At 33.1% G+C, this 230,686-nt stretch carries 214 protein-coding genes, 1 tRNA gene, 6 pseudogenes and 4 riboswitches (1 of these 225 running past the window's edge); of the genes and pseudogenes, 162 read left to right on the top strand and 59 right to left on the bottom strand.

Annotation, left to right across the window (positions count from 1 at the left end; translation table 11 throughout):
• Positions 1-11: the start of a phospho-N-acetylmuramoyl-pentapeptide-transferase gene (gene mraY / locus BN2665_RS20365; RefSeq protein WP_055668949.1), read on the bottom strand. The gene continues 952 nt to the left of window position 1, outside the view; only the first 11 of its 963 coding nucleotides appear in the window; the start codon lies at positions 9-11; the stop codon falls past the left edge of the window.
• Positions 12-268: 257 nt separating this feature from the next.
• On the opposite strand from mraY, the gene BN2665_RS20370 reads away from it, so the two are divergent.
• Positions 269-1,279: a hypothetical protein gene (locus BN2665_RS20370; RefSeq protein ID WP_055668950.1), complete on the top strand. Its 1,011-nt coding sequence runs from the start codon at positions 269-271 to the stop codon at positions 1,277-1,279.
• Positions 1,280-1,310: 31 nt separating this feature from the next.
• On the opposite strand, the gene alr is transcribed toward BN2665_RS20370, so the two are convergent.
• Both alr and BN2665_RS20380 read right to left on the bottom strand, forming a co-directional pair.
• Positions 1,311-2,468 carry an alanine racemase gene (gene alr / locus BN2665_RS20375; protein WP_055668951.1) on the bottom strand — a complete coding sequence of 386 codons (1,158 nt, stop codon included), beginning with the start codon at positions 2,466-2,468 and terminating at the stop codon, positions 1,311-1,313.
• Between the two features lie 22 nt (positions 2,469-2,490).
• A complete protein-coding gene (locus tag BN2665_RS20380) occupies positions 2,491-3,942 on the bottom strand; it encodes a UDP-N-acetylmuramoyl-L-alanyl-D-glutamate--2,6-diaminopimelate ligase (RefSeq protein ID WP_055668952.1) in 1,452 nt (483 codons plus the stop codon).
• A gap of 186 nt (positions 3,943-4,128) precedes the next feature.
• Here BN2665_RS20380 and BN2665_RS20385 point away from each other — a divergent pair, with 186 nt between their 5' ends.
• Both BN2665_RS20385 and BN2665_RS20390 read left to right on the top strand, forming a co-directional pair.
• Positions 4,129-5,025 carry an AraC family transcriptional regulator gene (locus tag BN2665_RS20385; protein WP_055668953.1) on the top strand — a complete coding sequence of 299 codons (897 nt, stop codon included), beginning with the start codon at positions 4,129-4,131 and terminating at the stop codon, positions 5,023-5,025.
• Between the two features lie 18 nt (positions 5,026-5,043).
• Positions 5,044-6,351: a Na+/H+ antiporter NhaC family protein gene (locus BN2665_RS20390; protein WP_055668954.1), complete on the top strand. Its 1,308-nt coding sequence runs from the start codon at positions 5,044-5,046 to the stop codon at positions 6,349-6,351.
• A gap of 47 nt (positions 6,352-6,398) precedes the next feature.
• Here the strand turns inward: BN2665_RS20390 and BN2665_RS20395 are convergent, their stop codons facing one another.
• A complete protein-coding gene (locus tag BN2665_RS20395; protein WP_055668955.1) occupies positions 6,399-7,322 on the bottom strand; it encodes a helix-turn-helix domain-containing protein in 924 nt (307 codons plus the stop codon).
• 206 nt (positions 7,323-7,528) lie between these two features.
• Here BN2665_RS20395 and BN2665_RS20400 point away from each other — a divergent pair, with 206 nt between their 5' ends.
• The 5 genes from BN2665_RS20400 to BN2665_RS20420 all read left to right on the top strand — a co-directional run bounded on the left by BN2665_RS20400 (position 7,529) and on the right by BN2665_RS20420 (position 12,752).
• On the top strand, positions 7,529-8,545 hold the full coding sequence (locus BN2665_RS20400; RefSeq protein WP_055668956.1) for a Gfo/Idh/MocA family protein: 1,017 nt from the start codon (positions 7,529-7,531) through the stop codon (positions 8,543-8,545).
• A 187-nt stretch (positions 8,546-8,732) separates the two neighbouring features.
• A complete protein-coding gene (locus BN2665_RS20405; protein WP_207643703.1) occupies positions 8,733-9,593 on the top strand; it encodes a sugar phosphate isomerase/epimerase family protein in 861 nt (286 codons plus the stop codon).
• A 43-nt stretch (positions 9,594-9,636) separates the two neighbouring features.
• On the top strand, positions 9,637-10,908 hold the full coding sequence (locus BN2665_RS20410; RefSeq protein ID WP_055668957.1) for an ABC transporter substrate-binding protein: 1,272 nt from the start codon (positions 9,637-9,639) through the stop codon (positions 10,906-10,908).
• 98 nt (positions 10,909-11,006) lie between these two features.
• A complete protein-coding gene (locus BN2665_RS20415; protein ID WP_242865997.1) occupies positions 11,007-11,906 on the top strand; it encodes a carbohydrate ABC transporter permease in 900 nt (299 codons plus the stop codon).
• Positions 11,907-11,918: 12 nt separating this feature from the next.
• On the top strand, positions 11,919-12,752 hold the full coding sequence (locus BN2665_RS20420; protein WP_055668959.1) for a carbohydrate ABC transporter permease: 834 nt from the start codon (positions 11,919-11,921) through the stop codon (positions 12,750-12,752).
• A 127-nt stretch (positions 12,753-12,879) separates the two neighbouring features.
• Here the strand turns inward: BN2665_RS20420 and BN2665_RS20425 are convergent, their stop codons facing one another.
• The gene (locus BN2665_RS20425) at positions 12,880-13,758 is read right to left on the bottom strand and encodes an alpha/beta hydrolase (RefSeq protein ID WP_207643704.1); all 879 of its coding nucleotides are present in this window, start codon (positions 13,756-13,758) and stop codon (positions 12,880-12,882) included.
• 286 nt (positions 13,759-14,044) lie between these two features.
• On the opposite strand from BN2665_RS20425, the gene BN2665_RS20430 reads away from it, so the two are divergent.
• From BN2665_RS20430 to BN2665_RS20445, 4 genes are all read left to right on the top strand, one after another.
• Positions 14,045-15,760: a methyl-accepting chemotaxis protein gene (locus tag BN2665_RS20430; RefSeq protein WP_055668960.1), complete on the top strand. Its 1,716-nt coding sequence runs from the start codon at positions 14,045-14,047 to the stop codon at positions 15,758-15,760.
• 245 nt (positions 15,761-16,005) lie between these two features.
• Positions 16,006-18,012: a histidine kinase N-terminal 7TM domain-containing diguanylate cyclase gene (locus BN2665_RS20435; protein ID WP_055668961.1), complete on the top strand. Its 2,007-nt coding sequence runs from the start codon at positions 16,006-16,008 to the stop codon at positions 18,010-18,012.
• 21 nt (positions 18,013-18,033) lie between these two features.
• Positions 18,034-19,176 carry an MFS transporter gene (locus BN2665_RS20440; RefSeq protein WP_055668962.1) on the top strand — a complete coding sequence of 381 codons (1,143 nt, stop codon included), beginning with the start codon at positions 18,034-18,036 and terminating at the stop codon, positions 19,174-19,176.
• Positions 19,177-19,199: 23 nt separating this feature from the next.
• The gene (locus BN2665_RS20445) at positions 19,200-20,030 is read left to right on the top strand and encodes a MerR family transcriptional regulator (RefSeq protein WP_055668963.1); all 831 of its coding nucleotides are present in this window, start codon (positions 19,200-19,202) and stop codon (positions 20,028-20,030) included.
• A gap of 105 nt (positions 20,031-20,135) precedes the next feature.
• On the opposite strand, the gene BN2665_RS20450 is transcribed toward BN2665_RS20445, so the two are convergent.
• Positions 20,136-20,681: a glutathione peroxidase gene (locus BN2665_RS20450; RefSeq protein WP_055668964.1), complete on the bottom strand. Its 546-nt coding sequence runs from the start codon at positions 20,679-20,681 to the stop codon at positions 20,136-20,138.
• Positions 20,682-20,929: 248 nt separating this feature from the next.
• Between BN2665_RS20450 and BN2665_RS20455 the strand changes: the two genes are divergently transcribed.
• Positions 20,930-21,142, top strand: a complete 213-nt coding sequence (locus BN2665_RS20455; RefSeq protein ID WP_055668965.1) for a sulfurtransferase TusA family protein — start codon at positions 20,930-20,932, stop codon at positions 21,140-21,142.
• A 48-nt stretch (positions 21,143-21,190) separates the two neighbouring features.
• On the opposite strand, the gene BN2665_RS20460 is transcribed toward BN2665_RS20455, so the two are convergent.
• Positions 21,191-22,087 carry a LysR family transcriptional regulator gene (locus tag BN2665_RS20460; protein ID WP_055668966.1) on the bottom strand — a complete coding sequence of 299 codons (897 nt, stop codon included), beginning with the start codon at positions 22,085-22,087 and terminating at the stop codon, positions 21,191-21,193.
• A 207-nt stretch (positions 22,088-22,294) separates the two neighbouring features.
• Here BN2665_RS20460 and BN2665_RS20465 point away from each other — a divergent pair, with 207 nt between their 5' ends.
• From BN2665_RS20465 to BN2665_RS20495, 7 genes are all read left to right on the top strand, one after another.
• Positions 22,295-22,957: a YeeE/YedE thiosulfate transporter family protein gene (locus BN2665_RS20465; protein WP_055668967.1), complete on the top strand. Its 663-nt coding sequence runs from the start codon at positions 22,295-22,297 to the stop codon at positions 22,955-22,957.
• 13 nt (positions 22,958-22,970) lie between these two features.
• Entirely contained in the window at positions 22,971-23,198 is a 228-nt protein-coding gene (locus BN2665_RS20470; RefSeq protein ID WP_055668968.1) for a sulfurtransferase TusA family protein, read from the top strand.
• Positions 23,199-23,228: 30 nt separating this feature from the next.
• Positions 23,229-23,762: a YeeE/YedE thiosulfate transporter family protein gene (locus BN2665_RS20475; RefSeq protein WP_055668969.1), complete on the top strand. Its 534-nt coding sequence runs from the start codon at positions 23,229-23,231 to the stop codon at positions 23,760-23,762.
• 67 nt (positions 23,763-23,829) lie between these two features.
• Complete coding sequence (locus tag BN2665_RS20480) at positions 23,830-25,056, top strand: FAD-dependent oxidoreductase (RefSeq protein WP_055668970.1); 1,227 nt, start codon at positions 23,830-23,832, stop codon at positions 25,054-25,056.
• A 226-nt stretch (positions 25,057-25,282) separates the two neighbouring features.
• The gene (locus tag BN2665_RS20485; RefSeq protein ID WP_055668971.1) at positions 25,283-26,092 is read left to right on the top strand and encodes a phosphatase PAP2 family protein; all 810 of its coding nucleotides are present in this window, start codon (positions 25,283-25,285) and stop codon (positions 26,090-26,092) included.
• A gap of 153 nt (positions 26,093-26,245) precedes the next feature.
• Positions 26,246-26,437, top strand: coding sequence for a ferredoxin (locus tag BN2665_RS20490; protein ID WP_055668972.1), 192 nt, complete (start codon positions 26,246-26,248; stop codon positions 26,435-26,437).
• A gap of 129 nt (positions 26,438-26,566) precedes the next feature.
• Positions 26,567-27,922, top strand: a complete 1,356-nt coding sequence (locus tag BN2665_RS20495) for an MATE family efflux transporter (RefSeq protein WP_055668973.1) — start codon at positions 26,567-26,569, stop codon at positions 27,920-27,922.
• Positions 27,923-27,960: 38 nt separating this feature from the next.
• On the opposite strand, the gene BN2665_RS20500 is transcribed toward BN2665_RS20495, so the two are convergent.
• On the bottom strand, positions 27,961-28,677 hold the full coding sequence (locus BN2665_RS20500; RefSeq protein ID WP_055668974.1) for a Crp/Fnr family transcriptional regulator: 717 nt from the start codon (positions 28,675-28,677) through the stop codon (positions 27,961-27,963).
• A gap of 126 nt (positions 28,678-28,803) precedes the next feature.
• Between BN2665_RS20500 and ric the strand changes: the two genes are divergently transcribed.
• On the top strand, positions 28,804-29,499 hold the full coding sequence (gene ric, locus BN2665_RS20505) for an iron-sulfur cluster repair di-iron protein (RefSeq protein WP_055668975.1): 696 nt from the start codon (positions 28,804-28,806) through the stop codon (positions 29,497-29,499).
• Positions 29,500-29,517: 18 nt separating this feature from the next.
• Positions 29,518-30,705: an anaerobic nitric oxide reductase flavorubredoxin gene (locus tag BN2665_RS20510; protein WP_055668976.1), complete on the top strand. Its 1,188-nt coding sequence runs from the start codon at positions 29,518-29,520 to the stop codon at positions 30,703-30,705.
• Positions 30,706-30,840: 135 nt separating this feature from the next.
• On the opposite strand, the gene BN2665_RS20515 is transcribed toward BN2665_RS20510, so the two are convergent.
• On the bottom strand, positions 30,841-31,329 hold the full coding sequence (locus BN2665_RS20515; protein WP_055668977.1) for a C-GCAxxG-C-C family protein: 489 nt from the start codon (positions 31,327-31,329) through the stop codon (positions 30,841-30,843).
• 205 nt (positions 31,330-31,534) lie between these two features.
• Here BN2665_RS20515 and BN2665_RS20520 point away from each other — a divergent pair, with 205 nt between their 5' ends.
• Together BN2665_RS20520 and BN2665_RS26460 are read left to right on the top strand one after the other, a co-directional pair.
• A complete protein-coding gene (locus tag BN2665_RS20520) occupies positions 31,535-32,485 on the top strand; it encodes a TDT family transporter (RefSeq protein ID WP_055668978.1) in 951 nt (316 codons plus the stop codon).
• On the top strand, positions 32,485-32,658 hold the full coding sequence (locus BN2665_RS26460; RefSeq protein WP_074042375.1) for a DUF362 domain-containing protein: 174 nt from the start codon (positions 32,485-32,487) through the stop codon (positions 32,656-32,658). Before BN2665_RS20520 ends, BN2665_RS26460 begins: the two co-directional genes overlap by 1 nt.
• 77 nt (positions 32,659-32,735) lie before the next feature.
• On the opposite strand, the gene BN2665_RS20525 is transcribed toward BN2665_RS26460, so the two are convergent.
• The 3 genes from BN2665_RS20525 to BN2665_RS20535 are packed head-to-tail and all read right to left on the bottom strand — an operon-like array spanning position 32,736 to position 35,407.
• A complete protein-coding gene (locus tag BN2665_RS20525) occupies positions 32,736-33,488 on the bottom strand; it encodes an energy-coupling factor ABC transporter ATP-binding protein (protein ID WP_055668979.1) in 753 nt (250 codons plus the stop codon).
• Positions 33,485-34,297: a cobalt ECF transporter T component CbiQ gene (gene cbiQ / locus BN2665_RS20530; RefSeq protein WP_055668980.1), complete on the bottom strand. Its 813-nt coding sequence runs from the start codon at positions 34,295-34,297 to the stop codon at positions 33,485-33,487. The genes BN2665_RS20525 and cbiQ overlap by 4 nt, the downstream gene beginning before the upstream one ends.
• A gap of 51 nt (positions 34,298-34,348) precedes the next feature.
• A complete protein-coding gene (locus BN2665_RS20535) occupies positions 34,349-35,407 on the bottom strand; it encodes an energy-coupling factor ABC transporter permease (RefSeq protein ID WP_055668981.1) in 1,059 nt (352 codons plus the stop codon).
• 272 nt (positions 35,408-35,679) lie between these two features.
• On the opposite strand from BN2665_RS20535, the gene BN2665_RS20540 reads away from it, so the two are divergent.
• Positions 35,680-35,892: an iron dependent repressor, metal binding and dimerization domain protein gene (locus BN2665_RS20540; protein WP_055668982.1), complete on the top strand. Its 213-nt coding sequence runs from the start codon at positions 35,680-35,682 to the stop codon at positions 35,890-35,892.
• Between the two features lie 72 nt (positions 35,893-35,964).
• On the opposite strand, the gene BN2665_RS20545 is transcribed toward BN2665_RS20540, so the two are convergent.
• Positions 35,965-36,375, bottom strand: coding sequence for a DUF3842 family protein (locus BN2665_RS20545; RefSeq protein WP_055668983.1), 411 nt, complete (start codon positions 36,373-36,375; stop codon positions 35,965-35,967).
• Positions 36,376-36,390: 15 nt separating this feature from the next.
• Entirely contained in the window at positions 36,391-36,720 is a 330-nt protein-coding gene (locus tag BN2665_RS20550; RefSeq protein WP_055668984.1) for a hypothetical protein, read from the bottom strand.
• Between the two features lie 267 nt (positions 36,721-36,987).
• Between BN2665_RS20550 and BN2665_RS20555 the strand changes: the two genes are divergently transcribed.
• The 4 genes from BN2665_RS20555 to BN2665_RS20570 all read left to right on the top strand — a co-directional run bounded on the left by BN2665_RS20555 (position 36,988) and on the right by BN2665_RS20570 (position 41,621).
• On the top strand, positions 36,988-37,812 hold the full coding sequence (locus BN2665_RS20555; protein WP_055668985.1) for an aldo/keto reductase: 825 nt from the start codon (positions 36,988-36,990) through the stop codon (positions 37,810-37,812).
• A 226-nt stretch (positions 37,813-38,038) separates the two neighbouring features.
• On the top strand, positions 38,039-38,548 hold the full coding sequence (locus tag BN2665_RS20560) for a GNAT family N-acetyltransferase (RefSeq protein WP_055668986.1): 510 nt from the start codon (positions 38,039-38,041) through the stop codon (positions 38,546-38,548).
• 17 nt (positions 38,549-38,565) lie between these two features.
• Positions 38,566-39,324, top strand: coding sequence for a DUF2087 domain-containing protein (locus BN2665_RS20565; protein ID WP_055668987.1), 759 nt, complete (start codon positions 38,566-38,568; stop codon positions 39,322-39,324).
• 227 nt (positions 39,325-39,551) lie between these two features.
• On the top strand, positions 39,552-41,621 hold the full coding sequence (locus tag BN2665_RS20570; protein ID WP_055668988.1) for a putative bifunctional diguanylate cyclase/phosphodiesterase: 2,070 nt from the start codon (positions 39,552-39,554) through the stop codon (positions 41,619-41,621).
• A 74-nt stretch (positions 41,622-41,695) separates the two neighbouring features.
• Here the strand turns inward: BN2665_RS20570 and BN2665_RS20575 are convergent, their stop codons facing one another.
• Positions 41,696-42,475 (bottom strand): cell wall hydrolase, encoded by a 780-nt coding sequence (locus BN2665_RS20575; RefSeq protein ID WP_055668989.1) that lies wholly within the window; start codon positions 42,473-42,475, stop codon positions 41,696-41,698.
• Positions 42,473-42,599: riboswitch (cyclic di-AMP (ydaO/yuaA leader) on the bottom strand. It overlaps the preceding gene by 3 nt.
• A gap of 182 nt (positions 42,600-42,781) precedes the next feature.
• On the opposite strand from BN2665_RS20575, the gene BN2665_RS20580 reads away from it, so the two are divergent.
• Positions 42,782-43,570, top strand: coding sequence for a VIT1/CCC1 transporter family protein (locus tag BN2665_RS20580; protein WP_055668990.1), 789 nt, complete (start codon positions 42,782-42,784; stop codon positions 43,568-43,570).
• 75 nt (positions 43,571-43,645) lie between these two features.
• Here BN2665_RS20580 and BN2665_RS20585 read toward each other — a convergent pair whose 3' ends face one another.
• Positions 43,646-43,915: an ATP cone domain-containing protein gene (locus tag BN2665_RS20585; RefSeq protein WP_055668991.1), complete on the bottom strand. Its 270-nt coding sequence runs from the start codon at positions 43,913-43,915 to the stop codon at positions 43,646-43,648.
• A gap of 76 nt (positions 43,916-43,991) precedes the next feature.
• Positions 43,992-44,849 (bottom strand): YitT family protein, encoded by an 858-nt coding sequence (locus tag BN2665_RS20590; RefSeq protein WP_055668992.1) that lies wholly within the window; start codon positions 44,847-44,849, stop codon positions 43,992-43,994.
• Between the two features lie 216 nt (positions 44,850-45,065).
• Between BN2665_RS20590 and BN2665_RS20595 the strand changes: the two genes are divergently transcribed.
• Positions 45,066-45,791 carry a class I SAM-dependent methyltransferase gene (locus BN2665_RS20595; RefSeq protein ID WP_055668993.1) on the top strand — a complete coding sequence of 242 codons (726 nt, stop codon included), beginning with the start codon at positions 45,066-45,068 and terminating at the stop codon, positions 45,789-45,791.
• A 130-nt stretch (positions 45,792-45,921) separates the two neighbouring features.
• On the opposite strand, the gene BN2665_RS20600 is transcribed toward BN2665_RS20595, so the two are convergent.
• Both BN2665_RS20600 and BN2665_RS20605 read right to left on the bottom strand, forming a co-directional pair.
• Positions 45,922-46,275, bottom strand: a complete 354-nt coding sequence (locus BN2665_RS20600; RefSeq protein ID WP_055668994.1) for a DUF3795 domain-containing protein — start codon at positions 46,273-46,275, stop codon at positions 45,922-45,924.
• Between the two features lie 67 nt (positions 46,276-46,342).
• Positions 46,343-47,269: a helix-turn-helix transcriptional regulator gene (locus BN2665_RS20605; protein WP_055668995.1), complete on the bottom strand. Its 927-nt coding sequence runs from the start codon at positions 47,267-47,269 to the stop codon at positions 46,343-46,345.
• 256 nt (positions 47,270-47,525) lie between these two features.
• Between BN2665_RS20605 and BN2665_RS20610 the strand changes: the two genes are divergently transcribed.
• The 13 genes from BN2665_RS20610 (at position 47,526) to BN2665_RS20670 (ending at position 62,363) form a co-directional block, all read left to right on the top strand.
• Positions 47,526-49,238, top strand: a complete 1,713-nt coding sequence (locus tag BN2665_RS20610) for a methyl-accepting chemotaxis protein (protein WP_055668996.1) — start codon at positions 47,526-47,528, stop codon at positions 49,236-49,238.
• Positions 49,239-49,441: 203 nt separating this feature from the next.
• Positions 49,442-50,014: a TetR/AcrR family transcriptional regulator gene (locus BN2665_RS20615; RefSeq protein ID WP_055668997.1), complete on the top strand. Its 573-nt coding sequence runs from the start codon at positions 49,442-49,444 to the stop codon at positions 50,012-50,014.
• A 114-nt stretch (positions 50,015-50,128) separates the two neighbouring features.
• The gene (locus tag BN2665_RS20620; RefSeq protein WP_055668998.1) at positions 50,129-50,497 is read left to right on the top strand and encodes an HsmA family protein; all 369 of its coding nucleotides are present in this window, start codon (positions 50,129-50,131) and stop codon (positions 50,495-50,497) included.
• Positions 50,498-50,606: 109 nt separating this feature from the next.
• A complete protein-coding gene (locus tag BN2665_RS20625; protein ID WP_154674999.1) occupies positions 50,607-51,278 on the top strand; it encodes a SanA/YdcF family protein in 672 nt (223 codons plus the stop codon).
• 85 nt (positions 51,279-51,363) lie between these two features.
• Positions 51,364-51,466, top strand: a riboswitch (glycine riboswitch).
• A 295-nt stretch (positions 51,467-51,761) separates the two neighbouring features.
• Positions 51,762-52,862 (top strand): glycine cleavage system aminomethyltransferase GcvT, encoded by a 1,101-nt coding sequence (gcvT, locus tag BN2665_RS20630; RefSeq protein ID WP_055668999.1) that lies wholly within the window; start codon positions 51,762-51,764, stop codon positions 52,860-52,862.
• 28 nt (positions 52,863-52,890) lie between these two features.
• Positions 52,891-53,274, top strand: a complete 384-nt coding sequence (gene gcvH, locus BN2665_RS20635; RefSeq protein WP_055669000.1) for a glycine cleavage system protein GcvH — start codon at positions 52,891-52,893, stop codon at positions 53,272-53,274.
• 2 nt (positions 53,275-53,276) lie between these two features.
• Positions 53,277-54,617, top strand: coding sequence for an aminomethyl-transferring glycine dehydrogenase subunit GcvPA (gene gcvPA, locus BN2665_RS20640; RefSeq protein WP_055669001.1), 1,341 nt, complete (start codon positions 53,277-53,279; stop codon positions 54,615-54,617).
• Positions 54,614-56,068 carry an aminomethyl-transferring glycine dehydrogenase subunit GcvPB gene (gene gcvPB, locus BN2665_RS20645; RefSeq protein ID WP_278335934.1) on the top strand — a complete coding sequence of 485 codons (1,455 nt, stop codon included), beginning with the start codon at positions 54,614-54,616 and terminating at the stop codon, positions 56,066-56,068. Before gcvPA ends, gcvPB begins: the two co-directional genes overlap by 4 nt.
• 11 nt (positions 56,069-56,079) lie before the next feature.
• Positions 56,080-57,477, top strand: coding sequence for a dihydrolipoyl dehydrogenase (lpdA, locus tag BN2665_RS20650; RefSeq protein ID WP_055669003.1), 1,398 nt, complete (start codon positions 56,080-56,082; stop codon positions 57,475-57,477).
• Between the two features lies 1 nt (position 57,478).
• On the top strand, positions 57,479-58,453 hold the full coding sequence (gene lplA, locus BN2665_RS20655; RefSeq protein WP_055669004.1) for a lipoate--protein ligase: 975 nt from the start codon (positions 57,479-57,481) through the stop codon (positions 58,451-58,453).
• A 274-nt stretch (positions 58,454-58,727) separates the two neighbouring features.
• Positions 58,728-61,073, top strand: a complete 2,346-nt coding sequence (locus BN2665_RS20660; RefSeq protein WP_055669005.1) for a xanthine dehydrogenase family protein molybdopterin-binding subunit — start codon at positions 58,728-58,730, stop codon at positions 61,071-61,073.
• Positions 61,060-61,896, top strand: coding sequence for an FAD binding domain-containing protein (locus tag BN2665_RS20665; protein WP_055669006.1), 837 nt, complete (start codon positions 61,060-61,062; stop codon positions 61,894-61,896). Before BN2665_RS20660 ends, BN2665_RS20665 begins: the two co-directional genes overlap by 14 nt.
• A complete protein-coding gene (locus BN2665_RS20670; RefSeq protein ID WP_055669007.1) occupies positions 61,896-62,363 on the top strand; it encodes a (2Fe-2S)-binding protein in 468 nt (155 codons plus the stop codon). The genes BN2665_RS20665 and BN2665_RS20670 overlap by 1 nt, the downstream gene beginning before the upstream one ends.
• Before the next feature lie 60 nt (positions 62,364-62,423).
• Here the strand turns inward: BN2665_RS20670 and BN2665_RS20675 are convergent, their stop codons facing one another.
• Positions 62,424-62,711 (bottom strand): hypothetical protein, encoded by a 288-nt coding sequence (locus tag BN2665_RS20675; protein ID WP_055669008.1) that lies wholly within the window; start codon positions 62,709-62,711, stop codon positions 62,424-62,426.
• A gap of 85 nt (positions 62,712-62,796) precedes the next feature.
• On the opposite strand from BN2665_RS20675, the gene BN2665_RS20680 reads away from it, so the two are divergent.
• Positions 62,797-63,366, top strand: a complete 570-nt coding sequence (locus BN2665_RS20680) for a nucleotidyltransferase family protein (RefSeq protein ID WP_055669009.1) — start codon at positions 62,797-62,799, stop codon at positions 63,364-63,366.
• Here the strand turns inward: BN2665_RS20680 and BN2665_RS20685 are convergent.
• Positions 63,353-63,559, bottom strand: coding sequence for a capping complex subunit for YIEGIA (locus tag BN2665_RS20685; protein WP_055669010.1), 207 nt, complete (start codon positions 63,557-63,559; stop codon positions 63,353-63,355). The two genes, BN2665_RS20680 and BN2665_RS20685, sit on opposite strands and share 14 nt — an antisense overlap.
• 14 nt (positions 63,560-63,573) lie before the next feature.
• Positions 63,574-64,479, bottom strand: coding sequence for a YIEGIA family protein (locus tag BN2665_RS20690; RefSeq protein WP_055669011.1), 906 nt, complete (start codon positions 64,477-64,479; stop codon positions 63,574-63,576).
• Positions 64,480-64,850: 371 nt separating this feature from the next.
• On the opposite strand from BN2665_RS20690, the gene BN2665_RS20695 reads away from it, so the two are divergent.
• The 24 genes and pseudogenes from BN2665_RS20695 to BN2665_RS20800 all read left to right on the top strand — a co-directional run bounded on the left by BN2665_RS20695 (position 64,851) and on the right by BN2665_RS20800 (position 82,636).
• Positions 64,851-65,339 (top strand): helix-turn-helix domain-containing protein, encoded by a 489-nt coding sequence (locus BN2665_RS20695; protein WP_055669012.1) that lies wholly within the window; start codon positions 64,851-64,853, stop codon positions 65,337-65,339.
• A gap of 30 nt (positions 65,340-65,369) precedes the next feature.
• Complete coding sequence (locus BN2665_RS20700; RefSeq protein WP_055669013.1) at positions 65,370-65,735, top strand: DUF4180 domain-containing protein; 366 nt, start codon at positions 65,370-65,372, stop codon at positions 65,733-65,735.
• A gap of 71 nt (positions 65,736-65,806) precedes the next feature.
• On the top strand, positions 65,807-66,013 hold the full coding sequence (locus BN2665_RS20705; RefSeq protein ID WP_055669014.1) for an alpha/beta fold hydrolase: 207 nt from the start codon (positions 65,807-65,809) through the stop codon (positions 66,011-66,013).
• A gap of 266 nt (positions 66,014-66,279) precedes the next feature.
• A complete protein-coding gene (locus BN2665_RS20710; protein ID WP_055669015.1) occupies positions 66,280-66,990 on the top strand; it encodes a DUF421 domain-containing protein in 711 nt (236 codons plus the stop codon).
• Positions 66,991-67,011: 21 nt separating this feature from the next.
• The gene (locus BN2665_RS20715) at positions 67,012-67,377 is read left to right on the top strand and encodes a DUF4363 family protein (protein ID WP_055669016.1); all 366 of its coding nucleotides are present in this window, start codon (positions 67,012-67,014) and stop codon (positions 67,375-67,377) included.
• A gap of 390 nt (positions 67,378-67,767) precedes the next feature.
• On the top strand, positions 67,768-68,169 hold the full coding sequence (locus BN2665_RS20720; protein ID WP_082435981.1) for a DUF6892 domain-containing protein: 402 nt from the start codon (positions 67,768-67,770) through the stop codon (positions 68,167-68,169).
• Positions 68,170-68,180: 11 nt separating this feature from the next.
• Complete coding sequence (locus BN2665_RS20725) at positions 68,181-68,693, top strand: hypothetical protein (protein ID WP_242865999.1); 513 nt, start codon at positions 68,181-68,183, stop codon at positions 68,691-68,693.
• A gap of 165 nt (positions 68,694-68,858) precedes the next feature.
• A pseudogene (locus BN2665_RS27825) lies at positions 68,859-68,984 on the top strand (RNA 2'-phosphotransferase); the annotation flags it as partial.
• The gene (locus tag BN2665_RS20730) at positions 68,981-69,391 is read left to right on the top strand and encodes a hypothetical protein (protein WP_055669019.1); all 411 of its coding nucleotides are present in this window, start codon (positions 68,981-68,983) and stop codon (positions 69,389-69,391) included. The pseudogene BN2665_RS27825 and the gene BN2665_RS20730, both read left to right, overlap by 4 nt.
• Positions 69,384-69,611, top strand: coding sequence for a hypothetical protein (locus tag BN2665_RS20735; RefSeq protein ID WP_055669020.1), 228 nt, complete (start codon positions 69,384-69,386; stop codon positions 69,609-69,611). The genes BN2665_RS20730 and BN2665_RS20735 overlap by 8 nt, the downstream gene beginning before the upstream one ends.
• A gap of 19 nt (positions 69,612-69,630) precedes the next feature.
• Entirely contained in the window at positions 69,631-70,053 is a 423-nt protein-coding gene (locus tag BN2665_RS20740) for a hypothetical protein (RefSeq protein WP_055669021.1), read from the top strand.
• Positions 70,054-70,152: 99 nt separating this feature from the next.
• Positions 70,153-70,611 carry a tetratricopeptide repeat protein gene (locus BN2665_RS20745; RefSeq protein ID WP_055669022.1) on the top strand — a complete coding sequence of 153 codons (459 nt, stop codon included), beginning with the start codon at positions 70,153-70,155 and terminating at the stop codon, positions 70,609-70,611.
• A 111-nt stretch (positions 70,612-70,722) separates the two neighbouring features.
• Complete coding sequence (locus BN2665_RS20750) at positions 70,723-71,277, top strand: SMI1/KNR4 family protein (protein ID WP_055669023.1); 555 nt, start codon at positions 70,723-70,725, stop codon at positions 71,275-71,277.
• 252 nt (positions 71,278-71,529) lie between these two features.
• A complete protein-coding gene (locus BN2665_RS20755; protein WP_055669024.1) occupies positions 71,530-72,450 on the top strand; it encodes a phosphotransferase in 921 nt (306 codons plus the stop codon).
• 78 nt (positions 72,451-72,528) lie between these two features.
• Positions 72,529-73,599, top strand: a complete 1,071-nt coding sequence (locus BN2665_RS20760; protein WP_055669025.1) for a suppressor of fused domain protein — start codon at positions 72,529-72,531, stop codon at positions 73,597-73,599.
• 244 nt (positions 73,600-73,843) lie between these two features.
• Entirely contained in the window at positions 73,844-76,291 is a 2,448-nt protein-coding gene (locus BN2665_RS20765) for a heavy metal translocating P-type ATPase (RefSeq protein ID WP_055669026.1), read from the top strand.
• Positions 76,292-76,334: 43 nt separating this feature from the next.
• The gene (locus BN2665_RS20770) at positions 76,335-76,550 is read left to right on the top strand and encodes a heavy-metal-associated domain-containing protein (RefSeq protein WP_055669027.1); all 216 of its coding nucleotides are present in this window, start codon (positions 76,335-76,337) and stop codon (positions 76,548-76,550) included.
• Between the two features lie 178 nt (positions 76,551-76,728).
• Positions 76,729-77,646 (top strand): aldo/keto reductase, encoded by a 918-nt coding sequence (locus tag BN2665_RS20775; protein ID WP_055669028.1) that lies wholly within the window; start codon positions 76,729-76,731, stop codon positions 77,644-77,646.
• A 20-nt stretch (positions 77,647-77,666) separates the two neighbouring features.
• Complete coding sequence (locus BN2665_RS27830; RefSeq protein WP_341452804.1) at positions 77,667-77,789, top strand: hypothetical protein; 123 nt, start codon at positions 77,667-77,669, stop codon at positions 77,787-77,789.
• Between the two features lie 258 nt (positions 77,790-78,047).
• A complete protein-coding gene (locus BN2665_RS20780) occupies positions 78,048-79,538 on the top strand; it encodes a PTS transporter subunit EIIC (protein ID WP_055669029.1) in 1,491 nt (496 codons plus the stop codon).
• A 154-nt stretch (positions 79,539-79,692) separates the two neighbouring features.
• Complete coding sequence (locus BN2665_RS20785; RefSeq protein ID WP_055669030.1) at positions 79,693-80,337, top strand: N-acetylmannosamine-6-phosphate 2-epimerase; 645 nt, start codon at positions 79,693-79,695, stop codon at positions 80,335-80,337.
• Positions 80,338-80,446: 109 nt separating this feature from the next.
• A complete protein-coding gene (locus tag BN2665_RS20790; RefSeq protein WP_055669031.1) occupies positions 80,447-81,265 on the top strand; it encodes a MurR/RpiR family transcriptional regulator in 819 nt (272 codons plus the stop codon).
• Between the two features lie 165 nt (positions 81,266-81,430).
• Positions 81,431-82,063: a hypothetical protein gene (locus BN2665_RS20795; RefSeq protein ID WP_055669032.1), complete on the top strand. Its 633-nt coding sequence runs from the start codon at positions 81,431-81,433 to the stop codon at positions 82,061-82,063.
• A gap of 21 nt (positions 82,064-82,084) precedes the next feature.
• Positions 82,085-82,636 (top strand): hemerythrin domain-containing protein, encoded by a 552-nt coding sequence (locus BN2665_RS20800; protein WP_055669033.1) that lies wholly within the window; start codon positions 82,085-82,087, stop codon positions 82,634-82,636.
• A 147-nt stretch (positions 82,637-82,783) separates the two neighbouring features.
• Here the strand turns inward: BN2665_RS20800 and BN2665_RS20805 are convergent, their stop codons facing one another.
• Positions 82,784-83,068, bottom strand: coding sequence for a hypothetical protein (locus BN2665_RS20805; protein WP_055669034.1), 285 nt, complete (start codon positions 83,066-83,068; stop codon positions 82,784-82,786).
• Between the two features lie 291 nt (positions 83,069-83,359).
• Here BN2665_RS20805 and BN2665_RS20810 point away from each other — a divergent pair, with 291 nt between their 5' ends.
• From BN2665_RS20810 to BN2665_RS20855, 10 genes are all read left to right on the top strand, one after another.
• Complete coding sequence (locus tag BN2665_RS20810; protein WP_055669035.1) at positions 83,360-84,103, top strand: sugar isomerase domain-containing protein; 744 nt, start codon at positions 83,360-83,362, stop codon at positions 84,101-84,103.
• Positions 84,104-84,289: 186 nt separating this feature from the next.
• Complete coding sequence (locus tag BN2665_RS20815) at positions 84,290-85,009, top strand: MBL fold metallo-hydrolase (RefSeq protein WP_055669036.1); 720 nt, start codon at positions 84,290-84,292, stop codon at positions 85,007-85,009.
• Positions 85,010-85,481: 472 nt separating this feature from the next.
• Positions 85,482-87,290, top strand: coding sequence for an ABC transporter ATP-binding protein (locus BN2665_RS20820; protein WP_055669037.1), 1,809 nt, complete (start codon positions 85,482-85,484; stop codon positions 87,288-87,290).
• A gap of 16 nt (positions 87,291-87,306) precedes the next feature.
• Positions 87,307-89,139, top strand: a complete 1,833-nt coding sequence (locus tag BN2665_RS20825; RefSeq protein WP_055669038.1) for an ABC transporter ATP-binding protein — start codon at positions 87,307-87,309, stop codon at positions 89,137-89,139.
• A gap of 167 nt (positions 89,140-89,306) precedes the next feature.
• Positions 89,307-91,406, top strand: coding sequence for a BglG family transcription antiterminator (locus BN2665_RS20830; protein ID WP_055669039.1), 2,100 nt, complete (start codon positions 89,307-89,309; stop codon positions 91,404-91,406).
• 27 nt (positions 91,407-91,433) lie between these two features.
• Positions 91,434-91,718 (top strand): PTS sugar transporter subunit IIB, encoded by a 285-nt coding sequence (locus BN2665_RS20835; protein WP_055669040.1) that lies wholly within the window; start codon positions 91,434-91,436, stop codon positions 91,716-91,718.
• 34 nt (positions 91,719-91,752) lie between these two features.
• Positions 91,753-93,033, top strand: a complete 1,281-nt coding sequence (locus tag BN2665_RS20840; RefSeq protein ID WP_055669041.1) for a PTS ascorbate transporter subunit IIC — start codon at positions 91,753-91,755, stop codon at positions 93,031-93,033.
• Entirely contained in the window at positions 93,026-93,757 is a 732-nt protein-coding gene (gene trpA / locus BN2665_RS20845) for a tryptophan synthase subunit alpha (protein ID WP_055669042.1), read from the top strand. Before BN2665_RS20840 ends, trpA begins: the two co-directional genes overlap by 8 nt.
• A 257-nt stretch (positions 93,758-94,014) precedes the next feature.
• Positions 94,015-96,504, top strand: a complete 2,490-nt coding sequence (locus tag BN2665_RS20850) for an ATP-binding cassette domain-containing protein (protein ID WP_055669043.1) — start codon at positions 94,015-94,017, stop codon at positions 96,502-96,504.
• A 20-nt stretch (positions 96,505-96,524) separates the two neighbouring features.
• Positions 96,525-96,947, top strand: a complete 423-nt coding sequence (locus BN2665_RS20855; RefSeq protein WP_195892734.1) for a MarR family winged helix-turn-helix transcriptional regulator — start codon at positions 96,525-96,527, stop codon at positions 96,945-96,947.
• A gap of 125 nt (positions 96,948-97,072) precedes the next feature.
• Here the strand turns inward: BN2665_RS20855 and BN2665_RS20860 are convergent, their stop codons facing one another.
• Together BN2665_RS20860 and BN2665_RS20865 are read right to left on the bottom strand one after the other, a co-directional pair.
• On the bottom strand, positions 97,073-97,657 hold the full coding sequence (locus BN2665_RS20860; protein ID WP_055669044.1) for an LOG family protein: 585 nt from the start codon (positions 97,655-97,657) through the stop codon (positions 97,073-97,075).
• A gap of 83 nt (positions 97,658-97,740) precedes the next feature.
• Positions 97,741-98,196 carry a DMT family transporter gene (locus BN2665_RS20865; RefSeq protein ID WP_055669045.1) on the bottom strand — a complete coding sequence of 152 codons (456 nt, stop codon included), beginning with the start codon at positions 98,194-98,196 and terminating at the stop codon, positions 97,741-97,743.
• A gap of 113 nt (positions 98,197-98,309) precedes the next feature.
• Here BN2665_RS20865 and BN2665_RS20870 point away from each other — a divergent pair, with 113 nt between their 5' ends.
• The 4 genes and pseudogenes from BN2665_RS20870 to BN2665_RS20885 all read left to right on the top strand — a co-directional run bounded on the left by BN2665_RS20870 (position 98,310) and on the right by BN2665_RS20885 (position 102,530).
• The gene (locus BN2665_RS20870) at positions 98,310-99,215 is read left to right on the top strand and encodes a LysR family transcriptional regulator (RefSeq protein ID WP_055669046.1); all 906 of its coding nucleotides are present in this window, start codon (positions 98,310-98,312) and stop codon (positions 99,213-99,215) included.
• 325 nt (positions 99,216-99,540) lie between these two features.
• Positions 99,541-100,203: pseudogene (locus BN2665_RS20875) on the top strand (ABC transporter ATP-binding protein); the annotation flags it as partial.
• A gap of 102 nt (positions 100,204-100,305) precedes the next feature.
• Positions 100,306-101,427, top strand: a complete 1,122-nt coding sequence (locus BN2665_RS20880; RefSeq protein WP_055669048.1) for an ABC transporter permease — start codon at positions 100,306-100,308, stop codon at positions 101,425-101,427.
• Positions 101,427-102,530, top strand: a complete 1,104-nt coding sequence (locus tag BN2665_RS20885; RefSeq protein ID WP_055669049.1) for an ABC transporter permease — start codon at positions 101,427-101,429, stop codon at positions 102,528-102,530. Before BN2665_RS20880 ends, BN2665_RS20885 begins: the two co-directional genes overlap by 1 nt.
• A 46-nt stretch (positions 102,531-102,576) precedes the next feature.
• Here the strand turns inward: BN2665_RS20885 and BN2665_RS20890 are convergent, their stop codons facing one another.
• On the bottom strand, positions 102,577-103,113 hold the full coding sequence (locus tag BN2665_RS20890; protein WP_055669050.1) for a CGNR zinc finger domain-containing protein: 537 nt from the start codon (positions 103,111-103,113) through the stop codon (positions 102,577-102,579).
• Between the two features lie 117 nt (positions 103,114-103,230).
• Between BN2665_RS20890 and BN2665_RS20895 the strand changes: the two genes are divergently transcribed.
• From BN2665_RS20895 to truA, 3 genes are all read left to right on the top strand, one after another.
• Positions 103,231-104,094, top strand: a complete 864-nt coding sequence (locus tag BN2665_RS20895; protein WP_055669051.1) for an arginase family protein — start codon at positions 103,231-103,233, stop codon at positions 104,092-104,094.
• Between the two features lie 134 nt (positions 104,095-104,228).
• Complete coding sequence (locus BN2665_RS20900) at positions 104,229-105,893, top strand: ribonuclease J (RefSeq protein ID WP_055669052.1); 1,665 nt, start codon at positions 104,229-104,231, stop codon at positions 105,891-105,893.
• Between the two features lie 202 nt (positions 105,894-106,095).
• Positions 106,096-106,842 carry a tRNA pseudouridine(38-40) synthase TruA gene (gene truA, locus BN2665_RS20905; protein ID WP_074042376.1) on the top strand — a complete coding sequence of 249 codons (747 nt, stop codon included), beginning with the start codon at positions 106,096-106,098 and terminating at the stop codon, positions 106,840-106,842.
• 80 nt (positions 106,843-106,922) lie between these two features.
• Here the strand turns inward: truA and BN2665_RS20910 are convergent, their stop codons facing one another.
• Positions 106,923-108,638, bottom strand: a complete 1,716-nt coding sequence (locus BN2665_RS20910; protein WP_055669053.1) for an ABC transporter ATP-binding protein — start codon at positions 108,636-108,638, stop codon at positions 106,923-106,925.
• A 172-nt stretch (positions 108,639-108,810) separates the two neighbouring features.
• Between BN2665_RS20910 and BN2665_RS20915 the strand changes: the two genes are divergently transcribed.
• From BN2665_RS20915 to BN2665_RS20935, 5 genes are all read left to right on the top strand, one after another.
• Positions 108,811-110,538, top strand: coding sequence for a sigma-54 interaction domain-containing protein (locus BN2665_RS20915; RefSeq protein WP_055669054.1), 1,728 nt, complete (start codon positions 108,811-108,813; stop codon positions 110,536-110,538).
• A gap of 322 nt (positions 110,539-110,860) precedes the next feature.
• Entirely contained in the window at positions 110,861-112,417 is a 1,557-nt protein-coding gene (locus BN2665_RS20920; RefSeq protein ID WP_055669055.1) for an acyl CoA:acetate/3-ketoacid CoA transferase, read from the top strand.
• 28 nt (positions 112,418-112,445) lie between these two features.
• On the top strand, positions 112,446-113,819 hold the full coding sequence (locus BN2665_RS20925) for a GntP family permease (RefSeq protein ID WP_055669056.1): 1,374 nt from the start codon (positions 112,446-112,448) through the stop codon (positions 113,817-113,819).
• Positions 113,820-113,828: 9 nt separating this feature from the next.
• Complete coding sequence (locus BN2665_RS20930) at positions 113,829-114,245, top strand: MaoC family dehydratase (protein WP_055669057.1); 417 nt, start codon at positions 113,829-113,831, stop codon at positions 114,243-114,245.
• 218 nt (positions 114,246-114,463) lie between these two features.
• Positions 114,464-115,249: a PhzF family phenazine biosynthesis protein gene (locus BN2665_RS20935; RefSeq protein ID WP_055669058.1), complete on the top strand. Its 786-nt coding sequence runs from the start codon at positions 114,464-114,466 to the stop codon at positions 115,247-115,249.
• A gap of 201 nt (positions 115,250-115,450) precedes the next feature.
• Here the strand turns inward: BN2665_RS20935 and BN2665_RS20940 are convergent, their stop codons facing one another.
• Complete coding sequence (locus BN2665_RS20940) at positions 115,451-116,686, bottom strand: aminopeptidase (protein WP_055669059.1); 1,236 nt, start codon at positions 116,684-116,686, stop codon at positions 115,451-115,453.
• 265 nt (positions 116,687-116,951) lie between these two features.
• Here BN2665_RS20940 and BN2665_RS20945 point away from each other — a divergent pair, with 265 nt between their 5' ends.
• Positions 116,952-117,629, top strand: a complete 678-nt coding sequence (locus BN2665_RS20945; RefSeq protein ID WP_055669060.1) for a hypothetical protein — start codon at positions 116,952-116,954, stop codon at positions 117,627-117,629.
• A gap of 53 nt (positions 117,630-117,682) precedes the next feature.
• Here the strand turns inward: BN2665_RS20945 and BN2665_RS26750 are convergent.
• Positions 117,683-119,129 (bottom strand): IS1182 family transposase gene (locus tag BN2665_RS26750; RefSeq protein WP_423229879.1). Its coding sequence is split into 2 segments (ribosomal slippage): positions 117,683-118,547 and positions 118,546-119,129, totalling 1,449 coding nucleotides; the frame shifts between segments, so codons are not numbered across the junction.
• A 173-nt stretch (positions 119,130-119,302) separates the two neighbouring features.
• Positions 119,303-120,286, bottom strand: coding sequence for a DUF4349 domain-containing protein (locus BN2665_RS20955; RefSeq protein WP_055669061.1), 984 nt, complete (start codon positions 120,284-120,286; stop codon positions 119,303-119,305).
• A gap of 304 nt (positions 120,287-120,590) precedes the next feature.
• Between BN2665_RS20955 and BN2665_RS20960 the strand changes: the two genes are divergently transcribed.
• The 6 genes from BN2665_RS20960 to BN2665_RS20985 all read left to right on the top strand — a co-directional run bounded on the left by BN2665_RS20960 (position 120,591) and on the right by BN2665_RS20985 (position 129,511).
• Positions 120,591-121,808, top strand: a complete 1,218-nt coding sequence (locus tag BN2665_RS20960; protein WP_055669062.1) for a tyrosine-type recombinase/integrase — start codon at positions 120,591-120,593, stop codon at positions 121,806-121,808.
• Between the two features lie 4 nt (positions 121,809-121,812).
• Positions 121,813-123,699 (top strand): tyrosine-type recombinase/integrase, encoded by a 1,887-nt coding sequence (locus BN2665_RS20965; RefSeq protein ID WP_055669063.1) that lies wholly within the window; start codon positions 121,813-121,815, stop codon positions 123,697-123,699.
• A gap of 12 nt (positions 123,700-123,711) precedes the next feature.
• Positions 123,712-124,095 (top strand): DUF6262 family protein, encoded by a 384-nt coding sequence (locus tag BN2665_RS20970; protein ID WP_055669064.1) that lies wholly within the window; start codon positions 123,712-123,714, stop codon positions 124,093-124,095.
• Positions 124,096-124,425: 330 nt separating this feature from the next.
• The gene (locus BN2665_RS20975) at positions 124,426-126,075 is read left to right on the top strand and encodes a hypothetical protein (protein ID WP_055669065.1); all 1,650 of its coding nucleotides are present in this window, start codon (positions 124,426-124,428) and stop codon (positions 126,073-126,075) included.
• A 459-nt stretch (positions 126,076-126,534) separates the two neighbouring features.
• Positions 126,535-127,818: a DUF4365 domain-containing protein gene (locus tag BN2665_RS20980; RefSeq protein ID WP_055669066.1), complete on the top strand. Its 1,284-nt coding sequence runs from the start codon at positions 126,535-126,537 to the stop codon at positions 127,816-127,818.
• A 145-nt stretch (positions 127,819-127,963) separates the two neighbouring features.
• Complete coding sequence (locus tag BN2665_RS20985; protein WP_055669067.1) at positions 127,964-129,511, top strand: hypothetical protein; 1,548 nt, start codon at positions 127,964-127,966, stop codon at positions 129,509-129,511.
• A 95-nt stretch (positions 129,512-129,606) separates the two neighbouring features.
• On the opposite strand, the gene BN2665_RS20990 is transcribed toward BN2665_RS20985, so the two are convergent.
• Positions 129,607-129,682 (bottom strand) — tRNA-Ala (locus BN2665_RS20990).
• Positions 129,683-130,027: 345 nt separating this feature from the next.
• On the opposite strand from BN2665_RS20990, the gene BN2665_RS20995 reads away from it, so the two are divergent.
• A complete protein-coding gene (locus BN2665_RS20995) occupies positions 130,028-130,948 on the top strand; it encodes a 4Fe-4S binding protein (RefSeq protein ID WP_055669068.1) in 921 nt (306 codons plus the stop codon).
• 106 nt (positions 130,949-131,054) lie between these two features.
• Here BN2665_RS20995 and BN2665_RS21000 read toward each other — a convergent pair whose 3' ends face one another.
• Positions 131,055-132,263, bottom strand: coding sequence for a DEAD/DEAH box helicase (locus tag BN2665_RS21000; RefSeq protein WP_055669069.1), 1,209 nt, complete (start codon positions 132,261-132,263; stop codon positions 131,055-131,057).
• Positions 132,264-132,487: 224 nt separating this feature from the next.
• The gene (locus BN2665_RS21005; RefSeq protein WP_055669070.1) at positions 132,488-134,134 is read right to left on the bottom strand and encodes a family 14 glycosylhydrolase; all 1,647 of its coding nucleotides are present in this window, start codon (positions 134,132-134,134) and stop codon (positions 132,488-132,490) included.
• 207 nt (positions 134,135-134,341) lie between these two features.
• Here BN2665_RS21005 and BN2665_RS21010 point away from each other — a divergent pair, with 207 nt between their 5' ends.
• The 11 genes from BN2665_RS21010 (at position 134,342) to BN2665_RS21060 (ending at position 147,697) form a co-directional block, all read left to right on the top strand.
• Positions 134,342-134,989, top strand: a complete 648-nt coding sequence (locus BN2665_RS21010; protein ID WP_055669071.1) for a carbohydrate-binding protein — start codon at positions 134,342-134,344, stop codon at positions 134,987-134,989.
• Positions 134,990-135,158: 169 nt separating this feature from the next.
• A complete protein-coding gene (locus BN2665_RS21015) occupies positions 135,159-136,604 on the top strand; it encodes a DEAD/DEAH box helicase (protein ID WP_055669072.1) in 1,446 nt (481 codons plus the stop codon).
• A 288-nt stretch (positions 136,605-136,892) separates the two neighbouring features.
• Positions 136,893-137,528 carry a flavodoxin family protein gene (locus BN2665_RS21020; protein ID WP_055669073.1) on the top strand — a complete coding sequence of 212 codons (636 nt, stop codon included), beginning with the start codon at positions 136,893-136,895 and terminating at the stop codon, positions 137,526-137,528.
• 118 nt (positions 137,529-137,646) lie between these two features.
• Positions 137,647-138,477: an ATP-dependent sacrificial sulfur transferase LarE gene (gene larE / locus BN2665_RS21025; protein WP_055669074.1), complete on the top strand. Its 831-nt coding sequence runs from the start codon at positions 137,647-137,649 to the stop codon at positions 138,475-138,477.
• A gap of 83 nt (positions 138,478-138,560) precedes the next feature.
• A riboswitch (purine riboswitch) is annotated at positions 138,561-138,660 on the top strand.
• Positions 138,661-138,733: 73 nt separating this feature from the next.
• Positions 138,734-139,726, top strand: coding sequence for an adenosine deaminase (gene add / locus BN2665_RS21030; RefSeq protein WP_055669075.1), 993 nt, complete (start codon positions 138,734-138,736; stop codon positions 139,724-139,726).
• Between the two features lie 292 nt (positions 139,727-140,018).
• Positions 140,019-140,984 (top strand): DUF1097 domain-containing protein, encoded by a 966-nt coding sequence (locus BN2665_RS21035; RefSeq protein WP_055669076.1) that lies wholly within the window; start codon positions 140,019-140,021, stop codon positions 140,982-140,984.
• Between the two features lie 345 nt (positions 140,985-141,329).
• Positions 141,330-142,922 carry a PTS transporter subunit EIIC gene (locus BN2665_RS21040; RefSeq protein WP_207643706.1) on the top strand — a complete coding sequence of 531 codons (1,593 nt, stop codon included), beginning with the start codon at positions 141,330-141,332 and terminating at the stop codon, positions 142,920-142,922.
• Between the two features lie 163 nt (positions 142,923-143,085).
• The gene (locus tag BN2665_RS21045; RefSeq protein WP_055669077.1) at positions 143,086-143,919 is read left to right on the top strand and encodes a MurR/RpiR family transcriptional regulator; all 834 of its coding nucleotides are present in this window, start codon (positions 143,086-143,088) and stop codon (positions 143,917-143,919) included.
• A gap of 20 nt (positions 143,920-143,939) precedes the next feature.
• Complete coding sequence (locus BN2665_RS21050; protein ID WP_055669078.1) at positions 143,940-145,481, top strand: DUF3604 domain-containing protein; 1,542 nt, start codon at positions 143,940-143,942, stop codon at positions 145,479-145,481.
• Positions 145,482-145,497: 16 nt separating this feature from the next.
• A complete protein-coding gene (locus BN2665_RS21055; protein WP_055669079.1) occupies positions 145,498-146,856 on the top strand; it encodes a sulfatase family protein in 1,359 nt (452 codons plus the stop codon).
• Between the two features lie 55 nt (positions 146,857-146,911).
• Entirely contained in the window at positions 146,912-147,697 is a 786-nt protein-coding gene (locus tag BN2665_RS21060; RefSeq protein WP_055669080.1) for a sulfite exporter TauE/SafE family protein, read from the top strand.
• Positions 147,698-147,787: 90 nt separating this feature from the next.
• Here the strand turns inward: BN2665_RS21060 and BN2665_RS21065 are convergent, their stop codons facing one another.
• Positions 147,788-148,039: an SHOCT domain-containing protein gene (locus BN2665_RS21065; protein ID WP_055669081.1), complete on the bottom strand. Its 252-nt coding sequence runs from the start codon at positions 148,037-148,039 to the stop codon at positions 147,788-147,790.
• Between the two features lie 132 nt (positions 148,040-148,171).
• Positions 148,172-149,239, bottom strand: a complete 1,068-nt coding sequence (locus BN2665_RS21070; RefSeq protein WP_055669082.1) for a cell wall-binding repeat-containing protein — start codon at positions 149,237-149,239, stop codon at positions 148,172-148,174.
• 186 nt (positions 149,240-149,425) lie between these two features.
• Here BN2665_RS21070 and BN2665_RS21075 point away from each other — a divergent pair, with 186 nt between their 5' ends.
• From BN2665_RS21075 to BN2665_RS21140, 15 genes are all read left to right on the top strand, one after another.
• The gene (locus tag BN2665_RS21075; RefSeq protein WP_055669083.1) at positions 149,426-151,081 is read left to right on the top strand and encodes a sensor histidine kinase; all 1,656 of its coding nucleotides are present in this window, start codon (positions 149,426-149,428) and stop codon (positions 151,079-151,081) included.
• The gene (locus BN2665_RS21080; protein ID WP_055669084.1) at positions 151,074-152,171 is read left to right on the top strand and encodes a response regulator transcription factor; all 1,098 of its coding nucleotides are present in this window, start codon (positions 151,074-151,076) and stop codon (positions 152,169-152,171) included. Before BN2665_RS21075 ends, BN2665_RS21080 begins: the two co-directional genes overlap by 8 nt.
• Before the next feature lie 150 nt (positions 152,172-152,321).
• A complete protein-coding gene (locus BN2665_RS21085; protein WP_055669085.1) occupies positions 152,322-153,287 on the top strand; it encodes a hypothetical protein in 966 nt (321 codons plus the stop codon).
• 200 nt (positions 153,288-153,487) lie between these two features.
• Positions 153,488-153,748: a hypothetical protein gene (locus BN2665_RS21090; protein WP_055669086.1), complete on the top strand. Its 261-nt coding sequence runs from the start codon at positions 153,488-153,490 to the stop codon at positions 153,746-153,748.
• A 262-nt stretch (positions 153,749-154,010) separates the two neighbouring features.
• Positions 154,011-154,712, top strand: a complete 702-nt coding sequence (locus tag BN2665_RS21095) for a glycosyltransferase family 2 protein (RefSeq protein WP_055670031.1) — start codon at positions 154,011-154,013, stop codon at positions 154,710-154,712.
• Positions 154,709-155,038 carry a DUF2304 domain-containing protein gene (locus BN2665_RS21100; RefSeq protein ID WP_055669087.1) on the top strand — a complete coding sequence of 110 codons (330 nt, stop codon included), beginning with the start codon at positions 154,709-154,711 and terminating at the stop codon, positions 155,036-155,038. The genes BN2665_RS21095 and BN2665_RS21100 overlap by 4 nt, the downstream gene beginning before the upstream one ends.
• Before the next feature lie 4 nt (positions 155,039-155,042).
• The gene (locus tag BN2665_RS21105; protein ID WP_055669088.1) at positions 155,043-155,390 is read left to right on the top strand and encodes an EamA family transporter; all 348 of its coding nucleotides are present in this window, start codon (positions 155,043-155,045) and stop codon (positions 155,388-155,390) included.
• A gap of 43 nt (positions 155,391-155,433) precedes the next feature.
• Positions 155,434-156,672 (top strand): ArnT family glycosyltransferase, encoded by a 1,239-nt coding sequence (locus BN2665_RS21110; protein WP_242866001.1) that lies wholly within the window; start codon positions 155,434-155,436, stop codon positions 156,670-156,672.
• A 36-nt stretch (positions 156,673-156,708) separates the two neighbouring features.
• Complete coding sequence (locus BN2665_RS21115) at positions 156,709-157,404, top strand: response regulator transcription factor (protein ID WP_055669089.1); 696 nt, start codon at positions 156,709-156,711, stop codon at positions 157,402-157,404.
• Entirely contained in the window at positions 157,394-158,599 is a 1,206-nt protein-coding gene (locus tag BN2665_RS21120; protein WP_055669090.1) for a sensor histidine kinase, read from the top strand. The genes BN2665_RS21115 and BN2665_RS21120 overlap by 11 nt, the downstream gene beginning before the upstream one ends.
• A gap of 137 nt (positions 158,600-158,736) precedes the next feature.
• Positions 158,737-158,907, top strand: a complete 171-nt coding sequence (locus BN2665_RS27155) for a hypothetical protein (RefSeq protein WP_154675001.1) — start codon at positions 158,737-158,739, stop codon at positions 158,905-158,907.
• Between the two features lie 357 nt (positions 158,908-159,264).
• Positions 159,265-161,112 carry a serine hydrolase domain-containing protein gene (locus BN2665_RS21125; protein ID WP_055669091.1) on the top strand — a complete coding sequence of 616 codons (1,848 nt, stop codon included), beginning with the start codon at positions 159,265-159,267 and terminating at the stop codon, positions 161,110-161,112.
• 229 nt (positions 161,113-161,341) lie between these two features.
• Positions 161,342-161,971 (top strand): TetR/AcrR family transcriptional regulator, encoded by a 630-nt coding sequence (locus tag BN2665_RS21130; protein ID WP_055669092.1) that lies wholly within the window; start codon positions 161,342-161,344, stop codon positions 161,969-161,971.
• Positions 161,972-162,057: 86 nt separating this feature from the next.
• On the top strand, positions 162,058-162,537 hold the full coding sequence (locus BN2665_RS21135) for a flavodoxin domain-containing protein (protein ID WP_055669093.1): 480 nt from the start codon (positions 162,058-162,060) through the stop codon (positions 162,535-162,537).
• Positions 162,538-162,557: 20 nt separating this feature from the next.
• Complete coding sequence (locus tag BN2665_RS21140) at positions 162,558-163,460, top strand: hypothetical protein (protein ID WP_055669094.1); 903 nt, start codon at positions 162,558-162,560, stop codon at positions 163,458-163,460.
• Positions 163,461-163,536: 76 nt separating this feature from the next.
• Here the strand turns inward: BN2665_RS21140 and BN2665_RS21145 are convergent, their stop codons facing one another.
• Positions 163,537-164,433 (bottom strand): AraC family transcriptional regulator, encoded by an 897-nt coding sequence (locus tag BN2665_RS21145; RefSeq protein ID WP_055669095.1) that lies wholly within the window; start codon positions 164,431-164,433, stop codon positions 163,537-163,539.
• Positions 164,434-164,966: 533 nt separating this feature from the next.
• Between BN2665_RS21145 and BN2665_RS21150 the strand changes: the two genes are divergently transcribed.
• From BN2665_RS21150 to tnpA (BN2665_RS26475), 4 genes and pseudogenes are all read left to right on the top strand, one after another.
• Positions 164,967-165,233 carry a hypothetical protein gene (locus BN2665_RS21150; RefSeq protein WP_055669096.1) on the top strand — a complete coding sequence of 89 codons (267 nt, stop codon included), beginning with the start codon at positions 164,967-164,969 and terminating at the stop codon, positions 165,231-165,233.
• Positions 165,234-165,500: 267 nt separating this feature from the next.
• Entirely contained in the window at positions 165,501-166,991 is a 1,491-nt protein-coding gene (locus BN2665_RS21155; RefSeq protein ID WP_055669097.1) for a helix-turn-helix domain-containing protein, read from the top strand.
• A gap of 41 nt (positions 166,992-167,032) precedes the next feature.
• Complete coding sequence (locus BN2665_RS21160; protein WP_055669098.1) at positions 167,033-167,494, top strand: GNAT family N-acetyltransferase; 462 nt, start codon at positions 167,033-167,035, stop codon at positions 167,492-167,494.
• Between the two features lie 34 nt (positions 167,495-167,528).
• Positions 167,529-167,831 (top strand): annotated as a pseudogene (gene tnpA / locus BN2665_RS26475) (IS200/IS605 family transposase); the annotation flags it as partial.
• Positions 167,832-168,094: 263 nt separating this feature from the next.
• Here tnpA (BN2665_RS26475) and BN2665_RS21165 read toward each other — a convergent pair.
• The gene (locus BN2665_RS21165; RefSeq protein ID WP_055669099.1) at positions 168,095-169,108 is read right to left on the bottom strand and encodes a LacI family DNA-binding transcriptional regulator; all 1,014 of its coding nucleotides are present in this window, start codon (positions 169,106-169,108) and stop codon (positions 168,095-168,097) included.
• 236 nt (positions 169,109-169,344) lie between these two features.
• Here BN2665_RS21165 and BN2665_RS21170 point away from each other — a divergent pair, with 236 nt between their 5' ends.
• The 5 genes from BN2665_RS21170 to BN2665_RS21190 all read left to right on the top strand — a co-directional run bounded on the left by BN2665_RS21170 (position 169,345) and on the right by BN2665_RS21190 (position 176,678).
• Entirely contained in the window at positions 169,345-170,952 is a 1,608-nt protein-coding gene (locus BN2665_RS21170; protein ID WP_055669100.1) for a class I adenylate-forming enzyme family protein, read from the top strand.
• A gap of 1 nt (position 170,953) precedes the next feature.
• A complete protein-coding gene (locus tag BN2665_RS21175; RefSeq protein WP_055669101.1) occupies positions 170,954-172,534 on the top strand; it encodes an acyl CoA:acetate/3-ketoacid CoA transferase in 1,581 nt (526 codons plus the stop codon).
• Between the two features lie 15 nt (positions 172,535-172,549).
• Positions 172,550-173,395, top strand: a complete 846-nt coding sequence (locus BN2665_RS21180; RefSeq protein ID WP_055669102.1) for a 3-hydroxyacyl-CoA dehydrogenase family protein — start codon at positions 172,550-172,552, stop codon at positions 173,393-173,395.
• A gap of 23 nt (positions 173,396-173,418) precedes the next feature.
• Entirely contained in the window at positions 173,419-174,606 is a 1,188-nt protein-coding gene (locus tag BN2665_RS21185) for a thiolase family protein (RefSeq protein WP_055669103.1), read from the top strand.
• Between the two features lie 116 nt (positions 174,607-174,722).
• Entirely contained in the window at positions 174,723-176,678 is a 1,956-nt protein-coding gene (locus tag BN2665_RS21190; protein ID WP_055669104.1) for a BglG family transcription antiterminator, read from the top strand.
• A gap of 59 nt (positions 176,679-176,737) precedes the next feature.
• Here the strand turns inward: BN2665_RS21190 and BN2665_RS21195 are convergent, their stop codons facing one another.
• A complete protein-coding gene (locus BN2665_RS21195) occupies positions 176,738-177,916 on the bottom strand; it encodes an iron-containing alcohol dehydrogenase (RefSeq protein WP_055669105.1) in 1,179 nt (392 codons plus the stop codon).
• A 331-nt stretch (positions 177,917-178,247) separates the two neighbouring features.
• Between BN2665_RS21195 and BN2665_RS21200 the strand changes: the two genes are divergently transcribed.
• The 13 genes and pseudogenes from BN2665_RS21200 (at position 178,248) to BN2665_RS21255 (ending at position 190,694) form a co-directional block, all read left to right on the top strand.
• Positions 178,248-178,706 (top strand): PTS sugar transporter subunit IIA, encoded by a 459-nt coding sequence (locus BN2665_RS21200; protein WP_055669106.1) that lies wholly within the window; start codon positions 178,248-178,250, stop codon positions 178,704-178,706.
• Positions 178,707-178,709: 3 nt separating this feature from the next.
• Complete coding sequence (locus tag BN2665_RS21205) at positions 178,710-179,018, top strand: PTS fructose transporter subunit IIB (protein WP_055669107.1); 309 nt, start codon at positions 178,710-178,712, stop codon at positions 179,016-179,018.
• Positions 179,018-180,109 carry a PTS fructose transporter subunit IIC gene (locus tag BN2665_RS21210; RefSeq protein ID WP_055669108.1) on the top strand — a complete coding sequence of 364 codons (1,092 nt, stop codon included), beginning with the start codon at positions 179,018-179,020 and terminating at the stop codon, positions 180,107-180,109. Before BN2665_RS21205 ends, BN2665_RS21210 begins: the two co-directional genes overlap by 1 nt.
• 15 nt (positions 180,110-180,124) lie before the next feature.
• Positions 180,125-181,009 (top strand): class II fructose-bisphosphate aldolase, encoded by an 885-nt coding sequence (locus BN2665_RS21215; RefSeq protein ID WP_055669109.1) that lies wholly within the window; start codon positions 180,125-180,127, stop codon positions 181,007-181,009.
• 91 nt (positions 181,010-181,100) lie between these two features.
• Positions 181,101-181,772: an NERD domain-containing protein gene (locus BN2665_RS21220; RefSeq protein ID WP_055669110.1), complete on the top strand. Its 672-nt coding sequence runs from the start codon at positions 181,101-181,103 to the stop codon at positions 181,770-181,772.
• Between the two features lie 133 nt (positions 181,773-181,905).
• On the top strand, positions 181,906-183,036 hold the full coding sequence (locus BN2665_RS21225; protein ID WP_055669111.1) for a glycerate kinase family protein: 1,131 nt from the start codon (positions 181,906-181,908) through the stop codon (positions 183,034-183,036).
• 204 nt (positions 183,037-183,240) lie between these two features.
• Positions 183,241-183,714, top strand: coding sequence for a recombinase family protein (locus tag BN2665_RS21230; RefSeq protein ID WP_055669112.1), 474 nt, complete (start codon positions 183,241-183,243; stop codon positions 183,712-183,714).
• A gap of 93 nt (positions 183,715-183,807) precedes the next feature.
• Positions 183,808-184,365, top strand: coding sequence for a recombinase zinc ribbon domain-containing protein (locus BN2665_RS21235; RefSeq protein WP_055669113.1), 558 nt, complete (start codon positions 183,808-183,810; stop codon positions 184,363-184,365).
• A gap of 85 nt (positions 184,366-184,450) precedes the next feature.
• Positions 184,451-184,579: pseudogene (locus tag BN2665_RS27970) on the top strand (DUF255 domain-containing protein); the annotation flags it as partial.
• 461 nt (positions 184,580-185,040) lie between these two features.
• Complete coding sequence (locus BN2665_RS21240; RefSeq protein ID WP_055669114.1) at positions 185,041-185,679, top strand: TetR/AcrR family transcriptional regulator; 639 nt, start codon at positions 185,041-185,043, stop codon at positions 185,677-185,679.
• 355 nt (positions 185,680-186,034) lie between these two features.
• Entirely contained in the window at positions 186,035-187,834 is a 1,800-nt protein-coding gene (locus tag BN2665_RS21245; protein ID WP_055669115.1) for an FAD-dependent oxidoreductase, read from the top strand.
• Positions 187,835-188,173: 339 nt separating this feature from the next.
• Positions 188,174-189,964, top strand: coding sequence for a thioredoxin domain-containing protein (locus BN2665_RS21250; RefSeq protein ID WP_055669116.1), 1,791 nt, complete (start codon positions 188,174-188,176; stop codon positions 189,962-189,964).
• Between the two features lie 88 nt (positions 189,965-190,052).
• The gene (locus BN2665_RS21255; protein WP_055669117.1) at positions 190,053-190,694 is read left to right on the top strand and encodes an undecaprenyl diphosphate synthase family protein; all 642 of its coding nucleotides are present in this window, start codon (positions 190,053-190,055) and stop codon (positions 190,692-190,694) included.
• A 44-nt stretch (positions 190,695-190,738) separates the two neighbouring features.
• Here the strand turns inward: BN2665_RS21255 and BN2665_RS21260 are convergent, their stop codons facing one another.
• The 3 genes from BN2665_RS21260 to BN2665_RS21270 are packed head-to-tail and all read right to left on the bottom strand — an operon-like array spanning position 190,739 to position 197,327.
• Positions 190,739-193,876, bottom strand: coding sequence for an AAA family ATPase (locus BN2665_RS21260; RefSeq protein ID WP_055669118.1), 3,138 nt, complete (start codon positions 193,874-193,876; stop codon positions 190,739-190,741).
• Positions 193,877-195,079: an exonuclease SbcCD subunit D gene (locus BN2665_RS21265; protein ID WP_055669119.1), complete on the bottom strand. Its 1,203-nt coding sequence runs from the start codon at positions 195,077-195,079 to the stop codon at positions 193,877-193,879.
• Between the two features lie 10 nt (positions 195,080-195,089).
• Positions 195,090-197,327 carry a diguanylate cyclase domain-containing protein gene (locus BN2665_RS21270; protein WP_055669120.1) on the bottom strand — a complete coding sequence of 746 codons (2,238 nt, stop codon included), beginning with the start codon at positions 197,325-197,327 and terminating at the stop codon, positions 195,090-195,092.
• 174 nt (positions 197,328-197,501) lie between these two features.
• On the opposite strand from BN2665_RS21270, the gene BN2665_RS21275 reads away from it, so the two are divergent.
• The 8 genes and pseudogenes from BN2665_RS21275 to BN2665_RS21305 all read left to right on the top strand — a co-directional run bounded on the left by BN2665_RS21275 (position 197,502) and on the right by BN2665_RS21305 (position 206,981).
• Positions 197,502-197,840, top strand: a complete 339-nt coding sequence (locus BN2665_RS21275; RefSeq protein WP_055669121.1) for an arsenate reductase family protein — start codon at positions 197,502-197,504, stop codon at positions 197,838-197,840.
• Between the two features lie 11 nt (positions 197,841-197,851).
• Positions 197,852-199,033 carry a S41 family peptidase gene (locus tag BN2665_RS21280; RefSeq protein ID WP_055669122.1) on the top strand — a complete coding sequence of 394 codons (1,182 nt, stop codon included), beginning with the start codon at positions 197,852-197,854 and terminating at the stop codon, positions 199,031-199,033.
• Positions 199,034-199,211: 178 nt separating this feature from the next.
• Positions 199,212-199,898, top strand: coding sequence for a response regulator transcription factor (locus BN2665_RS21285; protein WP_055669123.1), 687 nt, complete (start codon positions 199,212-199,214; stop codon positions 199,896-199,898).
• Positions 199,876-201,378: a sensor histidine kinase gene (locus BN2665_RS21290; protein ID WP_242866002.1), complete on the top strand. Its 1,503-nt coding sequence runs from the start codon at positions 199,876-199,878 to the stop codon at positions 201,376-201,378. The genes BN2665_RS21285 and BN2665_RS21290 overlap by 23 nt, the downstream gene beginning before the upstream one ends.
• A 223-nt stretch (positions 201,379-201,601) precedes the next feature.
• Positions 201,602-203,416: pseudogene (locus BN2665_RS21295) on the top strand (LTA synthase family protein); the annotation flags it as partial.
• A gap of 30 nt (positions 203,417-203,446) precedes the next feature.
• Positions 203,447-204,259, top strand: coding sequence for a serine hydrolase (locus BN2665_RS27650; protein ID WP_278335936.1), 813 nt, complete (start codon positions 203,447-203,449; stop codon positions 204,257-204,259).
• A 172-nt stretch (positions 204,260-204,431) separates the two neighbouring features.
• Positions 204,432-206,072, top strand: a complete 1,641-nt coding sequence (locus tag BN2665_RS21300; RefSeq protein WP_055669125.1) for a M20/M25/M40 family metallo-hydrolase — start codon at positions 204,432-204,434, stop codon at positions 206,070-206,072.
• 69 nt (positions 206,073-206,141) lie between these two features.
• Complete coding sequence (locus tag BN2665_RS21305; RefSeq protein WP_055669126.1) at positions 206,142-206,981, top strand: CvfB family protein; 840 nt, start codon at positions 206,142-206,144, stop codon at positions 206,979-206,981.
• Between the two features lie 71 nt (positions 206,982-207,052).
• On the opposite strand, the gene BN2665_RS21310 is transcribed toward BN2665_RS21305, so the two are convergent.
• Positions 207,053-208,618 carry a multicopper oxidase family protein gene (locus BN2665_RS21310; protein WP_055669127.1) on the bottom strand — a complete coding sequence of 522 codons (1,566 nt, stop codon included), beginning with the start codon at positions 208,616-208,618 and terminating at the stop codon, positions 207,053-207,055.
• Between the two features lie 169 nt (positions 208,619-208,787).
• Positions 208,788-208,891, top strand: a riboswitch (SAM riboswitch).
• A gap of 173 nt (positions 208,892-209,064) precedes the next feature.
• Between BN2665_RS21310 and tnpA (BN2665_RS21315) the strand changes: the two genes are divergently transcribed.
• Positions 209,065-209,445, top strand: coding sequence for an IS200/IS605 family transposase (tnpA, locus tag BN2665_RS21315; protein WP_207643707.1), 381 nt, complete (start codon positions 209,065-209,067; stop codon positions 209,443-209,445).
• Between the two features lie 5 nt (positions 209,446-209,450).
• Here the strand turns inward: tnpA (BN2665_RS21315) and BN2665_RS21320 are convergent, their stop codons facing one another.
• From BN2665_RS21320 to BN2665_RS21355, 8 genes are all read right to left on the bottom strand, one after another.
• Positions 209,451-211,130, bottom strand: a complete 1,680-nt coding sequence (locus tag BN2665_RS21320; protein WP_055669128.1) for a recombinase family protein — start codon at positions 211,128-211,130, stop codon at positions 209,451-209,453.
• A 140-nt stretch (positions 211,131-211,270) separates the two neighbouring features.
• The gene (locus tag BN2665_RS21325) at positions 211,271-211,534 is read right to left on the bottom strand and encodes a DUF6870 family protein (protein ID WP_009064822.1); all 264 of its coding nucleotides are present in this window, start codon (positions 211,532-211,534) and stop codon (positions 211,271-211,273) included.
• Between the two features lie 141 nt (positions 211,535-211,675).
• Positions 211,676-211,876: a hypothetical protein gene (locus BN2665_RS21330; RefSeq protein WP_011988842.1), complete on the bottom strand. Its 201-nt coding sequence runs from the start codon at positions 211,874-211,876 to the stop codon at positions 211,676-211,678.
• Between the two features lie 455 nt (positions 211,877-212,331).
• Entirely contained in the window at positions 212,332-212,751 is a 420-nt protein-coding gene (locus tag BN2665_RS21335; RefSeq protein ID WP_009064814.1) for an RNA polymerase sigma factor, read from the bottom strand.
• Positions 212,752-213,238: 487 nt separating this feature from the next.
• The gene (locus BN2665_RS21340) at positions 213,239-213,427 is read right to left on the bottom strand and encodes a cysteine-rich KTR domain-containing protein (RefSeq protein ID WP_011988843.1); all 189 of its coding nucleotides are present in this window, start codon (positions 213,425-213,427) and stop codon (positions 213,239-213,241) included.
• Between the two features lie 240 nt (positions 213,428-213,667).
• Complete coding sequence (locus tag BN2665_RS21345; protein ID WP_055669129.1) at positions 213,668-214,531, bottom strand: aminoglycoside 6-adenylyltransferase; 864 nt, start codon at positions 214,529-214,531, stop codon at positions 213,668-213,670.
• A 53-nt stretch (positions 214,532-214,584) separates the two neighbouring features.
• A complete protein-coding gene (locus BN2665_RS21350) occupies positions 214,585-215,418 on the bottom strand; it encodes a histidinol-phosphatase HisJ family protein (protein ID WP_009064810.1) in 834 nt (277 codons plus the stop codon).
• Between the two features lie 13 nt (positions 215,419-215,431).
• The gene (locus BN2665_RS21355; RefSeq protein ID WP_009064824.1) at positions 215,432-216,592 is read right to left on the bottom strand and encodes an MFS transporter; all 1,161 of its coding nucleotides are present in this window, start codon (positions 216,590-216,592) and stop codon (positions 215,432-215,434) included.
• 111 nt (positions 216,593-216,703) lie between these two features.
• Here BN2665_RS21355 and BN2665_RS21360 point away from each other — a divergent pair, with 111 nt between their 5' ends.
• The gene (locus BN2665_RS21360) at positions 216,704-217,600 is read left to right on the top strand and encodes an AraC family transcriptional regulator (RefSeq protein ID WP_009064827.1); all 897 of its coding nucleotides are present in this window, start codon (positions 216,704-216,706) and stop codon (positions 217,598-217,600) included.
• 82 nt (positions 217,601-217,682) lie between these two features.
• Here BN2665_RS21360 and BN2665_RS21365 read toward each other — a convergent pair whose 3' ends face one another.
• From BN2665_RS21365 to BN2665_RS21375, 3 genes are all read right to left on the bottom strand, one after another.
• Positions 217,683-218,105 (bottom strand): 2-thiouracil desulfurase family protein, encoded by a 423-nt coding sequence (locus BN2665_RS21365; RefSeq protein WP_011988846.1) that lies wholly within the window; start codon positions 218,103-218,105, stop codon positions 217,683-217,685.
• A 30-nt stretch (positions 218,106-218,135) separates the two neighbouring features.
• Positions 218,136-218,660 carry a nitroreductase family protein gene (locus BN2665_RS21370; RefSeq protein WP_009064821.1) on the bottom strand — a complete coding sequence of 175 codons (525 nt, stop codon included), beginning with the start codon at positions 218,658-218,660 and terminating at the stop codon, positions 218,136-218,138.
• Positions 218,661-218,918: 258 nt separating this feature from the next.
• On the bottom strand, positions 218,919-220,094 hold the full coding sequence (locus BN2665_RS21375; RefSeq protein ID WP_055669130.1) for an IS110 family RNA-guided transposase: 1,176 nt from the start codon (positions 220,092-220,094) through the stop codon (positions 218,919-218,921).
• A 289-nt stretch (positions 220,095-220,383) separates the two neighbouring features.
• Here BN2665_RS21375 and BN2665_RS21380 point away from each other — a divergent pair, with 289 nt between their 5' ends.
• Positions 220,384-220,980, top strand: a complete 597-nt coding sequence (locus tag BN2665_RS21380) for a TetR/AcrR family transcriptional regulator (RefSeq protein ID WP_055669131.1) — start codon at positions 220,384-220,386, stop codon at positions 220,978-220,980.
• Between the two features lie 1,329 nt (positions 220,981-222,309).
• A pseudogene (gene tnpA / locus BN2665_RS21390) lies at positions 222,310-222,636 on the top strand (IS200/IS605 family transposase); the annotation flags it as partial.
• Positions 222,637-222,844: 208 nt separating this feature from the next.
• On the opposite strand, the gene BN2665_RS21395 reads toward tnpA (BN2665_RS21390), so the two are convergent.
• A complete protein-coding gene (locus BN2665_RS21395) occupies positions 222,845-224,245 on the bottom strand; it encodes a relaxase/mobilization nuclease domain-containing protein (protein WP_055669133.1) in 1,401 nt (466 codons plus the stop codon).
• 79 nt (positions 224,246-224,324) lie between these two features.
• The gene (locus BN2665_RS21400; protein ID WP_055669134.1) at positions 224,325-224,624 is read right to left on the bottom strand and encodes a CD1845 family protein; all 300 of its coding nucleotides are present in this window, start codon (positions 224,622-224,624) and stop codon (positions 224,325-224,327) included.
• A 262-nt stretch (positions 224,625-224,886) separates the two neighbouring features.
• On the opposite strand from BN2665_RS21400, the gene BN2665_RS21405 reads away from it, so the two are divergent.
• Both BN2665_RS21405 and BN2665_RS21410 read left to right on the top strand, forming a co-directional pair.
• Positions 224,887-226,227 (top strand): SIR2 family protein, encoded by a 1,341-nt coding sequence (locus tag BN2665_RS21405; protein ID WP_055669135.1) that lies wholly within the window; start codon positions 224,887-224,889, stop codon positions 226,225-226,227.
• A complete protein-coding gene (locus BN2665_RS21410; RefSeq protein ID WP_055669136.1) occupies positions 226,217-228,241 on the top strand; it encodes an ATP-binding protein in 2,025 nt (674 codons plus the stop codon). The genes BN2665_RS21405 and BN2665_RS21410 overlap by 11 nt, the downstream gene beginning before the upstream one ends.
• Before the next feature lie 58 nt (positions 228,242-228,299).
• Here the strand turns inward: BN2665_RS21410 and BN2665_RS21415 are convergent, their stop codons facing one another.
• Together BN2665_RS21415 and BN2665_RS21420 are read right to left on the bottom strand one after the other, a co-directional pair.
• Positions 228,300-228,647, bottom strand: coding sequence for a plasmid mobilization protein (locus tag BN2665_RS21415; protein WP_055669137.1), 348 nt, complete (start codon positions 228,645-228,647; stop codon positions 228,300-228,302).
• Positions 228,644-228,829, bottom strand: coding sequence for a DUF4316 domain-containing protein (locus tag BN2665_RS21420; protein WP_055669138.1), 186 nt, complete (start codon positions 228,827-228,829; stop codon positions 228,644-228,646). The genes BN2665_RS21415 and BN2665_RS21420 overlap by 4 nt, the downstream gene beginning before the upstream one ends.
• 110 nt (positions 228,830-228,939) lie before the next feature.
• Between BN2665_RS21420 and BN2665_RS21425 the strand changes: the two genes are divergently transcribed.
• Entirely contained in the window at positions 228,940-229,374 is a 435-nt protein-coding gene (locus BN2665_RS21425) for a GNAT family N-acetyltransferase (RefSeq protein ID WP_055669139.1), read from the top strand.
• Between the two features lie 49 nt (positions 229,375-229,423).
• On the opposite strand, the gene BN2665_RS21430 is transcribed toward BN2665_RS21425, so the two are convergent.
• Both BN2665_RS21430 and BN2665_RS26490 read right to left on the bottom strand, forming a co-directional pair.
• Positions 229,424-229,978, bottom strand: a complete 555-nt coding sequence (locus tag BN2665_RS21430) for a defense against restriction DarA-related protein (RefSeq protein WP_055669140.1) — start codon at positions 229,976-229,978, stop codon at positions 229,424-229,426.
• 140 nt (positions 229,979-230,118) lie between these two features.
• Positions 230,119-230,496, bottom strand: coding sequence for a cysteine-rich VLP domain-containing protein (locus BN2665_RS26490; RefSeq protein WP_074042380.1), 378 nt, complete (start codon positions 230,494-230,496; stop codon positions 230,119-230,121).
• Positions 230,497-230,686: the final 190 nt, after the last annotated feature.

Raw genomic sequence — 230,686 nt, forward strand, 5'->3', positions numbered from 1 at the left:
ATTACTTCCATTTTCTAATCTCCTTTTAAAATATGGTCTACTTGCTTGCTAAAGTGCATATAAATGTAAGTTCGTTGACATTTTTACATTTTCTTTGCTACACTTTATATAGAGTCATTCGTTAAAGTATTGATAAGCTTATCTCAAATTAATTATAGGGTAAGAATCATATTATTTAAGGTTTTTTCAATTTGTTGAAAAAGTCTAAAAAGTTGTTTTTCTATAATGATTTTAAAAGGTTTATATTCGTGAGGAGGAGTAGCTTAATATGGCTGAAATAGGCTGGGAAGACACATTGATTCATAATATTAAAAGAAATATTAATTGGATATTAGAACAAAATTATGAAAATAACCAAACCTTAATGGCTAAGGATTTGGATATTAAGATAAATACTCTACATACTTATATAAATTCTATAACCAAACCACCAATAACTTTTTTATACAAGCTTTGTGAAAAAAGTGGTATAACCTTAGACTCGCTAACCAAAGAAGATTTTTATATACAAAATGAGAAGATGAGAAAAAAAGAAGTAGTTAGGCAGCTTTATAATAGATATAAAGGTCAATATTATGCCTATTTTTTTGTGGTAGATTCCAATTCTCTAAAGGAAGGTCTTATTCAAGAGGCTTCGATGAAAGTAAATGAAGCTGGTAGTGTATCCTTTCACATATTAAATTCAGAAAAACAATTTTTAGGTAATTTGATAATGGGAGAGGAGCTTGTGTACTTCGATTTGAAAAGCTCTAAGGAGAAAATTAACATAGTCATTAAAAATCCAGGCAGGAATATAAAGGAAAGCTATACAGGGGGAATGGGTATAGTTAATATATCTTCACCTGAGGATAATAGGATACCCACTGCCCAAAAGATTATAATAAGCTCAGTAAGAATTCCTATAGAAAGATATTTTAGCACCTTAAAGGATTTTCTAAAGATTAGCAATTATATAAAGATAAGAAAAAAGTTCTTGTTAGAAATACTTAATAGCAAGATTATTATCAAGGAAGAAAGATATGAAAAAATAAAGCATATAGTAGAAAATCATAAAATTTCAGATGAAGATAGAATAGCTTTAAGTGAAAAAGAAATGAATTTATTATACAGGGCCTTAGATAAAGAGGAATTTTTAGCTTTTAAAGCTTATCTAGACCGCATGGAACATGAAGGAGGGGCAGTAGCTTTAGGAGCTGTGAAGGTAAACTTAGATGAAGATAATATGGTTTATAGGTTTATAAAAAATGAATTTAGGCATTTAGATTATAAGCGAACCTAGCTCCTGAGTTAATAGGGGCTAGGTAAGTAACTTAAATATAATGCTGAATCTTAACAATCTCATTATTTCTTAAATAGACTCTAGGAACTCTTCTTCCAATGTTACAAAGTGGCTCATAGTTTATAGTATTTAAAATATGAGCAAAGTCCTCAGCGTCAAATTTTATATCATTTTCATAGCCTAAAAGAGTAACTTCATCATAAAGGCTTACCTCTCCTATATCAGTTAAATCTATCATGCATTGGTCCATGCAGATATTACCTATGATAGGAGCAAATTTACCTTTAACTATTACTTTGGCTTTATTGGATAAAGGTCTTGAATAACCATCTTCATACCCCACAGGAATGGTTCCTATAATGCTTCTTCTTTCTGTTTTGAAGGTTCTGCCGTAGCCTACAGATTCATTGGCTTCTAGGGTCTTTATATGCATTATTCTAGTTTTCCAGGTTAACACAGGTTTTAGGGGAAGCGCTTCTTTATTTACCTCTTGTGAAGGGTAATAGCCATACTGAATTATCCCAGCTCTAACATAATCGTAATGGCAGTAGGGCATATCTATTATGGCCGCACTGTTTGATACATTTTTACCGCCTAAATCAATATTATATTTTGAAAGCTCTTGCTGAAACCAAAAGTATCTTTCTAATTGCAGCTCCGAATAACTCTTATCTTTGTAGTCAGCAGTGGAGAAATGGGTAAATAGGGACATTACCTTTATACTATTCATAGCATAGATAGCAGCTATGTCATTAATACTTTCTTCACTTTGATTAAAGCCTATTCTTCCCATACCAGTATCTAAGGCTATGTGAATCTTTGAAATCTTGCCTAATTTTTTAGCTGCGTTAGATAATTTATTGGCAAAAGCTAGGGTTGAAACAGTGACTTCTATATCATATTCAAGAATTTTCTCTATAGCCCCCTCATAGCTGAGACCTAATATGATAATGGGAGCATTTATGCCATTTTCTCTGAGTTCTATAGCTTCCATTATATTAGCCACTCCAATCTTTTGTATTCCGTTTTTGATAAGAGCTTTAGAAACTTCTATAGCACCATGCCCATAGGCATTAGCCTTTACTACTCCGATTATATTGCTATGACCTGACTTTTTCTTAATACTATTTATATTAAAATCTAGATTATCTAGATTGATTTCTGCCCATACAGGATGTAATAAATTCATATAAAACAACTCCTACAATTATTTATTTAAAAAAATCTTCAACTACTTCTACATCACTAAAATGAATGGTTCTATCTCTAAGAATCTGATAGGTTTCATGGCCTTTTCCAGCAATTATTATTGCATCGCCTTCCTCTGCTAGAGTTAAAGCCTTATGAATGGCTTCCTTCCTGTTTTCTATCTTAAAATAACTACAATGAGTGTTTTTTATTCCATCTTCAATATCATTTATAATATCCATAGGATTTTCACTGCGAGGGTTATCAGAGGTGAGTATGCAAATATGGGCTAAACTGCCAGCTATTTCACCCATAATAGGTCTTTTAGACTTATCTCTATCTCCACCACAGCCAAAGACCACAATGACTTTATTTTTAGTTAAAGCTTTGGTAGATTTAATTATTTTTTCTAGGCTATCAGGACTATGAGCATAATCCACTACTACTAAATAATCATGAGGAACGCTTACAATTTCAAACCTTCCTGATGCGCTTTTAACCTTGAGAACCGCCTGTGTGATTTCTTCTAAAGTGAAGCCCAGACTATGACATACTGCTATGGATGCAAGAATATTGTATACATTAAATCTCCCTAATAGCTTAGTTTTAACTTTATAAAGTTTATTTTGGAAATATAGATCAAATTCTGTACATTTAAAAGAGTATTCTATATTATCAGCTTTAAAGTCACTATCTGTTTCAATTCCATAGGTTATTATAGAAGCTCTGGATTTCTCCATTATTTCTTTTGACATAGCATCGTCTGAATTTATTACTGCACTTTTGCACATGCTAAATAGCTTCATTTTAGCATTTTTATAATTTTCCATATTACCGTGTTCCTCGAGATGGTCTTGAGTTAAATTAGAGAATACCCCTATGCCAAAATCACAGCCTGTCACTCTATGTTTGGACAGAGCAGAGGAGGTAACCTCCATGACCACATATTCAGCTCCTTCCTTTGATATTTCATCAAAAGAAGCTTGAAGCTCAATGGAGTCAGGGGTAGTAGGATTAAGCTTTTCTGTTTTTAATTTCTTGTCATTTACTAGATTTTCAATAGTACCTATCAATCCTGTACTTTTATTTAAACTCTTAAGTATTTCATATATAAATAAGGATATAGAGGTTTTGCCATTGGTACCTGTAATCCCTATAAGCTTAAATTTGCTGGAAGGATTTTTGTAGTATATATTAGCTATGTGAGCCATAGCTAGCCTTGTATCATTAACTTTTATAACTGGAATATGCTTTGGAATATCCTTTACTTCATGTTCTATTATTAATGCTGAGGCGCCAGCTTTTATAGCCTCTAATGCGTATTGATGTCTATCTACATTTCTGCCTTTTACACATATAAATAAGGAACCTTTAGTTACTTTTCTTGAATCCCAGCTTATTGAGGATGCCTCGAAATTTTCATCACCCTGTATGATCTCATAAGGAATATCATTTAGTAAATCTTTTAGTTTCATAAATATAGCCTCCACAAATTTTATTTTTGTGATACAATAATATTATATTTTTAATTTTTACTAGTTTTAATGCTTATGTTGCTTATAATATTGCAAAAAATGCTTAAGATGTCTCAGAAAAGTAAGTAGCAAATATATTTGTGTATTTAGCTATTTATTTTTGAGAGCTAAAGGGAGGTTAAGAAAATTAAGGAAAATGAAGCTTTAAATATTATTAAAAGAGGATATTTAAAAAATGACTTTGAATATTTTCATATAAAGGACAAGAAAAGTTTAGAATTTGATTTTCACTATCATGACTTTAATAAAATAATAATTTTTATATCCGGTAATGTAACCTATTTAATAGAAGGAAAAGCTTATAAGCTAAAACCTTGGGATATTCTTTTGGTAGGCAGCAATGAGATACATAAACCTTTAATTGAAGAAGGGGGAACCTATGAGAGGATTATTTTATGGGTTAACTCCTCTTTTTTAAAACAGCATAATAGTGAAGACTGCAATTTGTTAACCTGCTTTGAGATAGCTGCTATGCAAAAGTTTAATCTCATGAGAGTAAACCCAGATGCTTTAAGTGAAATAAAATATACATTGTTTCAACTAGAAAAGGCATGCTACCATGAGAGTTTTGGGAAAGGAATACTAAAAAATGCTTTATTTTTACAGTTCATAGTTAGTATAAACCGAATCTTCCTAGCCAGAGATTTAGAGAAAGAGATAAAAGATGTAGAATATGATGAAAATATAGTTTCTCTTTTAAATTATATAAATGACAATTTGTCAGAGGAGCTTACTATAGAGGAGCTCTCCTTAAAGTTTTATATGAATAAGTACTACCTCATGCATAAATTTAAAAAGCAAACAGGATATACTCTGCATAACTATATACTTCAGAAAAGACTTGTATTAGCTAGCTCTTTAATAAAAAAGGGCATGCCTATTACAGAGGTATATATAGAAAGCGGTTTTAGTGATTATTCTAATTTTATAAGAGCTTTTAAAAATATGTTTGGATTACCACCTAAAAAATATTATAAGGCTGTTAAAGATATAGAAAGCTTATACAATAGAAAAGGATATTAGTTTGGAGTGTGGATTAATATGATATTTAGTTTTTTAGTTATATTTTTACTTATAATTGCCGCAGTTATATTGAATATTCCTTTAGTCTATCCTTTACTTATAGGTCTTATAATATTAAGTTTTACTACTTATAGAATAGGATATAGCATAAAAGAGATTGTTTTCATGATATTTAAGGGAGGGAAAAAGTCTCTCTCCATTATAAGGATTTTTGTTCTGATAGGTGCAGTTACAGCAGTTTGGATGGCTTGTGGTACTGTAGAAGTCATTGTTTTTTATGGAATAAAGCTAATAAATCCTAATTTATTTGTTTTATATGCTTTTTTAATAACCTCTATAACCTCTTTTTTACTAGGCACTTCTTTTGGAACTGTAGGTACTATAGGAATTGCTTTGATGGTATTAGCAAAGGGGGGAGGGGTTAATGTAAATGTAGCTGGGGGAGCTATTATAGCAGGAGCTTATTTTGGAGATAGATGCTCTCCTATGTCCTCCATGGCTAATTTAGTATCAGAAATTACAGATACAAATATATATGAGAATTTTAAAAATATGTTTAAGAACACAATAATACCATACATAATATCTCTAATAATTTACTTTTTTATATCCTCAGCCTATAAAATGAATATTAGTGGGAATATCCTAGAACAAGAGCTTATTAATAATTTTAACTTAGGATTTATAACTATATTACCAGCTCTGCTCATCTTCGCTTTTGTATTTTTAAAGATTGATGTTAAGAAAGCTATGTTAGGAAGTATTGTTGTAGGGATGATAATTGCCATCCTTGCGCAGAAAACTTCTTTTATTTCTTTATTAAAATATATAATTTTTGGATTTAGTATGGATTCTTCTTCAGAGCTTAGTAAGGTAATGAAGGGAGGAGGAATTTTGTCCATGCTAAAAATTGCAGGTATAGTGCTTTTATCCTTTTCTTATTCAGTGATATTTGAAGAGACCAATATGCTAAAGAAAATAGAAGGATTGGTAGATAGGTTGTCTTTAAAGTTAGGAGTTTTTACTACTACCTTAATAATAGCTATAATAACTGCCACTGCTTCCTTTACACAAGCTCTCTGCGTAATATTGACTAATCAATTAGTTAAAAAATTATATAATAAAGATGATAAATATCAATTATCATTAGCTTTATCTAATACCTCAGTGATGGTTTCAGGTCTTATACCTTGGAATATAGCTTCTCTTGTTCCTGCTTCTATGCTATCCCTTGGAGCAGGCTTCATACCCTTTGCAGTTTATATGTACTTGGTACCTATTATAAATTTATTAATGAATAAAAAAATAAGAAAAAGATATGCATGAAAATATAAATTCCTATGACAGCAGTTTGCTTTCATAGGAATTTTACATTAGCTTGTTGTTGCTTTATGCACTCTAGACTTGATAGAGGTAGCATATTCTGAGGGAGTCATATTAGTGAGCTTTTTAAAGCATCTTGAAAAATAGTGAATTGATTCAAAGCCTAGTAGCTCTGCAATCTGAGAAAAATTATATTTTTTTTCTCTGATAAGCTTTTTAGCTTCTTCTATCTTTAGCTTTTGAAAGTAAGCCATTACACTTTCATTGGTTTTCTTTTTAAAGAGAGTTTTTAAATGGGTTTTCCCAATATAAAACCTTTCACAGATGAAATCAAAGGTGAAGTTGTTATAAACATTTTCAGTCATATAATTAATGATTTGCTCTACTACATCATTTTCCATTTTTTCCTTTACTACATTATCGATTCTGCTGCAGTTCTCATTTTTTATACCACTTCGTATTATATCAATGAGCAGGAGCTCAATATAAAGCTTTATTAATTGCTCGGAAGCAAACTCATCAGTTATGTCCTTTTTTAATAATTCCTTATATCCGCTGTGAAGGTTAGTAGAGAAGGTTCTTTCACCTTCGCATAAAATTTTACCTAGAATTTCTATCTGAAAGGTCGATAGATTTAATATCTTATTTTCAATAAAAAAATTCATATGGGCATTAGAGCAATCAAAACTTACCACCATAATATTAGGAGCGGTGACTCCATTAGCTTTAACACTGTGGAACTCTTCAGGAGGATGAAAAACTATATCACCCTTTTGTAGTTTATAACCCTTTTCTCCAGCTAATATTTCTACTTCTCCTTTATCCACATAAAGAAATTCCCAAAATTCATGGGATTCTCCAGAGAAGCAATAGTTTTTCTCGAATTCAAAGTAATGAATTGTTACTAATTTATCAACTCTGATTAGTTCATTTAAAGGAAGCATTTTATATAAGGCGTCTTCGGTATTATTCATATCAAAATATCCCACACTTTCTAAAAGCTTATGTTGACAAATTATCCAAAAAAATTGACCGTTTTTGTAAAGCAAATATATAGATATTATTATAAAATTTAAAATAGATATAAAACTTTTTTAATATTGACGTTTTTATTATACAATTATTTATTTTTCTTTTCAATAATACTAGAAAAGGGATGTATAAACATGGAGGTTCTAAAATGAATAAAAAGTATGGGGTATTGCTTATAGGTTGCGGCCATATGGGTAAAGAGCATATAAAAAATATTTACTATAAAAACAATGTTGACATTGTGGCAGTAATAGATATAGATGAGAATAGAGCTAAGGATTTTGCAAGAAGGTATAATGCCAAAACTCATGATACAAATTACAGAGCTTTTTTAAAGGATGAAGCAGTGGATATAGTTATAATAGCTACCTATCCTTCTACTCATCTAACTATTTTAAAGGAGTGTATTGAAGTCAAGAAGCATGTAATATGTGAAAAACCTATAGCTAGTAATTTCTATGAAGGTAAGGAATTCATAGAGCTAGTGAAAAAAAGTAATAGCAAGATACTTGTAGGACATATTCTAAGACATAATGAATCCTATAATAAGATAAAAGAAATGATAGATAATGATGCCATAGGAAAACCAATAATCATGAGGATGATACAAAATCATCATACGAAAAATTGGGAAAAATACAAAAGGCTAATAGAAGAAACTTCACCAATTATTGATTGCGGAGTTCATTATATAGATATCATGAGATGGATCACTGGTGAAGAGGTGAGAAGCATCAGTGGAATTTCTCAAAGAACAGAATTTGATTTACCCGAGAATAAATATAATTATGGGATGATAAATCTAACCTTTTCAGAAGGCTCCATAGGCTTTTATGAAGCGGGCTGGGGCAACACAATTAAGGCTCAAAATCTAAAAGAATTCATTGGTCCTAAGGGGAGAATTGTTCTTACCTATGGAAGAGATAGGTTGGAAAATAAAGAAGAAGGAGACTTAATTGAATATTATAAGTATCCTGAAAATAAGTATGAAATCATAAATATTGATTGTGAAAGAAAGCCTACAGATCTTCAATTTGATAAGCTTATAAGCATGATTGAAACAGGAGAAGAAGCTAATCCATCCATAGAGGATGTAGCAAAAGCTTTTGAATTAAGTTTTCTTGCAGACGAAGCTATAAAAGATAAAAAATTAATAAAGCTATAAAATGTTGAAAGATGCTTGCTCTTAAGGAGGAAAGCATCTTTATTTTTATATTAATTAACATTTAATCAAAAAAATGCCGTTTTTAAATACAATTTTTTAAATTTGAGTCTAATAGAAAGACAAATTGTACAAAAAAACTGACAATTTGTATAAAGTAAATGTTTTCAAAAGGGGTTATTATAAAAGTATGAAAAGCAAAGGGGCTGATAACATGAAAAAAGGAATCAATGTATGGTCTTTTAGTAAAAAATATAAGGCTAAAGAATATATAGATTTGTCTAAAGCCTATGGCTTCCAAGGACTAGAGCTAGCTCTTGATGAAGAGGGTGAGATAAGCTTAAACAGTAAAGAAGAAGAACTTTTGCACATAAAAAAATATGCTGAAGAGATGAATATAGAGCTGCCTAGTGTGGCTAGCGGATTATACTGGAAGTATTCCTTAACCAGTGAGGATAAGAGTACAAGGGAAAAAGCCAAAGACATTGTAAAAAAGCAATTAGAAGTAGCAGCTATTCTTGGAGCAAACACTATTTTGGTAGTTCCAGGTGCTGTGGGAGTGGATTTCATTCCAAACTTTAAACCAGTAAATTATGAGGTAGCTTACAATACCTCCCTAGAAAGCTTTAAGGAATTAAAGCAATACGCAGAACAATACAAGGTAAATATAGGTTTAGAGAATGTATGGAACAAGTTTTTGCTATCTCCACTTGAGATGAAAAATTTTATTGATGAAATAGACAGTCCTTATATAGGAGCTTATGTGGATGTAGGAAATCTAGTTTATACTGGCTACCCAGAACACTGGATTTCAATTTTAAATAAAAGAATAAAAAAGATTCATGTTAAGGATTTTAAGAGAGCTGTGGGTAATATAAATGGCTTTGTGGATTTGTTTGGCGGAGATGTCAATTATCCAGAAGTGATACAGGCTTTAAGAGAGATAGGTTATGATGACTATCTCACCGCAGAAATGTCGCCTTATAAATATAATGAAAATGGCATACTACTTAGTACAAGTTATGCTTTAGATAAGATGATGAGTTTTTAAAACAATTTAAAGTTTATATATAAATTATAAGGGGTGTTATTAAATGAAGGGTAAAAAATTATTTTCTATTATTACAAGTTTAGTTATTGCTACTTCCTTATTTGCTGGTTGCAGCAGCAGTAAACAAACCTCTTCAGGTAAAAATGAAAAGGTTAGCTTAGTCTATGGAGTATGGGATAAAAACCAAGAACCTATAATGCAAGAGCTAGCAAAAAAGTTTACTGAAAAGAATCCGAATATAGAAGTTAAAGTTCAATTAACTCCTTACAAACAATATTGGACTAAATTAGAAACAGAAGCTCAAGGGGGGAATCTCCCAGATGTATTCTGGATGAACGGACCAAATATAATCAAGTATGCAGATGCAGGTATGCTAATGCCTATAGATGATAAACTTAAGAGTTCTGATTTAAAACTAGAGGATTATCCCAAGTCTCTTATAGATTTATATAATGTTAAAGGAAAACAATATGGAATACCAAAGGACTGGGATACCACAGCAGTTTGGTATAATAAAGAAATTTTTGATAAAGCAGGAGTGCCTTATCCAAAGGCTGACTGGACCTGGGAGGATTTAAGAAATATTTCTAAAAAACTTACAGATAAATCAAAAGGTATTTATGGCATAGCAGCTTTACAAGATGACCAACAAGGCTTCTATAATACCATGCTACAGGCTGGTGGATTTGTAATATCAGAGGATAAGAAAAAATCAGGTTTTGATGATCCGGGTTCCATTCAAGGAATTCAGTGCTGGATAGATTTAATGAAGGATGGATCTTCACCAACGGCTGAGCAAATGCTAGAAACTTCACCTTCAGATCTTTTCCAATCTGGTAAGGTGGCAATGATATATCAAGGTTCATGGATGATACCTCAATTTATGAAAAATGAATTGATAAAAGATAAAATAGATATAGCTCCAATGCCAAAAATAAAGAAAAGCTCTTCAGTAATTCATGGATTAAGTAATGTGGTATCAGCTAAAACAAAAAATGCTAATCAAGCTTGGGAATTTGTAAAATTCTTAGCTAGCAAAGAAGCCAATGAAATAGTGGCTAAATCTGGTGTAGTTATACCAGCTTATAAACCATCCTTAGATATATTTGTACAAGCTAATAACAAGATTAATGTTAAGGCATATATTGATGCAGTAGATTATTCAGTTATGTACCCAGTATCTAAAAACACCTCTAAATGGACAACTGTTCAGGATGAAACCTTAAAGAAGGTTTGGGCCAATCAAATCACAGCTACGGAAGGAGCAAAAACCATAGCAGAGGAAATGAATAAATTATTACAACAAGAAAAATAACACAAAAAACAGCAAAATTAAAGCTGGCGTATTTATCTTTTAAAATGCGCCAGTTTATAGCAATATAGTTGTAGCATTGGATGGGAGGAGTAGGCGGTATGAAAACGGGAACTTTAAGTAAAAAGAAGCTTAATAATTATTTTTGGGGTTATTTAATGATTGCTCCTGTTTTAATAGGACTTATGGTGTTTTATATAATTCCTTTCTTTGAAAGCTTATTTATCAGCTTCACAAATATGGGGCCTTTCGGCACCTATAACTGGGTAGGCATTGAGAATTTTAAAAATATACTATCTGATTCTAATTTTTATTTGGCATTGAAAAATACCTTTATATATACAATTGTATCTGTTCCTATAACTATAGCACTATCAATTATTTTAGCGGTTCTTTTAAACTCTAATATAAAAGGACTTTCTATATATAGAACCATATATTTTCTACCGGCTATAACCATGCCAGCAGCGGTATCTATGGTTTGGAGATGGCTTTTTAACTCAGATTTTGGATTGATAAATTATATGTTATCAAAGTTTGGTATAGCGGGTCCTTCTTGGATTACTAATCCCAAAATAGCTCTATTTTCTGTTATAATTGTGGGGGTTTGGTCCAAGGTAGGATATAACATGATTATATTATTAGCAGGGCTACAAGGAATATCTAAGTCCTATTATGAAGCAGCAGAAATAGATGGAGCGGGAACCTTTAAAAAATTTACAAACATAACCTTACCTTTATTAACTCCAACTATTTTCTTCGTAGTTGTAATGTCCCTTATTGGAGCGTTCCAAGTATTTGAATATATATTTATGATGATTCCTAATAACAGCGTATCCTTAGAAAGTACCCAATCTGTGGTGTATCTATTCTATAAAAATGCATTTATGTTAGGTGAGAAGGGATATGCTTCAGCTATAGCCGTAATCCTATTTGTAATAATCATGATTATTACCTTTATTCAAATGAAGCTTCAGGATAAATGGGTTAATTACAATTAAGGAGGTAGGATTATGAAAGAAAACAAGGTGAAAGTAATAAACAAGAAATTTTTTATACATTTAGTATTAATATTGGGAGTGGTAGTAACAGTAACGCCTTTTATATGGATGTTATTGACTTCACTTAAGACTTTAGGAGAATCTACTCAGGTTCCACCAGTTATATTTCCTAAAAAAGCAATGTGGTCAAATTATTTAGAAGTTTTAAAAACCTTGCCCTTTAAACAGTTTTATTTAAATACCATTATATCAACGGTTTTCAAAACCGTTGGTCAATTGATATTTTGTTCTATGGCGGCCTATGCTTTTGCCAGAATAAATTTCCCCCTTAAAAATATAATATTCGTTTTAATTTTATCTGTACTGATGGTGCCAGGTCAAATATTCCTGTTGCCACAATATATGATAATTCAGAAGCTAGGCCTCTTAAATAGTATTACAGCTTTGATATTACCTGGGTTATTTAGTGCCTTTGGAACCTTCTTATTAAGACAGTTTTTTATGACTTTGCCTGATGAATTAGAAGAGGCAGCTATACTAGATGGCTGTAACCACTTTCAGATATATTGGAAAATCATGATGCCTTTAGCAAAGCCAGGTCTAGTATCCTTAGCAGTTTTTACAACGCTATGGAGCTGGAACGATCTTATGTGGCCTTTGATAGTAAATACCGCTACTGAGAAATTGACCTTATCAGCAGGGCTAGCTTCCTTACAGGGACAGCATGGAACAAACTTTCCTCTACTAATGTCCGGATCTGTAATGACTGTATTGCCTATGTTAGTTTTATTCATAATATTCCAAAAGCAATTTATAGAGGGAATTGCTTTTACAGGAGGGAAATAGCTGTAGAAAACATATTATGAAAATAAGCTTACTGTTTTGCAGTGCAGATAGATAAAAATATTTAAGTAAAAATAAAAAACCTCAATCTGTGTACAAATTTATGATTGAGGTTTCTTTTCGCGCTGAATTAATCCATAAGTGTTCTGTTTAGAAAATCAATAACTGCTTCAACAGACTCTACTGCTGCTGGATTATTCATTTCGTAATCAAAGGCGTGCTTAGCACCTTTTACAGTTATTAGATTACTAAGAACTTTATGATTACAAAGTTCTTCATTCATCTGAAGAGATTGTTCATAGGGAACATCATCATCTACATCTCCATGAATAAGAAGAGTAGTAGGATATTTTTCACATATATTTTTTATTGGACAAAGTGAATTCATCTGTTTTTTATTTATGATTAAATTAGGGCCGCTGATTTGATAAATCCAGTTTCCACGCTGTCTACAATAGGTATAAAATAAAAATCTATCAATTTTTCCTTCGGATACTGTCTTATTTCCAACACAACAAGAAGCTTGCTCCCAAGTTATGCTAGGCCTTGAAAGAAAAGCTTCACTTGGCTTTAAAGCCCAATCCCCTGAAATATCTCCATATCCATAAAGGGATACGATTGCATTTGGCTTTTCATCAAAGGTTCCAGCCATTAAAGCAAGGTATCCTCCGGCAGAGCTACCAACAACCGCAATTTTATTCGCATCAATGCCGAAAAGCCCTGGTCCTTCAGATTTTACCCACATAATTGCACCTTTAATGTCTTCAATTATGTGAGGCAATTTTGTCTCAGGAGCTAATCTATAGTCAATTGATATCACTGTAAACCCGGCGCTATTATACATCTCAATCTGTTTTTTAGGTATATCTTTTCTTGAGCCCCAAATGAGCCCACCACCATGAATGTATATTATTACAGGAGAATTATTTTCTTCTGCTTTGTAAATATCGGCATAAATAGAACAGTTGTCAATTTTCTTATATTCGAAGTCCATTTTTAGTAAATCCATAATGTGGTAGCCTCCTTAAATTTTAAACGATTTTAATATAAATTCAGATAAAAAGATATTAAAGTATCGCCAAAAATAATATACACTATTTTTATTACTTTAACAAAGTTAATTTATTTTAAAGGTGGTATACAACGGATATGGCACAAAAATTAGGTAATTTTGATTTCGGTAAAAAACTTGATTTTTATAAAGAAAAATGGGAGAATAATTTAAGGGGGTGAAAGCGCTTTAATATTTATTTTAATTGAATTAAAAATATGCAAAAAAGAAAGGGGCATCTAGAGTGAAATGGTTTAATAATCAAAAAATTTCTAAAAAGCTTTTTTTATTCTCTTTTATTATGATACTCTTCATAGGTGGGGTAGGGTTTTTGGGATTAAATACCATGAGGGTTCTGAATAATAATTCTAATTCCTTATATGAAGAAAATCTAAAGGGTGTTGGTGAGTTAGGAAATCTAAAATCTAATTTATTAGAAATAAGATCTAAGGTTATCTTACTTGTATATAATAGCAATAGAATTCAATTAGATGAATTAGAAAAGGAGTTTGCTAATTTAAGGGTTGTTAATGATAGATACATAGAAAATAGCAAGAAGTATATGACTACTGAAGAGGAAATAAGTGCTTATGAGAACTTTGTTAAGCTCTTAGGTTCTTATAGGCAAGAAAGAGATGATATAATAAGATTAGTAAAAGAGAACAGTTATGAAACCGCTCAAGAGCTATTTTTAAAATTAGTAGAAACAGAAAAGTTGATGCACAATGACCTAGATGAAATTATTGGGATTAATAATGAACAAGCTGTAGATAGTAGCAATAATAATAAATATATTTATAAAGCTTCCCTCATTTTCGTATTAGGAGCCGTGGCGTTAATAATAATAATCGCATCATCTATATCTATATATATATCTAAAAATATAGCAAGTAGTCTTAGAAAAATATTAAACTTTGCAGAAGCTTTTGGCGCGGGAGATTTAACTCAAAGAATTCATATCGATACAAAAGATGAGATAGGCATGGCTTCTTCAGAGCTGAATAAGGCTGCAGCAAGCATAGGAAAGCTCATTATAGAAATTACTAATGCATCTACTGATATAAGCGCTTCTAGCGAAGAACTTTCTGCTACCATAGAGGAAGTAGCATCTTCTATGAACAATATAGAGGAATCCTCAAAGGAAATAGCTAGAGGCACTGAAGTAGTTAGCTCTACCACAGAAGAGATAAGTATTTCCAATGTAGAGGTAGTTAATATAACTAATGGACTAGAAAATAAAGCTAAGGATAGCAGTATATCCTCAGAGGAGATTAAAGAAAGAGCAAAGGAAGTTAAAAATAGAGGTGAAAAGTCCTTTGAGATAGCAAATGCTTTATATGAAGAAAAGCAGAAACAAATATTGGGAGCCATTGAAAAAGCTAAAGTGGTAAATGAAGTAAAATTGATGGCTGACATTATAGGTGGAATAGCAGAGCAAACTAATTTGCTCGCTTTGAATGCTGCTATTGAAGCTGCTAGAGTTGGAGAGCAAGGAAAAGGCTTTGCAGTGGTAGCAGAAGAGGTAAGAAAGTTAGCCGAACAATCTTCAGATACAGTAACAAAGATTCAGGCTGTTGTAAAGGGCGTTTTGGAGTCTTTTGATAATTTATCGGATAATGCAAAGGATGTATTAAGCTTCATCGAAAATACTGTTAAGCCTGATTATAGGCTTTTAATGGATATTGGAGAAAAATATGAGGAAGATGCCATAGAGGTCAGTGAAGTATCAGAAAGTATATTATCCTCAGCCAAAGCTATGGCCAAAGCTATTAGTTTAATAAATACTTCCGTAGAGGGTGTATCAGCTAATGCTGAGGAATCAGCTGCAAGCTCTGAAGAAATTTTATCAAGCATAAGTGAAGTTACCTATGCTATAGAAGAAATAGCTAAGTCTTCTCAGAGCCAAGCAGAATTGGCAGTAAGACTAAATACTTTAGTTCAAGAGTTCAATGTAGGTTAGAGCTATTTGAGTTAGTACATATTTTATATAAAAGGTATGCTTTAGTAGTGAGTTACTTTTAAGGCATACCTTTTTGGCATACATATATCACATTATAAAATAACAAACTTTTCGACAAATACTAGATATTTTAATAAAATTATGTAAAATTTAAATAATATATGATAATATTATGGAGAAACATGTTACTATTAAATAAGAATATTTATTGAATTGAACCTACTTAATAAGGGGGCCAAGCTATAATGAACATATTGTCGGGATTATCTATGTTCGCATTTTTTGCATATATTTATATAGGAATTTATGGTTTTAGGGCAAATAAGAACTCTAAGGTTAATAAGACCTTTTTGGTTTTGTGCATAGCAATGGCTCTGTGGTCCTTCGCCTATTCTTTCGCTTATGTGGCAGTTGACTCTAAGAGTTTTTATTTTTGGAGTAAAATTGCTACTTTGGGATGGTGTAGTTTTAGTGCTATAGTGTTGTATCTAGTATTGACAATATACAAGGTAAGAATTGCGGAAAAAATCGTATTTAGAATAGCACTATTTTCTCCGGTGCCATTTTTTATGTATATAAGTTTATTTTTCTTTGGTGCTGGGATTGAAGCTTCTGATTTTATAAAAAGTGTATTTAATATCACAAATTTTCTGTACAACTTTTTCTATTTACTTATTGCTATAATAGTTATTATAGCTCACGGAATTAAATCAAAAAGTAACAGGGAAAAGAGACAATCGTTTTTAATAGGTATGACTAGTGCCATACCTTTTTTATTAAACCTGATAACACAAACTATATTGCCTATGGCCGGTATTAATATTGTGCCAGGAGATATAGGACAAATCTATTCACTTATAATGATATTTGGGGTATATTATGCTATAACTGAATATAGCTTTATGAATATAAGCCCTTCAATAATAATAGATGATATCTTAAATGAGATGATGGATTTAATGATAATTATCAATATAAATGGAGATGTAATTAAAGCTAATACACAAACGTTGAATTTATTAGATTATAAAGAGGAAGAATTAATTAATAAATCTATACTTAACTTGATTAATAATGCAGAATTTAAGACTATGGTAATAAATAAAAATTGGAACTATGAAATCACTAGGTTTAATAATTTAAATTGCGTAAGTAAACAAGGTGATCTAATTCCGGTTAATATATCTTGCACAAATATTATTGATAAAAAAGTAGGAGAGCTGGTAGGTATATTAATAGTTGGACAAGATGCTAGATTAAAGAATAGGCTAAATAAAGAAATTGAAGAGCATAGTAGCACCTATAACAAGTTAAAAAACAGTGAAGAAATTTTTAAGCTTATGATTGATATAATGCCTTTTGCGCTAGTGTTAACAAGGATATCAGATAGTAGAGTTATATATATTAATAATAGAGCTTTAAAAATGTTTGCTACAGAAAATGGATTAGCTCTTGGGCGATTAGTTACAGATTATTATAGTAATCCAGAGGATAGATTTAAAATCATTAATGAAATAAAAGAAGGAACTTTTGTTTCAGAAAAAGAGATACTATTTAAAAAGGAAAATGGAGAAAAATTTTGGGCGCTTTTATCCATGGCCTCAGCAAAATATATGAATGAAGATGTACTTTTATCAGGAGTTATAGATATTAATGATAATAAAGAATTTGAGATTAAGCTAAGAAAAGCAAAAGAAGAGATTGAGCTTATGAACAAGGAGCTAAAGAATAAAAATGAATTACTCATGGAGGCTAATTTAATACTTCAAGATAAATCCTCAAGAGACAGCCTAACAAATTTATACAATCATCAATTCATGAATGAAATACTAGAAAAGGAAATAGAATATTGTAAAAAGAATAATGAAAGCCTTTTTGTAGCAATGATAGATATTGATTTTTTTAAAAAGGTAAATGATAACTTTGGACATCAAATAGGTGATTTAGTGATTATTACTATAAGTAAAATAATAGCAGATGGATTGGGGAAGGATCATATTTTAGGAAGATATGGTGGAGAGGAATTTATAGCTATACTGCCTAGGATAGAAAAACAAGAGGCCCTAAATAGGATTGAGAAAATACGAAATTCTATAGAAAATTATAATTTTAATGTTGAAAACTTAAAGGTAACAGTAAGCATAGGATTAGGAGACTATAATAGGGATAATGCTCAAAACACAATAAAGAGAGCAGATACTTTACTTTATAAAGCAAAGGATAGAGGCAGAAATAGAGTGGAATGGAATTAAGCTTGAAAGGAAAAAATATATATGGAGCAAAGAAATATAGCCATTAAGTTGAATATACTATACCTTGTATTTTTCGGAGCGGCAGCTTGTTATTATCCTTTTCTAACACCTTTCTTTCAAAGTAAAGGTCTTAGTTATAGTCAAATAGGAATATTGTTGTCTTTAAATTCTATAATGGCTATTATTTTTCAACCATTATGGGGGTATATTACAGACAAAAGGCTAAATAAGAAAACTTCATTGCTTATAGCCATGGTTTCAAGTGGATTATTGATATTAAATTTTACATATGCTAAAAATTTTTATTTTATTGGTTTTTCTGTAGCTATGTTTATGATATTTTTAAGCGGCATAGCACCGATAATGGATGCTTATTGTTATGAGATTATAGGTTTAAATAAAAAATTACAATATGGACGAATAAGGCTTATGGGATCCATGGGATATGCCATAGCTGCATTACTAGTAGGGGTTGTTATTAAAAATTATGGAAATAATTCGGCTTTTGTAATTTATATGGTCTTTATGTGCTTATGTGTGCTTATAATTAAGTCCATTGACTATAAAGGGAAAAACTCTTCTGTTGTATTGAATTTAAAATCCCTAGGAGAGTTACTTAAATATAAAAAATTTATATGGTTTTTAATATCTGTAATGATTCTCAATATATCTATGGGTATGAATAGCAGCTATATTTCTGTACTGATAGAAAAAACAGGGGGGAATATTTCTAATTTAGGGTTTCTCTGGTTTGTCATAGCTATGAGCGAATTACCAGCTTTTTTCTTTGGGAATAAGCTTTTAAAGAAATTTGGTACTTTAAATCTATTTTACTTATCTATAGCGTTATTTTCTTTAAGGCTATTTCTTGATTCCATAGCTATAAATTACTATATGGTTATAGCAATACAAGCTATGCAATCTATTACTTTTCCGTTGTATTTAATGGCTACCTTACAATTTATCAATGAAAATATAAAACAAGAACTAAGAACTTCAAGTATAGCTATATATTCAGCTGTAGGAGGAGGACTCGGAGGTTTTATAGGTAATATGAGCGGTGGCATGCTCTTGGAGATTCTAGATGTTTTTATGCTATATAAAATATTAGCTATTATATCTGCTGTAGCCTTAGTAATTGCTTTAAAATTAAAAAAGCTATAATGCCATAAGAGAGGGGAATATTTATGAATCCTAAAGTTTTAATAGGTCAAATGGCAAAGCTTCATAATATATCAACGCAAACCTTGAGGTATTATGATAATATTGAACTTTTCAAACCCATGTATATTGATAAGGAAAATAGCTATAGATTCTATGGAGTAGAGCAGTTTGCTCACTTAGATTCAATTTTGTTTTTAAGAGCCTTAGGACTGACATTAGAAGAGATAAACACTTTTTTAGTGAAAAAGGATTTAGATACTTTAATAAGTATATTAAATAATAAGGAAATAGATATAGAAAATGAAATAGAAAGATTAAAAACAAAATTGAAAATTATTAAAAGTAAAGTAGAATTAATAAATCAATACAAGCTAAAAGAAGTATTTCATATATGTAGGTTAAAGCATATATCAAATAGAAAAATTATTAAAACCTATTTCCATAAGAGTAGAGATATAGTGGAATTTGAGTTTGGAATAAAACATCTGAGCAGCACTATAGGAGACGATTTATGCCTTTTCAATGGCTTAATAGGGATAATTATTGATGAGCAGATGGTAAAGGAAGAAGTCTTTGATTATTGGAAGGGAGTAACCCTTTTGTTTGAGGAGGAATTCATTAATTCCGAAGGGCTAGAAATTTTACCCGCAGGACAGTACGCTACCATAGTCTTTGAAGGCTCCTATGATAAGGGGAAAGAAGATTATTTGAAGTTATTGCAGTGGATTAAGGACAATGATTTTGAAGTTACAGGGGATGCTTATTTAGTAACTATCACTGATGTAGCTTTTTCTAAACTAGAAAAAGAATATATTACAGAAATACAAATTCCTATAAGGAAGTTGTTTCCATAAAAAATACTATCAAAGATTAACTTTGATAGTATTTTTATTTAGGGGGGATTACATAAAGGGGGATTTTAATATATATTTAATTTATCATACTTTCAACATTACTGATTATAATAATTCTTCAATATGCTTTTCCATATCCATTGGTTCAGTAGTAGGTTCAAATCTATTTACAACATTTCCTTCTTTGTCTATTAAGAATTTAGTAAAGTTCCATTTTATAGAGTCTCCTACTAAGTATTCAGGTAATTTCTCACTTAAAAACGAATATAATATCTTTCCGCTAGGATGATTTAAATCTAATCCCTTATATGGAGCCTTTTCTACTAAGTTCTTAAATAGAGGATGAGCGTCTTTTCCTCTTACGTCTATTTTTTCGAACATTGGAAAGGTTACTCCATAATTTAATTCACAAAAGGATTTTACTTCTTGGTTATTACCAGGTTCTTGTTCAGCAAATTGGTTGCAAGGGAAGCCTAATATCTCTAAGCCCTTATCTTTGTACTTTTTATATAGCTTCTCTAAATCAGCGTATTGAGGAGTGAATCCACATTTGCTAGCTGTATTTACTATAACTAATACCTTACCTTTATATTGATCTAAACTAACTTTTTCACCGTCAATGCTATTAAACTCAAAATCATATATAGACATAATTTATAACCTCCTAATAAAATTATATAAAATTAAATTTTGTTCAACTATTATATTTTTATAATAATATAAAAATAAATTATTGTCAATTAAATTGCGTTAAATTCATTCGACATTTGAATGCAAATGATCATATAAATCAACCTTATTATTTACTATATAAAATATAATATACAGATGAATAAATTTGAGTAAGACTTTATAATAAGACTATGATCGGAGTTTCTTATAAGGATGGTGAAGTAAGAATGGATGTTGACTGTGTAGGAGATATATGTCCTGTGCCTGTAGTAAAAGCTAAATTAAATTTTAAAAAAATTAATGTTGGAGAAAGCATTACTATAATTACAGACCATAGCTGTTCAGCACAAAGTCTAAAGGATGCTTTTAAAGGAATAAAATGTAGCATAAATGTGCAAGAAGAAGATGGGATATGGTTTATAACTATAGAAAAGAAATAGTATGAATTGCATGAGCGATATAGGAAAAAGACGGTTTTCGCCGTCTTTTTAACAAAAAGTTTCTCTCCCATATCTTTTTATATAATCTATAAAATCCCTTACATGCTCTTTAGAAGCCATATTTTTGTTATATATCATACAAATCTTACAGGATGGATTTAATTCAGCTATAGTAGCTTTTTTTAGTACCTTAGAGTATATTTCTTTTTTAACAGAAGTATAAGGCAAAATTGAAACTCCGTGATCAGCTATAACAGAAGCTTTTATAGCCTCGATGGAATCCAGCTCCATTTCTATATTTAAATTATTGATGTTATTATTTGAAAGCAATCCTTTTATCAATTCTCTAGTAGTTGTACCTTCAGAAGATAATATCAAAGGCAAAGAGTAAATGTCTTCCAAGGTTAAAGGGTCCTTAGGTATATCTCTTTTATTTGAATAAACGAAAATTAAATCATTATTACATATTCTAAAACATTCAATTCCAGGTAAATTAACCTCAGAGTCAATAAAGCCAATATCATAGCTGCAATCTAGCACATGATCTATGACTTCTTTGCTGTCTTCACTTTTTAGCAAAAACTTTATACCACCTCTATCTTTTTTATATAAGTGTAGTGTACAGGGAAGTAAATATTGCCCAACAGCGCTGCAAGAGGATATTTTAATGTTTTGCATATTGGATTTTTTACATTGTTCTAATTCCTTCAGCATATTTTCGTAGATATTTATTAAGGTTTCGGAATAGCTTTGAACTATCTCACCTTCTTCTGTTAATCCAATGCCTTTATTGCTTCTTATCATAAGCTCACAGTTTAATAGCTTTTCTAGTGCTTGTATTTGCTGGCTAAGTGCAGATTGAGTCATGTGCAGATTTTTTGCTGCCTTAGATATGCTATTATCTTTAACCACTTCTAAAAAGGAATTTAAATAGTTAATATTCATAGTAATTCACCCTTAGATTGTTATTTTTTTATTAATGTTATATTTTTATTATACTACATCTATAGGATATAAGAACAGCTTATAATAAAGTCTTATTTAGTATCAGAAAAATTAATGATTTTAGGATTAATTTATGTAGTACAATAAGGGTGTAAAGGATTTAGATTTAAAAGTTAGTTAATTAACAAACATTTAGGAGGTGAGCTTATGTCAGAAATTCAAACTTCCATGGCAAAAAGGCCAAAGAAGAAAAAAGTAAACCAAATACCTTTTGGTGTAGCTCTTTTTATAGGAATTATAGGCGTAGGATTTTTTATGGGAAATAGTAATCCAAGGGCTGCATTAATGTGGATCTTCGGAGTAGCAGCTGGTTTCACTCTTCAAAGATCTAGATTTTGTTTCACAGCTTCTTTGAGAGACCCTGTGCTTACAGGAGGAACCTCTCTGACAAAGGCAGTAATAATAGCCATAGCTGTAGCTAGTGTAGGTTTTATAGCTATGCAATATGGTGCTTTTGTAAAAGGAAGTGCTATACCAGGTAATATTTCACCGGCAGGAGTACATACTGCTATAGGAGCAATAATGTTTGGTATAGGAGCTGTTATTGCAGGTGGATGTGCTTCAGGTACTCTTATGAGAGTGGGAGAAGGCTTTACTATGCAAATGCTTTCCTTAGTATTCTTTATTATAGGATCACTTTGGGGAGCTAAGGATTTTGGATGGTGGTCTAAAAACTTTATGCCAGCTAAAGGGGTATTCTTACCTGATGTATTAGGTTGGGTTCCAGCTGTAGCACTACAATTCATTTTATTATTGGTACTTTATATTTTTGCAGATTGGTTTGGAAATAGAAAATCAAAGGATATTTAAGGAGGAATTTATTATGGCAGAAAAAAGATTAGATTGTTTAGGAGAAGCGTGTCCAGTTCCACTAATAAAAACTCAAAAGAAAATAGACACAATGAGTGTAGGAGAAGTTCTTATAGTAGAAATAGATCATAGCTGTGCTATGAAGAATATACCTGAATGGGCAAGAAAAGAAGGACATAACGTGGAAATTGAAGAAGTGGACGATGGACAGTGGGAAGTTTATATAGAAAAGACAAAGTAATCCCTAAGAATATTTAAAGGGGGGAATAAAATGGAGATTAAAAATAATCCATATTACAAAAAGCTATTAAAGGATCCTTGGACCTATGTTACTGGAGCAGTGGTTCTTGGATTACTAAATATAGGAATGTTAGCGGCTACTGGTAAGGCTTGGGGAGTTACTACTCCTTTATCCTACTGGGCAGCTTGGATATATCAAGCTTTAGGAGGACATCCTGAAAATTGGTTTTACTATCAACAGAAATCCCATGCTGCAGCTTTAGCCGGTGGATTTATGAATGATATGCATTCAGTATCTAATATTGGGATAATAGTAGGCGCTTTTTTAGCTACTTTATTAGCTTCACAGTTTAAAATAAAGAAAATAAAATCCATAAAACAAGTAGTAGCAGCTATACTAGGTGGACTATTAATGGGATATGGAGCAAGAATAGCCTTTGGATGCAACATAGGAGCACTTTTTAGTGGAATAGCTTCTTTATCTCTACATGGCTGGGTTTATTGGATCTTTATATTTGTAGGAGCTTGGATAGGAAGCAAGCTGTTAGTTAAATATTTTATGTAATGTATATAAAAAACATGGTGGCTAATAAAGGCCACCATATATTTTATGCTCATTAAGGAGGTATATGATGGAAAAGAAACATGAATATTATGATGTAGTAATCATAGGAGGGGGAGCTTCAGGCCTAACCTCAGCTATATATTGCGGAAGAGCTAAATTAAAAACTCTTTTAATTGAAAAATCCTTAGTAGGTGGACTAGCTACCTATACTAACGAAATAGCTAACTATCCAGGGTTTCCGGAGGGGACTACAGGTACTGAGCTTATGAACCTGTTTCATAAGCAAGCTAAGAATTTTGGAGTAGATTTTAAGCTAACAGATGTAAAAGCTACAAATTTAGAAGGAAAAGACAAACTAGTAGAAACCTTTAGAGTTATATATCATGCTAAAACAGTAGTAATTTCTACGGGTGGAAAGCCTAGATTAACCAAAGCTTTAAATGAGGAGAAGTTCTTATATGATAAAGGTATATCCTTCTGTGCTACCTGTGATGCAGCATACTATACCGATAAGACTGTAATGATTATAGGTAGTGGAGATGCAGCCATAGAAGAAGGAATGTTTTTAACTAAATTTGCTAAGAAGGTAATAGTATCTGTTATTCATGACGAAGGAATAATGGATGCCAATAAAATAGCTCAAGATCAAGCATTAAAAAACCCTAAGATGGAATTTGTTTGGAACTCCATGGTGAATTCTTTTGAGGGTGAAGAAAGATTAAATAAGGTAGTACTTAAAAATGTGAAAACAGGGGATATGATACCTGTAGATGTAGATGGTTGTTTCTTATTCATAGGCTATGTTCCAAACACGGAAATATTTAAAAATCAATTGGATTTAACACCTCAAGGCTATATAAAAACCAATGAAAAGATGGAAACTAATATTGAGGGTGTATTTGCAGTAGGGGATGTAAGGGATAAATTCTTAAAGCAAGTAGCTACGGCAGTAGGTGATGGTGCCATAGCAGGAGTAGGTGCAGAGAAGTATATGGCTGAATCAGAAATATTCGAAGAAGAGATAATGCAAAAAGAAAAATTAGGATTAATTTATCTTTGGTCTCCTATAGATGAAAAAAGCAGGGAAATGTTAAAGATAATAGAGGAAGTAGAAGCAGAGATGGCGGCTACATTAAAAGTGAACAAGATCGATGTATATAAAAATGCAAGCTTAGCACAAAGACTAGGCACTGTTGAAGCTCCAAGTGTAGTGTATACAAGGAATGGAGAAATAGTAAGTAAAGATAATAATATATCTAAAGATGAAATTTTAGAAATGTTAAATAAAATGTAATTATACTTTAATGAGGTGTGGCAAAACTACTTTAGAAAGTAGTTTTGCCACACCTCTTTCTTTTTTTGATATATCTGAAAAAGCTACATTATTATCACAATAATTCTAGAATATAAAAATAAATTGGCTATGGTTAAACAAATAAATAACACTATTGATTAGCCTACATAAAATATATATAGGGACTAGTCCTTTTTACTTTCACAATACTAAGGAGGAGAATTATATGTGTAACTGCAATATAGAAAATAAATGGAATACTATTTCCTATCCTAAAAATAAGTTTACTTCTTTAGGTGAAACTCCTTCTGGAGGTAGTTGGCCTTTGTATTATTTTAAAAGATCTCCAGAAGGTAAGTTTACAGACTTAAATGGCAATGAGATTGCTTTTAATATAAAAACTCCTGATATATCAATGGATTTCCCAAATAGTGAACTAAATAAAGTAGTTGAAACCTATTATAATTTAACAGAATATCAAAAGACCATTGCTAGTTACTGGGGGGCTGGAGTACCCCAAAATCAACTTATACCGATTCTACAAACTCTTATTAACGTCTATGGAGTACCAGCTGTATCTGCTTCTAGGCTTTATGGTATTGTTTCCTCTGCTATTAATGATGCTATGGTTATTTGCTGGTATTATAAATACGCCTATCAAATACCAAGACCTGTTCAATATGATCGTAATTTTACTCCTTATTTAAAAACACCTGAACATCCAAGTTATCCAGCTGGGCATTCCGTTAGCGCTGCATGCTTTGCAACGGTAGCAGCTCATTTTTTCCCCACAGAAAAAGAAAAATTGATTACTCTTGTTGATGAGTGTAGTATTTCTAGGCTTTATGCTGGAGTACATTTTCCTCTTGACTTATCGGAAGGATATAATCTAGGGGTAGATGTTGGAACTAGAATACTAAATGAGATAAGAAATGCTGCCGATGTTTACGGATCTACTGTAGATAAAGTTTATAGCGATGATAAAAATGCCGATTTAATGCCACCTCCTTATACTCAAATTTTTAAATTTAAATAATATTTCAGCAAATAAAAAAACTATAGGAATTACTTCAGATTTTAGAGCGTCGATTTTGTCGACCTCTAAAATCTGTAACTTAAGTTACAGATTTATTTCTTTAATAGTATTACTATAAAAGTGTAAATAAATCATTTAAAGGAGGAATATGGAATGAGAGGAAAAGTTGATAAAGATACATGTATAGGCTGTGGATTATGTGCTGCTATCTGTGAAGAAATTTTTGTGATGGACGATGATGGAAAAGCTGTTGCTAAAGATATAGATATAGATCAAGATAATATAGCTGGCGCAAAAGATGCAGAGGCTCAATGCCCTGTAAGCGCCATTGTTATAGAAGAATAATTCCCCCACCTCAGTAAAAAGCGAGAAGTAATTTCTCGCTTTTTACTATTTATAATTATATGTTTTTAAAAATACTATTGACCTTATAGTTACTATAACCTTTAAAATAAGGTCTGTGAGGTGATAGACGTGAAAAATAAATACGATTTATTAGAAGATAATATTTTAAAATTATTTTTTAAATTTCTTGGTACCAGTACTACAGGTATGATTATGGTTTCACTTTACATTTTATTTGATACCATATTTGTAGGTCAGGGAGTAGGTAAAGAGGGGTTAGCGGCTTTAAATATAGCTCTCCCTGTATATAATTTGCTATTTGGTACAGGTACCTTGTTAGGAACGGGAGGAGCTACGGCCATGGCCGTAAGCCTTGGAAGCAAGGATAAAGATAGCGCTCAAAGGGCTTTTAATCATTCCTTAGTTTTGGGAATAATAATGGGAATAATTTATACTGTTATAGGTCTTTTATTTATGGATAAAATATGTTACTTCTTAGGAGCAGGACCTGAAACTCTACCTCTCATTAAGGAGTACCTAGGAGTAGTGATACCTTTTAGCTGGTCCTTTCTTATGGTTTATAATCTTTCAATAATTGTGAGAAATGATCATGGGCCTAAGAGAGCCATGATTGCTATGGCTGCAGGGGGAATAACCAATGCTGTGATGGATTACGTATTCGTATTTCCTCTAGGCATGGGCATGAGAGGAGCAGCCATTGCTACGGTTATGTCCTCTTTAGTATCCTTAGCTATTTTACTAATGCACTTTATAGGCGGGCATTCCAACCTTAGGATTACCAGTCTAAGACTTAGGTTTGACTTTACTAAAAGAATTGTGTCCATAGGAATAGCTAGCTTCATAATAGAGATATCCTCAGGTTTAGTTATATTCTTATTTAATAAGCAGCTACTTTCCATGATAGGGGAAATAGGAGTTTCAGCTTATAGTATAATAGCCAATGTGTCCTTGATGTGCGTTGCTATATTTACAGGTATTGCTCAAGGTATCCAGCCTATAGCTAGTATTAATTTTGGAGCTAAAAAGTATTCAAGGGTTTATACTATAAGAAAACTTGGAATTATTTCTGCAGCGATTTTTGGAATGTTATTCTTTATTTTAGGACTAACCATACCAGAGACAATTGTATCGGCCTTTACTAGTGAAAAAGGTCAGATAATAGATATCACAAAGGAAGGAATAAAATATTATTTCTTAGCATTTCCTATTATGGGTATTAATATAGTTATGGGATCTTATTTTCAATCTATAGAAAAGACCCCTTATTCAACTGCTATTTCTTTGTGCAGAGGTATAATATTTACTGCCTTAGGACTTAAGCTCCTAACACTATTTTTAGGAGTATCTGGTATATGGATCACTGTACCTATAGCAGAAATATTAACCTTAATTATTATAACAGTGATTTTATACAAGGAAAAATTACAAAGATCAAATAATTTAAAAGAGGAAGCTGTAGCATAAGGTTATGAGGGGTGCTTTTGTAAAGCATCCCTATAAAACTAAATAAGATTTCTTATATATTCCATGTCCTTTATGATGATCTTCTTATTTCCCACCAGTTCAATAATATCTTCCTGCTCAAAGGAAGACAGCTTTCTGCTTATAGTTTCTCTGGTAACCCCTATATAATTAGCCATATCCTCTCGACTTAGGGGAAAGGAGATTTCCATACCCTTTTCTGTTTTTACTCCAAATTTCTCTGAGAAGTTTAATAATAAGGTGGCTAATCTGCTATCCATGTCTTTAGTAGTAATGGTTTGAACTAAATTTTCTAGATTTAAAATTCTATCGTGCATATATTCTAATATATTTATACTAATTTCAGAGTTCTCTTTTAGAATTCTATCAAAATCATTCTTATGAAGCATACACATATAGGTATCCTGAAGAGCGGAAGCGCTATGGCTATATTTGCTTCTTTTTAATAGACTCAAGTCTCCAAAGAAATCCCCTTCCTTTAATACATAAAGTATTTGCTCTTTTCCATCTTTGGTATAGGTAAAGGCCTTTATACTTCCATGGTTTATTATAAAGAGCTTATCTGACATTTCACCTTCATTGAATATAATTTCTCCTTTTTTAAAAACCTTCCTAGTTATTAAACTTGTAACCTTAGAAAGCTGAGCTTCAGTTAAAGAAGAAAATATAGAAACCTTTTTGGCACAATATCTTGTGCCGCAGGAAGGACAGTTGTTTTCGAATATAACTTTTTTCATACAAGAACCTCCTTCATATAAATAATATTATATCCTAATAAATATTTGATTTGAATCACATACTTAATATATTAAAAAATATAAAATAAAGACAAATAAAACATTTAAATTTGGAGGTTAGAGTTTATGAATAAAAGATTTGTTGAGACTCAAAGCATTGGTGAAATAGTGGCTAAGTTCCCAGGAGCCAGTAATGTATTTTTAAAATATAATATTGATTTTTGCTGTGGAGGTAATAGACCTTTAATTCAAGCTATAGAAGAACAAAAGCTTGATAAAGTAGAAGTATTAGAAGTATTAAATAATAAATATGAGGAAATACTATCCAATAGCATAGAACAAAAGGAGTGGACAAAAGAATCTTGGAGTGGTTTAATAGATTATATAGTAAATACCCATCATTTGTATTTAAGGGAAGAATTACCTAAAATCAATGATTTGCTTTTAAAGGTATTAAGAGCTCATGGAGAAAACCATGGGAAACTGTTATCTGAGGTCCATAAACTATTTAGCAGCTTAAAGACAGAACTTGAGCAGCATTTAATTAAGGAAGAAACTATAATATTTCCTATTATTAAAGAATACGAAAAATCTAAAGATGAGGTATTAAGAGAAAAAGCCTTAAGAGTAATTGAAGAGCTTGAAGGTGAACATGAAGGGGCAGGGGATATATTAAAAACTCTTAGAAGGATTACAGAAGATTATAAGTTACCAGAGGATGGGTGCAGGACCTTTGCGTTGACTTACCAAAAGCTTGATGAACTTGAGAGGGATTTATTCCAGCACATTCATTTAGAAAATAATATACTATTTAAATTATAAGAAAAGGATGTGGATTATATGTCATTTAAAATCAATGATAGAGTTACTTGGGTAGGAAAAACAGATTGGGAATTAAGAAATTTTCATGGAGAGGAATATTCTACTCATAAGGGTTCATCCTATAATTCTTATTTAATAAGAGATGAAAAGATAGTATTGATTGATACAGTATGGAAGCCTTTTGCAAAGGAATTTGTAGCTAACTTAAAAAAAGAGATAGATTTAAATAAAATAGATTATATTATTGCTAATCATGCAGAAGTAGATCATAGTGGAGCTCTTCCGGAATTAATGAAGGAGATTCCTAACGTACCTATATACTGTACTAAAAATGGAGTTAAATCCTTAAAAGGACATTATCATGAGGATTGGAACTTCGTTGAAGTAAAAACTGGAGATATCTTAGATATTGGCAAAAACAAATTAGTGTTTATAGAGGCTAGAATGCTTCATTGGCCAGATAGCATGTTTACTTATATGACAGGAGATAATATACTATTTAGCAATGATGCTTTTGGTCAGCACTATGCTTCAGAATTTATGTATAATGACTTGGTGGATCAAGATGAGCTATATAAGGAAGCAATAAAGTACTATGCTAATATATTGACACCTTTTAGTCCATTAGTCATAAAGAAAATTGAAGAGGTGGTTAAATTAAATGTACCTTTGGATATGATATGCACAAGCCATGGTATAATATGGAGAGATAATCCACTTCAAATAGTAAATAAATATATGGAATGGGCTAATAAATATAAAGAAAATCAAGTGACCTTAGTTTATGATACCATGTGGGATGCTACAAGAATCATGGCTGAGTCCATAGCTCAAGGTATTAAAAATGTGGATCCAAGCGTTAATGTTAAGTTATATAACTCCGCTAAAACAGATAAAAATGATATAATTACAGAAGTATTCAAATCAAAGGCTATATTAGTAGGATCCTCCACCATAAATAAAGGTATATTGTCTTCAGTAGCTTCTATATTAGAAATGATTAAAGGACTTGAATTTAAGGAGAAAAAAGCTGCAGCCTTTGGAAGCTATGGTTGGAGTGGAGAGTCAGTGAAGATTATAAATGAAGAACTAAACAAGGCGGGATTCCAAGTGATAGGAAACGGATTGAAGGAACTTTGGATACCTGATGAGGAAGGAATTAAAAGAGCTATAGAATTTGGAGAGGACTTAGCAAGAAATATATAGGTTGAATTATAATAGTTAGTATAGAAGCAAGCTAACAGCCTTCTGTAAAGAAGGTAAGGGCTTGCCTCTTTTATTTTTGCCTTTTTGCTAATTATTCTTAATCCTATTTATGTGGAAGTTTCAGATTTTATGCTATTATTTCACTTCAATTTGCCCATCTTCTATAAGCTCATTAGCGATCCATCTTGCAACTTTTCCAGTGATTGTAATGCAGTGATTCTTTCTCTCTGGGCTCTTGAAGTTGTCACCAGCCCATTCTCTTGTGATTACTCTACAGCAAGTTGATTTATATTCATTTTTAATATAGTCATGTAGTCCCTTAGCTTTTTCAAACATCTTTTCCTGCATAGGTTCACCTTGAACTCTTCCGTATACCATACCTAAAGCCATTTGTCCACCGGAAACTGCACCGCATAAACATCCAGCTTTACCCATTCCTATAGGGAAGCTGCTTGCCATTTTAACTACGCTTTCATCATAGGGCTTACCTAATAATTCGTTGATTGTTTGCACTACTGATTCGCTGCAAAAAAATGTACCGCTTCTGAAAAGTTCTTCTGCATTAGCTTGAACCTTATCAAGAACTTCTCCCTTTGTAAAATCTTTTGTATTCACTAAATTCATTATGTACTCCCCCACCCTTAAAATAATGTAAACTTATACAATCACTATTATAGTTTATATAATTTAAAGTTACCAATAGACAAATCTTATAGTTAAGAGCATATGTATCGGAAAAATCGATAAATCAAAGTCTATTATCTATGTTATACTATTAGCGGAGTTTGGGAAATCTTCGAAAAATTTTAAATATAAGGGGGAGGCGCTAATGAATCAAATTCTAAAAAAATATCCAGTTCCAATAGTGGGACTTATGTTAGGGTTGGCAGCTGCAGGAAATCTTGTACAATCCTATGGAGAAGTATATCGCAATATCTTTGGAATAATATCAGCTATATTACTTGTTTTAATGATTGCAAAGACCATAAAGTATCCTAAGGGGGTAGCAGAAAGTTTAGATAATCCTGTAGTGGCCAGTGTGTTTCCAACACTTTCTATGGCGATAATGTTATTATCAACTTATATCAAGCCATATACTCCACAATTAGCCTATGCCATGTGGATTGCAGGAATTTCTATACATATTATATTAATTTTATGGTTTACTAAGAAATTTGTATTAAGTTTCAGGATCAAGCAAGTATTTCCATCCTGGTTTATTGTTTATGTTGGTATAGCTGTAGCTAGTGTAACAGGACCTGCTTTTACAATGATAAACGTAGGACAAGTAGCTTTTTGGTTTGGATTTATAACTTATTTAATACTTTTACCAATAGTTATTTATAGAGTTACAAAAGTTAAGGAAATGCCAGAGCTAACATTGCCAACTCTTGCTATATTCGCAGCGCCAGCAAGTTTATTATTAGCAGGATATATGAATTCCTTTAAAACAAAAAATATGGCAGTAGTTTGGTTTCTAATGGCTTTATCAATCATCATGTATGTAGTAGTTATTATAATGATGTTTAAGCTTTTGAGATTAAAATTCTATCCAAGCTATTCGGCCTTTACATTTCCACTTATAATAAGTGGTATTGCAATGAAGTTAACAAATGGATTCTTAAATAAATCTGGACAAGGCATAGCTTCATTACAATACTTAATAAAATTTCAAGAGGCAGTAGGGGTTATCATAGTATTATATGTATTAATTAGGTATATTCAATTTCTTTTACCTGAAAAGACTGTTGCATCAGACTTAAAAAGGGGGATAAATTAATGGCTTATACAATTACTGATAAATGTCTAACCTGTGGTATGTGTATATTTGAATGTCCTGTGGATGCTATATCACCAGAAGTTCATAAATATATAATTGATCCAGATAAATGTATGGATTGTGGTTCCTGTGTAGGTGCCTGTATACCAGAAGCTATTCATTCAGGTGAATAGAGGATAATTTTTATTGAATAAAACTAAACCCGCATAAGTAGGCTTAATAAACAACCTATTTATGCGGGTTTGTTTTTTTATTTAGTACCACATATAGGACAGTCCTGTAGAATAAGGGGCTTCTCTAGACTACATTGCTCTAATAATTCTCCATCTCTAAGGATTTTTGAAGAAGGACCGTCACAGACCACCACTCCTTCTTTTAATATTATGGTTCTTTCGCAAAGCTCTAGTACCATATCCATATCATGGGTAGCGATGATTTTTGTATGATTAAAACCCTTAAGCAGGTTTATCAGTCTTCGCCTAGCCTTAGGGTCTAGGGCTGCAGTAGGTTCATCCATAATAAGCACCTCTGGTTCCATGGCCAAAACTGTAGCAATGGTTACAGCACGTTTTTCACCACCAGAAAGTTTATAGGGGGCCCTGTCTTTTAGGTGTAAGACTCCTACGGTTTCCAGAGCATTAATCACTCTTTTGTTAACCTCTGATTCATCTAATCCGTAATTTCTAGGTCCAAAGGCTACATCATCATAAACTTTTGTCATAAAAAGCTGATGGTCAGAATCTTGAAAGGTAAAGCCTAGCTTTTGACGTATAAGAGGAAGGGTTTTTGAATTTACAGGGGTTTCACCTATGTGAATTTCTCCTTTTGTAGGCATGAGAATACCTACAAGCAGCATCAAAAGCGATGACTTTCCCGCTCCGTTTGCTCCCACAATTCCTACAGACTCCCCAGAATGAATAGTAAAGTTTAATCCATTTATGGCCTTTTTTCCGTCCGCATAGCTATAGTATATATCATTAAAATCAATTATGGCATGGTTCATTTTATCACTCCTGCAATTACTGCACCTAATAGGGCAGGTAAGTTATAATATTTTGAAAGAATAAAAAATATTGACCAAGCTAATAAATATATATAATCCCTACTAGAGAGTTCATTGTTAAAGCCAGTGTTATACTCACCATTAAATCCTCTTAATATCATAGCTTGATAAACTCTCTGAGCTCTATCAAAGGTGCGTATTAGCAATTGACCGGCCAGGGAACCCCATACCTTAAAGTTAATGCCCTTTTGACCAGGTGCTCTAAGAGTATAAGCGTTATAGATTGTAGCAACTTCTTCCATTAGCACTAGAATATAGCGATAGGTTATAAGTAATTGCAGTACAAAGATTTTAGGTACTTTAAGCATTCTAAGAGAGAGAGCAATATTTTCCATACCAGTAGTAGCTAGTAGCAGCAGCGCACTAGCTATGGTTAGCATAGATTTTAATATAAGAGAAATAAAAGAAATCCATCCACTAGATATTGGCACATTAAATATAACTAGAGCTATGGTTTTATCTAATATTGGATTGAATATACCTATTCCAATAACAAAAAAGGAAGCTATCAGCATTCTATCTAATATTACCTTTAGTGGAATTTCTCCTATAATAAAAATAATCATAGGATAAAATATAAAAGGTAAAAGCCTTTCTATTTCATATTTATCAAAAGAAATGATAGCTATGATATAGACCATAGTAGCTAACAATTTGCTCAATGGATGTATATTATGTATCCAAGTTTTTTTATCTGAAAGGTCATCTAATAAGCGTATCTTATAAATTGAATCAGAAATATTTGCCATATATATCAAATCCTATAAGTAAAATTTGCAGTTTTGCCCTCTGCCACCAAATTATATAGCGGTATCCCTAGCTTTTTTCTTCTTTTTAAAATTATTTATGGTAAAGCCTGTTAAGGCAACTAATGCCAAAGTCATAGTTCCACCTACAATACCTGATACACTGGTGCCACTGTTTACTGAAGGCCAGGATTCAGCCTTTTCTTCACTATTTTCTTCAGAAGCTTTAGAGGCTTTAAAACTATAATCAGGTAAAAAGGCAAATTTGTTTTGTATATCCGAAAATGTTTTATATATTCCGCTAGAAGGAGCTTCTAGCTCTTCCTGCCCTGAGGCTTTATGCATGGACCACTCTAGGCCATCAGGGTGAGAGGAAGCAAACCAAGAGATGACTCCACCAGTTATTATAGCACCAATAGCAAGAGTTGTAAGCACTTTTTTTAGAGATAAATTTCTTAGACTTTTACCACTAGCAGCTCCTTCAATTATTTCAGGACGAACCTTCCATACATAAGTTACCACAGCAGCGGTAACAAGGCCTTCTACTAAGCCTATAGCTAAATGTATTGGCTGCATAAGTGTTAGGAAAGTAGTAAAAGGTAGTTCTGTTTTGCCAGATAGCAAGGTTTGAAGTACCACGCTAAAAGCTCCTAGTTGAAGGCCTATAATTGAGGATAATAAGGAACCAGCAAAAATCCCCTTTTGAGTATAGCCTTTTTTTGTGAATTTTTTAAAGATTAAAGGATAGGCTAAAAAGCAAGTATAAAAGCCTAGATTAAATACATTGCATCCAAAAGCTAAAAGCCCACCATCTGCAAAGAACAGGGCTTGGATAAGAAGTATGGAGGCCATGGTAAGAAAGCCTGCATAAGGACCAAGCAAAATTGCAAGGAGCATACCTCCCCCTAAATGGCCGCTAGAGCCAGTACCAGGTATGGAAAAGTTAATCATTTGAGAGGCGAAAACAAAGGCTCCCATAACTCCCATAAGAGGTATTTTCTTTTCATCTAAATCCTTTTCTACTTTCTTAATTGAGTAAGAAGCAATACCAGCGGAGGTAGCCCACATAGCGCCACCCACTGCCGTTGAAATTAAGGCATCAGCCATATGCATAGTTAACAACTCCTTTTTATTATAAATTAATGTCCTTTTGCCAATTTGAGCTAGGACATTTATTTTCTAAAAAATAAAAAGGTAGAGCAAACTTGCCCTACCTTCGTGGTAACGACTTATTATGATATTTAAAGGTATTATTGTTAAGCTTAAAAGGATCTTCGTAATCCAAGCATAAGTATACTATAAAAATGGAAATAAATCAAAAGTAATTAAATTTAGTTTTACTGCATATATTTATTATAATAATAGTTAATGAAGGATGGGGGTTAATGAAGCCTGAGGAGTTATTAGTGAAAAGACACAATATTATAGAAAACTTTTTAAAGCTAATTAGTATACATAATGATGTGTTAGAAGAAACTGAGAAATTTGAAAGCACTATAAATGATGAAACCTTAGAGGCGATTACAGACTTGTTAAGCTTTTTTCATGAGTTTCCAGATATAAAGGAAAGATTCTTTTTATATAGAACAAAAAAATAGAGAATATACTTAACAATTAAAATGACCTTCCGTTAAATCAGGTTAGTTATACTAAGCCTAATTAGCTGAAGGTCATTTTTTAATTTCGTTTATTACTTCTTCAATAGCTTGCTTTATTTCAATATTTGTGGAACCAGGAATGAAGATTCCATGCTTTCTTAAGGGGATTATATATTTATTGCAAGTGAGGTTAAATACAGCTCTAGCTATTTTTTCTGTAATTTCACCATTAATGCCTCCGCTGCATAGCACGCCTATGGGACCTATGATACCATCAATACAATTTTCCTTTAGAAAAGTGCAAATGGAATCCTCCCCAGTAAAACCTAAATCAGCGCCTGCCTTTTTCATATTAATAGTAGCTGTTTCATTAGTACCAAGAGCTACTAATTCTGTTTTATTTAGTACAGAATCTTTTCTTATCCTTTTTACTATACTTTGTCCAATTCCGGCACCTTGACCGTCTATTACAGCAATAGTCATTGTAAACGACACCTCTTAAAGATTTTTAATTCCTTTTAATATTAAAGCTATTCTTAACTGAGTTTTTAAATCGTTGTCAATAGTTTTATTATTCTTAACTATAAAGTAGGCCTTAGTTAAGTTATCCCAGTTATTGTTTTTATTAGGTATTTTTTTTATAGCGTTTAAGGTATTTATAAAATCTGCTACGCCTCTGTTGGTTAGATTGTCCTGTAAATTTCTTATGGTCTCATTTATTATTTTATGATGATTTCCACTTATAATATAAATTTTATAAAAAAGTATAGAAAATAGTGAAGATATTATTGCAAAAGAAGGTAGAGCAATCCTTATAGCAAATTTCATTTTATCACCGCCTTTGTAAGTTAGATACATTTTAATGTACCCATAATAGTATTTTATAGTATTTTTATATAATATGTAATAGAGTATTAAAAAAATTAAATATATTTTAATAATTTCCATTCATACATATTTAAAAATTCTTTAGATTTTTATTTGACTTTGTTATACTAATAAAAACTATAAAATAATAAAAAAGTATGGATATCTAAAATAACTTTATAAAGTACAACAAATTTAAAATAGTAATAATCAAAGGGAGGAAGTAAAATGAAAAATATAAAGGAGTGCTCAATATTAAGTAATGGAGTAAAGATGCCTTGGTTAGGTTTTGGTACCTTTAAAGTTCCAGAGGGAAAAGTGGTAGAAGAGGCAGTAAAGGAAGCTTTAAGGCTAGGCTATAGACATATTGATACTGCAGCTATATATAAGAATGAGGAAGGTGTTGGTCAGGCTATAAAAGATAGTAGAGTTCCAAGAGAAGAAATATTTCTTGTAAGTAAGGTTTGGAACACTGATCAAGGATATGAAAGTACATTAAAGGCTTTTGAAACTTCTTTGAAAAAGCTTCAAACAGATTATTTAGATTTATATTTAATCCATTGGCCTAAAGCTCTTAATAAGGAAACCTGGAAAGCTCTTGAAGAGCTTTATAAAGAAGGAAGAGTAAAAGCTATCGGAGTAAGTAATTTTAAGCTTCATAACCTAGAGGAATTGTTAGAAGATGCTGAGATTATTCCTATGGTAAATCAAGTAGAATTTCATCCTCAATTTCCGCAGACAGAAATTATGGAGATATGTAAAAAGCATAATATTCAACTAGAGGCTTGGGGACCATTAATGCAAGGAAAAATATTTGAAATTCCTTTAATGAGAGAGTTAGCGGAAAAATATAATAAAACTATATCTCAAATAGCTCTAAGATGGGATCTGCAAATGGGAGTAGTAACTATACCAAAATCAATCACTCCTGAAAGAATTAAAGAAAATATGAATATATTTGATTTTGAAATATCTAAAGAGGATATGGATAGAATAGCGCAATTAAATATAGGAGAAAGAGTTGGACCTGATCCAGATCATATAACATTTTAAAATTCTAAGAAAATGGCTTGCTTTATAGTAAGCTATTTTTTTATTTATGAGTATATATCGAGATAGGCGTGAGGTAAACAAAAATATAAAGTGTTTGAAAATAGATAGATAATTGATTCTAAGGTTGGAAATATATCTTGACTATTGCTTTTTAAAATGTTAATATTTATTCAAACAATTTATTTGAATGTTTAAACATTGATAGATAATATGATGAGGTGTTTGTATGGAGCTAAATTGCAAAGACTATGAAATTAGATTCATTAGTAAAGAAGATGAAGAATTAGGGGATAAATTTTTTCTATGCTGCAGTGATTTCTTTCAGCTAACAGAAAATCGTACGCCACAAAAGGGAGATTTCATATTTAATTTAGAAGAACTACCACCCGATAAAAGCAAGGAAGATAAATATGTATTTGGAGTTTTTCATAATTCCGAAATTATTGCAATTGTAGATATGGTAAGAGACTTTCCAGAAGAGAAGGGGTGGATTATAGGACTCTTTTTGATTCATCCAGCTTATAGAGGAAAAGGTTTTGGAAAGGAACTCCACGAAGCTGTGAAGCTATGGGCGAAAAAAATGGGTGGAGAGAAGCTTTGGATAGGTGTAGTTGAAGATAATATGAAAGGCTATGGGTTTTGGAGACATATAGGTTATGAAGAAGTAAAAAGAACTGGACCTAAGCTTTTAGATAAAAAGGAAAATATAATTATAGTTATGAATTATGAAATATAAGAAGGGAGAAGATGTTTATGGATATATCCGAAATATTTTGGAGTGCTGATGTGAAGGATATAATAAGAGGGTATGTTTACGATGGAGAAAAATATACCTGCTTGATATGTGGGAAAGCTTTTGAAAAAGGCATTATTTATAAGGAAGAGGAAACTTATTATGAGGCTGAAAAATATACGAAAGTACATTTAAAGAAACAACACGGATCTATGTTTAACTATTTAATCAATATGAATAAAAAGTTTACAGGACTTTCAGAGGTGCAAAAGGAAGTGCTTATGCTCTTCGAAGAAGGACTAAGCGATAAAGAAATATCAGAGAAGACGGGCACTACCTCTTCCACTATAAGAAATCATAGATTCAAATTAAAAGAGAGAGAGAAACAATCTAAAATATTTTTAGCATTAATGGAGCTCCTTAAAGATAATTCCTTTAAGGAAAAGGAGGAAAAAGAGATGTTATTAGATATGCATAAAACGGCTACTACAGTAGATGATAGATATAATATTACAGAAGAAGAGAAAATTAAAACTATAGAAGCACATTTTGATGACAGTGGAAAGCTTAGAAACTTTCCTGCTAAGGAGAAGAAGAAAATAATTACGCTGCAGCATATATTGAAGAATTTTACATTAGGAAGAAAATACACTGAAAAAGAGTTGAATATTATATTGAAAAGGATATTTGATGATTATGTAACTCTAAGAAGAGCATTGATTGAATATGGTTTTATGGATAGGAATAAGGATTGCTCCTACTATTGGATAAAAGAATAAAGTGACAAAAGTGAAGAACTCTTAAATATAAGGGTTCTTTGCTTTTGTAACATTTTATTCATTTGGTATTTTTAATATGGATTTCCATTAAATTTCTACAAAATTCACTACAAAACTTGATTATTTTTAATTAATTTCATAGTAAAGTCCTATTTAGTGTTTTATAATTATATATACGATAAAATAGTTCATTTTATAATAATTATATAAAAAAGCGAAGTGATATTATGAATGATGAAAAAATGAAAATTATAAATAAATTTAAAAATAAGAATTTAAAAGAAAAGCTTCAGCAAAATCATGTGGATTTACTGGTTAGCAGTGAAGTAAAACCTAGAGATATTTCAAGAAAAATAGCTCTAATATACATAATATTATCAGGTCTATGGATTACATTTTCCGATAAACTCATAGCCATGATATTTACAGATGTACATATAGTTACTAAGGTATCCACCTTTAAGGGATGGATGTTTGTGGCAGTAACTGCTGCTTTATTATATTTTTTAATAATGAGGGATTTGGAAAGAATAAAATATTGGGGTAATGAAATTGTAGCTATTTATGAAGAATTAGAGGTAGCTTATGAAGAATTAGCGGCTACAGAAGAGGAAATGAGAGTTAACTATAAAGAGCTGCAAAAGAGCGAAGAGAGATATAGATTAGCCATAGAAGGAGCTAAAGATGCTATTTGGGAATGGAATATTGAAAAAGAAGAATTTTTTATAACTGATAAGTTCTATCAAGCCTTGGGATACAAACCTAGTGGTAAAAAATTAAAAGAATTAATAGAAGAAGTGGTTCACCAAGACGATAAGGATAGAGTATTCGAAGATATGTGGGAATATCTTCGAGGAAATAAGGAATTTTATGAAAGTGAATTTAGGACAAAGAGCATAACTGGTGAATACATATGGATTTATAATAAAGGTAAAGCTTTAAGGGATAGTGAAGGTAATGTTAAAATAGTGTCTGGGTCCTTAACTGATATAACTCACAGAAAAAAGTATGAAGAAGATATGATGCACATGGCCTATTATGATTTATTAACAGACCTTCCTAATAGAAGCTTTTTAATGGAAAGATTAAAGGAAGTATTAGAAAAAGGAGATTCTAAAGGTGCTTTAATATTTCTAGATTTAGATGATTTTAAAAAGATAAATGATACTTTAGGCCATAATTATGGAGATGAACTTTTAAAGGTAATAGCTAGAAAACTAAAAGAAGTTTTAGATGAAAGGGCTATATTAGCTAGAATGTCTGGGGATGAATTTATAATATTAGTTAGTGAAACTGTGGATAAATTTTCATTAAATAATTTAGGTGAAAAAATAGTCAGCGTATTTAAAAATCCTACGGAAATAGGACAAACTCATGTATATACTACAGCTAGTCTTGGAATAACCTTTTTTCCACAAGATGGGGAAGAGGCTAATAAGCTTCTAAAAAATTGTGATGCTGCCATGTATTATGCAAAGAGCAAAGGAAAAAATAATTTTGCTTTTTTCAATAAGAAAATGACTGATGAGATAACTAGACGAATAGAAATAGAAAAAGAATTAAGAAATGCCATAAAAGAAAAAGAATTTCAGATAGTTTATCAGCCACAAGTAGATTTAAAAAGCGAAAAAATCAAGTATTTAGAGGCACTAATTAGGTGGAATAGTAAAAAGTTTGGAATGGTTTCACCTGGTGAATTTATTCCTATAGCCGAAGAAACAGGTCTAATAGTGGAAATAGGAGAATGGATAATAAAAGAAGTTTGCAACCAAAATAAACTTTGGATTGAAAAAGGCTTCCATTATGAAGGTGTTTCGATCAATGTTTCAGCGGTTCAGCTTGAAAATGCACATTTCTTGAGAAATATAGAACATATAGTAAATGAAGTTGGAGTTGATGCAAGCTTTATAGAATTAGAAATTACTGAAAATGTTCTTTTAAATGATGTAGATAGTAAAATTGTATTATTTGAAGAATTAAAAGCTTTAGGGTTTAAAATAGCTTTGGATGATTTTGGAACAGGCTATTCCTCTTTAAATTATCTTAAAATACTGCCTATAAATACATTGAAAATAGATAAGTGCTTTACAGATAATGTCTGCCATAATAATATCGATAGATATATAATAGAGAGCACTGTGAATTTAGCTCATAATATGGATATTTCTGTGGTTATTGAAGGGGTAGAGCAGGAGGCTCAGGTTAATATATTGAGAGATTTAAATAGCGATATAATTCAAGGCTACTACTATTATAAGCCTATGGATATAAATGAAATAGAGAGTGTTTTCCTTTAAGAAATAAAAAAACTGCTAGCAAAATTTTGCCGGCAGTTTTTTTCATGTAGCAAGCGAAACGCCCCACTTCCACATTATCTATATGTGAATACCATTCTATCTATTCTTGCAGCTATGGGTTTTGACCATAACCATTGATTTGTAGTACTGTCATCAAAATAATATAGAGCTCCTTTAGTAGGGTCAACTCCATTTAATGCGTCAAGTGCTGCAGCTTTTGAACTTTCAGAAGCTGGTTTGTTAATCATACCATTTAGTACTGGAGTAAATTGATAGTAGCCACCGCTTACTTCATAAATTACATCCTTTATAGTATTAGGATATAAATTAGATTTAACTCTGTTTAAAACTACTGCGGCTACGGCAACTTTAGCATTGTAAGGTTGATTTTCTGCCTCAGAGGTCACTAATCTTGCCATTAAATCTACGTCGCTTTGACTGTAGTAAACTCCGGCTTTAGATAAAGTCAGTCCGTTATTTGTTGTAGTACTATTACTTTTTATTGGTAACAGAAGTTTTTGTCCAGGATATATAAGAGTATCCCATTTATTATTTGCCCTTCTCAAAGTATCTAAAGCTATACCATTATTTCTAGCTATTAGAAATAAGCTATCTCCTGATTTTACTGTGTAAATATTAGCAGGCACGTCAATGGCTTGGCCTGGGTAAATTGCACTTGAAGCTAGATTATTTCTGCTTATTAATGCATTGGAGTTTGTATTAAAAACTTGTCCAATCTTAAATAAGGAGTCACCAGATTTCACATTATAGGTTGCTGCTTTTGCAGAGAAGCCTCCCATAATGGTTAAACCTAGGGCTAAAAGTAATGTTTTAGTTATATTATTTTTTTTCATTTGTTCCTCCCTTGCCTCCGAGGTTAGTTGACGGGTTAGGGTAAGAGGTACCCTTCTTTAATGATTCACCCCTAAAAATAGATTCCCCCGTACCTCTCAATAGAGGATTCGGCATTTTTTATTTGTTTGATTGTTATTGTAACAGAGCTTGTACTTAAAATCTATATGGAATAAAAGGGCATAGAGGAAGATATTATATAGAGATAAAATAATTAAAGAGTTCTTAATAAATAAAAGGCAATTATATGATAAAATATATTTGATAATATTTATTATTATTTATTGATATGAGAAAGGAGAGATTACATGTTAACTAGAAATTTGGACAAAGCCAGAGAAGCTTTTAAGAAAAAAGATATACATGAGACAAGATTAGCTCATTCAAATAAAAGAGCTTATGAAAAACATAATCAAGAGCAGGGAAAATATATAAAAAGCTTGATTTATGGAGGTCTAGATGGAATAATAACTACTTTTGCAGCCGTTGCAGGGGTAGCAGGGGCATCCTTATCAGCAGGAGTGGTATTAGTTATGGGGTTTGCCAATCTCATAGCAGACGGATTATCTATGTCCATAGGCGACTATTTAAGTACAAAGGCAGAAATAGAATATAAAGCCAAGGAAAGAGAACGGGAGACTTGGGAAGTAGAACATTACCCAGAAGGGGAAAAGCAAGAATTAATAGAGCTTTATGTTAATAAAGGTATAGAAAAAGAAGATGCTAGTACTATTGCAAATATAATATCTAAGAATAAGAAGGCTTGGATAGATATAATGATGGTAGAGGAATTAGGAATTATAGAGGAAAAAGAATCGCCTATAAAAAATGCTTTAGTAACCTTTGTATCCTTTATATTTTTTGGCATAATACCAATATTAGCTTATGTTTTTTCTATGTTTATTCCAGCCTTAACAGGAATATCTTTTATAACTGCTTGTTTATTAACAGCCCTAACTTTATTTATACTAGGAGCATTAAAAGTAAAAATAACTGGTGAAAATTGGATTTTATCTGGATTTGAAATGCTATTAGTAGGAGGGATTGCCGCAACCAGTGCATATTTTGTGGGAGTACTTTTAGGCAAGGTAATTTAATGCACAATGAACTGTAAATTCAAAAAAGCGACTTTCGTCGCTTTTTTCTTAATATGCATATTATTCTTATAAATTTTAATCTTGAATAGAGTGATTAATATATTCTTTTAAGATAGATTTAAAGTTATTACTTTTTAGCACTTCAATAGTAACAGCAAAAACCTCATAGGACGAAGTATTGTCATTTCTTAGCGCTTTAATTTTAGTAAATATCTCTTTTGCTAGCAAATTAGCGTCGGCTTCATTTAGAGGAGTCTTTGCATCTAGTGATGCGTTTATAATGCCGGTTTTTAGTTTTTCCATATCAAACTCTTCTGATTTTTTATTTTTCTTAATAATTAGCATTTTGATTCCCCTCCCCATTTTTATAAATTTTGTATGTATGTTAATTATAAAATGTCTTACAAAATATTAAAGAGATTTATATATTTTTAAAGCCCTTGCCAGTTACATCTGATACATCTATCACTGATATGAAGGCCATAGGGTCTATTTCTTTTACATTTCTTTTTAACTCTACAAGCTGTCCAAGAGATACTATAGAATATAGCATTTTCTTTGTCTTTTGAGTATAACAGCCTTCAGCATTTAGGGCAGTTACTCCTCTATGAAGGCTATTCATTATATAGCTAGTAATTTCTGTTTCTTGATCTGTTATTATAAGCAGCAGCTGCTTTCTATTTAGACCTTTTATAACCTTATCTAATACAAAACTTTGTATATACATAGATAAAAGGGTATACAGGGCTTTTGGTAATCCAAAAACAAGAGCTCCTATGGTAACTACCACAAGATTCATCATAAAGCCTAGGTTTCCTATATTAAAATTAGAATACTTTTGCCTTATTATCATAGTGATAATGTCTGTACCGCCAGTAGAGCCATTTCTTGAAAAGACTATACCAAAGCCAATACCACATATAACTCCACCATAAATGCAATATAGCAAAATATCATTAATTTCTAGAAGCTTAGCTACATTTGAAGTAAGTATCAAACAGGTTGAAAGTGATAGTGTTCCAAAAGCAGAGTAGAGGGTAAATTTTCTATCAAGCTTTAAATAACTTAATATAAATAAAGGTATGTTAATTAGAAGTATTGTATATCCAGCTTTGAAGGAAGTGGTGTACTGAACTATTAGGGCAACCCCTGTAACTCCGCCACTTAATAATTTTGCATGAATTAAAAACATGTTTATACCTATAGAGCCTATTAAACAACCTATAAATATTAATATAAGATCCTTTATAAAATACATTTTCTGTGTTTTGCTTTCCATAAAATAACTCCTTTTTCTAAGAAAATTATGTAAAATATATGAGTGTGATTATTAGCTATCTTTTGAATATATATATGTAAATTATAACATAGATATGGTTACTTTACATTATATTATGCATCGAAAAAGCATAACATATGTTACAGTATTTATATGTCCATTAGGGTATAATATAGCTTAGAAAGAGTGAAAAATATTTAAATTGTAGGTGATAGTATGAATTTTTATAATGTGTTAAGCAAATATTATGATGTTATCTTTACTAAAGATGAAAATACGGTTAATTTTTTAAAAGAAGATCTTCAGATAAATTCAAATGTATTAGATGTGGCTTGTGGTACTGGGACTTACTCTATAGCTTTAGGAGAACAAGGGAATAAAGTTCAAGGTATGGATTTAGATGAAGAAATGATTAATAAAGCTATAGTAAAAAATCACAATAACAATGCTAGCTTTATAGTAGGGGATATGTTAAAACTAGAAAATATATATGAAGCTCATAGCTTTCACAAAGTATTTTGTATAGGAAATTCTTTAGTGCATTTAAAAACTAAAGAAGAAATAGAAAAGGCTATAGAGCAGATGTATAAGGTTTTAAAGAAAGAAGGAACTTTAGTTATACAAATTATTAATTATGATAGAATACTAAACAAAAATATAAAAGCGTTACCTACTATCCTACGAGAAGAAGAAGGAGTAGAGTTTGTTAGGAAATATGAATTAAATGGAGAAGGAAAAATAGTATTTTTAGGACAGATAAACATAGAAGAGGATGGAAATAGTTATGAAAATGGAGTAGAACTAATTCCATTGCAGAGTGAAGAAATAAATCAAATGCTATTAAAAATTGGATTCAAAAATATAAAGTTTTATGGAAGCTTTAAAAAAGAAGTATATAATAAAGAGGAGTCCTATGCTTTAGTGCTAAGGGCTGAGAAGTGATATTGTAAAAAATCAATATAAAAAATATGCAAACAACTTTCCTAGAGCCTTAAACTAAGAAAGTTGTTTGCAGATGTAAATTTTAATAGTTTATTATGGTAATATGCGGGGTTAGGGGGCTTTTTAATAATTACTGATTATTTTTTAAAGACGCTCTAATTAATTCCAAATTAGCCTTAGCTTCAGGAATGTTTTTTATGAAAGAACCTAATTTTTCACAGGCAAAATCGCTGCAATTAGCACAGCTATTAAGTTCTTTTTCAGCACCACAGCTTCTTATTTTGCATATACCGCAGTACTTTGATAATCTTGCATTATTAGTGCAACCATCACAGATTACATCATCAGCATTGACCACATCGCCAAATTCCTTTGACCAAACCTCTGCCACCTTAACCCTATCCTCATAGCTATTATTTTGAGTGGCTAGATAAGCTGAACATTGAGAACAGTTTATTCCACATAGACCTATCATTGAACTCATAATTTCCACCTCCCAATATTTATTATAGGTAGGTAAATATGACAACTGTATGTCAGATATCATATATTTATTTATATTTTTTTACTATGTTATTAGCTTTATTATATATAATCTCTCTTATATGAGTAGGGGAAAGTACCTCCACTTGATCACCAAAGCTTAATATAGTGTTATAAACCCAATCATCTTCCGAATAATTGACCCTTACCATGGAAGAGCCATCTTCAAAAAAAGTTATATCTTCACCTTCGAACATATCCATTACTTTTCCTGAAACTAGGCTTGAAAACCTCATAACTATCTCAACACTAGGCGCCTTTAGAAAATCTTTATGGCTCCACACCGTTGGGTTAGCTTCGTTTCGAGGTGAAAAGCAGTTATTTGTAGCTTTTAAATCCCGTATACGAGATAACCTGAATATTCTAAAATCCTGTTTAGCTTGGCAGTAGCCATAGAAATACCAACAGTAGGATTTAAATATAATGGTATAAGGTTCTACTATTCTTTGAGAAAAATCTCCTTTAGCATTTACATAATTAAATTCAATTAATTTATTATCATCGATAGTCTCATTAATTAATGTTAGTTTGTTGGACAGAGTATGATTGTAGCCGTAGTAGCTAAAATCCACTATAAATTTATCTTTTTTACTAGGAAGTTCCCTAGTACTGGGAGATAAGATGTCTACTTTGCTTAATGTAGAAGAAAGCTTGTCATCCTTAATAGCACTAGTTATTCCTTTTAAAGCAGCCTTAATGGATAAAATATCCTCTGTCTTTAAAAGATGCTTTTCAAGACGATAATTCTCCATTAAGGAAAAGCCACCATTACTTCCAGCATGTGAGGTAATAGGGAGGCCAGCCATACAGAGATACTCTATATCTCTATAAATCGTTCTTTGAGAAACCTCAAAATACTCTGCTAGTTCAGAGGCACTGATTTTATTTTTGTTTATTAATAATAACACTATACTGATTAATCTATCTATCTTCATTTTATAACACCACTTTTTATAAATTATTAAAATATATAGAATTTTATTAACAAATTTTATAAATTCTTAATTACCAATTATTTTAAATATATGCTATGATATATTTCAGTGGTAAATTTGGACATATTAGCTTTATTTTTCATCATTTGTGCAATAAATCATTGGATGGGTAAATTAAATGGAGTATAATAATTATAGCTTATTTTTATAAGATGATGTGTCGAAAAAAGTTTTAGCACATGGGGGAGGAAACAAAATGTCTTTTTTCAGAAATTTAAAAATTAGAACTAAATTGTACTTAGTTTTTTCAATTAGTACTTTCATGGTTGTATTGGTAGGGGCTGTAGGAGTGTCTGGTTTGTATAAAGTGGACACAAATAGTGATTCCATGTATTATAACAATTTGACGAGTATAAACAATTTACATATCATGAAAGAGCATCTTTTAGACATAAGATTAAACATGGTTACCGCTATAAATTCTTCAGATAAGCAACAACAAGAAGCTGCTATTTCAACTATAAAGAAGCATACAGAAGAAATTGCAGCCATTATAAGTGAGTTAGATAAGGCGAAAATGGAAGCGGATTATGAGAAGGTTTGGAATAATTTTAAAAGCGATATTGATAAGTATAATTTAAATAAGGATAATATAGTTAAAACTTTAAATAGCAACAATAATGATGAAATTAATAAAATTAAAGGACAAGCTAATGATCTTAAAGACAGTGCCTTTGACACTATAAATAAGCTTATACAATTAAATAATGACATGGCAAAGAGGGATAATGATGAAAATAATCTAGTTTTTAAGGGCGCATCTAACTTGATGTTTGTTATACTTATAATAGGTTTTTTAGTGGATTTGGTTTTAGGTTTAATATTATCAAGGTATATGAACAAATCTGTAAAAAGAGGGCTCCAATTTGCAAACGCTTTAGAGAATGGGGATTTAACCTATAGTATTAATGTAAATAGCAATGACGAATTAGGCTCCTTAGTTAAATCTTTGGACAAGGCTAGAGAAAGCATGAGAGGGCTTATATCTAATATGGTAATTCAATCAAATAATGTTAATGCAGCTACGCAAGAATTATCTGCTAATGTAGAGGAAATAACGGCTAAGCTTGAAAATGTGGATAGATTTGCTAAAAGTATAGTTACGGATACAGAGGAAGCTAGTGCTACTACTCAGGAGATATCCGCTTCTATTGAGGAGGTTAATGCCAGTATTAATGAACTATCAGGCAGAGCAGTAGAGGGTAGTGGAGAGTCATCAAAAATAAAAGATAGGGCCATTGAGATTAAAACTAAAGGGAAAGAAGCGAAAATTACAGCAGACGACTTATATAATTCTAAACAGGCTAATATCGTAAGAGCCATTGAAGAAGGTAAGGTAGTAGAAGAGATTAAGGTTATGGCAGATGCCATTGCTTCTATAGCTGAACAAACAAATTTGCTAGCCTTAAATGCTGCCATTGAAGCTGCTAGGGCCGGTGAACAAGGTAGAGGCTTTGCGGTAGTTGCTGAAGAAATAAGAAAATTGGCTGAACAATCCGCAGAGAATGTAGGAAACATTCAGAATGTCATAGTAAAGGTTCAGGGGGCCTTCATGAATTTATCAAATAATTCCCAAGATGTATTGGAGTTTGTAGATAAGAACGTAAAGAGAGATTATGATCTATTAGTGGAGACTGGAGATCAATACGAGGGAGACTCTCAATTTGTTAGTACTATGTCTGAAGAAATAGCCTCTATGTCAGAGGAAATAAATGCAACTATAGAAGAGGTGGCAAAGGTAATACAAAATATTGCAGTTTCTTCTCAACAAACAGCTTCAAATTCTAACGAGATTATGATGAATATAGATGAAACTACAAAGGCTATGGAACAGATCGCCATTACTTCACAAAATCAGGCTAATATAGCAGATAACTTAAATAATTTAATTAATAAGTTTAAAATATAGATTTTTTGAACAAAGCTAAAGAACTAAAAAAGAGCAATTCTTTCTATAATTTTTAGAAGGAATTGCTTTTTTTATGAGTATTATACTTTTAAAAAAGTATCAAAATATAAAAATATACATTAGAAAATTATTACATTGACAAAAGGATATTTAAAGTATTATAATTCAAATGAACGATGTTCATTAAAAATGAGGTGTTAAATTTGGCTAGAGTTATAGACGACCCTAAGGGTCTAATATTAGATACGGCTCAAAACATATTATGTAAAGAAGGTTATGCAAAATTAAGCATGAGAAATATTGCTAAGGAGGCAGGTTTAGCAGTAGGAACCATTTATAATTATTATTCCGATAAAAAGGATTTAGTAATTGGCATGATGGAAGAATATTGGAAAAAATATTTTAAGATACTTGAAGAGATTGAAGCTTCTGAAGAAGATTTTTATTTAAAGCTTAAAAAAGTATTTCATTATCTGCAAGATTTCATAGCTAACTTTAGAGAAATATGGTTAAAAGTTGAGTTCTATAGTAGCAAGGATTATGTAGAGGCGGGAATAGCTAGAGAAGAAATTTATATTGGTAAATATATGAAAAGTATTGAACTATTGCTTATAAAGGAGATATTTAATAATAAACCAGAGCTTTATGATAAAATATCTTCAAGGGAATTATCGGAGTTTATTTCAATGAATTTAATAACCATTGTTCAAATGAAGAATTTTAACTATGAATCTTTTGAAAAGGTGTTAAAAATCATTATTGGAGAACCTTCATAGCAAGATCAGATGTTCTCCAATAGCATAATTATAACTTTAGCCAAGTTATGCAAAGGAATGAACCATGTTCATTTGTAAAATATATTAATTCTTATATTAAAGGGAGGAATTTTCATGTTAAAGTATGCAGTAATATTCATAAATCTAGCTTTAGTTTTCTATACTATAGGTGTATGGAGTGAGAAAAAATCAGGAGAACTTAAATTATGGCATTTAATCATATTTTGGCTTGGATTAGTTTTTGATACAACTGGGACAACTCTTATGAGCAAATTAGCTAATGATGCTTCTCTGTTTAGTTTTCATGGAATCACAGGTCTATTAGCGATTATCTTAATGCTTTTCCATGCTGGATGGGCTACAATGGTTCTATTGAAGAATAATATGGAAATGAAAAATAAATTTCATAAATTTAGTATAGTAGTTTGGGTTATATGGTTGGTACCTTTTATTTCAGGAGCTATATTTGCTATGACAAGATAGATTAGCATATATTATAAATAACTTATGGTCTGTATGTTACGTATATTTATAGGGAAGCATCTTTCCTTAGAGTACATACAGACTTTTATTTGTTTTGGAGGAGAGGGAATTGAAGAGGTTTATGAAGAGAATGGTTATATTTACCCTTGTAAGTTTAGTAATAGGAGCTATTACATTGTTTCTTATTGATAGAAATGTAAGGAAAGAGGGGACGAAATACATAGTAGATATGGATGAGGCTCCAGAAGTAGATGCTATATTAGTGCTAGGAGCTTATGTAGACCCTAAAGGTAATTTGTGTAATATGCTAGAAGATAGGATGAAATATGGTCTAGAATTATATAATAAAAATAAATCCGGCAAGATGCTTTTAAGTGGAGACCACGGCAAAAATTCCTATGATGAAGTTAATGCTATGAAAAAATTCGCAGAGGAAAGAGGAGTAAAGAAGGAGAATATATTTTTAGACCATGCAGGCTTTAGCACTTATGAAAGCATGTATAGAGCAAGGGATATTTTCAAAGCTAAAAAAATATTGATTGTAACGCAGGAATATCATCTTATGAGAGCAGTATATATAGCAAGGAAACTAGGGATAGAAGCCTATGGGGTAGCCTCTGACCCTAGAAATTACTATGGAATTGAATATTATAAAAAAAGAGAGATAATAGCAAGAGTAAAAGATTTTCTCATGGTGAATATAGTAAAACCAAGGCCTACTTATTTAGGGGAAGCTATACCAGTAAGTGGAGACGGAAGGGCTACCCATGATAAGAATTAAAAATATTTAATTTATTCTGATTTTTTATGTTGCAAATACCTCTAGTTGGACATATAATTAAAGTATAAAAATAAATACGGTCTAGATGAGAGTAACGGGAGATATCAATTTTGATAGCCGAAGGAGAAATATAAAGTTAAGCCAAGATCTTTATAGAAGCTTTCAGGCAAAAGGAGCGTTACTTGATAGGACTCTGGAAAGTTTCCTAATAGCTTTTAGGGACGCCGTAGGAGCAATACATTTATAGAGAAGCAACTTCAACTAATAATCTATACATGCACCAAAATAGCTTAAAGATTGCTATTTTGGAACATATATAAATTAAGTTTATGTAGTGTTTCTCTGTGGTAGAATCTCTCAGGTAAATTACAGAGGATATGGTGGCATAGTAGTGTTATGCTTATCATATCCTCTTTTTATAACTATTAATTAATAATTATTATTACAAGATAGTTAAAATTAAAACAAATAGGAGGGAAATTTGTGGAGCATTTAAAGAAAACACCTTTATTTGGTGAGTACGAAAAGTATGGCGGAAAGATAATTGACTTTGCAGGTTGGGCTTTACCCGTAGAATTTGAAGGCATAATAAAAGAGCATAATGCTGTTAGAACTGCCGCTGGACTATTTGATGTTTCCCATATGGGAGAGATTTCTGTTAAGGGAAAGGAAGCGTTAAAGTTTTGTCAACACTTGATAACTAATGATGCATCTAAATTAGAAGGTAATCAGGTACTATATACCCTAATGTGCTATGAACAAGGTGGTGTAGTAGATGATTTACTTCTATATAGATTTTCACAAGAGGATTTTCTTTTAGTAGTCAATGCATCTAATATAGAAAAAGATTATGAATGGATAGTAGAAAATAGTAAGGGCTTTGATGTGAGCGTTGAAAACCTTTCCGATTCTATGTGTCAACTAGCTATACAAGGGCCTAAGGCTGAGGAAATATTGCAAAGGGTGACAGAGACAAAGTTAAAGGAAATTAAATTCTTCTATGCTGATAGAGAGACTCTAATATTTGGGAAGAAATGTTTAGTTTCCAGAACTGGTTACACAGGGGAAGATGGCTTTGAGATTTATATGCAACCAGAAGATTTAGTATATCTATGGGAAAATCTATTGAAGGAAGGAGAGCGCGATGGTCTAAAGCCTATAGGGTTAGGTGCCAGGGATACTTTAAGATTTGAAGCTAATCTACCCTTATATGGCAATGAAATTTCTTCAGAAATCACCCCTATAGAAGCAGGATTAGGCTTCTTTGTTAAATTGGATAAGGAAGAGTTTATTGGTAAAGAGTCTTTGAAAAAGCAAAAGGAACAAGGAGTAACACGAAAAGTTATAGGCTTTGAAATGCTTGAAAGAGGGATACCAAGGCATGGATATAAGGTATTTAAGAGCGAGAAGGAAATAGGCTATGTGACTACAGGATATCTTTCTCCAACCTTAAATAAAAATATAGGTTTAGCTCTTATAGAGACAGAATTTACCGCTTTAGGAGAAGAGATTGAGATTCAAATCAGAAATAAGAATATAAAAGCAAAAACTATAAGCAGAAAATTTTATATAAGACAAAAATAATTAAAAAAAGTAAAAAGGAGAGATGAAAATGGTAGTATTAAATAATCTTTTATATACTGAAGAACATGAATGGGTAAGAGTTGAGGGAGGTAAAGCTTATATAGGTATTACAGACTATGCTCAAAAGGCTTTAGGTTCTATAGTATACGTAGAGCTCCCAGAGTTAGACGCTGAATTCTCAAAGGGTGAGGGCTTTGGAGTAGTTGAATCAGTAAAGGCAGCTTCAGATATTTATATACCTGTAAGTGGAGTGATTATAGAAGCTAATGAAGAGGTAGTAGATGATCCGGGGTTAATAAATAGTGCGCCTTACGATAATTGGCTAGTGTGCGTTGAGTTAAAGGATATGGAAGAGATAGAAGGACTCATGAAGCCTGGGGCTTACGAAGAATTTTGTAATAAGGAGGAATAATTATGCACCCTTATATGCCTAATACAGATAAAGATATAAAAGAAATGCTCCAAACTATTGGAGTAAATTCTGTAGAAGAGCTTTTTAAAGATGTGCCAGAAGAAGTAAAGCTAAACAGGGAGCTAAATTTACCTAACAGCTTTTCAGAAATAGAAGTAAGAAAAATTATTGGAGATATTGTTAAAAAGAATAAAAGTACTGAAGATATAACCTGCTTTTTAGGTGCAGGAGCTTATGACCATTATGTGCCTTCTGTTATTAAGCACTTAGTAGGAAGATCTGAATTTTACACTGCTTATACCCCTTATCAGCCAGAGATAAGTCAAGGAACCTTACAAGGGGTTTTTGAATATCAGACTATGCTTTGTAATTTAACAGGTATGGAGGTTTCTAATGTGTCCATGTATGATGGGCCTACAGCTGGGGCTGAAGCCGCTATATTAGCTTCTACCTCTAGCAAGAGAAAAACCATATTGGTATCTAAAACTGTAAACCCAGAGACAAGAAAGGTGTTAAAAACCTATCTTAAGTTTAGAGATATAAATCTAGTAGAGATTGAAGAGAAAGAAGGGGTTACTGATTTAGAGTGTTTAGAGAAAAATCTAAATAATGAAGTGGCTGCAGTGCTTATACAATATCCAAATTTCTTTGGGATAATCGAAGAAGTAAAAGATATAGAAAGGGTTACTCACTTAAATAAGTCACTTTTAATAATGAGTGTAGATCCTATCTCCTTAGGAATATTAAAAAGTCCTGGAGAACTTGGAGCTGATATTGCCATAGGTGAAGGTCAAGCTTTAGGAGGAAATATGAATTTTGGTGGACCTGCCCTAGGCTTCATGGCGGTAAATTCAAAGCTCATGAGAAAAATGCCAGGAAGGATAGTAGGTGAGACTGTAGATATAGAGGGCAAGAGAGCCTTTGTATTAACCTTACAAGCTAGGGAGCAGCATATAAGAAGAGAGAAGGCTACTTCAAATATATGCTCAGATCAGACCCTAAATTCTATTGCAGCAGCTATATATCTTGCCACTTTGGGCAAGAAGGGTATAAAAGAATTGGCTGCCCAATGCTTACAAAAATCCCATTATGCCTATAATGAGCTATTGAAAACCGGAAAATTTAAGCCCTTATTCAATAAGCCTTTCTTCAAGGAATTTGCTATAAAATTAGAAAAGCCTGTGGATGAGATAAATAATAAATTGCTTGAAAAAGGAATATTAGGTGGCTATAACTTAGAAAAGGCTAATTATGATTACAAAAATTCTATGCTTCTATGTGTAACAGAGCAAAGAAGTAAGGAAGATATCGATAGACTAGTAAAAACTATGGAGGTGATATAATGAGTTACAATAAATTCATCTTTGAATTATCCTCAGAAGGAAGAAAAGCCTATTCACTTCCACCTTTAGATGTACCCGAAGTAGATGTTAATGAATTACTTCCAAAGGATTATATAAAGGAAGAAGAGCTAGGGCTTCCAGAGGTAAGTGAATTAGATGTAATAAGACATTATACCCTTTTATCAAAAAAGAATTATAGTATAGATGCAGGGTTCTATCCTTTAGGCTCTTGCACCATGAAATATAACCCTAAGATCAATGAGGATGTGGCAGCTTCACCTTTGATTTCAAAACTTCATCCTTATCAACCAGAGGATACTATTCAAGGAGCTCTAGAAATTATGTATAATCTATCAGAAGCTCTTTGCGAAGTGGCAGGCATGGATGGTTTTACCTTGCAACCAGCGGCAGGAGCCCATGGAGAAATGACAGGACTTATGCTGGTTAAAGCCTACCATGAGAGTAGAGGAGATTTAAAAAGAACAAAGATAATAGTACCAGACTCAGCCCATGGCACTAACCCTGCCAGTGCAGCTGTAGTAGGTTTTGATGTGGTGGAGATAAAATCTAACAGCGATGGCTCTATAAGTTTAGAAGCTTTAAAAGCGGTTTTAAATGATGAAATTGCAGGGTTAATGCTTACTAACCCAAGTACTCTAGGACTTTTTGAAAAAAATATAAAAGTTATAGCAGACTTGGTTCATGAAGCTGGAGGATTACTATATTATGATGGAGCAAATATGAATGCCATCATGGGTATTACAAGACCAGGGGATATGGGCTTCGATGTATGCCATTTAAATCTCCATAAAACCTTCTCTACACCTCATGGCGGCGGAGGGCCAGGAGCAGGTCCAGTAGGAGTTAAGAAGGAACTAATTCCTTATTTACCAGTGCCCTTCATAGAAAAGAAGGATGAAAAGTATTATTTAGATTATGATAGGCCAGAATCTATAGGTAAGATAAAGAATTTCTATGGCAATTTTGGAGTACTAGTAAGAGCCTACACTTATATATTAAGTTTAGGTGGTAATGGATTAAAGGCCGCTTCAGAGAATGCGGTATTAAACGCCAATTATATGAAAGAAAGATTAAAAAATAGCTATAAGCTTGCTATAGATGAAGTTTGCAAGCATGAAGTGGTGTTTGCAGGCATAAAGAATAAGGATACAGGAGTAAGCACTCTTGAAATTGCTAAGAGACTTATTGATTATGGCTTCCATCCACCAACTATATACTTCCCTCTTATAGTGGATAGTGCTCTTATGATTGAGCCTACAGAAACTGAGAGTAAAGAGAGTATGGATGTCTTTATAGAAGCCATGGAGGCTATAGCTAAGGAAGCAGAAGAAAATCCAGAAATATTTAAAACTGCTCCACACAATTCTCCTGTAAGAAGACTAGATGAAGTAAGAGCAGCAAGAACTCCTATTTTAAAATGGAGTAAGTAGGAGGAAGGAAAATGGATAAAAGGATAACAGTAATTGGAGGTGGACCTGGTGGCTATGTAGCTGCCATCAGGGCTGCCCAGCTTGGAGCAAAGGTTACTTTAATAGAAAAAGAAGCCTTAGGAGGTACCTGCCTAAATAAGGGCTGCATACCTACTAAAGCTCTTTACAGGAATGCTGAAGTCATAAATAATATGAAAAACTCAGAGGAGTTTGGTATCATCCTAGAGGACTTTAAAATAGAAGTGGAAAAAATACAACAAAGAAAAAATTCCATAGTTAACCAATTAGTAACCGGTGTAGAACAGCTAGTTAAGGCTAATTGCATTGAGGTTAAAAAGGGTAGAGCACTTTTAGAAAGTCCTAATTCCGTAAAAATCATATATGATGATGAAAATTTTGAAATAATAGAGGCTGATAATATAATAATTGCTTCTGGCTCTAGCAGTTTCATACCGCCTATAGAGGGAGTTAATAATGAGGGTGCTATAACCAGTGAAGAAATATTGAACTTCAAAGAAATACCCCAGGATCTTGTGATAATTGGCGGCGGGGTTATAGGAATGGAGTTTGCAGGCATATTTAATTCCTTCGGCAGCAAAGTAACTGTGGTGGAAGCATTACCCTCTATATTAAACATGTTGGACGGAGATATAGTAAAAAGACTAACACCATCCCTTAAAAAGAAGGGGATAGATATCCATGCCTCTACTCTAGTAAAATCCATTGAAAAGCAAGAGGAAAAGCTTATTGTAAAGGTGGAAGGAAAAAAAGGAGAGTTCACATTAGAAGGTGATAAGGTTCTAATAGCCACAGGAAGAAAGCCTAATGTAGAGGGATTAAATCTAGATTTTATAGGTATTGAATATGATAAAAAAGGAATCAAGGTAGACCAAAATTATGAAACTAGTGTTAAAGGAATATATGCCATAGGCGATGTAAATGGTAAATGGATGCTAGCCCATGCTGCTTCCCATCAAGGGATGGAAGTAGCAGAGCGGATTATGGGCATAGACCATAAAGGCAGTGAATTAATCCCTAATTGCATATTTATTTTCCCGGAAATATCTTCTTTAGGGGCTAGAGAGGAAGACTTAAAAAACAATGGAGTAGTCTATAAGACCAGTAAATTCCTCTTCGGAGCCAATGGAAAAGCCCTAGCTTTAGGGGAAGGAGAAGGCTTTATTAAGGTAATAAGTGATGAAGACAATAGGGTAATAGGAGTTCACATATTAGGACCCCATGCCTCAGACCTTATTCATGAAGCAGTAGTAGTTATAAATAAAGAACTAAAAGTAGAGGATATAAAGTCTATGGTTCATGCTCACCCTACCTTATCTGAGGCTTTTTATGAAGCAGTACTTGGACTTAACAATGAGGCCATACATTTAGCGCCAGCTAGGAGGAAATGATATGAGATATATTGATAATACAGCTATAGATCCTTATTTTAATTTAGCTGCAGAAGAATACCTTTTAAAGCATACCGCAGAAGAATATTTTATGCTTTGGAGGGACGAACCCTGCATCATAGTAGGAAAAAACCAAAATACACTATCTGAAATCAATTTAGACTATGTAAAAGATAATCATATAAAGGTAGTGAGAAGGCTTACAGGGGGCGGCGCAGTTTTTCATGACTTAGGCAACCTAAACTTCACCTTTATAGTTAACGATAATGAGAGCTTTAATGATTTTTACAAATTTGTAGAACCTATAATAGGAGTTCTAAAGGAGTTAGGAGTGGAAGCAAAATTTTCAGGAAGAAATGATTTGCTCATAGAAGATAAAAAATTCTCTGGCAATGCTCAATGCAAGCATAAAAAAAGGGTTATGCATCATGGCACCTTGTTATTTTCCTCAAATATGGCAGACCTAACGGGAGCCTTGAAGGTAAAGGATATAAAATTTTCAGATAAAAGTGTTAAATCTATAGCTAGCAGAGTTACCAATATATCTAATCACTTAAAAAATCCCCTAACAGTGTTAGAGTTTAAGGATAATATATTTAAATATATTATGAAGGAAGAAGGAAAAAAAGTAGAGAGCTTCACTGAGGAAGAAATAGAAATAATTAATAAATTAAAAGAAGAAAAATACTCTACTTGGCAGTGGAACTTTGGACATTCACCTAAATATAATTTTTATAATGAAAAGAAATTCCTAGGTGGTATGGTAGAAGTAAACATGGAAGTAATTAGAGGAGTAGTAGAAGAAATAAAAATTTATGGAGACTTCTTTGGAAAACAGGATATAGAAGATTTAGAAAAGCTTTTAAAAGGCAAAAATCATAATCTAGAAGATATCTCTCAGACTTTAGAAGAATTTGATTTAGATAGTTACATGAGCAACATCAGCAAGGAGAATCTTGTGGAAGCGCTTTTTTAAGTCATCATTTATTTTGTTGTTTAGTCTGACATACAGTATATTAACCTTATATAAGAATTTGAAAGCACACCTTTACTGGAAGTTATTTTGAGTATGGGTGTGTTTTTGTTTTATAAGAAATTTCTTTAAAATAGCTATTAATTCAGATGGCATTTATACATAAGTTTTAGTAGACGTTGAATAAATTGCAAGGAGTAGGCAAAAATAAATGTATATTTTAGTTTATGTATTTTAACTTAATAATAGATATTTCTCCAGAAGGAGGTAGGAGTACTTGAGCAATACCATTGGAATTGGGATAAGTGTACCAAGAAAAGAATCCTTTGATAAAGTTACGGGAAAAGCAAGATATACTGATGACACGCTTATTCCTGGCACGTTACATGCCAAGATGCTCACAAGTAGTTATGCCCATGCAAAAATTAAATCCATTGACATATCTGCAGCTAAGAAATCACCAGGCGTTCAAGCCGTAATAACAGGAGATTATTTTCCTACACTCTGTGGGACAGTGCTGGAGGATAGACCCCCGATAGCAAGAGAAAAAGTTAGGTATAATGGTGAGCCTGTTGCGGTAGTCATTGCAAATAGCGAACAAGAAGCTATGAAAGCTTTAAAACTAATAGATGTAGAGTATGAGCCCTTACCTATTGTTAATTCCATAAGCGATGCTTTGAAGCCAAATGCAAATCTTATACATGAAAATTTAGGACAGTACAAACATGCAGTACAGGATGTGCATCCTGAGGAGAATACTAATATTTCAGACAGAGTAAAAATAAGAAAAGGTGACACAGCAAAGGGCTGGGAAGAAAGCGAAGTCATAGTAGAGGGGAGTTTTTCCCTACCTCAGTCAGACCATATTGCAATGGAGACCCGAAATGCAAGAGCTCAAATTATGCCTGATGGAAGGGTAATAATTCATACTTCTTCCCAAGGTCCTTATTCTGTTAAGAAACTTATAAGCAAATATTATAATATACCAGAAGGAAATATAATTGTAAAAGTACCATTTGTAGGAGGCGGTTTTGGAGGTAAGGCAGCAATGCAGCCAGAACTTATTGCATATCTTGCTTCAAAGGCTGTAAATGGTAAGCTGGTTAAAATAGCAAATTCGAGAGAAGAGGATATTAAAACCTCTCCCTGTAAAATTGGAATTGAAGCAAACTTAAAAATAGGTGCAACAAGAGATGGAGTTATTAAAGTTCTTGAGGCTAGATATATGGTGGATGGAGGAGCTTATGCAGATATTGGTCCACGTATGACAAAGGCCATAGCAGTAGAGTGCTCTGGACCATATAATATTGAAAATATATGGTGCGACTCAATATGCGTATATACTAACCATACTTATGTTACTTCCTATCGTGGATTTGGTCACGCGGAATATACCTTTTGCATGGAGAGAATGATGGATAAGTTGGCAGCAGAACTTGATATGGATCCATTAGAACTAAGAGCTAAAAACGCTATAAAACCTGGACAATATACACCGACGCAAGTAAAAACAACCATAAGCAATATAGGTAAACTAGAAGACTGTTTAGCAAAAGTAAAAGAGTTGTCTAAATGGGATGAAGGCCAAGTGATAAAAACAGAAGAAGGCATGATTAAGGCAAAGGGCATAGGGTGCTTTTGGAAAACATCAAATTCACCTGCCGATGCTGTTTCTGGAGTTTTCCTCACTTTTAATACAGACGGAAGTATAAATCTTAATTCTGGCGCAGTTGAAATCGGGCCTGGTACAAAGACTACTTTAGCTCAAATATTAGCTGAGAAATTAAAGATGGATGTAAGTAGAATTCATGTAATGATGGGAGTAGATACTCAAGTCTCGCCAGAACATTGGAAAACTGTTGCAAGTATGACAACCTTCATGGCAGGTAGGGCTGTTCTTCGAGCAGCCGAGGATCTTATAAAACAATTAAAAAGCTTGGCTGCTGTTATTATGAAATCTCCACCGGAAGAATTAGAAGTTGAAGAAGAAAAAGTTTATTTAAAGCAAGATCCAGAAATATATGTTTCATTCAAGGATTTAGTTCGGGGGTATAAAAGGCCGAATGGTCTTGCCGTTGAAGGACAAATACTTGGTCGTGGAAGTTTTATAATGAGTCATATTACCGATATAGATGAAGCAACAGGAAAAGGCAAGCCAGGACCAGCCTGGACTGTAGGTGCCCAAGTGGTTGAAATTGAATATGATTCTACGAACTTTACATATAGACTTTTAAAGGCAATTACTGTTATAGATGCAGGTAAAGTGATTAACCCTAAAACCTCAAGAGGATTGATAATGGGAGGAATAAACATGGGATTTGGGTTAGCTACTAGGGAGACTTTTGCCTACGATGATGATGCTAGGCTCCAAACCACCACATTGCGTACCTATAAGCCCATGAGATTTGGCGAGAATCCAGAATACATAATTGAATTTATCGAAACGCCTCAGATTGATGCACCCTTTGGAGCGCGTGGATTTGCTGAACATGGTATAATAGCAATTCCCGCTGCCTTTGCCAATGCTATATCACATGCAGCCGATCATGAATTTGATAAACTGCCTATCACACCTGAAATAATTTGGAAGGCTAAGACTGGAGGAAAATATGATACCCTTTGATTTTGAATATTACAAACCTGAAACTGTGGAAGAAGCTATTCAAATATATACTGAATTAAACGGTAAAGGGAAGAAACCTTTATATTATGGTGGCGGCACTGAAATTATAAGTATGTCAAGAGCTCATAATGTATATACTGAAGCAGTAATTGACATAAAAGGAATTTCAGAATGTAATGTTCAGGGATTAAGAGATAACAAATTGATTATTGGTTCTGCTGTTACACTTACACAAATTGCTGAAGCAAACTTATTTCCTTTGCTTGGCTTAACAGTGCAAAGAATTGCAGATCATACCATACAAGATAAAATCACACTGGGAGGAAATATAGCTGGAACAATTATATACCGTGAAGCTGTGCTGCCTCTTTTAATATCAAATAGTGAGGTAGTTATAGCAAGTTCAAAGGGAAAAAAGCAAATTCTATTAAAGGATATATTCGATAAAAGAATAAAGCTTAGTGATGGAGAATTTATAGTAAATGTAATAGTAGATAGCAGCTTCCTTTCTGTACCATATTTACATGCAAAAAGAACTAAAAGCGATAAGATAGACTATCCCTTAATTACTCTTGCTGCACTTAAAGATAATAATAGAATAAATATAGCTTTTAGCGGAGTTTGTAGTTATCCATTTAGATCTTCCTCAATTGAGGATTATCTTAATGATTATAGCCTGCAAAATAATATAAGGATTAATAATGCGATAGGTAATATAACAGAGCCAATATTAAGTGATCTAAGCGGTTCCGCCGACTTCAGAAAATTTATGCTGCAAAGAATGCTTACAGAAGTATTGGAAAAATTAGGAGGGACGAATTAATGTTTAGTATCTCCGGAAAAACAGTATTAGCCTTAAATATTAATGGAGAGGATAAAGAAGTTGTGGTAAAACCCTCAGATATTTTATTGAATACTCTCCGAAATGAACTAGGACTTACAGGTGCTAAACCAGGGTGTGAAAATGGAGATTGTGGAGCATGTACTATTCTTGTAGATGGATGGCCCGTGAAATCTTGTCTAATGTTAACCGTTGAGGCAATAGGCAGGAAGATAGTTACTGTTGAGGGATTGGAAAGTGCACCAATACAAAGGGCTTTTGTAGACAATTGGAGTTTTCAATGTGGATATTGTACCTCCGGGTTCTTGATGGTTTGTCATGCCTTAGCTAATATACACCCTGATGCAAATGATCATGTAATAGAACAATGGCTACAATCAAATATATGTCGGTGTACAGGTTATGAAGAGATAAAAGATGCAATAAAATCAATTATATCAGGTAGCTGAATTTAATAGTTTAGAAAGAGTACTATATTAATAAGATTATTTGACAATACTGCTGATGCATTATGTGATATCGTCTAATATTTTATTTAAGTTATTCATCTCCATAAAAAATATATTTTTGTGCAGATGAATAACCATATCCATATTATTTGATTCAAGGTAGATACCATGACTAAGGTTTTTGGCTTTATTATTATTAATATAATTAATTATTTTTATTTGTTCAAAAACAATGGTAATGATATAAATCATATTCTCTAGTTCGCTTTTGGTAAGAGATAGCTTTGATACTAGCATGCATAAAGAGGCAGCGATCCCGACTCTAATTGCTTTTCTTTTTAAACTCATTATCTCACCTTCTTAGTTATGATAGTTATATTTTTTTCAAATAGGGGAAATGTATACATAAATAAGCATAGAAGGGAGTACTATTATGAGTATTGAGGGTGTAGTATTAGCGGCTGGGCTATCCTCAAGAGCTGGCGTATATAAGTTGACATTGGATGTATGTGGTAAAACGGTTATAGAAAGATGCATAGAATCCATGTATGATATTTGCTCTAATATAATAGTTGTTGGAGGGCATAACTATGATCTAATTGCTGATATACTAAAACCATACTGCAAAGTAAAGATGGTTTTAAATGAAAATTATATTGAAGGTATGTTCAGTTCAGTAAAAAAAGGGTTGCTTCAAGTACAGGGAGAAAAATTTTTTTTAACACCAGCGGATTATCCGTTAATAAAGAAAGAAACCTATATGGAAATGCTTTCTACTAATAAGGATATAATTGTACCTATATATAAAGATGAAAAGGGGCATCCAGTGCTTATAAAAAGTCACCTTGTAAGTGATGTTTTATTTGGAGAATATGGTAATCTCAGAGAATTCATATATGAACATGGCTTTTCTACTATATGTACAGAAGATCAAGGTATACTTATGGATATAGATACTAAGGAAGATTATATTGACTTAGTAAATAGAATCAGGTTTTACTAATAATCATATAATCTCCACAGGTAAGCTGTACAACATCTGCTTTCAAGGCTTTTGAAATATCTTCAGTTAATTGTTTCTGCTCTTCTAAGCTGCTAGCAACCAAAATTAAAGGATTACCATTTTGTGCTCTGTCCTTAGCTAAAGTTATATACGCTATTATATCGTAACCTGAGTTATGTAAGCCTGCGCCCATTATATCAACCCTTTCTATATATTAAGCTTAGATTTCATTAGTCTGGGACTCTTTTTTATGCTTTCTAGAAGAGGAGTCTTTTTTATAGTTTCAATGAATGCTCCTTCATCATAGATGATAGGAACTATCACAACCGCTATTCTTCCTGTATCATAATCGCGCTTAGTGTAGTGATATCTTTTGAGTCCTAGTGCTCTACAGACTTCAAATATTATAGCCTGCCTTTGGCCATTATGATCAAGTATTCTACTAAAATACCTTTCTTTAGGATAAATTATTGCTGCAATACCACTATTATTAATCAGTTCTCTAGCCCTATCTGTACCCAAATGATTTGTTACAAAGATATCGCCTACATATAATTCAGAATTTTTTATAGTTATTTCAGTTAGTTTTATATCGGCAATATCTCCAACAGTCTTACCTTTTGAAAAAGTTTTAAGTATATAGATTGTAAGTATTCCAGTTAGTATTCCACATAGGATATTTACCCACATAATTTTGTAAGGTATTATATGCATAGTTAAACTAGTTATAAACGCCACTAATAGTGAAAAATAGTTTCTTGCCTCAAAGGTTTTAGCTATACCGTCAATGTAAGATTCACCTCTAAAAACATGTTCTACGTTATCAAGATCCTTAAGACTTTCTTTTTCTATTCTTCGCACATCTCGAAACTGTTCGGTAGCAAGAAAAAGAAATGTAACTGCCTCGAAGTTTCTTTCAAGGAGTGCTGGAATAGCAACCGAACCTATTCCAGAAGCTATAAATCCAGTTACTAAATGAATAAGATATCCATTTGGATAACTAGGGTATTGTCTGTAGTCAATAATAAGAGTAAGATATCTTGCTAAAGTTCCGCATAATACTGGTATTATTATTAATAATATATAATACTGTGAAAGTGTTTCTTTTTCCATAAAATCCTCCACATATTTATTAGATAATCTTAAAATAGAAAACATTGATATATGATAGTTTTTCTTAATAGATATAAGTTATACATTTCATCAAGTTTTAACAGGGTATAATTCCATTATTTTTAATATCGCGAAAGGGAGATAGATTTTACAATAGAAATACATATTGATAGCTATTATGTTAGATAAGAAATTGTCATAGTATCAAAGAGGAAAATATGACCTCAAATAGGAATTCTTTTGCGAAAGCAAAGTGCGATAAAATTCATTAAAGTATAATAAAGTACAATAAAATGCAATAAACAACTTGACAAGTACAATGAAATTACATATAATTTCTTGTATAGTAATAGTGAAGGGATAGATTTTTTATGGAGGATAAGTTTTATACTATTGATCAAGTTGCAAAGATATTAGGAATGCATCACAAGACTATACGAAAGTTCATAACTGAAGGTAAGCTTTGGGCAAATAAAGTTGGAAAACAGTGGAGAATTTCAGGTCATGATTTAAGTGTTTTTATGGAGAAAAACAGTGTTAATATCAACAATAAAGAGGCAAAGGAACAGGAAAATGCTGAGTTTTCTACTAAAGAAGGAGCTTTAAATACTGTAAAACAAAAAATAAACGTATCCACTGTTATAGATATTAATGAAGTAGATATAGATCAGTATATGCGAATATCCAATACTCTCATAGCTATAATGAATTGCAAAGACCCAAACATGGGTAATTCAACAATCAATATGAAGTACTATGAGCAGGAAAACAGATTAAGAGTAATGTTGTGGGGATCAGTAAAGTTTACTGAAGAGATGTTGAGTACAATTTCCCTACTTACAGAACCAACTAATCTTTAATAAAACTATGAAGGTGAGGAGGAAAATAGGATGAATTATCAAGTTATAGAAAAAGACAATAAAAGGTATATTAAATGTGCTTCTGCTGAAACGCCGCTTAGAACAGAAAGGGATGCTTTGGATCTCATTGCTGCTAGTTTTGAAAATAATACCCCTTTAATGATAATCCATGAGGAAGCACTTTCTGAAGATTTCTTTAATCTTAGAACAGGCCTAGCGGGGACGGTGTTGCAAAAATTTATGAATTATCATATAAAAGTTGCAGCAATAATATCTAGTGAAGAAAAAATAAATGATAGATTTAGAGAAATGGCGCTTGAAGCTAACAAAGGAAATGACTTCAGGGTATATAAAAACATTACTGAAGCTGAAAATTGGATTTTAAACTTAAAATGAAATGGAGATAAACATAATGAAAACAAAAACTCATTAGGAGAAATTTTAATTATAGGCAAGAAACAATTCCTATGTTTTCTGATAGCGAATTAAAGCAATTAACTATGCCAACTGCACTTTTTGTAGGGGGAAAGGATATAATGCTTCATTCTGCTAAAACTGCAACACGCTTAGGAAACTTACTCCCCCATGCAAAGATAAATATTCAGCCAGAAGCTGGACATTCTATTGTTAATCTTTCAGATAAGATAATGGAGTTTTTGGAATCTAAACAATAATTATTTGATAAAGAAAAGGCATCTGAAATGAATTATGAACACTTATTTAGATGTTTGAGCTATGGGAAGATTGAAACACACTTACACTCTAAGTTATTTTGGGGGATAGGTGTGTTCTGCTTTATAAGTAATATATTATGAAATTAATGTTAATTTTTATATTAATGCCTCTAACAAAGATATAATTAAGACTTTCTAAAAATGATAAATAAATTTAGATAAGTAGCAAACAATATAATAAAGTCTTTTAATGGTGGTGGTTAACTTTGAACGAAGTACTAGTGATTTGTGTTAGAGGTGTAATAAGCTTTTTTACTCTCCTTATCTTTACACGAATTCTTGGAAAACAGCAAATAGGCCAAATTACTTTTTTTGATTATATATTAGGAATAACTATAGGGTCTTTTGCAGCATCACTTACCGTTGACTTAAGCAGTGCTGCCTGGCCTCATTGGGTAGGTTTGCTAGTATGGATCGTTTTGGGTATTATGCTGCAGATAGTTTCTATAAAATCTAAAAGTATATCTCAATACATAAATGATGAACCAACAATTGTGGTGTATGACGGAAAAATACTTGGCGACAATCTAAAGGAAACTAAATATACCTTAACTGATCTTTTGGAGGAACTCCGGCTTAAAGATGTTTTTGATATTAACGAAGTTAAATTAACCATAATTGAAAGAAATGGGCATATTTCTATTTTGAAAAAGGAAGACTTTCAAAATATGCTAAACAGCATGAATATCTCAGAGAACAACAAGAATTTAAATAACGAATTAATATTCAATGGGATAATAATCGATCATAATTTATCCAAGCTTGACCTTAATCGTCAATGGCTTTTTAGTGAATTAAACAGTCAGGGGTTTGATAGTCATGTAGAAGTTTTTTACGCTTTTCTTGATTCATCTATGAAATTGAAAATTGATTCTTATAAGAATAAAGTTATAAGCTCAAAAGACATATTTGTGTAATAAAGATTTAGGGTGATGCACATGAAAAAAATAAAAAAGTATGTAATTCCAATAACCGTATTAATCTTATTTGTAGCAATAATGAAATCGGGAGGTTTTTTAAAAAAACCTTTTAGCGATAAAGATGATGTTCTAGCATCCATAGAAGCTTTAAAAAAAGATATAATAGATGAAAATTGGGAGCAGGCAGAAATTGATTTTGAAAAGTTAAAGACTTCATGGAAAATAGTTGAGAAAAGGATTCAGTTCAGTGTGGAAAGAGATGAGATGCATTTAATCGATATATCTATTGCGCGAATAGAAGGTGCATTATTAATACATGATAGATCGTTTGCCATTATGGAATTAAGTGAAATTATGGAGCATTGGGATAGTCTTGAAAAGTAGGAATTTATTTAATAATAGGTTATAATTTAATAAAAACATGTTCTATTTTTTAAAACATAAAAACTCCGCTAACTATATTTTAATACAGCCTTTTTAACTGTGTCTATTTAACAGGGGGAGATTCAGGTTTAGTGTTTTTCTATTATGATAGCAGTTGAATTGTAGCATTATAGAGTGCTTTGGCAGAATCATGTTAAATAGTTTATATCTATTGGGAAAGCTAACTGTCTTTGGTTGGAGCTGAAGATCAATTCAATATGTGGGTTATTTAGAATTCCTAATTGATACTAATTATTTGAGTAAATTAGATTTTTCTAAAGCCCACGCTTACATAGAAACTAGTTAGAATGTGTTTAAAGAAGATATTAAAGGAGAAGTTATATAGATAAAATGGGTATCTTTGAAGACTTCAATTTTAAATTGGTAGTGATTGATGCTTTGTTAGACAAAAGCCCATCTTTTCAAAAAGAGTTAGAATCACTGATTGAAAAGTATACGCAAAATTATAAATGGTATACTGGAGCAGGACCTATTAAAGAGATGCTGGAATTTTTCTCTGAGTTATATATTGAGCAAAAGGATTTAGATAAGATTACAGAATTGTGTTTTGATGGTGGTAATGAAATCTATGGTTATATACAACCTGATTGGGATGGGGAAGATTTTTTCTTTGATATCCAATCCATAAAGGGAGTTGACCATATTAAAAATTTAAAGTCTGTAGAGTATATCAGTATGTTAGATGAAGAAGTCTTAGAACCAATGAAAGAACGAGGGATTACCATTGGCTAAGGATATACAGTGTGACACTTGGATATTATCATTCCACATACTTTCTAATATTGAAAATTGCACAGAAGGAAAGAATTAAAATGGAAAATTGTTTTTTTGAATTTGAAATTAACAATGAAGATAAGTTTAAAAAGTTACAAGACTTTTATTATGCTATAAAATTAAGTAAGGATCAGGAAATAATTATATCAAGTGATTCGAAATGGATTGATCATTTTGATGAAGATACTCTTATGAAATTTTGGTGGCCTTCATCGGAGGAGATTGAAGAGTATGCAAGATTATGGACAGAAACTCCAGTGGAAGAACGCTTCACATGTGCAGCATTACAACATCCATGGGATTTTGAATCAATGATAGATGCATTCGCTAATGGAGAGTATCATTTCGTATCATGTGAAAAGCTATCTGAAAGAAAAGGAAGAATTGAATATAATCCATGGTGCTGGCCATACGGTGGAGCTGATTCTTTTAGAGCATTAATAGAATACCATGGATTTAAAATACTTAGAGAGAATATTTAATAGATATATGGTTGACCTTAAATACAAAGCTAATTAATTAAATTTAGTTTTGAAAAAGATTCTGAAGATGAACCCAGAATTAGGGCCAATCAAGGTCATTTTATTCAAGTAAATCTTAATTTAAAGCTAGTAGTTCCTCCTGTAGAATTATAGCATGGAACAGCTAAAAGATTTCTTAATAGTATTCTTAAAGAAGGTATAAAAAAGGGTAGTAGACAATATGTTCATCTATCAAAAGATATTGAAACAGCTATTAAAGTTGGTGCTAGGCATGGGGAGGTCAAGATATGAATTTAAAAGTAAGTAATTTAATGCTGGACTTAGAAAAATCAGATGGTAGATATAAGTGTTATACAACTTCTTATATTAAGATTTTAGGACAAACCATTGATGAAGTAGAAATATATATAGATGCATCTAAAAGACCAATAACAATGATGAAAATAGTAAATGATTACTTAGATTGGATTGCTAATTTTTATGATGTTTTTAAGCAGTGTTATATGAATGAATTTAGAGACATTGACTTTGACGAAGCTTCTATAGAAGAAATATTTATATTTCAAGTAGAGATATATATTACAGAGGAATCAAAAGGAGCTACAATTTGTTTCAATCATGATGAAGCAGTTGGAGATCACTGGATTGAAATGGTTATTGACGAAAAAGAAATTGAAAGTTTTGCAGTGAATGGATAGAAAGATAAAAGTATATTTATACCATTCAAAGATTATAGGAAGGACACAATATAGTTACGTTAAGAAAAGAATTACAACCCCAATAATTAATGATACAACTATCTATGTTATTGCTGAAAATTATAATAGCGGCAATTTAATAGCCCTACAGGAGTTAACGGGAGAAGTTTTTGAACTTGAACATGAGGCAAATGTAAGAGTCACCACTGTTATGGACTAAAATATGGGAGGCTAAAATAATGGAAAGAAGTCTAAAAAACCACGTAATTACCACAGCAGAAAGTTTTAGTAACAATTTTTCTCATAGAGGGAATTTTGATTATAGTATAGAAAGTTTAAAAGAATTAGATGATATATTGGAAGAATTAAATGATTATGAATTTGACGAGGATACGTTATACTCAGCTGCTTCAATGGCTGGCAGCTATATCTTTGAGGTGGCACGAAGAAATTATGGAGGAGAATATTATTGGGTTCAAGAGAGAGAACAACCAGTACTTGTAACTGGACAACCTGATTTTTCTATTTCAATATATGCCTTTGAAAAAGTAAAGGGGAGAATTGTAAATGGAAAAGAAGATAGTATACCATTTTATTTTAAAGGATACATAGAGGCAGTTGAAAAAGGTAGGAAAACTGGATATAACGCAATTATCGTATAACTGAAGCTTTTTAAATGAGATTCCTGATGCTAAGAAACAAAAATGACTAGAAATGACAAGTAAAACTATAATAAATTTTTTATATAAAGGGGAAGAAAAATGAGTGATTTACCTAAGAAAATATACGAGCAAATAACTAATTTATGCAGCTTAGGAGATAGTTTAGTTGAAGAAGAAAAGTATTCAGAGGCATTAAATAAATATTTCTCAGCATTAGATTTATTACCACCGCCGGAAACACAATGGGAAGCCTCAACGTGGATTCTAGCAGCCATAGGGGATACAAACTTTATTATGAGAAATTATGAGGCTGGGAGAGATAATCTTATATGTGCAATGCATTGTCCTGGTGCTATAGGGAATCCTTTTATACATATGAGATTAGGACAATGTCGATATGAGCTTGGTGAATATGAAAAAGCTGCAGATGAACTTGCTAGAGCTTTTCTAATAGAAGGAGAAGAGATATTTAAAGATGAGGATAAAAAGTACTTAGATTTTGTTAAGTCAAAGCTTATTGAACCTAGCGGTGGTTGGAATGAGAAGAAGTCATGGTGAAAGCCTTGGTGATTATTTAGGTGATTTAACGAAGACTTCGCTTAATAAGCATTTTTAAGTTTTCGTAGTGTTTCTCTATAGTTGCAATAATAAGAGGGGGTAATATGAAATATGCAAAAACAATTGGAAATTTTAGATAACCATTTGAGAATATCAAGACCGGATTTTTATTCAAAGCTTAATGCCCCATTTAAGGAAAATGAAATTAAGGTTTTAGAAGAAAAGTATAATACTACTATACCTGATGACTTAAAAAAACTTTATCAATGGAAGAATGGACAAAGCGATGATTGCTATGATTCCTTTGTAAACAATTCAATGTTTATGCCCTTAGAAGAGGCATTGGATGCTGCTAAAGAGATGACTGAAATGATTGGTTTTGATTTTGAAATTGATAATTGGTGGAATGAAAACTGGCTGCCTATATTCCATAATGGTGGTGGAGATCATATTTGTTATGATATAGGAGGTACTTTTACTGGTAATAAGGGACAATTAATTGAGTTCTGGCATGCAGATAATGACAGAAATATTATTGCGCCAGATTTGAAATCTTTTATTGAATGTATAAATAAGTTTTACGAAACAAAATCAGTAATGGATTTTGATGAATACTTTGAAGTGGATAATATAAAAAGTTTTCCTCAAAAATTCTATCTTAAATAAAGAATGTTTGTTTCTATAAAGAATGTGAAATTGATGTAGATAGAGCTTTAGAAGCTAAAACTGGTTTTGTTGCCAATTAGAAGTTAAATCGATAGAAATGAGGAGCAGTTTATAATTGGAAAGATTTAAATTAAATCAATATTTGAGAACGGTAAAATTGTGTAGAGAAAATATAAACTCATTTTCTGTCTATACATTTTCTTTAGAAGAAGTATGAAATTTATTCATTTATGTATATAGGAGGAAATCCTTATGAAACATATAGCAAAAGACATAATTAAGAAATATTATTCTACAGAAGCAAAAACTATTACTGCACTTGGTGGTGGTTTTTACGGACGGGTTTTCTTAGTAGAACTTGAAAAATCACCATATAAGGTTGTGCTCAAAGTATATCTTTTTAATGGATTAGCTGATAAGGAAAAACAACAGCTAGAGATTTTATCAAAATATGCAATCATAAGAATGCCAAAGGTATATTTTACTCATTATCATGATATTTCATTACCGAACGATGTATTAGCTATGGAATATTTAGAGGGAGTAAATGCAGGAATGCAGGAACAGATAAATGAAGAGTACCTAGATTATATTGGTGATAAGATGGTAGATAATTTGATTGCCTATCATTGTGTAGAGAACAAGGAAGGCTTTGGAGAAATTGGAGCAGATGCTTTTGTAAAAGATTGGCGTGAATATTATAAAGTCAAAGTAGATGATATATACGAAAGAGCAACAAAGATGTTTCATAGTGGAAAGTTGAATGAAACAATTTATGAAGTAATTGATAAAGCATATAAATCGTATGATAAGATATTTTATTTGCCAATTACTAAAGCTTGTTTAATTCATGGAGATTACAACACATGGAACATTATGCTTAACAAGGAATTAACAGATGTTGCTGCTATAATTGACCCATTTAATTGTTGCTGGGCCGATCCTGAAATTGACTTATATCAACTAAGCAATGCTAATGGATCATATTTTTCTTTAATCGAACGATATAAGAAAAAAAGAAAGCTAAGTGAAAACTTTGAACTAAAAAATAGTTTTTATGAGTTATTTACAGAAATTATGCATTTTTATGATGCACAGATAGATATTGCTAAATCAAATATTTTAAGCGAAACGATGCATCTAAAAGAACAAATGCTTTTACATTGCATATAAAAAGTGTATAAAATGAAAGGAGGATAGATTTAGTGAGAGTTTGGTACTTACAATGCACCCTCTCACTAAAGATAATTTATGTGTAAAGAAGATAAAGATGAAGTACAAGCTATAGGGTGGCAAGCAATTGATGATGCTTTAAAAAATATATATGAAAACCAAGAGCCTAAACATTACGGTACAGTAATACCCTATTTCTTAGGAGGAAAGGACCCTTTACAAGGAATAAGTGTTTATGAAAGGAAGGAGCCTATGCCTCATTGGCATTTTATTACATATGGATTTTCAGAGCTTTATGAGAAAGAGTGGGAAGATCTAGAATACAGTGGATACGGCTTTGAACTTACTTTTAGATTGAAAAAGGAGGATTCAGATACTGAACCACCAAATTGGGCATTGAATTTTCTTCAAAACATTGCAAGATATGTGTTTTCAACAGGAAACTATTTTGCAGCAGGACACTATTTAAATGCTAATGGACCAATTGCTGCCGACACAGATTCATTGATTGGTTCTATAGCTTTCGTAGAAGATCCAGAATTATCAGCTATGGATACACAAAATGGAAGAGTTGAGTTTTTACAAATAGTGGGTATAACTGTAGATGAGGAAGATGCAATAAAATGTTGGAATAGTACTGAAGTTTTAAAGGTATTTGCTAAATATATGCCTCTATATATAACTGATCTAAATAGGGATTCCCTACTAAATAGTGAAGAGATAAAAGTATTAATAGAAAAAGGCACTGAAAGAGACGGATCAAACACAAGAACATTATTTAATGATAAGCTTTCTTGGAAAGAGAGCAGAGGATTACTTACAGGGAAAAGCTATGAAATTACTATAGGTGCACATCAAGCCGAAACTTTAGGGAAAGTTTTAAAAGGTCGTATTCTGAAGGATAGAGAGTTAATTCTTATTGGCAAGAACAGCAATATAACTATTAATTATTCAAAAGAGCCAGAAGTGAAAATTAACGAAAATAATTTAGAACTTAGAATAAGTAAAGAAACAGCACTTGAAATAGCTTCTGAATTAGTTCCAAAGGAAAAAAGCTTTACTTTAAGCACAATGAAAAAGATAAAGTTTAAAATAGAAAAAACAGAGATAAAAGATCAAGAAGGAAAGGTAGTACAGGTTATTGGTTAAAATTAATATAAAAGAACAATGTATAAGGAAAGCTTGATAGGTTAACTATCAAGCTTTATTTTATATACAATTTTATTAATAGAATAAGTATCTTATATATAATTTAGTGATGAAAAAGAAAAATTTTTTTAAAAAAGAGGTTGACATAGTTCGATTTTAATATTATTATTTAAATATACCACCCCACATGGGTGGGGGGCTAAAAGTGATTGGTAAATAAAAATTATGTAAGGAGTGAAATTACATGGCAACTAAGTCATTAAAAATAGAAGGAATGACCTGTGCGTCTTGCGCAAAAGCTGTAGAAAGGGCCACTAAAAAACTGCAGGGTGTAACTGAATCAAATGTTAACTTTGCTACAGAAAAACTAAGTATAGAATTTGATGAAGCAAAGGTTTCAGTAGGAGATATCCAAGCAGCCGTTGAAAAAGCAGGATATAAGGCTATTAGTGATACTGCTAATAAAACTATGAAAATAGAAGGAATGACTTGCGCCTCTTGCGCAAAGGCAGTAGAAAGAGCTACAAGAAAACTTGATGGAGTTACAGAAGCAAATGTTAATTATGCAACTGAGAAATTAATTATAAACTATGAGCCTTCAAAGGTTAAAGTTATAGATATAAAGAAAGCGGTAGAAAAAGCAGGCTATAAGGCTATAGAAGAAGAGAGCACAGTAGACACAGATAAAGAGCGAAAAGAAAAAGAAATGAAACTATTGTGGAAAAAATTTATTATATCTGCCATATTTACAGTGCCACTACTTTATATATCTATGGGGCATATGATGGGACTTCCTCTTCCTGATTTTATTAATCCAATGATGAATCCTGAAGCTTTTGCCTTATCACAATTATTTCTAACTATACCTGTTATAATTGCTGGTAACAAATACTACACCATTGGATTTAAAGCATTGATTAGAAGAAATCCAAATATGGACTCACTTATTGCCATAGGTACATCGGCAGCGGTTCTTTATGGTGTATTTGCAACAGTTAAGATTATTGGTGGAGATACAAAGTATGCCATGGATTTATACTTTGAATCAGCAGCAGTAATCATCACTTTAATAACCCTTGGTAAGTATCTAGAATCTGTTTCTAAGGGAAAGACCTCTGAAGCTATAAAAAAGCTTATGGGACTTGCGCCTAAAACAGCTATAGTTATAAGGAATGGAAAAGAAACAGAGATCACTATTGAAGAAGTAGAAGTAGGAGATGTAATAATAGTTAAACCAGGAGAAAAGATGCCTGTAGACGGGGAGGTAGTTGAAGGTACTACTTCAGTAGATGAATCAATGCTTACCGGTGAAAGTATTCCGGTAGAAAAAAATACTGGTGATAAGATTATTGGAGCAAGTATAAATAAAAATGGAACTATAAAATATAAAGCTACTAAAATTGGTAAAGATACAGCACTTGCTCAAATCATAAAATTAGTTGAAGATGCTCAAGGCTCTAAAGCTCCAATTGCAAAACTTGCAGATGTTATTTCAGGTTACTTTGTTCCAATAGTTATTGCCTTAGCGACTATTTCAGGTTTAGCATGGTATTTCTTTGGAGGACAATCAACAATTTTCTCCCTTACAATATTTATTTCTGTTTTAGTAATTGCTTGCCCATGTGCTCTTGGACTTGCAACACCAACAGCTATAATGGTTGGTACAGGTAAAGGTGCAGAATATGGTGTTTTGATAAAAAGCGGTGCAGCACTAGAAACTGCTCATAAGATACAAACTATAGTATTTGATAAAACAGGTACTATTACTGAAGGTAAACCCAAGGTTACAGATGTAGTTGTTGCAAATGGTATAACAGAAAATGACCTATTACAGTTGGCTGCGTCCGCGGAAAAAGGATCAGAACATCCACTTGGTGAAGCAATTGTTAAGGGGGCAGAAGAAAGAGGACTAGAATTTAAGAAACTTGATTTCTTTAAGGCTATTCCTGGCCATGGAATTGAAGTGAAAATAGATGGTAAAGATATTTTACTTGGAAACAGAAAGCTTATGGTTGAAAGTAAAATATCCCTAGAAAGATTAGAAAAAACTTCAGATAACTTAGCTGGAGAAGGTAAGACTCCAATGTATATAGCAATAGATAATAAGATAGCAGGTATCATAGCTGTTGCTGATACTGTTAAAGAAAATAGTAAGAAAGCAATAGAAAAGCTTCATAAAATGGGAATTGAAGTTGCAATTATAACTGGAGATAATAAGAGAACTGCTGAAGCTATAGCTAAACAAGTTGGAATAGACAGAATATTAGCTGAAGTATTACCACAAGACAAGGCAAATGAAGTTAAAAAGCTCCAAGCTGAAGGCAAAAAGGTGGCCATGGTTGGTGATGGTATAAATGATGCTCCAGCACTAGCACAAGCAGATATAGGGATAGCTATAGGTTCAGGAACAGATGTGGCTATGGAATCAGCAGATATAGTTCTTATGAAGAGTGACCTGATGGATGTTCCTACTGCTATACAATTAAGTAAAAGCACCATAAGAAATATTAAGGAAAACTTATTCTGGGCCTTTGGATATAATACCATAGGAATACCAGTAGCTATGGGAATCCTATATGCCTTTGGAGGACCATTATTAAATCCTATGATAGCAGGAGCAGCAATGAGTCTTAGCTCTGTGTCAGTATTAGCCAATGCTTTAAGATTAAAGAGGTTTAAACCAGTTAGATAGATATTGAAATATATATTATAAAGAATACAAGGAGGAGTATAAAATGAAAAAGAAAATATTAGTAGAAGGTATGAAATGTGGAAACTGCGCTAAGCATGTAAAGGAAGCATTAATTAAGATAGAGGGTGTAAATAGTGCAGAGGTAAATTTATCTGATAAATATGTTATAGTTGAAACAAAGGCTGAGATAAGTGAAGAGACTATAAAATTAGCTGTTAACACTGAGAAATACAATGTAGTTGGAATAGAGACATTATAAATAAATAGAGGAGCTTTGGTGACTAAGTTTACCAAGGCTCTTTTACTTGTATGCTGCTAGTGTTATCCCAGATCAATAGATCCACTAATATGAGGGTATCTAATATAATTGTAGAGTTATATTAAAAAATAATATATAATATATTTTAAAAATAAAGGTACTTAAGGAAGGATATAATATGAAGAAAATTGATATTGGTAAATCAGGATTTAAAGCCTCAGAAATTGTATTAGGGTGCATGAGGATTAACAAAATGTCCGTAGAAGAACTATCTAATTATGTAGGTGTAGCTATGGAAGAGGGCATTACCCTTTTTGACCATGCTGATATTTATGGTAGAGGGTACTGTGAAGAGCTTTTTGGAAAAATGTTAACTTCTAGACCGGGACTCCGTGATAAAATACAAATTCAAAGCAAATGTGCTATTCGTCCAGGATATTATGATTTTTCCAAGGGACATATATTAGATTCTGTGGATGGAATACTACAAAGATTAAGAACAGATTATTTAGATCTATTGATTCTTCATAGACCAGATACACTAATGGAACCTGAAGAAGTAGCGGAAGCTTTTGATGTTTTGCAGTCCAGCGGTAAAGTTCGTAACTTTGGTGTTAGCAATTTCAATAGTATGCAGATTGAATTATTAAAATCTTCTGTTAAGCAACCACTCATTGTAAATCAAATGCAATTTAGTATTATGCATTGCGGAATGATAAATAGCGGTATACAAACTAACACATTGTTCGAAGGATCTTTAGACCGAGACGGCAGTATACTAGAATATTGTCGCTTAAAAAATATTACATTACAAGCTTGGTCGCCATTCCAATATGGTTTCTTTGAAGGTGTCTTCATAGATAATGATAAATTTCCAGAGTTAAATACTGTATTAGGGCGTATTGCAAAAGAAAAAGGAGTAAGTAAATCTGCCATTGCAGTTGCCTGGATTCTTAGACATCCAGCTAAAATGCAGACAATTGTTGGAACCACTAATGTAGAACGCTTAAAAGATATCTGTACAGCAAGCAACATAGAATTATCAAGACCAGAATGGTATGAAATCTATCGTGCAGCAGGAAATCGCTTACCATAGAACATGTAAACTTAAAGCGTATTGGTAAAAATGAAGCTTGGCTTTTAAAAGAACTTAAAAAACAAGGATTTAAAGACTATAAGAAGGAAGTGACTCTAGCAGAATTAGATCTTTCCTGGAATTTAATTGGTTTAAAGAAGTAGATTCAAGCCGTGCCCGTAAAGGGTGCGGCTTGTTAATTTAAAATAAACTAATAATGCTATTCATAAAAGTTATAGATAAATAATAAATTATAATAATTTATTGTGTTATAATCTATTTTAAATTAGAAAATAGTTTTCATAAAAATGATATTGCAGAAAATTATTTTATATGATAGACTTAAGATAAACAAGTAAATGGTTTTCATAATAGCGCTATGAATGAAAATAAATTTATATTTTATTAGGGGAGGAATAATAATGTTTAAAAACCTACAAAAAATTGGTAAAGCCTTCATGTTACCTATAGCTATTTTGCCAGCAGCAGGTTTATTGTTAGGCATTGGTGGAGCATTATCAAATCCAAATACAATTCAGGCTTATCCATTTTTAAATGTATTTTGGATACAAGCTTTATTTTCAATAATGAAGGCAGCAGGAGAAGTAGTATTTGGTAATCTAGCACTTATTATGTGTATTGGACTTGCTGTTGGTTTAGCTAAGACAGATAAAGGAACAGCTGGACTTGCAGCTGCAGTATCCTTCTTAGTAATGAATGGTTCTATTAAAGCAATGATAGCTGTATTTAATCCAGCAGTTAAATCAATTGATACAGGTGTAGTAGGTTCTATAGTTATAGGTGTGTTAGTAACTTACTTGCATAACAAGTATCATGATATTCAATTACCAGCAGTTTTAGGTTTCTTTGGAGGATCTAGATTTGTTCCAATAGTTTCATCCTTTGTATCTATCGGAGTAGCACTTATATTTTTCTTAATTTGGCCTACATTCCAAGGATGGTTAACTAGTGCAGGAACAGCCATAGCTGGCTTTGGAGTAATAGGAACATTTTTATATGGATTTCTATTAAGACTTACAGGAGCAGTAGGATTACACCATATGATATATCCTCTATTCTGGTTTACAGAACTAGGAGGAACAGCAGAGATAGCAGGAAAGACCATAGTTGGAGCTCAAAATATATTCTTTGCACAGCTTGCAGATCCAAATCATGTGGGATTATACACTGAAGGAACAAGATTCTTTGCAGGACGTTTTGCAACAATGATGTTTGGATTACCAGCAGCATGCTTAGCTATGTATCATTGTGTACCAAAGGAAAAGAGAAAGCTTGTAGGTGGATTATTTTTAGGGGCTGCCCTTACCTCCTTTATAACAGGAATAACAGAACCTATAGAATTCATGTTTTTATTCGTAGCTCCATGGCTATATGTAGTTCATGCTTTCTTTGATGGATTATCCTTCCTAGTGGCAGATTTATTAAAAATAAGAATAGGTAATACTTTCTCTGGTGGAGTTATAGACTTTACATTATTTGGAACACTTCAAGGTAATGATAAAACTCATTGGGTATTAGTATTATTAGTGGGAGCAGTATGGGCATGCTTATATTACTTTACCTTTAGGATATTAATAACTAAATTCAATGTAATGACTCCAGGACGTGAAGAGGATGGAGAAGAGGTTAAGGTTGTTACAAAGAGCTCTTTAAAGGATACTGCCATAGAAATTTTAGCAGCTTTAGGAGGAAAAGAAAATATAGAAGATGTGGATGCATGCATAACAAGGCTTAGAGTTTCCGTTAAAGATGTATCTATAGTGGATAAAGCTTTAATAAAGAATTTAGGAGCTACAGCGGTGTTAGAGGTAAAAGGCGGCATTCAAGCTATATTTGGAGCTAAGGCAGATCCAATTAAACAAAAGATTAGTGAGATACTAGATTCGGAATAATAAATGTTTATTTAAATGTAGGAGGCTGTAAAAAAAGGTGTTCTATAGGTTTCCCTACACCGCGCGTGGAGCCCCACGAGCGGCCCGTGAAAAAGAACACCTATGTTTTTCACATCCTCCTGTAGATTAATCATAGAAATATTGGAGGCGCAAGATGGAAAAAGGATTAATAGTATCATGTCAAGCATTACCGGAGGAACCATTGCATAGTCCTTTTATAATGAGTAAAATGGCACTAGCAGCAAAAGAAGGTGGAGCCGTAGCTATTAGAGCTAATGGAGTAGAGGATATAAAGGCTATTAAAAAGGAAGTGGATCTCCCTATAATAGGAATAATAAAAATAAACTATCCTAATATAAAGCCTTATATAACTCCTACAATGAAAGAGATAGAAGAGCTTTTAGCTATCAATGTGGATGTTATTGCTTTGGATGCTACTATAGATCAGGATGAGGAATTCTTAAAATCTTTAAAAAGAATTTATCCAAATCAAAAATTTATGGCGGATATATCTACAGTGGAGGAAGCTGTAAGGGCAGAATCTTTAGGTTTTGATTATATAGGAACAACGCTTGTTGGGTATACAGATCAATCAAAAAATTTAAATAACTTTGATGTTTTAGAGGCTCTAGTAGAAAAATGTAAAAAGCCAATAGTGGCTGAAGGAAATTTTGATACACCAGAAAAGGCAAGGAAAGCCTTAGATATGGGAGCTTATACTGTAGTGGTAGGAGGAGCAATTACAAGACCTCAGTTAATAACAAAGAAGTTTGTAGAAGAAATAAATAAGAGCTTATAATATTTTAAAGGTATGTGATGAAAATCCATTTCATTGCATACCTTTCTTGACTTTATACGCTATATTTTACATAATAGAATATATGAAAGATGTATAGCGGAGGAAGTCTATGGACGTTTTAGGTGAGATACAAAAAAAGTATACAGGATTTTCTGAAAAGGAAAGAAATATAGCAGATTATATTTTAAAAAATACTGACAGCATTAAGAATATAAATATTTCAGATTTAGCAGAGAGAGTGAGCGTGTCTGGAGCCACTATAACTAGGTTTTGCAAGAAGATAGGATGTAATAGCTTTGTAGATATGAAAATACAAATCAGCGGTGCTTATAATAAGATAGATAAGAATAAAGATGAAGGAATACTTTCAGATGTTTATTATTTCTATAAAAACGTTATAGAGAGAACTAATCGCCTTATAGATAAAGATATGATATTTAAGTTGGTTAAGGATATAAAAAAAGCAAGAAGAATATATATATATGGGGTAGGAAGCTCCGGTCTCACCGCCTCAGAGATGATGTTAAGACTCATAAGAATGGGCTTTGATGTTCATAGTATAACAGACTCCCATATGATGATAATAAATAGCGCTATAGTAACAGAGGAGGATTTGGTTATAGGTATATCTATATCCGGAGAAACAGCAGAGGTGATACAATCCTTAAGAGTAGCTAAGGAAAATGGAGCTAAGGTGGTTTCTATTACAAGCTTTGAAGAAAGCAGCGTAGCTCACTATTCAGATATGACCCTTATCGTATATAACTCTGGATTTGTGGATAAGGAAAGATTTGTGAATAGCCAATTTTCAGCTATATATCTTATAGATTTAATATCTACAGTATTGCTAAAGAATAATGAGCTCAAGAAGAAGATGCAGATAACTATAAATGCTATAATAGGAAGAGAAGAAAAAAATAAAGATTAAGAAATTGGATACAGGAAGGTTAATATGAAACTCTGCGATTTTTGATTGCAGGGTTTTAATTTTTTTGTAACCTTTGTTACCGAAATTAATTATCAAGTGATATAAAATATAAATATAGTCTAAAGGAAATAATAAAAATAAAGTTTATATATGGAGGAATTAGTTATGAGTTTATACTTAGGTAAAATACATTATTGGTTATATAATAAAATAGTTTGGTTTGAAAACTTAGAAAAGGAAATAATAAACTTTGCTGAGAATAATAATCTGCCTGTGGAGCAGATAAAGGAAGAAGTTCTATCAAAGTATGAGGCGCCAACAGAAAATAAACCTTTAGAGCAAATAATAGATACTTCAAATATCCATGGTTGGCTCCAAAGTAAAATTCACGCAGCAGAAGGAAGACAGGCAGCTTGGGTTACAGCTATATTAAAGGAGAAAGAAGGATATAAAAAAGATTTAATGGACATATTTAAAAAGCAAGGAGAAAAATGTGGAGTAGAGCATAGAGAAAAAAATTATCCCACAATGCCTGAAGAGATGTATAATGCATTAAATGATTATATATTAGAGGGAATGCCTTGTGATAGGGTAAATGTTGTCTTAAGTTCTGATGAAAATGAAATAGTTTGGAAGGCTACTCAATGTCTCCATAGTCCACACTGGCAGGCAGTAGGTGGTAAAGTTCAAAATTTCTATGATTTAAGAGAAGCTTGGATTTCTGCTTTTGTAACTTCTTTAAATGATGATTTTCATTTTGAAGCTTTAGGGGATAGTACCTATTCTATTAAAAGATAGTTTGAGAAGGAGGAATATAAAATGAGTGCAATTCAGTTAATGGTAGATGAGCATAAGAATATAAAACGTATGTTAGGTGTTATAAGGAAGTATTGCTTTAAGGTATTAAAGAACGAGGATGTAGACTACAAAGATTTTTATAAGATTATAGATTTTGTGAGAAATTATGCAGATAAACACCATCATGGAAAAGAGGAAGATTATCTATTTAATAGAATGATTGAAGAGATAAAGGGACCGGCTGAAAAACTAGTAAGACAAGGTATGTTAGTAGAGCATGACTTTGGAAGATTGTATATGCAAAACCTAGAAAAAGCTCTTATAGCCTTTGAAAAGGGTGAGGAAGAAGCAAAGCTCGATATTATTGCTAATGCTATAGGTTATACAGATTTGCTTTACAGACATATTGAAAAAGAAGATGATGTAGTATATAAATTTGCAGAGAGAAGCCTAAGCAAGGAAACCCTAGAGCAATTAGATGCAGATTGTGAAAAGGTTGAGGAAGAAGCAAAGGAAAAAGGAATACAAGATAAATATTTAAATCTAATTAATGAGCTAGAAAGTAAAATTTAATAGCCCCTCAAGCCCCTTTGAAGAACCCACTTAAATGTAGAGAAACAACTTCCACTATTAACTTATACATGCACCATAATGGCTTAAAGATGCCATTTTGGAACATGTATAAGTTAAGTCTTCGTAGTGTTTCTCTATAGGTGGGCTTCATTTTTTATTAAGATTATTTTTATCTTTTTTCTGCATATCTAAAATTCTAAGTATATCAATAAAAGTAATGTTTTTAACTTTTGCTAGTATTTCTGGAGTTGCTTGACTTAAAGGAATTGTTCTAATACATTTCCTTTTTCCGTTTTTATCCGTAACATAAACTCTTATAACATCACCTTCTAGTATATATTCAACTTGCGAATTATTAGAGCTATAGGAATCACTTTTTATATTCTTTTTATAGCTTGAATTTATTCTCGAATAATTCGTACCAACTTTCATAATAAATACCCCTTTAACATAAAACTTATTTTATTATTTTATTATCGGTATAAATAAAGATTTATTTATATATTTGCTAATTAAACTATATTTTTGAAAAGCTTCTAATATTAAATTGCCACATTTATTAGAAGGGTTTGAATTTACTTTGAGAGAATACTTTTATATAATGGTGTTAAAATGATGCTTGCAGAAATTATAATTTGGAGGTAATGATTTCTCCTTGCGGACAATCGCAGTAAGAGCACTAGGTAAACTATTTGGAATATAGAAATAGGAGGCAAAAGATTAATGAGTAAATATGTGGAATGGTATTTTAACCATGTAAAAGAAATAATAGATAAGGTTTATGAGACTCAGAAAGAGAATATTGATAGAGCCTCAGAACTATTTGCGGCTGCCATAGAAAAAGGTAACTCCATATTTGTATTTGGAGCTTCCCATGCAGGGATATTAGCTGAGGAGCTATTTTATAGAACTGGAGGACTCGCGTTGATAAACCCTATATTCAATCCTACATTGATGCTAAATACTCGTCCTGTAACTCTGACCTCTCAAATGGAGCGCTTAAATGGTTTTGGAAAAGAGATTCTAAAGGCTGCTCTTATAAAGAAGGATGATGTACTGCTTATTCATTCAGTGTCTGGAAGGAACTCAGTTTCCGTTGAAATGGCTATAGAAGCAAAGAAGCTCGGAGCTCAGGTAATAGTTATGACAAATATGACCTACTCAAGTCAGGTAACTTCAAGACATGCTTCTGGAAAACTGCTTTATGAAGTAGGTGATGTGGTAATAGATAATTGTGGAGATTTTGAGGATTCCAGTACTTTAGTAGAAGGTATGGAGCAAAAGGTAGCCCCTACTTCTACAGCGGTGGGAGCTGTTATAGCAAATGCTATAGTAATTGGGGTAGTTGAAAAGCTACAAGAAAGAGGGATAACTCCTCCAGTGTTCCACAGTGCCAATGTAGATGGTGGAGACGAGTTTAACAAAACCCTATTTGAAGAATATAAGGATAGGATTTTCTATCAATAATCTTATAATAGTGGAAAGCTAAGATATCCAGTGTTCAGTTTCAGAGAAATGAAGCGTGAAGGCTGGATATTTATTTTGGATTACGGACAAGTTTAATGTAGAATCATTTATGCACTTGAAAGATTTTCTAGAATAGATTTAATATAATAGGGGAAGCTTATGTATTAATTGTGGAGGGTCAAAACAATGAATAAATTAACGGTTTTAGAGATTAAATTTGATTTTAATGGGGATACAAATAGCATTTTTCCAGTTATATTAAGTGATGAAGAGGAAATGATTTTAATTGATTGTGGTTATCCTAATTTCCTGCCTTTAATAAAAGCTGCTGCTGAAGCAAAGGGACTTGATATGAGCAAGTTAACTAAAATAATTATAACTCACCATGATTTCGACCATATGGGAGCCTTAGCAGAATTTAAAAGAGAATATCCTCATATTAAAATTCTTTCCTCCATTGATGATGCTAAGTATATCAGCGGTAAGGAAAAGTCATTAAGATTACAGCAAGCAGAGGCTATATATGATGAACTACCAGAAGAACAAAAGGAAAATGCATGGAATTTTCAGAGATTCCTTGAATCTATAGAAAATGTTGAGGTGGATATTTGTTTAAGAGACAAGGAAGCATTTTCTTGGTGTGGGGGCATAGAAATAGTTGGTACTCCAGGACATATGCCAGGTCATATATCAATTTACGTTAAAGATAGTAAAACCTTAGTTGCGGGAGATGCATTGGTAGTAGAAGATAATAAATTAGTTATTGCAAACCCACAATATACTTTAGATATTGATGAAGCAAGAAAATCAATTGAAAAGCTATTAAATTATGATATCCATAGAATTATCTGTTATCATGGTGGAATATATACAGAAAGTATTAAAGAAGCATTACAGAATATTTAAAATATAAGAAAAATTTTATTGCAATTTGCAAGATACAAGCATATAATGGTTATGTAGTAAATTACTACTATTAAAATAAGGAGGTCGTGAATATGTTAGGAAACAGAAGATTTACATTAGGCAATGGGAATCTTTCAGCACAATTTAATAAAATATATATGCACGATCTTGGTGTACATCTTTAATCTTAATTATTTGAATTAATGTATATAAGCCATAGGTTGTGTATCTATGGCTTTTTATATTTATATTAAAGGGTATTGTTATGTAAAGAATTAGATACCCTGTTATTACCGATTTTTGCTTATAAAGCCGTAGAATATTATATTCTTCGGTTTTTTTTTATAAAAAATACAAAAGGAGTTGATAAAGATGATTAAAAATCATGCTGAAGAAAAAATTAGGGGATACGGTTCTAATTTTTACACTTGAGTTACTAGGAACTTTACAATGTTAAAAAGGGGGAATTATTTTGAAGAAACTTTTAAAGCTAATTAAGGGAAATAGATTATTATATATTGCAGCAATACTTTCTATAGCAGCATCTACATTTCTAGCAATGCTAGAGCCTATGATTATAAAAATAACCATAGATTCTATTATAGGAAATAACCCAATAGTTGCTCCAGCGCCTATTGAAAAGCTGATAGAGCTAGTTGGAGGTAAGGAAGTACTTTGGAGAAATTTATGGATATGCTCTTTATGCCTTGTAGCATTAACCACTACAAGAGGAATTTTCTTATTTTTAAGAGGTAAACTTTCTTCACAGGCTGCTGAGAACATTGCAAAAAATATAAGAGTAAAGCTTTATGATCATATTCAGAACTTGCCTTATGGATATCATGTAAAGGCAGAATCAGGGGATTTAATTCAACGATGCACATCGGATGTGGACACAGTTAGAAGATTTTTTGCAAATCAAATGGTAGATATAGGGAGAGCTGTTTTTATATTAACCTTTGCGGTGATAATGATGCTATCCTTAAATAAAAAAATGACTTTGATTGCCATGGTAGTGGTGCCATTTATATTTTTATTCTCTTATATGTTCTTCCACAAAATCAAGCACAATTTTGAAAAGGCAGATGCTCAAGAGGGAACTCTTACTTCTATACTTCAAGAAAACTTAAGTGGAGTTAGAGTGGTGAAGGCCTTTGGAAGACAAACCTTTGAGATTGAAAAATATGAAAAGGAAAATAAGAAATATAGAGACTTAAACTTTAAGTTAATAAATTTGCTTTCTAATTATTGGTCACTATCGGACTTACTTTGTATGAGTCAAATTGGACTAGTTTTGATATCTGGTATATATTTTGCAAATAAAGGAGAAATAAGCTTAGGTACTTTGGTGGTATTTAATACCTATGAAGGAATGCTATTATGGCCTATAAGGCAATTAGGAAGGATTCTTTCAGATATGGGGAAAATGACTGTTTCTCTTGGAAGAATTACAAATATTCTTGAAACCCCAGTGGAACAGGAATATGGAAAAGCCTTGAAACCAGAGATCAAAGGTGAGATAGCCTTTGAAAATGTAAGCTTTGAATATGAAAAAGATACTGAGGTTCTTAAAAACGTTAGTTTTAGCGTTAAAAAAGGGGAAACTATCGCTATAGTTGGGCCTACAGGATCTGGTAAATCTTCATTGGTTCATCTTTTATTGAGACTCTATGATTATAATAGTGGTTCTATAAAGGTGGATGGTGTAGAGCTTAAGGATATCGAGAGGAAATGGATAAGAAGCAATATAGGGATTGTATTACAAGAACCCTTCCTTTATTCAAGGACTATAAAAGAAAATATTATGATTGCTAAACTGGATTCAGAGGATATAGAAATTGAAAAGGCAGCTACTGCAGCAGCGGTACATGATGTTATAACCTCCTTCGAAAAGGGCTATGACACCATAGTGGGAGAAAAGGGTGTTACCTTATCAGGAGGACAAAGACAGAGGGTGGCCATTGCAAGAACACTGATAAAGAATATGCCAATATTGATATTTGATGATTCTTTAAGTGCGGTAGATGCTGAAACAGATAGGATAATAAGAGAGGAGTTAAAGAAGAAAAGTGCTGATAACACTACCTTCATAATCTCTCACAGAATTTCAACGGTAATGGATGCAGATAAGATCATAGTGTTAAATCATGGAGCTATTGAAAGCATAGGTACTCATCAGGAACTTATAAATAAAGAGGGAATTTATAAGAGAATATGGGAAATACAAAACTCTTTGGATAGCTTTGAAGAGGAAGAAGAAAAGAAAGCCTGCAACGGGTAAGGAAGGAGATGAGATAATGGCTAGAATTGATGAAAATAAAGTAACGGAAAAAATAGATATAGGAATCTGGCGAAAGCTTTTTAAATATCTGTCACAGTTTAAAAAGGGGCTTATAGCCCTAGCCTTTTTAATGATATGCGTGGCAGGAGTAGATGCGTTGATGCCGCTGCTTACAAGATATGCTATAGATAATTTTATTGTAAAAAAGAGTTCTGAAGGGCTTAAGTTATTTGCTCTAGTTTATTTTTGCGTAGTCCTTTTTCAGGTATTAAATATAAAGTTATTTATAAAGCAAGCAGGTAAGATTGAAACTCATCTTGCCTATCATATAAGAAATCTTGGTTTTAAAAGACTTCAACAGCTATCCTTTTCTTATTATGATAACTCCTCAGTGGGATGGCTTATGGCGAGGATGACCTCAGATGTAGCCAGACTTAGCGAGATTATATCTTGGGGACTAATCGATATGGTATGGGCTTTAGCTATGATGAGTGCTTTTATAATTATAATGCTTTATAACAATGTAAAATTAACTCTTATAAGCATGAGCGTAGTGCCAGTTTTATTTATAGTGGGGATGTTTTTTCAAAAGAAGATTTTAAAGTCTTATAGAAGTGTTAGAAAATTAAACTCTCAGTTAACAGCAGATTTTAGTGAAGAGGTATCAGGAGCTAAAACTACTAAAACCTTAGTTAGAGAAGAAGAAAACTTAAAGGAATTTAAAGAAGATGCCACTAAAATGAGAAACTCTGCGGTAAGGGCAGCTATGTTCTCTGCTTTATTTCTTCCTATAGTCTTATCTATGGGAAGTATAGGCACAGGTTTTGCCTTATGGCTAGGAGGAAAAAGCGTTATTTCTGAAGCTTTATCCTACGGTACCTTCGTAATGTTTATTTCATACACCATACAGTTTTTTGATCCCGTAAGTCAGCTGGCAGGAACTATAGCAGAGCTTCAAAATGCACAGGCTTCTGCAGAAAGAATAATATCTCTTATAGAAACAGAGCCAGATATATGGGACAGAAAAGATGTAATAGATAAATATGGAGACTTATTTGATCCTAAAAAAGAAAATTGGGAAAAAATCCATGGAGAAATTGAATTTAAAGATGTATGTTTTTCTTATAAAAATGGGGAGAAGGTATTAGAAAACTTTAATCTAAAGGTAAAACAAGGTGAAACCATAGCTCTTGTAGGCGAAACAGGATCAGGAAAAAGCACAATAGTAAATTTAATTTGTAGATTCTATGAGCCTACTAGCGGACAAATATTGATTGATGGAGAGGACTATAGGGAAAGGTCTTTGCTTTGGCTTCAATCCAATATAGGTTATGTGCTTCAAAGTCCACATCTTTTTAGTGGAACTATTAAGGACAATATAAGGTATGGAAAGCTTGAAGCAACACAAGAAGAGATTGAAAAAGCAGCAAAGCTTGTAAATGCTCATAGCTTCATAATGAAAATGGAAAAAGGTTATGATTCAGAGGTAGGAGAAGGAGGAGGGAACCTTTCTACTGGAGAAAAACAGCTTATTTCCTTTGCTAGAGCTATTGTGGCTAATCCAGCCCTCTTTGTGCTAGATGAAGCTACTTCTTCTATAGATACAGAAACGGAAAGAATGATACAAAATGCTATAGAAAAAGTTCTTTATAATAGAACCAGCTTTGTAGTAGCTCATAGACTTTCTACCATAGTATCTGCAGACAAAATTCTCGTTATAAGAAAAGGTAAAATTACTGAAGCTGGAACTCATAGAGAGTTAATTAGAAGAAAAGGTTACTATTATAATTTATATACCAATCAGCTTCTTGAAGAGAAGGAAATGCAAAGCAAGGCTTTTGTGTCCTAATACTATTTCAAGAATGAAAAATTAAATATTTTATAAAGGAGTTTGAAGGAATGATTCAAACTCCTTTATTTTATTAATATACTTTTGCCTTATTAGAAGTGAAGGTATTTAATCTTTTTAAAATGAAAAACCTATCCTATAATAAAGCTAAGAGGTGAATAAAACTAATGAATGAGAGATGCATCCAAATTATTTTAAGCCTTATTAATAATGGTAATCCTAGGACCATTGAAGAAATTTCTAATGAATTAAGAGTTAGCAATAGAACTATAAGATATGACTTAGATATTATCGATGATTTTTTAAGAAAGAATAAATTACCTCTATTAAAAAGAAAGCAAAATTTAGGTATTACCTTAAATCTTAAAAGTCAGGAAAAAGAAAAGATATTAGACCTGCTAGGTGAATATAATCTGTCTTATTATGCTCTAAGTAAGAAGGAAAGAATTTATATAATCTTAAGCGAGCTGCTTCAGACTGATAATTATATCACCATAGACTATTTAGCAGAAAAAACAAAAACCAGCAGAAGTACAATATCAAATGATTTAAAGCATATAAAGTCTTGGCTTAAGCATAGAGATATTGAACTTATTGCAGCTACAAAAAAAGGAATTTCTGTTAAGGGAGATGAAAAGGTTTTAAGAAAAGCTATTATAGAAATTTTATCTAGTTCCTTAGATTTAGAGAAAACAACGAAGGTAGTGGATTCACCTGATTACACCAGGTTCAATGGCTATCTATACAAACAAATTAAAGAATTCTTTAAAGAAATAAATTTATCTTTTATAGAGCAGTGTGTACAGAAGGCAGAGAGACATTTAGAAAATACCTTTTCTGATGATGCCTATACTAATCTGGTAGTGCATATAGCCTATGCAATTAAAAGAATCCAAGAAGGAAAGGATATTGCTGAAGCCTTTGAGGATATGGAAAAGATTCAACATACAAAAGAATTTAGGGTGGCAAAGGATATAGCAAAGGACTTAGAAAAATACTATTCCATTAAAATATCTGATGAAGAAATTGCATATATAACTATACACTTATTAGGCAGCAGCTTAAATTATTATGACTATAACAGCGATGTAAAGGAAGATTGGTTAGAGGTTCAGCTGCTTACAAAAGAATTAATTGAAAAGGTGAGCAATAGTTTAGAGGTAAATCTACTGAAGGATAGTTCTTTATTTTATGGATTTATGGATCATTTAAGACCAGCATTATATAGAATTAAGCATGACATAGTTTTAAAAAATCCTATGATTAATGAAATAAAAGAGAACTATAAGGATTTGTTTTTAATAGTATACGAAAATGTATCAGCCATAAAACAATATACGGGTAAGGACATTAATGAGTCGGAGATCGGCTACTTTACCATTCATTTTGGAGCAGCTTTAGAGAGGATAAAGAGCTTTAATACCTATCTGCCAAATGTATTAATAGTGTGCAGTACGGGTATTGGTACCTCTCAAATGATTCTATCTACAATCAAAAATAGATTTAAGGTAAATATAGTAGATGCAGTGGCTTATCATCAGGTTAAGGAAGTGCTATCGAAAAGCAGAATTGATTTGATAATTTCTACAGTACCCTTAGATTGTAGCATTAGAACCATAATAGTAAATCCCATTATGAATAATAAAGATATAAAAAGATTAAGAGATTTTATTGATGAATTTAATACCGATAATAATTTAGTCCAGGGGATTTTAAATATTATTGAAAAAAATTGCATTATAAAAAATCACTCGGAGCTACAGAATGAATTGGAAAAATATTTGAACTATAAAAAGGAAAAAATCCTACAAGGGGGGTATCAACCATTGCTAAAAGAAGTATTAACCATAAATAATATTAAATTAAATGTTGAAGCCGATGATTGGAGAGAGGCCGTAAGAACTGGTGGTAATTTATTAAAGGCCAGCGATTCTATAGAAGATGGATATGTAGAGGCTATGATTGAAAATGTAGAAAAGAATGGAGCTTATATCGTTATAGCGCCAGGAATTGCCATGCCTCACGCTAGACCTGAAATGGGAGCTAAAAAAATAGGCATGAGCCTTATGACCTTGAAAAAACCTTTAGAATTTGGAAATCCAATAAATGATCCTGTAAAATTAGTAGTATGTCTATGTGCTTTAGACCATTCCTCTCATTTAAAAGCATTATCTGAGCTAATGGACATCTTAGGAGATCAAGAAAAAATACAATTCATATTAAATGCAAATAATGAAGAAGGTATTATAAAATTAATAAATTCATAGATTTTAATAATTAGGAGGATGATTTAGATGATTAAAATATTGACAGTGTGTGGAGCAGGAGTAGGAAGCAGCATGATGCTAAAGGTATATGCTCAACAAATTTTAGATAAGGAAGGTATAGAAGCAGAGGTAAATGCTGCAGATATAGGATCAGTAAATCCAGAAGAAGCGGATATATTGGTTACCACCTCAGACTTTGCAAATGTTTTAAGAAGCTCTAGAGCAGAAATTATAAGAATTGATAATTTAATGGATAAAGCATATTTAAGAGAAAAGTTATTAGAGGCTATAGATAAAGTGGTAGGGAACTAATTCAATGAAATAATTAATAAGGGAGCGTTGGGGTATGAAAAATATATTAATGTATTTTATATCTAATATACTTAGTGAACCTGCCTTTTTAATAGGTATGGTCACTTTAGTAGGATTAGCAGTTCAAAAGAAAAAAGTAAGTACCATTGTTTCAGCTACCATAAAAACTATGGTGGGATTTATGATAATTGTTACTGGAGCTCAAAGTATGGGTATGTCCCTACTACCGTTACAACCAATGATTCAGCACATATTCGGTATGGGAACAGAAGTAATGTCTATAGATAGCGCCGTAGGACAAAGTATGTCTACTATCGGAGGAGAAGCAGCCCTAATCTTTGCTTTTGGTTTTATGATAAATGTGTTAATAGCCAGATTTACAAAATATAAATTTATACACTTATCTGCCCATGTATCATTTTTTTATGCAGGACTTATAGCAGCTTTGCTTAAGGTAGGAACTTCACTATCGCCAGTTATGGTAATATTAATAGGTTCCATATTACTAGGGCTTTATTTAACTTTTACTTGTGCTTATATGAATACTCTTATGAAGAATGTAAAGGGCGGAGAAGGCTTTACTATAGGACACTCTAGTTCCATAGGCTGCTTAATTTCAGCAGCATTAGGTAAGTTATTTGGAAATAAGGATAAAGATTTAGAAGAAATGAAGCTTCCTAAAGGCTTTGAATTTTTAAGAGAAACAAATATTGCTTTAAGCGTACTTATGACTGTAATTTTCTTATTAGTTTCTTTAATAGCAGGACCAAGTTTTGTAACTTCAAAAATAAGTGGTGGTAAAGATATAGTTACCTATTCTATACTAAACGGTTTAAAATTCGGACTATGGATTACTGTGATCGTAACTGGAGTTAGAATGATGCTTGCTGATATAGTACCAGCTTTCCATGGTATTTCAGAAAAGCTAGTGCCTAATGCTAAACCAGGTCTTGATATACCACTTTTATTTCCAAGCTATCCAACTTCCGTTATAGTTGGTTTCTTAAGCAGCCTCATAGCTGGTTTAATAGGTATGTCTATACTTGGAGTTATGAAGTTTCCAGTGGTGGTTTTTCCAGCACTTATACCAACCTTCTTTACAGGAGCTATAACAGCTATCTTCGGTAACTCTACAGGAGGAAGAAGAGGAGCTATAATAGGTTCCTTTGTAAATGGGTTAATATTGATATTTGGACAAGCGCTTTTAATTCCTTATATCGGGGGATATGAACCAATAATGAGAGTTCTATGTGAAACAGATTATGCCTTCTATGGTCCAATAGTAGGATGGATTTTAAGGTTATTACATGGATAATATTATAAATATTTTTAATAGCAGAAAAGCATTAACGGTATACTTAATGGCTTCATATCCTAATAAAGAGCTCTTTTACACCATAATCGACTTAATGGAAAGATCAGGGGTGGATATTCTAGAGTTGGGTATACCCGTAGAGGAGCCTTACCTTGACGGAAAAGTAATTAGTGATGCAAATAAGACAGTCCTTGATGAAGGCTTTAGTAAAGAAACTTTAATTGAGATTTTAGATTATATAAAGAAAAATTGTAATAATATGAAAGTAATACTCATGACCTATAAAGCAGGAGTTGAAAAATATGACCTATTGGCTTTGAAGCCTTACTATGATGCCTTACTTTGTGCTGACTTCCTATATAAAGTGGACAATGCTAACCTGATTCAGCTATATAATGAAACTATGCTAGAGGAAGAAATAGTAGAAAGATTAAGATATAACAATGGATTTGCCTATGTTATGTCTGGAGCAGGCAAAACTGGTGGTACAGGTGAGATGCCAAAGAACTATATAAAAACCATGGAGGTAATAAAGAAACATTCAAAACTTCCTATCCAAATAGGTTTTGGCATTAGCACAGTAAAGAATGCTTTAGAGGTATTAGAGAACCATGCAGAGGGAATTATCATCGGTAGTGAATTTATTAGAAAAGTAAATTCAGGGGATGATTATGACATAGTACAGTTTTTGAAAGATTTTAGAGTAGCGCTGGACAGTGTATAATCGAATTTTGAATGCATACATGGATTAGTTTATATAATCTATGTGTGCTTTCTATTTTTGCTAAAAATTCATTCCTGCATATTCATAAAAGTATTAGTAGTAGTTGACAAGGAAAAATAATAGGCATAATATATAATATAGTTGAGTATGTCAACTATTGATATAGTGTATGCACACTACATCGATAATAAAAGATATACATGATATTTCTTTTATAACTATTGTGAAAAACATAGAATGGAGTGAAAAATATAATTATGAATAACGAGTGGATTACAATTAAAGGAGCAAGAGAAAATAACTTGAAGAATATAGATGTGAAATTTCCTAGAAACAAGATGACAGTAGTGACAGGTGTTTCAGGATCAGGAAAATCCTCATTGATATTTGATATTTTTTGCCAGGAGGCAGAAAGAAAATTTATAAGCGCCACAGGAAAAGTACCAGATAAGGTTCAGCGTCCAGATTATGATAATATATATGGCTTAGCTCCAATAATAAGCGTAAGTCAAAACAATTATAATAATAATCCAAGATCTACAGTAGGAACTTATAGTGAAATATATACATACTTACGGTTGCTTTATACTGCCATAGGTATAAGAAGATGTCCAGGGTGTGGAGAAAATATTGAGCTTATAAGAATGCGTAGCTTAAGTGCCAACATGAATGATAATGAAAAATGTAGTGGTGAAGTTTTTTTATGCCCTAAATGTAAAAAAGCCGTTGAAAATATTACAATGGCGCATTTTTCATTTAATAAAAGCGAAGGGGCCTGTGAAAAATGTATGGGTCTGGGATATATAGCTAAACCTATTTTTGATAAAATAGTAGACAATAAACTTTCAATAAAAGATGGAGGAATAAAGGTATGGAAAAAGGGCTTTATTTGGCATTTTGGACCTCTGCTTGTTAGAGCAGCAAAATATTATAATATTCCTTTTGAAGATAAGGATTTAGAAAAGCCTATTGGAGATTTAGATGATATAGTCAAACACCTGATATTTTTTGGAACAGATGATCCTAAGATAAGAGAATTATGCCCTGAGAAACCAGCGCCTAGCAATATGAAAGAAGGGAAGTATGAAGGGGCACTTAACAGTTTGATGAGAAGATATGATGAAGAGGCACAGGAAGATGAAATAAAAGATGATATCTCTGAATTTTTTGAATTAGTAACTTGTGGAGAGTGTAACGGAACAAGACTTAAAAAATCAAGCCTTAATATATTGGTGAATGGAAATTCAATTAATGAAGTTTTCAATAAAACTATTGATGAACTTTTACAATGGATTAGCAGTTTGAAAAAATCTCTTTCTGAGGAATATATGGAAGCTTCAAGAATTATATTATATGACTTAGAGGAGAGATGCAAAAGCTTATGTAATGCAGGGCTTGGTTATTTATCTTTAGATCGCAGCTTTTCTACCTTATCAGGCGGAGAAGCACAAAGGATGAGATTAGCCTCCTTGCTTAATGCTGATTTATCAGGTATGGTTTGTGTCATGGATGAACCCACAGCTGGATTACATCCTAAAGATACTGATAAGCTAGTCGGTTCAATAAAACAATTACGTGATATAGGGAATACAGTTATTGTAATTGAACATGATCTAGATGTTATAAAGCAGGGGGATTATATTGTGGATATTGGACCAGCGGCGGGAAGCGAAGGAGGTGATCTTATATTTGAAGGGGATGTTAAGGAGTTTCTAAAGTGTAAAGAATCCATAAGTGCTCAATGTATTAATAATGAGAAAAAAGAATTTAAGACTGATTATAGAAAAGGTCATAATAATTTAATTATAAAAAATGCAGTAGCAAACAATCTTAAAAATATAAATGCTTCTATACTTCTTAATACCGTTACTGTTATAGCTGGAGTATCCGGTTCAGGTAAATCTACATTAATTTTTAACGAATTATTACGTAATATTGGTTCAAAATATGAAAAGGAAAAATTAGAGGGAGCAGAGTTTATTAAGAAAACCATAGTGATAGATCAGAAGTCTATGGGGAAAATTTTAAGATCCAATGCCGCCACTTATACAAAAGTCTTTGATGATATAAGGGATTTTTTTAGAGAGGAAGCAAAAAAACAAGGTAAAACCATTAAAGCTTCAGATTTTTCATTTAATGTGCCAGGGGGAAGATGTGAGGTATGTAAGGGAACAGGAACAACAAAAATTCAAATGCATTTTATGAAAGATCAATATATTATTTGCTCTTCTTGTAAAGGAAAAAGATACAATGAGAACATTTTAAAAGTTAAATATAAAGGCTGCAATATTGCTGATGTTTTAGATATGACCATTAAAGAGGCAAGAGAACTATTTTGTGATATACTTAAAATAAAACAAAAACTTGATTATTTATATGATATAGGATTAGACTATTTAAAACTGGGACAGCCAGCTAATACTCTATCAGGTGGAGAAGCGCAAAGAATAAAGCTTGCCTCAGAATTAATGTATAACAGAAATAAGGGTTTATTATATATACTTGATGAACCTTCAAGGGGGTTACATCATAATGATACGCAGAAGCTAATGAATATACTTAACAAAATAGCTGATAATGGGAATAGTGTTGTTATTATTGAGCATAACCTTAGTATCATTCGCCAAGCTGACTGGATTATAGAACTTGGGCCTGGTGGCGGTGATAAAGGTGGATATATCATAGCGGAAGGTACACATAAAATGATAAAAGAAAGTACTAAGTCTGTTTTAAAAGAGTATTTGTAGAATTAAGAAAGGAGAGAGTTATGTCAATCAGTGAAAAGTTTGAAGAAGAATACGTAAAATTTCAGTGTAGCATTGTTTCCCATCATAATAAATTTAATGTAGAGGGAATTTCATCATCTCAATACAGCATAATTGATTATTTAAAAAAAGCAGGTCCAAAGACCACAAAAGAATTAGCTGAGGCTCTTAATATCACAGTGTCAGCCATATCTAAGTTAAATAAAAAGTTATTGGAAAAAAATATGATAGTACAAGTACGTGATGTTAATGATAGAAGATATTTTTATAATTCTATAACAGAGGAGGGTATCCACTTTTTAAAAAGAGCTGAAGATTCACGCAATGAAGTTTTAAAGGTTATAAAAAATGCATTAACAGAAGCAGAATTAGAGCAATTTATGCTTATATGTGCAAAAATTAATAAGTCTACACTAAAAGATTAATTTATAGAGAAATTATAGTTTTAAATTTAAATAATTTATTTTAAATGCATAGACAGATAACCTAAATTTATTATATAGTTGGTCATCTGTCTATATTTTTTATAAGATTTTATTTAAGAGTAATACTATTTTGAGGATAAATCGTTCCATTTATTTTCCATTATAGGAGGTGTGTAAGCCTGCATCTTTTTTATTAATATTTCAGGATTATCTGAATTTGAAATAAGTTGAAGATTTGATTCCTTCATAAATCCTTCATTGCAGGTATTATGTAGCAGATTTAAAAGAGGATCAAAAAACTTTGCTATATTTAATATTCCAATAGGCTTTTTATGAATACCAAGTTGAGCCCAGCTTAGCATTTCAAAAAGTTCTTCGTAAGTACCAAGCCCTCCAGGAAGACATATGAATCCGTCAGCAAGGTCGGACATGGTTTGTTTTCTTTCATGCATATTCTTAACTTCAATAAGGGTAGTGAGTTTTTTATGAACCATCTCACCTGAGAAGAGTCCTTTAGGCATGACGCCTGTAACCTTACCTTTGTTTCTCAGAACCTCATTAGATATTTCGCCCATAAGCCCTACTCTTGAGCCACCATAAACTAGTTCAATTCCATTCTCAGCAAGTACTTTCCCTAGAGTTTTAGCACTTTCTCTATATTCTGGTCGAGTACCTAGGTTAGAACCGGAATAAACACATATTCTTTTCATAAACATTACCTCCAATACTTAAGTTGATAATTTATAATTATTACACTAATTCTAATTATTAAGACTTAACTTATAACTTGTAATTAGTGAGTTTGAATAATATAAACTCCTAATATTAAAAAAATAAGCCCCATAATTCTTACAGGATTTATCAAATGTACTTGACCACCTAATAATCCAAAATGATCGAATATAACTGCAAGAATTATTTGTCCACATATAACTAAACTAAACATATTGGCGAATCCTATTTTAGGAGAGGCAAATATAGTTGTAAATATATAAAATGCTCCAAATAATCCGCCTGTAAACATCCACCAGCTTAAATTTTTAATGCTAATAGAATAAGGCAATGCACTAGAGCCTGTTAACATAGTATATAAGAATACTATGGCAAGGGATAAAGTTCCTACGGCAAAGCTAATGAGTGAGGAAAGTATGGGGCTTCCTATTGTTGAACGAAGGCCGCCATTTATACCAACCTGCAAAGTCAAGGCAAAACCCGATATCAATGATAGAAAATAATATATAAATACCACATTAAAACCTCCAATAATCTTAATTATTGATTAATCTTTATAATTTAATTATAATTAAAGGAATGGTATAAGTAAAATTAATATCTAATATAGGAGGTATACTAAAAATTTATATGTATATTAATCTTGAACTTTACAGAGTTTTTTATATTACTGCTAAATTAGGAAGTATATCTAAGGCAGCAAAAGAGCTTTTTACATCGCAACCCGCTGTTAGCCAATCAATAAAGTCCTTAGAGTTAAAGCTGGGAGGACAGTTATTTTATAGGACGGCAAAAGGGGTTTCCCTTACCATAGAGGGAGAGGTGTTATTTAAATATATAGAACAGGGATATGGGCTTATGCAAACAGCTGAAAGGAAGTTTTTTGAGCTTAAAAATCTTAATTCAGGCCAGGTAAGAATAGCTGTATGCAGCGCAGTATGCAAATATTATCTTATGCCCTACCTAGAAAGATACAAATCAACATTCCCTAATATAAAAATTTATATTACTGATAAGTCAACTTATAAAATAGTTGAAGCATTGGAACAAGGGGATATAGATATAGGAATTTTAAATATGAGCATAGATGAGAAAGATAAAGACTCACTTAATATCCTTAAGACCTTTAAAATACAAGATTGCTTTGTGGTAGGAGAGAAGTATAAGCAGCTTTGTGAAAAACAAATATCCTTAAAAGATTTAACTGAGAATTATCCTATTATGCTACTAGAAAAAGGGGGAAATACAAGAGACTACATAGATAACTATTTTAGTTCCTATGGGCTAGCAGCATCTCCAGAAATAGAGTTAAGCAATGTAGAATTATTAATCGAGTTTGCTAAGAGAGGCTTAGGAGTTTCTTGGGTTATAAGTGACTATATTCAAAGAGAGCTGGAAGAAAAACAACTATATAAAATTTCTATTAAAGAAAAAATTCCTGAAAGGGTTTTAGGAATAACGACTAAAAAAGGCATTCCCATGTCTACAGCCTCAGAAAAGTTTATTGAGCTTATGACAGAACAAAGCTATAAGTAAACTTAAAGAATAGGAGAAATAATTATGAGCATATTAGAAAGATTATCATCTATGAGTGGAGAGAAGCCACTGGTTGCAAATAAAAAGAATACTCAAGATTAAAAATTGAGTATTTTTTTTTATTTTAAATTTCATATTGAGTGCAATTTATAAAAATTAAAAGAAAAGTGATTATGTAAAGGGTTTAATCTTATATAATAAGAATATTTAATACTAAATACTATTTGATAATAATTATTGAAAGGAGCAAAATAAAAACAAGACAAAGTAAAAGTCTTATTTTTATGAATTTAGCTGAACGGTGTTCAGAAAAAAGGAGGACTTTATTATGATAATAAGCATTAAAAATTTAGAGAAAAGTTATAAAGATTTTAAAGCAGTAGATATTAATGAGTTAAACATAAAAGAAGGAGAGGTTTTTGGTTTTCTAGGACCTAATGGGGCTGGAAAAACCACCACCATAAGTATTTTAAGTGGTCTATATACTAAATTCAGTGGTGACGTAAAAATTTTTGACAAGGAAATTAAAAAAGATTCCTTTTATATTAAGAAGCACATGGGGGTAGTACCTCAGGATTTAGCTTTAGTAGAGGATTTAACCGCTTATGAAAATGTGACCTTCTTTGCAAAGCTATATGGTCTTAGAGGACAAAAACTAAAGGATGCTGTAAAGGAAACCCTAGAATTTGTTGGCTTATGGGATAAAAAAGATGACTTTCCAACAAAATTCTCTGGTGGTATGAAGAGAAGATTGAATATAGCTTGTGCCATTGTTCATAAGCCAAGACTAATAATAATGGATGAACCTACTGTTGGCATTGATCCACAGTCTAGGAATAATATATTAGAAACTGTCAAGAAATTAAATGAACAAGGTTCAACTATAATATATACCTCTCATTATATGGAGGAGATTGAAGCTGTTTGCACAGATATTTGCATAATGGATCATGGAAAGATTATAGCAAGAGGGAATAAGGAAGAGCTAAAGAGCCTTGTTAATAAGGAAAACGGAGAAAAGGCTACCTTAGAAGAGGTGTTCCTAAACTTAACTGGAAGGAACTTGAGAGACTAAAGGAGGTATGGAACCATGAATTTTCTTACCATAGCTAAATATAGAATAATTCAATATATGAGGGATAAAAAATCCTTAGTGTCTATGCTTATAATACCAGTGCTTTTAATAGCCATATTAGGCAATGCCTTAGGAAATAGTGAGGATTTTGCTGCTAAAAATATAGGAAAAATAAATGTATTATATGTTAATAATGCTAGTGGAACTAGCGGAGAGAATTTTGAAAATTTTATAAACCTAAAGGAACTTTCTGATATTATAAAACCTACTAAAATAGAGAATATAGACGAAGGAAAGAAGCTTATTGAAAAAAAGCAATACGAGGCCTTGGTTATATATGATGAGAACATTGAAGGTAAATTTAAGGTAGTTGGTAGTGATTACAATAGCTTGAAGGTATCTATAGTTAAGAATATAATGGATGCTTATGCTGATAAGGCGAATAGCTTTGAAGCTCTAGCTAAGCTAAGAACTAGAGACTTTTCTATAAAGCAGTCTAATAATATAGATTCACAGGTAATAACTATTTCAGGGAAAAAACCTAGTGCTACAGATTATTATGCTATAACTATGCTCATAATGATTATAATGTTTGGAGCTATTTATGCTAACTTTGCTATAGACAAAGATTACTATAGTGTGGTGGGAGGAAGAATTAAATCAGCACCTGTAAGGCTTTGGCAGGTGTTTCTAGGAGAAGGTATAGGAGTAGTATTTACCCTTCTATGGCAGATTATAATTTTACTTGTGGTATCTAGATTTGCATTTAAAGTTAATTTTGGGAACAGCTTACCGGTTATATTCATAACTGCTTTATCTTTAGCTATCATGTCTACTATGCTTGGAATATTTGCTTGCATGATAACTAAAAAAGGTTTATATGGGTTAGCTCTTTTAAATATTTTAGTGCCTATCTTTACCTTCCTAGGTGGCGGATTTGTAAAGATAGATTTTGGTCAGGGGCTATTAGGAAAGTTATCTCGTATAACACCAAATTATTTGGCTCAAAATGCTATATTTAAAAGTATTTATGGAGGAGCTTCCAATGAGATATTTTTAAGCATTTTAGGTATATGGATTTTAACCTTTGTATTATTTATAGGAGCTAAGCTTGCTGGAAGGAGGGACATAGAATAATGACAGTTTATTTAACAAATCTAAAAAGACTATTTAGGAATAAAGTAAATATATTATTTGTAGTAATCTTACCTCTAATATTTATGGTTATAGCTTTTTCAGGCTCTAACGGAACAGAGCCATTAAAGGTTACTGTAGTGGATAAGGATAGTACAGAGCTTTCAAATAAGCTTATAGACAATATAAAAGCTAAAGGAAAAGTGATTCTAGATAATGAGGAAAACATCCAAAAAAACTTGGTGGATAATAAAACTGATTACGCCATAGTTATACCAAAAGGTTTTACAGAGGACTTAATTGCTGGCAAAGATATTGCTTTAAAGAGCTATGAAGTAAAAGAAGGAAATGCAGCTATGTCCATAAAACTTTCTTTAGATGGCTATTTAAATAATGTAAAGAAGATAGCTTCCGTGTCAAAAGGCAGCAAGGAAGAATTCTATAAGGGTCTTAGCTATTATGAACAAGGTAGTCATAAGGTTCAATATGAAAGTGTGGATAAGGGAGTGGGAAATAAGTCAAAAACCGCAGCAGCTCTTGGATTTATAGTTATGAATATGCTGTTTTTAACTACCTCCACTACCAATATGCTTATAAAGGATAAAGAAAAAAATCTATTTACAAGATACTTTACTACTCCTTTAACTAGGGGAAGATACATTGTAGAAAATCTACTAAGCTTTTTAACAGTATCTGTAGTTCAAGTTATATTGTTCTTTGTATTGATGAAATATATGTTTAAGTTTAACTTAGGAGATAGACCTTTTGAAATACTGATATTATTTATAATATTTGCAGTATTCACTGTGTCCTTAGGTTTATTTATATCCACTAACTCCAAGGATTTAAGGCAATCTGGAGCTATAAGCTCCCTTGTTAATATACCTTTTGCCATGCTTGGCGGCTGCTTCTGGCCTAGAGATATAATGCCTAATTTCTTAAAAACCATATCAGAATTCATACCTACTACCTGGATTAATGTGGCTAGCAATGAGATCCTATATGGAGAAAGCTTATCCTATGTTATAAACAATATACTATTCTTAGCTATACTAACAGTAATACTTCTAATATTATCTGTAAGAAAATTAAGGAACAATGATTAGAATGTGAAGTGTAAGACGCTTCTTAAATTAAAGCAGAAGAACTCATTTAAAGGTTCTTCTGCTTAGCTCTAAATCTACGAACCTTCATTAAATTTCCACAAGAGTCACAGCACCATCTCTTAGTATGATTTTTACTCCTATCGTAAAAAATGAATTTACATTCAGGATTTTCACAAATTTTTATATTATTTAACTGAGTATCAAGCAGTAATTCTGCAAAGGATAATGCTATTTCGCTTATGATATAATCCCAGCTATAGTTCATGGGCTTAGTGACTAATTTAAGCTTATGATCCTCATTCTCTATAGATCTAAAAACTGGATACAATGAAAGATAAATGTTTAGTTTATCTAAAAGTTCTTTTGATATATTTTTATGTTCCTTCCATTCGTTAAAAATATTAATTAATAAAGTTCGTAAATCCACAAGTTGATTAACTTGGTAAGAGGAAGGCATTTCTAAATTATTGAACCCCCATTTAGTAAGAAATTTATCTATCCAGTATTTGGTACCAAGGGGCTCTATAGAGTCATGAGAAACATACCATTGGCTATTGATTAAATCAAAACAAATAAAATCCATGACGTGTAACCTCCAAAAATCATTATTGACAATTACAATATAGGGTGATATATTCAAATTATAGTATAGTAACTATTAAAATTCAATATTAAGGGTTACTGAAAATGGAGGGGTTTTATGGAAATAAAAGTGGTTGGTATTCCTAGCTTTGCAGGAGCTTTATACTCTGGAACAGAGGCAGCGCCTGAAGCCATGCGAAAAGCAGGCTTAATAGAGTTGCTGAAAGAAGAAGGTATAGAGGTAAAAGATTTAGGAGACATTGCAGTACCTAGCTACATGCCAAGGCACAATATAGCACCTATTCGAAATTGGCCTGCACCTAGGATTGTCTGGGAAGAAATATGTAAATCCTCTTATCAGTGGTTTGGTAAAGAAGAATTTATTTTAATATTAGGCGGAGATTGCAGTATTGTTGCAGGAACTGTAAATGCATTGTATAGCCTATATGGAGATAAAACACATTTAATAGCCATTGATGGACATCTAGACACGGTAAAGCCTTCAGTGGACAAGTCTATTGGAGCCGCTGCTATGGGTTTATGGTTTCTTACTAATGAAAATATGTTTTTTAATAAACCAAGTGAATTCCATGGTAGAAATATAAGAGTAGTAGGACATCATCAAGAGGGAGAAGTTATAAAAGATATGCCTCTATATTCTCTTGATTATATTGGTAAGAAAGGTATAAAGAATGCAGCTGAAGAAATTTTAGCGTCTCTTCCTTCTGATGCCAAGGTAATAATACACTTAGACTTGGATGTTCTTTATAAGGAAGAACTTTATGCAGTTTATTCACCTAGTGATAAGGGAATGAAGATTAAAGAGTTAGAACTGCTTTTGGCTACTATTATTTCTGATAGTAGAGTGGTAGGATTAGAAGTTACTGAATTTTCAGCTATAAAAGATTTAGAAGGAAATGAGGCTTATAAGGTAACTAAGTTATTAGCTGAGGCTTTAAAAGCGAAGTATAAATTTGTTTAACAACCCAGTTTATGGAAAAACACTAGTCAGATGTATAATACGCTGACTAGTTATTTTTTTTAAGATGTGTTAATCAAGGAATTAAATCTTGCACTATAAGGCAAAATAAAAGAAAAAACAAAGGAGTAGATTTAATGGGAAATGAAGGTAGTGTAAGAGTTATTCCTTTAGGCGGACTTGGAGAAATAGGAAAGAATATAACAGCCATTGAATATAAAGATGAAATCATTGTTATAGACTGTGGAGTATCCTTTCCAGAGGAAGAGATGTATGGTGTGGATTTAGTAATTCCTGATATAAGCTATCTATTAGATAATAAGGATAAGGTAAAAGGTATTTTTATAACTCATGGACATGAAGATCATATAGGTTCATTACCCTATGTGTTAAAACAATTAAATGTACCGCTTTACGGCACCAGATTAAGCTTAGGAATAGTTGAAAATAAATTGAAAGAGCATAATATGCTGTCAGATTGTAAGCTTAATGGTGTAGAAGCTGGAGATGTGATAGAAATAGAGAATTTAAAAATTGAGTTTATAAGAAATACTCATAGTATATCGGATTCCTGCTGTCTGGCTATTCATACACCAGTAGGGGTACTTTTTCACACAGGGGATTTTAAAATAGACTACACTCCTATAGATGGGCTAGTAATGGATTTAGAGCGCATCTCTAGTCTAGGTAAACAAGGTGTGCTGCTACTTATGGCTGATAGTACCAACGTAGAACGCCCTGGTCATACTATTTCAGAAAAAGCTATAGGAGAGACCTTAACTAGGATCTTTTCTACAGCTCCAGGTAGGGTTATTGTAGCAACCTTTGCTTCAAATATAGCAAGAATGCAGCAGATAGTAAATTCTTCTGTGAAGTATGGGAGGAAGGTAGTATTTAGTGGAAGAAGTATGGAAAACATATCTCAGGTAGCCATGGATTTAGGATATCTTCATATACCTGAAGGACAGATTATAAGTGTAGATGAAATGGGTAATTACAATAATGAACAGATAACCATAATAACCACTGGAAGTCAAGGAGAGCCTATGTCTGCACTATCTAGAATAGCCTTTTCCACTCATAGAAAAATTAAGGTTGAGCCAAAGGACTTGTTTATTATTTCTGCATCTCCTATTCCTGGAAATGGAAAGATGATATCTAGAGTAATTAACCAGTTATTTAAAAAGGGTGTAGATGTAATCTATGAAGCTTTAGAAGAAGTGCATGTATCGGGTCACGCCTATCAAGAAGAGTTAAAACTAATCCATACATTAGTGCATCCTAAATATTTTATGCCTGTTCATGGTGAATATAGACATTTGAAGCATCATGCTGATTTGGCACATAAATTAGGCATGGATGAGGATAAGATTTTCACCTTAGATACTGGAGATGTTTTAGAGATATCAAGCAGCGAGGCTAGAATATCTGAAAGAGTCCGCACGGGAGCTGTGTTTGTAGATGGCCTTGGAGTGGGAGATGTAGGTAATATAGTGCTTAGAGATAGAAGGCACCTAGCTCAAGATGGTATGCTCACTATAGTTGTTACTATAGAAAAAGAATCTCATAGTATCATAGCAGGTCCAGATATAATCACCAGAGGTTTTGTGTATGCAAAGGAATCTCAGGCTTTGATTAATGAAATAAAGGAAATTACAAAGAAAGAGTTAGAGGATTGCTTAGAAAATAAAATCCTTGAAATCTATGTATTAAAGGCTAGTATAAAAAAATCTCTGGAGAAGTTTTTATATGAAAAAATAAAAAGAACGCCAAGTATTCTTCCTATAATCATGGAAATATAATTTTAACAATAGAGAAGTTCCCTACTTAAGGCATTGTAAAAAATAGCTAGTCAAATATACGAGTAGACTGACTAGTTATTTTTTTATGATGCCTAATTCTTTAAGTAGGGAATTTTGCAATTATAATAGCTTTATTTTAATATAGAAGATATAATATATTGATGAAAAACTAAAAATCAATAAGAATCAAAGGTGGTACTAAATGAGAAATTTAAAAATGGTAATAGAATATGATGGAACTAGATATAAGGGATGGCAAAAGCAAAATCATAAGGATAGCAGTGTTTCTACTATACAGGATAAAATAGAAAATGTATTATCTAAAATGACAGGAGAAAATATTCAGCTAATAGGCTGTGGAAGAACGGATTCAGGGGTACATGCTGAAAACTATATAGCAAATTTTCATACTGATTGTGACTTAAGCATAGATACCATGCTTAATTATCTATATGAATTTTTACCTGAAGATATAGTAGTAAAATCCATGAAGGATACTAGTGAGAGATTTCACGCAAGATATAATGTAAAGTCAAAGACCTATGTGTATAGAATAAACAATAGCAAATTTAGGAATGTGTTTAACAGAAAGTTTGTCTATCATACAGATGAGAACCTTAACTTAAATGAAATGAGAAGGGCAGCAGAGGTTTTAATAGGAACTCATGACTTTCAGAGCTTTACTAGTTTAAAACCTAACACTAAATCTACTCTTAGAACTATTAACTACATAGAAATAAAAGAAAATCAGGATATGATAGAAATAGAGGTAAATGGAAATGGATTCTTATTAAATATGGTAAGGATCATTGTAGGAACCCTTTTAGAAGTAGGTAAAGGCGAGCTTAGTCCTTTAGGTGTAGAAAAAATATTAAACCAAAAGAAAAGATCTGAGGCGGGACCTATAGCTCAGGCAAAGGGTTTATGCTTAAAAAGTATTGAATATTAGAATACAGTAAAAAATAATAATTAACATAAAACATGCAAAAACCTAATGCTATTGTCTATATAGCACTAGGTTTTTTAATTTTAAGAAGCTTTATCAATATTCTTATTTAGTTCACTATAGATACCGCCAAGCTGTAGCAGCTCTTTATGAGTACCTCTTTCTTCTATACCTTTATCGGTCAATACCATTATTTCATCGGCATTTTTTATGGTTGAAAGCCTATGAGCTACCACTATAGTGGTTCTTCCTTTAGATAGCTTTTCTAGAGATTTTTGAATTAAGTATTCTGTAGCATTATCTAGAGCTGAGGTAGCCTCGTCCAATATTAAAATTGGAGGATTTTTTAAAAATACTCTAGCTATAGAAAGTCTCTGTTTCTGTCCACCAGATAATTTAATTCCTCTTTCTCCTATATAAGTGTCATAGCCCTTTGGCTGACTAAGTATAAACTCATGTATATTAGCAAGCTTTGCCGCTTTAATTACCTCTTCTTCAGAGGCATCCGGATTACCATATAGTATATTGTCTCTTATGGTACCAGTAAATAAGAATACATCCTGTTGAACTACCCCAATGTTACGTCTTAAGGATTCTATGGTAACATCATAGATGCTTTTCCCATCTACGGATATATCTCCTGAGTCTAAGGTATAGAACCTCGGAATCAGATTACAAAGAGTTGTCTTTCCTCCGCCGGAAGGACCAACTAAGGCTAAGGTTTTTCCAGCTTCCAGATTAAAGCTTAAGTTATCTAGGATATGAGTATTTTCATCATATTTAAAGCTTACATTTTTAAATTCAATTTGTCCTTTAACGCTGCCTAAATCTATGGCGCCCTCTTTATCTATTTCAGGCTCTGCTTCCATAAGTTCAAGGTATCTAGTAAAACCTGTAATTCCAGATTGGTATTGCTCTATAAAAGAAATTAATCTTTTAATTGGTGCCATGAACATTTTTATATACAAAAGATAAGCAGCAAAGTCACCGAAGTTTATATATTTTTTATAAACAAAATATCCACCAGCGCTTAAAACTATAAGATCTAGAATATCTATGAAGAAGTTCATGCCGGAAGAATAGTCCGCCATAGATTTATAAGCATCTTGTCTTGCAGATACGAAATCCGTATTTCCTTCTTCAAATTTTTCGTTTTCATACTCTTTATTTGTAAAAGCTTTTGAAACTCTTATACCAGCTATGCTATTTTCTAGGTTGGCATTAAGCTCTCCAACTTTAACTCTTGTTTTCATAAAAGCTTTTTCCATGGCTACTTTCTTCTTCATGGAGAAGAATACAAGTACAGGAATGAAAGCAAAAGCAATGAGAGTTAGAGGAACATTTATTGAGCATAGTAATATAAAAGAACCTATTATCATTATACCTGATATAAACAAGTCTTCCGGCCCATGGTGAGCTAATTCAGATATTTCCATAAGGTCATTTATTATTCTTGACATTATAACCCCTGTTTTATTTTCGTCAAAAAATGAAAAAGGAAGCTTTTGCAGGTGATTAAATATCTTTTTTCTCATATCAGCCTGCATTCTAACTCCAACAACATGTCCCCAATATTGAATGAAGTGATTTAAGAAATATTTAAGCACATATATGCCGAATAAGGCCACAGCCCACACAAACAGCAATCTCATCTTACCGTTTGGAATTATATCATTTATGATTTCTCTTGTGACCATGGGATAAAATAGATCACATAACGCTACTACAAAGGCCGCCAGAAGATCTAAAGAAAATAGCTTCATATGGGGTTTATAGTAGGAAATAAATTTTTTTAACATCCCAATCCCTACCTTTCCTTTTCTGTAAATTATAATATAATATTTTATCATAAATTATGAATTAATATAATATACAGAATAAGTTTCTGTGCCTTAAAAGTTTACTTTTCAAAAGGATTTATAAAGCTTTTGAAGAATATTAACTTACATAGTAAATATTGGGGAGGAGAACATGGAGGGAAAATATTATTTAAAAGCATTGGATTCCATAGTTTCTATGCTTAAAATAGCTGTACTTGCTGTTGATAAAGAATTAAAAATAGTAATCTTTAATGGTGAAGCAGAAAAAATATTAAATATAGATAAAGAGCAGGTTATAGGGAAAAGTGTTTTAGATATAATTGAAAACAGCGATTTGCCCAACGTAATAAACCATGGGAAAGTAAAAAAAGATGAAATAATACATATAAAGGGCAAAAGCATCATGACCCATAGGATTCCTATAAAGGACAATGAAGATATAATAGGGGCTATGGCTTTATTTCAGGACATATCTGAAAATATTCGGCTATCTCAGGAATTAGACCAAGAAAAAAAACATACCTCTGAGCTAAGCAACATATTAGAAAGCATTTATGAAGGGGTTATAACAGTAGATAAAAAAGGCCTTGTAACTTATATAAGCAAACCTTATGCAAACTTTTTAGGAGTAGATGAAGAAAAATCAGTAGGAAAGCATGTTACAGAAGTAATAGAAAATACTAGAATGCATATAGTGGCTGAAACAGGATTAGAGGAAATCTGTGACATTCAAAAGGTAAAGGATGGGTATATGATTGCTTCAAGATATCCTATAAAAGAGCAGGGAAAGGTTGTAGGGGCTGTAGGGAAGGTTATATTTAGGAACCTAGGAGAGTTTGATATACTGTATAAAAAAATTAATAATATGGAAAAAACCTTAGAGTTATATAAAGGTGAAATAAAGCATATAAACAAGGCAAAATATTGCTTTGATAGCATTCTTGGCAGTAGTACAAAAATTAAAGAAACTAAGAAGTATGCCATGAAGGCTGCTAGTACAGACTCTAATGTCTTACTCATGGGTGAAAGCGGCACAGGAAAAGAGTTGTTTGCCCATGCTATACATAATAACAGTAAAAGGAGAAAAGCTCCTTTTATAAAGGTGAATTGTGCGGCTATACCTGGTAATCTGTTAGAGTCCGAGCTTTTTGGTTATGAGGAAGGAGCCTTTACAGGGGCCAAAAAGGGTGGGAAACTAGGAAAGTTTGAGCTGGCGGATGGAGGAACTATATTTCTTGATGAGATAGGGGATATGCCTTATTATATGCAGGCAAAAATTTTAAGAGTTATACAAGAAAGAGAAATAGAAAGATTAGGTGGAAGTAATTGCAGAAATATAAATGTAAGGGTAATTGCCGCTACCAATAAGGATTTAGTAGATATGGTGGCAAAGGGGAAGTTTAGACAAGACTTATATTATAGATTGAATGTATTAAATATAAATATACCTCCTCTAAGAGAAAGAAGAGAAGATATTAAAGAATTAAGCTTTCACTTTTTAGAAAAATATTCTATAAACTATGGAAAGTATATAGATGATATTTCACAGGAAGCTCTTAACTGCTTATATAATTATGAATGGAGAGGAAATATAAGGGAGCTTTCTAATATAATAGAAAGGGCTGTAAATGTAGCAGAGTTTGGGGGAGAGATTGCAGTTAACCATTTACCTCATAATATATCGGAAAAAGAATTAATTATTAACAATAAGAGCTTACAACAGATATTAGAAGAGGCGGAGAAAAAAGCAATCTTAGAAAGCTTAAAGATATCTAAAGGAAATAGAAGCAAGGCAGCAAGGCTACTCAGAATAAGCAGAACTACCTTCTACGAAAAGCTAGAAAAATTTGATTTATTAAAAAATGAGGTAGAAAAGTAAAAAATATTTTTTACTTTATATATTTATTATAAGTAAACATTTAATATTAACTGTTTTTGTAAGCATAATCGTACAAGAGTTACACTGCTTACGATTACTGTAAGGAAAAGCTGACAACTTCATAAAATGTATAAGAAAAATTGTAAGTAAATCCGTACAATAAGGTCATTGAAATGTATAATTCAATGACTTTTTTTGCTTTTTCTTAACAAATAATCAAGGGTTTAATAACTTTTTTATTATTTTATATGGCATGGACATTGCTATATAAAATAATGTAAACATTTACAGATAATTATTCTTATAAAAAGGAGGAGTATTTATGGACAAGAGAAAGATAATGTCAGCAGCAGAAGCCCTTGCTTTAGTAAAAGATGGTTCTGTAGTAGCTACTGGTGGTTTTATAGGAAGTGCTCATCCAGAAGAATTGAGTATTGCTTTAGAGAAAAGATTCTTAGAAACTGGAAAACCAGTTAATTTAACTTTAGTATATGCAGCGGGACAAGGCGACAGCAAGGAAAGAGGATTAAATCATCTAGGTCATGAAGGGTTAGTAAAAAGAGTAATAGGTGGACATTGGGGATTAGCACCTAAGCTTCAAAAGTTAGCTATAGAGAACAAAATAGAAGCTTATAACCTGCCACAAGGTGTTATTTCTCATTTATTTAGAGATATTGCTTCTAAAAAACCGGGAAATATTACTCATGTTGGTTTGAAGACCTTCGTAGATCCAAGGGTAGATGGAGGGAAAATAAATGAAGTAACAAAGGAGGATATAGTAGAGCTTATAGAGATAAAAGGAAAAGAATATTTATTTTATAAGACTTTCCCTATAGATGTAGCTTTAATAAGAGTAACTTATGCAGATGAATTTGGAAATGCTACTTTAGAAAAAGAAGCAGTTACCCTTGATACTCTATCTATGGCTCAAGCTGCTAAAAATTCTGGAGGTATAGTGATTATACAAGCAGAAAAGGTGGTAAAGAGCGGAACTCTTGATCCTAGAATGGTGAAGTTACCTGGAATTTTGGTAGATGCTATAGTGGTATCTAAACCAGAAAATCATATGCAAACCTTTGGAGAGCAATTCAACGCAGCTTATACTGGAGCTATAAAAGTGCCAGTAAATAGCTTAGATAAGATGGAATTAGATGAAAGAAAGATCATAGCAAGAAGAGCAGCTATGGAGTTAATTCCAGATGCCATAACTAATCTAGGTATAGGAATGCCAGAAGGAGTGGCTTTTGTCGCTAATGAAGAAGGACTAGGAGATAGTATGCATCTTACCATTGAGTCAGGACCAATAAAGGGTATTCCTGCAGGAGGCTTGAGCTTTGGAGCTGCTATAAACCCCGAATGTATTGTGGATCAAGGCTACCAATTTGATTTTTACGATGGTGGTGGATTAGATGTAGCTTTCTTAGGACTAGCTCAATGTGATAAAGAGGGAAATGTAAATGTTAGTAAGTTTGGTCCTAAGATAGCAGGTTGTGGAGGATTTATTAACATAACTCAAAATGCTCAAAAGGTTGTATATTGCGGTACCTTTACCGCAGGACAATTAAAGATAAAGGTAGAAGAAGGAAAATTAGTAATTGAACAAGAAGGAAAATCTAAAAAGTTTATGGAAAAAGTAGAGCAAATTACCTTTAGTGGTGAATATGCAAATGAAATTGGTCAAAAGGTTTTATATATTACAGAAAGAGCTGTTTTTGAACTCACAGAGGATGGATTGTTATTAACAGAGATTGCTCCAGGAGTGGATATTGAAACTCAAATATTATCTCAAATGGATTTTAAACCATTAGTGGCTGAAAATCTAAAGGAAATGGACAGCAGAATCTTTAATGAGGAACCCATGAATTTAAAATTCCAATAAATTTATTAAATTATAAGGAGGAGAGAAAATGGGTGTTTTAGGTATCATATTATCATTGGCATTATTAATGTATCTTGCTTATAGAGGCGTAACCGTATTATTGTTAGCACCTATATTAGCATTAGTAGCTGCAATATTTGCAGGAGGTACACCACTTTTACCAACTTACTCAGAAGTATTTATGAGTAATGTGGCTAACTATTTAAGACAATACTTTCCAGTATTCTTACTTGGAGCAATCTTTGGTAAGATCATGGAGGACACAGGTAGTGCTAAATCTATAGCTCATTATATAGCAAATAAATTAGGTAAACAAAGAGCTATAATGGCAGTAGTTTTAGCTTGTGCTATATTGACTTATGGTGGAGTTTCTTTATTCGTTGTTGCTTTTGCAGTATACCCTGTAGCAGCTCATTTATTTAGAGAAGCCGGTATTCCAAAAAGACTTATACCTGGAACTATAGCACTTGGTTCTTTTACTTTTACTATGACTGCTATACCAGGAACACCACAAATACAAAATGCTATCCCGATGCCTTTCTTTGGAACCAATGCTTATGCAGCACCTATACTAGGTACTGTAGCTGGACTTATGATGTTTGGGCTAGGAGTTCTATGGCTAAATTACAGAGCTAGAAAGGCTATGGCCGCTGGAGAAGGTTATGGTGAGCATAAAGAAGATATAAAGAAATTTGATGATTCAAAGCTTCCGAGCTTTATAGTAGCATTAGTACCTATATTACTTGTATTAGTTTTAAACTATGTTCTTTCAAAATACTATTTCCCAGGAATGAAAGCAGATTACTTGACTAAGGCACCTTATAATACTTCCCTATCTAAGGTAGCGGGAATATGGAGCTTAATTATATCCTTAGTGGCTGCGATCATATTAGCTATAGTAATAAACATAAAGAGATTTACAGATTTAAAAGACAGCGTTAATAAAGGTGTATTCGGATCCATGCTTCCAATATTAAATACTGCATCAGAAGTAGGATATGGCAATGTTATTGCTTCCTTAGCTTCCTTTGTAGTAGTTAAAGAGTTCATAATGGGTATATCTTCAAATCCATTAGTTTCAGAAGCTATTTCTGTTAATATACTTGCAGGTATAACTGGTTCTGCTTCAGGTGGGATGAGTATAGCACTAGGGGCATTAGGTAAGACCTATATGGATATGGCAACACAAATGGGAATCAATCCAGAGGCTCTACACAGAATAGCTACTATAGCCTGCGGAGGGTTAGATTCATTACCACATAATGGAGCTGTTATAACTTTACTTGGAATTACAGGAATGACTCATAAAGAATCTTATTTAGATATAGGAATGGTATCAGTAGTTATTCCAATAGCTTCATTGATAGTAGCATTAATTCTTGCTAGCTTTGGAATAGCGTAGGAGGATAATATGAAAGGAAAAACTATAAAAGAAATAAACCTTGGAGATAAGGCTTCTTTTGAAAAAACCATAGGGGAAAGTGATGTGTATCTTTTTGCTGGTATCACAGGAGATTTAAATCCTGCTCACATTAATCAAAAAGAGGCAGAACAAGGCATGTTTAAAGAACGTATAGCCCATGGTATATTGGTATCTGGCTTCATATCTACAGTACTAGGTATGTATTTGCCAGGGCCAGGCACTATATATATGGGGCAAGAGCTTAAGTTTTTAGCTCCAGTTAAAATTGGAGATACCATAAAGGCAGAGGCAGAAGTAATTGAAATAGTTGAGGAAAAGAATAGAATAAGGCTTAAGACACAATGTATAAATCAGCATGGAAAAGTAGTTATTGATGGAGTAGCTACAGTAATGCCGCCTAAATAAGTTGGTTCTTTAGAGGATTTATTATAAAACTGCTAGGGTTCATTATGTGAACTCTAGTAGTTTTTTGTAATTAGCCATTTACTTTTTGTCACCCTAAAACCTCAAGACTTAAATGGACTTTTTATAAATTAACAACTATAATCTTATTATAGAGTTAAAATGAGTAAATGTTTCAGAATATTCACAAAATATCTTTTGGAAAGAAGGGTGATAGAACAATGAAAATATTTCAAGTGGATGCTTTTACAGATAAAGCTTTTTCAGGTAATCCAGCGGCGGTATGTATACTAGATGAGCAAAAAGAAAATCAGTGGATGCAAAATGTGGCAAGAGAGATGAATTTATCTGAAACGGCCTTTTTAATAAAGGAGCAAGAGGGATATAACCTCAGATGGTTTACTCCAGAAACAGAGGTAGAACTATGCGGTCATGCTACCTTGGCCAGTGCCCATATATTATGGGAAAATGGCCATGTTTCTTTAGATAAAGAAATTACTTTTTATACTAAAAGTGGTGAGCTAAGAGCTAATTTAAAAACAGGATGGATTGAACTGGACTTTCCAAGAGAAGAGGCTAGGGAAATAGAAGCTCCTAAAGAACTTATTGAAGCCCTTAAAGTGAAACCTATATTTGTTGGAAAAAATAGATTCGATTATTTAGTAGAAGTAGGTTCTGAAGAAGAATTAAGATCCCTAGAGCCAGATTTCTCAATACTTTCTAAGCTTCCATCAAGAGGAGTGCTGGTAACCGTGGCTTCAAAACACATGGAATATGATTTTATTTCAAGATGCTTTTTTCCAGCCATAGGCATCAATGAAGATGCAGTAACAGGCTCTGCTCATTGCTGTCTTGGACCATATTGGGGAGAAAAACTAAAAAAACCGGAACTTTTTGCTTTTCAAGCTTCCAAAAGAAGGGGGACTTTAAGAGTAAAGTTAGAAGGGGATAGGGTATTTTTAGGTGGCAAGGTAGTTACAGTTTTTTGTGGGAATTTACTAGAATAGCCTTTTTAATGCACAATGCACAGAGCACAATTCACAATGAAGAGAATTTGTAAAGTTTGGCTAATGCTTAGCCAAGGCTTTTTTTAAAAGTGGAAAAGACAACTTAAAAATATGATATAAGACTTTTCGTAGAGTAACGGAGAAAAATATCTCATAATTGTGAACTGTGAATTCAAAAAGACGACTTTCGTCGTCTTTTTATTAAAAGGCCCAATTGCCATTTTTAAATATTTGAACTTCTTTACCTTCTTTTGTCATACCTAAAATGCTCAAATCAGAAGTACCTATCATAAAATCTACGTGAGCTAAAGAACTATTTGCTCCTGCTTTTTCAAGCTCTTCTTCACTCATGTTGTCTCCATCCTTTAAGCATAATGAGTATGCTCTGCCTATAGCAAAATGGCAAGAAGCATTTTCGTCATATAAGGTGTTGTAGAATATTATTCCTGAATTAGAAATTGGAGAATCATAAGGTACTAAAGCCACCTCTCCCAAGTAATGAGATCCCTCATCGGTTTCAATTAAGTGCTTTAAGGTGTCATAGCCTTGTTCTGCCTTGAAATCAACAATTCTTCCATCTTTAAAGGTTAACTCAAAATTATCTATTAAGTTACCTCCATAGTTTAATGGCTTAGAGCTAACAACCACTCCATTCACTCCTGTTTTCTTTGGCAGTGAGAAAACTTCTTCTGTAGGCATATTAGCAATAAACTCTACACCTTCAGAAGTATATTCTGCTCCACCAACCCAAAGATGATTTTCAGGAAGTTCCACTATTAAGTCAGTACCTTTAGAATTCTTAAAATGCAAAGCTTTAAAATTATTTGAATTTAAGAAATCCATTTTTTCTTTTAAATTATTCTTATGTATATTCCAAGCCTCTACAGGATCTTCCTTATCTACCCTAACAATTTTAAATATAGCCTCCCAAAGCTTTTCTATAGCTTCTTCTTGAGATACTCCAGAGAATACTTTACTTGACCATGCCGCTGTTGGAATAGATACTATAGACCAAGCGTTTTTATTGCTCATAAGTCTTTGATTGAATTCCTTTAGAGCTATCTGTCTAGCCTTTTGGAATCTAGCTATTCTCATTGGATCTACTTCCTTCATAAGCTCTGGGTCCGAAGCAGATATACTTAAGAAGGCAGCACCTTGTTTAGCATAATAAAGTTGGGATTCCTTTTGCCAGTCAGGGAATATATCAAAGATTTCATCTGAAGCCTTCATATACTTAACCTTCGCAGAAAGCTCATCATTCCAGTGAATTACAACTTCTTTAGCACCTTCTTCATAGGCCACCTCAGAAATCATTCTTGTAAAAGGCGCGCATTCGATAGGAGACATCACTACAAGAGTTTGATCCTTTTGAATGTTTATACCGGTTTTAACTGCTAACTTAGCATATTTTCTAAGTAAAGTTTCTTTATTATCCATAAGAACACTCCTTTATATAATATAGCTTTTATAAATAAGTTCTATATTTAAATATTACCTAATTTTATAAAAAAATAATATACTTTTTAACTAAATATTATATATTTTTAAAATATTATCTATTTAGCAATTTAAAATAAATAAGCATTTATAATGACAAGTCATAGGTTAAAATGTATAGTTTATGTATTAACTATTTTGTGAATTATATGGAAATGTTAATATAATATAAAGAATCATATTATTTGGAGAGTGAGGGATACATGTGGACATAACAGCATTGTATGACAGGGTAAATAAGACTTTAAAGCTATATATAATATCAATGATCATCATGTGTATAGGTATATTTAGCAGTGTAATGATTATAAAAGATTTAAAAGTGCTTGGGGCGGCATTAATCCTATGTTTATTAAGCATACCAGTATATTTTATTACAAAGAAAAAAGATCAATATAGAGCAATTACTCCCATAATGAACTCTATAGCTATTGGATTTTCTATAGGGGCCTTTTATATATATAAATCAATAAACTTAGAGTTAACATATATATTACTGACCTTTATAATTCTAGCAGCCTTACTAATTATTAGTGCTAACTTCACAAAATATTATGATTATAATAAATGGATATTTATAATTAGCTTTATTATTTGTGGAGGTATATTAATTTGGTGTTATATAAGCTGGAATAACAATATATTTCTATATAGTAATATTTTATTTTCAACTTTGTTATATATATCCTATCTAATAGCATTACTTATGGCTAAAATTACAAACTATGATTTGTGGTTTATTATAAGCATAAGTCATTATGGCGCCTTTGCTGTTATTTTTATTTTGGTCATAGCGCTAATTACTGACTCCGGTGATGGAATTTGTGAGATATTAGATTTTGATTTTAATTCTCAAAATAGAAAGAAAGCAAAAAAGGTATAGTTAATAATATAAACACTAGATACCTGGTATCTAGTGTTTATATTTCAGGTTGCTTACAAACCCCATCTTATTTTTAATAGGCTGGGGTTTGTAGCGTAAATTATATATATTAAGCTAGCAATTAAGTTATACATATGGAAACTAATACTCAATTTAGTTAGGGCTAACGCCCTAGCTATCTTTTTCATATTCTGAACAGCAGCTGTTAATAAACACTGCTCTAGAACTTTACGTAGACCGCGAAAACGAGCGTAGCGTAGTCCATGGATATTTTTTGAATCCGCAAAACTACGCTCAATGGTCTCTTTTATTCTCTTGTAACTTTGTTTTCCTTGATTTGTTCTCATAACTTCAACAGTTATATCTTTAGCTTCCTCCCAAACATGCCTTCTAATAACTCTTATTTGAGATTTAGGAGACAAGCATTTTTCACTTAAAGAACAGTAGCTACAGTTCCTAGCGTTGGATATATATTCTCTGTATCCCTGTCGAGTAGTGGTTTTATATTTTAAACACATATTGTTAGGGCAATAATATATATCTTCATCTTTATCATAGCGAAAGAAGGTTTTAGTATATATCCCTTTTGTATGTGGTCCTAATCTATATGCTACTGCTGGCTTAATATTTCTAGCTATTAGTTTCTTTAAAACTAAATTGGTAAAGTACCCTGCATCTAACCCAATAAAGTTTATATCAAAGCCAAACTTTTTCTTCTGAACATCTACGCGAGAAATTATAGGCTCTACATCATTAACATTTCCAGGAGTTACATGTACATCTGTAATTATATTTTCTCTGCTATCAACAGTTCTATGGTCAAGATAGAAAAAACCTTTTGGTTTATTGTCTCTAACCATATACCCACTTTCAGGATCTGTTTTGCTAACTTTTATAGATTTATTTTCTGGTATTTGGTCTTTTTTTTAGCGGAGTTTTACCATGAGCCTCTCTATCTTCATTTATATCTTTATCTAATTCCTCTAGGTATTCTTTTGGTTCTACTGTAACTTGCACTAATTCAAATTTGTTCTTATTGGCGTTAGCTTTTATATGGGTAGAGTCAGCATAAAGTATTTTTCCACTTACTAATCCATATTTTATAGCTTGGCGCACAATTTCATCAAATATTTGCTGATCTATATCGCTATCGCGAAAACGCCTTCTACGATTTTGACTAATAGTTGAAGCATTTGGTATAGGTTCAGTTAAAGAATAACCTAAGAACCATCTATAAGCTACATTAACTTCTATTTCTCTTACAAGCTGGCGCTCTGAGCGAATTCCATATAAGTATCCAATGAATAGCATTTTAAATAAAACTACTGGATCGATTGCTGGTCTTCCGTTATCTAAGCAATAAAGCTTATTTGCAATATTTCTTATGAACGAAAAGTCTATATATTTATCTATTTGTCTCAAAAGATGATCTTTAGGAACTAAGTTTTCTAGTATAACTACTTCAATTTCACCTTGCGAATTATTTCTTTCATTTATCATTGTATCTACCCCTACTATTATTTATTACTATAAATATAATTCGCTGTGAATATTAAAAATCCTTTTTGCTCAAAGAAAAAACTGCTGACAAAATATGTTTGTCAGCAGTCTGTAATATAAACACTAGATACCTGGTATCTAGTGTTTATATTTACGATTAAATAGCATAAGCTCTATTTATCTTTATCATCAAAGCCGTCCTTTGAGGGAGGGTTATCTGTTTTAGCCTTTATAGAAGGAAGCTTTAATTTTTTCTTTATAAATTTTCTTATTAATAAATATATTAATGCCCCTAAGAGAGCATAGGGTATAATGGCTATTACAGCCAATAAAAGATTCTTTAACATGGAATATAGTAAGGACACTGAATCCTTAAAGGTACTAACAATCTTGTCTCCATAGCCTTGAGGCTTATCCTTTAATGCTTTTAATTCTTGAACCTCTCTGATGGATATATCTACAGTAGCAAGCTCAATAAGATTATCCCATTTTTTTAAAGTGCCTGTGAGATTTTCTATTTGGTATCTTATTTCAGATAATCTTTTTTCTAATTCTATTATATCCTCGATTTTCTCACTCTTTTTAAGCAGAGTAAGAAGTCTTTCCTCTTGTATCTCTAAGGTTTTAAGTCTAGCTTCCGTATCAAAGTAATTTGAGGTGATATCATCTCCAGAAATCTTACTGTTTAATATAGTTCCATAAGGTTCTGAAGAGGCTAAGAAAGCTTTTAATTTGTCCTTAGGAATTCTTACTACAAAATGCGCAGTTCTATTTCCTTTGTAATCCCCTTCTGGACTTTTACCTCCAGTGATTTCTGAAGTTTGTATATATCCGCTTTCTTTGGTGACAGAATCAGTAATAAAGTTTACTGTTTTATCAAACTCTTTAGTTTCCATAACTAAATTAGCAGTTTGAATGATTTTTCTTACACCTTCAGCTTGTTTAGACTCTTCTTTAGTATTATTAGAAAGGTTATTATCGCTTTTGGTATTGGCTAAGTCCTGCTTACCTTTTATGGCAGTGTCATAACTGGGAGGTGCACCTTGCTCGGCTTTATTGCCAGAAGAAATGTTAGCACTTTTTTTACCACAGCCGCTAAAAACTAAAAAGGTAATACAAAGTAAAGGAAATAATACTTTAATAAAACTTTTTTTCATATTTAAGCCCCCTTAAAATCTATACTATGCATCTAAAGAAGAAATGATCTTTATATATCAATAGTACGATTATTCTGAAAAAAGGTATTATAAAAAAATACCAAGGTGTTATAAAAACCTTGGTATTTTTTGGTGGAGATAAGGGGATTCGAATTAAAAATAGATAGATTTTTAGAGTAAGAAAAGTAAGCTAAGATTTTTCTTGCTCTATTTTTTTATCATAAATTACTTAATAAATGTAGATAATAATCAAAGATAAGTATAGTAAGTGTTGATAATTATGAGGAAGCTAGGAGGAAGGAGCATGGCAAGAGGGAGTAAAAAAGCATCAAGAGGAATTTGGGGAGAAAAGGTAGAGGTTGCAGAGGCTATAACGAAAGAGGGGAGTATGTATTATCTAGTAGATGAGAATTACGAGTTTATTCCTGTGATAAAAGAATATCTAGATATGATACAAAGTAAAGCAACGAGAGAAGTATCGCCTAATACCATAAGAACGTATTGCTATTTATTGTGGTACTTCCAGGTATTCTTATATATGAATGATTTAACAGTTATAGATTTGGAAGGAAGACCTGAAGTGCTGGTTAAGTTCAAACAGTGGCTGAAGAATCCTTATAGATTTTATGAAAATATTGAAACTCTCGATAATACAGCATATTATCCCGAAGGCAGTAACCTTGGAGTAAGAACAATTAATGCAATAATAAATATGGTAAGTTCTCTGTACCTTTGGTTAAAAGCCACAAATCGTATAAAAGAAAACCCTGTGATTTATAGGAAGGTTGCAGTAGCATCCAGTATAATGGATAAAAATCCGCTTATTCACACAAAAGGAGGAAAGTCTATCCAAGTCAATACTTTAAAATCTAAAGTGCCTGTTACAATTTCTAAAATCATAGGAGAGAAAGAGTTTAAATTATTACTTCAAAGTGTTAAGAGCATTAGAGACAAAATCATACTTATAATCCTGAAAGAAGGGGGACTTAGAGCTGGAGAGTTGCTTGGTATAAGGCTTGAAGATATAGACTTTGCTGAACAAGGAATTTGGATAAGATTCAGATCAGATAATATTAACAATGCAAGAGCGAAGTGTGGCTACGGTAGGGATAGATTTGTACACCTACCTGCTGACTTAATGGTACTAATAGATCGTTATATCAGCAGTGAATGGATAGAAAGTAATCCAAATCATGATCTTTTATTTGTAGTAATAAACAGTAAAAAGGCTTTGGAAAATGGTAAGCCTATGAAGAAATCTACTTTGGATTCTATCTTTAAATATTATGGAAAAAGGCTTGGAATTAATATTCATCCTCATCAACTTAGGCATACACATGTTACTGAACTTGCTCAAGAATATATTAAAAGAGGTGAAAATATCAACTGGGAGTACATTTCAAAAAGATTAGGTCATGTTAATGTAACTACTACTATGGAAATATACGCTCACTTAACAAAGGAAGATTATAAGTATGAATATATAAGACTATATAAAAAAGAAAAAGTAAAGGGAGAATAACACAATGTATTTAGTTAAAGAAAGATCTGAAACTTTACTTGAGTCTAAATCCTCAAGTAATTATATAGAAGATATTATTAGTTTTCCATTAGGTAATATGGATACCTCATGGATGACTAAGGCACAGAAAAAAATATTTCAGGTTTTACAAGATCCTGCAAACAGAGAAAAAACCTATCTAGAGATAATCTCATTAGCAGGGTATAAGAACGATTGGTCTTGGTATCGGGCATTAAAGGATGAGAGATATGTTAATTTGTTGGAGAGTATAGGAGTTGAAACGAGGCTTAAAAATAAGCCATATCCTCCACATAGTGAAGTTGAATTTATTAAAAATCCAGAACAAAGACAAAGCTATTTAGAAAATGATTTATGGGATATGCGTAAACTTTTTGAGGAGTATCCCAGACAACCTGCAGCGAGTGAATTTATTGTAGATTTCCGTAAGATACAAAATCAGTTTATTAGAAATCAAGTTAAAAGATACTTTAAAAATATGCTTTCAAATTGGAAGCCAGCAACTTACAAATGGGCTTTAGGTAAGATTATGTACTTTTTCAAGACTATGCAGGAGCTTTTTCCAGAAGTAAATTCTCTTTTAGATTTAACAAGGGAAGAACATATTGAAAAAATAGTTTTTAATATGAATTGCAGTAATGATGCAAAAAAGGAATGCCTAACTTTGATGAGAAGCATGTTTAAGTACATAAGTGATAATAGATGGGATAAAAATTCTTCCATAGATAACTTAATTATAAGCCATGATATACCGAGAGGAAATGTTACCTTACCTAGACCAATAGAACCTCATGTTAAAAGGCAAATGGATGAGTATATTGAACATACTATTGTTCCCCTTTTAGAAGAAGATAAGGTTACGCCATTAATTCAACCACAGTATTGGGATATGATAATTGTAATAAGGTATACAGGAAGGAGATATGAGGATATTGTCCATTTATTAGCTGATAATAGTGGGGAAGATTGTTTGAGATATGATGCCGATGGTGATCCACAGCTATATATTGATCACCGTATTGGAAAAATACCTAAGGATTTAATTATACCTCTAGCACATCTTAATGATGTAACTTCCTATGGAAATATAGTTGAAAGAGCAATTAAGAGACAGAAACAAAGAGTAAGAAATCTTCCACCTGCGCCAGATGGGTATAAATATCTGTTTAGAGAGATTAAATTTGATAACAGGGGGCAGGGGCAAGGTAAAAAGTTAATAGACAAAGAGGGTAAAGATATTGTAGAAGTAATACCTTATATTAAGTTTCAAAAGAGAATATTACCTAATATTTGCAAGGGAATACCTTTAATAGATGGCGATGGTGCAATTTACAATATAACTCCGCATCAATTCAGGCATACCGCTGCAACAGAAATGATTGATGCGGGTATAGACATATATGCTGTAAAGGAATTTTTAGGACATTCTTCAGTAGCTATGACCGAACAGTATATTAAGGTTTATCAAGGTAGATTGAAGAAAGAATTTAAAGAAAAGCTCATGAAATCAGAAGCCGCAGATATAAAGGAAAATCTTCCAGAACCTCAAGAACTATATGATAACAAATGGGTTAAAAATAAAATCCTTGCAGTATTTGAACTTGGAGATGGCTGTTGTGAACATCCATATAAGATACCCTCATGCCCACATATGGCCTGCAAGACTTGTATTAAGAAAAAGATTTATCCAAGACACTTACAGGCAGTAAAAGAAACTATAGAATGTGAAACTGTACATAGAGATAATGCAGTTAAAATGGGACTTTATGAAAAAGCTGAAGAATTTGATAAAGTGGTTAAATTTTATACCATTGCCTTAGAAAAGATAACTAAGGGTGAAATATTTGATGCAGCTAAAGACTTTTATAAGTAGGAGGTATTTAAAATGGGAAATCCAAAGCCAAATACAAAAGGAATAGTTGAGTATAAAAAACGGGAGAGTGAGCAAAAGAAAAATGCAGTTCTCTCAGTACTAAATCAATTAATTGCTCTAAATAAACCAATAACAAAGCATGAAATTTGTAGGAGAGCAGCAGTAAGTAAAACTTTCTTATATTCATTTCAAGATGATTTGCTAAAGCCTATCAATGAGGCCATAATTCATCAGAATAATAAAATAAGGGTTGAAGCAGAAAACAAGAGAATTAGTGAAAAATCACAAAACGCATTAATTCAATCTATGAAGAGGAGAATTCGGAAGCTAGAAGAAGAAAATGTAAGATTAAAAGAAGAAAATGCTATTCTTTTGGGACATCTTGCTAGAAGGTAGGCTTTTTAAGCTCATAGTACATGAAATGAATATTAAATTAAGTATGATAGATATAGCATTTATACTATTAATGAGTAACCGCATTAAGTTTTAAGTATGCTTAGTGCGTTTTTTTATAAGCTATAACTTTTTTGAAGGAATTAAGATGTATTTGTAGAATAATGGTATTAAAGAGAATGAGTGGGTATAGTTATTATGTCTATAATCGGAAGTTGATGTAATTAAAAGTTAATTGTTTAATTCTTTAATATTTTAGAACGCTATACAGTGAATCAAACTGTAAATAAATATGATTTTCTTTTGGAGTAGTATAAAGGGGGAGATAGTGTTATGAGTGAAATAATAAATGAAGTCGAAAATATAATAGATCAATGGCTTGCTGACCAGCTAAATGAATTAATACCAAGAAATAAATATATCTATCATTGTAATTTAGCTTTTATAGATATTGTAATAGACCAAAAAGTATTATTTACACCGTTTGAAAAACACTACTTATTTTCATTGACATATAATACACATATTGCTCATTTGAAGTTAAAAGAAGAAGAGACCTTTAATTACGTATTTGATAGAGATTTATATGTTATAGCATTTAATATGATTTTAAAAGGCTTTCAATACTCAATGCTTTGTGATATTTTTCCGTTATTACACTCTAAAAAAGGAATTATGGAAGTTAATGGACAGAATATTACTTTTAAATTGAAGAATATACCTAAAAAGAACTTCAAGTATATTAATGATTATAGCATAAGAAAAGCATTAAGTTATACACTACAAATGGCTAATGGTAAATTAGAAAACTGTAATGATGAAGAAATAGCAATGAAACTTGCAGAAGTATATATGCATTTTTGGAGTGAGAATATGGTTTATGGTGATTATGAACCGTATTCACGTTTAGATTGGGGAGGAATAGGATTCTTTTTTATATTAGCTTCTATGCGTAGATTTAATAAGCTTTATAAAAAGGATTTTGATATTGTAGCTGTGGATTCACAAAAAATGATGATTTTATTATCGCCGAATGGAGTTAAAAACCTCAGAGAGTATGTTCCAGCAACTAATGATAAGCTTTTTAAAATGGCATTAGAAGATAATATTTACAGTCCTATTGAGAAAGGAAGCTTTCCAAAGCTAAATGTTTCAGAAGCGCCATTAAATAGAACAAAAGATGGTTTCATTTTTGCAAATCCGCTGGTGATACTATTTAATGACTCAGAAGAAACAAGATTCCTAAATTACTTACGAAAATGTGATAATGAAAGATATTTAAGAATAAAGGATAAAATAAAGGAACGTGTTATTCCTTTAATAATTGAAATGATGAAATATAAATTTCCTAAGGTAATAAGTATTCCTAACTTTCACGTTAAAATACCACTTCATAATAAAAATAAAAGGGAATGTGATTTGTTATTAATCGATGAAAATGGATTCGCACTATATCTTGAAATTAAACACTTTTATAATCCACAATCTTTTTGTGAAACTAAAAAGGTTGATGCCGAATTAACAAAAGCATTAAAGAAGATACCTGATCAACTTGAGGCAATTAGAGCAAATTGGCAAAATGTAAAAAGTGCATATAGTGTTAATACTGATTTAAAGGAGTTAAAGGGAGTAATAGTTTCTCATCACTATTTAGGTTATGACTTGGATATAGATATGAATACCCCTATTGTTAGTGCTTCAAATTTATATGAAAGTATTGCAGAGGCGAATAGTCTTCAGGAAGTATTTCTAGGCTGTAAGGAAATTGATGAGCTATACCCAAAAATAAAATTCCATAAAAGGGAACTTAGTTTTGATTTTGCAGGTTATAATTTCAATGTTGAAATTGAATGCTTAGATCCTCTATGTGAAATATCATTAATTAAATCATACAGGGAACAAATTTATAGGAATGTAACCTCAAATAAGCCAACAGAATTTAGTAATATTTCAGGTTTAGCTCAAGCTTATCTAGGGATTTGAATCAATTAATAAAAAAATCACATGAATTTTTGATAATATGGATATATTAGAATTTTTTTAGTTGGGGTGGCTCTACCTTGTTGGTGAGAAGTTGAAATAGTCAATAAAATAAATGACAAGGTTAGGAAGGAAGTATTAGAATTATATAAAAGGGAATTATTTCAAGAGTTATTTGCTGTGTAGATTCTAATATTACATTAATATCTATATATGTATTCAATAAACACTACAGAATCTCTATTATTAGATATTTGTGACCAGAGAGCAAATTACTTAGAAAATATAAAATGGAGTTTGGCTTTGGGAAGAAAATTAGAATTTTTAGTTCACATTATCCATATAATTGAGCAGACTATGTTTATGATGGAAAGTCTTACAGACGCAGAATAAGGAGTAATTTACAAGAGGATAAAAGGATTATCTAAATGATTTAATAGAAAAACAACAAGGAGATTTATAATGAAAAGTGCTAAAAAGCGACTAAATTCAGATATAACGGGTGAAAAAGGCGTTACCAAGATTAGGTGCTTTTGCGATGATTATAACTTTCTGTTTCAGGGTGAGCCTAGAAAAGACTATGGAATAGATTGTTACATAGAGATAGTTTTGGAAAATAGACCTACAAATTTTTTAATTGGTGTGCAATCAAAAAGTGGAACTTCATATAAGAAAGGAGAGACAGATAAAGGATTCTATATTTACTTTAGTGATGCGGATATATCATATTGGCTAGCTTCTAATATACCTGTTTTTGTTTCATTTTATGATGAGAATGAAAAGAAACTTTATTTTAAACATGTACAATTTTACTGTTCGCAGATACAGCTACCAATAAATCAAGTAGATAGGATTCACTTTGATAAAATATTAGATATAGCTGAAGAAAAAATGGCTGAATATATTAGGAAATTAGTCAGCGCTACCCCTACTGAGATAAATCGTCTAAATATTATTAGTTGTAAAAATCCTCAAGTTTGTGTACCAAATGTAGGAATGCATCTGGAGAGAGGTCAACTAGATGAATCTTTCAAAACATCAATTAATATATACGACTATTTTCAGCCAATAGGTAATGACTATTTATATAATTTCAAGATCGAAAGTTTTATTTTAGGCTATAGTAAAGATTTAGATTGGGTAGCTAGGATTAGCGTTAAGAAACTAGGGAATAAATGTAATGTGGTAGGGATTACTTTTATTAATTTAAAAAGATGGAGCAGTTTGTATTTACCAATTTTTGAGGAAGCAGACGAAGAAGCTGAAGGGATTAATGAGGTAGAGATGAAAAGAAGATTACAAAAGGTACAAGAATTAATAAATAAATTAATGATTAGACCCGCTTTTCAAATTCTTAAAGAATATAGATATTTTGATAATGAACAACATAAAATATACTTTAATTTTAGCGATGAAATATTTTATGTGTCAATATCACAAATGAATAATAGAGCTGCATTAATCTTAACTTCAAATAAATTTATTCCGCCAAGGAAAGCTATGCTTTCTATTGAAAGAAAGATGACATCAAGGATTGTACTTAGCGATGATGATATGATTGAGTTTGAAAGGCCTAAGGGATTTAAGTCTATAGCAGAAATTTCTATGGATGAGTCAGCAACTATGATAGCTTTTGGTATTTTAACTAACGAAGAGCATGGATGTTGGGGAAATCCGGAAGTGCAGCATGTTTATTATACAATAGACGAAATCAGGAGTAGTTGTATTCAAGCGCTTCAAGGATAATCAGTGGCTTTAGAGTTGCATATTAAAGAAAAGGCTTAAGTAAGATAGGGCTTATAATCACATTTATTCAAAAGTAATTGTGTAGAAATAGTTTAAATTTACACTATGCTGATGTTAGGAAAATATGTGAAGTTGAGGTTATAAGATGAACACTATACAAAACATCTTTAGCAATCGAGAAATTGCTATAGGATCTTGGATATTGATTACAATAATATGTGCACTTCTTACAAAATCAGGCAGACAATTCGTTGTGTCTGTGTTTCAAATTATATTCTGCAAAAAGTTTATCAACTTCTATATAGTATTTTTGAGTTTCTTTACTTTTACTATATATATTTTACACTATTTTAAATATTGGAATATTGAGCTATTGAAAAATACAATATTCTGGATTGTATTTGTAGAAATACCTTTGTTTGTAAAGACAATTGAAAAAGCAAAAGATAATAGATTCTTTATAGAGTTGATTAAGGACAACATTGCTTTAATTACTATAATTGAGTTTATTTTTGGATTTTGGTCTTTCAGTCTGTTAATAGAAATTATCTTAGTCCCAATTTTAGTCTTTTTGGGGGGAATAATTGCTTTTGTTGAAAGAGACGAAAAATACAAATCAGCTAGACGTCTATTAGAGGTGCTGAGTTTAGGATTTGCCGTCGTAGTAATTATTTTTACAATAAAGAATACTATACAAAGCCCTAGGGAGCTAATAAACACTAAAACTCTAAAGGAGTTTTTTCTTCCGATACTTTTGTTATTTTTAAATCTTCCAGTAGTTTATGGATTAGCCTTATTTAACGTCTATGAACAAATATTTATTCTACTAAAAGGTAATCCTACTGAAAAGCGAAAAATGAAAAAACGATTATTGATGTTTGGCAATATCAATTTATATAAGATTTCAAAAGTAAGAAATAAAGAAATACAAGTGTTAGTCACTAGTCTAACAGATAAGGATATGGAGATAGCTCTTAAAAAATTGGACAAATATCTAGATAGTCGTGTGGGGGATAATTATATGAAACGAGCAAAGTTTTATAAACTATGGTGTGCTATTGGGTGTACTATTTTCATTATAGGTTTGATTATATGTAATTCTAATGTTGGTATTAAAGAAATTGTTACATTAAATTTTGTCTTTGATAGTAGTCGAGTAAAAGAAATTATCACTTATATATGCTCAACAGGAATTGTCATTTGTTTATGTTTTCTTATATATTCCATTGGTTATAAAAAGAAAAAATTCGAGGAAATATCTCAAATAAAAAAATATACTTTACATGGATATTTATATTTGCTGAAACGCCAGTATTACTACTTGAAAGAATTTGTGCCAATTGATGACCCACAAGAATTGCTTATCAAATATATTGAACCGGCATTTGAACTTAAGCTGGAATGTGACAAAATAATCGCATCTTATGATAACCTCTTAAAGCATTGGGAAATTGAGAGTATTAAGCAATTGCAATTATTTACGAGCATATTTATAAAAGATATTTGTATTGATGAGAATGTTATCCTAAAAATGAGTATTGATGAATTCAAGAATTATTATAATAAGCGAGTTAAAGATGCGCCTCAAAATGAAAAAATTAATACTTTTACATATGATATAAGTAAAGAAGCAGAAAGGTATGCTGAACAAGTTAAATTGTGCTATGATGAATTTAAGAACTTGATTGATTAGTTAAAATAGAGCTTGTTCGAGAACTCAACATACATAAATTTTAAAAGTTAAATAATACAAAAACAAAAAGCAGTGAAACCACTGCTTTTTACTATTGGTGGAGACGATGAGACTCGAACTCACGGCCTTTTGAATGCCATTCAAACGCGCTCCCAGCTGCGCTACGCCCCCATATTTGATTGTATCTTATATTACTTAGTTCATAAAGATATAAGGCAGAATATTCAATGTGTATGAATTGGGAATCTATATTTAAATTCGAACCCCTGGCCTCTTGAATGCCATTCAAGCGCGATCCCAACTTCGCCATATCCCCATGCAATTATATTTTACCATAAAAAATGAAAAAGTCCATACTTTAATGTAAATAATTACATAGCCATAATAAAAGCTTATACATATATAATGAAAGGTAATTTTACATATAAAACCATAGGTGCTATAATGAACCTGATTTATATAATAAATATCTAACGGTGAAATTATGAATTGAAGCATATATTAGGAGGATGGGACATGGGTATAAACATATCGCAAGAAGAAAAAACTCTTTTAAAAGGTCAAGGATTCCTTTTGCAGAGAGATGGAGAGCATTTTGCCTGTAGGATTATTACAGTAAATGGTACCTTAAATGCCGAGAGGGGAATTAGGGTATCTGAGATTGCTGAAAAATATGGAAGAGGATACATGAGCTTTACTAGTAGGTTAGCTGTAGAAATTCCATGGATAAAGTATGAGGACATACCTAAAGTAAAAGAAGAACTTCACCAGGTAGGATTATATTCTGGAGGAACTGGAACAAAGGTAAGGCCGGTGGTAGCTTGTAAGGGGACTGTCTGTGTCTTTGGTCTATATGATACTCAAGAGCTGGCAAAGAAAGTTCATGAGAGATTTTATATAGGATATAATAGCGTAAAGCTGCCTCACAAATTTAAAATAGGAATAGGTGGGTGTCCTAATAATTGTATAAAGCCAGATTTAAATGACTTTGGTATAATGGGACAAAGAAAGCCTTTGGTTGATAAAGAAATCTGCAGAGGCTGTAAAAAATGTGCTATGGAAAATGCCTGTAAGATGAAAGCGGCTAAAGTCATAGATGGAAAGCTGCATATTGACAGAGATAAATGTATAAATTGTGGAGTTTGTATTAATAAGTGCTATTTTAAATCTGCTAGTGCAGAGGTAGAAGGTTTAAAGGTATTATTAGGAGGAAAATGGGGGAGAACAGGTAAAGCAGGCTATGCTGTAGAAGGTATTTACAGTGAAGAAGAAGTAATGAATATGATAGAAAGAACCTTATTATTCTATAAAGAGAATGGTATGACCAAAGAAAGATTTGGAGATATGATTGAAAGAATAGGTATAGATAAGGTAAAAGAAGCTATATTAACGGATGAAATAATGAAAAGAAAAGAGCAAATACTAAAATCAAATTAAGATAGAGAAAAATCCACTATTGAATCTATGTATGAAAGGAAGGTCTATAAATATAGGCCTTCCTTTCATTTCTAAAGAGAAATCACTTAATACTTATGGAAAAGTACTAGAATTTTTTCTTTCCCTTTGAAAAACTTTTATTAGAGAAATTATTTTTGATAACAGGTCTTTCGGCGCCTTTATCTATTATTACGCCACCATATACTTCTTTAGCTTCTATTTTTATATTAAAATCTCTTTCATATTTTTTTATGTAGGTTAATTCTTTCTCAGTAACAATAGAAATAGCAATACCAGATTTACCAGCTCTACCGGTTCTGCCAGACCTGTGTAAATATTGCTGTGGATCTTCTGGTAAGTCTAGGTTGAAAACATGAGTAACTCCCTTGATGTCTAAGCCTCTTGCAGCTATATCTGAAGCTATAAGAAGTTGAATTTTACCTAGTCTAAAGCCTTCAAGAGCATTTTTACGGTCTTCCTTTGAAGCGTTTCCAAGCAATGAATAGGCATTTATGCTGTGATACCTTAACTTAGAGGTTAGTACTTCTACCTCATCGCTTTTATTTATGAAAACTAAAGCACTTTTTGGTTTTATTGAAGCTATGAGCTTTCTTAACATCTCTACTTTACTTCGCTGCTCACATTGGAAATATATATGCTTTATGTTAGGATTGATTAAATTTTCTTCTTCTATCTTAATGATTTCCGGAGCTTTCATTAATTCTTCAGCGATTTTTAAGGTTTTGTCATTGACAGTGGCAGAGAAAAGCATTAACTGCCTATCCTTTAAGGTGGTCTTAATAATATCTTTAACTATAGTTATATTATTTTGGTCTAATAATCTATCACCTTCATCTATAACTATGCTTTTAACTGTATGAGCACTAATCTTCTTCTTTTTAATAAGCTCTAAAACTCTTCCGGCAGAACCAACAATTACATGTGGCTTTTGCTTTAGTTTTTCTATTTGATTATTTATGTTAGCTTCTCCTATTATAGGTGCAGAGCTTACAGCCATACCAGAATTTTGAGACAGCAATTTGATTTGTTTATCAATTTGCATTACCAGCTCATGAGTTGGTGCTAAGACTATAACTTGATTCTCTCTTTTATCTTGATCTATTTTTTCAAACAAAGGCAGTAAATAAGCTAGAGTCTTACCACTACCGGTTTGAGATTGAGCTATTACATCTTTATTTTCTAATATTAAAGGTATAGCTTTTGCTTGAACCTCCGTAGGTTCAACAATGCCTTCCTTTTTTAAAGCTTCTACTAAAGCTGATCTTAATTCTAATTCATTGAATGAAGTCGCCATAAATATCCCCTTTTAATTTATTTATTGTATAAAAATCTATATAATTCTATACTTAGTATATATTTTTGTCAAATAATTTTAAAATATTTCAATTCATTAAGATGGTAGTGATTTGAAAAATAAATTAATATAAAAAATAAAAACTGCTCCTTAGATTAAAACAGGAGCAGTTTTTGAATTTTAGGAAAACAAATATATTTAATATTGATTAATAACTTTTCTATCTAGTTAGTCCAATTCCAAGTATAAGATCCTCCACCAATAGGTACAGTATAAGATTTATTATTACCACCTTCCCAAATTACAGTTCCACTGCTATCTTTCTTAATAGCTTTAAATTGATAATTGATGCCTTCGCCAAGATAGGCTGTACCTATCCAACTTCCATTATTATAGGTAAGAGATAAAGGATAAAAGCCTGTAGTCCAATTAGCTAACTCCCATCTATTTCCGGATATATATACATTTTGTCCATAGGAGGTATTAGCATTATTAACTGTAAAGGTTACAGGAACAGGCTTCATAACTAAAGTGCTTGCAAAAGGAGTCATCTCAGATGTAGCTGTTCCATCACTTTTAACAATATTTGCAAGCCTTAAAAGTGTAAAACCTGAAAAGTTATAATTATATAGCATTTCAGCAATATTTTGATATGCTTGATTATTATTTGAAATAGCTAATGCATTCTCTCCAAAGTATTTTATTCCTTTTGAACTAGCTAAATTAGAAATATTTATAACAAGACTTTTTGGTGCTGAATAATAAGGAATGGTATTTGCTTTTGAGTCATCCATTTCAAGACAAGTAAAGGTTAAATCTAAATCAGAGGTCTTAAATTGATCTAGTAAGGCACTGTAATTATAATAGCCTGCACCATATTCTGCTGCATGTGGCATATTAGGGCTATTCATCAACCAGTGTATACCTGCTATCTTTGCACCTATTCTAACGCCAAAAACTGAATCAAAACGTGCATGTGCCTTAGCACTTATACTTGACAAGTGTTTTACAAGTACACTTTGATACCAAGTTAAAAAATCTTGACCGTACTTTGACTTATAACCGTTTATAAAGAAATTATCTCCATCTGTTGGAGGGCTAATCTGTGTAAAGCTTGTGAGGTTTGTTCCCCAGGCACTGTTAAGTGAAGAAATTGTTCCATATTTAGTGTTCATTGAGTTTTGAAAATCTGTTTTGGCTGCTCCGCTATAGCATTGCAAATATCCACGTCCTGGATATGACCAGCCTGCTGCTGCATTGTAAGAAGGAAATCTTAATTCACCTGCTGGTCCGCCAGAAAGATAAATTTTAGCAATAATGTCTTTATATCCACTAAAGTTTGTAGCAAAAGAAGCATAAAGCTCATCATACTGTTGTGCTAAACCAGACCACCATGGACTAAGAGTCTCTTTATTCCAGTTCCCTACTTCATCTTTAAATTGCATATTATCGGCAGTACCTTTTGTCCATAACCATGAAGGTAAAGGTATATTTACGGAATCACCTACATTTCCTCCACATTGGTGAGTGGATATAATGGGTACCCACTTTAATCCAGAGGCACGTACAGTATCGGCGTAAGTCTTGTAATAATTCCAGTTAAACATATTGTCTCCTGCACTTTCAACGTCTCCCCACCATACATCCGTAGTAATAGCATAGACTCCATTGTTTTTAAGGGTTATCAATTGATTCTTAAATCCAGCCCAATCTGTTATTTTTTCTAATGGTGCCATTACAAAGGATTTGTAATCTCTTTGTATAGATGCTGCAGAGGTTTTAGGTTGATAAGATAGGATTAAAGCAAAAAGCAGCATTAAGGATAAAGTGAAACTTAAGTACTTTTTAAATAATTTTTTAAAATGTCTCATACATCTTCCTCCCTTTAATTTTTTTGTATTAGCTATTTGATAGAACTTCAAATCATTATTTTAGTCAGAGATTATGCTATAGGTTAATTTGTGCAATCGATTGCTCAATCTAAAGACAAAAGCTATATACATAGGTATATGCTAATGATACAATGTATATATTGTGGTATATTTTGTAATTTTAATGCTTTAGGGGGATAATAAGCTATGCTTGAATTAACTAATAATGTTGTTAAATTAATCTATGCTAGGTGCCCAGAATACAGTATCAATTCAGCATATTACATTGATGGTTATGTTACAGTAGAGAATTTTGGGTTTGATAAAAACATAATTATTCACTACACTTATGATTGTGAATCTTGGTTAACTTGCTCGGCTTCTTACATAACTGATGCTAAAGAGAATCATGAAATTTGGTACTTTAGAACCCCTAGCACTAATGATCATAGCGCCTGTAATTTTGCTATATGCTATAAAACTAATGATAAGGAGTATTGGGATAATAATCAGAATAAAAATTACAAGCTTAAATGGTATTCACCTACAAAAATATTACAGAGTTGCAATATTATTATTGATAAGGTTTTTAAAAGTTCTACTGCCTTTTATGGCAATATTCTTGTAAAAAATTTAGCTTATCATAAGAAGGTAAGGGTACGTTATTCTTTTGATAATTGGCAAAATAGTAGTGAGTGGGATGCCATTTATTCACAGGAAATTGTAAATCGCTTAGAACTTTGGAAATTTTACATTCCTTTGACTTTCTATTGTGAAATTAAGTTTAATATTTGCTACATAGTAGAAGGGATTACCTATAGTGATAATAATTTTGGAATGAATTACTCCATTTAAAATTAAAATAATTAAGTATTTTTAAGATTGTGCAAACGATTGCTTAATTAAATTATAGCGTTACAGTTAAATAATGTCAATATTAAAAGCCCCTATTCTAAAGATCGTTATAAATATGCTTAAAATGTGGTATAATAGCAAATAACTTTAACTGAAAAAGAGGTAGTATATGAATAAAGTAAACTTTAAAGATTTTAAATTAGAACAAGAGCTGCTAAGTGCTTTAGAAAAGTTAGGCTTTCATCAGCCTACAGAAGTTCAACAGCAGGTTATACCTTTTGCTCTTAAAGAGCAGGATATTATAGTGAAGTCTCAAACAGGAAGCGGTAAAACAGGTGCTTTTGCTATTCCTATTTGTGAAAAAATAGAAATCGAAAGTAAAAATCCTCAAGCTCTAGTACTTACACCTACAAGAGAGCTAGCTGTACAAGTTAAAGAGGACATTTCTAATATAGGAAGATTTAAAAGGATAAGATGTGCAGCAGTATTTGGAAAACAACCTATGGAGATGCAATTGAGAGAATTAAAGCAGAGGGTTCATGTGGTAGTAGGGACTCCAGGGAGAACCTTTGATCATATAGAAAGACAAAGCCTAGATTTAAGTGATATAAAATATTTTATTATAGATGAAGCAGATAAGATGCTAGATATGGGCTTTATAGAGCAAGTAGAAGCCATAATAAAATGCTTACCGAAAAACAGAGCAACTATGCTATTTTCTGCTACTATGCCAGAAGTTATTCAAAAGTTATGCAATCAGTATATGATAGAACCTAAGGTTATTGAAATAAATTCAGAGAGCATAACTGCTAAGAGTATTAATGAATATTATTATGAAGTAGAAGAAAATGAAAAGTTTGCTCTTCTTAATAAAGTGATATATATTGAAAATCCAGAAAGTTGTATTATATTTTGCAACACTAAGGAAAAGGTGGATAATATATATCAGAGAATGAAGGATAGAGGCTATTCCTGTGGTTCTCTGCATGGAGGAATGGAGCAGAAGGATAGATTAGAAACCATAAAAAGCTTTAAAAGAGGAGAATTTATTTTTTTAGTGGCTACAGAGGTAGCAGCAAGAGGTATTCATATAGATGAAGTGAGTCATGTGATAAATTATGAGGTGCCCATGGAGAAAGAAAGTTATGTACATAGAATTGGAAGAACAGGAAGAGCAGGAAAATTAGGTGAGGCTATTACTTTTGTGAGTACTAAAGAACACAGATATCTTAACTTCATTGAAGAGTATATAGGCTATACATTAGAAAAAAGAGATATTCCTTCAGAAGAAGTGCTAGAAAAGGCTAAAGCTATTTTTAAGGAAAAGGGTTCTAGAAAACCTAAGCTTAAAAAGGATAGTACTTTTGCCTTAAATAAAGAGATAACAAAGCTACATATCAGTGCTGGAAAACAGAAAAAAATCAGACCAGGAGATATAGTAGGAGCCATAACGGGCATAGAAGGAGTAACAGTAGAGGATATAGGAATTATTGATGTTCAGGATTCCTTCTCCTATGTGGATATACTGAACAAAAAAGGAGAGCTAGTACTTAAAGCCTTAAATGGAGGAACTATAAAGGGGAAAAAGGTTAGAGTAGAAAAAGCAATGAAATAAATCCATAAAGTAATCATAAAGGAAGTCTATTCGCTTACAAGTAAGGTATCTTACATAAAAGTGCGTACTTGAACAACCTCCTGTTTAAATATATACTTTAAATAATTGTTATTTATAGGAGGCTGTGAAAAAAGGTGTTCTATAGGTTTCCCTACACCGCACGTGGAGCCCCACGAGCGGCCCGTGAAAAAGAACACCTATGTTTTTCACATCCTCCTATATAACAGCATAATTAAGTTTTTCATGCATAGTGTTATTTTGAAGAACATGAAAGAGAGGTATAATAGTATGAAAGTTGTTGCTTTTAATGGAAGTCCTAAAAGTGAGGGAAACACATACCATGCCATAAAAATGGTGACGGAGGAATTGGAGAAGGAAGGCATAGAAGTTGAGATTATTCACGTAGGAAATAAGGCTATAAGGGGATGCCTTGCCTGTAATGGTTGTGTAAGAAATAGAAATGAAAAATGCGTCATTGATGGTGATGAAGTAAATGATTGGATACAAAAGATGAAAGAGGCAGATGGAATAATATTAGGTTCTCCAGTTCATTATTCCTCTATAGGTGCAACTATGAAAGCATTCTTAGATAGAGCCTTTTATGTTACATCTGTGAATAAATCCATGTTAAGACATAAGGTAGGAGCATCAGTAGTGGCTGTTAGACGTTCAGGAGGAGTTACTACTTTTGATCAATTAAACAATTATATTAATTATTCAGAGATGCTTATGCCAACTTCAAACTACTGGAATGTTATACATGGAACAGCACCAGGGGAAGCAGTAAGAGATGAAGAAGGCACACAGATAATGAAAGTGCTAGGTAAAAATATGGCTTGGCTTATGAAATTAGTTGAGTTTGGAAAAGGTAAAGTTCAAGAGCCTGAAATGGAAAGAAAGACTTTTACGAATTTTATAAGATAATGAAGAGCAGCTTAGGCTGCTTTTTCAAGTTTCAGTAAAATTAAAATGTTTGATTTTATGAAAAAATTAATATAAAGTTATTTGTATAGTATGAATTTTACAATTAGGGGGAGCTATTATGGATTTAAGTTTAAAACTAGAAAAATTAAAAGAAAATCTGAAAAAACTAGGTAGTGTGGCCATTGCATATTCAGGTGGTGTGGACAGTACATTTCTATTAAAAGTTGCTCATGAGGTATTAGGCGATAAAGTTATAGCGGTTACAGCAAGATCCTCTACATATCCTGAAAGGGAGTTCAATGAAGCAAAAGCCTATATTGAATCCATTGGAGCAAAGCATATTGTAATAGTATCAGAGGAATTAGAAATAGAAGGGTTTTCGAAAAATCCAGTTAATAGGTGCTACTATTGTAAAAAAGAACTGTTCTCGAAGATTAAGGATATAGCTAGTGAATATGGTATAAGCTATGTGTTGGATGGTTCAAATCTTGATGATACTGGAGATTATAGACCGGGGATGAAGGCTGCAAAAGAATTAGAGGTAATAAGCCCGTTAAAAGAAGCGGAATTAACCAAGCAAGACATTCGTGACCTTTCTAAAGCCATGGGTGTGCCGACTTGGAATAAGCCAGCTTTTGCTTGTCTTTCTTCAAGGTTTCCTTACGGTAATGAGATAACTGCTCCCAAACTTAAGATGGTGGAACAGGCAGAGCAATTATTATTAGATATGGGCTTTAGACAAATCAGAGTTAGACATCATGGGGAGATCGCTAGAATAGAGGTAAGTTCTGAGGAAAGAGGTAAGTTTTTTGATTTAGCTGTTATGGATAAAATAGGACAAGAGTTTAAAAATATTGGCTTTAAGTATACCACTTTAGACTTACTTGGTTATAGAACAGGTAGTATGAATGAAGTACTAAGTGAAGAGGAAAAGAGCAAAAATCTATAGATGAAATAATTCACAAAATAATAAAGGCTATAAACAATTAATACTACTTGACATCAAAAATAATAATTATTATACTAATATAAAAAATAATATAATTTAAACTTCGTATAACTCCAATGATATGGTTTGGAGGTTTCTACCAGGGACCAATAATTCCTGATTACGAAGAAAATACTTTTATTTGTATTTTCTTCGTAATCAGGAATTTTTTATTTATATGAGTTGATAAATCTAATTATATAAACAGGAGGTTAATATGAATTTAGCAGCTTTACCTAAAATAGAGCTTCACTGCCACCTAGATGGTAGTGTAAGACCTGAAACAATAATTGATATAGCACAAAGGGATGACATAATCATACCTTGTTTTGATATTGAAGTAATTAAGAAAGAGCTCATTGCTCCACTAGAATGTCAATCTCTTGATGAATATTTAGAAAAATTCTCAATTCCAAACTTAGTAATGCAATCAAAAGAAAACCTAAGGAGAATTGCCTTTGAGCTTCTTGAAGACTCAGCAAAGGAAAATGTTAAGTATATTGAAATAAGATTTGCGCCCTTACTCCACACTGCTGGAGGACTTAGCATAGAAGAAGTAATAGAAAGTGTATTAGAAGGAATTAAGGACGGGGAAGTCTTATATGATATAAAAGGAAACTTAATACTGTCATGCATGAGAACTATGTCCGTAGATAAAGCCTTTGAGGTAGTAGAAAAAGGCAAGAGGTTTCTTGGTAAAGGGGTTGTGGCTATAGATCTATGTGCCTCTGAGAATGAAGGATTTTGTGAAAGATTTTTAGAGCCTATGGTCTTAGCAAGGAAATATGGATATAGGGTAACCATTCATGCTGGTGAAACCGGAATAGGTAAAAATGTGCTAGAAGCAGTGGAGCTTTTAGGCGCTGAGAGAATTGGACATGGAGTATATATCAAAGACTGTATCGAAGCCTATGAAATTGTTAAAGATAAAAAAATTACTCTTGAGATGTGTCCAACCAGTAATGTACAAACAAAAGCAGTAAAAGGATTCAAAGAACATCCTATATATGATTTTTATAAGGATGGCATAAAGGTTACCGTAAATACTGATAATAGAACGGTATCTAATACTAATATGACTAAGGAATGTAACATAGTTTTTGATGATTTTGATATAAGCTATGGAGATTATAAAGAAATATACCTTAATAGCGTTGAGGCATCTTTTGTTGATGAAGAAATTAAGGAGAAGTTGAAAAAGTATATATAAATTAAATAATTATTTGTTTTCCATAGGAGAAGTACCACTAATGGGTAAATTCTCCTTTTTACATTAAAGTAAGTATTAATGCTTCCGATACATATAATGTAATAAGCTCCTATACATGGTTCGTTTTATAATAATGTGATAAATTACTATAATGCTTTTAGTTTTTTATCTAGGAAGGCGGATTGGAGGTTTTAGAAAGAATTTTTGATATAACCTATCAAATACAAGCTTTTATATAATAATATTTGAAGGAGTAGAGGGTTTAATAAATTAGTTTAAAGGAAGTGAAAATATGCTTAAAACAGAACTATTAAAGGCTGCTGAAGAACTGGGACTTGGATATGATGCCAAAAGTAGAGTTGCATTTGGAAACTATAGGGGATATAAGATAGCAATTAAAGAAGATAGAAGAAATTATATATATAAAATTAACTTTCCTATTAAAGCATTAGATGAAAATCAAAAGGAAAATGTACATATTTTTCTAAAAGAGCTTTCTCAAAATAATAAGCTAATTAAGAAAGCGGTTTATGATAATTTCATTCTTAAGGTAGAATTAACTATTAAGGGAATGGCTAAAAATAACATAAATAATATAATAGAATTAGTACAAAAAATAGAAGGTTTCGCCAGCATAAATTACTATAATACCTGCTGTGAATCCTGCGGAGAAAACATAGGTACCTCAGTTCATTTGATGAATGATATGCCACTACAGGTTTGTGACCAGTGTTACAAACAAATTATAGATGATTTAGATAACGCTCAACTTACAGTTAAAAATAAGAAGGGTAATGTTATAACGGGTTTAGTAGGTGCTTTTATAGGTTCACTTATAGGGGTTGCACTTTGGGTTATTGTTTATGCTTTAGGGTATATAGCAACCATATGTGGTATAGTACTTGCGGTTTGTATTGTCAAAGGCTATGAAATGCTTGGGGGAAAATTAAATAAAACAGGTATTATTATAACAGTATTAATGACTATATTTATGGTATATGTTGCAAATTATCTATCCTATGGATATGAGGTCTATAGTGCGTTCAAAGATATGGAAAATATAGATATGTTTCAGGCGGTAAGGCTAGTAAAGCCTATGCTTAGCGAGTATGATGATGTAAAAAGAAGCTTTATAGCGGATCTAGCATTAGGTTATGTATTTACATCTATTGGAACAATTTCTGTATTTGTTTCTGCATATAAAACAAGCAATTTAAAATATACGGTTAAAAAGTTAGATCATCAAAATACTATATAGGATAAACTATTAAAATATGAGCACTTTCTTAATTGAAGGTGCTTTATTTTTTACTATTTATAAAGCAACTTTGGGGTCTATTGAAAATTTCCATAGGTTTTTAGTGTTAGATATTATATGCTGTAAGTTGTATATTATGAATAAAAATAATTTCACTGAAATTAATTTCAAGAAATTAATTTCATAAAAAATATTTACAATCAAATTTTAAATTGATATAATGAAATTGTAGTATTAAAACATTTACATTTTTTATTGTTTAGATGCATCATAACAATTAAGTGAGTAAGAGATCACATGGAAACTAAGTATTTTCTAAAATTCTAAATTAGGGGGAGAAAAGTTGTGTTAAAAAATAATAAGAGTAACGGCCTGAAGGATAGTCTGTTTAATTTAGGACAAAGATTGGGAAAAGCCATACTTCTACCTATTGCCGTTTTACCAGTGGCAGGGTTATTCTTAGGGGTATCAGCGGCTTTGACGAATCCAACTATTGTTAAAAGTTATCCGGTACTAGGAAACAAAATAATTCAAGCTGTATTAAGAATAATGAATGCAGCAGGAAATGGTGTTTTCACAGCATTACCATTAATATTTGCAGTAGGTATTGCAGTAGGACTTGCAAATTCTGATAAGGGTACCGCAGGGTTAGCTTCTGTTGTAGGTTATTTTACAATGAATTGTACAATTAACGCACTACTAATTGTAACAGAAAGAATAGCACCTCAAGGAGCAGATTTGAGGCTTTATGGACAAGGTAATGTTCTTGGTATAGTTACCTTACAAACAGGTATTTTTGGAGGATTATTAATAGGTATTCTTACAGCTTTTTTACATAATAAATATCACAAAATTAAATTACCTGTTTATCTAGCTTTCTTTGGCGGTTCGAGATTTGTACCAATAGTAACCTCAGTAGCATCATTAGCACTTGGTGGGATTTTATTTTTAGTATGGCCTGTTTTTGGACAAGTAATGGCTTCTGTAGGTAATTATGTCAATGGAGCAGGATTATTTGGGGCATTTATATATGGATTAATATTAAGAGCTTTACTGCCTTTAGGTCTTCATCATGTGTTCTATCTTCCGTTTTGGACAACTTCTTTAGGTGGAACTTTAGAAGTTGGAGGAAAAGTTTATGAAGGATTCCAAACCATATTTTTGGCTCAATTAGCAGATCCAGCTACAACAAAGTTTTTTAGTAATCTAGCTTTATTTAACAGTGGACGATATCTTCACATTATGATCGGATTACCAGCTGTATGCTTAGCAATGTACCATTGTATTGATGATCCTAAGAAGAGAAAGATGACAATGGGATTCTTATTATCTGCAGCATTAACTTCATTTGTAACTGGAGTAACTGAGCCTATAGATTTCGCTTTATTGTTTGCTTCGCCAATTCTTTATGTAGTAAGTTGTGTATTCTTTGCACTAAGCTTTGTATTAACAGGGGCCATTGGAGTAACAATAGGATCAACCTTCTCAGCGGGTATAATTGAATTCTTACTATTTGGTGTTATGCAAGGAAATGCAAAAACTAAGTTCTTATGGATTGTAATAGTTGCTATACCAATTGCATTAGCTTACTATTTTACATTTAAGTTCCTAATAAAGAAATTTAATTATAAGACTCCTGGTAGAGAAGAAGATTCAGAAGAAATAGAGGAAATTGGAAATGCCTGTCCTGGCGAAAGGGAAAAGATGATAATAGAAGGGCTAGGCAGTATAGAAAATATTATTGATGTGGATAACTGTGCAACAAGATTGAGAGTTACAGTGAAGGATAATAGTAAAATTAATGAAGGTGTCTTAAAACGTACAGGTGCTCTTGGGGTAGTTGTAAAAGGTAAATCAATACAAGTTATATATGGACCAACAGTTAATATTATAAGGGATGAAGTTGAACAATATATAATAGCATTACAAAAATCATAGAATATTATTTATTCCCCTTCTAATGGGTATCCTAAATATTAGAAGGGGAATAAAGACCATAGTAAAGTTTAATAAAATTTGTCAATATAGTATTTATTATCGAACTTTTATTGTAAAATTATTATAAAAATTGTAATAAATAAAGTTCAAGGAGATAAAGGATATGCAGTATGTTAATAATATAATTTTACAAATGGAAAAATACAAAAATCAATATACAGAGACAGATATGAAAATAATGGAATTTATTTCTTCAAATATAGAATTTGTTATAGAAAATTCAATAGGAAACATTGCAAAAGGCTGCGGAGTTTCTGAGGCATCTATTACAAGATTCTCTAGAAAATCAGGATTTAAAGGTTTTAACGAGCTAAAGTTATTATTAGGCCAAGAGCACTTTAAAGAGGAAGTGAAAGAGGAAATTTCAGAGCCAGATTCTCTTTTAAATAATTTAGTTAATGACATTAAGGAATTGGTCTCTAAGGGAGCACAGCTTGTTAATAAAAGTAATATAGAAAAATGTGTTAAGTACTTTAAAAATTCAAAAAGAATTAAAATTTATGCATTAAGTGCCTCAGGTTATGTAGCTGAGGAAATGAGTTATAAATTTGGAAGAATAGGATTTGATATTAGAGCAATTTCAGATCCTCACTATATGTTAATGGATGCAGCTTTAAGTGATTCAGAAGATTTAATTATTGGAATTTGTTTTTCTGGTGAAACAACTGAAGTTATAGAAGCAATAGCCATAGCAAAAGAAAATGGGTGTAAGACAGTGGTTTTCACACATTATATAGATTCAGAACTAAGCAAGAAAGCAAATGCAACAATCTTATTGCCTGTAAAAGATTTATTATCTACAGGAGAATTTATTAATTCACATATAGCTATGCTGGTTTTAATTGATTATTTATATGCAGAAATAGTAACCAGTGATATGGATAAATATTTAAGTAAGAGAGCAAAAACTATTAAGGTTCTACCAAGGCCTAGGTAGATGGTTAGAGAGGTGTAATAATGAGTAAATATAATTTATATTGGTCTGATTTTCATTCAAATATTCATCATCATCAAGTTGAAGAAACAGAAATGTGGTATAACCAGGCAAAGGAGATTCTTGACTTTTGGGCAATAGCTTATTATCCATTTTATATGAGAAAATTAGACTCAGGATTAGGAGTTGAGGATATTTATCCTGAAGGGATAAGAAATAATGATTGGGAGTACATGAGAAACTTTGTAAAGACAGCAAATGATAAAAATCCAGAATTTCCATTATACCTTGGCTATGAGTGGCAAGGAGCAGGGCTAGATGGAGATCACAATGTATTTTATTTGGGAGATGGAGAATTGCATGCTCCTCTAAGATATAAAGAGCTATGTGATAAGTTGCCTAAAGGTGATGCTATAGCTATACCTCATCATTTAGCATATAGTCTTAGCCATAGAGGAAAGAACTGGGATACTCACAATGAAGAGTATTCGCCATTTGTTGAAATATATTCGTCTCATGGCTCCTCAGAATCTGGATATACAGATTTACCTATGACAAGGCATATTCATATGGGCCCTAGAACAGGAGGAACTTCTGTTTTTGATGGACTAAAGAAAGGGCATGAAGTTGGAATTATTGCTTCTGGAGATAATCACTCTGTGCCAGCTATGTATGGACATGGTTACTTAGCTTGTTATGCTGAAGATTTAACTAAAGAAGCTATATGGGAAGCTTTAAGGAAAAAGCGTGTTTATGGAGTTACAGGCAATAAAATTAAACTTAAATATACTTTAAACAATAGCTTTATGGGAGAAAAAATTTCTCAAAAACCTCCATATAATCATTCTATTGAAGTAGAAGGTGGAGACTCTATAACTAGAATTGAGCTTATAAGAAATAATTTAGTGGTTTCAGATTATACTCATTCAGGTAAATGGGAAGAAAAGGAACTTGGAAAAGAGGTTACCTTTAAATTCAAAATGGAGTTTGGATGGGGTCCAGATTTGAGAATATATCCTGACATAACCTCAAAGCTTTGGAAGGGTTCATTAAGTACAGCAGGTGAAATTCTTTCCATAGAAAAATGTTGGACATCCTATGGACAAAAACTTATATGGGATAATAAGGAAAGTTGTGAATTTGAGGTAACAACTCACAAAACTTCTCAAACAGGAAAGTGGATGGGACCATCACCTGTGACCACAGAAAGTTTTATCTTTGAAATAAAGGCTCCAATAGATTCAAATATTCATTTAACAATTGACGGAAAGAACTATGAGTATTCTGTTAAAAGCATTCTAGATAATACTCAGTTATTAATATTAGAAGAAGAGGCTAAAAGATTATCAAAAGAAAGATTTGATTTCGATGATTACTATAGATCAGATCCATTTTATCATAATGCTTATAAAGTAAGGCTTTCCAAGGGGACTCCTGAGTCTGGATATAAAGTGAAATGGAATACCATTACTAATGATAAGAAATTAGAAAAAGATTACTATTTGGTTAAAGTATATCAGCAAGATGGCAATTTAGCTTGGTCTTCTCCAATATGGGTAGAGTAGAAAGGAGCATGGATATATGAACATTCTATATATGCATACTCATGATTCAGGAAGATTTTTAAGTCCTTATGGAGTTGATACACCAACAGATAATCTATTAAACTTTGCTAAAGATAGTGTAGTATTTAGAGAAGCCTTTTGCGCTTCTCCTACTTGTTCGCCAAGTCGAGCAGCATTATTAACAGGAACTTATCCTCATAATAATGGGATGCTAGGGTTAGCTCATAGAGGTTTCAAATTAAATGATTATAATAAGCACCTAGTGAATTATTTAAAAAAATTTGATTATGAAGCTGTATTATGTGGTGTTCAGCACGAAGCAGCATTATGGAGGAATCATAAACTAGCTGCTGAAACTATTGGATATGATATAAATTTGACTACTGATTCAGAGAATATGAAGGATGAAGAGCTAGTTTTTTGGGATATAGAGAATGCAAAGAAGGCCGTTTCTTATATAAAATCTGTAAAAGACAAAAAATTCTTTCTTTCCTTTGGAATGTTTGCAACTCATAGAAAATATCCAGTAGAAATAGACGAAGAGGTGGATGACAGATATATAGCTTTACCTCCTCTAACTGTTGATAATGAAGGAAATAGAAAAGATACTGCTAAATTTTATACTTCTGCAAAATATGCTGATAAGTGTATTGGAATGATAATAGAGGCTTTAAAGGAAACGGGACTCTATGAAGATACTCTAATTCTCTTTACCACGGATCATGGCATGGCCAATCCTTTTAATAAGTGCAATCTACTTGATTTTGGAACAGGGGTTTCTTTAATATTAAGAGATCCAAAGCAAAAAGAACAGGGAAGAGTAATTGACGCTTTAGTTTCTCATGTAGATATATTTCCAACTATTTGTGATTTATTAAATATAGAGAAGCCTGACTGGATTCAAGGAGTTTCTCTAAGCGAATTATTATCAGGGAATATCAGCAAGGTAAGAGATGAAGTTTTTGCTGAAATGAATTTTCATACCTCTTATGAGCCAGCAAGAAGTGTAAGAACAAACAGATATAAGTATATAAGATATTATGATAATTATAATAAAATAAATTATTCAAATATCGATGATTCTATTCCAAAAGACTTTCTTTTAGAAAATGGGTTATTGGAGAAAGAAAAGGACATGGAAGCTCTTTATGATTTATACTATGACCCTTATGAAAGAAATAACTTAGTTAATGATGAAAAATGTAGAGAAGTTTTAGAGGATCTTAGAAAAAGATTATTAAATTGGCAAAGGGACACTGATGATATTATTTTGGAAGGGGATATACCTATTCCCAAAGAGGCAAAAGTGAATAAAAGAGAGTGTATATCTCCAGCTTCTAAAAATAAAGAAGACTATGATCAATTACCATACTAAAAATAGGATTAAGTTCAGCTTAATCCTATTTTTAATAAAAGGAAGTGACAAAATATTGAATACTATATATTTTCTAATAGCTCTGTTTGCTACAACCATTGGAGCATTAACTGGAATTGGCGGAGGAGTTATAATAAAACCAGTACTAGATTTGCTTGGGAATTTTGATGTAAGCACTATAAGTGTATTATCTTCTTTTACTGTTTTTTCCATGGCCATAGTTTCTATAATTAAACAGAGTAAAGAAAATGTTAAAATGGATAAAAGAAAAACAATTATTATAGGCATTGGTTCAGTATTTGGTGGATTTATTGGCCAATATTTATTAGATTTAGCGATTAAGCTTCTCATTAATCCATCTATTATAAAGATTATACAGAATACTATAATGATAGTCCTTTTAGTATTTGTATATATTTGTACTAAGAGAAAAAATAAAGAGCCTTTAGTTAGAAGTGATAATAGGGCTATTTATTTACTTATTGGTGTTATACTAGGTATCCTAGCTTCTTTTTTAGGGGTAGGAGGAGGACCAATAAATGTGGCTATTTTTGCTCTGGTATTTTCAATGGATGCAAAAGAATCAGCCATTAATTCTATTATAACCATATTTTTTTCCCAAGCGGCTAAATTAGTTACTGTCGCTGTAAGCACGGGTTTTGCAATTTATGATTTAAAGACTTTACCTTTTATGGTGTTGGGAGGAATATTAGGGGGAATATTAGGTTCTTCACTAAATAAAAAGTTTCAAAATAAAACAGTAGAAAAATGCTTTTCTATTGTTATGTTAATGATAATGAGCCTTAATATTTATAATATAGTAGAAATATTAAGCTATTAATTTATACCTTAATATATCCAAATTGCATACAAACCCCAGTTTATTAAAAACAAACTGGGGTTTGTATGCACCTTACACTAGAGAGTATCCCTAGTTCTTTTGTGATAAAATGGTTCTTCTTTTTATATATTCTTCTTCACTAATTTCACCTTTAGCAAATCTTTCATCAAGTATTTTCAATGTATTATTTGGCTTATTAGTATAATTTTTAAATAATTTTACTCCTAGAACTATTAAAGCAACAAATATTAATAGCCTAAAGCCCATGGACAGGAACATCCATCCAATGCCTCCAGAAGCTGAAGATCCCAAGCCATATCCACCAAAACCTCCACAAAACATAAAAAACTCCTCCTTCTATCAGTGAAATCTTAGGTATCATTGCACTTGTTTATTACTGATTTTCTTATGAGTTAATTATATGAATTGATTGTGAAGGAATTATGGAGAAAAATAAAATATTGTTTTTATATTTTAAGCATCTTCTTTATCTACCATTTTATCCATATCCATCATTTCATGAGTAATTGAAAGCATGTCCTCAATCATAACTTGCTCAGAATAGGAAAGATAGGATGTATCTCCAAGAATAAATCCATGCATGAATGGGGGCTTAGGCATATCCTTAGGAGGCATTGGTTTAACTGATTTGATATAGCCTTTAACCATAGATGGTATGCTATCTTTTTTCATTAAAAGTAATGGGGTGTGCTTACCCATATGGGCAAATAATACGCCTGCAATAGTTTCAATTGGATGATTTAATGTACCAAAGGTAAAGGCGTGACCATCCCTATAGTTTCTGCCCCAGCCAAAATTAGTTTTTGAGTCTTTGTATTTAGCAAAATTAACTGCTACATCATAAGGAGTTTCACCATCAATTCTATCTAATTGTTTAATATTTGGCAGTTGGGATAATGAATCTTCAACATCTTTTGATACAGTTTTTATTGAACCCAAAATATAAACATTAACAGCATTCATTCTTCTTATAGTTTTCAATGTACAAGAAGGAATAGTGTTTCTTTTTACGTATAAGATAGGGTCTCCGTGATGGGCAGACCAATAAGTAGCTGCTATACCCTCAGAATATTCTTCACCAGAAATTATAAGAATGTTTTCAAACTCTTTTTTAACATCAGGTATTTTACAGGCAGTTTCATAGTAGTTATGCCCAGCTATATGGTAAGTTGTAAAGCCATAACTATTCAGTTCTATTGATACATTCCTTGAGATATTACCTACTAAGAATACATGGATTCCTCTATATCCTTTAAGTGATAGATTGTTTATTTCATTTAATGTTTCTCTATTTAACCTATTACTCTCAGTAAATAATAAAGCAGCATTGATTGGAAAATGAATTAAAGAGGTTGCTGATATTGCATCAAAAACTTCATTTTTATTCACTAATATCACTGCATTAGGCTTCATATTAGTAAAGCTAATTCTAGACACTTCTATAGCAATATTTACAGGGTTATTTCCGCATACTCTAGTAGTGTCTAATGTAAGCGGACAATTACTTAATTTAGGGATCATTATTTTCCTCCTAAAGATTTATCCCTAATAGTATATGATTAAACAATATATTTGGTTATAAATTCTATCTGTTAGAACCTGGCTGCTCATCCATGCTTAAGTATTGAATATAAAAATGTAAGATGATAGAATGGGAGTGAAATTTGATAAGCATATAACAAGGTTAGTATAAATCAGGAGAAAAATATGAGTGAAGATTATAGTGTTAGCTTAATAAAGGCAAGCTCTTATAAAATTATTGTTTCATTAGCTTTGGGTTTTATTGGTTTTGTCGGAACATTCTATTCCAGCAGATTTGACTTCAATGGATTCTCTATAAATTTTACATGGAGTATTATTTTACCTCTATTAGTAACTGTTGCTTGGGGGATGACCTATGGAATTATCAGCATTACCCTAGGCTTGGTGGTACTATATCCATTTATTTTAGGGAGCTACAATGGATGGGCATCCATAGTTCCAGCCATTTCCTTATGTTTGTGGATAATAATACATGGATATGGTGGACAAAAAAGGGGAAAAAAACATAGGTTTTATTATAATATTTACTTTCTACAGTTTATATATGTAGTCATCAGAATGATTATATATATGACTCTTTTTCCAGTTTTAATTAACTTGAATCAACTAAGCCCTCCACCTTGGAATCCACAGGCATATGTACGAGTAGACATGGGAATAGTGTGTCTGTTTGCAATAAAAGGGATTATTGTAGAATCTATACTTTTAGCCCTATGCGATGCATTGTTGCTACTACCCTTTATTAGAAGGATATTTAGACTGCAATGCTCAAGTGGTGCAAAATACAATACTAGAATTATGGGGGCACTAGTGATCTTTGGATTAAGCTTTACTATTATTGTGCTAGAAATTCAGAATTATATAATTGATAGGACACATCTATTAAATTGGCTTATTAATCCAGATGAAAAAATAAGAATTACCTTTCTGCTTGCTACCATATTATTTTTTATAATGGGAGGAATCACTATTCGTTTTCTCCAGAGAGTACTTGAAACTCAAGAGGAATTAAAAGTCCGTGAAAAGCAGCTTGATAATGCAATTAAAGAGATTAAGACTCTAAATGATGAATTGGAACAACGTGTGGCTGATAGAACGTCAGAGCTTCAAAATGCAGTTTATGAGTTAGAGGGATTTGCGTATACCATTTCACATGACCTTAAATCTCCACTTAGAGCTATTGATACATATAGTAATTTTATACAAGAGGAGCATAAGGATTCCTTAAACAATGAGGCATATGAGATAATAGGTAGTATACAGGAAGTTTGTAAGGATATGATAGGATTAATTAATAGATTATTAGAGTATTCAATTACCTCAAAAGCTACTCTTTTCAAAGAAAAGTTACAAGTTAAAAATATTATTGAAGAGGTATTTCAACAGTTTAAAATCCTTAACCAGGATAAAAAAATGGAGTTGATTTTTAAAGGAAAATTTCCAGAAATAAATGTAGACAAAGTGTTTTTCAAGCAGGTTATTACAAATATTATTTCTAATGCAGTTAAGTTTTCAAGGCATAGAGAGAGTATTAAAATTACAGTAGGATGCGACAAAAGCTATAATGAATACGTGTTTTATATTAAGGATAATGGAGTAGGATTTGATATGAAATATTCAAGTAAGCTTTTTAATGTATTCCAAAGATTACATAGAAAGCAAGACTTTGAAGGAACAGGTATTGGACTTGCCACTATAAAAAAGATAATTCAAAAACATGGTGGAAGAGTGTGGATAGAGGGTGTGTTAAATGAAGGGGCTGCTCTTTATTTTACGATACCTTCAATAAAAAATACGCAAAATGGTGATGAAGATGTTTAAGGTAATGATTGTAGACGATATGGAAATAATGAGAAGGCAAATAAAAAGGCTGCCTCTATGGGGAGATAGCACAGAGTTTATTATTACTGCTGAGGCAGAAGATGGACAGGAAGCTCTTGAAAAGTTGCAAATAGAATCGGTGGATTTACTTATAACTGACATAAGTATGCCTAGAATAAATGGAATTGAACTTCTGAAGGAGTCAAAAGAAAGATGCTTAGCTTCATGCGTTGTGTTCTTAAGTGAGCACAGTGAATTTAATTTTGCAAAGGAAGCTATTCAGCATGGTATCTTTGATTATCTTGTTAAGCCAGTGAACTACCAAGAGCTAAAAGGGCTTTTAAAAAGAGTTGAAGAATATATTAAAGAAAAAAAGAAAACCCAGATTAATATAAAAAATCTAGAGGATAAACTATTGCAGGCAATAGATATATATTACCCTGCTAATCAATTAAATTCCATAGCTAAAAATATCATAGAAGGAAATATTAATATTGAGGGAGATATACAAGCTATGGTTGAGGATACTTTTGTCGCATTAGATCATGATATACTAAAGACGGCTCTTGTGCTACAAAGGGTTTGTAATGAAATTTATTTGGAGATAAAATCAAATTATGGCTGGGTTGAGCAATTTCTAGATAAAAACCTTGTTAATGACATAAGTTTAACACACTATAATAATATTGATTTTATTAAGAAAAGAATAATGGAATCTATAGAGGCTTTACTTTTAACTATTAACAAATTTATATTCTCTTCTAAAAAGAGTCCATTAATAAAGGAGATATGTAACTATATAGTTTGTAATATAGAAAAGGAGATTAATATGAGTAAAATCTCTGAAGCTTTATTCCTCTCTAAAAATTACGTTGGGGATATATTTAGACAGGAAACTAGCATTACAGTTGGAGAATATATTACTATGGTTAAAATGGAAAGAGCAAAGCAGCTGATAACTGAAGAAAGTCTTAGGAGTTATGAAATTGCACACAGATTAGGGTATAACAATGTAGAGTATTTTGGAAAGCTGTTTAAAAAACATACTGGACTTTCTCCAATAGAATTTAAAAATACATTTAACAAATAAATATAAAAATTTGGATTTTTATCTGTGTTTTGTAGGGGTATAATCCTTAATTATTACATTCATTTTTTAAAGATATTTTTGTATGATAAATATATCACAAATATGTCTTTTTTTTAACTATTAAATTAAATTGGAATAGGGGAAATGTAAATGTCTATGAAAGAATCTAAATTATTTAAGGTATTGATTATTGTAGCTTTAGTAACTACTATGGCGGGATGTTCTCAAAAAAAGCCTGAGAAGTCTGAGAAGGTGGAAAAGCCTGAGGCTACCACACAGGCAACAAAGGATACTCAAGGAGCAGCTCAAATGACAAAACTTGATTGGAGTATTCAACCTAAGCTTGGAATAATAAAAGGAGACTTTTATAAAATAGAAGAACGTTTTAGACAAGGTCATCTTGGTACCTTAGAGATTGTAAAAGATAAAGGGGCTATAGTTCATGTTGAGTTTAATGAGAGAACTCGTCCTAACTATTACCATCGTTACTATCAGGATGTTCCTAAGCGTATGTCAGAATATAACTTCACTATGGGTGAGAAAAAAGGTGCCGCTTGGATACAAAGCGTGGTTAAAGTAGAAAAGCAAATGCTAGAAAAGCAAAGTATTACTGGTGAGTTTGATGCAGTTTCAGGAGCTTCTAACAGTATTAAACAATCAATGATCCCATTAGCGGAAAAGTTATCACCATCATTAGGTAAACCATCTAATGAGAAATACTATAGCATTGCAGAAAAACTTGATGGAGGATTAACTTCTCTTTTGAAGATAGTAATACGTGACAAGAAGATAATTTCTGTTAGATATGATGAAATTTTTGCTGATTCTCCCGACGAAATTAAAGATCCTAACCTTAAAAAATTCTATAGGCAATCAAAATATGAGAGTGTTGAATATGAAGAGCCTTCACGTATAGGATTTAACATTCAAATGGATGCTTTAAATGAGCAGGTGGTGAAGACACAAAATATGCTTGATATATCTGAGATGCCTGCCATTGGAGACACAGGAAATTACGCTGCTAGCGGCTATACCACTAGAAATACAGCTTGGGATAATTACCTTCGTCTTGCTGAAAAGCTATTAAAAGAAATGAAAAGTGATGGGAATTTCTAATAGATGAACTAGTGATGAAGCAAAGTAATAGTTAATACCATTAAAATTTATAAAATTCATTAGAAAGATGAAATAAGTAGCATCAGTAATAATTGTATGCTACTTATTTTTTATTTATATAATTAAATAATACATATGAACTATAGCATGTATTCTATCATATTATAAATACAGAAGACTTTGAAAAGGAGCTAAATTCTATGAGGCAATTCGGACCTCCAGATTATCCACCACCAGCAACCATTCCACCAAAGCCAGCAAATTCATATATCATCGATTGCCTGCACTCATATACCTATGTATGGCCTAGAAATGGAAGGCCATTCTGGTTTTATCCTACAAGAATAGAGTATGGAGAGGTTTCGGGTTATAGATGGACTGGAACTTATTGGACATTCTATGGATTTGACCCAGAATTAATTGATGAGGTTGCATGTTACCCTATTCCTACCCTTTACTAAAGTTCCATTAAGATAAGACATATATTCAAAAGGCTCTCTATGTAACTAGTTACATAGAGAGCCTTTTGAGCCTATTAAGTATAATGAAATTCTCTATATCTTCATTAAATCTTCATAATTTTAATAAATATTTCTTTAATAATGGCTTTTATAATAATTAGTATAAATGGAAATGGTTATTGGATTAAGACCAGGAGCATTTTTTATTAATTATGATTTTTCTTTTTTGACTATAGATTTGGGAGAAGGGGGAGAGAGAATTATGAAATATTTAGCCATAATTCCAGCTTATAATGAAGAAAAAAACATATATAAAGTGGTAGAGGCAATTAAAGATAGTAATGTTGAGTTTGATATTGTAGTTGTAAATGACGGTTCAACAGACAATACAGAATTAGAAGCTAGGAAGGCAGGAGCAAAGGTTTTAAATTTAAGTAGTAACTTAGGAATTGGTGGTGCCGTGCAGACAGGATATTTATATGCACTTTATAATGGTTACGATGCAGCGGTGCAGATTGATGGGGATGGTCAACATAGCTCAAAGGATTTAGGTAAGTTAGCTAAGGAACTTAAGGAGAGTAATGCTGATATGATAATTGGTTCAAGGTTTATTTGTAAGTCAAATTATAAACCTAGTGTGTGTAGAAATCTTGGTATAAGATATTTTTCTAAGCTTGTATCTTTTTTATGTAAAAGTTCATATTATGACACCACTTCTGGTTATAGGATGGTTAACAAAACAGGAATCAGTCTTTTCGCAAATTATTATCCTCAGGATTATCCAGAAGTTGAGACTATAGTGTATGCTGTAAAAAATGGTCTTAAGGTGAAAGAGGTTGACGTTAATATGAATAAAAGGCAAGGTGGAAAATCCTCTATAACACCAATAAAATCTGGCTATTATATGATAAAAGTAACTCTAGCCTCGCTTATTCTACCAAGTAGAAAAGAGGTGTTACAATGAATATATTTTATTTTATGATTTCACTCTTTTTTCTAGTTATAAGTATTATATTTATTCAGAAAAGAAGTTTGGAATTTAAATCTGGTCTGTTATGGATTTTAGTAAGTTTAATTTTAATGATATTTTCAATGAATTCCACAATTGTAGAGTATCTTGCAAAAGCTACAGGGATAATGTACGCACCAGCATTTTTGTTTTTTATGGGTATAGTATTTTGCTTGATAATGATTTTTTATTTAATGATAGTAATTTCAAGCATTCAGAAAAAGTTAACAAAGCTTATACAAGAAAATTCCATATTAAAAGATAGAATGGAAGAAAGGTAAGAAAATGAATTATTTATTATTAGGAGTTAATATATTAATGTTGGTATGTGGACAAGTTTTATGGAAGGTGGGGATGAGTAAAGTTGATTTTCGGATATCTTTTAAAGGTATAATGAATACTTTATTCAATCCTTACATATTTTCTGGTGGAATTATTTATGTTTTTGCTACGGTTATTTGGTTATATTTATTATCCAAGGAACAGTTAAGTAGTATATATCCTCTTCAGAGTTTATGTTATATCGTAGGGGCCTTTGCAGGGGTTATTATATTCAATGAAAGTTTAACAATATCAAAAATCCTTGGACTTTTATTACTTTTTGCAGGAGCTGTTTTAGTTGGAATGAAGTAGGATAAATTTATCATTTAATTATAGGACAAGCGGGGGATGATATGTGAATAAATTAAAAGATATGAATGAAGAAAAAAGAATTTATACTTATTTAATAATCATTGAAATAGTTTTTATGGCAATAGCTATTTTTTCTATATTTACCTTGGGAGATTCCTTGCTTTTAGGGAGTTTAGAAAAATTCGATAATGATGATGCAAAGTATATTAGAAGCGCATGGAATTTATTGGATAACAATATATTGTCTTACGAAAACATAAAAGAAGCTACAGCTTATATAATGCCAGGGTTAACGTATATACTTTCATTATTTATGTTTATCTTTGGTAAGATAAATGGCATTGTAGCATTTAGAATATTTCAAGCAATATTGCAAGGAATAAGTTTATATCTCTTGTTTTTAATAGGGAAAAAAGTATTTAATAGCAAAGTGGCCTTAATAGCCTGTTTTATGGATGCATTATATATAGCTGAAATTTATGCAGCAAACCTTATTTTGATGGAAGTTATTTTTAAGTTTTTATTGTTACTTTTAATATATATAAGTATTTATGCCATTGAAAAGAAAAGTTTGAAGTTATATATATTAGGTGGAATGGTTTGGGCAATAGGCTGTTTATTTAGGCCTACCATTGCTGCTTACCCACTGTTAATTTTAATTATGTGGATAAAAGATAAATATAGCTTTGGTGAGATGTTTAAATATACTATCGTAGTTACATCTATATTCTGTATTATTATGGCGCCTTGGTGGATAAGAAATTATAAAGTTTTTGATAGAGTGATTTTGTTTACAAAATCTAGTGGAAATCCATTTTTGCAGGGCACCTTTATCAATTATGACCAAAGTAAGGGTTTGGGAGTGCCCTATATAAAAGGAAAAGATGTTTTAGAGAGTAATGAAAATGAAATGAAGGCAGGACTTCAAAGATTAAAGATCTATGGAAAAAAAGAACCATTAAAATATATAGCTTGGTACACTTTGGGTAAAACCTTTTATTTTTGGAGAGCTCCTTTCTATTGGGTAATTAATATATCATATATTCCTGTAATTATTTATCATTTCATAATCTTATTTTATGCCCTTTATGGTATGATAAAGTACAAGGATAAGAGTCTGAATCTTAAGTTTTTGATTATGGTAGTGATTTATTTTAATATTATATACTTACCCTATTATACTTTTGAAAGATATTCATATCCTTTGATGCCATTAGTAATATTATTTGCGGCATATACCATTAATGATAAGAGATGTAAAAGAATAGAATTAATTAAATAGCTGCGGTTATTAATAATAAGAAAGGGGCTGTAACTCTTGGAAAAAAATACAATATTAGTAGTGGATGATGAAAAAGATATAAGGGAATTAATTGAAATTTATTTAATAAATGAAGGCTTAAAGGTTATTACAGCCTATGATGGCATGGATGCTTTGGAAAAGCTTAAAAATAATGATATTGATTTAATAATTTTAGATATTATGATGCCTAAATTGGATGGGATAAGAACATGTCTAAAAATTAGAGAAGAAAAAAAGCTTCCTATAATCATGCTTTCTGCTAAAAATGAGGACAGTGATAAAATTCTAGGTTTAAATGTTGGAGCTGATGATTATGTTACTAAGCCTTTTAATCCATTAGAGCTTGCTGCAAGAGTAAAATCTCAGCTTAGAAGATGCTTTAATTTTAATGAAGCAAAAAAAGAAGATGAGGATGAAATAGTCATTGATGGACTTACTATAAATAGAGCTTCAAGAGAAGTTTTTGTTGAAGGAAACTTTGTAAGGCTTACTCCTCTAGAATTTTCTATATTAGAAACTTTAGCAATTAATCGAGGTAGAGTTATGAGTACAGAACAGATTTATGATAGTGTATGGAAGGAACCTTTTAATAATGCAGATAATACTGTAGCTGTACACATAAGAAACATAAGAGAGAAGATCGAGATCAACCCTAAGGAACCTAAGTATATAAAAGTGGTATGGGGAGTGGGATACAAAATTGAAAAATAGAATTAAGAAATTATTATTTGGAAGTGTAACAAGAGAACTATTATTAACTATTCTTTTAAGTGTTACCTCTATATCTTTAATTTTTGATGTAATACCACATAAGGTGTCTAATGCAGTGTCCGGTATTATATCAGATGCCTTATATGTTATCACATTATGTATCATACCAAGTATTGTAGTTATGTTGTTAATTTCTTCAAAATTCAAAAATAGACTTAAGGAGTTAGTATTTGCAAGCGTAACAAGAGAATTATTATTAGCTTTTTCTTTAGTTATTATTTCTGTGAAATTATTGCCTAATATAATAACTATTCTATTATTAATTTATTTATTGGTTAGAAGAAAAGCCGAATATATAAAAAGTATATATAATGGTATAAAAATAATTTCTAAAGGAAATTTAGATTATAAAATAGGAATTCAAGGGCATGATGAATTAGCAATTTTAGCAAAAGAGATAAATAACATGTCGCTTAGGCTGAAAAATAAAATAGAGGAAGAAAGAGCCTCAGAAAGATTAAAAAGTGAACTTGTAACAAATGTATCTCATGATTTAAGAACACCCCTTACAGCATTGATTGGGTACATTCAGCTTGCAGCAGATGATAAAATGAGCTTTGAAGATAAAGATAAATATGCAAAAATATCTTTAGAAAAGTCGAAAAAACTAAAGGTATTAATAGACGATTTATTTGAGTATTCTAAACTTGAAAGTGGCGGTATTAAACTTGAAAAAGTAAAAGTTAATATAATAGAGATAATGGAGCAAAGCATAGGTGAGCTCTCAATTCAGGCAAAAGAAAGATATATAAGGTTTAACAAAAATTTTAAAAATAGCAAAATAGAGTTATTAGTAGATCCCGGTAAAATAGCAAGGGTTTTTGAAAATATTATAGGAAATGCTGTTAAATACAGTGTTGAAGGAAGCGACGTAAATATAAATTTATATGAAAATAATGAAAATGTAATTATAAGCTTTGAAAATATAGTTGAGAGCATCTCAAAAGAAGATTTGGATAAAATATTTAATAGATTTTATAGGACAGATGAATCAAGAAACTCAGAAATTGCAGGATCAGGATTGGGATTAGCAATTGCAAAAAATATAGTAGAACTGCATGAAGGAAGAATTTGGGTGAAAAATGAAGATAATAAGTTTATAATTAACATAGAATTAAGTAGAGAGGGTTTATAAAAATGATAGAAGAGTTTGCTAAACCAGGGGCTGGCGGAATAATTGAAAAAATGAAAAAGGATTTTATCCTATGCATGTTATTGCATTAAAAAAATATATAAAATTAAAAACTTAAAGTTGATAGAATGCGTATATGAGTGTTTAAGAAAAGGATAAATACTATGAAAAGAAAATTTATAAATGGAGAAGGATGGGAATTTTTAGATGCGTATTCGTCCAAGTATATCCACATTGACGAGATGTATAGTGGATATATATCATTGATTAAGATTGATAAGGTAAAACAAAAGATTACTGTTGATTATTAACAATCACAATTATGTTTACTGGATGATGGTTATAAGTGTTTAATGTTTTTACCTGACAATGAAAAGTGGTGTGTTAGTGCAAAGTCTGATTATGACGTAGCTTATAATACTTGCAATAAAATAATTAAAGATATAATTCCAAATAAGAACTTTTTAATATCTTTTTTTGGAAGATACTTAATCTGTTTGGAACATTAAAGATAAGAAGGAACCACAAAAGTTTAACTTGGTTTTATATGTATTATATTGTAAAATAAACTAAGATAGTAAGCTTATAACTGAAATTAGAGTATAGCTGTATTTCTAGGGGATTATTTATATCTTTTCAGTTGTATCAAAGGGAAGGGTAGATCATTTATGAAAAGATTGCTTAGTATTGTTCTTGCACTTGTCTTATGCACATCAGTATCATTGACAGCCTATGCGGCAGAGGATAAAGGAGTGCTGTCATCGGGCGTTTCCTATTCTAATATAGAAGCAGTGATTGATTCCTATGTTGAGGATCATAAAGACACCACAGCCGCAGTATCCGTGGCTGTATTCACTGACAGTAATGTGCTGATGGAAAAAGCATATGGGTATTCAGACATTGAGAATGCAATTTCAAATGATAAGGACACGGTTTTCGAATGGGGTTCCTGTACTAAATTATTAGTTTGGACAAGTGTTATGCAACTTGTGGAGAAGGGTAAGATAGACCTCAAGGAGGATATTCGCACATATCTGCCAGAGGGATTTTTCAAAAAACTTAAGTTCGATACCCCAATAACTATACTGAATCTTATGAACCACAATGCGGGATGGCAGGAAACGGTTACAGATCTGTTTATTAAGGACAAGAAAGATGTAAAAGAACTTGGAGAAGCATTACAGCTTATTGAACCAGAGCAGGTCCATGAGCCAGGCACGGTGGTTGCGTATTCAAATTGGGGTTCTGCACTGGCAGGATATATCGTTGAGCGCATCAGTGGACAATCTTTTCATGATTATGTGCATGAACACATTTTTGAGTCACTGGGCATGAAGCATACGGCTCTAAATGCCACACTTTCCGATAATAAATGGGTTGCTGAAAAGCGTAAGGAAGAAAAGTGCTATACCACTAAGAATGAATCGCTTGGAACCAGACTGTATTATCTTTCCTTATATCCTGCGGGAATGGCCACTGGTACTATCAGTGATTTTATAAAATTTGGCCAGACGTTTCTTGTTGCTAAAGGAGAAAAATCCCCATTATTTGAGAAAAGGGAAACTTTAGATGAAATGCTTTCGCCTTCATTGTTTTTTGCCGATGGAAAAGCCGCTAGGAACTATCATGGATTTTGGACAGATGAACTTGGTGTTTCTGTATTATGGCACAATGGGGGGACCCTTGGAAGCTCCTCATGGTTTGCATTTGATCTGAAATCTGGCACTGGTATGATAATTCTTACCAATCAGGCTGGAGAGTCGATCTACAACTGCGGTCTTTTGCCGAAGGTTTTTGGAAAATATGAGAGCGGTACAGGCATAGTGCAGCCAGAAGATATTTCTGGTATGTACGTATCATCTAGAACCTGTTTCAAAGGCTTCGCAAAACCCTACAGCTTGGTTTCTCTCATGCGACTTGTTTCTAAGGACGGTGGCTTATATTCCGTTCCCGGAACTCATAAGACCGTCGCACCTATCAAAACAGGCTCATATCTGATGGACGATGGTGGGCTTAAGCAGTTTATAATTTATGCGTCAACTGATAAAGATGGACGTACAGTCCTGCAGTTACCAGCTTCGGATTATGTGGAAGTGAACGGTTATGGAGTGATAGCAAAATATGCACTATTGGTATTATTCGTATTGGCAACAGTTTATGGGTTTTTTTCGCTAATTATCAGTTTCATCGGCTTCCTAAAACGTAAAAAATCTATTGGGACAATAGGGAAATGCCGTGCCATTGTAAATGCTTCCGTCATTACTACGGCAATGATGTTTGTTTATATATCCATAAAGCTGTTTTCTGGATTAGCATTGCTTGAGGATGTTCTATGGAGTGTCATACTTAATGGGGTATTTGCCCTGATTCCTGTGGCCTACGCTGTTATCCTAGCTACAAAATGGAAAAAACTCCACTGCACAAGAAAGGAGAAGATAAACCTGATTATGACTGGCATCGCAGGTTTTATCATGACAATTAACGTCATTTTCTGGGAGGCATATAAATTTTGGTAATAGATTTTATTTTGATATGCATCCATTGATAATGAGCATTTAGTGAAGGTTAAGGAAATGGCAATCTATCGTGAATTATAAAGTAAAGAAATCCTCCTGGATTAATATTAAAATAAATATTAATCCAGGAGGATATTTTTTTATATTGACAATAATTATTCTAAGTGTTATTTTAAAATTGAACAGTGTTTAATTATAGAACTGTGTTAAATGAAGTGGGAGTGAAATAATGACTATAGAAAAGAGAAGAGAACGAGAAATTGAGGAAATGAGGGAACTTATCCTTTTAACAGCAAGTGATATCATTGCTGCTGAAGGATTTGATAAGCTATCAATTAGAAAAATTGCTAAAAAAATTGAATATTCTCCTTCTATTATTTATCATTATTTTAATGATAAGGAAGAAATATTAAACAATGTAATGCAAAGGGGTTATAAAAAAATAGTAATGGCAGTATCTTCTGTAAAGATGGAAAATAACCCTCCAGAAGAAAGATTAATACAAATGACTAAAAATTATATAAAAGCGGCATTAAATATGCCAGATGAATTTATGGCGGCCCAATTAAATCAATCAAAAGCAGCATTAAAACATACCTCCTCATTATTTAAAGGTGCTTCAAAAGAAAAGCCAGCTTTGTCTGCACTATACCAATGCTTACAAGAAATATATAAGGATAAAGATATAGATGAAAATACAATTGAATTAACCGCTCAAATGATTGTAGTATCAACCTTAGGTCTTATTTTTAAGCTCATAGTAGAGAAAGACATTGGTGATGAACAAAGAGAAAAATTGATTAGCTTTTATTCAAATGAAATAGTACTAAGAATAACTAATGAAAATACATTGAATTAGGAAGGAGAAGGAAAATATAATGCTGGAAGATGGTCAAATCAGCTCGATGTTAAAATAGAAGAATAAAATAAAATGGGGGTAATTAAATGAATACTTTGATAGTTTATGCAAGTAAATATGGATGTACAGAAAAATGTGCTGAATTATTGTCCAAAGAACTTATTGGTAAAGTAGACATAATAGATTTAAAGAAAGTAAGGGATATTGATATTTCAAAATATGAAAAGATTATTATTGGTGGATCAATATATGTTGGCAAAATACAGAAGGAAGTAACAGAATTCTGTTCAAAGAATTTAAGTAAATTAGAAGAAAAAAGAATTGGATTGTTTATTTGTGGTATGCAAGAAGGAGATATGATCAGTGCTGAATTAAATCAGAATTTTAATTCAGCATTAATCAAAATTGCAGATACTAAGGAATGTTTTGGAGGAGAATTTATCTTTGATAAAATGAACTTCATAGAAAAATTTATAGTAAAAAGGGTATCTAAAGTAATGTCAAATAAATCCAATATATTGGAGGATAATATCCACAGATTTGCACAAGCAATGAATGCTATTTAGCATATCTGGAGGTAGCTTAAATGAAGTACAATAAAATAATTAGTTTACTTGTAGTATGCATCGTCATATTATCAATATTTGCGTCAGCCATTGGAATATTCTCTAGTGGTGGGCCAGGCGACTACGAAATCCAATCCTTTAGAGGGGAAACAATTAATATTTATGGAAGAGGTTTATATAGTAATGATTCCATGTCAGTAGCCACTCAAGGTATAGCGCAGGATATAGTAACAGCAGTTTTAGGTATCCCCCTATTAATTGCATCTTTGTGCCTATCGTTAAGGGGGTCTTTGAAAGGCAGATTGCTGCTTACAGGAACATTAGGCTATTTCTTGTACACATTTATTTCCTACGTTTTTTTATGGATGTACAATCCAATGTTTATTGTATATGTAATACTCATGTCAGCAAGTTTTTTTGCATTCACATTATCAATGATGTCAGTTGATATTAGAAATTTAAGTTCAGCATTTAACAAAAAGCTTCCGGTAAAGTTCCTAGGTGGATTTCAAATATTCTTTGCTGCAGCATTATGCTTACTTTGGATGAGCAAAATAATACCTACAATAATAAATGGAACGGTTCCTGTAGGACTAGAGCATTATACGACCCTTGTTATTCAAGGATTAGACTTGGGAGTTATAGTACCTATAGCATTACTATCTGGAGCGTTGCTAATTAAAAGGAAACCCTTTGGCTACCTTCTTTCTTCAGTTATAATTATGAAAGGTTTTACTATGGGGGCAGCTCTGACAGCCATGATAATAGGGCAATATCTTGCAGGTGTTTCAATGAGCATTTTAGAAATCATCATATTCCCTTTATTTAGTTTGATTATATTCTATTGCATGCTTTTGTTGATTAAGAATATTGATGATAAAGAATATAAAACCTTTAAAAAGAGTAATTGTAATAATATCTAATTAGTGGGCAGGGTACTACTGAATAAAAAAGCAAGGCTTTTGCCCTGCTAATGTTTAATGGTATGCTTATTTCTAGTTATTTTCTTTTGACTGGAATCCAAATTTCACAGATATAATCATCTGATTGTGTGTCCCCCGGACCATATACTTGAATTTCATAATCCATAGATTTTTCGTAACCGCTTGATGGCAGCCATTCTGAAAATATCTGTGCAGTCAATGCATCAATTGGATGTTCCTTTTGATTGAGCGTATCCTTTGCTGTGAAGACAGCCCATGTGCTAGCAGGCACTTCAAATCGAGTAAGTTCAGGGAAATCTCCTCCAGAATCCTCTGCTCCTATTGCTTCAACAATATCACCATTTTCAAGAGTGTGTGTAACTCCCATTTGCCAGAACGGTTCTCGGTATAGTTTATATTTGTCGCGTATAATCAAATTTGTACCACGGTTAAGAAAATCATCCCAAAACGTCCATCGTTCTCCCATTCTTTCTGTCCAATGTTCTGATTCCTTGTTAGCAGTCCACTTGCCAAAGTTTTTTACAACACCAACACCTTTTATAATGCCCTTTTCTTCAATACGGTATTCCATATCTGCATCTCCTTTTAATGAAATTTGAAAGGTGATACGCGGATACATCCTGAGTTTAACACCTAAGGTGCATGCTTCCCTTGGCGATACTCCATGCATATCGCGAAATGCACGGGTGAACGACTCTGGAGAGTTGTAACCGTATTTTAAAGCCACATCAATAACTTTGACATTGCCACACTGTAACTCTAATGCTGCAAGAGAAAGTCTTCTGTTACGTAAATATTCACTTATTGAAATTCCAATTACAAAAGAAAAAATTCTGCCAAATTGATACGCATTGCAACAAACAATTTTCGCAACATCATTTAAGCTAAAGTCTTCTGTAATATGCTCCTCGATATAGTCAATCACTTTAGTCATTCGATTCAGAAAGTCCACGGTAATCCCTCCTTTCAAATTAAGGATAACAGATATAGACAAATCCTACCTTGCATTTTTAAGACAAATGAGCAAGGTAGAAAACTTCAGCAATTCTTAGTTCACATAAATATGTTAGAGTGCATTAACAACTATTGATTATACAATATTTTATTCTTATTCGAAAGAATAAAATAGATAAGAATTAAAATAATAAAAAGGTATTTAGTAAATCAAAACAAGCAAGGAGGGATGCCCTATGACTAATAACAGAGAACCTAATAGATTAATCTATGAAAAATCACCAAATTTACTTGATATTAGGTGATTTTTATAGTATCAAGAAACAATAAAGATGATATATATAGGAAACTTTAATTATAATCATTTATTATCTTGTTATGAATTATACATTGTGTAAAAATGAAATTATAATTATAGTCGTAGATAACTTCCATTCAGAGAGTACTAAAATGTAGCATTTCATATTGAGTTTTGATAATAGAAAATATTTAGCCAAGCTTTTTACAAATAGTAAGAAAGAGGGACAATTATTGAATAGCAAATCATCATGTAACAAGTACAAGAAAAAAAGATACAGCAACTTACAACTAAGCAAGGCACTGAATATGATTGAAGAGGGACACTCGCATTCAGAGGTTATAGAAGACACCTCGTTGAATAAAAGTATAATAGCAAGAGAAATGAGAAAGAGAAAAAATTTAAAAGGTAGGCAAGCAGCGGAAAAATATAATGAATTTTTACAAGAAGAAACTATTAGACTGTTTGAAAAATACTATAATAGTGGGTTAAAGAAGTAAGCAATAAAGAAAATGAATAGAAGGATTAGTTGGGAATTTATGCATATGCTAATTCATGAGAATTTTTAATAAGAAATTTTATAAAATGTACATTTGGATACCATCAGAAGTATCCTTTTTTATTATGATTTTATAGTTTGTGATTGTGTACATCTAGTATATAGCAATAATTAATTTATTATCCTCAAAAAAGTCGAGAAAAACTTCATAAAATGAAATATAATAAAATTACTTCTAGAAGAAAATGGAACTTAGGGTGGTGCTGATATGGATTATTTTACATTTATAACATCGGTAGTTGCTTATGTGGAGAGAAGAGTTAAGTCAGATATAGATTATGCAGAACTCGAGAGGGTAACAGGATTTTCATTTCCACATATAAGGGAGGTATTTAAACAGCATGCTAAAATGCCTCTAGCAAAATATATTCTCTATAGAAAAATAGCAAATGCAGCGTTTGATATAGCGCATAGTGGAAGAAGAATACTTGATATAGCAAATGATTATGGCTTTGAAACTTATGATACTTTCACACGTGCCTTCAAACGTTTTGTGTTAATTACGCCAAAAGAATTTAGACAAAAGCATCTTAGCGTAGGAAGAGTTAAGCTTGCAACGGGAATATATGGACCAGGTATTATAGGTAAAGATAATGTATGTCAGGGTTTCCCTAGTTTTTTGGAGGTAATGATAAATATGAAAGATATAAAGAGATCAGAGGACAGTTGTATTCTTTATGGTGTTCCTAAGGTGCAGTATTGCTTTGAAGAATGTACTCCATTTCCTTCAGCCCTTAAAGCATGCCTTAACTATATTGGACAGGATATAAATTACTCTTACCTTATGGCGGCTTCTGGAGCAGCCTTCCGCCTTAGATGGAACACTAAATATTGGGATGGCGGTAATGTTGATATAATGTGCATTTATGAAGACTCAACAGAGGCATTTCAACGTTCTTTTAAAGCAACTGGACGTTCTTATAGTATTCTTTTCAAGAAGGCAGAAGTAACAAAAGATGACTTTATAAGGTTTATAAAATCTGAAATAGATGAAGGGCGTCCTGTAATTGCTCTTGGAATAATAGGACCCCCAGAGGCTTGTATTATTACGGGATATAGAGATAATGGAAACACCCTTTTGGGATGGAATTTCTTTCAGGATAATCCTGAATACTCAAAGGGAACTGAGATAGATGAGTCAGGATACTTTATTTCAAAAAGCTGGTGGGAAAATCCTGATACATGTGCTGTTATGTCAATAGATGAAGAAAAGTGTATCCAAACAAGCACCAAGGATATTCTTTTAAATGCAATAGATATACTTACAAAGGAACGTATAGGTGATTATGCAGGGGGGCAGACTGCCTTTGATGCATGGGCACATGCCTTGTCAGATGAAAGTCAGTTCCCTAAGGATGTAGTTATACCAATATTATTTGAAAGAATAATGTGTCAGGGTGATGCAATGACTATGATAGGGGAAGGTAGAGCCTATGCAGGCTTCTTTATGGAATGGGTAGGCAGTCAGTATGAAATGATAAAACATAAATGTTCAGAGGCCGCGAGTTGTTTTAAACAAGAATCAAATTTAGCTAGGAAGATGAGTGAACATTTAGGAAGCTGGGAGCATGGTGAGGAACAGGCAAGAAATCTAGCCAATCCGCTGATTAGAAAAGAAATTATTAAACTTATTATGGATATGAAAAAACTTGATTCTGATGCTTGTGAAATTTTAAGAGAGATTGTAAAGGTTATTTAGGAATAACAAGATAATAAAATATCTATTAAGGAGTGACATAAATGGTGGAATTTATACTCTCTTTAGAATCAGATGCAAAAATATTGAAAGAAGTAGCTATAAGAGCCTTTGATGAAGACAAAACTATGTATGGTTCTCTACCACCAGGAATTGAAACACTAGAATGGCACCTAGAAAAAATTAAAAATGGAATGTACTATAAAATTGTACTAGATAACACCATAATCGGAGGAATTAATTTGTATGACTTAGGTAATAGGCATTTTAGACTAGGTGCTCTCTATATAGATCCAAACTATCAAAACCAAGGAATTGGTACAAAGGCAATTAGCTTTATCGAGAAAACATATCCCCATATCAGAAAATGGTCACTAGATACCCCTTATAAAAGTTATAGGAATCATTACTTTTATAAGAAACATGGCTATGTTAAAACTGAGGAATTTAAACCTGTAAAGGAAGTTGATTTTTGGCTGTTTGAGTATGTTAAAGAGATAAGTTAATAGTAGAGCTTTCAGCATTGAGTCAAATATAAAAATTTCTTTTGGTATAATAGCATTGAGGTTTTCGAACTGCAAATATCATATAGTATTTGCGCCAAAGTATAGAAGGGGAAAGATAAGGAAAGATATAGAGCATATATTAAGGAAATTGTGTGAACATAAAAGTGTGGAGATAATAGAAGCAAATGCATATGTAGATCACATTCATATGTTAGTTAGTATACCACCTAAGTTAAATGTCTCGCAGTTTATGGGATATTTGAAAGGTAAAAGTTCACTCATGGTATTTGATAGACATGCAAATCTGAAATATAAATACGGAAACAGGCAGTTTTGGTGACGTGGGTATTATGAGCGTTATATATTAGGAAACCATCTTCTTAAATCTTTTCTTACAACAATTAATCATATAATCGCCCCTAGATTTATTTTAACGTAAATATAATGAAAAGGAAACCTAATAAGCATCAAGTATTATATCAGGTTTTCTTAAGTTTACGATGTTGGGCATAACCAGTGTTTATCAAAGCAAATAGACAGCAAGTGCATTTCATTATGAACTTGCTGTTATTATGTTTTAACTGGTGGAGGGCGCTAGAATTATATAGCGCGAGTACTTCCACGAACTTGTAGAGTAGGAGTTAGCACAGTCTTGGAAATAGGTTCATCGTTGCCATTAATACGCTCAATGATTCTCTTAGCTACCATGGATCCAATCATATCATAAGGATGACGAATGGTAGTCAGGTTTATGAAACTAGCTTTTGATAATGGGATATCATCAAATCCAACAATACTTATGTCTTCTGGAATTCGAATTCCGTTTTTAATGCATTCATCCATCACACCATAGCACATTAAATCACCACCTACAAAAACAGCAGTGGGTGGGTCATCAGAGTTAATCAGAAGTTCATGGACAAATCTTTGGCCAGATTCCATATTTAACGAACCGGAGACTACATATTTGGGATTTGGGGTAAGTCCATATTCTTCCATGGCATATAAATAGCCATCATATCTACCTTGACTTGTTGTGGAAAATTGAGGGCCACGAAGCATCGCTATTTTTTGATGTCCCAATGATAGTAAGTGATTGGTGGCAAGGTAACCTCCCATTTTGTTGTCCACTGATATGCTATCATATTTTGAAATAAAACCTATTTCTCGGTTTACTAAAACAATAGGACAATTAGCGCTTTTCAAGATGTTACTGAAAGAAACTTCATTACGTGCATCCGCAATAATAATTCCAGAAAAACCATAATCTAAGAGCTTACGTAAATGCTGGTCGTTTTCACCAACAATCTGTGAACTGTTGTATAGTGTCATCAGATAACCTTTTTCTTGAAGGTTGTTATTAATAACCCATACCAGTTCAGAATAAAATGGATTACGAATGTCACTAACAATAAGTGCAATTATTTCTAACTTTCCAGTAGCTAATCCTCTAGCCATAATGCTTGGATGATAATTGGCCTCTTTCATTACCCTCAGGATTTTTTCTTTAGTTTCTTCTTTTACGTTACTACTGTTGGTTAAAACTCGAGATACCGTGGAGCGGGATACACCTGCTGCTTTAGCTATATAATCAATATCAACTTTTTTTGACAAAAAATCACCTCTTTTATCTCAATACACATAAGAGTTTTAGCCCTTTTTCTAAATTATAGCATAATAGATTCAGCTATAAAAGATATTTATTTGAATTTATGGTAGCGGTATCATGAAAAAAGTATATATAAAATGCAAAAAATAAACGTAATTACTAGTTGACAAGTATTTTTAACAGGTATACTATATACTTATAAATGAGACCGCTCCCAAAACAATTGAGAGGTGATATTAAAATGATTAGAGGAAACACTTTTTGGGATACTCTTACCATGAATGGCATGGAAAATAGGTCATACAATGAAATTAATGTGTATTCATATGGAAATATACCACCGAGTTTGTATCATGCTTTACAGGAAACAGCCGCTAAATTCCCTGACAAAATTGCATTTTATGATAATTGGGAGCGCTCCTATAAGTATGAAACATTCTTGCATATGGTAGATTCCTTGGCAGCTTATTTAAAGAAAACATTTAAGGTAACAAAGGGAACACACGTTGGGATTCTCCTTCACAACAGTATTGAATTCTGCGCTTCCTTTTTTGCTATTGTAAAATTAGGCGCAATAGCAATTCCATTTCCCACTAAATATAGAGAACCTGAAATAGAACAGCTAATTCATAAAGCAGATCTTTCAGTACTTTTATATAGTGAAACCTTTGAACAGTGGATTCTAAATTATAAATTGGCAGGATTAGGACTGTTAAAATCCGAAAATGAAGAGACAGGGTATGGGTTCAGACATTTATCTTTTAAAGGCTTACACTTCGATGAAGGAGCCGGTTGTCTAGAGGATGAGGTCATTATTATGTTTACTTCCGGAACCACATCACAGAGTAAAGGAGTGGTGCTTTGCAATTATAATGTGATGAATGCGGTCGCAATATATAACAGAATCCTTGGCATTAGTCCAGAAGATAAAACCATTATTCCAGTGCCTATTTATCACATTACAGGGCTTGTAGCTCTTTTAGGGTTATTTGTATATACCGGAGGTACGATATATTTGTACAGGCATTACGATGCAAAACGTATCCTCACTTGTATTCGTGACAATGAAATTACATTTATGCATGGCTCTCCCACAGTATTTGGATTGATGATTGAGTACAAAAAACAATTTCCTAGCCTTCCAAGTCTGCGCATTTTAGCTTGTGGAGGCAGCTACATGCCAAAAGAAAAAATGAAGGAAATTCATAAATGGATTCCTAATACCAGGTTTCAGATTGTATATGGTATGACGGAAACTTCTTCACCGGCACTTATCTTTCCTGGTGATGCGCCTACTAGTATTTATGCAGGAGCCGCGGGAAAGCCTATTCCAGGTATTGAATTTAAATTTCTAGATGAACAAAAGCAGGAATTAGGCTGTAACAAAGTAGGAGAGATTTGGATTCGTGGGAATGTGGTAACCAAGGGATATTACAAAATGGACACGGAATTGATTGATAAGGATCACTGGTTAAATACTGGTGATATGGGGTACTACAATGAAGATGGATATATATTTATTGTGGATCGCAAGAAGGACATGATTAACCGTGGAGGAGAAAAAATCTGGTGTACCGATATTGAAGAAGAACTTCTTCGTATTTCTGGAATAAAAGATGCAGCTATTGTTGGTATTCATGATGATGTTTATGGAGAAACAGCAGCAGCAGTAATTGTCACAAAACAGGGAATAGAACTTACTGTAGATGAGATTTACAAAGCTTTAGAAAAAAGATTGGCAAAATACAAGATACCGACTAAAATTTTATTTCTCACAGAAGTTCCTAAAACTGCAGGTATGAAAGTAAATAAAAAATTAATTAAAACTATGTTCGAAAAGGAGATTTAGTATGTTAAAAGCTAATTTTGTTACTGCTAAAGAAGCTTCTGCAATGGTGGAAGACGGTAAAACTGTATGTCCTATTGCAATGACATTGGTAAGCGCTTGTGAATCTATATTAAAAGAGTTAGAAAAAAGTTTCCTTGAAACAGGTCATCCAAATAATTTGACTCTTCTTCATTCTTGCGGCCAAAGTGATAGAAAAGATGGTATTCAGCATCTGGCTCATGAAGGAATGGTGAAACGTATTATTGGCTCTCACTGGGGATTGCAGCCAAAATGGATGGAGATGATTGCAAACAGTCAGGTGGAAGCCTATTGTCTTCCTCAGGGACAAATCGCCCAGTTATACAGAAGTATGGCATGTGGATTGCCTGGTAAAATGTCAAAAGTAGGTCTTGGCACTTTCATTGATCCAAGATATGAAGGCGGTAAAATGAATGACCGCACTAAAAGTTTGGAAAATATTGTGGACATTATTAATTATAGGAATGAAGAATATATGTTTTACAGAGAAATTCCTATTGATATCTGTCTGATTCGAGGGACAGCTTGTGATGAGATGGGAAATCTTACAACTACGGAGGAAGCCATGAAGCTCGAAGTACTTCCTGCGGTTTTAGCTACAAAACGATATGGCGGAAAAGTAATTGCACAAGTGAAAAGAGTTGCAGCAAATGGAACTCTCAACCCTAAAGAAGTGACGGTTCCAGGAGTATTTATTGATGCTATTGTGGTGTGCGAAAATCCGGAAGTTGATCACAGACAAACTTCTTCTTGGTTTTATGATCCTTCTTACAGTGGGCAGCTTAGAGTTCCTCAAAATAATATTGAACCGGCCCCATTCAACGAAAGAAAATTTATAGCAAGAAGAGGGACCTTAGAAATATATCCGGGAGCTGTAATTAATCTTGGCACAGGTATTCCTAATGATATGGTCGGAAAGATATGCAATGAAGAAGGAATATCAGATGACATTATGATTACCGTAGAATCAGGAATATATGGCGGAGTTCAGGCAGGAGGAATTGACTTTGGTATTGGACAAAACCTATGTGCAATGATTGGACATCATGAGCAGATGGATTATTATAACGGTGCTGGTGTTGATATTACTTATATGGGCATGGGCGAATTAGATGGACAAGGTAATGTAAATTCCACTAAGATGGGACCTAGATGCACAGGAGCCGGGGGATTCATTGACATTACTCAAAATGCGAAGAAAGTTGTATTTTGCGGTACATTTACAACAGGTGGAGCTAAATATGAATTTAAAGATGGAAAGCTCAGCATTCTGCAGGAAGGGAAAATACGAAAAATGGTGTCTGAGGTTGCACAGATTTCTTTTAATGGTCCTATGGCAAGGGAAAAAAAGCAGGAAGTTATTGTTGTTACTGAGAGAGCCGTTTTTGAACTGACTGAAGAGGGAGTAATGTTAACAGAAATAGCACCGGGGATTGATTTACAGACACAGGTGCTTGATATGATGGATTTTAAACCAATTGTTAGCCCGAGCCTGAAAACAATGGATGCAGATTTGTTTATCAGAGATGGTGTATTTGGATTAAAAAATAAAATGAATAAGTAGGAAAGGATGATAAAAATGAAAAAATTTAAGGTGGCAGTTATTGGTGCAGGATTAATGGGCGGGGGAATTGCACAAACATGTGCACAGGCCGGTTATGAAGTAGTAAATATTGATTTGTTTGAACCAGCATTGGAAAAAGCAAAAAGCAACGTTGAAAAATTATTTGATAAGAAGATTGCAAAAGGTAGTATGACTGTAGAAGAAAAAGCAGAAATTATTGGAAATTTGAGTTATAGCAGTAATTTTGAAGCTTTAAAGGGAATAGAAATTGTCATTGAAGCCGTTCCGGAAAAAATAGACATTAAAAAAGATATTTTTGCTAAGATAGATGCTATGGTAGACCCGGATACTATTATTGTATCAAATACATCAGGACTTAGTATTTCTGAGATGGCAGCTGCTACGAAACGACCTGATAAGGTTATGGGAGCTCATTTCTTTTATCCGGCACCGGTTATGAAATTAGTTGAGCTAATTAGAGGAATTGCTACTTCAGATGCGACTTATGATAAAGTCAGAGAATTTGCAATTGATATTAAAAAAGAAGTTGTAGATTGCCCTGAACTTCCTGGATTTATAGTAAATAGAATTCTTGTACCTATGATGAATGAAGCGACTTTCCTTGTAATGGAAGGATGCAAACCAGAAGATGTAGACAAAGCCATGAAATTAGGTGCAAATAATCCAATGGGACCTTTAGAGCTGTGTGATTTTGTTGGTATTGATGTTATGCTTGCTACCATGACCGGACTTTATAACGGTTTTCATGACAGTAAATACAGACCATGCCCGATTCTTGAAAACATGGTAAAGGCAGGGTATTTAGGAAGAAAGTCAGGACAAGGATTCTATAAATATTAATTTAAAGAATGGGGGAAAATAAAATGTCGCAGTTTAAAGAAGTAGTTATTGTAAGTGGTGCAAGAACACCAGTAGCTTCCTTTGGAGGTAGTCTAAAGGATGTAGCTGCAATTGATTTGGGCGCATTAGTAGTAAAAGAAGCAGTAAAAAGAGCAGGAATTAAACCAGACGTTGTTGATGAAGTGATTGTAGGTCAGGTAGGTCAAATCGCTGAGTGTGGTTTCGTAGCAAGGGCAGTAAGTTTAAAGGCAGGACTTCCTTTTGAAACTACAGCGTATTCAGTAAACAGGCAATGTGGTTCCGGGTTACAGTCAATTGCAGATGCGGTTATGGAGATTCAGACTGGATTTGCTGATGTAGTAGTAGCAGCAGGTACAGAAAATCTTTCTCAGCTTCCGTATTATGTGAAAGATGCAAGATGGGGCGCAAGAATGGGACATAAATTATTTGAAGATGGTGTTATTGACATCTTGACATGGCCCCTTGGACCATATCATAATGGTGTAACAGCAGAAAATGTTGCAGAAAAATATAATGTTACACGTGAAGAACAGGATGCTTTTGCACTGGAAAGTCATAGAAGGGCAGTAGAAGCTGTTAAAGCAGGAAAGTTCAAGGATGAAATTGTTCCTGTTGAAATAAAAGATAAAAAAGGGAATGTTACAATCTTTGACACTGATGAAGGACCAAGAGAAGGTCTTACTATTGAAAAGTTACAAAGATTAAAGCCATGTTTTGTAAAAGATGGCACAGTTACAGCGGGAAATTCCTCAAGCTTAAATGATGCAGCAGCAGCAGTGGTGGTTATGTCAAGGGAAAAGGCAGACGCATTAGGAATAAAACCATTATTGGTAATTAAGGGATATGCAGTGGCAGGTAACGATGGTGCAGTTATGGGATATGCTCCAAAGTTATCCAGTGAGAAGTTAGCAAATAAGCTGGGATTAAATCTAAAAGAAATTGATATGTTTGAGATTAATGAAGCATTTGCTAGTCAAACATTTGCTGTAAGAAGAGATCTGGGCTTGGAGCCTGAAAAAGTAAATATTTATGGGGGGGGTATTTCTATTGGTCACCCCATTGGCGCCACAGGAGTTATACTTACTGTAAAAGCTTTGTATGAATTACAGAAAACAGATAAAAAAGACGTGATGATTAGTATGTGCATTGGTGGAGGACAGGGAATCTCTATGTATTTTACTAAGGCATAAATGCAAGCAATATCCTTTTCAGTATAAAGCTACTTCTTCACTAGAAGTAGCTTTTATTATATAATTAATATAATTGTTCTGTTTTAAATGGTTAATTCTTCGAAAGAGGTGAAACAATGTTATTGGCGCGTGAAAGAAAGATTTTAGTATTACTATACAGTAAAAAGAGAAAATTTACAACCAATGAGTTGGCTAGTATACTTCATGTAAGTCCGCGTACAATAAAAACAGATATTAAACGCATTACTGGAGAGCTAGAACAAGAAGAGACTGGCTGCATCATTAATACGAAAACTGGACAAGGGATCTGGATCACTTTTGACGAAAAAGGAAGACAATACTTGGATAATCTACTGATGAATGGAGATAATTTCTCCTTTATTTCACCGGAAACCAGAAAATATTATGTAGCATTAAGGCTTTTGGATGCAGATGATTATATATCCATGGAATCCATTGGAGAGTCCATATTTGTGAGCAAGGGTGCTATTGTAAACAGTATTAATGAGTTAACTACTGCATTTAAACAGATGGGGTTGGTATTAGAAAAAAGAGTAAAATACGGTATGCGTGTCATAGGAGAAGAAGTACAGCTTCGTATTGCTAGAGCGTATGTTATACGTAAACTGGTTTCTAATCAAGGGAACTATATTGTAAGCAAACTACAGCCATTCTTTGAAGAAATAAGTTTAGAAATAATCAATAATATCATCCAAGAGGCTGAGAAAAAACTGGAATTTATTTTAGCTGATACTTCTTATTCTGAACTAGTCATTCAACTTGCTATTATTGTAAAGAGAATACAAAAAGGTAAAACCTGTACTATTTATGAAGAACTAAATGAATGTGATACAAAAAATGAATGGAATATTACTCAGTATATTTCCGGACGATTAGAGGAGGAATTCGAAATAAAGCTTTCTGATGGAGACCGTTCGTACCTGATGATGAATTTACTGGGTGTAAATATGCAAAAAGAAGTTTCAATGATTGAAGGAAATCTAAGAAATACTGATGAATTGGATGATACCAATTTAAAAATATTTGAAGACATTTTAAAAGAAACTGGGGATGTTTATCGTGAAAAGCTAATGAGCGATAATATGCTCAAATGCGCCCTTTTTATGCATTTGAATGCTATGTTTAACCGTTTGCGTCATCAAATACGTTTGGAAAATTGTATGAAACACATGGTGAAAGAAGAATTGGTCTATGAGGTAGAAGTTGCTTCTTATATGGCAAGGCTCATAAGTGAAAGGTTTAATATAGAACTGGGTGAGAACGAAATCTGTGATATTGCAATGTATCTAGGAGCAAGCTTAGAACGTGAAAAAGCACAAAAGGGCATGTGCAATCCTACGGTCGTAGTGGTATGCGGCAGCGGACTGGGAACTTCCCAATTTATTGAAGCGCGTCTAACACGAATGTTTCCTAGTATTACTATAAGTAAAATTCTGCCTATTGTGCGAGCAAAAACAGAAATTAAGCCTGGAAATCAGGATTTTGTAATATCCACCGTTCCTTTGATATTAGAAGGAATTGATGTAATCAGTGTTTCTCCAATGCTTACTGAAAATGATGTCATGGCTATTGAGAAAAGGCTGAATCCGGATAAAATCAGTGCAGTAATGGAGAGTAAAGGAAAATATCCAAATCTGTTTGGTTTAATGAATGAAAAAATATCCATTTTTAAATGTGATTGTAAATCTAGGGAAGAAGTGATAAGCCTAATGGGTAATCGCTTACTTCATGAAAAATATGTAGATAAAGGATATATTGAGTCAGCATTTAAGAGAGAACAACTGGCGCCAACATCAGTAGGTGATTATTTTGCTGTTCCCCATGCATTTGAAGGCCATGTTTTAAAAAAGGGAATTGGGTTGATGACTTTAAAGAAACCAATAATGTGGGGAAATGAAAAAGTGCAGATTGTGCTCATGCTTTCTTTGGATGCAAGGGCACAGAATTTATTTAAAAGTGTTTTTAGTGAACTTGCTGAAATTACAAAAGATACGGAAGCAATTGCGAAGATACTTGGCGCAGACAAATTAAGTAATATACAATTGAAATAAAAACTTATACAAACAAAAGGTTCTTGGATTACCCAAGAACCTTTTGTTAAAGCTTAAATTTATTTTGCCATGTTGTAAATCTTTATTACATCTTCTTTATACAGTGGTTGAAAGAAACCTACATGTCCATTTCCGGTAGCAACGCATTTTTCGGCCATTTCTTCAATATGAGCATCTGTTGGGGTAATACCGAGTTCTGTCATTGAGGTCGGCATTCCAATCTTATGGCACCAATCCTCCCATGCCTCAATTCCTTTTAATGCTGTTTCTTCTAAGTCATATAAATTCATAGGTACATCAAATACTCTATTAGCAAATTGTGCAAATCGTGCCACATTTGTTTTGTATACATAACGGGCCCAGCTGCCCCAAATAGCACAAAGTCCTGCACCGTGAGCTACATCAAACATACCTCCCATTTCATGCTCTATTTTGTGAGAAGCAAAATCGGATACGCGCCCTGTTCCTGTAAGACCATTGTGTGACAAGCTTCCTGCCCACATTAAATCAGCTCTCGCGTCATAGTTTGTAGGTTCTTTTATTACTTTTAAAGCTGCTTCACGAACAGATACTAGCAAACCCTCAGCTATACGGTCAATCAATTCTACATGTTCTGTATTTGTAAAATAACGTTCCATGGTATGCATCATAATATCAGATGCACCGCTTGCCGTTTGATATGCAGGGAGGGTATAGGTTAATTCAGGATTCATTATTGCAAACTTTGGTCTTGAACAGTCATGATTGTAAGAACGTTTTAGCATGCCTTCTTCAATTGTAATAACGGATGAATTACTGGTTTCAGAACCGGTAGCAGCAATGGTAGAAATGCATCCTAAAGGGGCAATCTTATCTGTAGTAACTCTTCCCATATATAAGTCAACTAAATCAAAATCATTTACAAGTCCGTATGCAATTGCTTTTGCGGAATCTATAGGACTTCCGCCGCCAATTGCTAAAATAAAATCAACACCTTCTTTTTTACAAAGTTCAACGCCTTCTTTTACCAGCGACATATGTGGATTGGGAACTACTCCCCCTAAGTCAATATAGTCAATATTGCAATCTTCTAAACTTTTATGAACACGATCCAGCACACCATTTTCATACAAATATGTGCCGCCGAAATGAATTAATACTTTTTTATAACCTCTGGAAGAGATTTCTTTGCCTACTTGGCTTTCTGTGCCCTTTCCGAAGATTACTTTAGTTGGATTATAAAACTCGAAATTAATCATTACATATTCCTCCTTTTAATGAGTAATTCTAAATTCTTTTTTCCTCTTTATTATAAGAAAAAAATATAAATTTAGAATAGTTAAATGATTACACTAATCTAGTGCGAAAAAATGTAGAAATGCAATAAAAAGTTGAAATTCTTGACGATTGAACAGTAGAAACAATGAAAACGCTACCAATATCGGGGAATAGTCATATAAAATATACAAAAACCACAATAAATATACCTATTGTTATTTAATATGCATCAATATAGTGCAATTAATTTAATTGTTGTTAGTGCAATATGTTGATATACTCAAAACAAGAAACAGTAAGGAGGGACAGCGAGTGAATGTAGATTTGAATGAATTATTAGATGAGAAGCTGGTAAAGTTTGATTTGCCTGGAAACACTAAAGATGAAGTGATTAAAAGTATTGGAGTATTTATGTATGAAGCAGGTAAAGTCATTGATATGGAACGATACATCGAAGGTGTTTTCCAAAGAGAAAAGGAATGCACAACAGGTATTGGCAATGGTGTTGCAATTCCACACTGCAAAAATGACGCAGTAAGAGAGGCAGGTTTTGCACTGGTGAAGCTTAAAAATAGTATTGAGTGGGATTCACTTGACGGCAAGCCGGTAAACTATGTTATTATGCTTGCAGCACCAGATACGGAGGATAATGTTCATTTAAGAATATTATCCCAGCTTGCAAAGAATTTAATGGATGAGGATTTTCTAAATACACTGACACATGCAAAGTCCATTGAAGAAATAAGAAGATTATTTAAAGGAGGGTGTTAAAGTATGTATATTGTATGTGTAACAAGTTGTCCAGTAGGTATCGCTCATACCTATATGGCAGCAGCTAACCTTGAGAAAGCTGCAAAAGCGAGAGGTTTAGAAGTTAAAGTAGAGACCCAAGGTGCCCAAGGAATTGAAAATGAGATCACTAAAGAGGATATCAAGAGGGCAGATGGTTGCATTATAGCAAGTGATATAAGAATAAAGAATAATGAGCGATTTGAGCCTATCCCTACACTAAGGATAAGTGTAAGTGAAGCGGTAAAGAATGCAAAGGCTATTATAGACGAATTGATGGAGGCGATTGAATAATGGCAGATATTAAAAGAAAGAATAAAGGCAATAAAAATCAACTTATATTTTTAAAAGATTCCATTATGACAGGTATTTCTTATATGATTCCTGTAATTGTCGGTGCAGGTGTTTTACAAGCTATTGCTAAAATGCTTGGCGGATATGATATCGGAAATCATATGAAACAAATCGATACATTAGCAAAAGTAATTATGTTAATTGGCCAATCCATGATGACCTTTGTAGTACCTTCAATAGCAGCATTCATAGCATATGCGATGGCAGATAAACCTGGTATCGCACCCGGTCTTGCTATGGGAGCGATTGCAAACACTCTAAATACCGGATTTGTTGGTGGTTTGGTTGGTGGTATCCTAGTAGGATATTTAGTATTGGGAGTAAAAAGGATTAAAGTTCCTAAAGCAATTTCAGGTGTCATGCCAATTCTTGTTATACCTACTTTAGTTACTTTAGTTGCAGGACTAATTATGTATTATATTTTGGGAGTACCAATCTCTGCATTTATGAAAGCATTAACGTCAATGTTAACATCCTTAAACGGTAGTTCCAAATTCTTATTCGGAGCTGTAATCGGAGCTATGATTTGTGCAGATCATGGTGGTCCTATAAATAAGACGGCAGCACTATTTGTAAACGGTTTGAATGCAAGCGGTTTATTAGTTCCGACATCGGCTAAGATGTGTGCAGGTATGACGGCTCCATTAGGTATTGCATTTGCTACCTTCCTTGGCGGTAAGAAGAAATTTAGTGATGGTGAAAGAGAACAGGCAAAATCTTTAGTTATACTATCTAGCGTTTATGTACAAGAAGGTGTTATTCCATTCCTTCTTAAGGATCCTATAAGAGTTTGTTTTTCATGTATGACAGGTGGAGCAATTGCAGGGGGATTAAGTATGGTTTCAGCATTACAATCTCCTGCTATACATGGTGGAATATTTGTAATTGCAATGACATCTAACCCGTTATTATTTGTAGGATACTGGCTGTTAGGAGCATGTATAACCGGAGTATTGTACGCTATTTTAAGAAAGCCTTTACCAGAAGGATATGTTGATGATGAAAATGAGGCTTCTGGGTTGACTTTTTAATAAGGAGGAATCAAAATGTATGTATCAATGAAAGAAATGCTTTGGCATGCACATGAAAATAACTATGCAGTAATGGCGATAAATTGTGTAAATATGGAGCAGGCAAAGGCAATTATACAGTCAGCGTCGGAGGAGCATTCTGCTGTAATCATAAACATTTCGCCAAGGCAGATGAAAGCTCATGGTCATCCTGAGATTTTAGCACCTATGATTAGAAATATGGCAGAAAAGGTACAGGTTCCTGTTGCATTTAACCTGGATCATGGCGCTAATTATGAAGATATTGCATATGCAATTCAATGCGGTTTTTCAAGTGTGATGATTGATGCTTCCGGATATGAATTTGAAGAAAATATTAAAAGAACTAGTATAGTAGCTTCATTAGCACATTCTAAAGGATTATCTTGTGAGGCTGAGCTTGGTCATGTAGGCCTAGCAAATCAGCAGGACAATATAAAAGCAGATTTATATACCAATGTTGGACAGGCATGTGAATTTGTTCAAAGAACTCATTGCGACTGTTTAGCAGTTGCAATAGGCACTGCCCATGGCAGTTATTCGAAAGGATTTATACCTACTTTAGACTTTGAACGTTTACGTTTATTAAAAGAAGCATTAGAGATGCCATTGGCGCTTCACGGTGGTTCAGGAGCAGGTGATGAAAACATCAAAAAAGTAGTTGCATATGGTATTAACAAAATCAATGTTTGTACAGATTTATTCAAATATGCAAGACAATCTATGGCAGATGCTATAGCGGCTAATCCGAATATTGATTATATGGATGTAAACATAGCAGCACAGGAAGCCATGAAGAAATTTATAAAGCGATATATGAGACTGATTGGTTCTAGTGGACGTTATACCTTTGAAAAAAGTAACGGACCGGAATTTGATTAAAATTTAATTAAAATTTAATTAAAATTTAAGGGATGAAAAAGGATTTAGATCTTCTTCATCCCTTTTGCAAATGAAATTAGGAGAGCAAAATATGGATGAAATTATATTAGGATTAAGCTTAACTGCAACAATTGTATTTTTGTTCAAACTGATTTATGGTTGGTTTAAATATAGTAGAAGTATTCATAAACTCATCTATTCTAGCTATTTAGAATACTATGTTAAGAAAAATAAAATCAGAAAGTTATCAGAAAGTACTGTTTTTGAAGAGGATTTTGGGAAACATAGAGTGTTGTTTCAATTGTTTTCTAATAATGGACAAAAGTCACTCCAGCCTTATATTATCGTAATTTTGTCCAGTGGAATGTATTGTTTGAAAATAAGCAATGCTCCAGGAGAAGTATATGGAAAAAGAATAGGAACTTGGCAAAGTCTAGTGGCTATTAATAAAAAGCATCCTGAGAAAAAAGTAATAAGGAAAATGAACAATCCTATTGTGGAAATAGAACTGTTTAACAAAAAGGTTCAGGAAAAAATAACTAAGTTGAAAACTCCGGTATATAAAATTGCGGTATTTCCTGATCAGTGCATTCTGAAAATAGAAAGTAAGGAAATGATTGGAACATTAGTCGTTAAATACTCACAACTTAGGGATACTCTGCGGAATATTCATCAATCCAAAGAAAAGGCGTTGAATGATTGGGAGATTGATGCATTATGGGAAATGGTGGCAGAGAACTCTCTAAAACTAGAAGAAAAATAAAATATCACTAAATAATCAGAAATCTAGAAGCAGATTTGAAGATAATATTAAATCACATTGCAGTCAATATATCTGAACAGTTAGATGAGATCACGGTGTAACTTTAATTTGCTTCTGCGATTGGAGGAGAATTATGAAAGTTATAGTAGCAATTGATTCCCTAAAGGGAAGCCTGTCTTCGATGGAGGCAGGTAATGCAATTAAAGAAGGTATCTTGAGAGTAAAGCCCGAAGCAGAAATAATAGTTAAGCCGCTTGCTGACGGTGGAGAGGGAACTACTGATGCGCTATTGGAAGGGCTTGGCGGAAAAAAAGTTAGTCTGTCAGTAACCGGCCCTATGGGAAAACCAGTTGACACTTATTACGGTTATCTTCCTCAAACAAAAACTGCAATAATGGAAATGGCTTCAGCGGCAGGTATCACATTAGTTTTAGAGTCTGAAAAAAATCCCATGCTGGCAACTACTTATGGGCTGGGAGAAATGATAAAGCATGCGGTTTTAAAAGGTTGTAGAGACTTTGTTATAGGGATTGGTGGTAGTGCTACGAATGATGGAGGTATTGGTATGCTTATAGCGCTGGGATACGAGTTTATGGATAAGGACGGAAAGATGGTTGGTCAAGGAGGACAAGCCTTGGGGAAAATTGTACGTATCTCAGATAATCATGTGATGAAAGAATTAAAAAACTGTCATTTCCAGGTAGCATGTGATGTTAATAATCCGCTGCATGGTATTAATGGAGCCACTTATATATTCGGGCCTCAAAAAGGTGTTACAGATGAGATGAAGGTGAATTTAGATGAAGGTATGAAAAATTATGCCAAGATTTCAAATGAATTTACAGGAAAGAAATGCGATGATGCAAAGGGTGCCGGAGCCGCAGGAGGCCTTGGATTCGGATTCTTGGAGTATCTGGATGCACAATTAATACCTGGTATTGAGCTCATCTTGAAAAAAATTGAAATAGAAAAAGAGATTATGGATTCAGACTATGTTATTACTGGTGAAGGACGTCTGGATTTTCAGACAGCTATGGGTAAAGCACCAGTCGGCGTGGCAAAGTTAGCCAAAAAATATCATAAAAAGGTTCTTGCTTTTGCAGGAAGTGTTACGAAAGAAGCTAAGGAATGTAATTTTGCTGGAATCGATGCTTTTTTTCCTATTGTACGAGGAGTAACAACGCTAGGAGAAGCTATGAGTCCCGAACAAGCTAAGGAAAATATGATGGATACGGTAGAACAGGTATTTCGGCTGCTGCCATAAAGAGAAAATAGCAGCGTTGAATAAAATAGACCCTATAAAATAGACAGTTTAAAAAAACGTGCAAAGCACCGTTTTTAACTGATTCTGTTTTACATGGTCTTTTTTTATTGTAAACTATTTTAAAGGGGCTTATGAGAGAATGAAGTATTTATTATAACACCAGAAAAAATTTATGATTAGGAAAATGAAAATGATGAATTTCAGTTGGATGTAAAAAAAATTTTTGCAAGGTTGGAATATAAACAAATAAGTAAGCGTCTTCGTCGAGGAAAAATTCTTGGAGCAAAAGAAGGCAAATGGACGAATGTTAAACCTCCATATCCATATATCTACAATAGTGAAACACAACAATTAGAGGTAGATCCTGAAAAATATAAAGTATACAGGGAAATTATAGACATGGCGCTATCTGGAATACCTGCAAACCGCATTGCGTGGGAGCTAAATAAATTAGATATTAAGTCTCCAGGAGATAGCTATTGGTCAAATAATGCTGTTTACCGTATACTAAAAGATCAGACGCATTTGGGGAAAATTGTATTTGCAAAACAAAAAGGTTCTGGACATAAAAATAGAAAGACAAAACCTTTTAAGATATTTGATGAAAAAGATTGGATTATAGTAGATGGAAAACATCAACAGATTAAAACAACAGAAGAACACGCAAAAATTATGTAGTTATTAGCAAAAATAAAAATAATTCCCAAGGCGGCTAGACGTGGAGCTTTCGTTTTGAGTGGATTGGTCTATTAAGGTAAGTGCAGATATCGAATGGGAATTACATATAACGGAAAGAATCATATTGAATATATTAAAAAATGTCAGCATCATGATCCAATAGGAAATAAGTGTGATAATCCTGGAATTCGTACAGACGTGATCGTTCAAGCCATTTTTAATGAGCTTGAGAAGTATGAGAATGAAATAATGAATAGTTCCACAGATGTATCTGAAAATGAAACGGAGTTGATAAAATCAGCCCTGACGCAAAAGCAAAAAGATTTGCAGAAAAATGAAAAGGCTTTAGATAATCTTATTGAAATGCGAGAAGACGGAGAAATCACAAAAGATAAATATTTACAAAGGAAAAAAATTAGAGAAGAAAGTATGAATAAGATTAAAAAAGAAATTGAAGAATTACAAGAAAGGTTACTAAAAAGAGAACAAGCTACAAATCAGAAAAGGCTCTATAACATTCAAGAGTTCCGCAGATTATGGAAGACAGCAGATTCTCCGCAATTAAAAAATCAGTTTCTAAAAACCATTATAGACAGAATAGATTATATAAGAACTGGGGATAATATCCAAGTACACGTGAATTTTCTTTAGGCGTATAGTGTGTTAAAAAATAAAAATCATGTAAGAGAATTATCGAGGAGGTGATGCCCATGAAAGCCAACAGAACAGCCAATAGATTATAGACGAAAAATCTCCATATCTATTACAGCACGCTTACAATCCAGTGAACTGGTATCCTTGGTCTCAAGAAGCGTTCGATAAAGCAAAAGCTGAAGATAAGCCTATTTTCCTATCTATTGGCTATGGCTGAATTGGTTTATTTTACGTACATGTCATTGATGGCAACCTGGTTACTATAACTATATTGTTATTGTTCTATATCAATAAAAATCCCAAAAGAAAAAGTCCCGTATTCATAAATACAGAACCTTTACTGTTTCAGTTAATATAACTATAAATTAGACATTCTAAACATAAAATTTTTTCACCTTAGGAATTCTTAATACACGGAATATAAAAATCAAGTATTAATACTTTTTGACCGTTTTTTTGGGTTCTTCGAATCGTTTGTCAGTATAGAATTCACATAAAAAATAATTTGTCCAATCGACTGTATAACCATTTTGATGAATTACATCAATTGTTAGAGGATGTGTATTCGGATAAATATCCTTGACAAAAGTACTATTTTTAGTAAACAATTTATACATGTACTGCTTGCAATAAGCTGTTGAATAAACGGATAGAAACGGAGCATAGATTAAGATGAAGAAAAGAGAGCTTACCCCTCAGCAAGTAAAGTCCCAAGAAGTTAAAAACAGGATCTACCAGGCTGCTGTTAAGTTGCTAAGGGATTATGAATATGAGTACGTTACTATGAGGAATATCTGTAAGGAAGCGGAGGTTTCTGCAGGAACCTTTTATCACCACTTTCAGAACAAGGATGAATTGTTATCCTACTATATTGTGTATGGATATAGGGAGTTCTACGCCAATTGTCAGGTGGAATACACCGAAGATATTGTAGAGAATATTGTTAAAATTTATGACATCTATTTATCCTTTTGCCTGCAAAACGGTGTAGCCTTTCTATCAAATTTCTATACAACGAAAAATAAGGGGGTATATCTGAGAAACATTCGCAGGGAGGAAGAGTTGGCCCAAAAGCCTGGTCTCCATGAGGCTGTCAAAATGCTGGATTTGGGCAAGAAAAAGGGCTACATCAAGGAGGAGGTTGTTTCTCTTCAGGTAGGCTTTGACTTGGGTGTAATCATGAAGGGTATCATTTTTGACTGGTGCCTGGGTGAGGGAAGCTTCGATTTAAGGCAAGAGGGCACAAAACTAATAAAGCGCACCCTGCACAGCCTGATGACACCAAAGTACTTTGAGGAATTCGGATATTAGTATATTTTATAGGAACAGACAGAGAGCTAAAATATTGATAATTTCTAAGAGGGGTTGTTTTATGCATTTTGCAACAACCCCTTTCCACTTTTTGCCTTAGGTGATGCATAAGTCCCCATCTGAAGTCTTGATGGTCACCTTTAGGAGGATGTGAAAAAAGGTGTTCTATATGTTTCCCTACACCGCGCGTGGCGCCCCACGAGCGGCCCGTGAAAAAGAACACCTATGTTTTTCACATCCTCCTTTAGCTTAACGAGTTCGCTTGGCTCTTTTTTTTCTCATGATATTGACTATGTTAAATTTTTGACTTACAATAAAACAGAACGCGTTCTAGAACAAATTATTGGAGGAAAATATGTTGAAAAGCTTAAGAAAAATTATGGCTCTATCTTTAAGTCTAATTATACTGCTAATGATGCTGTCAGGATGTAGGAACAAAAGTACTGGAAACACTACTCAAGACAGCACAGATATTAATGCAGATTATGTAGTAGTAGGGGGCGGCGTAGCCGGATTAATGAGCGCTCTGGAGCTAAGCTCAAAGGGTAAGGTTGTTTTGCTGGAAAAAATGCCAGCCTTAGGAGGAACTACTATCCGTGCCAAGGGATATTTATGGTCGGTAGACTCCTCTATTAACAAGAGAACAGGAAAAGGCTTGAGGGGTGAGGAACTTTTAAATTACTATAAAGAAAAAGCAGGGGCAGAGCATTTTAACCAGCCTTTGATGCAAAGGATGATTGATGTATCTGGAAAAACCATAGATCATCTGATAGAACTGGGAGTGCCTTTTAGCAAAGAAAATCTTGTTCCAGGCACACCAAACTATCCAGAGCTTCTATGCTTGACCGTGGAAGGCGAGGGGCCAGCTTTGATAAGCAAGTTTAAGGAGTTATTGCTGAAGAACAACGTAGAAATCTTACTGAATACAAAGGCAACAGATCTGCTGATTAAAGATGGACAAGTTAATGGGGTTGTAGCAGAAAATAATGGAAAGAGTTTTAACATCCTTGCCCAGAAAACGATTCTTGCAACTGGGGGTTTTGTAAGAAGTGAAGATATGATGTCCAAGTACAATAAAGAATTTATTGACAACGTTCGCTTCAGTGGAATCGGAAGCACTGGAGATGGAATTACCATGGCTCAGAAAGCAGACGCCCAGCTGGTTGGCGACGGTGTGCTTGGAATCTGGGGAATGAATGAAGATTATGGATATGTTGGAGATATAGGAAGTTTGGTTAGACAAACGGCTTTTTATATAAATAAAGATGGTAATAGATTTGTTAATGAAAAGAGATATTATGCCGAGGTTCATAAGGAGCTAAACAAGATTCAAGACAAGCTGGCATATGGACTTTTTGATTCCACAAATCAAGCTATGGTTACAAGTCTGGAAAAAGCCCATAAGGAAGGTCTGAGCGTTAAGGCTGACTCCATTGAAGAGCTTGCAAAGGCTCTGAATGTTGATGTAAATAATCTTACAACAACTGTTAAAAAATATAATGCTGCAAAGACTAAGGGGGAGGACGGAGAATTCGGTATAAAGAATGCTGTAATGACTCCTCTCTTAAAGGCGCCTTTCTATGCCGTAGATGTTAGGCCTACACTGATAGGTACAATAAAAGGTCTCAAGGTCAATGAAAATACAGAAGTATTGAATTCTAAGAATGAACCAATACCAAACCTGTATGCAACAGGTGAGCTGATCATAGGAAATTTTGTAAACAATGAGTATCCAGCTACAGGTACAGTAATCGCAACAGGCGTTTATTCTGGAAAGATTGCTGCTGACACTGCTTCAAAGGGGGTACAAAGTAAATATACAGGGGGTCAGCAAGGCACAAAAGTAGTAAACCAAGACAGCAGTGCAAAAGTAAAAAAAGCTGATACTGTATATAAAGACGGGGTATACTTAGGTGAAAGCAAGGGTATGAATGACGCGGTAAAGGTTGAAGTAACCATAAAGGACCATGTGATTGCCAGCGTGAAGATCCTAAGCAGTAAGGAAACCTCCGGTATCAGCGATCCTGCAATCGAGAAAATTCCAAATGACATGGTAAATGCAAATTCCCCGGATGTCGATATCGTATCCGGTGCAAGCAATACAAGCAAAGGTATAATCGCTGCTGTAAAGACTGCATTGGAAAATGCAAAATAAGCATAAGTAGCTCTGTTTTATGTTTGATTCTTGTTACTCACTTAATCGAGTATGAGGGTAAAATTTATGCTTGATCAAGGATAAGTAAAAACAGGTTGAGGCTGTTGCACAACTAACAAAATAGTTAGCTGTGTAAGCAGCCTTTTTTGCCTAAAAATATAAAATGCAGGCCCTTAGGACCTGCAAGTGTTGTATAATTTAGTTATGCTAAAACTTAATAAACAACATAAAAATTATAACAAATTTAACGGTTTGATAAGGGGGAAGCTATGTAAATAGTTTCCCTACTTTATTTTTGGGGTATACTAAATCATTATACTTATGAAGGAGGGTCATAAGATGACTAACTCAAATAGAGTACCCAATCACTTAGTTACTGAAAAGAGTCCTTATCTTTTACAGCACGCATACAATCCGGTTGATTGGTATCCTTGGAATGAAGAAGCTTTTGAAAAAGCTAAAAAAGAAGATAAACCAATATTTTTATCTATCGGCTATAGTACCTGTCATTGGTGTCATGTCATGGCACATGAGTCCTTTGAGGATGAAGAAGTAGCCCTAGTATTAAAGACTAATTTTATTTCTATTAAGGTGGATAGGGAAGAAAGGCCCGATATCGATAGTATTTACATGAGCTTTTGCCAGGCTTATACTGGAAGCGGAGGTTGGCCTCTCACTATTATTATGACTCCAGAAGGGAAACCCTTTTTTGCAGGAACTTATATTCCTAAAGAGAGAAAATATAATATTACCGGGATTATAGAACTATTAAATCAGGTAGTGCAAATGTGGCATATGGAAAGAGAAAAAGTTATAAGTTTTAGCGAATCTTTTACAGCAGAATTACAGGAAAAGTCAATTATAGAGGGTTCTAAAAATTTGAGTGAAGACATTATAGAACAGGCTGTAGAGGATTTAAAGCAAAATTATGATAAGGTATATGGAGGTTTTAACCATGCACCTAAGTTTCCAACCCCTCACAATTTAATTTTTCTTATGAAAGCTTATAAAATAAATAAAGATAAAGAAATATTAGATATAGTAGAACATACCTTAGACAGTATGTATAGAGGTGGAATCTTTGATCACATAGGCTATGGTTTTTCTAGGTATTCCGTAGATGAGAAATGGTTAGTGCCTCATTTTGAAAAGATGCTTTATGATAATGCCCTCTTGGCTTTAGCTTATACAGAGGCTTATGAGGTAACTAAAAAAGAAATCTATAAAACTATTGTAGAAAATATATTTGACTATGTATCTAGAGAGCTGACCTCTGAAGAAGGGGGCTTTTATTGTGGAGAAGATGCGGATAGCGAAGGTGTAGAGGGTAAATATTATGTATGGACACCTATGGAAATCTTTGAGGCACTAGAGGGAGAGGCAGCGAAAGAATTTTGTGATAGATATGGAATCACAAACAGAGGAAATTTCGAGGGTAAGAGCATACCTAATTTAATAGGGAAGTCTATAGAAATTTCTAAAAAGGAAGAAGAGAAATTTGAAACATTGAGAGATAAGCTGTTACAGAAAAGAAATTTAAGGGTGCATCCTCATAAGGATGATAAAATACTGGTTTCTTGGAATGGGCTTATGATAGCCGCTTTAGCTAAGGCAGGAAGGCTTTTAAATGAAGCAAAATATTTAGAGGCTGCCCAAAAAGCTGTAGACTTTATACTCTCAAATATGATAGAAGAGAGCGGCAGATTATATAGCAGATTTAGAGAAGCTGAGGTAGCTAACAAAGGTTTTTTAGAGGATTATGCGTTTTTAGTTTGGGGATTACTAGAGATTTATGAAGTAACTTCTCAAAAACCTTATCTTGATAAAGCTTTAGAGTTAAACAGAGAGATGCTTAGGCTTTTTGGAGATAAAGAAAAGGGTGGATTCTATTTATATGGTGAAGATGCAGAGAAGCTTATATTAAGACCAAAAGAAATTTATGACGGTGCCATACCTAGTGGTAATTCTGTAGCTACCTATAATCTTTTAAGATTATGGCATTTAAGTAGGGAAGAAGGGCTTAAAAAATATGCTGAGCAGTGTTTTAGCTTGTTTGGGTCTGAAGCCCAGCAGGCACCTACAGCTCATTCTATGTTTTTAATTGCATATTTGCTTTATAGTAATTTCTAATAAATATAAAGCTTGTTCTATGATTAGATTTTAGATTTATGTTAATAATTAAACCTATAGTAGATTAAAAAACTATGAGGTGACAATTATGAGAGTACCAAATCATATTGGAATTATACCGGACGGAAATAGAAGATGGGCATTATCGAAGGGGATGACAAAGGATAAGGGATATTTCCAAGGATTAGATCCAGGGGTGCTGATGTTTAGACTTTGTCAACAGGCAGGAGTAAAGGAAGTAACTTACTATGGTTTTACCACAGATAATACTAAAAGGCCAGCAGAGCAAAGAAAGGCTTTTACAGAGGCTTGTATAAATGCAGTAAGAATGCTTTCTAAAGAAGATGCATCATTACTAGTCATTGGAAATGCTGACTCTCCAATGTTTCCACAGGAACTCCTCCCTTATACCACAAGAAAGGACTTTGGTAGTGGAGGGATAAAGGTAAATTTTCTTGTTAATTATGGTTGGGAGTGGGATTTAAATAATTTAAAAAGTGCTGATACATCAAAAAAGAATATTACTAGCTATATTAAATCTAACGATATTTCTAGAGTAGATTTGATAATTCGCTGGGGTGGAAGACGAAGGCTCAGCGGTTTTTTACCAGTTCAATCTATCTATGCAGATTTTTATGTAGTTGATGATTATTGGCCTGACTTTAAAAAAGAACATTTTTATGAAGCTTTAAAATGGTATAATGAACAGGATATAACCTTAGGTGGGTAATACTTTAAAATAGAGGGTTTCGCATTAAATGAAACCCTCTTATTTTAAATGATAAATTTTGCTTTACTGCCTTCTTTAGCAGGACTTATTTCTAATCTAACAGCTATTCTTTCCTTTAATTCTGGAACGTGGGAAATTATACCTACTAACCTGCCACCATTTTGCAAATCTATAAGAGTTTCAATAGCATTGTCCAAGGATTCAGGATCTAATGTGCCAAAGCCTTCATCTACAAACATGGTATCAAGGTTTATTCCACCAGCATAAGCCTGAACTACATCCGCTAAGCCTAGAGCTAAAGCTAGAGAGGCTTTGAAGCTTTCACCACCGGAAAGGGTTTTAACATGTCTTGATTTTCCTGTATAGTTATCAAAGACCTCTAGCTCAAGGCCCTCTTGCTTTCTTCCTTTGCCTTTTTCTGATTTTCTGGTTAATACAAATCTTCCGCCAGCCATCTTATTTAATCTTAAATTGGCTGCGCTTATAATTTCATCAAAGTAGGCGGCCAGTACGTACCTTTCAAAGGTAATCCTCTCAGGATTATCTCCATTAGTTATGGAAGACAAATCACCTATAACGCTGTATTCTGCTTCATCTTCTTCTATTAAGGAAGAGATTTGTTCTATTTCTTTTAGGGATTTATTATTATTATTTATTCTAGAAAATATATTTTTTTCCTTTATTGAAAGCTGCTGTTCTTCATACTTAGCTTCTTTAAGTTTTTCATTAAGTTCCTCTAAGGCTACGGGTTTTAACTCTTCTGATTCATTAATAGCTTTTAATTTTCTATCTTCTAGGATTTTAAGGCGTTGATAATATTCAGAAATATTTTTTTCTAAATTCATTATTTCCTCTTCACTTAATTTAAAAGAGGTATACTCTAAATAATCTTTAAAGCCTGAAGCTTCAATTTTATTGCTTAACTGTTGCTGCCAATGGAGCACCGCCTTCTTAGCCTCTTCACAGTTTCTTAGCTTAACTTCTTTATTTGTAAGAGAAGCTACAAAGTCCTTATTGGCATTATTATAGTTATCTGAAGCTTGGTTATAGGATTTCTCTAAGGCTTCTAGGCTTTGTTGAAGCTCTTCTATTTTATGTAAAAGGTTATTTAAGCATCTTATTTCTTCAGGAATCTCTAGTTCAATGCTTAGAATTAACTCATTTTCACTTTTTACATTACCATAAAGTTCTGTGTATTCACTTTCAAGGTTCTTGATGGCTTCTTCCTTGTGCTTTACACCTAAATTTAGTTCTTTTAAACTTTCTTCAAGAAATGGCATTTTTTCTAGCATACTTGTCAATTTAGAATGCTGTTCTAGAATTAAATTAAGTTCTGAGCGAAGCTGTTGCCCCAAGGAAGCTATAGGATTAAGCCATTGTATTTCAGGTAAATTTTCTATTGCTTCTCCAAGAATAGGTGCAAGCTTACTCTTTTCATCTTCAATAATGCTTTTACTTTTAGTTATAATGCCATTAAGATCTGATAGGCTTTGAAGCATTTCATCTCTGCGGTCTTTTAACTTTTCATATTGAATTTTAGCAGCTTTTAATACTTCCTCAGTGGGTACTCCTTGGATTAGTTCTGCTACCTTAGGGTGTTCCTTAGACCCGCATACAGGACAAGGACAGCCTTCCTTTAAATTCTGAGCTAAAAGACCAGCTTGACCTCTTCTAAAATTATCCTCCATAATTTCATAGTGGTTTTTTGCATCCTTATACTTTATATCAAATTCTTCAAAGACCTTTTTTTCACTATTATATTTAGATAGATTATTTATATACTCTTGAGTGTGCTTATATAGCCTTTTAAGCTCCTCAAGGATTAATTCCTTTTCCACCTTTAGTTTATCTAATTTCTCTTTTTCTACACTAGACTTTTGGGCCTCCAAGAAATTCATATTTATTTTCTCTAATTTTAGTTTATCTCCCTCTAGGGTTTTCCTTAGATTATTTAAATATACTTCTTTATCTTTAAGGGATTTTTCTAAAGCTATAATATTATCTTTTCTTTCAGCATATTTTTTTACTTTAGCCTCATAGGTTTTTAGCTCTACTATCTTGCTTGACAATAGCTTTCGTTTAGGCTCTGAAGCTTCCTGAAGCTTTAAATTTTCTTTAGATAATTCAAGGGCTTTTTCCATATTATCTAGAAGTTTTAAGGCCTCTTCATAGCCTCTTTTGGAATAACTAAGGCTGCTTTGTCTATCTCTTAAAGAAGCTTCTATAAGTTCAACCTCTAGAGCCTTTCTAGCTTTGGATAAAAACATTTTTTTCTTTTCATACTCTGATTCCTTAGAGAAATGCTCTTCATATTCTTTAAGAGCTAAATCTCTTTCTTTAAGTCTATTATTTATTTCTTCCCCTTCAATAATGCTCTTTTGAAGGCTTATCTGTGCAAGCTTAAAGCTTTCAATCTTTTTTGTTAGTTCTAATAACTGCTTTTCATCATGCTCAATGTGTTCTCTTGAGTAGTGCTTAATTTCATTTATATTTAGATTTTCCGCATTGATAAGAGATAATAAAAGTTCATTTTCTCCAGCATCTAAATGCTTAACATGAGTATCTCTTTTAGTTTTAGTTTCACTTATTTTTCTGTATAATATTTTTTTTCTATCCTCTAGCTTTCTTTGAATGCTTTCAAAGGCTTGAGTACCAAAAATTCTTCTGAATATGATTTCTCTTTCTGAACTATCAGCTTCTAATAGTCTTCTAAATTCACCCTGAGGAAGCATTACTATCTGTCTAAATTGATTTTTATTTATTCCTAAAAGCTCATTGATTTTTTCATTTACAGATGTAACCTTTGTAACCACAGAGCCCTCAGGTAAAATTAGCTCTGCCTCAGCATTCTTAAGTAAAACTCCTTCACCTCTAGATTTTTTTCTTTCCTGCTGAGGGTATCTAATTATACTATAGATTTTACCCTTAAGTTCAAACTCTAATTTAATAAAGGTTGGAGTATCTTGAGAAGCAAAGTCACTTCTAAGACTATCTTTGTCCCTGCTAGAACCAGAGGCTTCATCAAATAGAGCATAGCTTATAGCATCAAATATAGTAGTTTTACCTGCTCCAGTAGGGCCCGTTATAAGAAAAATATTTTTATCCTTTAACTGTGTAAAATCAATGGTTTCTTCCTCAGCATAAGGACCAAAGGCACTCATAGTTAACTTTAAGGGCTTCATTTAGGTCACCTCTTTTTCTACAGATTCAATTACTTCTTTAACTATGCCTAATTTTTCATCCGTTAATTCCTTTCCTGACATGGAATTATAGAATTCTTTAAAAAGCTCTAATTTTGATTTATTCTCATGACCTAAGGAGGCAGAAGTTTTGCTTTCTATTTTTTCTAGAGAGGTTTCTTTATGAAGTCCCATAATATTAGGATAAACCGCTCTAAGCTTTGAAATAGGATCTATGAGTTCCCCTTCATCTGTAAGTACGGCGTAGATATAGTCTTCAGTATTAGTACTTTTATAAACTTCAGGGTTTATAAGCTCATTTAAAGGGCCTTTTATAATACGCATATCTCTTTTAGGAGTTAACTCCTTTAAGGTTACAGTAACTTCTCCCTTTTCATCTATATTAACTAGGGTTACGCCTTTTTTATGTTTAGTTTCAGAAAAAGAGTACTTTAAAAGGGAGCCGGAGTATCTTATAGTATCACTGCCAACCTTTTGAGGACTATGTAAGTGTCCTAGAGCAGTATAGTTAAAGCAATTGAAATATTCACCGCTGATTAAATCCGTGCCTCCGATACTTAAGGGTCTTTCAGAGTCTGAAGTCTCAAGTTCACCTAACTTATGAGGATCCTCCTTAATAGATTCCAGTGCTAATTCTTTCATAAAGCTGACATAACCATGGGCTACCAATATATTTTTTTCTTCTTCCTTTAAAGTTTCTTTAATTTTATCTATTATTTTTTTCATAGCTAGATCATGAGTGGATATCTCTTCATCCTGAAGAATATGTTTTACTTCTCTAGGATCGCTATAAGGAAGTAGATAAAAATTGACAATGGTATTTCTATCCTCTAAGGTGACTTTTTTGACTTCTTTATCAAAGTTGCCTGCGATGTGCAGGCCGTTTCTATTTAAGATTTTGCTTCCAAAAGATAGCCTTTCAGCGCTGTCGTGATTTCCTGCTATGGCTAAAATAGGTATATTTAAGTCCAACAGAATTTTATTAAAAACACTATCTAAAAGTTCTACAGCCTCCACAGGGGGAATGCTTCTATCATATAAGTCTCCGGCGATAATTAAGGCATCAGGCCTTTCTTCTTCTAGTAGTTCTACAAGCTTTTCAAGGATAAATTTTTGATCCTCAATCATGCTGAACTCATTTACAATTTTTCCTATATGCCAATCTCCAGTATGAATAATTTTCATAAAACCTCACCTATCCTAAGAATTCTATTGCATTTCTTCCTTTACCCTTAGCTTCATACAAGGCTTTATCTGAAGTATGAATAAGAGTTTCCTTATCTATATTGTTTTTAGGAATGATAGAAGAAACACCTATGGTAATAGTTATATACTTTTCAACAGAGGAATAATTATGTTCTATTTTTAAGCTTTCAATGGCTTTTTTCATTCTTTTAGCAACACATAAAGCACCTTCAGCATTAGTGCTTGGAAGTACCACTATAAACTCATCTCCTCCATAACGAGCTACAAAGTCAGTACATCTTTTTAATGAATTTTGAAGTAGGGTAGCGATTTTACGAATAACCTCATCCCCTGCTAGATGGCCATAGTGATCGTTATATTCTTTGAAACAATCTATATCTACTATGAGCAAAGATAGGTAGTTAGAATATTCTTCTGATTTACTCCATTCTAAGCTAAAAAATTCGTCAAATCTTCTTCTATTTGGGATTCCAGTTAAACCATCTATTTCTGATAACCTTAGGAGTTTTTCATTAATTTTCTCTAATTCCATCTGCGCATTTTTCCTAACCTTTATCTCTTCTGCTAGTTTTTCAGATTCTTGTGCATTATTTATAGCAATAGCAATATAAGAGCTAAGAGCCCTCACCATATCAAAGTTATATTGAGAGTATGCATTTTTTCTTTTGCTTTGCACTGTCAACACTCCAAGTATTGTATCCTCCACTATTAAAGGATAATATATTATGGATTCCATCCTTCCACCTACAGAGTTCTTTCTTCCTTGTATATAGTTGGCATATTGATTTTCTACATCATTAATCATGATTTCTTTTCTGTTTTTTAAGCACCATACCGCCCAGCTAGAAGTACTTTCTAGGGAGGTAGAAAATATAGGGGCCCTTACGGAATCTTCCATATATAATTTATATTCTATAATTTGTTTAGTTTCATTTGTAAGGCCAATACCAAAAACAGAGGCGTCCATTAAATGATTGATATTTTCATAAACCCTTATTAATATTTTCTCTAGGTTTAAAGTAGAGGTTATGCTTTGCCCTATGTCACTTATAATTTTAATATTATCATAAGCCTCTTGTAGCTCCTTTGAGCTTTGTTCTAATTCTTTGGTCTTCTGTTTTAGATCTATATTTATTAGCCTATATATTTCTTTTTCCTGCTGAGATTGCTCTACCTTAAATTGTGTGGTTATGCTTCTTAGTTTTTGTTCTAACTCAAAGCTGTTAGCTTCTTTTTCGGCATTGTGAAATTTTTTATAGTAGAATAAAGTTTTTTCATAGTTTTCCATATGTTCATAAAGCTTAGCTAAGTAAGAATATACTTTTGCCATTAAGGATTTTGTATTAATTTCTTCAGCTAGGCTTAAGGCACTGTTTAGATATCTCAAAGCTAATTCCATATTCCCCAAAATAGTCATTAGTTCATGAAAATCTATGTATATCTCTATCTGAATAAGTCTATCGCTTACATTTTGTGCTATACTTAAGCTAGCTTCAAAAAAATTTAGGGCTTTTTCATATAGCTCTTGTTTAAAGTATATTTTCCCTAGCTGATGTAAACTATAACATTCACCTATTTTATCATTATTTTCTTTACATATTTTTAAACTTTCATTAGTATATTTTTCTGCTAATTTATGCTCTTTCGAAAAATAATAAATAGATGCAATGTTTAAAAGTGGGATAGAGATAGAATTTTCATCCTTTAAATCTTCGCAAAGTTTTTTGCTTTTTAAGTAGTAGTCAAGAGCAGTAGTATAATCCTTAAATTCTTTATATATTTCACCTATATTATTTAATAGGCCTGCCTCTAAAGTAGTATATTTAATGTGTTTAGCCAACTTTAAGGCTTCCATATAGTATTCTAGACCACGGTCATATATTTGAAGTTTAATATTTACATTGCCTAAAGTATTAAGGGTCTCCACTTCATAGCTAGGAATATTTAATTTCTTGCTTATTTCTAGTGCTTGGAGCAAACTTGATAAAGCCATCTCTAAATCTCCAAGAAGCCAATGGCTGCGTCCTATTCTAAATAAGCTTCTCGCTAAGCCTCTTTCATAGCCTTCTTTTATAGAAAGATTGTAAGCCTCCTTTGATAATTCAAGAGAATGCTTAGGATTTAATCTTTCTATTTCCTCAGAAAGATTATTTAGAGTATGGATTGTATCAACTATATTTTCACATTGGGAGAATTGTTCTTTATACATTTCAAGAATGTTATTCAATTGAAATCCCTCCAGCGCATATTAAATAAGCGAGTATATATAATAAATACGTGTTAATTTTAAAAGATTTTATTTTAATTCATATTAGTAATATAATTATATCAAAGATTTAAAAATTCAAATATAATATTTAGATCTTTGACAAAATTTTTATTACAAAAGGAGGAAAATATTGTGAATATTCAAATTTTTGGTACAAGTAAATGTTTTGATACAAAGAAAGCAGAACGTTATTTTAAAGAGAGAAGAATTAAATATCAGTTTATTGATTTAAATATTAAAGGCTTAAGCAAGGGAGAATTACAAAATGTAAAAACTGCTGTAGGACTTGCAAATCTTATTAATAAGGAATCAAAGGAGTATGAGAAGTCAAACTTAGCGCAAATTAGAAATGATAGTACTAAGGAAGAGATATTACTAAATAATGCCAAGCTTTTTAAGACTCCCATAGTAAGAAATGGCAAGCAAGCTACCGTAGGTTATGAACCAGAGATTTGGAGTACTTGGGAATAAGGAGAAATTTTATGAATGAACAGCGTAATATTAGATGGCAACAGGATATAGAACAATTAGGAAGGAAGCTGCCAGAGGGACATAGGAACTTATTTTTTCATAGAAAAAAGCAGGAATTTTACAGAGATATTGAAGAGTTAAAAAATAATGTTCAATATTTTGATGACTATGAACTTTATGCTCAAATTGGTAAAATAGTTGCAGCCATTAAAGATGCGCATACATCAGCTTTTTTTAATTTCAGAAGTTTTTTACCTTTTGAATTATATTGGTTTGCAGACGGGATATACGTAGTTTCTACCACAGAAAAATATATAAAAGTTCTTAACTGTAAAATAACTCATATTAATGGAATCACTATGGAGGAAATCATTGATATAGTAAAGACTATAGTATCCTATGAAAATGAATCCTATCTTAAAGCTCAACTACCTAAATATCTACCAGCTATTGAATTATTATATGGTCTAGAGATAGTAGATGATATAGACAAAGTAAATACGACCTTTAAAGACATAGATGATAATAAGATAGAGCTTTGCATAGAATCAGAGAATCTAGAGGATTTTAGAAAAAATTTTATAAACAGTAGAAATGATGATTTAAGTAAGGACTTATTACCTCTTTACATGAGAAATCCACATAAATATTATTGGCATGAATATTTAGAAGAATTTAAAACCTTGTATTTTAAATATAATGCTTGTAGGGAAATGGTTGGAGAGCCTATCAATAAAATTTGCAATGAAATGCTGTACTTATTAGAGAATGAGGATATAGATAAATTTGTAATAGATTTAAGAGATAATTTTGGTGGCAATTCAACCTTGTTAGATTCATTCATAAAAGCTTTATCAAAATATGAACATATAAATAAAAAAGGTAAGCTTTTTGTAATAGTAGGAAGAGAAACCTTTTCCTCTGCATTACTAAATACTTATTTACTAAAAAATAAAACAGAAGCTATATTTGTAGGTGAGCCCACAGGAGGAAAACCTAATTGCTATGGAGAAATAGGAAGATTTATATTAAAAAATTCAGGTATAGTAATAACCTATTCTACTAAATACTATGAGCTTATTGAAGATGATAATATGTTGTCTTTTGTACCAGATATTAGCTTAGAAATAGACATAGATAATTACATTAAAAATCAAGATCCTTACTTAGAATATATTTTGGATAAAAAATAAATTAACTTCATAAATAAAACCATATTTAGCATCAGGTAGTAAGATACCTGGTGCTTTTATCTAGTTTATTCATGGATTTACAGAAATAAACATATGTTAATAATTTATTTACAATATTGTCACCATACAGACACTTTAAGAAAATAGAATCTTATTATATTTAACAGGAGGCCATGGTATGAAAGAGAAAATTTTGATTGTTGATGATGAGGACAGAATACGAAAGCTCATAGGAGCATACTTAAAAAGAGAGGGTTATGAATTCCTAGAAGCTGAAAATGGGTTAGAAGCTTTAAATATGTTTAAGGAAGAGAAGGTACACTTAGTAATACTTGATGTAATGATGCCTGTAATGGATGGATGGTCAGTTTGTAGAGAACTTAGAAAATCTTCCAATGTACCTATTATTTTTCTCACAGCTAAAGGTGAAGATGAGGATCAATTATTAGGTTTTGAATTAGGAACAGATCACTATATAACCAAGCCTTTTGATATGAGACTCTTACTTGCAAAGGTAAAATCCTTGATAAAGAGAGCTTATTATCTTGAAGCTGAGTTAAAGAAAGAATTATATTTTGAAGGATTACATATTGATGAATTATCTCATAAGGTTACCATTGATGGAGAAATGGTTAACTTAGCACCTAAGGAGTATGATTTATTATTGTACTTTGCGTATAATAATGGTATCGTTTTAAGCAGAGAGAAGATATTAGATTATATTTGGGGTATAGATTTTTATGGAGATGATAGAACCATAGATAGCCATATCAAAAGATTAAGAGAAAAGCTAGGGGAAAAAGCCTATTTAATATCTACTGTAAGAGGAGTGGGATATAAATTTGAAGGGGAAAGTGAAAAATAAGAGCAGTATAACTAAAAAACTTTTTATAATAACCTTTATAGTATTTGTTGCTTTTTTAATTAGCACATTAATTGTTCAATCGTTATTTTTTGAAAAACTCTATATAGGCAAAAAGAAAAATGATTTAAAAGTTGGCATAGAGAAATTTAAAACAGAATATAATAAGGCTGAAACTAATGAAAAGGCGTTAAGCCTCATAGAAGAGTATGAGGATAGTTATAATATAAAAATTATAATAGATGATAAACTTAATAAGGTAAGACTATCTACAGTACAACCTAAAAATAGAACAGACTTATATAAATTTAGAGAACTTACGGATTTTATAAAGAGATGGAATGAAAATTTAAAACCGCCAGATACGGTTGAAATAAAACCTGGCACAACAAATATAATCATGAAAAAAGGAGAAATGGATAACCGATATTTAATTGGTATCATACCATTAAATGTAGGGGAAAAAACTATTTATTCAATTTCTTCTCTTCAACCAGTAAATGAAGCGGTATCAGTCATAGAGAGATTGTATATGTACTTTTTTATTGGAGCGATTTTTTTAACCATTTTTCTAGCACTAATATTTTCTAATATGATAGTTAAGCCGTTATTAAAAATTAATAAAGCAGCCACTAAGATGGCTCAGCTAGATTTTACAGAAAAATGTGAGGTAAATAGTAAGGATGAGATAGGTAATGTAGCAGCTTCGTTGAATTTTCTATCTGAAAATCTAGATTTTGCTCTAAGCTCCTTAAAAGAGGCTAATGCTAAACTAGAGGAAGACATAGAGAAGGAAAGAAAGCTGGAGAAGATGAGAAAGGAATTTGTGGCAGCGGTGTCTCATGAATTAAAGACTCCTATAAGCTTAATAGATGGATATGCTATTGGATTAAAAGACGATATCTTCGAGGGGGAGGAAAAAGATTATTATTTAGATATAATAAGCGATGAGGCTAGAAAAATGGGGAATCTAGTTTCGGACATGCTGGATTTATCTCATATAGAATCAGGTCTTTATAATCTTAATAAAGAAGAATTTGATATCACAGAGCTTATAAGCTTTACACTAAGAAAATATGAGCATCATATAGCTGAGAAAGGGGTAGCATTAGAAGTTAGTCTTTTAGAGAGAACAAGGGTATATGCAGATTTAAATAGAATGGAACAGGTCATTACAAATTTTATAACCAATGCTTTAAGGTATGTGAATGAGCAGGGAATAATAAAGGTATCTATGATAGATAGAGAAACTTCTATTTTCATTGAAGTTGAAAATACTGGAGAACATATTCCGCAAGATGAACTATCAAAAATATGGGATAAATTCTATAAGATTGACAAGTCTAGAAATAGAAAATTAGGGGGTACAGGTATTGGGTTATCTATAGTAAAAAATATTTTAATGCTTCATAATTATCCCTTTGGGGTAGAAAACACTGAAATTGGAGTGAAATTTTATTTTGCAATTCCTAAAAGAATATAAATACACCTTAATAAAGGCGTAGAACTACAAGGTTCTATGCCTTTTGTTTACAATTTATTAACTATATGGTGATATCACTGTCACAGTAGGATAGTAGTATAAAGCTTAAAATGATTAAACTATTATATATGGGTTGGTGTTAGTTATGAATACAAAGAATATTGCAAGGGATAGAGAGGATAATCTGTTCACTCATCTGTTATATAACATAGGAATTCAGTGGATGGAGCACTGGGAGGTACTTTCATTTTTAATCATAATTATTACAAAATCTTTATATTACGGAAAACAGATTTCGCCAGAATATTTTGATCCAAGAGCATTAAGAGGTCCAGTTATAGCCTCTATATTGCCTATATTAGCTTTAGCTTATTTATTTAAAGATAAAAAAAGAATGTACTTCTTATATGCAGCTAATATAATCATCAGTTTAATATTTATAAGTGATACTATGTACTATAGGTATTTTAAGGATATTGTCTCTGTTGGAGCTATAAGAAATATTTTTTTGCTAAAAACTGTAACCTCTAGTATTAAATCCGTATTTCAATTTAAGGATTTGCTTTATTTATTAGATATAGTACTTTTTATTCCTATATTTATAAAAGTAAAAGAAGTACAAAGAGTTCCACTTAGCTTTAGGATAAGGCTGATTATTTTTGCCATGCTACTTTCGCTTGGAGGCTTTATGGAAGGTAATTATATCTATAAGCTTTCTAAGGATCAGCCTTTATTAATTACTACTATGAGCAACAAACTATATGTGGCAAAGGTATTAGGAAATATTAATTTTCATATTCTAGACACGCATAACTTTGTTACTAATGCATTAAATAGTTTAAAGCCTATGCCGGAGAATGGAAAAGAAGAAATATCAGCATTTTTTCAAAATAAAAATGAGAACTCATCAATTAACTTAAAGGGTGCAGGGGCTAATAAAAATTTAATTATGATTCAAGTGGAAGCATTGCAGCAGGTTGTTATTAATAAAAAAGTAAATGGGCAAGAGATTACTCCAAATTTAAATAAATGGATAGATAAAAGTCTTTATTTTGATAATTACTTTTATCAAGTAGGTGCAGGAAATACCTCTGATGCAGAGTTTATGTCAAATAACTCCTTGTATCCAGCTCCTTCTGGGGCAGCTTATTATCTTTATACTGGTAATACTCTTAATTCATTACCTAAGCTAATGAGTGAAAATGGATATCATACTGCAGCCTTTCATGGATATACAGATAGCTTTTGGAATAGGAATATAATGTATAAAACAGAAGGTTTTAATGAGTTTTATGGAGAACAGAGTTTTAATGTTGATGAAAAGGTGGGAATGGGGTTAAGCGATGAGTCCTTTTTTAATCAATCCCTTGAAAAAATAAAAAGCTTTAAAGAGCCTTTCTATAGTTTTATGGTGACCTTAAGCAGTCATTATCCTTATGATGATATTGAAGGTTACGGGAAGTTTGATGCAGGAGAATATAATAATACCTTACTAGGCAATTATTTAACTGCTATACATTATGTGGATAAGCAACTAGGGGGATTTCTAGACAATCTTGAAAAGGAAGGATTAATGGATAATTCTATTATAGTATTATATGGGGACCACAATGCTATACCAAAGGAATATATTGATCAACTCTATGCCTTTGAAAATATCAATAATGCTACGGATTTACAATGGGTTCAATATCAAAAGGTACCTATGTTAATACATTTTCCAAAAGATGAGCATAAAGGAGTTAATCATACCTATGCTGGTCAGATGGATTTATACCCTACCTTATGTAATATATTTAATTTATCCAATGATTATATGTTTGGAAAAGATATATTAAATACCTCGGAGCATAAAGTAGTCTTTAGGAATGGTTCTTTTACGGATGGAAAGACTTTTTATGTTTCTTGGACTGATAGCTACTATGATATTGATACAGGAAATAAACTAGATGAAACTCCAGAGTTAAAAAGTATGAAGGAACAGGTATTAAAAGAACTGAAGTATTCAGATGATATATTAAATTATAATCTGCTAAAAAGTTTTCTTCCAGCTTCTAATTCTTATAATGTGAAGCAGGTATCTTCAAAGGAAGAAAATCAGATTAAGATAAATTTTAATGAAGCACCGCAAAATAAAAAGGACGATAAGCTCATAAAGCTAGAAGAGGAAATAAAAAATTATTTAGGCAGCAATGAGGACAAAATAGGATTATTTTATTATGATATAAACTCTGGCAATGAAATTGATATTAATGGGGATAAGACCTTTCTTGCTGCCAGTACAGTGAAGGTTCAAATGAATATGGTGCTTTCGGATTTGGTTCAAAAGGGCGCTATTAGCGAAGAGGAATTATTACAATATACAGAGGATTGTTATGAAGAGGGGACAGGAGTGCTGCAGGGAGAGGACTTAACAAAGCCATTACCGTTAAAGCTTTTAAGTGAATACTCTATAACTCATTCAGATAATATTGCCACTAATATGATACTGAAAAGATTAGATTATGAAAACTTTAGAATTTTAGTGGATAAAAAATTGGATCATACTACCGACCATTCTGAAAATTATATTACAGCTAAGGATGAGGCATTGTTACTAAAATGGCTCTATGATAATCCTTATAATAATGCTTATTATCCACAGATTATAGAAAATATGAAAAACACAGATTTTCATGATAGAATTGATTTATATATACCTCAGAAAATAGTTGCACATAAGACTGGAGACTATGATAATTATGTAAATGATGTGGCTATAGTATATACAAAAAATCCATATATATTAACAATATATACTGAAGAACTTCCTAATGCCGATGAGGTTATGGCTGAGATATCAAAAATCATATATGAATATCAAATTAACAATGTATTCTAGAAAAGAAGACTTAGCTCTTCTTTTTTTGTTTTTTCCATCTCAGATTAAATTAGGATATTAAAGAATATTTTTTACATAAAATAAAAATATTAAATATGGACAGGATGCTTCCTAAGATATAAAATTAATTAGTATTATTAATAGAAAACCATTGTTACTTAGGAGGAGTAAAATGATAACAAAAGATAAGTTGTTAGATACTTTACTGAGATTAGTGGAAGTGCCAGGAATTTCAGGCACTGAAAAAGAGAATTTGACGGCAGAGAGAATAGTGGAAATAATAAGTGAAATATCTTATTTTAAACAACATAGAGAAAAGTTAAACCTGGTGGAAATTAAGGGAGATCCTCTAAAAAGAAATTTTGTAAGTGCTTTATTCTGTAGTTCAAAGCCTTCAAAAAGCACAATTATAATAACAGGTCATCTGGATGTAGTAGACGTAGTGGACTTTGAACATTTAAAAGAGCTTGCTTTTAAGCCTTTAGAACTTATGGAAAGGATAGAGGAGCTGCCACTAAATAAGGAAGCTTTTGAGGACTTTAAATCTGGAGACTGGATATTTGGAAGAGGTACTGCAGATATGAAATATGGCCTTTCCTTAGGCATAGAAATATTAAGAGAATTTTCTAAAAGAGATGATTTTCAGGGGAATATATTATTTTTAGCGGTGCCAGGAGAGGAGAGCAATTCAGAGGGTATGCTAGGGGCGGTGCCCTATCTTTTAGACCTTAAGAAAAAATGTAATTATGACTACAAAGCTCTTTTTGTAACAGAATGCTCTATACCAAAGGAGATTGGTGATAACAAAAAAAGAATGTACTTAGGCACATCAGGAAAAGTGATGCCTTTATTCCTATGTGTGGGCAAGGAAACTCATGTTTATGAATCTCATACAGGGTTAAATCCTAATCTATTAGTTTCAGAGCTTAATAGATTATTAGAGCTAAATCCAGATTTTTGTGACAAGGATAGAGGGAATACTACTCCTCCGCCCATATGCCTAAAGCAGATGGACTTAAAGGAATTGTATTCTGTACAAACTCCTTTATTAGCAGCGGCTTATTATAATATACTTACCTTAAATTTATCTATTGAGGAATTGGTAAATAAGCTTAAGAATATATCCCTTAAAGCTTTTGAAAATACTATAAAAATAATTGAAGAAAATGTTATGAAATATAATTTGATTTCTAACAGTAATAATGAGAGAGAAAAAATAGAGCCAAGGGTTTTGATGTTTAAAGATATATATGAAGAAGTATTGAAAATCGAAGGGTCAGACTTTGAAAACTATATAGGAAACAAAATAAAACAGTGGCAGCAAGAAAAGAAGGATCTCCAGACCATAGCAGTAAACATCATGAGAGAAACCTATGAAAAATATCCTTATAAGGCTCCAGCTATAATAATTGGCTTTGCACCACCCTATTATCCTAATAAGCATTTAAATTATGAAGTTAAAGAGGACAAAGAACTTTTGAAGATAATAGAAGAAACTGCACTTTATAGCAAGGAAAATTTTGATGTAGATATAGAGCTAGATCACTATTATATGGGACTTTGCGATTTAAGCTATACGGGAGTAGAAGATGCAGAAGGATTAGAGACCATAACCTCCAATATAATAGGTGCTAATAAGTGTTATAATATACCTGTTAAGGAACTGGAGGAGTTAAATATACCTTCAGTGGTATTTGGAGGTTTTGGAAAGGATTTTCATAAGTATACTGAAAGGCTTAATATATCCTATTCTTTTAATGTAGTACCGAGGCTTTATGAAAATATTTTGTATAAAATATTTAATCCTCAATAAAATATAAATACTATTACCATTTTTAATGTATAATATAGTTATAATGAGTAAAGCTTAGGATGGTGTACAATGATTGAATTAGGAAAAATACAGAAGTTAGAAGTACTTAGAGAAACCTCCATAGGAGTATATCTAAATTCAAAGGACAGTAGTGATATGGAAGGGGTTTTATTGCCTCAAAAGCAGGTGCCAGAAGGAACAAAGGTAGGAGACGAAATAGAGGTATTCATCTATAAAGATTCAAAGGATAGGTTGATTTCTACCACTAGAACACCTAAAATAACCTTAGGAGAAATGGCTCCTCTTAAGGTAGTGGAAACCACAAAGATAGGTGCATTTTTGGATTGGGGTTTAGAAAAGGATTTATTTTTGCCTTTTAACGAGCAAAATGGCAGGGTTAAAAAAGATAAAGAATATTTAGTAGCATTATATATAGATAAAAGTAATAGATTGTGTGCTACTATGAAGCTTTATAGCAGACTTAGCTCAGAGGCTCCTTATAAAGAAAAGGACATAGTTCAGGGAATCATATATGATATTAGACCTGAAGTGGGAGCCTTTGTAGCAGTAGATAATGAGTATCAAGGACTTATACCTAAAGCAGAGTTTTTTGGGCAATATAGCTGTGGAGATAGGATTCAAGCCAGGGTATCTAAGGTTAAAGAAGACGGAAAATTAGATTTAAGCCTAAGAAAAGAAGCTTATATGGAAATTGAAACAGATGCAAAGGTAATCTTAGATAAATTAGAAGCTAATGGTGGAGAACTTTATTTAAACGATAAAAGTTCGCCAGAAGCTATATACAATGTAATGAAGATGAGTAAAGCCGCTTTTAAAAGAGCTGTTGGCAATCTGCTTAAGCAAGGTAAGATAAGGTTTATTGAAAATGGTATAGAGCTTATAAAATAGAAATAAATTTAAAAGGAGCATTCTAGAATCTAGAGTGCTCCCTTATTTAAGACATCGTAAAAAACAAAATTTTAATGAGGAGGACTATTATCTTCAACTACCTTAAGAGGTCTCATCATATCATGATCTTCGTGTTCTAATATATGACAATGCCATACAAAGTCTCCAGCATGATCTTTAAAATGCATAATGATCCTTGTAACCATGCCAGGTTCAGCTCTAACAGTATCCTTCCAGCCTTTTTCGAATTCCTTTGGCTCCTCAGCAGCACCTGTATATTCAATTTCACCTTTTTCTAAATAAAGAGGCACATTAAAAGGTGTCCTGTCTAAAATTTGGAATTGAACTAAATGCACATGAATAGGATGAGGAAAATTTGTTAGATTAATTAGATTCCATATCTCTATACTATCTAAAGAGGGTTTTTCTGTAGCAGGGTCATCCCACATGTGATTGTTTAATAAAAGCATAGGTCTACCATAATCATCCGTACTGGCACTTAAGGTTAAATTTCTTGTCTTTTTTGCCATGTGTTCCTCTAGCATAGTCATGGGGTGAAGGGTTTCAGGAATTTTACTTGTATCCTCATCTTTTAAGGGAAGGATAACTCTAAATTCCATTATTAACCTCATATTAGCGTTATTATCAGCATTTATTAAGGTTATAATCTCACCTTTTAGCTTCGAGAAATCAATAATGATATCTGTCCTTTCTGCTGGTTCTAAGGTTAGAGATTTAAGCTCCATAGGCTTATCAAGCAATCCTCCATCAGTACCTATCTGGTAAAAGCTTTCACCATTAGATAAGCTCAAGGTGTAAGCTCTGGTATTCGATGCATTTAAAAGTCTGAAACGATATTTTCTTGGCTCTACTTTTAAATGAGGCCATACTTTTCCATTTACCACTATAGTATTGCCTAAAAAAGCAGGCACTACAGAAGGTTTTACTGGTACTGGAAATGCTGGTGCATCAGGATAGAAAAGAGAGCCATCCTTATTAAAACTTTTATCTTGAATCATTAATGGTATATCATATTCTTTACAAGGCAAATCAAGTCGCTTTTCTAACATATCATGAATTATATAAAAACCAGCTAAGCCGGCATAAACATTTAATCTTGTACTTCCTAAGCTATGGTCATGATACCATAGGGTAGCACTAGGCTGATGATTAGTATATTTATATATTTCTCTTTTAAAGGTTTTTCCTGTAAGCAAATAATTCTTTATAAACCAAGCATCTGGGTGACCATCGCTGTCAGGATCTACATTTGCTCCATGGACATGAACTACAGTCCTCACTTCTGGAGAGTCCATGGCCCCGTGTAATGTAAGATCAACTGGTAAAAAATGCCTATAAGGCAGATTGTTTATCCATTTAATCAATATGGCTTGATCCTTAAATACTCTAAGAGTAGGTCCAGGATAGCAACCATTATAGCCCCATATAATACTGTAGGGAAAATACTTGTGAAAGCGATGTTTATTTTCTATCATATTTACTTCGTAATATTCTATTCCTTCAGAGATTGATATAGGTTTCAGTTCGGAAGGACTTGGAAGTTCATCCACGAATTTAGGAATAGTATTAGGGTCAGAGGGATCTACTTTATCATTAAAATAATCTTCATTGTTCAAGTATATCACATCCTTATCTATAGTACTCAATACATAATATGATAAAAAAATTAATATGACATATTTTTTAATGTATACTATAGAATTTGTAAATTAAAGTTATATTAAAGTAGTTTACAAAGATGCTCTGCTTTAATATAATGATAATTAAAAATTAAATAAATTATGAAACTTATCATGAGAGGTGGAGGGACTGGCCCGATGAAGCCCAGCAACCGATAGAGTAGAGTCTATTTGGTGCTAAATCCTGCAGCTAAGGCTGAGAGATAAGGGGAGTCTGTTGGTTTATAAAGCCTAAAGGATATCCTTTAGGTTTTTTATATTGCTTTGATAACCACTGGCTATGCCAGTGGATAAAATGGCTTTAGCTCTGAACAAAAAAACTCCTATGATAAAATGAAAGCGACTGACAATCGCAAAACAAAATATCATAGGAGGTGTGTCGTATGGGTAACGACATAGAAAGCTTAACACATACAAAATGGAGGTGTCAATATCATATAGTATTTGCGCCAAAGTATAGAAGACAGATAATATATGGGAAATATAAAGCAGAAATCGGCAAGATACTACGAGAGATATGTATAAGAAATGGAGTAGAGATAATAGAAGCAAATGCATGTCCAGATCATGTACATATGCTGGTAAGTATTCCACCAAAAATGAGTGTATCAAAATTCATGGGAATATTAAAAGGGAAAAGTAGCTTGATGATTTTTGATAGATTTGCAAATTTAAAATATAAATATGGTAACAGACATTTTTGGTGCAGAGGATATTATGAGTGTTATATATTAGGAAAACCAACAAGCTCTGTTCGTGTGTAGGTGTCTTATCCTACCTGTAAATGCGAGTTGACTTCGATATACTGGATAATGCGGCGCAGCTCGTCGGCAAACTTAAACCGTATGCTTATGTCGCCGCCCTCGTATACTTTGATATGGTCAACCAGTTCGATTAAGATTTCTCTTGTCAGCTTGTCGATGTTCTCGTATTTTCGGAAAGTTGCTAAAAAAGGATTTTCGGTGTCAATGCCATTTTCCAGTTCGTCCCGCTCTTTTTTCAGATTGGCAATCACTGTGCCAATGGCTTCATTTTGCTGTTCATAATCTTCACTCATGTGGCGGTAATCATTATGTGTGATATGACCGTCTTTCCAGTCCTGATAAAGTGCTTGCTTGTACCGCATGATTTTGGTAAGCTCTTTTTCTTTTGCGGTAATCAGTTCATTCAGCCGTATCGACTGGCTTTTTTTGAGCGGAGCCAAGTTAATTTTTGATACAATAGCGGAATAGCTGACTGCAAGATGTACCTGTTGCCGGATTGCATAGAGTACAGCCGCTTCAAGCCTTGTGCTTTTAATAGAGTGCATAGTGCAGGCTTTTTTAGAAAGGCTCTTATATGTTCCGCATTGGTAGTAAACGTACAATTCCTTGCTTGCTATCCGCGACATTGCCCGGCCACAATCCGCACAGCGGAGAAAGCCGCTAAACAGATAAAGCTGTTTCTGTTTTGGAGAAGTGCGGGTGTCACGCTTTAGCAGTTGCTTAACCTTTTCAAAGGCTTCGCGGTCAATAATCGGTTCATGGGTATTCGGGACAACAATCCAGTCTTTTTCAGGTACAGCTTCGATTTTGTGTATCTTGTAGCTTTTCACACGGTTTCGCCCCTGTGCCATATTTCCAACATAGACGGGATTTTTCAGCATATTGCTGATAGTAATGGTACTCCACATGGGCTGTGTCTGTCCGTTGGGGCATTTGTACTTTAATCCCTGACTTTGCTTGTAAACGGAAGGACACATAACACCGTGGTCGTTCAGATGATTCACAATAGCCCTGACGGTCATACCGCTTAGACACATGGAAAAAATCTGCTTTACCACTTCGGCGGCTTCATGGTCTACCAACAAAGCGTGTTTATCATTGGGGTCTTTGATGTAGCCATAGGGGGCATAGGAGCCAATAAATTCGCCATTACGTTTCTTGTAGTCAAACACCTGACGGATTTTCTTTGAAGTTTGGTAACAATACTGGTCGTTCATTACGTTCGTTATAGGAACAAGAATACTTGATACGCTGTCAGGGTTCAAATAACTGTCTACGCCCTCTGCCAAGCTGATAAAGCGTACATTCATCTGAACAAACAAATTTTCAATCAGGCTCCCGGCGTCCGTATAGTTACGGGAAAGACGGGAAAGGTCTTTGACAATCACGCAGTTTACCTTTTTCGCGTAAATGTCGGCCAGCAGTCTTTGAAAATCTGCCCGGTTCGTGTCTGTACCTGTGCAACCGTCATCAACATAGGTTTCGGCGCTTTCAAATTCATCAAGGTGCTGTCTGTAATAATCATCAAGCAACTTTTTTTGATTGGTGACACTGTTGCTGTCGTCCTTGCCACGATTCAAGTCCTCTTTGGATAACCGGATATATTTTGCAAGATTCCACCGTGTAGGATTATACGAAAATTGAGAAACAGCAGTATTTGTTTCCCTGTTTTTGGTTCGTGCCATGCTTCCTCCTTCCTATCACATTACACTTACATTATACCATTTCAGCATAATGCGAACAATGTTGTCGAGGGCTTAAAAATACCGTTAGATAGCTGATATTACCGACTTCGGGCCAAGTTGGCCCGAAGTGGCATGACCGATTACAGGCCGCTTTTCTGCCGTATAAGAAAGTTTGTAATTACATCCTGCAAGGGGGGGCCGTCCTCCGGGAACTCTACCTTTACCGCAGTATCTCCATGACGGAAGCAGTAAGGGTTTTTTACCTGCTTCAAAATATGTGCCGCACGTTCCCTTTGAGGCAGGCTGTTATCAAAGTCGATTCCGCTAACATCTGTCAACTGTGATTTATCCACTGTGGCAATATCCACATCTTGCATTGTGATGATCTGTTCCAGATTTACCATCGCTTTGTGCCTCCTTCTCAAATGAAAAATGTACTTTATGTTTCCTGCTGTCCTATGAGGAAACATAAACAGTCACCACTTTATAAGCAAAAGTGATGGCTGTTAATCTTTCCTCATACTTCGGGCCGAGTTGGCCCGAAGTCAATAGGGACTGTTCCGGTAATGCCCGTCTGCTTCGTGAATGGATTTGAAGTCAAATCTTTCGTTCAGTTCCATAACCACGCGCCGAATATCATCAGAGCTAAAACCACAGCTTTCCATTGCCCAAATGACATAGCCGCGACAAGCATTGTTGCTCCACGGTTCAGGCAGTATTTCCGATAAATTCATATCTTTTTCCATTTCGATTCTCCTATGCCAGAATAGGGGGAGTGCCGCGCCGGGAAAGAATGGGCTGTCATTAGACAGAAATGCCCGGCGCGGCCTCCTATATGGTAAATAAGAGGATAACCCGGACAGGCGGCGGCAACCGCCCTCATGGGAATTTCACCCCGCCCCATGCTGATGGCGCGACGGTCAATACTGTGACGCGTTCAAACCGTAAGTATCATTGTACCAATCAAAAGATTATCGCCGGGTAGATTGCCATATCTGCTCTGTCACAGTTGGTAGGAATCGCTCACGCTCCGTTTGGTTTTTCCCCCTTTCAACGGGCGGTTTTGGCGTACCCTGTGGCTTGGCTCCCTTTTGATTGAACGTATCCGGGTTATCTGTATTCAGTTGTCAAAGAACGGCAGATGGAGAAAAAACTCCTTCTAATAGCCATGTGATTTGAAAGGCAAATTCGGAACTGGAAATTAAGACTTTTTCAAAAATTTCTCCATGCTTTTCAACCCTTTCTCAATAGCAACTCTGACGGCTTTTTCATTTATACCCTCTGCCCGTGCAATATCGGATTTACTCATACCGAGTATGTAATGGGCATAAATTCGTTTTCCTTGCTTGTCCGGCAAGTAAGCGATTGCGGAGTGCAGTTGTTCGGAAGTAATTTTACGCTCGTAAATCTCGCAAGGGGAAAGGGATTCAAAAAGAATATCCTTTTCGATCCCGTCGTCAGCGTCCAGCGAATAGTGGGCTTTGTTATAGAAGCGGCGGCGAATGTAGTTTTTCTCCAAACGTTCTGCTTCCAGCAAAGCGTCCTTGATTTCATCTGATATCTCAACAAAAAAGTCTGAATTATAAAACGGGTAATAATCCCGCAGATTGATTTTTGCCATAAGGCGTTCCTCCATTTCGATTTTTTAGGGAATAGTGAATCGAAATGGAGCGGGAGGGGAACGACAGCGAGGTCGGACTTCAGGCCAAGTTGGCCCGAAGTGACAAGGCTTGTTCCATACGTTGTCAGTGAAAAAAGGATACAAAAAAACACCTTTACGCAAATTAGCGCGAAAGGTGTCGAATAAAAAATGGGCGCAATAGCCGCCCACAAGTTGATATAATACTTTTAAACTATGTAAATGAAATTTTTCTGCTATATTAAACCGTCACAATATGGCGGCGTTTCTCTCAGAGAAAAAAATGCTTTGGGGTACATAAAAACCTCCTTATCCCAAAGCCGCCAGAATAAGAAGAATTACAGGTATACTCTTTCCGATTTTTAACGGAAAATGACGGCTTTGTATGTCTGTTAAATTTGTCAGCAATCGTATAACAGAAAATTGTTATATGAAAAGAGCCGATAATCAAGAGATATGTACTCATTGATTATCGGCTCTGCGTCTTTGCGTCTGGCTCTTTGATAACTGACATATTGAGTTGTAGCACATTGATTAGAGATTCTTGTTTACATTTGGGACAGTATAGGGGGAAGTTTTCGAGGATTGTATCTTTCCTAATTTTCAGTCTTGTTTTATTGCCACATATAGGACATAGTAACCATTGAACTTCAATCATTATCACCCCCTACATCATTTCATTAGTTGCTATTTTTCTGCTCTAATAATTACTGTTCCACAATTTTGATACAAAACTTCAACCGTTTTAAAACCGGCGTTTTTCATAAGTTCAAATTGATGTACCAATGTCAGTGGAATATCAATTTGTATAAACATATCTTCGGGTGTATTATTTTGCTTGCGCTTATATTCGTATTCCTTAAGGCAATGCGCTTCCTCTTCATCGCAATAGGCAAATCTAGTATATTTCTGTTGCGTTGGACGGTAAGCTTTTAACGCGCTCAAGGTAGCTCTTGCTATTTCTTGCTTCTGTCAAATCGTAGGGGAAATTTAATTTCTCACTTACCTCCAAAGAAATTTTCTGAAACAAATCGCACATGAGAAAAACAGCATCCCATATAGCGTTTATTTGTGCTTTCGAATAAGATTCTAAGTATTGTTCATAAATCCCTTTCGGCAAATACTTGTCCATGTATTTTGCGGATTTCCCTGCGCTGACTGAAAAATCATTATCAATCCCAATTTTCCATTCCAGCAGCCGCCTAAGCATTGGCCTTATTTGAAAATTTATCATATCCATTGCATATGGAATCTCATTCCTCCATAATCCCTTCGCCACACTATTTAAACACCACCAAAATTCATTACATGTACAATAGAATTGATTTGGCACCGGCTTTTTCACCCAATATTCTTCATCGGACAATACTTGTTTTTGAGGCATGATATTGTCCTTGTCAACTAGTGTTTTATACAATTCTAGACTATTAAGTACATTTTCTAATGTCTTTACATGTAAATCCAATCTATTTCCATCAGTGAATTGAATTAGCCAACCATAGCAATTTTCAACATCAGAAGTGTAGTAGATATTTTCCTCTGGATATTGCATATACAAGCGCTCACCAAATCGATCAATCCAGGCTTTGTCCTCTCTGAATGACCTTGTTTCTGTAACAACATATACAATATCATAATCTTGAAAGATATCTTTTGGTACATTTGGATTTGCACGTGAACCTTCTAAGTAGGCCGCACGAATGCGGACATCATTGTTGGCAACTGCTATGATTAAATCCATCATTTCTTTTTCTGATCGCATACTGTGTCTCCTTTTATAGTGAAGATAAACTAAGTTATCCGGACAATTTTCTATTATATCAACTTATGAAAATGCGGCCTCATATTCTCGTATGTACAATGATATCGAAATCCCATATCGAATAATACTTTCTTGGTATTTTCAATATGTGCACCTAGCTGTCCTTTTTTATGACTGTCGCTTCCAATCGTGATAATCTCACCGCCTAATTTTTTATATAAAGTAAGTATATCTTTGGATGGTGTCATATCCGTAAGTCCATATCTGTAGGATGACGTATTTACTTCTATTCCTTTTCCATCACGAATGACAATTTTTAAAATTTCATTAACTATGTCTGAAATCTTTTCAAACGGATATGTGCCATTTTTATCATATCTTATAATAATATCTAAATGTCCCAAAACACTATAATTTTTATATTGTTTTACAATTTCCAGCAGCTCTTGATAATATTTTTCGTTATATTCTTTCTGGCTCTTTCCTTTCTGAAAATCCTGTGTCCATAATTCCAAGTTATCTATTTGATGCACAGATAGAATAATAAAATCAAATGGATATTTCACAAAGAGCTTTTCATATTGAGAAATTGTATGCACCTGTACTCCAAACTCCATTCCCTTTTTTATAGCAATCAAGTCACCATATAAATATTGTAATTCCTTAATCGTCTCAAAATATTCTGGATAATACACATTTGCCATAGGCATACCATCGCGATATTGAATTTCTTTCTTATCATTCCAGTCCAGCTTAACTCCATAATCTACATGATCCGTAAAACATATTTCTTCCATTTTTATTTGTATTGCATCTTTTACAACCTCTTCCATTTCATAAACAGAATCATCGCTAAATTCTGTGTGAACATGATAATCAGCAAACATTTTCTTCATCCCTTCAAGCAGTTTTTTTTACCAGCAATTCATGCATCATCACCATTAATAAAAGAATGATTAGCAAATATACCGGCAGCAAAACAATATTTATATGCTTTGCAATTAAGCCGAATAGCGGCGGCATCACACAGGTTCCCACATATGCACTTGCCATCTGAACCCCGATGATTGCCTGTGACTTATCCGCACCAAAACGGGACGGAGTGGAGTGAATAATACATGGGTAGATTGGCGCACATCCAAAACCAAAGAAAAACAAGCCGACCAAAGATATTACTTCATTTAACGGCAGTAACATCATAATAATACCAGCCGCAATGATTCCCTGCCCCAGACGAATCATTTGTAAATCGCTTAATTTCATACTTATAAATCCACTTAATACCCTCCCAATGGTAATACCAATAAAAAACATACTTGCAAAACCAGCCGCTGTCTCAATTGAAAATCCTTTGATCAGGGTAAGATAACTGCTTGCCCATAAGCCGGTCGTCTGTTCCAAAGCACAGTAGCAAAAGAAACAAAGCATTACTTCTTTTGCTCCAGAAATCTGAATTACCTCTTTCAAAGGCAATGCTTTTCCCGCTAAAATATCATTCTCTTCTGCCGTCCCTTTTTGGTTCTTCCATAACGGCAGGCTAAAAAACAAAACTACTGCAAAAGCAATCTGTAAAAAGGAAATATACTGATAACCTGCATTCCAATTCTGACCATGCTTCAAGGCATATCCCATCATATAAGGCCCAATAGTTGCGCCGATTCCCCACATACAATGAAGCCAACTCATATGTCTGCTTGCATAGTGAAGTGCTACATAATTATTCAAGGATGCATCAACACTACCTGCTCCAAGTCCGTAAGGAACTGCCCAGAAACAAAGCAAACCAAATGAGTGTGAACTGGAAAAGCCAAATAAAGCAACTGCCGTCATAGTAATGCTGATGGTCGTTATCTTTCCGGTTCCAAATTTACGGGTAAGTTTATCACTCTGTAAACTTGAAACAACGGTTCCGATTGCAATAATCATAGAAATGACGCCTATGTATGAAATCGGCACCCCAAATTCCATATACATGGATGGCCATGCCGAACCCAATAAGGAATCGGGCAATCCAAGACTAATAAATGCAATATAGATAATTACTAACAGTAATTGAAACATATTGATCTCCTTCTCTTTTTTGTGATATAATAATATCATCATTCAACGAACTTTTATATAATATTTCACTCGAAATTATATAATAAAATCGTCGAAGAGTAGGTATCTTGTATGAGCATAGCAAAATGTAATGTAACAGTGAATTCTTCCGGTGAAGAAGTTCAAAAGCATGGAACGTCAGAATTCCCGATTGCTTTTTATGAGGAAAACTTATCAAGCTATTCTATTCCCTGGCACTGGCACGAAGATTTTGAGATTATATGGGTAATCTCAGGATCGATAAAAGTATCTGTTAATAGCACAGAACATATCCTAAACAAAAATCAAGGGATATTTATCAATGCAGGCTTTCTTCATTCCATTCATGCAACAAACGATGGCGAATACGTTTTAAGATCCATTGTTTTTCATCCAAGGCTAATCGGAAGCATAGATAGTATATACTGGCAAAATTATATTGAGCCGATTATCCAGAATAAAAATCTGCCATACATTTTATTAGACCCATTCATTAACTGGCAGGACAAAATACTCGCTTACTCGATTTCTGTATGGAACAGACTTTATAACACTGAAAATGGTTTTGAAATATATGTCAGGAACGAATTATCGCAATTGATTCTAATTGTGCTAACAAATCATTCCATATGTGAAGCAAAACCCAGCATTCGAAATCTTCGAAATGCCGATCGAATAAAAACCATGCTTCAATACATTCAGATGCATTTTTCAGAAACCATAACCATCTCTACTTTAGCAAGGGTAGCGCTGATCAGTGAAAGCGAAGTTCTGCGCTGTTTTCACCGTACAATCCATTCCACACCGAATCAGTACCTGAAACAATATCGAATCCAAAAAGCATGTCAAATGTTAATCGATACAGATATGACTTCTATCGATATTGCCTTTCAATGCGGATTTCAAAGCAGCAGCTACTTTACGAAAACTTTCCGAGAACAGATTGGCTGTACCCCTTTGGAGTACAGAAAAAGGGATCAGCAATGCTAATCCCTCTTTCTAATGTAATGAAAAGTTAGACACGACGACCAACTGATATTCGGCAAAAACATTGAATTTTTCTATTTCGAATCTACATATTAAAATCTTCTGCATCTTTTACGGGGTACCCTTTAGTAATCAGGGCTTTAGCAAAAAGTCCCTGACCAGATATTAGCTTCCCGGTAAATGTTCCATCATATATATTGTTAACTCCGCAAGTTGGACTTCTTGACTGCAAAATAGCCAAATCAATTTTTTCTCCTTCTATTTTTTCTAATGCAAGCGCAACTGCTTTCCTATAATCAGAATCAACATTATTTCCCTTATCATCCATCACTACTTCATCAACAATCTCAGCACATGGTCGGGGAATAGGCATATTGGCTAACATTTCAGGACAAATACTGAGAACCTCTTTTCCTTTTAGATATTCAATCACAGCTTCATTGCGATTGTTTCTTCCATTATATTTACAATTACATCCTAGTACACATGCACTTACTAATACTTTCATACTCAACAACTCCTATGGATGACTTTTACCTTAATCTATATATTTCTCATACATCACCGTTTCGCTTATTTCTTTGCGTTGGGCAATATGACGCTCTGGACTTAAAAAGCCTTTTTCTGGATACCCCATTAAGAGTAAAGCTGTCGGTTCTATGTACTCTGGTAAATGAAATTCATTGCTTATAATTGCTGGATCAAACAAACCAACCATTACGCTTCCAATATTTAATTCTCTTGCTGCCAACATCAGGTGGTCACAGACAATACCTATATCCAAATCGCCAGAACATTTTTGATCAAATGGCCGTATTAATTCATCCCGTCGATCCCGACACACGATAAAAACACACTTAGAACCAAACGTTTGATAAGCCTTTTTAATTTTTAAAATGTTTTCTTCACTTTGAACAACAATAATCCTTTGTGGTTGTTTATTACAGGCTGTAGGGGCGACACGTCCAGCCGATAAAATCTGATTTAAGTCATCTTTTGGAATCTGTGCTCCCGTAAAGCCGCGTGTTGTGCAGCGTTGTTTTGCCAGTGTTAAAAAATCCATTATTCTTCCTCCTATATACGAATGATTATTCACATTATTATTATAGTACCCGCATTGATAGATGTCAACAAAATGCGAATAATGATTCACATTTCATTGACCTGATTTAAAGTTCCAAGTATAATAAAAAAGAGGTGACAAACTATAAACAGTCAAGTGATTTTTGAAGATTTTTTGATTATGTAAAAAAGGGTTACTTTAATAAGCCATCTGAATACACCGTATTTCAGATGGAACAAAACTTTCAAAGATCGGATATTAACGAAGCCTCTGGATATTAAAGTCCATATCTTGTCTCTCCAATGCGTAGATGACTCTAATAAGCTTCTTTGCTACATGAGTAATGGCTACCCGATGAGGCTTGCCTTCTCCGCGTTTCCTGGCATAGTAAGCAGCAAATGTCATATCGAAACGGATCAAAGGAAGGCAGCAATTAATCAGTGTATAACGGAGCTGAGACGAACCACGTTTTACCATTCGACCTCCGTGTGATTCGGTTCCTGATTCATTAATACCGGGTTCAATTCCGGCAAAAGCAAGCATCTGTCCGGGATTAGAGAAATTAGTTATATCTCCATATTCAGAATAGATAACAGCAGCTGATAACGGACCAATACCAGGAACAGACATGTAATGAGGATGTACTTCTTCAATGAGTTTATAAATCTCATTCTCAAGAGTATCAATCTCTTTGACAAGGGATTTATATAAAGTCAGCAAGCTGTTTAATTCAACATCAAATATAGAATTGTTGACACCTACAGTATTAGCAGCAAGTTCCTTTAATCGCAGGAATTGTTGAGGAGAAAACTTTCCTCTGGATACGGAACGAAGCTTCTCGTACGAAGTAGAATTCATTCTTGCCATCTTTTCTGCGGAACCATAGTTTTCAAGCAGATAGAGAGCGGTTTTAGATAAGCGTTCATTGAAGAAAGGTTTAAATTCAGGAAACGTGTGATCCAGTACATTGGTAATCTTTACAAGATAGAAAGAACGCTGACGAATGAACTTATCGCGTAAACGAGTTAATGACTTTAAAGAATAAGCGTGGTAAAATCCTTTTGAATGGGGTTTGTACTCAACAGTCATTAACCAACGAGCTATTGATTCGCAGTCAACAGAGTCGGTTTTTGTACGCCTTAATGTTGTTGATTTCTTGTATTCCTTGATAAGGACTGGATTAACTTCCATAAAGCTGTGGTTGGCATTTTCGAGGAAAAGTTCAAGATTGAGGGCATAGTGGGCAGTTGATTCAAACCCTATTCTTATGTCTTCAGGATTGGAGAGGGAGTTAAAGATAGTAAGAAGTTGAGCAAATCCGGATTTATCATTCTTGATAGTAAATTTTGAAACAACTTTTTGCTCAGCTGCAGATAGGATGCAGCAATCGTGTTTGTACTTGGAAATATCAATTCCAACAAAGTACATGGACATTGAAGATATACCTCCTGATAAAAAATTTTGAGCACTGTTGTCTTCCACAGAGAATTCGGCTGTGTAATCACGTAAATACAAACGTCGATGCGTTAACAAACTGATTAACAGTAATAGACGAAAAGCTGTGGTCTGAGTCACCTCCAAACAGTCAAAGCCGTAATTTTATAGGTACAGATCCACAGTGCCATTTCAAAATATATCAGAGATGGATTAAAATACCCAGTAGATTCTGGGAGAAAGGAAAAATCCAATTACCATCTAAGATAATTGGATTATACGTGATATTATGAATGATGTAAGAGAACCCATTCAAAAACGTTCTATTGAAACAAAGAAAAAAATACTAGATGCCGGGTTTGCCCTTTTTTGCGAAAAAGGATATTATAAAACCAATACAATTGAGATTGCCAAACGTGCTGGTATCTCAACAGGAGCGCTATATAGTTACTTTAAAGATAAGAAACAAATATACATTGCTGCTTTTCACGATTATCTTGAAAATATTTCAGGCCATTTACTTGAAAAATTAAGTTTGCAACAACCTTTTTCACTAGCTAGTTTTGTCGAAAATTGGATCTGTTATTATATTGACTTATATGCCGATACCAGTCACGCTCTGGCTCAGTTAAGAATGATGATATCAGAAGATACTGATATCAATCGTCATTTTTCCAATTTTGAAAATGAATATTTTTTAAAAATTAAAGAGCTATTAAATAAAAATGGCATAACGCAAGATGACTTATTTGAAAAAGTTTACACTTGCTGCATTTTAATTGATGCTCTTAGACAGGAAAAATCTGCATTTTCACACAACGTCTTAGACTTCAATATTTTTAAAGACCAAGTAACCAAAACTGTCATTGTATTATTGTCAAGTTGATTTTTTATTAAGGGCTAATAAAATCGCAGAGCAAGTCTATTTTTCTGTATGGCAATTCAATTTGTCATTTGATAACTCTATCTATGTAATCTATCAAGGGGTGTAAATGAGAGACTTCAATTAATTCGGAAGCTCTTTCAGACGCAAAGATGGCGTAAGAAATTGCTTTCTTACGCCGGTATTAGCCACAGGTCTAGAGGTCAGGTCTTACCTTTTTCAACTTGTTCAGTTCCCTCGCAAACACATATCAATATTCCATTGTATTAGATAAGGACATTTTCCTTTGGAAAGCGTCATTATTATATCAAAATATACTCCAATCCAAAATCCTTCGCAAAAGTCGTAAACATCTATTAATCCTTCATATTTTCAGACTTTTTACTAAAAAACCATCTCATTCAGGAAAAGAAAGGCATTTGATACAGAAAAAAGGCAATAGCAGGTCCTATACACAGTGATATTAATGTTGTAATCAATTTTTTATGCATAAGAATTATAGCACAAATTAAAAATATTATCTCACAATACATATCATCATGATTACTGGACATAATTTGCAAAAGCATTACCGAAATAACACCTGCTGATAGTAATACCGCTAAGATATTATCTTGCTTTATTTTATGACATAAAACGGCCAAAAACGGCGATATTGCGGTAATTGTATACCAAATTAACATATAGCTATTAACATTAACATGAATCAATAAATGGTATATATGAAATGTAATATTTAGACTTAAGAAAAAAAACAAAACTCTAATTGCAGCTGAAATAGATTTTTCGCTTTTTAATGAAATAAATAATGCAATAAGGATCCATATACCAAAATTTGAAAGAATCGCATTTACATTTATTTGACCTAAGAAGAAATTGATATGGATATGCCTATTGTCTATATAGGCCGAAAAAAGACCTAATAAAACACCAACCACTGTAACGCTTAGTATGGGAATGACATTTTTTTTTTGTTATTTTATTCAACTTTATAACCCTCCAAATTATATAAATAGCGAGTAATATCCATTCGCATTTTTCCATGATACATCTATTTATTTGCTAAATGAGATTGCAGTGTGTAACTGTAGCAATAATAATTAACGCAACGCCTGAACCAAACCATAACCCAACGAAATGGGACAACATCTGCTAAAGGCCCAAAAATCGCCATACCAATAGGCAAAAAACCGGAGTAGATTATTTTTGTATTCCATTGTTTTTATCCATATTTGCATTATACTTTGCGATGAACTTAATGGCAACCATAGCTCCATATATCTTGCCTCTGGAGTCGTATCATAGTACATCTCGGCAGCGAAATTACCGTAAATGCTTACAGTTTCACCATCATCACCGCACACAGACAGACATAATGACCACGTATTCACGCCGAAGTATCAGCGAAAGATAATCTATTATCAATTGAGGGACGACATACGGCAAATCATAAGAGATTTATGCAAAAGGAAGGGAATTGCGATCATAGAAGGACATATAATGCCCGACCATATTCATTTGCTTCTCTCAATTCCACCAAAATACAGTATATCGCAAATCATGGGATATCTCAAAGGAAAAAGTGCGATAATGATTTTCGATAGACATGCAAATTTAAAATACAAATTTGGTAATCGGAATTTTGGGGCGGAAGGATATTAAAAGCAAACCACAATTTTTGTGCCATTTTTGGGGCTTACGCTAACCCGCAAGCAGGGCAAGTGTATTGACACTTGCACATTTTTGAGATTTTCCCTGACGGGAAAACTCAAAAATTGCTTGTTGGGGAGTGCCTTCCCCAAACCCTGCGACTTCGGGCCAACTTGGCCCGAAGTCGGCGCTTCGCACCTCATGTTGCGGCATGTCGCTATCGCTCCATTTCCTTATTTTTCTGCGCGTCCGTCAGGCCAAGCAGATGGTCAATATTGCTTTTCACCGTTACAATTTCCTGCATATCTTTTTTGGTTTCCCGGTACTCCCGGTAAGCCTTTTTCTTGTCTGCCGACAACCGCTGAAACTCCGCTTTCAGCGTATCCATTTTAGGTAACTTTGCCCCGGACAGCAAACGCCGGAAGGTGTCCTGCGCCGCCCGGTAGGTGGCAATATCCGCTTCATGCTCCACAAGATATTTCTTGTTGTACTTTGCCGCCTTATACCCCTCAAACACAGACCGGGTTTTAGCGTAATCCACCATTGCCGCCTTTAGCTCCGCATTGACACGCATAGCGGCTTCGGTGGATTTTATGCTATCCGAAAGCACATGAAAGTGGTCGGTAAGCTCTGCGGCCTTTTGCTCTAAATCCGCATATTCTATCGAGCCGTTTTCCTGTAAATACTGTAATGCCGCCGCCATCTGCTTTAGGTTGAACACCTTCGCCCACCGCTCGTAAGCGGGGCCTTTCCCGGCTCTCATACGGGATTGAATATCGACAATCAGATTGACCTTGTGCCGTTCCATAGGAGCGGCCCCGCCGTCAATCGCCGCTTGTATATCCTCTTGTCCGTAGCCCTTGCCAAGCGTAGAAGAACGGAGCCGGGTAAAGCGCTCCTGCCCCTCTGCCCGAAAGCTGATTGCGCCGCCGCGCCCATACTTGATTTCATAACCAGCCGCCGCCATTGCCTGTAAAAAAGTGTCCATATCCGGCGGCTTCGTTGCAAGGCAAATATCAATCTGCATCTTTAATTTCTCTTGAAAGGTGGGTGGCTTATGACCGCCGAGCCATTCCCCGTAATGCTTGAATTTTCCCTTGCTGTGGCGTTTCGGATTGGTGATAACAGACAGTCCGTTTTCAAGGCATATCCGATCAGAAAGCCGCCGCACCGCACGGGCCGAACCGATAAAATCCCGGAATTTTCGGGTGCAGTCCAGCGAGGTAGAATTGTAGTAAATATGGCAATGAGGGTGGGGGCGGTCAGCATGGGAAACCACGAAAAAGGCGTGTCGCCCTTTTGTCCAGCGCATGGCAAGGTCATAGCTGATTTTAAGGGCGGTTTCCGGGTCGGTTTCGCCGGGCGGGAATGCCTGCCGGATTTGATAATACAGCACATCATTCTCCCGTTTTTGCTCCCGCCCTGTGATAGCTTTGTACTTTGCTTTTGAGAGTAAAAATTCTGCGTCAGCCGTAGCCAGGTCACATTCATAGGCAAGAATTAAATCGCCATTGTGGGTCTTATCTGGATTTTTCCCGTAGTCAAAACCGTCCTTTAAGGTTTCCATAATGGTCATGCCGCTTCCTGCATGACGGGCCATAAGGCGGGTGGTTGCCATGTGCGTTTCCTCCTTTCCTCGAAAAACAACTTCGGGCCAAGTTGACCCGAAGTAGCCCGGCAGTTCTGTTATTCTGATGTTAGCTTACAATGAAAAAGCGAAGCGAGTTGTTCAGGCTGTGCAGTCCGTCAATCAGGTATTCCGCAATGGCGGGAATCCCAAGAGGAGAAATCAAAAACGACAGGAACAGGAACACGCCGAAGCCCAGCTTTTCGCCGCTTATCAGCAGGGCAATACTGATAAGAACACCTATCCCGGAAACCATTTGCAAGAGAGCGGCGGCATAGCAGAATACAAATTCAATCATGGGTGTTACTATCGTCAGCAGAACCACAAACGGCGCGGCGATAATTTTAAATATCAGCTTGATAAACTTCATAAAAATTCTCCTTTCATTGAGCGGCTTTATTGTTGTACCCTACCTATATTTTACCATTTCAGGCAGGGGGGAAACAATGTTGTCGAGGCCGCACCGATCTTGTCCCGGGACTTCGGGACAAGTTGGCTCGAAGTCAGCTTGTATACGTATGGAAAATGCTGTATAATAAAATATAAATAAATTTTACCACTTTTGAAAATTTAGTACATATTGCTGCTTTTGCGACGAAAAGGATGGATAAAGGCGAAGGAGAAGAACAATTATGAATATTGATGAAACATTGTATCAGTCGATGCTCGAAAACCAAAATTGTTTAAAAATTAGCAGTAAGATTGAATTCCCTGTATTTGATAATTTCAATGGGGAAAAAGACCTACAGTCTACGCGTGAACAATATCGAAAGAGAATTGAACCGTGGCTTAGTGCAGCACTACAAACTGAACATTTATCAATGTTAATCGGGACTGGACTTACGATGGCTATCTGTTCTTCTGCTGATGTTAAGTCATCTTCTATGGCAAAGGCAGAATTTGGTGAGGACTTTTCTACTAAAATAAACACTTATGCTGAAAATGCCGCAAAGCAAATGGGAAGAGGTAATTATAATATTGAAGATCAGATACGAACCGCTTTATCCTTGCTTCATGGCTACGAAATAGATAATAATGATGAAGCAGCAAAGAAGCTTGGTGCTGAAATTGATATTGTTCTTACTGATTTTAGTAATAGTATTTTAGAAGCAGAAAAAAGTTTTATGACAGCACTAGAATCTTCAGATACTACCCAATCAGCTAAAGCAGAATTCGCACTATTTTTACTTAAGTCATTTATTACATCTTTCAGTAGTAGGACTGCGACCAGAGAACGAACGCATATTTTTACAACCAATTATGATCGTTTTATAGAACTCGCCTGTGATTATTCAGGTATTAAAATTTTGGATCGCTTTTGGGGAAAAATTGTTCCCCGTTTTCAAGAAAGTCCAGCTACAATTGATTATTATTATCGGACACCAGATGCCAAAAATGAATTTCGCTATGCAGAAGGTGTTGTTCGTTATAGTAAAATTCATGGCTCTGTAGATTGGGTTAATAAAAATAATACAATTTATAAGGATTGTCTTCGATTCGGAGCTGAAAAAGTTGAATTACCCAAAGATAAAACTTATCGTGACCATTTAATGATTTATCCTAATTCCATGAAATCAGTTGAAACAGCCTTATATCCATATTCAGAACTCTTTCGTGATTTTAGCAGTGCAATATGTCGGCCAAATTCAACATTGGTAACATATGGATACGGATTTGGTGATACCCATATAAATAAAATCATCAAAGAAATGCTTAGTACTCCCTCTACGCATTTAATCATTATTTCTTATGGAATGGACGAACGTCTTGTTGGATTTTTAAGACAAATTAATCTTGCTCAAATAACATTACTCTGTGGTAGCGAGTTTGGTAGTATTGAAAATTTAGTACAATTTTATTTACCGAAAGCAGCTATTGACACGATAACTGAATCGGCAAGTAAACTTGTTGATGCTCGTAAAGGATATTTAGACAGAGCGGAGGTTAGTGCGGAGGTGGAGAATGAACTTTAATAATTATTCAGATAAATGCATCGGAATAGTTGACTCGGTTTCTCCTTCCGAAATCAAAGGTTTCTTATTGGATACTGCACCAACAAATGTTTCCATTACTGAGGGTAATATATCTTTATTCCCAAGAATAAATAGTTTTTTAACTATCCCCAATGAAACGGGGTGCTTAGTTGGTATGATTTCGTGGATAGGATATAATCACTTAAATGTAAATAGTGAGGTCAATCTGCCCCGGGGGGCGCGAATTATTTCGTTAAATATACTTGGTCATATCACAGCTACATTAAATGGCCTTGAATTTGAACGAGGAGCATTTACCTTACCTACTGTGGGTGACCCTATTCTTCTTCCTGACCCGGAACAACTGGATACTATCATTGAAAACCATGATGCAGAATCCATCACAATTGGAACGTCACCATTAGCTGGTAATAGGGATGTTCGTATTTCTGTTAATGAACTTTTTGGGAGGCATCTTGCTGTGCTTGGAAACACAGGAAGCGGAAAGTCCTGTACAGTTTCTGGATTGATACGGTGGTCAATAGAATCAAGTGAAAAAACTGGTCAAAAATCTCCAAATGCTCGTTTTATTATTCTTGATCCTAATGGAGAATATAAGCATTCATTTGATAATTTAAATGTTGATGTAACACATTGTACTGTAAAGGACTTGGATAAATCCAGTTCTTCTCAACTACGGATTCCTGCATGGATGTGGACAAGTTCTGAATGGGCTAGTGTATTTCAAGCAAGTGATAAGACACAAAAGCCTTTATTACGTGAAGCTCTTAGAGATCTAAAAGCAGCAAACCAAGATTGTACTAAATTCAGCAAAGAAACTGTAACTGGAGATCGTATTAAAATTTTTATTTATAAATTGGAATGTTTTCTGCGTGAATCAATCGTTTCTCAATCTCATTTGTCTAATGAAAGAACAAAATTCGGAAAAGAACTCAAGGCTAGAACCGATGCGCTTAGGCTCGAAGTTCAAAAGCTTGATGAAACGAACGATTATAAAACAGCTTTAATAAATTTCTGTGACAATACTGATGCTACAATTCAACAATATCAAGGTACATATAACGGAAATCTGTATTACAATATTTTCCCTGCGCAAGATGTTCAAACAATTCTTAGTAACACTATAGGTATCTCTGGGACTTTTGGAAAAGTAAGCGAAAACTTAACATGTAATGAAGACGATCCAATAGAATTCCCCATTGAAAACCTTGCCCCCTATATTGCTGCACTTGCAAATGATACTCAAGTGGCACAATATATTGACTTTATGACTATAAGAATTAAGAGTATTCTTCGTAATTCTTTGCTATCGCCTGTCATTGGAAACAATCCACAAATCACTTTATTAGAATGGGTAAATTTATTTTTGGGTGAATCAAAAGAAAAGAAGGCAAAAATTTGTATTATTGATTTATCCCTATTACCTTCAAACATAGTCCATTTGATGGTTTCAGTCATTGCAAGATTAATTTTTGAAGCATTGCAGAGATACCGAAAGCATTATGAAAAGGAACTTCCAACATTATTGATTATGGAAGAGGCTCATAACTTTATAAAAAAGTATTCTGACAATAATGATAATTCGTCAGAAAAACTATGCACCCAAGTATTTGAGAAGATAGCGCGTGAAGGTAGAAAATTTGGTTTGGGACTTGTTGTTTCCTCACAACGTCCTTCCGAATTATCTCCGACAGTTTTATCACAGTGTAATTCTTTTATCCTTCATAGAATCGTAAATGATCGAGATCAAGATATGGTCAGGAGAATGGTTCCAGATAACATGGGAAATATTTTATCAGAACTTCCCGCTTTACCAACCAAAAAAGCCATTATTTTAGGTTCTGCCGTTTCAATTCCTACTGTGGTAGATATTAAAGATATCCCTTCACAAAACAGGCCGAAATCGGACACTCCAGATTTTTGGAAAGTATGGACATATGCCGAAGAACGTTCTCTGGATTGGAAACCAATTATTGACACTTGGCAAGGCTAATTACCTACTAAAGTAAAAGCGGGGAGCGGCGACATTATGCCAACGCTCCCCGCTTTCCTTATAGCTCCACCACCGCCGTAAGCTGTTTGAGTACCTCCGAAACCCGGCTCCACAACTCTGCATAATCTTTTTGTAGGGCGGTAATTTCGGACGGATACACGCCGTAAGTATTCGCATGAATGGCAACCTGATTCAGATTGTTGGCACATCTGCGTTGCAGGGAAACCAGCTCCCGGACAGGAGCAAGGTCAACATTCAGCACATAGCCATTGAGTGCCATCTTGCGAATATACGCACTTAAATTCTGTGTTCCGGCCTGTGCCATACGTTCCCAAATGGCGGCGTATTCTTCCTCACTCACCCAAACGTAGAGGGGAACGCCCCGCCTGCGTTTGGGGCGGCTCACCGTTCCTCCCGTTCCCGGCTCCGGCGTTTTGCCGGCGGCTCCTTTACCCGGTCTTTTGGCTTTTCCTCCGGCATGGCCTGCGGAACAGGCAGAGGGGCATTATTCGGAATCCCATCAATCATGTTGTAATTCTGTTCGGTGGAAAGCTCTGCGTTTTTCAAATAGTTATCTTTATCGTGCATGATAAATCTCCTTTCAGTTTTGTTACAATTGAATATGTTCTGATGAATTGCTATAATTAGGTTAGAGTTTATGGTGTTTTGGCAAACAGGGATTTGAATAGGAGTAATTTATGGTGGAAATAAAATATAAGCCTGCTGACAATACAGATATTGAGCCTATTTTTGAGTTGAATAAGGCACTTATTGACGAGTACGAAAACAGAGAAATTATTGATTATCAAAAAGTTCTGTTATGGGTACTAAACAAGATTGAAACCCATATACAAGAGTATATATGTGTCACACTAAATGGAAAAAAAGTCGGATATTACTATTTTCATCGAGTAGATGGAAAAATGGAGATTGATGATTTGTATATTTTCCCTCAATATAGAAATATGGGAATAGGGACAGAAGTATTAAAAAAGTGTCTGTCTGAAACAAACCTCCCCATTTTCCTTTATGTTTTCGCAAATAACAAAAGAGCCATTGCTTTATATCAAAAGTTAGGCTTTCGGATAACAGAAATTATTAAAGAATCTCGATATATAATGCAGCGAATTTGATAAATCCTCATTTCTAACGAACATCGGGCCAAGTTGGCCCGATGTTTTGCTATCTGTCCTTTTCCATATTCTTAGTAAGGGAAGAACGGGCGGCAATGGATTTACTTTCAGCCTTGCTTTGCGCCTGTTCCCGCATGGGGCCTTTTCTATCGGGATTGCCGGGAGCGGCCCGAAGCTCATAATCGGCAAGCTGCTTTTCCGTCAGGGGTGCGTCATACACAAGATAGCCCCACGCCAGAAATCGGCCCTGTTCCACACTTTCCCGCTTATCAAAGTTCACAAGGTATAACGGGCCGTTCTCCGTTTTGGGAAACGTGCCAATATCCACCGGCCTTTGTGTAGAATAATATCGGTAAGCCGATTTTTCGGATACGCCGTAATCATGCTGATACTCCGAAACACGGTTCTCATAATCCCTTGTAGCGGCGGATTTATTGGTGGTATAGTGGCCCCAATAGTAGTCGCGCCTGCCGCTTGCGTCCTCGGTAAACTGCCATGTGGCAAAGGGCTGTACTGCCTGCGGATTTTCCCCAAGGGCAAAGCCACGGTCATTCTCAAAGACAATGGCACGTTTGATTTCATATCCTTTTACGTTATCGCTCATTTTCCCTCCGTTCTCATACATAGAAATGTCACGCTGTTACCCTCAAAAAGCGAGGGTATGAAGCATAGATACCTTTTCCTTGAAACCGGGGCCGGAAAGCCCCGGAAATCAAGTCTTTTTCAAGCAAACTTCGTGACACCTTACCCCTTGCTTTTGCGTCTGTACCGCTGTTGGCGGCGGCGGTCTGCTTCACGTTTTCCTTTCCGACGGCAGGCTTCGGAGCAATAGGTCTGACTGGTGACAGGAAGAAAGGCCGCACCGCAGACCGGGCAGGGCTTACGGGAAAGCACCGCAGAGGTTTCTGCTAAATCAGCTTCCAATACCGGGGCAAGAGGAAGCACGGACTTTTGAAAATACTTGCAGTATGCGCCCGTCCAGCATTTATCCAGCATATAGCAACCGCCGTAATCAAGGGGCAGACAGCCATATTCCGGGTCATAGTTGGCACACATCCCTGTTACCAGCCTGCGGATTGCGGCACGTTCCCGGCGGGTCAGTTCGCGGGGTTCGGCGCTCATAAGTCCGACTTCGGGCCAAGTTGGCCCGAAGTTCCCTCCCTTTGCGGTAAAATCAAATCCCGGTAGCAAACGCCTACGCAGACAGAGCCGTTCCAATAACTGCAATCCCGGCAGAGGGAGCCTTTCGGCGCCTTGCGCGGCGAAGCCGGGCGGCACGGACGAGGCTTTTCTTTCATCATTTTTTCATAGG

It is taken from the genome of Desnuesiella massiliensis (assembly GCF_001403615.1).
Classification (GTDB): Bacteria; Bacillota; Clostridia; order Clostridiales; family Clostridiaceae; genus Desnuesiella; species Desnuesiella massiliensis.

Bases quoted from the DNA above. Each gene is read 5' to 3' on its own strand.
- BN2665_RS21205 (WP_055669107.1), top strand. From the start codon at position 178,710: ATGTATATTGTATGTGTAACAAGTTGTCCAGTAGGTATCGCTCATACC.
- BN2665_RS20705 (WP_055669014.1), top strand. From the start codon at position 65,807: ATGTTTTCTGATAGCGAATTAAAGCAATTAACTATGCCAACTGCACTT.
- BN2665_RS20595 (WP_055668993.1), top strand. From the start codon at position 45,066: ATGAATTTTTATAATGTGTTAAGCAAATATTATGATGTTATCTTTACT.
- BN2665_RS21300 (WP_055669125.1), top strand. From the start codon at position 204,432: ATGATAACAAAAGATAAGTTGTTAGATACTTTACTGAGATTAGTGGAA.
- BN2665_RS20740 (WP_055669021.1), top strand. From the start codon at position 69,631: ATGGAAAGAAGTCTAAAAAACCACGTAATTACCACAGCAGAAAGTTTT.
- BN2665_RS21050 (WP_055669078.1), top strand. From the start codon at position 143,940: ATGAGTAAATATAATTTATATTGGTCTGATTTTCATTCAAATATTCAT.
- BN2665_RS20910 (WP_055669053.1), bottom strand. From the start codon at position 108,638: ATGTTAAAAAAATTTATTTCCTACTATAAACCCCATATGAAGCTATTT.
- BN2665_RS21125 (WP_055669091.1), top strand. From the start codon at position 159,265: ATGAAAAGATTGCTTAGTATTGTTCTTGCACTTGTCTTATGCACATCA.
- alr (WP_055668951.1), bottom strand. From the start codon at position 2,468: ATGAATTTATTACATCCTGTATGGGCAGAAATCAATCTAGATAATCTA.
- BN2665_RS21395 (WP_055669133.1), bottom strand. From the start codon at position 224,245: ATGGCAACCACCCGCCTTATGGCCCGTCATGCAGGAAGCGGCATGACC.
- BN2665_RS20550 (WP_055668984.1), bottom strand. From the start codon at position 36,720: ATGAAATTTGCTATAAGGATTGCTCTACCTTCTTTTGCAATAATATCT.
- BN2665_RS20435 (WP_055668961.1), top strand. From the start codon at position 16,006: ATGAACATATTGTCGGGATTATCTATGTTCGCATTTTTTGCATATATT.
- BN2665_RS21350 (WP_009064810.1), bottom strand. From the start codon at position 215,418: ATGTTTGCTGATTATCATGTTCACACAGAATTTAGCGATGATTCTGTT.
- BN2665_RS20575 (WP_055668989.1), bottom strand. From the start codon at position 42,475: ATGAAAAAAAATAATATAACTAAAACATTACTTTTAGCCCTAGGTTTA.
- BN2665_RS20855 (WP_195892734.1), top strand. From the start codon at position 96,525: ATGTCAATCAGTGAAAAGTTTGAAGAAGAATACGTAAAATTTCAGTGT.
- BN2665_RS20915 (WP_055669054.1), top strand. From the start codon at position 108,811: ATGGAGGGAAAATATTATTTAAAAGCATTGGATTCCATAGTTTCTATG.
- BN2665_RS20755 (WP_055669024.1), top strand. From the start codon at position 71,530: ATGAAACATATAGCAAAAGACATAATTAAGAAATATTATTCTACAGAA.
- BN2665_RS20490 (WP_055668972.1), top strand. From the start codon at position 26,246: ATGAGAGGAAAAGTTGATAAAGATACATGTATAGGCTGTGGATTATGT.
- BN2665_RS21065 (WP_055669081.1), bottom strand. From the start codon at position 148,039: ATGTTTTGTGGAGGTTTTGGTGGATATGGCTTGGGATCTTCAGCTTCT.
- BN2665_RS20670 (WP_055669007.1), top strand. From the start codon at position 61,896: ATGTTTAGTATCTCCGGAAAAACAGTATTAGCCTTAAATATTAATGGA.
- BN2665_RS21195 (WP_055669105.1), bottom strand. From the start codon at position 177,916: ATGATTAATTTCGAGTTTTATAATCCAACTAAAGTAATCTTCGGAAAG.
- BN2665_RS20795 (WP_055669032.1), top strand. From the start codon at position 81,431: ATGAGTTTATACTTAGGTAAAATACATTATTGGTTATATAATAAAATA.
- BN2665_RS20760 (WP_055669025.1), top strand. From the start codon at position 72,529: ATGTGTAAAGAAGATAAAGATGAAGTACAAGCTATAGGGTGGCAAGCA.
- BN2665_RS20445 (WP_055668963.1), top strand. From the start codon at position 19,200: ATGAATCCTAAAGTTTTAATAGGTCAAATGGCAAAGCTTCATAATATA.
- BN2665_RS21255 (WP_055669117.1), top strand. From the start codon at position 190,053: ATGAGAGTACCAAATCATATTGGAATTATACCGGACGGAAATAGAAGA.
- BN2665_RS20685 (WP_055669010.1), bottom strand. From the start codon at position 63,559: ATGGGCGCAGGCTTACATAACTCAGGTTACGATATAATAGCGTATATA.
- BN2665_RS20510 (WP_055668976.1), top strand. From the start codon at position 29,518: ATGTCATTTAAAATCAATGATAGAGTTACTTGGGTAGGAAAAACAGAT.
- BN2665_RS20485 (WP_055668971.1), top strand. From the start codon at position 25,283: ATGTGTAACTGCAATATAGAAAATAAATGGAATACTATTTCCTATCCT.
- BN2665_RS21175 (WP_055669101.1), top strand. From the start codon at position 170,954: ATGTTAAAAGCTAATTTTGTTACTGCTAAAGAAGCTTCTGCAATGGTG.
- BN2665_RS20825 (WP_055669038.1), top strand. From the start codon at position 87,307: ATGGCTAGAATTGATGAAAATAAAGTAACGGAAAAAATAGATATAGGA.
- BN2665_RS20935 (WP_055669058.1), top strand. From the start codon at position 114,464: ATGAAAATATTTCAAGTGGATGCTTTTACAGATAAAGCTTTTTCAGGT.
- BN2665_RS21360 (WP_009064827.1), top strand. From the start codon at position 216,704: ATGAGCATAGCAAAATGTAATGTAACAGTGAATTCTTCCGGTGAAGAA.
- BN2665_RS21000 (WP_055669069.1), bottom strand. From the start codon at position 132,263: ATGGCGACTTCATTCAATGAATTAGAATTAAGATCAGCTTTAGTAGAA.
- add (WP_055669075.1), top strand. From the start codon at position 138,734: ATGAATTTAGCAGCTTTACCTAAAATAGAGCTTCACTGCCACCTAGAT.
- BN2665_RS21105 (WP_055669088.1), top strand. From the start codon at position 155,043: ATGAATTATTTATTATTAGGAGTTAATATATTAATGTTGGTATGTGGA.
- BN2665_RS21365 (WP_011988846.1), bottom strand. From the start codon at position 218,105: ATGAAAGTATTAGTAAGTGCATGTGTACTAGGATGTAATTGTAAATAT.
- BN2665_RS21095 (WP_055670031.1), top strand. From the start codon at position 154,011: ATGAAATATTTAGCCATAATTCCAGCTTATAATGAAGAAAAAAACATA.
- trpA (WP_055669042.1), top strand. From the start codon at position 93,026: ATGGATAATATTATAAATATTTTTAATAGCAGAAAAGCATTAACGGTA.
- BN2665_RS20545 (WP_055668983.1), bottom strand. From the start codon at position 36,375: ATGACTATTGCTGTAATAGACGGTCAAGGTGCCGGAATTGGACAAAGT.
- BN2665_RS21210 (WP_055669108.1), top strand. From the start codon at position 179,018: ATGGCAGATATTAAAAGAAAGAATAAAGGCAATAAAAATCAACTTATA.
- BN2665_RS20570 (WP_055668988.1), top strand. From the start codon at position 39,552: ATGAATGATGAAAAAATGAAAATTATAAATAAATTTAAAAATAAGAAT.
- BN2665_RS21425 (WP_055669139.1), top strand. From the start codon at position 228,940: ATGGTGGAAATAAAATATAAGCCTGCTGACAATACAGATATTGAGCCT.
- BN2665_RS20700 (WP_055669013.1), top strand. From the start codon at position 65,370: ATGAATTATCAAGTTATAGAAAAAGACAATAAAAGGTATATTAAATGT.
- BN2665_RS20480 (WP_055668970.1), top strand. From the start codon at position 23,830: ATGGAAAAGAAACATGAATATTATGATGTAGTAATCATAGGAGGGGGA.
- BN2665_RS20555 (WP_055668985.1), top strand. From the start codon at position 36,988: ATGAAAAATATAAAGGAGTGCTCAATATTAAGTAATGGAGTAAAGATG.
- BN2665_RS26490 (WP_074042380.1), bottom strand. From the start codon at position 230,496: ATGAGCGCCGAACCCCGCGAACTGACCCGCCGGGAACGTGCCGCAATC.
- BN2665_RS20735 (WP_055669020.1), top strand. From the start codon at position 69,384: ATGGATAGAAAGATAAAAGTATATTTATACCATTCAAAGATTATAGGA.
- BN2665_RS21155 (WP_055669097.1), top strand. From the start codon at position 165,501: ATGGATTATTTTACATTTATAACATCGGTAGTTGCTTATGTGGAGAGA.
- BN2665_RS20960 (WP_055669062.1), top strand. From the start codon at position 120,591: ATGGCAAGAGGGAGTAAAAAAGCATCAAGAGGAATTTGGGGAGAAAAG.
- BN2665_RS20410 (WP_055668957.1), top strand. From the start codon at position 9,637: ATGAAGGGTAAAAAATTATTTTCTATTATTACAAGTTTAGTTATTGCT.
- BN2665_RS20680 (WP_055669009.1), top strand. From the start codon at position 62,797: ATGAGTATTGAGGGTGTAGTATTAGCGGCTGGGCTATCCTCAAGAGCT.
- BN2665_RS20535 (WP_055668981.1), bottom strand. From the start codon at position 35,407: ATGCATATGGCTGATGCCTTAATTTCAACGGCAGTGGGTGGCGCTATG.
- BN2665_RS20810 (WP_055669035.1), top strand. From the start codon at position 83,360: ATGAGTAAATATGTGGAATGGTATTTTAACCATGTAAAAGAAATAATA.
- BN2665_RS20720 (WP_082435981.1), top strand. From the start codon at position 67,768: ATGGGTATCTTTGAAGACTTCAATTTTAAATTGGTAGTGATTGATGCT.
- BN2665_RS21055 (WP_055669079.1), top strand. From the start codon at position 145,498: ATGAACATTCTATATATGCATACTCATGATTCAGGAAGATTTTTAAGT.
- BN2665_RS20470 (WP_055668968.1), top strand. From the start codon at position 22,971: ATGGCAGAAAAAAGATTAGATTGTTTAGGAGAAGCGTGTCCAGTTCCA.
- BN2665_RS20965 (WP_055669063.1), top strand. From the start codon at position 121,813: ATGTATTTAGTTAAAGAAAGATCTGAAACTTTACTTGAGTCTAAATCC.
- lplA (WP_055669004.1), top strand. From the start codon at position 57,479: ATGAGATATATTGATAATACAGCTATAGATCCTTATTTTAATTTAGCT.
- BN2665_RS21015 (WP_055669072.1), top strand. From the start codon at position 135,159: ATGAATAAAGTAAACTTTAAAGATTTTAAATTAGAACAAGAGCTGCTA.
- BN2665_RS20590 (WP_055668992.1), bottom strand. From the start codon at position 44,849: ATGGAAAGCAAAACACAGAAAATGTATTTTATAAAGGATCTTATATTA.
- BN2665_RS21235 (WP_055669113.1), top strand. From the start codon at position 183,808: ATGGGAATTACATATAACGGAAAGAATCATATTGAATATATTAAAAAA.
- BN2665_RS21160 (WP_055669098.1), top strand. From the start codon at position 167,033: ATGGTGGAATTTATACTCTCTTTAGAATCAGATGCAAAAATATTGAAA.
- BN2665_RS20765 (WP_055669026.1), top strand. From the start codon at position 73,844: ATGGCAACTAAGTCATTAAAAATAGAAGGAATGACCTGTGCGTCTTGC.
- BN2665_RS20800 (WP_055669033.1), top strand. From the start codon at position 82,085: ATGAGTGCAATTCAGTTAATGGTAGATGAGCATAAGAATATAAAACGT.
- BN2665_RS20665 (WP_055669006.1), top strand. From the start codon at position 61,060: ATGATACCCTTTGATTTTGAATATTACAAACCTGAAACTGTGGAAGAA.
- BN2665_RS20980 (WP_055669066.1), top strand. From the start codon at position 126,535: ATGAAAAGTGCTAAAAAGCGACTAAATTCAGATATAACGGGTGAAAAA.
- BN2665_RS21375 (WP_055669130.1), bottom strand. From the start codon at position 220,094: ATGTCCATGTACTTTGTTGGAATTGATATTTCCAAGTACAAACACGAT.
- BN2665_RS21140 (WP_055669094.1), top strand. From the start codon at position 162,558: ATGAAGTACAATAAAATAATTAGTTTACTTGTAGTATGCATCGTCATA.
- BN2665_RS26460 (WP_074042375.1), top strand. From the start codon at position 32,485: ATGGCTTATACAATTACTGATAAATGTCTAACCTGTGGTATGTGTATA.
- BN2665_RS21345 (WP_055669129.1), bottom strand. From the start codon at position 214,531: ATGCGATCAGAAAAAGAAATGATGGATTTAATCATAGCAGTTGCCAAC.
- BN2665_RS20540 (WP_055668982.1), top strand. From the start codon at position 35,680: ATGAAGCCTGAGGAGTTATTAGTGAAAAGACACAATATTATAGAAAAC.
- BN2665_RS20930 (WP_055669057.1), top strand. From the start codon at position 113,829: ATGAAAGGAAAAACTATAAAAGAAATAAACCTTGGAGATAAGGCTTCT.
- BN2665_RS21410 (WP_055669136.1), top strand. From the start codon at position 226,217: ATGAACTTTAATAATTATTCAGATAAATGCATCGGAATAGTTGACTCG.
- BN2665_RS21135 (WP_055669093.1), top strand. From the start codon at position 162,058: ATGAATACTTTGATAGTTTATGCAAGTAAATATGGATGTACAGAAAAA.
- BN2665_RS20900 (WP_055669052.1), top strand. From the start codon at position 104,229: ATGGGAAATGAAGGTAGTGTAAGAGTTATTCCTTTAGGCGGACTTGGA.
- ric (WP_055668975.1), top strand. From the start codon at position 28,804: ATGAATAAAAGATTTGTTGAGACTCAAAGCATTGGTGAAATAGTGGCT.
- BN2665_RS20520 (WP_055668978.1), top strand. From the start codon at position 31,535: ATGAATCAAATTCTAAAAAAATATCCAGTTCCAATAGTGGGACTTATG.
- BN2665_RS20830 (WP_055669039.1), top strand. From the start codon at position 89,307: ATGAATGAGAGATGCATCCAAATTATTTTAAGCCTTATTAATAATGGT.
- BN2665_RS21220 (WP_055669110.1), top strand. From the start codon at position 181,101: ATGGATGAAATTATATTAGGATTAAGCTTAACTGCAACAATTGTATTT.
- BN2665_RS20610 (WP_055668996.1), top strand. From the start codon at position 47,526: ATGTCTTTTTTCAGAAATTTAAAAATTAGAACTAAATTGTACTTAGTT.
- gcvPA (WP_055669001.1), top strand. From the start codon at position 53,277: ATGCACCCTTATATGCCTAATACAGATAAAGATATAAAAGAAATGCTC.
- BN2665_RS21405 (WP_055669135.1), top strand. From the start codon at position 224,887: ATGAATATTGATGAAACATTGTATCAGTCGATGCTCGAAAACCAAAAT.
- BN2665_RS20465 (WP_055668967.1), top strand. From the start codon at position 22,295: ATGTCAGAAATTCAAACTTCCATGGCAAAAAGGCCAAAGAAGAAAAAA.
- truA (WP_074042376.1), top strand. From the start codon at position 106,096: ATGAGAAATTTAAAAATGGTAATAGAATATGATGGAACTAGATATAAG.
- BN2665_RS20815 (WP_055669036.1), top strand. From the start codon at position 84,290: ATGAATAAATTAACGGTTTTAGAGATTAAATTTGATTTTAATGGGGAT.
- BN2665_RS20475 (WP_055668969.1), top strand. From the start codon at position 23,229: ATGGAGATTAAAAATAATCCATATTACAAAAAGCTATTAAAGGATCCT.
- BN2665_RS20405 (WP_207643703.1), top strand. From the start codon at position 8,733: ATGAAAAGCAAAGGGGCTGATAACATGAAAAAAGGAATCAATGTATGG.
- BN2665_RS21400 (WP_055669134.1), bottom strand. From the start codon at position 224,624: ATGAAGTTTATCAAGCTGATATTTAAAATTATCGCCGCGCCGTTTGTG.
- BN2665_RS20805 (WP_055669034.1), bottom strand. From the start codon at position 83,068: ATGAAAGTTGGTACGAATTATTCGAGAATAAATTCAAGCTATAAAAAG.
- BN2665_RS20390 (WP_055668954.1), top strand. From the start codon at position 5,044: ATGATATTTAGTTTTTTAGTTATATTTTTACTTATAATTGCCGCAGTT.
- BN2665_RS20460 (WP_055668966.1), bottom strand. From the start codon at position 22,087: ATGAATATTAACTATTTAAATTCCTTTTTAGAAGTGGTTAAAGATAAT.
- BN2665_RS21430 (WP_055669140.1), bottom strand. From the start codon at position 229,978: ATGAGCGATAACGTAAAAGGATATGAAATCAAACGTGCCATTGTCTTT.
- BN2665_RS21185 (WP_055669103.1), top strand. From the start codon at position 173,419: ATGTCGCAGTTTAAAGAAGTAGTTATTGTAAGTGGTGCAAGAACACCA.
- BN2665_RS21420 (WP_055669138.1), bottom strand. From the start codon at position 228,829: ATGCACGATAAAGATAACTATTTGAAAAACGCAGAGCTTTCCACCGAA.
- BN2665_RS21170 (WP_055669100.1), top strand. From the start codon at position 169,345: ATGATTAGAGGAAACACTTTTTGGGATACTCTTACCATGAATGGCATG.
- BN2665_RS21380 (WP_055669131.1), top strand. From the start codon at position 220,384: ATGAATGATGTAAGAGAACCCATTCAAAAACGTTCTATTGAAACAAAG.
- BN2665_RS20890 (WP_055669050.1), bottom strand. From the start codon at position 103,113: ATGGATTTTATTTGTTTTGATTTAATCAATAGCCAATGGTATGTTTCT.
- BN2665_RS21260 (WP_055669118.1), bottom strand. From the start codon at position 193,876: ATGAAGCCCTTAAAGTTAACTATGAGTGCCTTTGGTCCTTATGCTGAG.
- BN2665_RS21240 (WP_055669114.1), top strand. From the start codon at position 185,041: ATGAAGAAAAGAGAGCTTACCCCTCAGCAAGTAAAGTCCCAAGAAGTT.
- BN2665_RS20975 (WP_055669065.1), top strand. From the start codon at position 124,426: ATGAGTGAAATAATAAATGAAGTCGAAAATATAATAGATCAATGGCTT.
- BN2665_RS20745 (WP_055669022.1), top strand. From the start codon at position 70,153: ATGAGTGATTTACCTAAGAAAATATACGAGCAAATAACTAATTTATGC.
- BN2665_RS21090 (WP_055669086.1), top strand. From the start codon at position 153,488: ATGAGGCAATTCGGACCTCCAGATTATCCACCACCAGCAACCATTCCA.
- BN2665_RS21330 (WP_011988842.1), bottom strand. From the start codon at position 211,876: ATGGAAAAAGATATGAATTTATCGGAAATACTGCCTGAACCGTGGAGC.
- BN2665_RS20450 (WP_055668964.1), bottom strand. From the start codon at position 20,681: ATGTCTATATATGATTTTGAGTTTAATAGCATTGACGGTGAAAAAGTT.
- BN2665_RS20940 (WP_055669059.1), bottom strand. From the start codon at position 116,686: ATGGATAATAAAGAAACTTTACTTAGAAAATATGCTAAGTTAGCAGTT.
- BN2665_RS21285 (WP_055669123.1), top strand. From the start codon at position 199,212: ATGAAAGAGAAAATTTTGATTGTTGATGATGAGGACAGAATACGAAAG.
- BN2665_RS20370 (WP_055668950.1), top strand. From the start codon at position 269: ATGGCTGAAATAGGCTGGGAAGACACATTGATTCATAATATTAAAAGA.
- BN2665_RS21355 (WP_009064824.1), bottom strand. From the start codon at position 216,592: ATGTTTCAATTACTGTTAGTAATTATCTATATTGCATTTATTAGTCTT.
- BN2665_RS20675 (WP_055669008.1), bottom strand. From the start codon at position 62,711: ATGAGTTTAAAAAGAAAAGCAATTAGAGTCGGGATCGCTGCCTCTTTA.
- BN2665_RS21250 (WP_055669116.1), top strand. From the start codon at position 188,174: ATGACTAACTCAAATAGAGTACCCAATCACTTAGTTACTGAAAAGAGT.
- BN2665_RS20925 (WP_055669056.1), top strand. From the start codon at position 112,446: ATGGGTGTTTTAGGTATCATATTATCATTGGCATTATTAATGTATCTT.
- BN2665_RS20920 (WP_055669055.1), top strand. From the start codon at position 110,861: ATGGACAAGAGAAAGATAATGTCAGCAGCAGAAGCCCTTGCTTTAGTA.
- BN2665_RS21225 (WP_055669111.1), top strand. From the start codon at position 181,906: ATGAAAGTTATAGTAGCAATTGATTCCCTAAAGGGAAGCCTGTCTTCG.
- BN2665_RS21130 (WP_055669092.1), top strand. From the start codon at position 161,342: ATGACTATAGAAAAGAGAAGAGAACGAGAAATTGAGGAAATGAGGGAA.
- BN2665_RS20690 (WP_055669011.1), bottom strand. From the start codon at position 64,479: ATGGAAAAAGAAACACTTTCACAGTATTATATATTATTAATAATAATA.
- BN2665_RS21035 (WP_055669076.1), top strand. From the start codon at position 140,019: ATGCTTAAAACAGAACTATTAAAGGCTGCTGAAGAACTGGGACTTGGA.
- BN2665_RS21280 (WP_055669122.1), top strand. From the start codon at position 197,852: ATGAATGAACAGCGTAATATTAGATGGCAACAGGATATAGAACAATTA.
- BN2665_RS20425 (WP_207643704.1), bottom strand. From the start codon at position 13,758: ATGGATTTACTAAAAATGGACTTCGAATATAAGAAAATTGACAACTGT.
- BN2665_RS20860 (WP_055669044.1), bottom strand. From the start codon at position 97,657: ATGAAAAGAATATGTGTTTATTCCGGTTCTAACCTAGGTACTCGACCA.
- BN2665_RS20580 (WP_055668990.1), top strand. From the start codon at position 42,782: ATGTTAACTAGAAATTTGGACAAAGCCAGAGAAGCTTTTAAGAAAAAA.
- BN2665_RS21320 (WP_055669128.1), bottom strand. From the start codon at position 211,130: ATGGCACGAACCAAAAACAGGGAAACAAATACTGCTGTTTCTCAATTT.
- BN2665_RS21340 (WP_011988843.1), bottom strand. From the start codon at position 213,427: ATGATTGAAGTTCAATGGTTACTATGTCCTATATGTGGCAATAAAACA.
- BN2665_RS20955 (WP_055669061.1), bottom strand. From the start codon at position 120,286: ATGAAAAAAAGTTTTATTAAAGTATTATTTCCTTTACTTTGTATTACC.
- BN2665_RS20775 (WP_055669028.1), top strand. From the start codon at position 76,729: ATGAAGAAAATTGATATTGGTAAATCAGGATTTAAAGCCTCAGAAATT.
- BN2665_RS20600 (WP_055668994.1), bottom strand. From the start codon at position 46,275: ATGAGTTCAATGATAGGTCTATGTGGAATAAACTGTTCTCAATGTTCA.
- BN2665_RS20585 (WP_055668991.1), bottom strand. From the start codon at position 43,915: ATGCTAATTATTAAGAAAAATAAAAAATCAGAAGAGTTTGATATGGAA.
- BN2665_RS21335 (WP_009064814.1), bottom strand. From the start codon at position 212,751: ATGGCAAAAATCAATCTGCGGGATTATTACCCGTTTTATAATTCAGAC.
- BN2665_RS21325 (WP_009064822.1), bottom strand. From the start codon at position 211,534: ATGGTAAATCTGGAACAGATCATCACAATGCAAGATGTGGATATTGCC.
- larE (WP_055669074.1), top strand. From the start codon at position 137,647: ATGGATTTAAGTTTAAAACTAGAAAAATTAAAAGAAAATCTGAAAAAA.
- gcvH (WP_055669000.1), top strand. From the start codon at position 52,891: ATGGTAGTATTAAATAATCTTTTATATACTGAAGAACATGAATGGGTA.
- tnpA (WP_207643707.1), top strand. From the start codon at position 209,065: ATGGGTAACGACATAGAAAGCTTAACACATACAAAATGGAGGTGTCAA.
- BN2665_RS20985 (WP_055669067.1), top strand. From the start codon at position 127,964: ATGAACACTATACAAAACATCTTTAGCAATCGAGAAATTGCTATAGGA.
- BN2665_RS20730 (WP_055669019.1), top strand. From the start codon at position 68,981: ATGAATTTAAAAGTAAGTAATTTAATGCTGGACTTAGAAAAATCAGAT.
- BN2665_RS20880 (WP_055669048.1), top strand. From the start codon at position 100,306: ATGAATTTTCTTACCATAGCTAAATATAGAATAATTCAATATATGAGG.
- BN2665_RS21010 (WP_055669071.1), top strand. From the start codon at position 134,342: ATGCTTGAATTAACTAATAATGTTGTTAAATTAATCTATGCTAGGTGC.
- BN2665_RS20620 (WP_055668998.1), top strand. From the start codon at position 50,129: ATGTTAAAGTATGCAGTAATATTCATAAATCTAGCTTTAGTTTTCTAT.
- BN2665_RS20560 (WP_055668986.1), top strand. From the start codon at position 38,039: ATGGAGCTAAATTGCAAAGACTATGAAATTAGATTCATTAGTAAAGAA.
- BN2665_RS20400 (WP_055668956.1), top strand. From the start codon at position 7,529: ATGAATAAAAAGTATGGGGTATTGCTTATAGGTTGCGGCCATATGGGT.
- BN2665_RS21005 (WP_055669070.1), bottom strand. From the start codon at position 134,134: ATGAGACATTTTAAAAAATTATTTAAAAAGTACTTAAGTTTCACTTTA.
- BN2665_RS20605 (WP_055668995.1), bottom strand. From the start codon at position 47,269: ATGAAGATAGATAGATTAATCAGTATAGTGTTATTATTAATAAACAAA.
- BN2665_RS20885 (WP_055669049.1), top strand. From the start codon at position 101,427: ATGACAGTTTATTTAACAAATCTAAAAAGACTATTTAGGAATAAAGTA.
- BN2665_RS20850 (WP_055669043.1), top strand. From the start codon at position 94,015: ATGAATAACGAGTGGATTACAATTAAAGGAGCAAGAGAAAATAACTTG.
- BN2665_RS20565 (WP_055668987.1), top strand. From the start codon at position 38,566: ATGGATATATCCGAAATATTTTGGAGTGCTGATGTGAAGGATATAATA.
- BN2665_RS21100 (WP_055669087.1), top strand. From the start codon at position 154,709: ATGAATATATTTTATTTTATGATTTCACTCTTTTTTCTAGTTATAAGT.
- cbiQ (WP_055668980.1), bottom strand. From the start codon at position 34,297: ATGGCAAATATTTCTGATTCAATTTATAAGATACGCTTATTAGATGAC.
- BN2665_RS20750 (WP_055669023.1), top strand. From the start codon at position 70,723: ATGCAAAAACAATTGGAAATTTTAGATAACCATTTGAGAATATCAAGA.
- BN2665_RS21180 (WP_055669102.1), top strand. From the start codon at position 172,550: ATGAAAAAATTTAAGGTGGCAGTTATTGGTGCAGGATTAATGGGCGGG.
- BN2665_RS20420 (WP_055668959.1), top strand. From the start codon at position 11,919: ATGAAAGAAAACAAGGTGAAAGTAATAAACAAGAAATTTTTTATACAT.
- BN2665_RS20835 (WP_055669040.1), top strand. From the start codon at position 91,434: ATGATTAAAATATTGACAGTGTGTGGAGCAGGAGTAGGAAGCAGCATG.
- BN2665_RS20780 (WP_055669029.1), top strand. From the start codon at position 78,048: ATGTTTAAAAACCTACAAAAAATTGGTAAAGCCTTCATGTTACCTATA.
- BN2665_RS20415 (WP_242865997.1), top strand. From the start codon at position 11,007: ATGAAAACGGGAACTTTAAGTAAAAAGAAGCTTAATAATTATTTTTGG.
- BN2665_RS21245 (WP_055669115.1), top strand. From the start codon at position 186,035: ATGTTGAAAAGCTTAAGAAAAATTATGGCTCTATCTTTAAGTCTAATT.
- BN2665_RS21265 (WP_055669119.1), bottom strand. From the start codon at position 195,079: ATGAAAATTATTCATACTGGAGATTGGCATATAGGAAAAATTGTAAAT.
- BN2665_RS20395 (WP_055668955.1), bottom strand. From the start codon at position 7,322: ATGAATAATACCGAAGACGCCTTATATAAAATGCTTCCTTTAAATGAA.
- lpdA (WP_055669003.1), top strand. From the start codon at position 56,080: ATGGATAAAAGGATAACAGTAATTGGAGGTGGACCTGGTGGCTATGTA.
- BN2665_RS21045 (WP_055669077.1), top strand. From the start codon at position 143,086: ATGCAGTATGTTAATAATATAATTTTACAAATGGAAAAATACAAAAAT.
- BN2665_RS20870 (WP_055669046.1), top strand. From the start codon at position 98,310: ATGTATATTAATCTTGAACTTTACAGAGTTTTTTATATTACTGCTAAA.
- BN2665_RS20695 (WP_055669012.1), top strand. From the start codon at position 64,851: ATGGAGGATAAGTTTTATACTATTGATCAAGTTGCAAAGATATTAGGA.
- BN2665_RS21370 (WP_009064821.1), bottom strand. From the start codon at position 218,660: ATGGATTTTTTAACACTGGCAAAACAACGCTGCACAACACGCGGCTTT.
- BN2665_RS20525 (WP_055668979.1), bottom strand. From the start codon at position 33,488: ATGAACCATGCCATAATTGATTTTAATGATATATACTATAGCTATGCG.
- BN2665_RS20790 (WP_055669031.1), top strand. From the start codon at position 80,447: ATGGACGTTTTAGGTGAGATACAAAAAAAGTATACAGGATTTTCTGAA.
- BN2665_RS21190 (WP_055669104.1), top strand. From the start codon at position 174,723: ATGTTATTGGCGCGTGAAAGAAAGATTTTAGTATTACTATACAGTAAA.
- BN2665_RS20840 (WP_055669041.1), top strand. From the start codon at position 91,753: ATGAAAAATATATTAATGTATTTTATATCTAATATACTTAGTGAACCT.
- BN2665_RS20895 (WP_055669051.1), top strand. From the start codon at position 103,231: ATGGAAATAAAAGTGGTTGGTATTCCTAGCTTTGCAGGAGCTTTATAC.
- BN2665_RS20715 (WP_055669016.1), top strand. From the start codon at position 67,012: ATGAAAAAAATAAAAAAGTATGTAATTCCAATAACCGTATTAATCTTA.
- BN2665_RS20970 (WP_055669064.1), top strand. From the start codon at position 123,712: ATGGGAAATCCAAAGCCAAATACAAAAGGAATAGTTGAGTATAAAAAA.
- BN2665_RS20515 (WP_055668977.1), bottom strand. From the start codon at position 31,329: ATGAATTTAGTGAATACAAAAGATTTTACAAAGGGAGAAGTTCTTGAT.
- BN2665_RS20380 (WP_055668952.1), bottom strand. From the start codon at position 3,942: ATGAAACTAAAAGATTTACTAAATGATATTCCTTATGAGATCATACAG.
- BN2665_RS21215 (WP_055669109.1), top strand. From the start codon at position 180,125: ATGTATGTATCAATGAAAGAAATGCTTTGGCATGCACATGAAAATAAC.
- BN2665_RS21020 (WP_055669073.1), top strand. From the start codon at position 136,893: ATGAAAGTTGTTGCTTTTAATGGAAGTCCTAAAAGTGAGGGAAACACA.
- BN2665_RS20500 (WP_055668974.1), bottom strand. From the start codon at position 28,677: ATGAAAAAAGTTATATTCGAAAACAACTGTCCTTCCTGCGGCACAAGA.
- BN2665_RS20440 (WP_055668962.1), top strand. From the start codon at position 18,034: ATGGAGCAAAGAAATATAGCCATTAAGTTGAATATACTATACCTTGTA.
- BN2665_RS21075 (WP_055669083.1), top strand. From the start codon at position 149,426: ATGAGTGAAGATTATAGTGTTAGCTTAATAAAGGCAAGCTCTTATAAA.
- BN2665_RS20455 (WP_055668965.1), top strand. From the start codon at position 20,930: ATGGATGTTGACTGTGTAGGAGATATATGTCCTGTGCCTGTAGTAAAA.
- BN2665_RS20995 (WP_055669068.1), top strand. From the start codon at position 130,028: ATGGGTATAAACATATCGCAAGAAGAAAAAACTCTTTTAAAAGGTCAA.
- BN2665_RS21085 (WP_055669085.1), top strand. From the start codon at position 152,322: ATGTCTATGAAAGAATCTAAATTATTTAAGGTATTGATTATTGTAGCT.
- BN2665_RS20770 (WP_055669027.1), top strand. From the start codon at position 76,335: ATGAAAAAGAAAATATTAGTAGAAGGTATGAAATGTGGAAACTGCGCT.
- BN2665_RS21080 (WP_055669084.1), top strand. From the start codon at position 151,074: ATGTTTAAGGTAATGATTGTAGACGATATGGAAATAATGAGAAGGCAA.
- BN2665_RS21070 (WP_055669082.1), bottom strand. From the start codon at position 149,239: ATGATCCCTAAATTAAGTAATTGTCCGCTTACATTAGACACTACTAGA.
- BN2665_RS20785 (WP_055669030.1), top strand. From the start codon at position 79,693: ATGGAAAAAGGATTAATAGTATCATGTCAAGCATTACCGGAGGAACCA.
- BN2665_RS21305 (WP_055669126.1), top strand. From the start codon at position 206,142: ATGATTGAATTAGGAAAAATACAGAAGTTAGAAGTACTTAGAGAAACC.